General features: G+C 49.1%; 222 protein-coding genes, 1 tRNA gene, 2 other RNA genes, 3 pseudogenes, 1 riboswitch and 1 other annotated feature (2 of these 230 running past the window's edge). Of the genes and pseudogenes, 95 read left to right on the plus strand and 133 right to left on the minus strand.

Annotation, left to right across the window (positions count from 1 at the left end):
• From RBH76_05725 to RBH76_05755, 7 genes are all read right to left on the minus strand, one after another.
• Window positions 1-323, minus strand: the 5' portion of a protein-coding gene (locus tag RBH76_05725) for a DUF1667 domain-containing protein (GenBank protein ID WMJ84916.1). 46 nt of this gene lie to the left of the window's left edge; only the first 323 of its 369 coding nucleotides appear in the window; the start codon lies at window positions 321-323; the stop codon falls past the left edge of the window.
• Entirely contained in the window at window positions 320-1,549 is a 1,230-nt protein-coding gene (locus RBH76_05730) for an FAD-dependent oxidoreductase (protein WMJ85210.1), read from the minus strand. The genes RBH76_05725 and RBH76_05730 overlap by 4 nt, the downstream gene beginning before the upstream one ends.
• A 5-nt stretch (window positions 1,550-1,554) precedes the next feature.
• Window positions 1,555-3,006 (minus strand): NAD(P)/FAD-dependent oxidoreductase, encoded by a 1,452-nt coding sequence (locus RBH76_05735; GenBank protein ID WMJ84917.1) that lies wholly within the window; start codon window positions 3,004-3,006, stop codon window positions 1,555-1,557.
• A 179-nt stretch (window positions 3,007-3,185) separates the two neighbouring features.
• A complete protein-coding gene (locus RBH76_05740; GenBank protein ID WMJ84918.1) occupies window positions 3,186-3,863 on the minus strand; it encodes a FadR/GntR family transcriptional regulator in 678 nt (225 codons plus the stop codon).
• A gap of 72 nt (window positions 3,864-3,935) precedes the next feature.
• Entirely contained in the window at window positions 3,936-5,222 is a 1,287-nt protein-coding gene (locus tag RBH76_05745) for a TRAP transporter large permease (GenBank protein WMJ84919.1), read from the minus strand.
• The gene (locus RBH76_05750; protein ID WMJ84920.1) at window positions 5,219-5,710 is read right to left on the minus strand and encodes a TRAP transporter small permease; all 492 of its coding nucleotides are present in this window, start codon (window positions 5,708-5,710) and stop codon (window positions 5,219-5,221) included. The genes RBH76_05745 and RBH76_05750 overlap by 4 nt, the downstream gene beginning before the upstream one ends.
• Window positions 5,711-5,809: 99 nt before the next feature.
• A complete protein-coding gene (locus tag RBH76_05755) occupies window positions 5,810-6,859 on the minus strand; it encodes a TRAP transporter substrate-binding protein (GenBank protein WMJ84921.1) in 1,050 nt (349 codons plus the stop codon).
• 391 nt (window positions 6,860-7,250) lie between these two features.
• Here RBH76_05755 and RBH76_05760 point away from each other — a divergent pair, with 391 nt between their 5' ends.
• From RBH76_05760 to RBH76_05775, 4 genes are all read left to right on the plus strand, one after another.
• On the plus strand, window positions 7,251-8,012 hold the full coding sequence (locus RBH76_05760) for a GntR family transcriptional regulator (protein WMJ84922.1): 762 nt from the start codon (window positions 7,251-7,253) through the stop codon (window positions 8,010-8,012).
• Window positions 8,013-8,025: 13 nt separating this feature from the next.
• Window positions 8,026-9,051 (plus strand): zinc-binding alcohol dehydrogenase family protein, encoded by a 1,026-nt coding sequence (locus RBH76_05765; protein WMJ84923.1) that lies wholly within the window; start codon window positions 8,026-8,028, stop codon window positions 9,049-9,051.
• 312 nt (window positions 9,052-9,363) lie between these two features.
• On the plus strand, window positions 9,364-10,440 hold the full coding sequence (gene uxuA, locus RBH76_05770; protein ID WMJ84924.1) for a mannonate dehydratase: 1,077 nt from the start codon (window positions 9,364-9,366) through the stop codon (window positions 10,438-10,440).
• Window positions 10,441-10,457: 17 nt separating this feature from the next.
• Window positions 10,458-11,474: a zinc-binding alcohol dehydrogenase family protein gene (locus RBH76_05775; GenBank protein WMJ84925.1), complete on the plus strand. Its 1,017-nt coding sequence runs from the start codon at window positions 10,458-10,460 to the stop codon at window positions 11,472-11,474.
• A 122-nt stretch (window positions 11,475-11,596) separates the two neighbouring features.
• On the opposite strand, the gene RBH76_05780 is transcribed toward RBH76_05775, so the two are convergent.
• On the minus strand, window positions 11,597-12,622 hold the full coding sequence (locus tag RBH76_05780; protein WMJ84926.1) for an AbrB family transcriptional regulator: 1,026 nt from the start codon (window positions 12,620-12,622) through the stop codon (window positions 11,597-11,599).
• A 106-nt stretch (window positions 12,623-12,728) separates the two neighbouring features.
• On the opposite strand from RBH76_05780, the gene RBH76_05785 reads away from it, so the two are divergent.
• Entirely contained in the window at window positions 12,729-13,658 is a 930-nt protein-coding gene (locus RBH76_05785) for a LysR family transcriptional regulator (GenBank protein ID WMJ84927.1), read from the plus strand.
• A 70-nt stretch (window positions 13,659-13,728) separates the two neighbouring features.
• Here the strand turns inward: RBH76_05785 and RBH76_05790 are convergent, their stop codons facing one another.
• From RBH76_05790 to RBH76_05820, 7 genes are all read right to left on the minus strand, one after another.
• On the minus strand, window positions 13,729-15,231 hold the full coding sequence (locus RBH76_05790; protein ID WMJ84928.1) for a tripartite tricarboxylate transporter permease: 1,503 nt from the start codon (window positions 15,229-15,231) through the stop codon (window positions 13,729-13,731).
• Between the two features lie 18 nt (window positions 15,232-15,249).
• Window positions 15,250-15,750, minus strand: a complete 501-nt coding sequence (locus tag RBH76_05795; GenBank protein ID WMJ84929.1) for a tripartite tricarboxylate transporter TctB family protein — start codon at window positions 15,748-15,750, stop codon at window positions 15,250-15,252.
• Between the two features lie 81 nt (window positions 15,751-15,831).
• On the minus strand, window positions 15,832-16,833 hold the full coding sequence (locus tag RBH76_05800; GenBank protein WMJ84930.1) for a tripartite tricarboxylate transporter substrate binding protein: 1,002 nt from the start codon (window positions 16,831-16,833) through the stop codon (window positions 15,832-15,834).
• A 69-nt stretch (window positions 16,834-16,902) separates the two neighbouring features.
• The gene (citF, locus tag RBH76_05805) at window positions 16,903-18,456 is read right to left on the minus strand and encodes a citrate lyase subunit alpha (protein ID WMJ84931.1); all 1,554 of its coding nucleotides are present in this window, start codon (window positions 18,454-18,456) and stop codon (window positions 16,903-16,905) included.
• A 2-nt stretch (window positions 18,457-18,458) separates the two neighbouring features.
• Window positions 18,459-19,361: an aldolase/citrate lyase family protein gene (locus RBH76_05810; GenBank protein ID WMJ84932.1), complete on the minus strand. Its 903-nt coding sequence runs from the start codon at window positions 19,359-19,361 to the stop codon at window positions 18,459-18,461.
• Entirely contained in the window at window positions 19,358-19,657 is a 300-nt protein-coding gene (citD, locus tag RBH76_05815; GenBank protein ID WMJ84933.1) for a citrate lyase acyl carrier protein, read from the minus strand. Before citD ends, RBH76_05810 begins: the two co-directional genes overlap by 4 nt.
• Window positions 19,658-20,162: 505 nt before the next feature.
• Window positions 20,163-22,454, minus strand: a complete 2,292-nt coding sequence (locus RBH76_05820) for a hydratase (GenBank protein ID WMJ84934.1) — start codon at window positions 22,452-22,454, stop codon at window positions 20,163-20,165.
• Between the two features lie 122 nt (window positions 22,455-22,576).
• Here RBH76_05820 and RBH76_05825 point away from each other — a divergent pair, with 122 nt between their 5' ends.
• Window positions 22,577-23,518: a LysR family transcriptional regulator gene (locus RBH76_05825; protein WMJ84935.1), complete on the plus strand. Its 942-nt coding sequence runs from the start codon at window positions 22,577-22,579 to the stop codon at window positions 23,516-23,518.
• Window positions 23,519-23,551: 33 nt separating this feature from the next.
• Here the strand turns inward: RBH76_05825 and citC are convergent, their stop codons facing one another.
• Window positions 23,552-24,547, minus strand: a complete 996-nt coding sequence (gene citC / locus RBH76_05830) for a [citrate (pro-3S)-lyase] ligase (protein WMJ84936.1) — start codon at window positions 24,545-24,547, stop codon at window positions 23,552-23,554.
• Window positions 24,548-24,909: 362 nt separating this feature from the next.
• Between citC and RBH76_05835 the strand changes: the two are divergent.
• Window positions 24,910-25,017: pseudogene (locus RBH76_05835) on the plus strand (AbrB/MazE/SpoVT family DNA-binding domain-containing protein).
• 165 nt (window positions 25,018-25,182) lie between these two features.
• Here RBH76_05835 and RBH76_05840 read toward each other — a convergent pair.
• Genes RBH76_05840 through glf form a run of 12 tightly spaced genes read right to left on the minus strand, consistent with a single transcriptional unit; the run spans window position 25,183 to window position 37,939 of the window.
• Entirely contained in the window at window positions 25,183-25,926 is a 744-nt protein-coding gene (locus RBH76_05840; protein ID WMJ84937.1) for an ABC transporter ATP-binding protein, read from the minus strand.
• A 12-nt stretch (window positions 25,927-25,938) separates the two neighbouring features.
• A complete protein-coding gene (locus tag RBH76_05845) occupies window positions 25,939-26,709 on the minus strand; it encodes an ABC transporter permease (protein WMJ84938.1) in 771 nt (256 codons plus the stop codon).
• 23 nt (window positions 26,710-26,732) lie between these two features.
• On the minus strand, window positions 26,733-27,782 hold the full coding sequence (gene rfbB / locus RBH76_05850; protein ID WMJ84939.1) for a dTDP-glucose 4,6-dehydratase: 1,050 nt from the start codon (window positions 27,780-27,782) through the stop codon (window positions 26,733-26,735).
• Window positions 27,783-27,810: 28 nt separating this feature from the next.
• On the minus strand, window positions 27,811-29,103 hold the full coding sequence (locus RBH76_05855; protein ID WMJ84940.1) for an ATP-grasp domain-containing protein: 1,293 nt from the start codon (window positions 29,101-29,103) through the stop codon (window positions 27,811-27,813).
• Between the two features lie 16 nt (window positions 29,104-29,119).
• A complete protein-coding gene (gene tagD, locus RBH76_05860) occupies window positions 29,120-29,527 on the minus strand; it encodes a glycerol-3-phosphate cytidylyltransferase (protein ID WMJ84941.1) in 408 nt (135 codons plus the stop codon).
• A 9-nt stretch (window positions 29,528-29,536) separates the two neighbouring features.
• Complete coding sequence (locus RBH76_05865; protein ID WMJ84942.1) at window positions 29,537-31,993, minus strand: CDP-glycerol glycerophosphotransferase family protein; 2,457 nt, start codon at window positions 31,991-31,993, stop codon at window positions 29,537-29,539.
• Between the two features lie 22 nt (window positions 31,994-32,015).
• Window positions 32,016-32,879, minus strand: coding sequence for a glucose-1-phosphate thymidylyltransferase RfbA (gene rfbA / locus RBH76_05870; protein ID WMJ84943.1), 864 nt, complete (start codon window positions 32,877-32,879; stop codon window positions 32,016-32,018).
• A complete protein-coding gene (locus RBH76_05875; GenBank protein WMJ84944.1) occupies window positions 32,876-33,985 on the minus strand; it encodes a DegT/DnrJ/EryC1/StrS family aminotransferase in 1,110 nt (369 codons plus the stop codon). Before RBH76_05875 ends, rfbA begins: the two co-directional genes overlap by 4 nt.
• An 8-nt stretch (window positions 33,986-33,993) precedes the next feature.
• On the minus strand, window positions 33,994-34,959 hold the full coding sequence (locus tag RBH76_05880; GenBank protein WMJ84945.1) for a glycosyltransferase: 966 nt from the start codon (window positions 34,957-34,959) through the stop codon (window positions 33,994-33,996).
• 19 nt (window positions 34,960-34,978) lie between these two features.
• Window positions 34,979-35,989 carry a glycosyltransferase family 2 protein gene (locus RBH76_05885; protein ID WMJ84946.1) on the minus strand — a complete coding sequence of 337 codons (1,011 nt, stop codon included), beginning with the start codon at window positions 35,987-35,989 and terminating at the stop codon, window positions 34,979-34,981.
• Window positions 35,986-36,810, minus strand: a complete 825-nt coding sequence (locus RBH76_05890) for a glycosyltransferase (protein WMJ84947.1) — start codon at window positions 36,808-36,810, stop codon at window positions 35,986-35,988. Before RBH76_05890 ends, RBH76_05885 begins: the two co-directional genes overlap by 4 nt.
• Before the next feature lie 25 nt (window positions 36,811-36,835).
• On the minus strand, window positions 36,836-37,939 hold the full coding sequence (gene glf / locus RBH76_05895) for a UDP-galactopyranose mutase (GenBank protein ID WMJ84948.1): 1,104 nt from the start codon (window positions 37,937-37,939) through the stop codon (window positions 36,836-36,838).
• A 188-nt stretch (window positions 37,940-38,127) separates the two neighbouring features.
• Between glf and RBH76_05900 the strand changes: the two genes are divergently transcribed.
• Window positions 38,128-38,307 carry a hypothetical protein gene (locus tag RBH76_05900; GenBank protein WMJ84949.1) on the plus strand — a complete coding sequence of 60 codons (180 nt, stop codon included), beginning with the start codon at window positions 38,128-38,130 and terminating at the stop codon, window positions 38,305-38,307.
• A 110-nt stretch (window positions 38,308-38,417) separates the two neighbouring features.
• Here the strand turns inward: RBH76_05900 and RBH76_05905 are convergent, their stop codons facing one another.
• From RBH76_05905 to RBH76_05915, 3 genes are all read right to left on the minus strand, one after another.
• On the minus strand, window positions 38,418-38,717 hold the full coding sequence (locus RBH76_05905) for a hypothetical protein (protein ID WMJ84950.1): 300 nt from the start codon (window positions 38,715-38,717) through the stop codon (window positions 38,418-38,420).
• Between the two features lies 1 nt (window position 38,718).
• Entirely contained in the window at window positions 38,719-38,940 is a 222-nt protein-coding gene (locus RBH76_05910; GenBank protein WMJ84951.1) for a hypothetical protein, read from the minus strand.
• A 125-nt stretch (window positions 38,941-39,065) separates the two neighbouring features.
• A complete protein-coding gene (locus tag RBH76_05915; GenBank protein ID WMJ84952.1) occupies window positions 39,066-39,692 on the minus strand; it encodes a hypothetical protein in 627 nt (208 codons plus the stop codon).
• A 450-nt stretch (window positions 39,693-40,142) separates the two neighbouring features.
• Here RBH76_05915 and RBH76_05920 point away from each other — a divergent pair, with 450 nt between their 5' ends.
• The 4 genes from RBH76_05920 (at window position 40,143) to RBH76_05935 (ending at window position 44,848) form a co-directional block, all read left to right on the plus strand.
• The gene (locus RBH76_05920; protein ID WMJ84953.1) at window positions 40,143-40,625 is read left to right on the plus strand and encodes a hypothetical protein; all 483 of its coding nucleotides are present in this window, start codon (window positions 40,143-40,145) and stop codon (window positions 40,623-40,625) included.
• Window positions 40,522-42,102 carry a phage/plasmid primase, P4 family gene (locus RBH76_05925; protein WMJ84954.1) on the plus strand — a complete coding sequence of 527 codons (1,581 nt, stop codon included), beginning with the start codon at window positions 40,522-40,524 and terminating at the stop codon, window positions 42,100-42,102. Before RBH76_05920 ends, RBH76_05925 begins: the two co-directional genes overlap by 104 nt.
• Before the next feature lie 133 nt (window positions 42,103-42,235).
• A complete protein-coding gene (locus RBH76_05930) occupies window positions 42,236-42,502 on the plus strand; it encodes a hypothetical protein (GenBank protein WMJ84955.1) in 267 nt (88 codons plus the stop codon).
• A 144-nt stretch (window positions 42,503-42,646) separates the two neighbouring features.
• Window positions 42,647-44,848: a stage V sporulation T C-terminal domain-containing protein gene (locus RBH76_05935; protein WMJ84956.1), complete on the plus strand. Its 2,202-nt coding sequence runs from the start codon at window positions 42,647-42,649 to the stop codon at window positions 44,846-44,848.
• Between the two features lie 56 nt (window positions 44,849-44,904).
• Here the strand turns inward: RBH76_05935 and RBH76_05940 are convergent, their stop codons facing one another.
• The 30 genes from RBH76_05940 to RBH76_06085 all read right to left on the minus strand — a co-directional run bounded on the left by RBH76_05940 (window position 44,905) and on the right by RBH76_06085 (window position 69,645).
• Complete coding sequence (locus tag RBH76_05940) at window positions 44,905-45,552, minus strand: precorrin-8X methylmutase (protein WMJ84957.1); 648 nt, start codon at window positions 45,550-45,552, stop codon at window positions 44,905-44,907.
• Complete coding sequence (locus RBH76_05945) at window positions 45,549-46,076, minus strand: cob(I)yrinic acid a,c-diamide adenosyltransferase (GenBank protein WMJ84958.1); 528 nt, start codon at window positions 46,074-46,076, stop codon at window positions 45,549-45,551. The genes RBH76_05940 and RBH76_05945 overlap by 4 nt, the downstream gene beginning before the upstream one ends.
• On the minus strand, window positions 46,076-47,575 hold the full coding sequence (locus RBH76_05950) for a cobyric acid synthase (protein WMJ84959.1): 1,500 nt from the start codon (window positions 47,573-47,575) through the stop codon (window positions 46,076-46,078). The genes RBH76_05945 and RBH76_05950 overlap by 1 nt, the downstream gene beginning before the upstream one ends.
• Entirely contained in the window at window positions 47,572-48,651 is a 1,080-nt protein-coding gene (gene cobD / locus RBH76_05955; protein ID WMJ84960.1) for a threonine-phosphate decarboxylase CobD, read from the minus strand. Before cobD ends, RBH76_05950 begins: the two co-directional genes overlap by 4 nt.
• Window positions 48,627-49,607 carry an adenosylcobinamide-phosphate synthase CbiB gene (gene cbiB, locus RBH76_05960; GenBank protein WMJ84961.1) on the minus strand — a complete coding sequence of 327 codons (981 nt, stop codon included), beginning with the start codon at window positions 49,605-49,607 and terminating at the stop codon, window positions 48,627-48,629. Before cbiB ends, cobD begins: the two co-directional genes overlap by 25 nt.
• 6 nt (window positions 49,608-49,613) lie before the next feature.
• The gene (locus RBH76_05965; GenBank protein ID WMJ84962.1) at window positions 49,614-49,958 is read right to left on the minus strand and encodes a bifunctional adenosylcobinamide kinase/adenosylcobinamide-phosphate guanylyltransferase; all 345 of its coding nucleotides are present in this window, start codon (window positions 49,956-49,958) and stop codon (window positions 49,614-49,616) included.
• Entirely contained in the window at window positions 49,955-50,728 is a 774-nt protein-coding gene (locus RBH76_05970) for an adenosylcobinamide-GDP ribazoletransferase (GenBank protein ID WMJ84963.1), read from the minus strand. Before RBH76_05970 ends, RBH76_05965 begins: the two co-directional genes overlap by 4 nt.
• Window positions 50,725-51,252: a bifunctional adenosylcobinamide kinase/adenosylcobinamide-phosphate guanylyltransferase gene (locus RBH76_05975; protein ID WMJ84964.1), complete on the minus strand. Its 528-nt coding sequence runs from the start codon at window positions 51,250-51,252 to the stop codon at window positions 50,725-50,727. The genes RBH76_05970 and RBH76_05975 overlap by 4 nt, the downstream gene beginning before the upstream one ends.
• The gene (gene cobT / locus RBH76_05980; protein WMJ84965.1) at window positions 51,249-52,334 is read right to left on the minus strand and encodes a nicotinate-nucleotide--dimethylbenzimidazole phosphoribosyltransferase; all 1,086 of its coding nucleotides are present in this window, start codon (window positions 52,332-52,334) and stop codon (window positions 51,249-51,251) included. The genes RBH76_05975 and cobT overlap by 4 nt, the downstream gene beginning before the upstream one ends.
• Window positions 52,315-53,694, minus strand: a complete 1,380-nt coding sequence (locus tag RBH76_05985; GenBank protein WMJ84966.1) for a cobyrinate a,c-diamide synthase — start codon at window positions 53,692-53,694, stop codon at window positions 52,315-52,317. The genes cobT and RBH76_05985 overlap by 20 nt, the downstream gene beginning before the upstream one ends.
• Window positions 53,687-54,886 (minus strand): precorrin-6y C5,15-methyltransferase (decarboxylating) subunit CbiE, encoded by a 1,200-nt coding sequence (gene cbiE, locus RBH76_05990; GenBank protein WMJ84967.1) that lies wholly within the window; start codon window positions 54,884-54,886, stop codon window positions 53,687-53,689. Before cbiE ends, RBH76_05985 begins: the two co-directional genes overlap by 8 nt.
• A gap of 23 nt (window positions 54,887-54,909) precedes the next feature.
• Complete coding sequence (gene cobK, locus RBH76_05995) at window positions 54,910-55,665, minus strand: precorrin-6A reductase (GenBank protein WMJ84968.1); 756 nt, start codon at window positions 55,663-55,665, stop codon at window positions 54,910-54,912.
• Window positions 55,662-56,390, minus strand: coding sequence for a precorrin-3B C(17)-methyltransferase (cobJ, locus tag RBH76_06000; protein ID WMJ84969.1), 729 nt, complete (start codon window positions 56,388-56,390; stop codon window positions 55,662-55,664). The genes cobK and cobJ overlap by 4 nt, the downstream gene beginning before the upstream one ends.
• A gap of 12 nt (window positions 56,391-56,402) precedes the next feature.
• Window positions 56,403-57,422 (minus strand): cobalt-precorrin 5A hydrolase, encoded by a 1,020-nt coding sequence (locus RBH76_06005; protein WMJ84970.1) that lies wholly within the window; start codon window positions 57,420-57,422, stop codon window positions 56,403-56,405.
• Between the two features lie 2 nt (window positions 57,423-57,424).
• The gene (gene cobM, locus RBH76_06010; GenBank protein WMJ84971.1) at window positions 57,425-58,183 is read right to left on the minus strand and encodes a precorrin-4 C(11)-methyltransferase; all 759 of its coding nucleotides are present in this window, start codon (window positions 58,181-58,183) and stop codon (window positions 57,425-57,427) included.
• Window positions 58,184-58,188: 5 nt separating this feature from the next.
• Window positions 58,189-58,872 (minus strand): precorrin-2 C(20)-methyltransferase, encoded by a 684-nt coding sequence (cobI, locus tag RBH76_06015; GenBank protein ID WMJ84972.1) that lies wholly within the window; start codon window positions 58,870-58,872, stop codon window positions 58,189-58,191.
• Window positions 58,869-60,008, minus strand: a complete 1,140-nt coding sequence (gene cbiD, locus RBH76_06020; protein WMJ84973.1) for a cobalt-precorrin-5B (C(1))-methyltransferase CbiD — start codon at window positions 60,006-60,008, stop codon at window positions 58,869-58,871. Before cbiD ends, cobI begins: the two co-directional genes overlap by 4 nt.
• A 205-nt stretch (window positions 60,009-60,213) precedes the next feature.
• Window positions 60,214-61,338 carry an HD-GYP domain-containing protein gene (locus RBH76_06025; protein WMJ84974.1) on the minus strand — a complete coding sequence of 375 codons (1,125 nt, stop codon included), beginning with the start codon at window positions 61,336-61,338 and terminating at the stop codon, window positions 60,214-60,216.
• A gap of 383 nt (window positions 61,339-61,721) precedes the next feature.
• The gene (locus tag RBH76_06030) at window positions 61,722-62,435 is read right to left on the minus strand and encodes a peroxiredoxin (GenBank protein ID WMJ84975.1); all 714 of its coding nucleotides are present in this window, start codon (window positions 62,433-62,435) and stop codon (window positions 61,722-61,724) included.
• 322 nt (window positions 62,436-62,757) lie between these two features.
• Window positions 62,758-63,360, minus strand: coding sequence for a 50S ribosomal protein L25 (locus tag RBH76_06035; GenBank protein WMJ85211.1), 603 nt, complete (start codon window positions 63,358-63,360; stop codon window positions 62,758-62,760).
• A gap of 243 nt (window positions 63,361-63,603) precedes the next feature.
• Window positions 63,604-64,119, minus strand: a complete 516-nt coding sequence (locus tag RBH76_06040) for a hypothetical protein (protein WMJ84976.1) — start codon at window positions 64,117-64,119, stop codon at window positions 63,604-63,606.
• A 103-nt stretch (window positions 64,120-64,222) separates the two neighbouring features.
• Window positions 64,223-64,568: a transfer-messenger RNA gene (gene ssrA / locus RBH76_06045) on the minus strand.
• Between the two features lie 14 nt (window positions 64,569-64,582).
• Window positions 64,583-64,792 carry a zinc ribbon domain-containing protein gene (locus RBH76_06050; protein WMJ84977.1) on the minus strand — a complete coding sequence of 70 codons (210 nt, stop codon included), beginning with the start codon at window positions 64,790-64,792 and terminating at the stop codon, window positions 64,583-64,585.
• A gap of 13 nt (window positions 64,793-64,805) precedes the next feature.
• Window positions 64,806-65,273 (minus strand): SsrA-binding protein SmpB, encoded by a 468-nt coding sequence (gene smpB, locus RBH76_06055; GenBank protein ID WMJ84978.1) that lies wholly within the window; start codon window positions 65,271-65,273, stop codon window positions 64,806-64,808.
• A gap of 21 nt (window positions 65,274-65,294) precedes the next feature.
• Window positions 65,295-65,627 (minus strand): GtrA family protein, encoded by a 333-nt coding sequence (locus RBH76_06060; GenBank protein WMJ84979.1) that lies wholly within the window; start codon window positions 65,625-65,627, stop codon window positions 65,295-65,297.
• 112 nt (window positions 65,628-65,739) lie between these two features.
• Window positions 65,740-66,336, minus strand: coding sequence for a recombination mediator RecR (recR, locus tag RBH76_06065; protein ID WMJ84980.1), 597 nt, complete (start codon window positions 66,334-66,336; stop codon window positions 65,740-65,742).
• 3 nt (window positions 66,337-66,339) lie between these two features.
• Window positions 66,340-66,696, minus strand: a complete 357-nt coding sequence (locus RBH76_06070; GenBank protein ID WMJ84981.1) for a YbaB/EbfC family nucleoid-associated protein — start codon at window positions 66,694-66,696, stop codon at window positions 66,340-66,342.
• A gap of 14 nt (window positions 66,697-66,710) precedes the next feature.
• Window positions 66,711-68,390 (minus strand): DNA polymerase III subunit gamma/tau, encoded by a 1,680-nt coding sequence (gene dnaX, locus RBH76_06075; GenBank protein WMJ84982.1) that lies wholly within the window; start codon window positions 68,388-68,390, stop codon window positions 66,711-66,713.
• A 165-nt stretch (window positions 68,391-68,555) separates the two neighbouring features.
• Window positions 68,556-68,654: signal recognition particle sRNA small type (gene ffs / locus RBH76_06080), an RNA gene on the minus strand.
• A gap of 175 nt (window positions 68,655-68,829) precedes the next feature.
• The gene (locus tag RBH76_06085) at window positions 68,830-69,645 is read right to left on the minus strand and encodes an MBL fold metallo-hydrolase (protein WMJ84983.1); all 816 of its coding nucleotides are present in this window, start codon (window positions 69,643-69,645) and stop codon (window positions 68,830-68,832) included.
• Between the two features lie 122 nt (window positions 69,646-69,767).
• Between RBH76_06085 and RBH76_06090 the strand changes: the two genes are divergently transcribed.
• Window positions 69,768-69,953, plus strand: a complete 186-nt coding sequence (locus RBH76_06090; GenBank protein ID WMJ84984.1) for a hypothetical protein — start codon at window positions 69,768-69,770, stop codon at window positions 69,951-69,953.
• Here RBH76_06090 and RBH76_06095 read toward each other — a convergent pair.
• The 13 genes from RBH76_06095 to mraZ form a co-directional block, all read right to left on the minus strand.
• A complete protein-coding gene (locus tag RBH76_06095; protein WMJ84985.1) occupies window positions 69,937-70,842 on the minus strand; it encodes a DMT family transporter in 906 nt (301 codons plus the stop codon). The two genes, RBH76_06090 and RBH76_06095, sit on opposite strands and share 17 nt — an antisense overlap.
• 120 nt (window positions 70,843-70,962) lie before the next feature.
• On the minus strand, window positions 70,963-72,165 hold the full coding sequence (gene ftsZ, locus RBH76_06100) for a cell division protein FtsZ (GenBank protein WMJ84986.1): 1,203 nt from the start codon (window positions 72,163-72,165) through the stop codon (window positions 70,963-70,965).
• 165 nt (window positions 72,166-72,330) lie between these two features.
• Window positions 72,331-73,284, minus strand: coding sequence for an FtsQ-type POTRA domain-containing protein (locus RBH76_06105; GenBank protein WMJ84987.1), 954 nt, complete (start codon window positions 73,282-73,284; stop codon window positions 72,331-72,333).
• A 5-nt stretch (window positions 73,285-73,289) separates the two neighbouring features.
• Window positions 73,290-74,543 carry a UDP-N-acetylglucosamine 1-carboxyvinyltransferase gene (murA, locus tag RBH76_06110; protein ID WMJ84988.1) on the minus strand — a complete coding sequence of 418 codons (1,254 nt, stop codon included), beginning with the start codon at window positions 74,541-74,543 and terminating at the stop codon, window positions 73,290-73,292.
• Window positions 74,544-74,665: 122 nt separating this feature from the next.
• On the minus strand, window positions 74,666-75,793 hold the full coding sequence (murG, locus tag RBH76_06115; protein WMJ84989.1) for an undecaprenyldiphospho-muramoylpentapeptide beta-N-acetylglucosaminyltransferase: 1,128 nt from the start codon (window positions 75,791-75,793) through the stop codon (window positions 74,666-74,668).
• A gap of 78 nt (window positions 75,794-75,871) precedes the next feature.
• The gene (gene ftsW / locus RBH76_06120) at window positions 75,872-77,026 is read right to left on the minus strand and encodes a putative lipid II flippase FtsW (GenBank protein WMJ84990.1); all 1,155 of its coding nucleotides are present in this window, start codon (window positions 77,024-77,026) and stop codon (window positions 75,872-75,874) included.
• Window positions 77,027-77,060: 34 nt separating this feature from the next.
• Window positions 77,061-78,068 (minus strand): phospho-N-acetylmuramoyl-pentapeptide-transferase, encoded by a 1,008-nt coding sequence (mraY, locus tag RBH76_06125; GenBank protein WMJ84991.1) that lies wholly within the window; start codon window positions 78,066-78,068, stop codon window positions 77,061-77,063.
• A complete protein-coding gene (gene murF / locus RBH76_06130) occupies window positions 78,065-79,435 on the minus strand; it encodes a UDP-N-acetylmuramoyl-tripeptide--D-alanyl-D-alanine ligase (GenBank protein WMJ84992.1) in 1,371 nt (456 codons plus the stop codon). The genes mraY and murF overlap by 4 nt, the downstream gene beginning before the upstream one ends.
• A 5-nt stretch (window positions 79,436-79,440) precedes the next feature.
• Window positions 79,441-80,886 (minus strand): UDP-N-acetylmuramoyl-L-alanyl-D-glutamate--2,6-diaminopimelate ligase, encoded by a 1,446-nt coding sequence (locus RBH76_06135; GenBank protein ID WMJ84993.1) that lies wholly within the window; start codon window positions 80,884-80,886, stop codon window positions 79,441-79,443.
• A 38-nt stretch (window positions 80,887-80,924) separates the two neighbouring features.
• Window positions 80,925-83,219 carry a penicillin-binding transpeptidase domain-containing protein gene (locus tag RBH76_06140; protein WMJ84994.1) on the minus strand — a complete coding sequence of 765 codons (2,295 nt, stop codon included), beginning with the start codon at window positions 83,217-83,219 and terminating at the stop codon, window positions 80,925-80,927.
• Between the two features lie 163 nt (window positions 83,220-83,382).
• The gene (locus RBH76_06145) at window positions 83,383-83,871 is read right to left on the minus strand and encodes a cell division protein FtsL (GenBank protein WMJ84995.1); all 489 of its coding nucleotides are present in this window, start codon (window positions 83,869-83,871) and stop codon (window positions 83,383-83,385) included.
• Window positions 83,872-83,938: 67 nt separating this feature from the next.
• Entirely contained in the window at window positions 83,939-84,871 is a 933-nt protein-coding gene (rsmH, locus tag RBH76_06150; GenBank protein ID WMJ84996.1) for a 16S rRNA (cytosine(1402)-N(4))-methyltransferase RsmH, read from the minus strand.
• A gap of 14 nt (window positions 84,872-84,885) precedes the next feature.
• Window positions 84,886-85,305, minus strand: a complete 420-nt coding sequence (gene mraZ, locus RBH76_06155; GenBank protein ID WMJ84997.1) for a division/cell wall cluster transcriptional repressor MraZ — start codon at window positions 85,303-85,305, stop codon at window positions 84,886-84,888.
• Between the two features lie 445 nt (window positions 85,306-85,750).
• Here mraZ and RBH76_06160 point away from each other — a divergent pair, with 445 nt between their 5' ends.
• The 9 genes from RBH76_06160 to RBH76_06200 all read left to right on the plus strand — a co-directional run bounded on the left by RBH76_06160 (window position 85,751) and on the right by RBH76_06200 (window position 95,833).
• A complete protein-coding gene (locus RBH76_06160) occupies window positions 85,751-87,124 on the plus strand; it encodes a PIG-L family deacetylase (protein WMJ84998.1) in 1,374 nt (457 codons plus the stop codon).
• A gap of 5 nt (window positions 87,125-87,129) precedes the next feature.
• Complete coding sequence (locus tag RBH76_06165) at window positions 87,130-88,194, plus strand: bifunctional glycosyltransferase family 2/GtrA family protein (GenBank protein ID WMJ84999.1); 1,065 nt, start codon at window positions 87,130-87,132, stop codon at window positions 88,192-88,194.
• Window positions 88,195-88,221: 27 nt separating this feature from the next.
• A complete protein-coding gene (locus RBH76_06170; protein WMJ85000.1) occupies window positions 88,222-89,214 on the plus strand; it encodes a phosphodiester glycosidase family protein in 993 nt (330 codons plus the stop codon).
• Window positions 89,211-90,269: a hypothetical protein gene (locus RBH76_06175; protein WMJ85001.1), complete on the plus strand. Its 1,059-nt coding sequence runs from the start codon at window positions 89,211-89,213 to the stop codon at window positions 90,267-90,269. The genes RBH76_06170 and RBH76_06175 overlap by 4 nt, the downstream gene beginning before the upstream one ends.
• Window positions 90,270-90,744: 475 nt before the next feature.
• On the plus strand, window positions 90,745-91,794 hold the full coding sequence (locus tag RBH76_06180) for a class B sortase (GenBank protein ID WMJ85002.1): 1,050 nt from the start codon (window positions 90,745-90,747) through the stop codon (window positions 91,792-91,794).
• 13 nt (window positions 91,795-91,807) lie between these two features.
• A complete protein-coding gene (locus RBH76_06185) occupies window positions 91,808-92,170 on the plus strand; it encodes a cupin domain-containing protein (protein ID WMJ85003.1) in 363 nt (120 codons plus the stop codon).
• 653 nt (window positions 92,171-92,823) lie between these two features.
• Window positions 92,824-94,143, plus strand: coding sequence for a uracil-xanthine permease family protein (locus RBH76_06190; GenBank protein WMJ85004.1), 1,320 nt, complete (start codon window positions 92,824-92,826; stop codon window positions 94,141-94,143).
• Window positions 94,144-94,576: 433 nt separating this feature from the next.
• Window positions 94,577-95,698, plus strand: coding sequence for a sodium ion-translocating decarboxylase subunit beta (locus RBH76_06195; GenBank protein ID WMJ85005.1), 1,122 nt, complete (start codon window positions 94,577-94,579; stop codon window positions 95,696-95,698).
• A 15-nt stretch (window positions 95,699-95,713) separates the two neighbouring features.
• Window positions 95,714-95,833, plus strand: a complete 120-nt coding sequence (locus RBH76_06200) for an OadG-related small transporter subunit (protein WMJ85006.1) — start codon at window positions 95,714-95,716, stop codon at window positions 95,831-95,833.
• Window positions 95,834-95,988: 155 nt separating this feature from the next.
• Here the strand turns inward: RBH76_06200 and RBH76_06205 are convergent, their stop codons facing one another.
• Window positions 95,989-97,734, minus strand: coding sequence for a sigma 54-interacting transcriptional regulator (locus tag RBH76_06205; GenBank protein ID WMJ85007.1), 1,746 nt, complete (start codon window positions 97,732-97,734; stop codon window positions 95,989-95,991).
• 348 nt (window positions 97,735-98,082) lie between these two features.
• On the opposite strand from RBH76_06205, the gene RBH76_06210 reads away from it, so the two are divergent.
• The 4 genes from RBH76_06210 (at window position 98,083) to RBH76_06225 (ending at window position 103,306) form a co-directional block, all read left to right on the plus strand.
• The gene (locus tag RBH76_06210; protein ID WMJ85008.1) at window positions 98,083-99,375 is read left to right on the plus strand and encodes an L-serine ammonia-lyase, iron-sulfur-dependent, subunit alpha; all 1,293 of its coding nucleotides are present in this window, start codon (window positions 98,083-98,085) and stop codon (window positions 99,373-99,375) included.
• A 269-nt stretch (window positions 99,376-99,644) separates the two neighbouring features.
• A complete protein-coding gene (locus tag RBH76_06215) occupies window positions 99,645-100,850 on the plus strand; it encodes a hypothetical protein (protein WMJ85009.1) in 1,206 nt (401 codons plus the stop codon).
• An 83-nt stretch (window positions 100,851-100,933) separates the two neighbouring features.
• Entirely contained in the window at window positions 100,934-102,118 is a 1,185-nt protein-coding gene (locus tag RBH76_06220) for an amidohydrolase (protein ID WMJ85010.1), read from the plus strand.
• Window positions 102,119-102,127: 9 nt separating this feature from the next.
• Window positions 102,128-103,306, plus strand: coding sequence for an amidohydrolase (locus RBH76_06225; GenBank protein WMJ85011.1), 1,179 nt, complete (start codon window positions 102,128-102,130; stop codon window positions 103,304-103,306).
• Between the two features lie 198 nt (window positions 103,307-103,504).
• Here RBH76_06225 and RBH76_06230 read toward each other — a convergent pair whose 3' ends face one another.
• The 6 genes from RBH76_06230 to RBH76_06255 form a co-directional block, all read right to left on the minus strand.
• Entirely contained in the window at window positions 103,505-104,521 is a 1,017-nt protein-coding gene (locus RBH76_06230; protein WMJ85012.1) for an ABC transporter substrate-binding protein, read from the minus strand.
• A gap of 36 nt (window positions 104,522-104,557) precedes the next feature.
• Window positions 104,558-105,379, minus strand: coding sequence for an ABC transporter permease (locus RBH76_06235; GenBank protein ID WMJ85013.1), 822 nt, complete (start codon window positions 105,377-105,379; stop codon window positions 104,558-104,560).
• Entirely contained in the window at window positions 105,366-106,136 is a 771-nt protein-coding gene (locus RBH76_06240) for an ABC transporter ATP-binding protein (GenBank protein ID WMJ85014.1), read from the minus strand. The genes RBH76_06235 and RBH76_06240 overlap by 14 nt, the downstream gene beginning before the upstream one ends.
• Window positions 106,137-106,325: 189 nt before the next feature.
• Entirely contained in the window at window positions 106,326-106,748 is a 423-nt protein-coding gene (locus RBH76_06245; protein WMJ85015.1) for a pyridoxamine 5'-phosphate oxidase family protein, read from the minus strand.
• 122 nt (window positions 106,749-106,870) lie between these two features.
• Entirely contained in the window at window positions 106,871-107,188 is a 318-nt protein-coding gene (locus RBH76_06250; protein WMJ85212.1) for an MGMT family protein, read from the minus strand.
• Window positions 107,189-107,201: 13 nt separating this feature from the next.
• Entirely contained in the window at window positions 107,202-108,086 is an 885-nt protein-coding gene (locus RBH76_06255) for a hypothetical protein (GenBank protein ID WMJ85016.1), read from the minus strand.
• 170 nt (window positions 108,087-108,256) lie between these two features.
• Between RBH76_06255 and RBH76_06260 the strand changes: the two genes are divergently transcribed.
• The 6 genes and pseudogenes from RBH76_06260 (at window position 108,257) to RBH76_06285 (ending at window position 113,577) form a co-directional block, all read left to right on the plus strand.
• Window positions 108,257-109,321 (plus strand): peptidoglycan bridge formation glycyltransferase FemA/FemB family protein, encoded by a 1,065-nt coding sequence (locus RBH76_06260; GenBank protein ID WMJ85017.1) that lies wholly within the window; start codon window positions 108,257-108,259, stop codon window positions 109,319-109,321.
• Window positions 109,318-110,637: an aminotransferase class V-fold PLP-dependent enzyme gene (locus RBH76_06265; protein WMJ85018.1), complete on the plus strand. Its 1,320-nt coding sequence runs from the start codon at window positions 109,318-109,320 to the stop codon at window positions 110,635-110,637. The genes RBH76_06260 and RBH76_06265 overlap by 4 nt, the downstream gene beginning before the upstream one ends.
• Before the next feature lie 154 nt (window positions 110,638-110,791).
• A complete protein-coding gene (locus RBH76_06270; protein WMJ85019.1) occupies window positions 110,792-111,115 on the plus strand; it encodes a cyclic-di-AMP receptor in 324 nt (107 codons plus the stop codon).
• Between the two features lie 3 nt (window positions 111,116-111,118).
• Window positions 111,119-112,054, plus strand: a complete 936-nt coding sequence (locus RBH76_06275; GenBank protein WMJ85020.1) for a hypothetical protein — start codon at window positions 111,119-111,121, stop codon at window positions 112,052-112,054.
• A 17-nt stretch (window positions 112,055-112,071) separates the two neighbouring features.
• Window positions 112,072-112,833, plus strand: a pseudogene (locus RBH76_06280) (stage 0 sporulation family protein).
• A gap of 573 nt (window positions 112,834-113,406) precedes the next feature.
• Entirely contained in the window at window positions 113,407-113,577 is a 171-nt protein-coding gene (locus RBH76_06285) for a 4Fe-4S binding protein (GenBank protein WMJ85021.1), read from the plus strand.
• A gap of 217 nt (window positions 113,578-113,794) precedes the next feature.
• On the opposite strand, the gene RBH76_06290 is transcribed toward RBH76_06285, so the two are convergent.
• Entirely contained in the window at window positions 113,795-114,454 is a 660-nt protein-coding gene (locus RBH76_06290) for a Crp/Fnr family transcriptional regulator (GenBank protein ID WMJ85022.1), read from the minus strand.
• A 106-nt stretch (window positions 114,455-114,560) separates the two neighbouring features.
• Here RBH76_06290 and RBH76_06295 point away from each other — a divergent pair, with 106 nt between their 5' ends.
• Together RBH76_06295 and hcp are read left to right on the plus strand one after the other, a co-directional pair.
• A complete protein-coding gene (locus RBH76_06295; GenBank protein ID WMJ85023.1) occupies window positions 114,561-115,262 on the plus strand; it encodes a 4Fe-4S binding protein in 702 nt (233 codons plus the stop codon).
• A 151-nt stretch (window positions 115,263-115,413) separates the two neighbouring features.
• A complete protein-coding gene (gene hcp / locus RBH76_06300) occupies window positions 115,414-117,006 on the plus strand; it encodes a hydroxylamine reductase (GenBank protein WMJ85024.1) in 1,593 nt (530 codons plus the stop codon).
• A 152-nt stretch (window positions 117,007-117,158) separates the two neighbouring features.
• Here the strand turns inward: hcp and RBH76_06305 are convergent, their stop codons facing one another.
• Window positions 117,159-118,283, minus strand: a complete 1,125-nt coding sequence (locus RBH76_06305) for a GGDEF domain-containing protein (GenBank protein ID WMJ85025.1) — start codon at window positions 118,281-118,283, stop codon at window positions 117,159-117,161.
• A gap of 198 nt (window positions 118,284-118,481) precedes the next feature.
• Between RBH76_06305 and RBH76_06310 the strand changes: the two genes are divergently transcribed.
• Entirely contained in the window at window positions 118,482-118,856 is a 375-nt protein-coding gene (locus RBH76_06310) for a metal-dependent transcriptional regulator (protein WMJ85026.1), read from the plus strand.
• Window positions 118,857-118,997: 141 nt separating this feature from the next.
• Here RBH76_06310 and RBH76_06315 read toward each other — a convergent pair whose 3' ends face one another.
• On the minus strand, window positions 118,998-119,324 hold the full coding sequence (locus RBH76_06315; GenBank protein ID WMJ85027.1) for a hypothetical protein: 327 nt from the start codon (window positions 119,322-119,324) through the stop codon (window positions 118,998-119,000).
• A gap of 183 nt (window positions 119,325-119,507) precedes the next feature.
• Between RBH76_06315 and RBH76_06320 the strand changes: the two genes are divergently transcribed.
• From RBH76_06320 to RBH76_06335, 4 genes are all read left to right on the plus strand, one after another.
• Entirely contained in the window at window positions 119,508-119,936 is a 429-nt protein-coding gene (locus RBH76_06320) for an Rrf2 family transcriptional regulator (GenBank protein ID WMJ85028.1), read from the plus strand.
• 193 nt (window positions 119,937-120,129) lie between these two features.
• Window positions 120,130-120,444 (plus strand): hypothetical protein, encoded by a 315-nt coding sequence (locus RBH76_06325; protein ID WMJ85029.1) that lies wholly within the window; start codon window positions 120,130-120,132, stop codon window positions 120,442-120,444.
• 72 nt (window positions 120,445-120,516) lie between these two features.
• Window positions 120,517-121,512, plus strand: coding sequence for a metal ABC transporter substrate-binding protein (locus tag RBH76_06330; protein WMJ85030.1), 996 nt, complete (start codon window positions 120,517-120,519; stop codon window positions 121,510-121,512).
• 201 nt (window positions 121,513-121,713) lie between these two features.
• The gene (locus tag RBH76_06335; protein ID WMJ85031.1) at window positions 121,714-121,977 is read left to right on the plus strand and encodes a hypothetical protein; all 264 of its coding nucleotides are present in this window, start codon (window positions 121,714-121,716) and stop codon (window positions 121,975-121,977) included.
• A 166-nt stretch (window positions 121,978-122,143) separates the two neighbouring features.
• Here the strand turns inward: RBH76_06335 and RBH76_06340 are convergent, their stop codons facing one another.
• The 4 genes from RBH76_06340 to RBH76_06355 all read right to left on the minus strand — a co-directional run bounded on the left by RBH76_06340 (window position 122,144) and on the right by RBH76_06355 (window position 124,644).
• Window positions 122,144-122,350, minus strand: a complete 207-nt coding sequence (locus RBH76_06340; protein WMJ85032.1) for a hypothetical protein — start codon at window positions 122,348-122,350, stop codon at window positions 122,144-122,146.
• 41 nt (window positions 122,351-122,391) lie between these two features.
• Window positions 122,392-123,267: an L-serine ammonia-lyase, iron-sulfur-dependent, subunit alpha gene (sdaAA, locus tag RBH76_06345; GenBank protein WMJ85033.1), complete on the minus strand. Its 876-nt coding sequence runs from the start codon at window positions 123,265-123,267 to the stop codon at window positions 122,392-122,394.
• On the minus strand, window positions 123,267-123,947 hold the full coding sequence (gene sdaAB, locus RBH76_06350; protein ID WMJ85034.1) for an L-serine ammonia-lyase, iron-sulfur-dependent subunit beta: 681 nt from the start codon (window positions 123,945-123,947) through the stop codon (window positions 123,267-123,269). Before sdaAB ends, sdaAA begins: the two co-directional genes overlap by 1 nt.
• Before the next feature lie 61 nt (window positions 123,948-124,008).
• Window positions 124,009-124,644 carry a stage II sporulation protein M gene (locus RBH76_06355; GenBank protein ID WMJ85035.1) on the minus strand — a complete coding sequence of 212 codons (636 nt, stop codon included), beginning with the start codon at window positions 124,642-124,644 and terminating at the stop codon, window positions 124,009-124,011.
• A gap of 326 nt (window positions 124,645-124,970) precedes the next feature.
• Here RBH76_06355 and RBH76_06360 point away from each other — a divergent pair, with 326 nt between their 5' ends.
• Window positions 124,971-125,438 carry a hypothetical protein gene (locus RBH76_06360; protein WMJ85036.1) on the plus strand — a complete coding sequence of 156 codons (468 nt, stop codon included), beginning with the start codon at window positions 124,971-124,973 and terminating at the stop codon, window positions 125,436-125,438.
• A gap of 182 nt (window positions 125,439-125,620) precedes the next feature.
• On the opposite strand, the gene RBH76_06365 is transcribed toward RBH76_06360, so the two are convergent.
• Complete coding sequence (locus RBH76_06365) at window positions 125,621-126,628, minus strand: GGGtGRT protein (protein ID WMJ85037.1); 1,008 nt, start codon at window positions 126,626-126,628, stop codon at window positions 125,621-125,623.
• A gap of 14 nt (window positions 126,629-126,642) precedes the next feature.
• Window positions 126,643-127,335 (minus strand): hypothetical protein, encoded by a 693-nt coding sequence (locus RBH76_06370; GenBank protein WMJ85038.1) that lies wholly within the window; start codon window positions 127,333-127,335, stop codon window positions 126,643-126,645.
• 565 nt (window positions 127,336-127,900) lie between these two features.
• Between RBH76_06370 and RBH76_06375 the strand changes: the two genes are divergently transcribed.
• Genes RBH76_06375 through RBH76_06385 form a run of 3 tightly spaced genes read left to right on the plus strand, consistent with a single transcriptional unit; the run spans window position 127,901 to window position 130,639 of the window.
• Complete coding sequence (locus tag RBH76_06375) at window positions 127,901-129,301, plus strand: MATE family efflux transporter (protein ID WMJ85039.1); 1,401 nt, start codon at window positions 127,901-127,903, stop codon at window positions 129,299-129,301.
• Window positions 129,298-129,735: a MarR family winged helix-turn-helix transcriptional regulator gene (locus tag RBH76_06380; protein ID WMJ85040.1), complete on the plus strand. Its 438-nt coding sequence runs from the start codon at window positions 129,298-129,300 to the stop codon at window positions 129,733-129,735. The genes RBH76_06375 and RBH76_06380 overlap by 4 nt, the downstream gene beginning before the upstream one ends.
• 40 nt (window positions 129,736-129,775) lie before the next feature.
• Window positions 129,776-130,639, plus strand: coding sequence for an NAD(P)-dependent oxidoreductase (locus tag RBH76_06385; protein ID WMJ85041.1), 864 nt, complete (start codon window positions 129,776-129,778; stop codon window positions 130,637-130,639).
• A gap of 215 nt (window positions 130,640-130,854) precedes the next feature.
• On the opposite strand, the gene groL is transcribed toward RBH76_06385, so the two are convergent.
• From groL to RBH76_06400, 3 genes are all read right to left on the minus strand, one after another.
• Entirely contained in the window at window positions 130,855-132,489 is a 1,635-nt protein-coding gene (gene groL / locus RBH76_06390; GenBank protein WMJ85042.1) for a chaperonin GroEL, read from the minus strand.
• 36 nt (window positions 132,490-132,525) lie between these two features.
• On the minus strand, window positions 132,526-132,810 hold the full coding sequence (locus RBH76_06395; protein ID WMJ85043.1) for a co-chaperone GroES: 285 nt from the start codon (window positions 132,808-132,810) through the stop codon (window positions 132,526-132,528).
• Between the two features lie 492 nt (window positions 132,811-133,302).
• Window positions 133,303-134,070 (minus strand): ZIP family metal transporter, encoded by a 768-nt coding sequence (locus RBH76_06400; protein ID WMJ85044.1) that lies wholly within the window; start codon window positions 134,068-134,070, stop codon window positions 133,303-133,305.
• 242 nt (window positions 134,071-134,312) lie between these two features.
• Between RBH76_06400 and RBH76_06405 the strand changes: the two genes are divergently transcribed.
• Together RBH76_06405 and RBH76_06410 are read left to right on the plus strand one after the other, a co-directional pair.
• Window positions 134,313-135,992 (plus strand): hypothetical protein, encoded by a 1,680-nt coding sequence (locus tag RBH76_06405; protein WMJ85045.1) that lies wholly within the window; start codon window positions 134,313-134,315, stop codon window positions 135,990-135,992.
• A gap of 23 nt (window positions 135,993-136,015) precedes the next feature.
• Window positions 136,016-136,495: a YfcE family phosphodiesterase gene (locus RBH76_06410; GenBank protein ID WMJ85046.1), complete on the plus strand. Its 480-nt coding sequence runs from the start codon at window positions 136,016-136,018 to the stop codon at window positions 136,493-136,495.
• A gap of 88 nt (window positions 136,496-136,583) precedes the next feature.
• Here RBH76_06410 and lysS read toward each other — a convergent pair whose 3' ends face one another.
• A complete protein-coding gene (gene lysS, locus RBH76_06415; protein WMJ85047.1) occupies window positions 136,584-138,566 on the minus strand; it encodes a lysine--tRNA ligase in 1,983 nt (660 codons plus the stop codon).
• A 289-nt stretch (window positions 138,567-138,855) separates the two neighbouring features.
• On the opposite strand from lysS, the gene RBH76_06420 reads away from it, so the two are divergent.
• Entirely contained in the window at window positions 138,856-139,827 is a 972-nt protein-coding gene (locus RBH76_06420) for a class II fructose-bisphosphate aldolase (protein ID WMJ85048.1), read from the plus strand.
• Window positions 139,828-139,892: 65 nt separating this feature from the next.
• Here the strand turns inward: RBH76_06420 and RBH76_06425 are convergent, their stop codons facing one another.
• Window positions 139,893-141,494 carry a potassium/proton antiporter gene (locus RBH76_06425; GenBank protein WMJ85049.1) on the minus strand — a complete coding sequence of 534 codons (1,602 nt, stop codon included), beginning with the start codon at window positions 141,492-141,494 and terminating at the stop codon, window positions 139,893-139,895.
• A 205-nt stretch (window positions 141,495-141,699) separates the two neighbouring features.
• On the minus strand, window positions 141,700-142,524 hold the full coding sequence (gene nudC / locus RBH76_06430) for an NAD(+) diphosphatase (GenBank protein ID WMJ85050.1): 825 nt from the start codon (window positions 142,522-142,524) through the stop codon (window positions 141,700-141,702).
• Window positions 142,525-142,977: 453 nt separating this feature from the next.
• Here nudC and RBH76_06435 point away from each other — a divergent pair, with 453 nt between their 5' ends.
• On the plus strand, window positions 142,978-143,517 hold the full coding sequence (locus tag RBH76_06435) for a nitroreductase family protein (GenBank protein ID WMJ85051.1): 540 nt from the start codon (window positions 142,978-142,980) through the stop codon (window positions 143,515-143,517).
• 227 nt (window positions 143,518-143,744) lie between these two features.
• Here RBH76_06435 and RBH76_06440 read toward each other — a convergent pair.
• From RBH76_06440 to RBH76_06460, 5 genes and pseudogenes are all read right to left on the minus strand, one after another.
• Window positions 143,745-144,149 (minus strand): annotated as a pseudogene (locus RBH76_06440) (cupin domain-containing protein).
• A gap of 212 nt (window positions 144,150-144,361) precedes the next feature.
• Window positions 144,362-145,963 (minus strand): CTP synthase, encoded by a 1,602-nt coding sequence (locus RBH76_06445; protein WMJ85052.1) that lies wholly within the window; start codon window positions 145,961-145,963, stop codon window positions 144,362-144,364.
• Window positions 145,956-146,807: a diaminopimelate epimerase gene (gene dapF, locus RBH76_06450; GenBank protein ID WMJ85053.1), complete on the minus strand. Its 852-nt coding sequence runs from the start codon at window positions 146,805-146,807 to the stop codon at window positions 145,956-145,958. The genes RBH76_06445 and dapF overlap by 8 nt, the downstream gene beginning before the upstream one ends.
• A 233-nt stretch (window positions 146,808-147,040) precedes the next feature.
• Complete coding sequence (locus RBH76_06455) at window positions 147,041-147,610, minus strand: ANTAR domain-containing protein (GenBank protein ID WMJ85054.1); 570 nt, start codon at window positions 147,608-147,610, stop codon at window positions 147,041-147,043.
• Between the two features lie 39 nt (window positions 147,611-147,649).
• Window positions 147,650-148,969 (minus strand): glutamine synthetase family protein, encoded by a 1,320-nt coding sequence (locus RBH76_06460; GenBank protein ID WMJ85055.1) that lies wholly within the window; start codon window positions 148,967-148,969, stop codon window positions 147,650-147,652.
• A gap of 225 nt (window positions 148,970-149,194) precedes the next feature.
• Between RBH76_06460 and RBH76_06465 the strand changes: the two genes are divergently transcribed.
• Complete coding sequence (locus tag RBH76_06465; protein ID WMJ85056.1) at window positions 149,195-151,282, plus strand: glutamine synthetase III; 2,088 nt, start codon at window positions 149,195-149,197, stop codon at window positions 151,280-151,282.
• A gap of 173 nt (window positions 151,283-151,455) precedes the next feature.
• Here the strand turns inward: RBH76_06465 and RBH76_06470 are convergent, their stop codons facing one another.
• A complete protein-coding gene (locus RBH76_06470) occupies window positions 151,456-151,866 on the minus strand; it encodes a ferritin-like domain-containing protein (GenBank protein ID WMJ85057.1) in 411 nt (136 codons plus the stop codon).
• 150 nt (window positions 151,867-152,016) lie between these two features.
• Window positions 152,017-152,280, plus strand: a binding site (T-box leader).
• Between the two features lie 78 nt (window positions 152,281-152,358).
• On the opposite strand from RBH76_06470, the gene RBH76_06475 reads away from it, so the two are divergent.
• From RBH76_06475 to RBH76_06490, 4 genes are all read left to right on the plus strand, one after another.
• Complete coding sequence (locus tag RBH76_06475) at window positions 152,359-152,874, plus strand: hypothetical protein (protein ID WMJ85058.1); 516 nt, start codon at window positions 152,359-152,361, stop codon at window positions 152,872-152,874.
• Window positions 152,875-153,072: 198 nt separating this feature from the next.
• A complete protein-coding gene (locus RBH76_06480; protein WMJ85059.1) occupies window positions 153,073-154,209 on the plus strand; it encodes a glycosyltransferase in 1,137 nt (378 codons plus the stop codon).
• 2 nt (window positions 154,210-154,211) lie between these two features.
• A complete protein-coding gene (locus RBH76_06485; GenBank protein ID WMJ85060.1) occupies window positions 154,212-155,381 on the plus strand; it encodes an EpsG family protein in 1,170 nt (389 codons plus the stop codon).
• Between the two features lie 6 nt (window positions 155,382-155,387).
• Window positions 155,388-156,782 (plus strand): undecaprenyl-phosphate glucose phosphotransferase, encoded by a 1,395-nt coding sequence (locus RBH76_06490; protein ID WMJ85061.1) that lies wholly within the window; start codon window positions 155,388-155,390, stop codon window positions 156,780-156,782.
• A gap of 78 nt (window positions 156,783-156,860) precedes the next feature.
• Here the strand turns inward: RBH76_06490 and RBH76_06495 are convergent, their stop codons facing one another.
• Window positions 156,861-157,316: a hypothetical protein gene (locus tag RBH76_06495; GenBank protein WMJ85062.1), complete on the minus strand. Its 456-nt coding sequence runs from the start codon at window positions 157,314-157,316 to the stop codon at window positions 156,861-156,863.
• A 240-nt stretch (window positions 157,317-157,556) separates the two neighbouring features.
• Between RBH76_06495 and RBH76_06500 the strand changes: the two genes are divergently transcribed.
• Window positions 157,557-158,207, plus strand: coding sequence for a redox-sensing transcriptional repressor Rex (locus tag RBH76_06500; protein WMJ85063.1), 651 nt, complete (start codon window positions 157,557-157,559; stop codon window positions 158,205-158,207).
• A gap of 50 nt (window positions 158,208-158,257) precedes the next feature.
• Here RBH76_06500 and rsmA read toward each other — a convergent pair whose 3' ends face one another.
• Window positions 158,258-159,121, minus strand: coding sequence for a 16S rRNA (adenine(1518)-N(6)/adenine(1519)-N(6))-dimethyltransferase RsmA (gene rsmA / locus RBH76_06505; GenBank protein WMJ85064.1), 864 nt, complete (start codon window positions 159,119-159,121; stop codon window positions 158,258-158,260).
• Window positions 159,122-159,274: 153 nt separating this feature from the next.
• On the opposite strand from rsmA, the gene RBH76_06510 reads away from it, so the two are divergent.
• From RBH76_06510 to RBH76_06540, 7 genes are all read left to right on the plus strand, one after another.
• Window positions 159,275-159,766: a dCMP deaminase family protein gene (locus RBH76_06510; GenBank protein ID WMJ85065.1), complete on the plus strand. Its 492-nt coding sequence runs from the start codon at window positions 159,275-159,277 to the stop codon at window positions 159,764-159,766.
• 457 nt (window positions 159,767-160,223) lie between these two features.
• The gene (locus tag RBH76_06515; GenBank protein ID WMJ85213.1) at window positions 160,224-160,913 is read left to right on the plus strand and encodes an ATP-dependent Clp protease proteolytic subunit; all 690 of its coding nucleotides are present in this window, start codon (window positions 160,224-160,226) and stop codon (window positions 160,911-160,913) included.
• A gap of 89 nt (window positions 160,914-161,002) precedes the next feature.
• The gene (locus tag RBH76_06520; protein WMJ85066.1) at window positions 161,003-161,881 is read left to right on the plus strand and encodes an undecaprenyl-diphosphate phosphatase; all 879 of its coding nucleotides are present in this window, start codon (window positions 161,003-161,005) and stop codon (window positions 161,879-161,881) included.
• Window positions 161,882-161,913: 32 nt separating this feature from the next.
• Entirely contained in the window at window positions 161,914-164,406 is a 2,493-nt protein-coding gene (locus RBH76_06525; GenBank protein WMJ85067.1) for a DNA translocase FtsK, read from the plus strand.
• Window positions 164,407-164,417: 11 nt separating this feature from the next.
• Window positions 164,418-166,325 carry a YgiQ family radical SAM protein gene (locus tag RBH76_06530; GenBank protein ID WMJ85068.1) on the plus strand — a complete coding sequence of 636 codons (1,908 nt, stop codon included), beginning with the start codon at window positions 164,418-164,420 and terminating at the stop codon, window positions 166,323-166,325.
• Window positions 166,322-167,281, plus strand: a complete 960-nt coding sequence (locus RBH76_06535) for a ComEC/Rec2 family competence protein (protein WMJ85069.1) — start codon at window positions 166,322-166,324, stop codon at window positions 167,279-167,281. Before RBH76_06530 ends, RBH76_06535 begins: the two co-directional genes overlap by 4 nt.
• Window positions 167,282-168,004: a 3H domain-containing protein gene (locus RBH76_06540; protein WMJ85070.1), complete on the plus strand. Its 723-nt coding sequence runs from the start codon at window positions 167,282-167,284 to the stop codon at window positions 168,002-168,004.
• Between the two features lie 271 nt (window positions 168,005-168,275).
• Here RBH76_06540 and RBH76_06545 read toward each other — a convergent pair whose 3' ends face one another.
• Entirely contained in the window at window positions 168,276-168,935 is a 660-nt protein-coding gene (locus RBH76_06545) for an HD domain-containing protein (GenBank protein ID WMJ85071.1), read from the minus strand.
• Window positions 168,936-169,036: 101 nt separating this feature from the next.
• Here RBH76_06545 and cls point away from each other — a divergent pair, with 101 nt between their 5' ends.
• The gene (cls, locus tag RBH76_06550; GenBank protein WMJ85072.1) at window positions 169,037-170,569 is read left to right on the plus strand and encodes a cardiolipin synthase; all 1,533 of its coding nucleotides are present in this window, start codon (window positions 169,037-169,039) and stop codon (window positions 170,567-170,569) included.
• Window positions 170,570-170,766: 197 nt separating this feature from the next.
• Here the strand turns inward: cls and RBH76_06555 are convergent, their stop codons facing one another.
• The 7 genes from RBH76_06555 to RBH76_06585 form a co-directional block, all read right to left on the minus strand.
• Window positions 170,767-171,237 carry a hypothetical protein gene (locus tag RBH76_06555; GenBank protein WMJ85073.1) on the minus strand — a complete coding sequence of 157 codons (471 nt, stop codon included), beginning with the start codon at window positions 171,235-171,237 and terminating at the stop codon, window positions 170,767-170,769.
• A 46-nt stretch (window positions 171,238-171,283) separates the two neighbouring features.
• Complete coding sequence (locus RBH76_06560; GenBank protein WMJ85074.1) at window positions 171,284-173,584, minus strand: hypothetical protein; 2,301 nt, start codon at window positions 173,582-173,584, stop codon at window positions 171,284-171,286.
• Entirely contained in the window at window positions 173,559-174,458 is a 900-nt protein-coding gene (locus RBH76_06565; GenBank protein ID WMJ85075.1) for an ABC transporter ATP-binding protein, read from the minus strand. Before RBH76_06565 ends, RBH76_06560 begins: the two co-directional genes overlap by 26 nt.
• Window positions 174,458-174,826 carry a GntR family transcriptional regulator gene (locus RBH76_06570; protein ID WMJ85076.1) on the minus strand — a complete coding sequence of 123 codons (369 nt, stop codon included), beginning with the start codon at window positions 174,824-174,826 and terminating at the stop codon, window positions 174,458-174,460. The genes RBH76_06565 and RBH76_06570 overlap by 1 nt, the downstream gene beginning before the upstream one ends.
• A 164-nt stretch (window positions 174,827-174,990) precedes the next feature.
• A complete protein-coding gene (locus RBH76_06575) occupies window positions 174,991-175,965 on the minus strand; it encodes a hypothetical protein (GenBank protein ID WMJ85077.1) in 975 nt (324 codons plus the stop codon).
• Between the two features lie 347 nt (window positions 175,966-176,312).
• Window positions 176,313-177,374 (minus strand): hypothetical protein, encoded by a 1,062-nt coding sequence (locus RBH76_06580; GenBank protein WMJ85078.1) that lies wholly within the window; start codon window positions 177,372-177,374, stop codon window positions 176,313-176,315.
• A 123-nt stretch (window positions 177,375-177,497) separates the two neighbouring features.
• Entirely contained in the window at window positions 177,498-178,151 is a 654-nt protein-coding gene (locus tag RBH76_06585; protein ID WMJ85079.1) for a hemolysin III family protein, read from the minus strand.
• 144 nt (window positions 178,152-178,295) lie between these two features.
• On the opposite strand from RBH76_06585, the gene RBH76_06590 reads away from it, so the two are divergent.
• A complete protein-coding gene (locus tag RBH76_06590) occupies window positions 178,296-178,904 on the plus strand; it encodes a DUF1836 domain-containing protein (protein WMJ85080.1) in 609 nt (202 codons plus the stop codon).
• Window positions 178,905-179,222: 318 nt separating this feature from the next.
• On the opposite strand, the gene RBH76_06595 is transcribed toward RBH76_06590, so the two are convergent.
• Entirely contained in the window at window positions 179,223-179,765 is a 543-nt protein-coding gene (locus RBH76_06595) for a rubrerythrin family protein (protein WMJ85081.1), read from the minus strand.
• Window positions 179,766-180,494: 729 nt separating this feature from the next.
• On the opposite strand from RBH76_06595, the gene alaS reads away from it, so the two are divergent.
• The 8 genes from alaS (at window position 180,495) to RBH76_06635 (ending at window position 190,356) form a co-directional block, all read left to right on the plus strand.
• A complete protein-coding gene (gene alaS, locus RBH76_06600; protein ID WMJ85082.1) occupies window positions 180,495-183,146 on the plus strand; it encodes an alanine--tRNA ligase in 2,652 nt (883 codons plus the stop codon).
• A 91-nt stretch (window positions 183,147-183,237) separates the two neighbouring features.
• A complete protein-coding gene (locus tag RBH76_06605; GenBank protein ID WMJ85083.1) occupies window positions 183,238-183,576 on the plus strand; it encodes a histidine triad nucleotide-binding protein in 339 nt (112 codons plus the stop codon).
• 44 nt (window positions 183,577-183,620) lie between these two features.
• On the plus strand, window positions 183,621-184,160 hold the full coding sequence (locus RBH76_06610) for a phosphoribosyltransferase family protein (protein WMJ85084.1): 540 nt from the start codon (window positions 183,621-183,623) through the stop codon (window positions 184,158-184,160).
• Between the two features lie 69 nt (window positions 184,161-184,229).
• Window positions 184,230-186,191 (plus strand): ComEC/Rec2 family competence protein, encoded by a 1,962-nt coding sequence (locus RBH76_06615; GenBank protein WMJ85085.1) that lies wholly within the window; start codon window positions 184,230-184,232, stop codon window positions 186,189-186,191.
• 84 nt (window positions 186,192-186,275) lie between these two features.
• Entirely contained in the window at window positions 186,276-187,325 is a 1,050-nt protein-coding gene (holA, locus tag RBH76_06620; GenBank protein WMJ85086.1) for a DNA polymerase III subunit delta, read from the plus strand.
• Complete coding sequence (locus RBH76_06625; protein ID WMJ85087.1) at window positions 187,319-187,909, plus strand: DUF4093 domain-containing protein; 591 nt, start codon at window positions 187,319-187,321, stop codon at window positions 187,907-187,909. The genes holA and RBH76_06625 overlap by 7 nt, the downstream gene beginning before the upstream one ends.
• 22 nt (window positions 187,910-187,931) lie before the next feature.
• Window positions 187,932-189,263, plus strand: coding sequence for a hypothetical protein (locus RBH76_06630; protein ID WMJ85088.1), 1,332 nt, complete (start codon window positions 187,932-187,934; stop codon window positions 189,261-189,263).
• Between the two features lie 4 nt (window positions 189,264-189,267).
• Window positions 189,268-190,356, plus strand: coding sequence for a DHHW family protein (locus RBH76_06635; protein ID WMJ85089.1), 1,089 nt, complete (start codon window positions 189,268-189,270; stop codon window positions 190,354-190,356).
• 86 nt (window positions 190,357-190,442) lie between these two features.
• On the opposite strand, the gene RBH76_06640 is transcribed toward RBH76_06635, so the two are convergent.
• From RBH76_06640 to RBH76_06650, 3 genes are read right to left on the minus strand one after another with little or no spacing between them, the layout of a single operon-like run.
• Window positions 190,443-191,006, minus strand: coding sequence for an epoxyqueuosine reductase QueH (locus RBH76_06640; GenBank protein ID WMJ85090.1), 564 nt, complete (start codon window positions 191,004-191,006; stop codon window positions 190,443-190,445).
• 43 nt (window positions 191,007-191,049) lie between these two features.
• Window positions 191,050-191,601, minus strand: coding sequence for an isochorismatase family protein (locus tag RBH76_06645; protein ID WMJ85091.1), 552 nt, complete (start codon window positions 191,599-191,601; stop codon window positions 191,050-191,052).
• A 13-nt stretch (window positions 191,602-191,614) separates the two neighbouring features.
• Window positions 191,615-192,463: a bifunctional 5,10-methylenetetrahydrofolate dehydrogenase/5,10-methenyltetrahydrofolate cyclohydrolase gene (locus RBH76_06650; protein ID WMJ85092.1), complete on the minus strand. Its 849-nt coding sequence runs from the start codon at window positions 192,461-192,463 to the stop codon at window positions 191,615-191,617.
• A 332-nt stretch (window positions 192,464-192,795) separates the two neighbouring features.
• Here RBH76_06650 and RBH76_06655 point away from each other — a divergent pair, with 332 nt between their 5' ends.
• Window positions 192,796-193,845 (plus strand): glycoside hydrolase family 25 protein, encoded by a 1,050-nt coding sequence (locus RBH76_06655; protein WMJ85093.1) that lies wholly within the window; start codon window positions 192,796-192,798, stop codon window positions 193,843-193,845.
• A 32-nt stretch (window positions 193,846-193,877) separates the two neighbouring features.
• Here the strand turns inward: RBH76_06655 and RBH76_06660 are convergent, their stop codons facing one another.
• From RBH76_06660 to RBH76_06670, 3 genes are all read right to left on the minus strand, one after another.
• Window positions 193,878-194,129 (minus strand): hypothetical protein, encoded by a 252-nt coding sequence (locus RBH76_06660; protein WMJ85094.1) that lies wholly within the window; start codon window positions 194,127-194,129, stop codon window positions 193,878-193,880.
• A 214-nt stretch (window positions 194,130-194,343) separates the two neighbouring features.
• Window positions 194,344-194,676 carry an AzlD domain-containing protein gene (locus tag RBH76_06665; GenBank protein ID WMJ85095.1) on the minus strand — a complete coding sequence of 111 codons (333 nt, stop codon included), beginning with the start codon at window positions 194,674-194,676 and terminating at the stop codon, window positions 194,344-194,346.
• The gene (locus RBH76_06670; GenBank protein WMJ85096.1) at window positions 194,667-195,353 is read right to left on the minus strand and encodes an AzlC family ABC transporter permease; all 687 of its coding nucleotides are present in this window, start codon (window positions 195,351-195,353) and stop codon (window positions 194,667-194,669) included. Before RBH76_06670 ends, RBH76_06665 begins: the two co-directional genes overlap by 10 nt.
• Window positions 195,354-195,466: 113 nt before the next feature.
• Between RBH76_06670 and RBH76_06675 the strand changes: the two genes are divergently transcribed.
• Complete coding sequence (locus RBH76_06675; GenBank protein ID WMJ85097.1) at window positions 195,467-196,018, plus strand: XRE family transcriptional regulator; 552 nt, start codon at window positions 195,467-195,469, stop codon at window positions 196,016-196,018.
• A gap of 83 nt (window positions 196,019-196,101) precedes the next feature.
• Here RBH76_06675 and RBH76_06680 read toward each other — a convergent pair whose 3' ends face one another.
• Window positions 196,102-196,275 carry a hypothetical protein gene (locus RBH76_06680; protein ID WMJ85098.1) on the minus strand — a complete coding sequence of 58 codons (174 nt, stop codon included), beginning with the start codon at window positions 196,273-196,275 and terminating at the stop codon, window positions 196,102-196,104.
• A complete protein-coding gene (locus RBH76_06685; GenBank protein ID WMJ85099.1) occupies window positions 196,257-196,853 on the minus strand; it encodes an HDIG domain-containing protein in 597 nt (198 codons plus the stop codon). Before RBH76_06685 ends, RBH76_06680 begins: the two co-directional genes overlap by 19 nt.
• Window positions 196,854-197,342: 489 nt before the next feature.
• Here RBH76_06685 and RBH76_06690 point away from each other — a divergent pair, with 489 nt between their 5' ends.
• Entirely contained in the window at window positions 197,343-199,010 is a 1,668-nt protein-coding gene (locus RBH76_06690) for a methyl-accepting chemotaxis protein (GenBank protein ID WMJ85100.1), read from the plus strand.
• Between the two features lie 159 nt (window positions 199,011-199,169).
• Here the strand turns inward: RBH76_06690 and RBH76_06695 are convergent, their stop codons facing one another.
• The 6 genes from RBH76_06695 to uxuA (RBH76_06720) all read right to left on the minus strand — a co-directional run bounded on the left by RBH76_06695 (window position 199,170) and on the right by uxuA (RBH76_06720) (window position 204,769).
• Complete coding sequence (locus tag RBH76_06695) at window positions 199,170-199,325, minus strand: hypothetical protein (protein WMJ85101.1); 156 nt, start codon at window positions 199,323-199,325, stop codon at window positions 199,170-199,172.
• 122 nt (window positions 199,326-199,447) lie between these two features.
• A complete protein-coding gene (locus RBH76_06700) occupies window positions 199,448-200,248 on the minus strand; it encodes a gluconate 5-dehydrogenase (protein ID WMJ85102.1) in 801 nt (266 codons plus the stop codon).
• A gap of 15 nt (window positions 200,249-200,263) precedes the next feature.
• Window positions 200,264-201,106 (minus strand): 5-dehydro-4-deoxy-D-glucuronate isomerase, encoded by an 843-nt coding sequence (gene kduI, locus RBH76_06705; GenBank protein WMJ85103.1) that lies wholly within the window; start codon window positions 201,104-201,106, stop codon window positions 200,264-200,266.
• A gap of 207 nt (window positions 201,107-201,313) precedes the next feature.
• Window positions 201,314-201,991 carry a GntR family transcriptional regulator gene (locus RBH76_06710; GenBank protein WMJ85104.1) on the minus strand — a complete coding sequence of 226 codons (678 nt, stop codon included), beginning with the start codon at window positions 201,989-201,991 and terminating at the stop codon, window positions 201,314-201,316.
• 75 nt (window positions 201,992-202,066) lie between these two features.
• Complete coding sequence (locus tag RBH76_06715) at window positions 202,067-203,677, minus strand: mannitol dehydrogenase family protein (protein WMJ85105.1); 1,611 nt, start codon at window positions 203,675-203,677, stop codon at window positions 202,067-202,069.
• A gap of 12 nt (window positions 203,678-203,689) precedes the next feature.
• The gene (gene uxuA / locus RBH76_06720; GenBank protein ID WMJ85106.1) at window positions 203,690-204,769 is read right to left on the minus strand and encodes a mannonate dehydratase; all 1,080 of its coding nucleotides are present in this window, start codon (window positions 204,767-204,769) and stop codon (window positions 203,690-203,692) included.
• A gap of 504 nt (window positions 204,770-205,273) precedes the next feature.
• On the opposite strand from uxuA (RBH76_06720), the gene RBH76_06725 reads away from it, so the two are divergent.
• The 9 genes from RBH76_06725 (at window position 205,274) to RBH76_06765 (ending at window position 214,417) form a co-directional block, all read left to right on the plus strand.
• Window positions 205,274-205,819, plus strand: a complete 546-nt coding sequence (locus tag RBH76_06725; protein WMJ85107.1) for a YcxB family protein — start codon at window positions 205,274-205,276, stop codon at window positions 205,817-205,819.
• A 182-nt stretch (window positions 205,820-206,001) separates the two neighbouring features.
• The gene (gene eda, locus RBH76_06730; GenBank protein WMJ85108.1) at window positions 206,002-206,964 is read left to right on the plus strand and encodes a bifunctional 4-hydroxy-2-oxoglutarate aldolase/2-dehydro-3-deoxy-phosphogluconate aldolase; all 963 of its coding nucleotides are present in this window, start codon (window positions 206,002-206,004) and stop codon (window positions 206,962-206,964) included.
• Between the two features lie 12 nt (window positions 206,965-206,976).
• Window positions 206,977-208,002, plus strand: coding sequence for a sugar kinase (locus tag RBH76_06735; protein WMJ85109.1), 1,026 nt, complete (start codon window positions 206,977-206,979; stop codon window positions 208,000-208,002).
• A gap of 65 nt (window positions 208,003-208,067) precedes the next feature.
• Window positions 208,068-209,090: a sugar kinase gene (locus tag RBH76_06740; protein WMJ85110.1), complete on the plus strand. Its 1,023-nt coding sequence runs from the start codon at window positions 208,068-208,070 to the stop codon at window positions 209,088-209,090.
• A 339-nt stretch (window positions 209,091-209,429) separates the two neighbouring features.
• Window positions 209,430-210,623: an MFS transporter gene (locus RBH76_06745; protein WMJ85111.1), complete on the plus strand. Its 1,194-nt coding sequence runs from the start codon at window positions 209,430-209,432 to the stop codon at window positions 210,621-210,623.
• A gap of 19 nt (window positions 210,624-210,642) precedes the next feature.
• A complete protein-coding gene (locus tag RBH76_06750) occupies window positions 210,643-212,118 on the plus strand; it encodes a tagaturonate reductase (protein ID WMJ85112.1) in 1,476 nt (491 codons plus the stop codon).
• Between the two features lie 19 nt (window positions 212,119-212,137).
• A complete protein-coding gene (locus RBH76_06755; GenBank protein ID WMJ85113.1) occupies window positions 212,138-213,616 on the plus strand; it encodes an altronate dehydratase family protein in 1,479 nt (492 codons plus the stop codon).
• A 256-nt stretch (window positions 213,617-213,872) separates the two neighbouring features.
• Complete coding sequence (locus tag RBH76_06760; protein WMJ85114.1) at window positions 213,873-214,058, plus strand: ferredoxin; 186 nt, start codon at window positions 213,873-213,875, stop codon at window positions 214,056-214,058.
• A 20-nt stretch (window positions 214,059-214,078) separates the two neighbouring features.
• Window positions 214,079-214,417: a cupin domain-containing protein gene (locus RBH76_06765; protein WMJ85115.1), complete on the plus strand. Its 339-nt coding sequence runs from the start codon at window positions 214,079-214,081 to the stop codon at window positions 214,415-214,417.
• A gap of 297 nt (window positions 214,418-214,714) precedes the next feature.
• On the opposite strand, the gene RBH76_06770 is transcribed toward RBH76_06765, so the two are convergent.
• Window positions 214,715-215,092 carry a hypothetical protein gene (locus tag RBH76_06770; GenBank protein WMJ85116.1) on the minus strand — a complete coding sequence of 126 codons (378 nt, stop codon included), beginning with the start codon at window positions 215,090-215,092 and terminating at the stop codon, window positions 214,715-214,717.
• Window positions 215,093-215,206: 114 nt separating this feature from the next.
• Here RBH76_06770 and RBH76_06775 point away from each other — a divergent pair, with 114 nt between their 5' ends.
• The 3 genes from RBH76_06775 to RBH76_06785 all read left to right on the plus strand — a co-directional run bounded on the left by RBH76_06775 (window position 215,207) and on the right by RBH76_06785 (window position 216,602).
• On the plus strand, window positions 215,207-215,494 hold the full coding sequence (locus RBH76_06775) for a hypothetical protein (GenBank protein ID WMJ85117.1): 288 nt from the start codon (window positions 215,207-215,209) through the stop codon (window positions 215,492-215,494).
• 196 nt (window positions 215,495-215,690) lie between these two features.
• Window positions 215,691-216,197, plus strand: coding sequence for a 2'-5' RNA ligase family protein (locus RBH76_06780; protein WMJ85118.1), 507 nt, complete (start codon window positions 215,691-215,693; stop codon window positions 216,195-216,197).
• 87 nt (window positions 216,198-216,284) lie between these two features.
• Window positions 216,285-216,602: a hypothetical protein gene (locus RBH76_06785; protein ID WMJ85119.1), complete on the plus strand. Its 318-nt coding sequence runs from the start codon at window positions 216,285-216,287 to the stop codon at window positions 216,600-216,602.
• An 83-nt stretch (window positions 216,603-216,685) separates the two neighbouring features.
• Here RBH76_06785 and RBH76_06790 read toward each other — a convergent pair.
• The 3 genes from RBH76_06790 to RBH76_06800 all read right to left on the minus strand — a co-directional run bounded on the left by RBH76_06790 (window position 216,686) and on the right by RBH76_06800 (window position 219,422).
• Window positions 216,686-216,759, minus strand: a tRNA-Gly gene (locus tag RBH76_06790).
• 146 nt (window positions 216,760-216,905) lie between these two features.
• A complete protein-coding gene (locus RBH76_06795; protein ID WMJ85120.1) occupies window positions 216,906-218,207 on the minus strand; it encodes an HD domain-containing protein in 1,302 nt (433 codons plus the stop codon).
• A 270-nt stretch (window positions 218,208-218,477) separates the two neighbouring features.
• A complete protein-coding gene (locus RBH76_06800; protein ID WMJ85121.1) occupies window positions 218,478-219,422 on the minus strand; it encodes a ketopantoate reductase family protein in 945 nt (314 codons plus the stop codon).
• Window positions 219,423-219,557: 135 nt separating this feature from the next.
• Here RBH76_06800 and RBH76_06805 point away from each other — a divergent pair, with 135 nt between their 5' ends.
• The 3 genes from RBH76_06805 (at window position 219,558) to pflB (ending at window position 223,764) form a co-directional block, all read left to right on the plus strand.
• Entirely contained in the window at window positions 219,558-220,142 is a 585-nt protein-coding gene (locus RBH76_06805; protein WMJ85122.1) for an N-acetyltransferase family protein, read from the plus strand.
• Window positions 220,143-220,665: 523 nt separating this feature from the next.
• Window positions 220,666-220,745, plus strand: a riboswitch (ZMP/ZTP riboswitch).
• 54 nt (window positions 220,746-220,799) lie between these two features.
• Window positions 220,800-221,561 carry a pyruvate formate-lyase-activating protein gene (gene pflA / locus RBH76_06810; GenBank protein WMJ85123.1) on the plus strand — a complete coding sequence of 254 codons (762 nt, stop codon included), beginning with the start codon at window positions 220,800-220,802 and terminating at the stop codon, window positions 221,559-221,561.
• Window positions 221,530-223,764: a formate C-acetyltransferase gene (pflB, locus tag RBH76_06815; GenBank protein ID WMJ85124.1), complete on the plus strand. Its 2,235-nt coding sequence runs from the start codon at window positions 221,530-221,532 to the stop codon at window positions 223,762-223,764. Before pflA ends, pflB begins: the two co-directional genes overlap by 32 nt.
• A gap of 186 nt (window positions 223,765-223,950) precedes the next feature.
• On the opposite strand, the gene RBH76_06820 is transcribed toward pflB, so the two are convergent.
• A complete protein-coding gene (locus RBH76_06820; GenBank protein ID WMJ85125.1) occupies window positions 223,951-224,421 on the minus strand; it encodes a chemotaxis protein CheX in 471 nt (156 codons plus the stop codon).
• The gene (locus RBH76_06825) at window positions 224,411-224,839 is read right to left on the minus strand and encodes a hemerythrin family protein (GenBank protein WMJ85126.1); all 429 of its coding nucleotides are present in this window, start codon (window positions 224,837-224,839) and stop codon (window positions 224,411-224,413) included. Before RBH76_06825 ends, RBH76_06820 begins: the two co-directional genes overlap by 11 nt.
• 481 nt (window positions 224,840-225,320) lie before the next feature.
• Between RBH76_06825 and RBH76_06830 the strand changes: the two genes are divergently transcribed.
• From RBH76_06830 to RBH76_06860, 7 genes are all read left to right on the plus strand, one after another.
• On the plus strand, window positions 225,321-226,538 hold the full coding sequence (locus tag RBH76_06830; protein ID WMJ85127.1) for a GGDEF domain-containing protein: 1,218 nt from the start codon (window positions 225,321-225,323) through the stop codon (window positions 226,536-226,538).
• 21 nt (window positions 226,539-226,559) lie between these two features.
• Entirely contained in the window at window positions 226,560-226,892 is a 333-nt protein-coding gene (locus RBH76_06835) for a thioredoxin family protein (protein ID WMJ85128.1), read from the plus strand.
• Between the two features lie 167 nt (window positions 226,893-227,059).
• On the plus strand, window positions 227,060-227,284 hold the full coding sequence (locus RBH76_06840) for a DUF6485 family protein (GenBank protein ID WMJ85129.1): 225 nt from the start codon (window positions 227,060-227,062) through the stop codon (window positions 227,282-227,284).
• Between the two features lie 509 nt (window positions 227,285-227,793).
• Complete coding sequence (gene gltS, locus RBH76_06845; GenBank protein ID WMJ85130.1) at window positions 227,794-229,035, plus strand: sodium/glutamate symporter; 1,242 nt, start codon at window positions 227,794-227,796, stop codon at window positions 229,033-229,035.
• 44 nt (window positions 229,036-229,079) lie between these two features.
• Window positions 229,080-229,979: a glutamate formimidoyltransferase gene (gene ftcD / locus RBH76_06850; protein ID WMJ85131.1), complete on the plus strand. Its 900-nt coding sequence runs from the start codon at window positions 229,080-229,082 to the stop codon at window positions 229,977-229,979.
• Window positions 229,980-230,004: 25 nt separating this feature from the next.
• Window positions 230,005-230,631 carry a cyclodeaminase/cyclohydrolase family protein gene (locus RBH76_06855; GenBank protein ID WMJ85132.1) on the plus strand — a complete coding sequence of 209 codons (627 nt, stop codon included), beginning with the start codon at window positions 230,005-230,007 and terminating at the stop codon, window positions 230,629-230,631.
• Between the two features lie 28 nt (window positions 230,632-230,659).
• Window positions 230,660-230,686 carry the 5' end (the start) of a HutD family protein gene (locus RBH76_06860; GenBank protein ID WMJ85133.1) on the plus strand. The gene runs 582 nt beyond the window's last position, so the window shows 27 of its 609 coding nt (coding positions 1-27); its start codon is at window positions 230,660-230,662; its stop codon lies beyond the right edge, outside the window.

A 230,686-nucleotide genomic window follows, 5' to 3' on the forward strand; every position in this document is an offset into this window, starting at 1 on the left:
CCAAGGTCAAGCAGATCTTTAATCACGGTCTGCCCCGTGCTTACTGGCGCAGTTACCCGAACCTTGCGAATCTCAGCCATTGCATCAAAAATTCGCTCTTTGGGAATAACCCCTGTCAGGCGTATGCTTGCAAGCGGCAACGTGCCGTTGTCTAAAAGCACTGAGCTCGCAATGTTGCGTTTAGGTGCGTCAATTTCCTGCCGGACATAACTCTTACCCTTTTCACAGCGCGCGCCTTCAAGAGAGACAATTGTTGCGCCATCAAGCTCAGCGCAGATTTCGCAGCCGTTGGGACACATAATGCAAGTAAAGGTTCTGGTCATTTTACGCACACCTCCAAATCACCGGATTCCCTGAGCTTCTCACGCGGAACGGTAATCCACACCATCTCCGCAGGAAGCGCTTTTTTCATCTTGACAGAATGAATTTCCTCGCCGGACTGTATCACCTGAACGGTGCAGTCTGCATACGGCTTATTCACACGCAGAGAAAGTTGCAAATCGCATTTTCCGCTGATTTTCTGCGGGATAGTATGATTTACGCCGCTGCCCGGTACTATTTGTAGCCCACAGGAAGGTAGAGCGCCCGTTTTAAGATATTGCGCCACCGCGTCAGCTAACCGTTCCGCCTCAAGCGAGACATAATCCACGAGATCGTGTACATGCAGCACATTCCCGGCGGAAAAAACACCCTCAACCTGCGTCTGGTAGTATTCATCAACCACCGCTCCATGCGTGTGACTGTCTAGCAGTACCCCCGCATCCAGCGACAGCTCGTTCTCAGGAATAAGACCAACCGAAAGAATCAACGTATCACAGGTAATCTCCTGCGCTGTATCAGGAATTGGTTTAAGTTGCTCATCCACCTGAGAGACCGTGATTCCTGTCAGCCGCGCGCGACCATGAATGTCTGTAACTGTGTGGCTTAGTAACAGCGGAATATCAAAATCGTCCAGACATTGCTGAACATTGCGCGACAGCCCGCTCGCATAGGGCTGAATTTCTAGCACGGCTTTTACATGCGCGCCTTCCAACGTCAAACGACGGGCCATAATCATGCCAATATCACCCGAGCCGAGTATGACAACCTCTTTGCCAATCATCATGTTATGCAGATTGATGTAAGACTGCGCGACACCAGCAGTGAAGACGCCTGCGGGACGCTCGCCAGGTATTGCAAGTGCACCACGGGTGCGTTCGCGGCAACCCATCGCCAGAACAACTGCACGCGCCTGCCAATGTTCGATTCCGTCTCGGGAGACGGTGGTCACCAATTTCTCCGGCGAAACCGAAAGAACTGTCGTATCGGTGCGGCATTCAATGCCAAGCTGAGCCGCTTCGTCAATAAAGCGCTGCGCATATTCCGGACCACTGAGCGTTTCGCCAAATCGGGTCAGCCCAAAGCCGTCGTGAATACACTGTCTGAGAATGCCGCCGGGTATACTTTCCCGCTCCAGAATAAGGATATCCCTTACACCTATTTGATGCAGACGAACTGCTGCGGCAAGACCCGCCGGGCCGCCGCCAATGATGATAACATCTTTTTTCAGTCTGTTCATTCTCTTACCCACCCTGTAAACAAATTAGAACCCTCACGCGCGTAAAGAATGTCTTCCACCCTGCATCCGGTTTCTTTCTGAATGATCTGAGCTACGCGCATTTGGCAGTATCCACCCTGGCATCTGCCCATCATGGCGCGGGTACGAAGCTTGATACTAGCCATTGTGTGCGTTCCCAGCGGATTTTGCACTGCCTGCAAAATTTCAGCCTTGGTCACCTTTTCGCACCGGCAAATCAATTCGCCATAGTCCGGATTTTCACGCACAAGACGCGCTTGTTCCTCTTCACTCTGCTCAGAAAACCGGATAATACCTTTGCGGCGCGGATTAAAAGATGCGTTTGGACGAAGCGATTCCCGCTCGGCTAGCAGTCGCACTGCTCGGCGCGCAATCGGCAGCGCAGCGGTTAGTCCCGGCGACTCAATTCCGACCAGATTGATTGTATTCGGTGCTTCCTCGCGCGCTTCAATCACAAAATCCTGTACCACACCGTTTTCATCCAACCATTTTGGCAAGATACCGGCGTAGTTTCGAATATAGTCCTTCTTATGTATATGCGGCCATAAGTCAGAGGCGCTTTCTGCCAGATAATTCATTTTGTCCTGCGGAACACCGTAATAAGTAAAATCATTCACATATTCCGCGTCAGGTCCAACTGTAACATTCCCGTCTACCGTCGGCGTCACATGAATACCCATATAGGTATTGCTGGGAACCGGGTAAACTGGCATCGGCAAAAGCGGCCCTGTACGCTTATCTAAAACAATATAGTTGCCCTTTGAACCACCGATGCGATAGCCCGTAATGCCGAGCATATCGGAGATTTTACCGCAGCCCAGTCCAGCACAATTGACAACCCAGCGGGTAAAAAACGTGCCCTTAGGGGTAACCACTTGGAAACGATCCTTTGCCAAACGGCGTATTTCTGTCACCTCGTGACCGAAGTGATAGTCTACCCCATTGCTTTTTGCGTTTTCTGCAAGTGCAATGGTGTACTGAAATGGGTCGAGAATACCGCTCATTGGCGAGTAGAGTGCAAATTCTCCGCACACGGCGGGCACTAGCTCGCGTAGGCGCGCCTTATCAATAATCTCTAACCCCTGACTGCCGTTGATTTTTCCGGTTTCAAGTGTTTTTTTCAAGCTTTCCATATCTGCGTCGGTATTGCCCACCAACACCTTACCAGTGCGCATAAAGGGAACATCAAGCTCCTGCGCCACCTCGTCAAATTCCAGACAAGCCTCAACGCAGCATTCTGCCTTTTTCGTTCCCGGGTCATAAGCAAATCCACCATGCAGCACCGCCGAATTTCGCCCGCTTGTTTCAAAGCACACGTCAAGATTTTTTTCCACTACACCAATTTTCAGATCAAAACGCGCTAGCTCACGCGCTACGGCACTACCTATTACGCCTGATCCGACCACCAGCACATCATACTGTTCGTTCAAAAAACAACCCTCCATACTCATCCTATGATTAATTGACCTTATTCTACTTATTTAATATATTTATAATAAAAACGCCTGATTACATGGTTTTCACCACTTAAAAGCAATTGAAACCCATAATTCATCCCACGACTTATTTAGGTAAAAAGAAACGCCCTGTAACTGGCAGGACGCGTTTTTCATATCGCGTTCTCTTCCAAATAACGAGCTTGATTGTAGAGGAGATGAAAAAGCATGGCCTGCTGAGCCTCAACAGGGCGCCTGTCGCAAATCGCCTGATAAATCTTGCGATGGGCGCGCAGCGTATGCTCATATTCCTGGCTGGCGACCTCAGCTGAAAACACTGAAACACCTTCGCTTATCAGCGGAATTAAATTAGACATAACCACATTATGACTACAATTAGCAATTTGAACGTGAAACGCCTGGTCCTTTCCCGAAAAATCCTTGCGTGCTTCCAGCAGTCGTTCAACCTGCCCGCAAATCTCACCAAGAAGCGCTATATCCTGCTCTGTGGCATTTTCGGCGGCAAGTGCGGCAATTGGTGGTTCAATGATACAACGTAGCTGAAGCAGATCGCGAACCAACTTCCGACGGTCTTCAATCAGCGAAAAGCCCAGTGGATCATCCGAAACCCCCATTTTCGCAGAGACAAATGTGCCCGACCCCTGCCGGATAACGACTATATTGCGGGAAACCAATACCCGCAACGCCTCACGTACCGTATTGCGGCCCACACCCAGCAAGCTGCTAAGCGCGTACTCGTTCGGCAGCTTCTGCCCCGCCTCGTACCCGTTTTCGCGGATAAGCCGTATCAAATCATCCGCCGCTTTTTCGCCCAGCGTTTTATTTTCCATTTTATACAGCTCCTGTAAACCAGAATTCTATTCGCGGGGCAATTAGACAGCCCCGCGAATAACAATAATGCATCAGATCGCTCCAAATACGAGCTCAACTAATCCCAGTGTTACAACAGGAAAATAGGTAACAATCAGCAGAACGATCAGGTTGGCAATCAAAAACGGCATAACCCCTCTTGACGCCTTGGAAAGAGAAATCTTACCAATACTTGAGGTCACAAACAGACAAACACCAACCGGCGGTGTCGTCAAGCCCAAGACCAGATTCAAAACTGCAACAATACCGAAGTGGATCGGATTGATACCAACCGAGGTTGCAACCTGTAAAAGCACAGGAAACAAAATAAGCAATGCCGCTATTGTCTCCATAAACGTGCCAACAAACAACAGCAATATGTTGATGAGTAGCAGAATCAAGTATTTATTGCGCGTAAGGCTGAGCATTCCCTCAGCCACCATCTGTGGAATCTGTTCTTTTGACATGATATAAGCGAAAATATTCGCAAATCCTACCAGAACCATGATCGAAGCTGTGGTAATAGCAGAGTCTACAACGACCTTAGAAATAATTTTCAGGTTAAGTTCCTTGTAAACGAAGAGCCCGACAATCAGCGCATACAAAACAGCAATGATGGAAGCTTCGGTCGGGGTAACAATGCCGCCGATAATGCCAACCATGATAATAACCGTCATTAGAAGCGCCCATATGGCGTCCTTTGCGCCTGTAATAATTTCTCTAGCGGTAGCACGTTTTGCTTTGGGATGATTGCGCTTGCAAGAGATGATATAAGAAACAACCATCATACTGCCGCCCATCAAAATACCCGGTAGTGCACCAGCCACAAACATCTTACTAACCGAAAGGCCGGTAAGCGTCGCCGCCATAATCATTGGTAACGAAGGCGGAATAATCGGTCCAATACAAGAGGATGCCGCCGTAACACCGACAGCAAAATCTTCTTCATAGCCCTCATTAGTCATCGCGGGAATCAAAATTCCGCCGATGCTAGCAGCATCCGCAACCGCAGTGCCCGAAATGCCAGCAAACAGCATCGAAGCGACAATATTGGCAAGACTGAGTCCGCCGCGGATATGCCCGACCAGCTTATTACAAAACCCGATAATTCGGTTTGTAATACCGCCGCTGTTCATCAGGTTACCGGCAAGAATAAAGCCTGGCACACAAAGCAGTGTAAACGAATCCAGACCAGAAAAAAAGCGCTGCGCCATCATATTGAGCGGCATTCCGGTCACAACAAAATAGATAGCCGACGAGATGCCAAGAGAGTAAGCGACAGGCACGCCGATAGCCAGCAAAACGAGAAAACTGGCAAACAATAACCACACCATATTCATGACGTTTGTCCTCCCGTTCGTTCGTCGCCCATCAGCATCAAAATAACCTCGCATATGTAGCTGAAGGTCAGAAAACCAAAAAGAATAATCAGTGCAAAATAGATGTACTGCATCGGAATTTCCAGCGCGGTGGAAACCATGCGAACCTTCAAAAATGCAAATTTGAAAACGCTTTTAACTTCAAAAAAGAGCGCAAACAAAGCCATCAGAATGTTCATGATCATCTGAAAGTACTTTTTAAGCTCTCTAGGTATCTTTGATGTTAAAATATCAACCGCAACATAGGAATTTTCTCTCACCGCAAGACCCGCGGCAAACGCAATCGAATAAATGAAAAAATATCGGGCAAGCTCTTCGGTCCAGGAAGGCGTCTTAGGCAAGAATGTTCGACTAAAAATCTGAATAACAACCGTTCCAACAAATGCCAAAGAAGCCAGCGCAGCCAATACCGCGAGCGTTTTGTCTATATTTTTGATAAAGGTACGCATTCGGGCCTCCTTTTTTCTCCGATACCCGCCCAGAGCGAGCGGGTATCGAAATAGATAATATCAAAATATCAATGATTGAGTAACCGAGACGGCAGGCAATTAGCCCATCGCCTTAATTTCGTCGTAAAGCGGTCTAATCTTCTCAGGCAGAACCTCTTCAACGCCCTCGGTTGCCATAGCGGCAAATGCTTCCTGATCAACGTCAGAAATAATGGTCATGCCCTTATCCTGAAGGAATTTCTCAAGCTCTTGCTCGTCTTTCAAGAAAATTTCATGCTCATACTTCTGCATTTCTGCGCCACCGTCAATGACGATCTTCTGCAGATCCTCAGGCATAGACTGAAGCTTAGAATTGCTCATGACAATATAAACCCAGGAACGCAGATGCTCGGTCTTGCTAAGATACTTCTGTACTTCATAGAAGTTACCGGTCTTAATCATCGCGAGCGGGTTTTCCTGACCGTCGATGGTCTTCTGCTGCAATGAGGTGAAAACTTCGGCAAAGGCCATCGGAGTCGGTTTTGCGCCAAGTGCTTCCATGGCGGCAACTGTAATCGGAGAAGCCGGTACACGGATAATAAAGCCCTTCATGTCGTCAGGGGTGCGAATTTCCTTGTTAGAGGTAACGTTTCGGGGTCCGCGCTCGAAGTAGCCAAGCACCTTCATGTTAGCCGTGTCAAGCATGAGCTGCTCAAGCTTATCGCCCACCGAACCGTTCGCAACAGCCTGAAGCTGCTCGGAAGAACGAAGCAGGTAAGGAACGCCGAGAATGCCCATTTCGGGAATAACGCTCTGCATGCTTTCACCGGTAAAGGTGATATCTGCGCCGCCATCAGTGATAATCGAGTTGATGACGTCCATTTCAGAGCCAAGCTGGTTATTCGGGTAGATATTTACTTTAATACGGCCATTGGATTCTTTCTCAACGTAGTCTTTAAAGAACACGCTAGCCTTATGCCAAGAGTTGTCTTCGTTAACAATGTGCGCGATGTTGATTTCGTATGTTTTGCCGTCGTCGGCCGGAGCCGCGGAGCTGGATGCAGCGGCGGACGAAGCCGCAGAAGATGCGGGAGCCGTGGAAGAACTTCCGCAGGCAGCCAGAGATAGAAGTAGCAACGATGAAATTAAAATAGAAAGCGTCTTTTTCATTGTTTTTCTCCTTTCGTTTTGCAGGTGCAAAGAAGTGTCTAGTTAAAACAACCTTGCCCTGTCGCATAGAATAGATTTTTGCTACCCGATATGCTTGAAACGCACAGCCATTAGCATGCTAATATTCTAGTACGCTTCATAAAGCCATATTACCTTGCATTTATATTATTGTCAATTCCATCTTTGTGATTGAATATAAAAAAAATAAGGATTTTTTAGGCTATTTTATATATAATTTAAAAGTTAACAAACTATATTAGGTGATTTTGGTTAGTATTGTACAAAGAACATTTTTTGAATTATATACAAAAAATATTGCAAAATTAAAACTAATATGCTAGCATGTTAATTATGTAACAGCATCACCCTACTGTAGATATGAGGTATAAAAATGAACCTAACTATGTATCCGCAAAAGTCTTCGGAAACGATGGGCGACTATATCTACCGCACTCTTTACAAGAATATCATTCATCTGAATCTTATACCGGGCGAATGCCTGAGCCCATTAGAAGTCGCGCAGGCTTTTGGTTCCAGTCGAACTCCTGTACAGGGCGCTTTTTCGCGCCTGCTGTCCGATGGCCTGCTGGACATTTTTCCGCAGCGCGGTTCATATGTCTCGATCATTAATATCAAACGTGTCTACGAGTCTATTTTTATGCGGAATCTTCTGGAGCAGGCTGTAGTTCGGGTTCTTTGCGAAAAAGAGGTTCCCGAAAGCGGCATTGTGGAGCTTGAAGCGAATTTAAGCCAGCAAAATTTTTATTATGAAAAAAATATGATACAGGATGTTTTTGATCTGGACAACAAATTCCACCGCACCATGTTTGAATTGGCCGGACTTGAGCATATACAGCAGGCCCTTGAGAGCATTGTTGCGGATCAGTACCGGGTTCGGGTTATAAAGCTGCACTCGCGCTTACGGTGGGAACAAACGGTTGACGAGCATCAGAAACTGATAGATGCAATTCGTCAGAAGAATGTCGAGCTTGGCTGTCGTCAAAGCTTTGAGCATATCGCACGTTTCGGCGTCGATATTGAAGCGGCCTACAAATTATATCCTCAATATTTTTCTAACTGGAATCCTGAGTTTTTGCAGATGTTCACCTGCAAAATGGATGCGTTTTATAATATGAAATTTAACATTAAATGAGGAAGTGTCTTAAATGAAAGCAATTCAGGTAGTTCGGCCGGGAGAGCTTGTAATTAGCGACCAACCGCTGCCGGTACCAGAAATCGCCGGTCACGTACTGATTCAAATAAAAGCAGCGGGAATCTGCGGATCAGACATCAGCATTTTTCGGGGTACATCGCCTGTGGCGGTCTATCCACGCATCATTGGGCATGAATTTGCCGGAGAAGTCGTGTCAACCGGCGCAAATGTTTCTGGCGTAGATCCGGGCGACCATGTGGTGGTTAATCCGGTTATACAATGTGGCGAATGCCCAATCTGCAAACGTGGTCGCGGCAACGTTTGCGCGAATCTACAGGTTATCGGTGTGCATGTCGATGGCGGATTCAGGGAATATGTAAGCGTTCCCGAAAAAAATGTCTTTAAAATATCCTCTGATATTGCGTGGGAGGAGGCTGCGATTATCGAACCCTACACTGTAGCGGCTCAGGTAACTAGCCGGGGCGGCGTTCAGGCGGGAGATACTGTGCTGATTTTAGGTTGCGGCCAGATTGCGCTGACCATTTTACAGGTCTGCAAACTCATCGGTGCCTCCTGCATTATGACCGATCTGGTTGCGAGCAGGCTTGAGCGCGCAAAAGAATTTGGTGCAGACGAGGTTATCAACTCCGCTGTTGAAGATGTCCGTTCGCGCGTGCTTGAACTGACCGGCGGCCTGGGCGTAGATGTGTCAATTGACGCCGCCTGTGTCGGCAAAACTTTGGAACAAGCAGCAGAATGCACGCGTTCGGCCGGTGTAGTTGTCACGATGGGCTTTGCTGAACGCATTGTTCCGATCACCGAATTGGCTATTACAAAAAACGAGCTGGATATTCGCGGCTCTAGGCTTAATAACAACAAATTTCCACAGGTCATTGAATGGGTTGAAAGCGGAAAGCTTCAACCACGGAAGATTATCACCCATAAACTGCCCTTCACTGATGTTTTGGAAGGCTTTGAAAAAATCAAAAACGACCCTGAAAATACCCTCAAGGTCATTTTGACATTTGAACAAGAGTAAGAAGAACCAGCTTTGCACATCAAAGTTCGAAGCAGGCACACGACTGGGGAAAGCGGGTAGTTAGCTGCCCTCTTTCTCTTTTAATTATGCCCAGTGCTGCTTGCGCTCAACAACGTGCCCTTGCAGCGTGACGCTTCGCTGTTCGAAAAACATCAAAGCTTAAAGACTGTCTGCGTTCAACCCTTTGTGCGACAAAGCTTGGCGAGAACCTTTAAGAGACGGATCTTGATAAGCAATAGAGAATTATTTAAAAGCAGACGTATGCGGTAAAGATGTAATCCGCGAAATTATAGAAATAGAGGTGCTTGACAAATGAAAATGACATTCCGTTGGTATGGCGAAGGCAACGACAGCGTGACCTTGAAGCAAATCCGTCAGATTCCGGGCTGTACCGGCCTGATGGGTGTGCTGGATCAATATGCGGCCGGCGAGGTTTGGCCACTGGAAGTGATTCGTGATTATGTAAAACACGTCAACAGCCATGGTCTTGAAGTGGAAGTTATTGAGAGCGTCAATGTCCATGAGGATATCAAGTTGGGTCTGCCCACCCGCGACCGATATATTCAAAATTACATCACTACCATCCGCAACCTTGCGGCCTGTGGCATCAAGGTGATTGTGTATAACTTCATGCCCGTGCTCGACTGGCTACGTACCGACCTTGCCCGCGTCATTGAAGAAGATGGCTCGACCGCTCTTTATTACGATGAGGCCGAACTTAACGATATGACGCCGCTTGAAATCGTGGAGAACACCACTAAGAACTCAAACGGTTTTTCGCTGCCCGGTTGGGAGCCCGCCCGCCTCAAAGAACTGGCGCATGTTCTTGAGCTTTATAAAGATGTCGATCAGGATCAGCTGTTTGAAAACTATAAATACTTTCTTGAAAAGATTGTTCCGGTCTGTGAAGAAACTGGCGTGCGTATGGCGGTGCACCCAGACGACCCCGCCTGGCCGATTTTCGGTCTCCCCCGCCTGGCCCATAGTCAGGCACTGTTCGACCGCATTATTGGCCTTGTAGACAGCCCCGCCAATAGCCTCTGCTTGTGCACCGGCTCACTGGGCTCCAATCCTGAAAACAATCTTCCGGCGATTATCCGTCATTTTGGCGAAAAGGATCGCATCGCCTGCATGCATGTTCGCAACGTCAAACACCTTGGATACCGCAAGTTCCGTGAGGCTTCCCACCTCTCTTCCGACGGCTCCTTGGATATGTATCAGATTATCAAGGCCGTTTACGAAACCTGCCCTAACACCTATATTCGCCCTGACCACGGCAGAATGATCTGGGATGAGGTCGCACGCCCCGGTTACGGCCTTTATGACCGCGCGCTCGGTATAGCGTACCTTAACGGCATTTGGGAATCTCTTGAAAATCAGGGTAAATAGTAAGGAGTGTCTGTATCATGAAGGCAGTTCAGTTTCCAAAACCATGGCAAGCACAGTTGACTACATTTGACGCGCCTGTCTGTAAAGACGGTGAAGCATTGATTGCCGTAAAGTCAGTCGGAATCTGCGGGTCGGATATTGGTGCTTATCGCGGTTCAAATCCGTTGGTTTCCTACCCACGTATCATTGGCCATGAAATTGCCGGCGAAGTGATCTCAATCCCCGAAAACAGTAAGGGAATTCGCCCCGGTGACCATGTCATTGTCGACCCCTATCTTTACTGCGGGCACTGCTATCCTTGCTCACTGGGCCGCACCAACTGCTGCACCGATCTAAAGGTGCTCGGCGTGCATGTAGAAGGCGGCATGGCGCAGCTGTTTGCGCATCCCGCTGAAATGCTGATAAAGGTCCCGCAGGATATGCCCTGGGAAATTGTCCCTATTGCAGAGCCGCTAACCATCGCACTGCACGGCCTGCACCGGGCAAATCTGACCAGTGGCGAGCACATCGCAATCTTTGGCGCGGGCCCTATCGGTCTGCTTGCTGCAATGGCAGCAATTCACTACGGCGCTATTCCTATTTTAATTGACCCAGTGGGCGATCGGCTTGAAAAAGCGAAATTGCTTGGTATCATACACACCGTCAACCCCTCCTCGGTAAATCTTATTGAAGAGATTGCAAAAATTACGAACGGACGCTTGGCGGAAGTGGTCATGGAGGCTTCGGGTGCCTCTGCTGCCATACGCGATTCACTCAACGTTGCATCAAACGCTGGAAGAATAATTCTGACTGGATGGCCCAAGCAGGATATTTCGCTCCCAACCTCCTTAATTACAAGAAAGGAGCTGGATATTCGCGGAGCGCGTACTAGTGCTGGCGAATTTGAAGAAGCCATTGACCTGATCTATCGAAATAAGGTCGACGTGCGCACTATCCTGACTAAAACAGTCCCGATTGAACAGGCGGTTGAAACGATTATAGATATTGAAAAAAATCCCGGTGATTACCTTAAGGTCAATGTCATGATCGATTAGAAGCTTTTACTGAACCTTCAACTTCGCTTTGTAGCGAGCTGTCTGCCTCTAATAATCTATAAAATGAAAAAAGGACTTCATCAAAGAGGAAGTCCTTTTTTCGTTTTAAACTTGTCCTTTTGCTAAAACAGGCCGACAATAAAATGAATTACATTCGGAAATATTAGTACCGCAGATAACATCCGCCCAATCTGCAAAATGATAACATCAGGAGATGAAATACCAATATCCGCTGATATGAGGGCCATATCGGACGCACCTGCAGGTGTGGCCGCCAGCATTCCTTCGCTGGTTGTCAGCATTGTGTGGCGGCTTAGAATATTGGCTATAATGATACAGGCCAACATATACGCCGCCAACATAACCACCGCCGGCAAAAGTAGCTCCTTCATCTGCGGAATATCCTTTGGGCTGATACCTGTACCAATATAAGCGCCAGCCAGCATCTGCGCCAACCGTTTTATCCAGCCCGGTAACATACAGGCGGGGAAAATCTGCTTTGCCGCAATGGTTGCAATAATCGAAAACAACAGCGCACCCGCCGGAATATTAGAAAACTCACCGATTAGCCCGCCCGCGGCTGCCGCTACCGCCGCCACTAAAAAGCCATAATGGGAATAAATCGTTCTTTGCTCTTTTGTTGTAGGTTTCGAAGTTTTCTCATGATTTTTGGCAAAGTATTTAATGACAGACGGAAAAATGCCGATTCCCGCGCACATGCGTATAAACTGCATGACCGCAACTCTGGTACTGTCTGCCCCCATCTCTGCCGCTATAATCGGTGTATTTGACATGCCACCCGGCACTGCACAGAACATAGCGGTCATCAGGTCCATGTCGGATATCAGATATATAATAGTTCCCAGCGTTAAGTTAAGTACTAGCATACAGCCAATTAGGATTGTCAGCGGCTTAAATAGCCGCCGAAACTGTTTAATCTCTTCCCTGCTAACCCCTACACCTATGAATGCACCTGATACAATTTGTGCGGCTACTTTTGCTTCAGACGGCATAAAAGCTTTGCCAAATATGAAATTGAATAGCACTATTCCTACAACCGCACCCACCAAGATGCCCCCAGGAATACGCATTTTGTAAAACACTGTGCCTGCTAACGCGGCAATAAACAAAGTTAACAAGAAGTTCAAATTGCCCTTCCTTTCCTTAATCGCACAAGAATTTGACAATTAATTAGAATTTTAATATAGTTATGATAATATGTCAGATACGTCTACGAAAGATTGAGGAGCTATTATGACATTAAGAGAATTAAAGGTGTTTGTCTCTGTCTATGAAAATCAATCCATTTCAAAGGCTGCGGAAAGATTATACATGACACAGCCCACTTTGACAAGAGTGATTCAAAATATCGAAAGCGAAGTAGGCTCTCAGCTTTTTAAACGCACAAGAAACGGAATAGTTCCCACTGTAGCCGGTGAAATATATATGGAAAATGCCAAGAAGATGATTGACATGTATCGTCATCTCGAAATATCGCTTGCAGCTGTGAACACTGAAAATCGTGGCAAGCTTATTATCGGCAGTAATTTTTTCTTGGGTGCCTGCGTTTTGCCCTGCATTGTTTCTGAGTTTGAAAAGCGTTTTCCAAACATTGAGCTGACTATTATAGAAGGTACTTCAACCGAAATTGAAAATGAAATATCAAAGGGTATCATCGATATAGGCGTTATTCACCTGCCGGTGCAGTCCAATTCTATTCAGGCTATCCCAATAGGTCAGGAGCGTTTTTTTATTGCCTTGCCGCCTGATGATGCGCTTTCGACTATGGCCTATTATAAAGAGGGCGTAAAGCTGCCCTATCTTGATATCAATCTTATTAAGGAACGTAATTTTATCGTCAATCATCCCACGCAACATGCACGAAAAGAGACCGACCGCATCTGCAAACTTGCAGGCTTTTCGCCTAAAATAAAATTTCAGACGCGAAATATTCAAACCATTGCAAAAATGGTAGGGCGCAAAGTTGGTGTTTCGCTGATTCCATCTTCATATATAACGCTTTTTAGCGATGTGGACAAGCCCGAGTATTATAATATTGAAGAGTCGTACCTGCCTGAGTGGCGTGTAGCGGTTATATATGAAAAAACGATGCCGTTGGTTCCGGCTTCCAAAGCATTTATTGAGATTTGCACCGACATTCTACCGCATATTTATGACATGTAAAAATATCAAAGAAGCCGCCGATAGTTAAACCGGTCGGCTTCTTTTCATTTTGCATTTAATCGGTTTACACTTACGCTTTTTTCTCCTTTTTGATAAAAGGTTTAATCATAGGATAAACCAACATGGTCACGCAGGAAATCATAATAATTGCGGTGATTGGCTTTGTAAAGATACTTACCATGTCTCCGTTAGCAAGGGTATAAGCGCGGCGGAAGTTCGATTCACACATCTGTCCAAGAACTAGTCCAAGAACCAGCGCAGCCGAGTTATAGCCAAGCTTGACAAACATATAGCCGATAATACCTGCACCCGCCATCAGCATAACGTCTCCAGTGTTGTTATTAAGCGCATAGGCGCCGATAGCAGCCAGCATAACGATAACCGGACCCAAAATGCTGTATGGTACAGCCAAAATCTTGGCAAATACCTTGGCGATCATCATCGCAACGATAACCATGACGATGTTTGTGATAAACATCGAACCAAATACCGACGAAAGGTAGTCGGGCTGCGTCTTAACCAGCAGCGGGCCAACCTGGACACCCTTGATAACCAGTGCTGTCATCATAATGGCAGCAGCGTTACCGCCGGGAATGCCCAATGAAAGCAGCGGAACCATCGAGCCGCCAGTAGCTGCATTGTTGGCAGCCTCAGCAGCCACGATACCATCCGGAATACCGGTTCCTAGCAAATGCGCCTTTTTAGAGACCTTCTTTTCAATCGCATAGGAGAGGAAGGAGGCAATGGTCGCACCAGCACCGGGCAGAATACCAACGACTGTGCCCAAAATGGACGAGCGGGCCATAGTGCTCTTTGTCTCCCAAATATCTTTGAAAGAAGGCAGAACGGTTTTCGTTTTAGAGGAACCGGGGCCTGTTTCTGCTTTAGCATCAATCTTTTTCGGCTTGCTGGTCTGTTTAAGAACTTCGGTAACAGCAAAGAGACCGATCATGACGGGGATCATTTCGATACCGGACAGCAGCGTGGAGTTGCCCCAGGTGAATCTAGCGATGCCAAGCATCGGGTCCATACCGACGGTGGCAAGCGCAAGACCCAAGAGGCCAGAAATCAGCGTCTTAATCAGGTTGCCGCTATCCAAACATGAAAGAACCGACAAACCTAGGAAAGAAACTGCAAACAACTCAGACGGACCAAACTTAAGCGCGACGGCAGCAAGCTGCGGAGAAATAAGCGCCATCGCAAACGCGGCGACCATACCGCCAATTGCAGAAGCAACGAGCGAGTAGCCAAGCGCCTTGCCCGCTTCACCACGCTGCGCCATGGGATAACCGTCGAAAGTAGTGGGTGCAGAAGACGGCGTGCCGGGAATTTTAAACAGAATAGCGGTGATACCACCGCCAGTAATAGACGCACAATAAACCGAAACCAGAAAGGCAATAGCGATAACCGGCTTCATGGCGTACGCAAAGGGAAGTGCCAGCGCTACCGCCATAGATGCTGAAACACCGGGCATAGCGCCAAAAATAACACCGATAAAGGTACCTGCAAACAAAAGGAGGAAGGTAGACGGTGCCAGTACGATTTGAAGGCCATTAATTAACAGATCAAACATTTTACTTTCACTCCTTTCTTAGAATGACAGGAAACCTTCGCACATTAATGCAAACTCGCGGAACACACCGCTACCTCTAGCCAGCATAATGCTTAAAGCACCTTGGAATAGTACATACAATAGGAATGTAATACCCAGCGAAAAAAGAAAAAGTCTTAACCATCTTCTTTCGCCCAGCAATGCGCCGTATGCCATCAGGAATAAGAAGCATACCGGCATAAATCCAATGTAAGGCATGAGCAACGCCATAATAAACACAAGCACCATGCCGATAAAAAGCTTGCCTTTAAAAAATTCAGTAAATTTAAATTCGCCAAGAGTTTTAAAAGAATCAGCTTTATTTTCTTTAAGGCTTTTAACGATATTCGCAATCAGCAGTGCAATCATCGCCACAAGAATCATTCTGGGCCAGAATGCCGCGCCTAACTCGGTTGCCGTTGGGGCAGGCGACTGGGCGCCTACCAAAAAAAAGCAATAAACCGCAAAAACAGTAAGAAAGATAGAGAATAAAAGATCCAAACTATTGCCTCCCTCCGGATACGTTTGATAGCGCCGGCGCCGTATAACGCGGCGCCGGACACAAATCAATTTAATTCTAGATTATTTTTTGCCAAACATTGCAACAAAGTCCTGATAGTCAGCATCCCATGCAGCCTTGTAGTCTGCAGTGTTCTTCCAGCCCGGACGCTGATCTAAGCCTTCGGTCTTGGCCCAAGCCTGGAAACCCTCACTAGCAACAGCTTTTTCAGCAGCCGCTTCGAACGCCTTGATAGCGCCCTCCGGGGTTCCGTTCGCATAGAAGATGCCGCGGGCGGGTCCAAAGTAGGACTCAACGCCGATTTCGCCAGCAGCCTCAACGTTCTCATAGCCAGGCATGGTCAGTCTCTTCTCGGTGAAGGACATGATAACCTTCATATCGCCAGACTGAACCATGGCAGCAACCTCAGCAGGGCCTACAACGGCAAGGCCGACATGGTTGCCGATGACGTCGGCGTTGAGCTGAGCGCCCTCTGTGTAAGCAACAGCCTCAATCTTGTCGCCGAAAGCAGCCTCAATACAAGCGCCGTCGAGACCGGTGATAGACATAACGCCAGCCTTTACAGAGCCGGGGTTTGCTTCAACATACTCCATGAGTTCCTTGTAATTGTTATAAGGCGCATCTTTGCTGGCAACAAGAATATTGCAGTCATGTACGAGCTGGGTGAGGGGGTTGATCTTGCCATAAACGTCAAAATCGGTCGCGCCGGTCACCTGAGCCAGCAGAGGAGAAGGTGTGCAAAGCAGGAAGGTGTAACCATCAGCGGGCTGGCTTGTGGCAAACTCAACACCGGTTACGCCGCCTGCACCTGCCTTATTGTTAACAACAACGGGCACGCCAAGTTCTTTCTCAAGAGCGGTGGCAAAGGTTCTGGCAGTGGTATCGGCACCGCCGCCGTTGCCCCAGGGGCAAATAATCTCAATTTTTCTTTCAAATTTCCACTCAGCGCTTTCTGCGGGGGTGCTACCAGGAGCAGGAGCGGCACTAGAAGCGGTTTTACCGCAACCTGCAAATGCCATTACGAGCATAGCCAAGGTGACAATAAGAGTAATAACCTTTTTCATAATTTTTCTCCTTTTCTTATCTATTTTTGGCGAATATTTATTCGCTAAAAACAAGTTGGATCCCCTTTGTTATTCCACAGGTTCGACCTGTCTTACAACATCGATTATTGTACCGTCACGTGCCTCAATGATGCCAACTACGCGATCTTTAAACTTGACTGGATCGGGCGTTCCAACAATCTTGTAGGCGATGTCACGAAGTTCTTCGATGGTTTTAAGGGGAAGCTTTGTATCCTTTAAGGCATCCAGCAAATCCGTTCGCAACGGGTTGATTGCAATACCATAATCGGTGACAACAACGTCAACGGTTTCTCCGGGCGTCGTAACGGTGGTGACGTCACTGCACACAGCGGGTATTCTGCCTTGAAGCAGTGGTGCAATGACAATGGTGCATTTAGCGCCCGCCGCCGTATCGGGGTGTCCACCCTGCGCACCTGTAATAATGCCATCTGAGCCAACAACCACATTACAGTTGAATTTTGTATCAATCTCAAGCGAAGCAAGAATAACAAAATCCAGCTTGTTTACATAGGCGCCTTTATTGAAGGGATTGGCATATTCAGATGCTGAAATCTCAATATGATTGGGGTTTTTCTTAATGCTTTCGACAGCGCCAAGATCAAAATCCTGCGTGTCCACCAGCTTGTCGACCAAACCCTCTTCAAGTAGCTTGCACATCGGTGTCGTTAAACCGCCAACACCAAATCCCATCTTAATTCCACGTCTTTTCATTTCTTCAGCAAGTGAAATAGTGGATGCAATTGAAGCGCCACCAACGCCTGTCTGATAAGAAAACCCGTCTTTAAAATAGGGCGTATTGATAACCACCTGGGTGCAATAATCCGCCATTTTAAGCTTGCGCATGTCGGTGGTAGGCTTTGCTGCTCCAGAAGCGATCTTTGCAGGATTACCAATCTCGTCAACCACACAGACATAGTCTACGTTTATCATTGAGATGCTGGCCGGCGCGTTCGGAAACGGTACCAGCGTATCGGTGATGGCAACCACCTTATCGGCATATTGCGCGTCCACCATGGCATATGATAGTACGCCACAATCGCTTTTTCCGCCATTGGCACGGCAATTGCCGTACTCGTCACAGGTGGGGGCACCGATAAAAGCGATATCGATGTGCTCTTCGCCGCTTTCAATCGCTCTTACGCGTCCGCCATGTGAACACATAGTAGCCAAACCTTTCAGCTTGCCGCCGGAAATGGCTTCGCCAATGCCACCGCGTACACCGGATGAGCGAATGGAAGTAATGGTTCCATCTTCAATCATGGGTACCAAACTATCGTGCGCCTTGCCGAGGCTTGTTGCACAGATTCTCAGGTTCTTTATCCCCCGTGCGTATATTCTTTCCATCACCATGTTAACAACATAATCGCCTTCACGAAAGTGGTGATGAAAAGAAAGTGTCATGCCGTCTTTAATGTCGCACTTGTCAAGCGCTTCGTCTATTGAAGACACCAGCTTTGTTCTAGTGGGGTCTACAACCGCTCTCGTTTTTGGCGCGCTTTTGACATATTCGTAGTTATCAAATTCTAGATAACCCATATAAGGCTTTTTGCCCGTTAGATTAAGTACCTCGTGCGGGATTTCTCTTCCGACTTTATTAATCATGATTATAAATCCCCCTCGTATACGCCGGACGCTTTTGCAAGCTCAATAGTCCGTTTTGCTCCGTCATAAAAGGCGATATCAATCATCTTGCCGTTAACCGTAAACACGCCGATGCCCTGTGCCTTCTTTTCGTCAATCTCTGTAACAACCTTTTCGGCAAAATCAATTTCTTTAAAAGTAGGGGTAAATATCCGGTGCGTCACATTGATTTGTCTGGGGTTGATAATGCTTTTACCATCAAAACCCATCATCTTGATCATACGAACTTCTTTTTCAAAACCTTCCATATCGTCAAGATTGGTAAAGACAGTGTCAAAACACTGAACGCCCGAAGCTCTTGCCGCAATAATCATATTTTGTCTTGCGCCCATCAGTTCAACACCTGTTCCAGAGATTACGGTCTGTAGATCCTTCGTATAATCGCCGCCAGAAAGGGCAATTCCAAAAAGCCGTTCAGAGCTTTCACAAATTTCCAAAGCATTAACAACGCCGCGGGTCGACTCAATAGCTGCCATCAACAGGGTGGAGCCTATCGGTCGTCCAAACTCACGCTCCGCTTCTTCAACCGCCATATCTACGGTTTTAACGTCGCTGGCATATTGCGTTTTAGGAATTCTAATTGCATCCGCACCGCCAGCCACACAGACTCTGATATCTTCCCGCCAGTGCTCGGTATCGAGACCGTTGATTCTGACCACACGTTCAATTCCTCGGTAGTCAATTTCTTGCAGGGCATGATAGAGCGAAAACCTGGCTGAGTCCTTCTGGTTTTCAGCAACTGCGTCCTCAAGATCGAGCATAATAGAATCGGGGGCATAGATATAAGGGTCTTTAATCAGCCCCGGCTTCTGGCAGTTGAGGAACATCATCGTCCTTCTCAATCGGTTTTTATTTGGGTGTATCATTTAATAGAACCCCCCCAATTAACCTTGCCTTCAAATTCCGCCGCTCTAAAAACAGCACATTCCACTCTAGCTTTCAGTGTACAGTCGAGCGCGCCTCTGTCCTCGACCTTAATCTTAATTCCTTTGACATTCAAGCGCTCTAAAGTTTCGGTAACAGTCTGACGAATTTGCCTCAAAAACTGTTGAGCAACGCTGCTTGAAATTTCAAGCTCTATTCCGTCCTGCAACGGTTCAACAACCACACGAGCATCGCTGGATTCAAGCGTGCCTGCAGCAGCCGTCTTTTTAATGACCATGCAAATCCTCCTTAACCAAACCAACTTCTCATCGAGATATGTTTGGCTCCTACTTAAAATATTATATACATGCTGCCATCTTTGACAAATACCAAATCGGTATGATCGCCATACAAAACTTTGATAAATTATAAAACTTCAACGTTTATATCAATCTCATTCGTAAAATAATTGTGAATTAGCACAAAATATTAGACTCATTTTTGAAAAATATTTTCAATATATGAAATTAGAAAAGGAATGATCCACAGCCAAAGCTGTAGATCATTCCTACTTGTCTAAAAAGTTTTTTTGCACCGCTCTAATGCATTTTGACAACGCACTTATTGTTCATTTTTTTGCTTTTCAAGCGGACTATCCATTGAATTTCGTACCTGTTAACACAAAAACCGGCGTTTACGATCTCCGCAGACGTCGGGCATTTTCACAGCGATCCTCTGCCTTTTCGCACTATGTTACATCGCTTTATGAATTCACTTTATTGCTTCTGCATTTACAGGTTATATCAAATGCCACTGTTATAATAGTTAATTAGACAGCCGGATGCAATGATTTGCTTTTCCGGCCCGGTGAGATCATCAACATAGACAGCAATCTCTTTAACCGAGTGACCATTGACGACATATGCCTTCATTTCTTTTTGGCCGGATAGCAGCGTGGCGCGAATACCCTTAATATAGACATAACTGTCAAGTGCAACATCATCGCCATCCTTAACAATAAAAGGTATAATACCCCAGTTGATCAGGTTAGAGCGGTAGCGTTTGGTTGCATATTCTTTTGCAAAATTGGCCCAGCCGCCAAGCACCTTCTGGCAAGAGGCCGCCTGCTCGCGGGCGGATCCATCGCCGGGCTTATTGGCAAAAAAAGAAGAACCTATACCAACCTGCTTTTCGTCCCCTTCAAACAACCCCTTTTGCCGTAGCATATTAAACACCTGCGCTATTTCAGCATTTTCAGCGGGGGATACACCGTTTTCGCGCGCGACCTCAATTTCACGCAGCTGCTTAGACTTTGGCACGTAGTCCGGGGCTTTACGACTGAGCGCAAACTCCGAAAGCCTCTCCGGGTTGGAGCGGAAGGATGACGTCTCGCCCGAGGGGATAAGCTCATCCGTAGTGGTTACCGGATCGTCGATATAAGTAACCACCTTCACGAGCAGATCGTCAGTCAGACTTGGCATTTTGGGCCATTCTTTAATATTGGGTCCCATGACCAGCGAAACACTTGCATTATGGTTATCGGTAGCGTTAAGAACACGCTTTTCATAAATGCCTTTATCAAAATAATAGGCCGGCTTTGTCAGCTTAAAATCAATTTCCTCTGCACTGGTCAGCTTGCCACTGTTAATCGCAGTTGCCGCAATGCTGCGCGCATCCATAAGCGCCACAGAAGCCACCTGGCCCTCGCCTGGCTTTGAACCTTCGCGGTTGGGGAAATTTCTGGTGGTGTGGCGGATCGAAAATTCGCCGTTTGCGGGGGTGTCACCCGCGCCAAAGCAGGGGCCACAAAACGCGCTGCGCACAATCGCGCCGGCAGCCATCAGCTTTTCGATACTGCCGTTTCTAATTAGCTGAATATAGGCCGGCTGGCTGGAGGGATAGACGCTCATCGCAAATGCGCCATTGCCGACAGATTTTCCGTTTAAAATATCTGCTGTGTCGACGATATTATCATAAGTACCCCCTGCACAGCCTGCAATAATTCCTTGATCGACGTATATATCGCCATTGATCACCTTGTCTGCAAGTCTTAAGCGCAGCGACTTATTTTCCAGCTGTTTGAGCGCTTCTTCTTCAGTATATTTTAATATCTCAAGAGGGTTCTTCTTTAATTCATCAATGGTATACACATTGCTGGGATGGAACGGTAACGCAATAGAAGGCTTGATGGTCGAAAGATCCACATAAATGCAACCATCGTAATAGGTAACCTCGCCTGGCTCAAGCTTTTTGTAATCCCCTGCCCGATCGTGCGCTTCGAGATAAGTTTTGACCTTGCCGTCGGTTTTCCAAACCGAACTCCAACAGGTGGTCTCGGTGGTCATTACATCGATGCCGTTTCTGTATTCAACATCAAGGTTTCCAACACCGTCACCGATAAATTCCATAACCTTGTTTTTGACATAACCATTTGCAAATACCTTTCCGATGATAGAGAGCGCCACATCCTGCGGGCCGACAGCCTTTGAGGGCTTGCCAGTAAGATAGACCGCCACCACCTGGGGATACTGCATATCATAAGTGCGGCTCAATAGTTGCTTCGCCAGCTCACCGCCACCCTCGCCCACCGCCATGGTGCCAAGTGCACCGTATCGGGTGTGACTATCGGAGCCGAGTATCATCTTGCCAGGCCCAGCCATCATCTCGCGGTTAAACTGGTGGATAACTGCCAGATTGGTCGGCACATAGACACCGCCAAAGCGTTTTGCAGCTGATAGGGCAAACATGTGATCATCTTCGTTGATGGTGCCGCCAACCGCACAAAGCGAGTTGTGACAGTTGGTGAGTACATATGGAACAGGAAACTTTGTCAAACCTGAAGCAATCGCCGTTTGAATAATGCCAACATAGGTAATATCATGACTGGTGAGTGAATCAAATTTAAGCTTGAGCTGATGCTCGTTTTCGCCAGCATTATGGCTTTTCAGAATGGCGTGCGCTATTGTGCCTTTCTTAGCTTCTTCCTTCGCGACTGTTTTGCCAGTCATCTGCTCAATTTTTGCCGGTGCATCATTCGTATCCTCTATAATTTCTGAACCAACCAGAAAAACGCCACCGTTATAAAGCTTTATCATTGCGCTCTTCCTTTCAAGATTGTTTGTTGATTTTATTATATGGCGGCCTTATAATATAAACAAATATTATAATTTTATAAAGTGCATAATATTTTTATTATATAGCGACTGCGAGGGACAACATGACCGAACGCGAACTATTTTATATGAAGACAATAGCCAAGGAAAAAAGCATATCCAAGGCGGCTGCAAGGCTTTATGTTTCACAGCCGTCATTGTCCCAATATGTCGCACGAGTGGAAAGCGCTTTGGGTGAAAAAATATTTATCAGAACCGGCAATGGCTTAATTCTAACCTATGCCGGTGAAAAGTATATGCAGGCTGCCACCAACATTTTAAATATTTATTCCGATTTTAAGAATGAAATCAGCGCAATGTCCCAGCTTAAAAGCGGGCGCATGACAATAGGCATCACCTATTTTCTTTCGATGCTGATTCTTTCCGATATTCTTTCAGCTTTTCAACTGGCTTACCCCGCCATAGAGATTTTTGTGGTAGAAAGAAGCACGAATGAACTTGAAAAGCTGCTTGCGGCGGGTGAAATTGATTTTGCAGTTATGCATATCCATAAAAAATTGCCCGTCAATACCGAAATCCACGCGCACTGTCATCTCTTGACTGATCCCTTTGTGGCTGTGATGTCCAAGCATGCCCCACTCACAAAAGCTTTGCCGGACAGCGACGGTATACCTACTATAACGCTAAATCAGCTCAAGGATAGCCGGTTTATTATGGTGCATAAAGACCAGCGTATACGGCAAATATCTGATTTGATTTTGGCTTCGGCTGATTTTTCACCGAAAATTGCGCTCACAACGCGCAACTGCGAAACTGCGCGGCAGCTATCTGTAAGAGGCGTCGGGATTTCTCTGCTTCCGATGTCATATATTAATCATTTTTCCGACAACCGCGATGCCATGATTTGCCGATTGGATAATACCGATGCCTACTGGATTCGATCGGTCATGACCCAAAAGAGCGGCTATTTATCTGCTGCATCACAGGAATTTATTGTAATGCTACGCAAGGCGCTTGAAAGTAGCACAAAAGCCGCACACCTTTGACGTGTGCGGCTTTTCATTAGCTTAGCTTTGATACTACATCTGTTGTTTCAGATATGCAAAGGTGGTAGAAGGCACCAGCTTTGCAACCTCATCGATATTCCCCTCACGTAGCAGTCGTCGCACAGCCGAAGCACTGATTGGCATTCCATTGAGCTGCTTTCTCTCAATCTCGATAAACTCAATGCCATATTGGGGCAGCAATTCCTTCATCTTATTGTTATAAGCATTGGTTACCCCACAATTTGGCTCAGTACCAACAAACCGTTTTGTTATCCCCAGACTCTTGGCAAAATATTCACAGAATATACGAATATCCAACTCACAGTTCGCGTCATCCGCCTTGGTTCTTTCTTTAATGAAGTAGGTTGGAAATACTGCGGACGATATGAGATAATCACTAGTTTTGTGCAGCAGAACATTGGCCAAATCCGCCACGCCTAGTCTAACCAGCTCATAGCGCACATCCGCTGAAAATTCGCTTTTATCCTCCGACAGAACAAATAGATGCAGCACATCGCACTGCTTCGAGGCGGTTTCTATCAGGTAACGATGCCCGTTTGTAAAGGGATTGCAGTTGACGACAATGGCACCTATAGTGCTGCCTTCGCGCTGTTCGAGCTGGGCAACATACCTTTTGATGCCATTTTTGCTGTTTTCGGTCAGTAATACATCCTTGGTTTCAAGAATCGGATAGAAACCCATATCTATAAACATTTGCTTGTTTTCAGGCTTTGTAAATAGAAAAAGATGCGTTTTCCCGCGTTCGACCGCCAGATTGCACACTTGCGTTACAACCCGCGTGGAAAGACCATAGCCTTGATAATTTTTAGAAACAGCGATGCACTTGAGAACATTGTCGTGAAGCGAGCAGGTGGCGGCAATATAGCCCTCTGAATCCATTAGGTTAACAGTCGCTTCAATCTGTTCATCATAATGCAAATAGTTTTCAGACAGAAACGCTTTTAGTCTTTCCTTTTTTCTACCCGTAAAAGGAAAGCCCTGCTCCTCATAAAAATCATACTCTTCCATAGTCATCCCCTTTCCTTTATCAAAACATGAATGCAGCAATACATTAGAGTTACTCAAGTGGTGTGCATAAATTTTACCACACCTGATGATTATGAAGCAACCATCTCAAAACTTAAGCTTTTATTTTATATAAAAATATTCTTATTTTCCTATTCTACAAAAATCAGGTATTCGTACCCAACACAGAACTTATCCAAATAAACCTACGATAAAATAGCATCCCTATTGCTATCAAAAAATCCACAGCATTTTAAAACGATATCCATCCCAAAAACTTTGGTATAATCACGCGCTGTTTACAGATACTATCAACACAACCTATTTTGTGACAAACAAACTGTAAACGATAAGGAGCGTGCCCGATGAAAGCCACCGGAATTGTAAGAAGAATAGACGACCTCGGGCGTGTCGTCATCCCAAAGGAAATCCGCAGAACCATGCGTATTCGCGAGGGCGACCCGTTACAGATTTCATTGACACAGTGGGAGAGGTTTTGTACTGGGATGATGGGGCTAGAAAAGCAAATTCATACATAGCTAACGTATTGTCAAAGTAACCTCTTCTACAACGTCTCGATATATAAATCGGGCAACTTCTTATCACAATTGTGATAAGAAGTTGCCCGATTTATTATTTTACAATTTTAGTTTTCCATCCAAAAAGTCCTGATACCTGTCACAGATAGGCGCAGTCTCTCCAAAATCAATCTGTTTACCTTTATGGAGCCACAAAACCTTGTTGCACATGTTACGCACCTGATCAAGCGAGTGCGAAACCAAAATCGTTGTTGCGCCGCTACCAATAATCTCCTTCATCTTGGCTTCGCTCTTTTTGCGAAAAGCACCGTCGCCAACCGATAGCACCTCATCGAGAATAAGGATATCAGGTTTGACTAACGACGCGATAGAAAATGCAAGCCTAGATTTCATTCCAGAAGACAACTGTTTAAAAGGGCGATCCTCGTATTCCTGTAACTCAGAAAAAGCAATAATATCACGGTATGTTTCATCCATAAATTTTCGCGTATATCCAAGCATAGCCCCGCGCAGATAAGCATTCTCTCTAACGGTTAAATCTCCGTCAAAGCCACTAGCCAGTTCAAGCAGCGCGGCAATGGTACCCTCTCGCTTCACGCTGCCGCGGGTCGGTTCCATAATACCAGAAACCGCCTTGAGTAACGTTGATTTCCCGGCGCCATTCGTTCCGATGATGCCCAGCATATCCCCACACTCAATCGAAAAGCTGATGCCATCTACCGCCCAGAATTCCTTAACAGCATAATTGTTCTTAAGCTTTCGCATGACAAATTCTTTGAGACCGATTTCTTTAAAATCACCAGTAATATATCGAATGGCGACGTCGTTTAATTCTAAAATCATGCCAACGCCCCCTTATAAATAGTATAAAAATTTGTGATTATACTTTTTGTACATCCAGCAACCAATACTAAGCATAACCAGCGCGTAAAATGCGCATAGCAGGTGAAAGCTCAATTCCGGAATGCTGTTTTCAATAACAATTTTGCGAAAGTATCGAATATATACATAAACAGGGTTTGCGTAAAATAGATACTGTATATTCTGAGGATAAGCTGAAATATTATAAAATATAGCTGACAAGTACATCAATAACATGGTAAAAACACTGTACAAATATTCCACATCTCGAAAAAAAACATAGAGCGCAGACAGCACCATTCCCACTCCGATATTTAAAACAGAGATGCAAGCTATCGGATAAATTAAAAGTAAAAAACTCCAACGGAATGACAGGCCCGGTTCAAATGCGACAAATACAAAAAATACAACTAGCGTCAGTAAAAAGTTGATAAAAGCCTGTACATTTCTCGAAAGTAAGAACATGTATTTGGGCACATCTACTTTTGTGAAAATTGACGCATTTGACATCAGCGACCGCATACCACCGGTAGTTGCATCATTAAAATAGGAGAATATAAGGTTGCCGCAAAAAACGTAAATAACATAGTGTGCAGTTGTGCGTCCAAAAAACTGTGAAAAGACTGCCGCTATAACAGCAAGCGTCAGAAGTGGAGATATTATGCTCCATAACATACCAAGGACCGTGCGTTTATATTTTTTCTTGAAATCTCGTTTGACTAGCTCTTCAAACAAAAATCGATATCTGATTAACTTTTGTATCATGTAATAACCTCGCGTCGCCGCTATTATCGGTACATTCTTTTATAGTACTTTAGGTAATCCCCTGAGGTCACGTGCGTCATCCAGTCGGTATGATTCAAATACCAGTCGATTGTTTGAGTAATACCCTTGTCAAAAGTGTAACTGGGTGACCATCTTAATTCGGTGGTAATTTTGGTATTGTCGATAGCGTAGCGTCGGTCATGCCCAGGGCGATCCTGAACATGCGAAATCAACGACTCGTCCTTGCCCATACGCGCAAGAATGAGCCGGACAATCTCAATATTTGCCTTCTCATTGTTGCCGCCGATGTTATACACTTCGCCGTTGCGTCCTTTACACAGCACTGTATCAATGGCGCTGCAGTGGTCCTCAACATACAGCCAGTCGCGTATCTGCATGCCATCGCCATAAACCGGCAGGGCACGATTTTGGGTGCAGTTGTGAATCATCAGCGGAATCAGCTTTTCAGGGAACTGATAAGGGCCGTAGTTATTCGAGCAGCGGGTGATGTTCACCGGCATGCCGTAGGTTTCGTGATAAGCGCGCACAATCAGGTCAGCTGACGCTTTAGACGCCGAATAGGGGCTGTTGGGCGCCAGCGGTGTCGTCTCGGTAAACAAACCCGTTTTTCCCAGCGTACCATAGACCTCGTCAGTTGAAACCTGTAAAAAACGCACCCCCTGCCGGTAGGTACGGCAATATTTGTTGTCGGGCTCATCTCTCCAGCAGCGCTTGGCTGCGTCGAGCAGCGTTTGGGTACCGATAATATTCGTGGTCAAAAACAGTTCGGGCTCGGTGATACTACGATCAACATGGCTTTCTGCCGCAAAATTGACCACGGAATCAAATTGATATTCAGCAAAGAGCCTGTCCACTAGGGATCGGTCGCGAATGTCACCTTTAACAAAAGTGTAGCGGGAGTCATCTAATACAGAGGCCAAGTTTTCTAGATTTCCAGCATAGGTTAAAGCATCGAGATTGACCAATTGAAAGTCTTCATATTTTGTTAGCATATAATGAATAAAGTTGGAGCCTATAAAACCGGCGCCGCCGGTGACAAGGATCGATTTCAATTTCCAGTCCCCCAAATTCAGTAAAAATTTACTGTCGATAATCCAGCAAAGCCTCCACAGCATCCACACCCAACGTCACAATGCCGTGTACCTTTTGCATTTGCAGCCTTTCGGCGAAAGAGTCGTCGATAAACAAAGCCTTTTTGCCGGGCTGGACAAAATCGCATTTGCGTTGGGTGTGATCGATATGAATAATTTCATCAAACAACTCGGGCGCAATTTTATAGCGCTTCAAGGTTGCGTTAATATCGTAGTCATGCTTTGTCAACAGCTTGACGGGAATATTTTTATTGACGCATTGATAAAGATAGCGCATCAAATTTAAATTAATTTTATTATGCACAATAACTGTGTCATCAAAATCGAGATAGACCTCCTCAAATTCTATCGGAAGCCGATAAGCGTTATATAACGCACGGTCTACCTCTACTGTATTAAGTTGAGACGTAATCTCCACATCACACCCCATTATATCAAACACACTCAGCAGCGGCAGATTGACGCCTGCCGCACGTTGGACGCACATGGTACCCGCAACACGGGTCGCAATCTCTAATAGCTTGTAGTCACCGTCACGGTCGCGTTTAAGTTGAAAAAACCATGCGCCCCGCATGGGAATACGCGCCGATATTTGCCGGGCAATCTCATCGATTTTTGCATCGGGCTTCTGAAGCCGAGAATTGACACTAATGCCGTTGCGGATGCGGTTGCGGTTGCGGCAACTGGTATATTTCAGCACGCCGTGCCGGTCTGTAAAGCAGTCGACCGTATATTCCTCTCCTTGAAGATACTCGCAAATCACATTAGCAGTATTGCTTTCAGCCAATTTTTGGCGCAGCGCTTCGGGTGTATGCAAAATATAAAAGCCCTTGGCACCGTACCCCTCCTCCGGCTTTATAATGACCGGAAAACGGGTAATCTGTTCCGGATTATCGTAGGTTTCGGGAACAAAGTCAAGTCCGTTCATATGCGCGTATGTTCTGGCCTTGCTGCGGCAGATATGTACAGCCTCATGGCAGGGCGCTATAAGCGGGGCGGCAAGCTGTTCGCGATGCGCCGACAACACACCCAACACCTCATCCATAGCAGGATAAATAAAGTCGATATGCTGCGCTTTGAGTAGCGCATTAAAGTGCGCCAAAAAGTCGGGAGCATGCACAAAGGGCAAACCCTCACAATAATGCTCAAACACATATTGACCATGGTCAGGAACACTGGAAGCGCCAACCAGCGTGATAAAAGAAACATCCTTTAACGCATGGTGCAATTCCAGCCCCACCTCTGAGCCACAAGGGAATATTAAGATGCGTATATTTCGCATTATGCAACCCACCTTATCATTTATCTGATGTTTCACGGTTTTTCAAATTCTGCTTAATCTGCGTGGTGGAAATCTCCGGAGTTCTGGACAGATACGCCACTTCACAGTGCTCTTTCAGGAAGTCAAACTTTCCTGCCCAATCATCCCCCATCACAAAGGTATCCACATGATATTGCTCTACATCATGCGCCTTTTGCGCCCAGTTTTCTTCGGGGATGACCAAATCCACATAACGAATCGCTTCCAAAAGCTGTTTGCGAACCTCATAATTAAAATAACATTTTTTTTGCTTACTGTTCCAGTTGAATTCATCCGTTGAGAGCGCCACGATTAGATAATCGCCCATGGCCTTCGCCCTTTTGAGCAAATTAATATGCCCATAATGCAACAAATCAAAAGTGCCGTATGTGATGACACGTTTCACTTTAAAACCCTACCTTTCTTGTAATGCCAACCTTCTTTTAATCTCGTCTACTATCCGCCGAGAATTGTCCTTATCATTGACTGACATATCATAAAACATGCTGCGAATCTCACGTCGAGCGGTGCCGTCTTTTTGCGGGTCTTCAACATATGTGACAATGGCGCTGAGCACCTCTTCCCACGTTTTGGCCTTGATGCCCGGCGTAACACTGTCGTAATCAAAATCCATTTGTGTGTCGTGCTTTGTATACGCTTCAAAGTCATAATTAAAGTAGATGATAGGGCGGTCCAGTAAAACAAAATCGTTTGCAATGGAAGAATAGTCCGAGATTAAAACAGAATATCGCCCTAATGTTTGATAAACATCCTTCTCCGTATCAATTTGGATGCGATCATACGCTTCCGCCAATCGCGCCAGTCTCTCCCCGTAACTTCGCCATGTGTGGGGATGCAACCGGATGGTCAGATTGGCATTGAGCGCCTGCATGGTTTCTTGAATTTGCACCGCCGCATCAATAATATACTGCACCATTTCCTTTTCCTTTGTTGCATTCCAGCGGTATGTTGGCGCATACAGAATCCGGCATACGTCGGTATCTCTTTGTGTCTGATGAATGAAAATATTCCTCGGGAAGCCACAAACAAAGCACTGTTCCGGCTTAATATTCAAAGGTGCGGCAAACTGGCCGATCTGAAGCGGCCCCGGGCAGATGACCATAAACCACTTTTCAAACAGCTCTCGAAAATAGGCATGGCGTATATACTTCATCTTTTTTATCAGGCGCTGCACCGCGTTATCCGTTTGGGCAGGCAAAATATCATCGCTGTATTCAGCCCCCGGCACAGTGGTACTCTTAACTAAATTTTTAGTGGATTTTAGGCCAACGCCATGCCAAAGCTGAACAATCTTTAAATTGTCATTTAAGCCCGAAAGCGCATCATAATCCGACATTCTGTAATGATCTGTCACCGCAATCGCCGCACGCGACACAATGCTGCGACATCGGCGTGTTCTCATCATAAGCACCGGCTTATTTTCAGATTGCAACTGATCGAAAATACTTTGATCCATCGTCAACCAATAAGCCGTGATCTCAGGGTGGTGCGCCAAAACATACTCATAAAAATATTTGGTGTTGTCAACGTAAGTCTTTTTATTAAAGCCGGAAAACACCCAAATGTCAGCGCGCTTGGGAACCAGCGTATTTTTCCAATAGAGTGCCAAGGAAATGATGTTTCTCAGCTTGCCCTTAAGCCATTTCAGTCCCTTTATAACCTTTTCTGTTTTACGAAACAGCCACACAATAGGCCTAAGCAGATTTCGATAATACCGATTGCGCACGACTAATTTGTAACCTTCCCAACTATAGGCGCGTGTCAGTGCTCTTGAATCGTGATAAAAAGAGATGTACGAGCGCAAAACAATCTTTGCCGCTTCGGGGTGATCCGTAAATAAAGTCGCCACTGCTTCGCTGTCATCTCGCGCAATGACCGCCTTTAAATAATTGGTAGCTTCCAGTTTTATCCTGTTTTCGATTTGAATTTTGCAATAGTCGCCGTAATGCTTCTCAAAAAACGTCAATAAATCTGTGAGCACCAGTATCCAATTCAGTCTGGTTTTTACAAAGTGTTCATTCTTGCTTTTAAACATGATAATACCAACATCACTTCGCCTGTATGCTGATACGACATCCGGCAGCAAAGACAGCTTGCCTAATCCTAATTGCATCATCATGATGGGATGGTCGCCAAAAACGCGCGTATAATACGTGTCCGGAATAGGCAGGTCATAATTCCACCTAAACAGCATGGTGGAAGTGTGCGCCGGTCCATTGGAAATATAGGAAGCAGCAGTCCATTCCCTTTGGTCCTTGTTAATTTCGGGCATACTGTGCGGAATTAACCGACGTCCTTTCGAATCAGGCGCATAGTGCGAATTTAAGTACCACTGGTCATCCGCTATAATTTCAGCGTTGCAAAAACAGGCGCGGTATTGATGATGCGTCTGCATATAATCAACCTGCTTTTGCAGCTTATATTCATCCGTCCAATAATCATCACCCTCGCAAAAGGCAATATACGGGCTGGTGGCGCGCTGGCACATATCAATCAAGTTGCGCTGTGCCCCCACATTCTCCTCCCGAATAAAAGGGACAATAATATCGGGGTATTTCGCCGCATATTCCCGCACAATATCGGCTGTGCTATCGGGACCGCAGTCCTCCCCCACGAACACCTTAAATTTAAAATCGGTTTTTTGCATGAGAAAGCTATCGAGTGCCTGCGCAATGTATTCCTCATGATTATAGGTAATGCAAACAACGGTCACCATCGTGTCGTCGTTCTGGATGCTTTTTTGTTCGGTTAAAGTCGGTTTGCCATCTTCCGCCGCAAATTGGCGCGCGGCTTCTACCGCATAACTCGCGAGCGAAACCTTTCGTTGAATATCCATTGTCTGATCACGCATTTCAAAATCTACTCCTGTGTATTTAATCTTCCAGCGACAGCAAATACTGCCCGTAATCGGTCATGCGCAACACATCACCCAGCCTGTGCAGCTGCTCTGTGGTAATAAAACCGCGCCGCCACGCAATCTCCTCAATACAAGAAATATAAAAGCCCTGCCGCGCCTGCACCACTTCGACGTATTCAGCCGCCTGCAGCATACCCTCGGGCGTACCGGTATCCAGCCACGCCATGCCGCGACCCATCAAGACAACCTTGAGTTCACCTCGCTGTAAATAAGCATTATTGACAGCTGTAATCTCAAGTTCTCCGCGGGCGGAGGGCTCAATGCCTTTTGCTATTTCCACCACACTGTTGTCGTAGAAATAAAGCCCCGGTACCGCAAATTGAGACTTCGGCTTTTTTGGTTTTTCCTCAATCGAATGTACATTAAAGTGCTCGTCAAAAGCCACCACGCCAAAATCGGTCGGATTTTTGACCGGATAGCCGAAAATCGTCGCGCCGGAAAGCTCTTTTTGTGCGCGTCTGAGCGTTGCGGTAAAATCCTGTCCATAAAAGACATTGTCGCCCAAAATTAAGCAAACCTGTTCGCCAGCAATGAACTCCTCACCCAGAATAAAGGCCTCCGCCAACCCGCGGGGCTGCTCCTGCACCTTATATTCAATCGAAACGCCGATGCGAGAACCATCTCCCAAAAGGCGCTGATAATTATGGATGTCCTCCGGTGTGGAGATCAACAATATCTCCCGAATACCCGCCAGCAACAGCACCGAAAGCGGATAGTAAATCAGCGGCTTGTCATAGATAGGCAGCAGCTGTTTAGAGACCGCGAGCGTCATCGGGTAAAGCCGCGTGCCCCTTCCGCCCGCCAGAATTATGCCCTTCATCTTTTTCCCTCCAAGATCGCGCAACAAATGTATTCCGCGTCGTCAACCGTCATATCCGAGTAGAGCGGAAGCGTCAGAACCCGCTCCGCCATCCTCTCCGCCACCGGCGTGCCTTGCAAGGGAAATCTGCCCTTATAGCAGCGAAAATGGCTCGTGAGTGGATAAAAATATTTTCTCGGGAAAATATTTTTATCCTGCAGGCGTTCGCATAGAGCGTCCCTATCCTCTCCGAAAAGTACGGGGTCGACAACTACGGGGAAATAGGCGTAGTTCGGCTTTACATCCGGTCGCTCGGGGCAAAGATAAAAGCCAGGTATACCACTCAGCAGCGCCCGGTAACGCGCAACCACCTGCGCGCGCCTTGCAATCTGATCTTTGACATGCCGCAAATTACACAGCCCCATTGCCGCCTGAAATTCGTTCATTTTAGCGTTGCCGCCAATCTCTCCAACATCCTCAGCGGTATACTGGCCGAAGTTCTTGAGCGCCATAAGCTTCTTCATAGTCGCTTCGTCGTGACAGGCCAGTCCGCCACCTTCAATGGTATGAAAAACCTTCGTCGCGTGGAAGCTGAACATCGACAGATCGCCAAAACAGCCGATGCACGTTCCGTCTAGCTCCTCACCAAAGGCGTGGGCTGCGTCGTAAAGCACTTTTAGTCCGTGCTTTCGCGCAATTTCTTCAATTTCTTTGACCGCGCAGGGGTTGCCGTATACATGTACCGGCAAAATCGCCGAGGTCTTTGGTGTAATAAGTGCTTCAATTTTGGCGGCATCCATTGTAAAATCCACCGGAGAAATATCGCAGAATACCGGCGTCAGTCCGTTTTGAACAATGGCCTGCGTGGTGGAAGCAAAAGTAAACGGCGTTGTGATAACCTCGCCTGTTAACTCCATAGAAGCCAGAGCCAGCTCCAGCGCCAGATGTCCGTTCGTAAAAAGCGCCATATAAGGCACCTTTAAAAAGTCGCACAGCGCCCGCTCAAGCCGTTGATGGCGGCTGCCCATGTTGGTCAGCCAGCGGTTCTCCCAAATAGGCGCAATTTCTTTAACATATTCCTCCATTGGTGGCATAGAAGATCTGGTAACCGGTATTGGTTCATGCATATATTCAGTCAGCTCCCTTGCTTTTGTTTTTCTCTCAATTTACGAATCACGCCTGCTGGCAGCGCAAGAAGATAATCAAGCGGCTGACCTTCGCGCAAAATTTGGCGTACCAGCTCAAAGCCCTCCGCACTAGGATGCCTTAATGCTGCCCAAACAGCGCTGACAAAAAGCGCCTTCTTATGCGATAAAAAACCACCATCCACTCCCAGCACCCGGCAAGCGTAGGCCTCCAGCTTTTTGGTGTAGTCATAATCTTCCCGAATTCGGTTGGGATTGCGCGTGTAAGCGACCGCCGTCGCATTGCTGCCTTCCGATTTACACGGACAACGATAGCAGCTCATCGTGTCGGACAGCTGGGAAATAGTCCCTTGCGAGGCGAGCAGCAAGCACAGCGATCGGTCTCCGATAAGCGGATGTATTGTTATAAGCGACTCGTAAGCCCCACCGGAATTTAAGAAAACATTGCAATGCAGCAGCGTGCTTGTGTGGCCCGGTAGCACAAGGCCATGAAAATCCTCAAGCGTGTACCGTTCCTTTTGGGCTATCCAGCTTAGATACTGGCTTTCGTGCGGATGTCCTAGCTCGTCCACAATGTGGCACCTGTGAGTGCAGCCAATGTAGTCGGGATACGCCGCCAGAAAATCTACCTGCTTTTGCAGCTTATGAACATCACACCAGTAGTCGTCGCCCTCAAGATAAGCGAGATATGCGCCGCATGCCCGGTTCTGTAAGTCGTATAGATTTCTGGTAGCGCCCATATTATGTGGTCTTAAAACGGGCTGAATCCGGGGCTCATTTTGTGCCAGATCAAGAATGATCTGCGCCGTACCGTCCTGAGAAGCATCATCGCCCACCAGAATTTCAAATTGAAAATCAGTCTGCTGCGCCAAGATGCTATTAAGTGCCTGACGGATATAGCGCGCGTGGTTGTAAGAAATCACCAACACGCTGACTGCAATAGACTCCTGCTCCATAAAGATTCTTAAGAAGCGCCTAACGCTTTGCTCCTATTCTTTTAAACTTTTCGTATTGCCCAAGCCCAACCTTGAGACGGTTCAATATGGCCAGGCAGTGTGCTTTTTTTCGTACTGCCAGCCAATAGTCGGACGCTTCGGTTTGCAGATATACCTGCCAGAGCGCGGCAAGTCGACGCCCTTCGCTACGATCCTCCACATACATATACAAGGTAGTAAAGTGGTCTCCTACGCCTCTTTTAATCCGTTCAAAGCAGTAGTCAAGCACGTTTTGGCCCGCGCCGTCCCGCTTAGCCGCATAGTAGGCTGGTATCAAGCGGAGTAGTACCCTCTCACGATGTTCGTGATATTTCGCTCTATTTTTGGGTGATGTGCTCTGCGCCGGATTCGCCACCTGATATCGATAGATGTCAAAATCATAATAGATTACATTTTTGGCATGCAAATAAGGCAGAATGACGTATTCCTCGTCGACAAAAAACATTTTGTCCTGCATATAAAAGGCGCTGGAACGAAGCAACTCAGTCCGATAAGACGTATTGTGAATGCTTGGCAGCGTTTTTAACGGCCCGGCGAAGGAGGTGGTCGCCACATCATAGGCCACGCCCTGCTGCGCAGCTCGTACCGGCGTCATCTGGCCATTTTGCATATTAACAATTTGGTAGTCGGTGAGCACAACATCAGCATCGCAGTTTTCAAGTGCCTCTAAAAGTTCGATCAACGCGGGGGTATTCACCCAATCGTCGGCATCGACAATACGGAAATACTGACCTTGCGCCGCCGCTAACGCCTGATTGATAGACGAGCCATAGCCGCGGCTATCCCGATCGATCAACCGAAAAATCCTCGGGTATTTTGACACATAGCTTTCTATAATCTGCTTGGAGGAATCCTCCGACGCATTGTTAAGGCAAATGACCTCTAAGCGATCAAATAGTCGCTCGTCACAATAAGTAGCAAGATTCTTATCTAACCATTGTGCCATATTAAAAGTCGGTACCGCAATGGTTAAAATGACAGAAGCAGTCATAAAAATTTCCTCCTCTTTCGGGCTTCCCGCTTTCGCCGTAGCCAATTTAGCATCGGTAACGGCAGCAGCCCAACGATTAGTGGTTTGACGACATATGGCAAGGCTTGCGGCAGCATGCCCAAATTTCCAAACCGGATAAGCCGAACCGTGGCCTCGTTGATACGAAAACGATATTTTCTGCGCCTTTCTTCCACGCCAGCCATAGAATAATCGAACAAAAACTCCTGCAGGTTCGCCCCCTTGAACCCCAAATGATAAAGACGCAGAAGCAGATCATAATCCTCACAAAGCAGGCAGTATTTTTTCTCACAATAACTACCTGCCATTTCCAGCACCTCACGGCGAAAAAGCAACGTTGGATGAATATACGGCATAACGAAGAGAAAATCCCGCGGTTTCGGAAACTCCGGGAGAACAAACGGTGTTATCGCACATGTATTAAATACACGATTAATATTGCATCCTACAAAAGCAATCTCAGGATGCCGCACCAGATAATCGTACTGTCTCTCAAACCGCTGAGGGTGCGAAAAATCGTCATCGTCCATTCGGGCGATAAACCGGCCCGTAGCGCGGGTCAAACAAAAGTTTAGTTTCTGCGGCAGCGTAATAGCATCCCCTCGCCGCATAAGCCTAATGCGCGCATCTTTTTCTGCCATACGCTCAAGCAGGCCCTGAGCCGGTACGCTGGAACCGTCGTCACAAATAAGAAGCTCAAAGTCGCTAAAGCTCTGATCTAAAATAGAACACACCGCGCGCTCTAACGGCGCTGTTTCGGATTTAACAAAGTAAACCCCCATTATAACTGAAATAAGCGGCATAGCGCCTCTCCCATCAATAAGATATCTATAGCTCTAGCTCAACCTTCACCCTATTCAGCGCAGCTTCAACCACCTGATCCATATTATAATATCGGTATTGCGCCAATCTTCCACAAAAAACGACGTTCTTTTCATGCTTAGCCAGTTGGCAATAACGCTCATAGACCTGTTGATTTTTCGAGTCGTTTACCGGATAATACGGCTCCTGCCCGGGTTCCCACGCCACAGAATATTCCCGCGTGACAATGGTATGCGGTTGCTCTCCAAACTGAAAATGCTTATGCTCTATGCTGCGGGTATAAGGCGTATCGCTATCAGTAAAGTTCATGACCGCAACACCTTGATAATTGGGTAAGTTATAGCAGCTATCTTCAAACCGCAGACTGCGGTAAGCAAGTTGCCCCAGCCCATAATCGAAATAACGGTCAATCGTTCCTGTATAAATAATGCGCTTTGCTATTTTATTAAAGAACACCCGGTCCTGAAAATAATCGGTTTGTAGGCGTACCTCGCTGTTTTGCAGCATTTTTTCTACAAGCGCGGTATATCCGTCGACAGGAATGCCTTGATACGGATCGTTAAAATAATTATTGTCGTAGGTAAAACGCAACGGAATTCTTCGAACAATAAAAGCCGGCAACTCATGGCAGGCCTGTCCCCATTGCTTTTCGGTATAGCCCTTGATAAGCTTTTCATAAATGTCAGGGCCAACAAGTGAAAGGGCCTGCTCCTCAAGATTCCGGGGTTCATGCGGATATACCATGCGCTCATTTTCAAGACGTCGCAGGGCCTGCTGAGGCATGAGCGTCCCCCACAATTGATAAAATGTGTTCATATTAAAGGGCAAATTGTAGAGCTCTCCCTTGTAATTGGCGATCGGACTGTTAATAAAATGATTAAACTCACCAAACTGGTTGATATACGCCCATATTTCCTTCTTAGATGTATGAAAGATGTGTGCACCGTAGCGATGAACAAGAATACCATTTTGAGACTCATCATAGATATTGCCCGCAATATGCCCGCGTTTTTCAATCACTAAACAGCGCTTGCCTTTTTTAGAAAGCTCATGGGCAAATACCGCACCTGTAATACCACCGCCAACAATTAAATAGTCGTATTGGGGCACAGAAAACCCTCCCGTTCTAACCGACTAAAAGCCAGCAAATACTTTTACTATATTACACGCAATTCGGTAATTTGTAAAGGAGCCCAGTATTTGAAAAATATCGGCATCCTCTGCGTGATACCAAAATACAATGTCCTCTATATACTATCATTTAGAGGTCTATTGTCTGCAGAGGGAGAAAGATTTGAGTGTCATATCAGGGCGAAAGAATTCTATCTGTAACACCACAATCCGGCGCAAGTATGGGTACTTGCGCCGGGTGCATTGCGTTAGTCCCGAAAATACCCATGAAGATGCTGCGCAGCACCCGCCGGGCGATTATGCTAGCTAAGATGAAACTGATGATGTATACGACGGTGGAATATTAAACAACTCCTCAATAACAATCAATTTTATGGCATAAGTATACATTGGTGCTATACGGCTGGTGCGTGTTCCGTTACGCTACAAACGCCCCGCCGCAAATGGTTCTTCGGCTTTACAACAAATCCTCTATATCGCATTGATCATACCCGCAGTCGATCAACAGCGCGATATCGTCTGGAGAAATGCCCATAGCCGTAGCGGAGGACAGTAAAGCATCCAGCGGCGTGTCCTCTCTGTACGATGTTGGATACATCAAGTTTCCCCAATTATACAGATCATCTCGTAGACCAAAGCGGGAATAAGCAGCCGCCTGATATAAATGCGACGTATCAAACTTTCCCCAGTGACAATCTCCCTGCTTATCAATTTGCAGAATGTCACCGCATTCAAAAGTGATATTTCTGTATAGCATTTTATTGAGCTTTAACCGATGTATTACCCGCTTCATAATCTGTTCGGTGGAGGCGTACAGACCGGTAGATGACGAGCGGGCTTGTCCCTTTTATAAAAGATAAAGTGCCGTTTACATCCAGTATTGTAAAGGTGAAAGAACCCTCGACCCGCTCGGCTGCCTGTTGCAGCGCGGCGAGGTCGAGAGTGTTGTGCTGTTCCAAAAGCTGAACCGCGACATACATCCTGAACTCAATGGTATCGTAATTTTGGATGTTTACACAGGCGTAGCGCCCAACGCAGCCAGACTTAGCAGTATTGAGAATCTCCTGCGGCGTGTTTTTGTAGCCATAACGGTTGGCTCAGCGTTTCATCTGCGATTGGTGCGGCGGGAGAATTCGAGTAGCTCTACCCAGTGATGCTCCACAAAATAAAGGACGTGGGCGATGCAGCGTACCTGCTCCGCCAGAGTTTCGCCTAAGCACCGGCGGCTGACGTGGATGTGCAGTCCGCAGGTATTGGTATCGTGGCTTTTATAACCCATATCGCGGGCGCAGGCCAGAATGCTTTCCCACGGCATTTGATGATGGTGGTAATCCATGCTCATCGGATGAGTGACGATCTCCATGCCCTCATTCAAGCTACTGTCCGACTTGATGTAAATGTGCGGAAGCCCGGCGTTTGCAACGTTTAATATACTCCGAGCGTTGAAGCCGCCTTTGCCTGCATCGTCTATTTCCAACTCGATGCCAAAATATCGGTCACCTTCTCCATAAAAGATGGGTTCGGGCTTGTATCCATAGGGATGGATGGAAGTGCGGTTCTGATGCGTATCGTAGCAATCATAGCAATAGGGAACGTTCTCATCTTCGTCTAGGTAATAAGCATCCTCGTTTCGAATCAGCTGACCGCAGTTCTCGCAGAAACAGTAATAATCGTCGGCGCAAACCGAACAAAGCATAAATACGATGTATACCAGCCGGGCCAGATTATACAAATAAACATAGATCATATAACCGATATAATGGGGAGCTTTGTTTCATCCTTTCCGGGTATATTTTATTATCAATACAGCGGCAGCGTTCAAAATCTCATGAGAATAAAAACAGACCAATTTCAAAAGGAGATCAACAAGGAGGTGCGATCTGCTTTTGGCGGGCTGCATAAAAGATTGACGGACGAAGAATATAAAAATTTCTATGAAAATAAATATTACAAAATTATGAATACGTTTGATCAATTTTATAGCTGCCACAGAACAGACCTTAATTATTTGCGTGAAATAGAGAAAAAACTCACTGTGAACAGTCCGGCTTCCTAGCACCCCGATTCTAGAATGGCTTTATCAAGCTTTAAATGGCTTGATAAAGCCATTTTATCATCTTGTGCTTTTTAATGCCTGATATGATAAGCTCGCATTAAATAAAAACGAAAGGAGCCCAATTTAATGAAAAATAAAAGCCTTAACCGAAAAAATCTTGAGCGAGAAGGCTGGACCTATGTTGTTTTTGAAGGAGAGTCCGGAGGAGAATCGGCCGATTGCCCCACCGAGAACCATGGGATAGCTATTTCAGGCGAGCAAAATGCCTCCTCCGCTTTTCCTATTAAAAATGCTGCTACTTTGAATAATGTAGCACAAGTTAGCAAAGATGGGGTTATGATGGCTAACCGTGATAAGAAGTATCTGTACGAGATCACCACAGAAAATGATTTTTTGGCGCGCAACAAAAGCATTGATGCCGCTGACACCGAGATTCTGCCGTACGAAATCAATCACGATGATGGTCAGTTCACAGCACAGCCTTGTGAAAAGGAGTATCTCTACGTTGTTTCGACCGATGAAGCTATGGCAGATTTTATGCAAAATACTCGCGATGGCGATGGGGAGCGGCAATGGCTGCCGGATGAAGATAAACCATGTCGGTCATAACGATTCTCAACAGACAACGTTAATCTGCGACATTTTTCCAGAACTGACACCGGATAATTACGATAGAGCTGGCAGCGGCGCAGGTGGCACTTGTCGATCGAATCCATTTTATAGCAAGCCGAAGCTACCACTAAAAACAACCGATGACAAGCTTTCTCCCTTTGCGCTTGCAAAGCTTTTGCAGCAGGAAATGCCATTCGCTACTATGAACGGGCAGCTATGCTTGTATCGTGCGCCCGCTTTTCGTCTCTATGACGAACGTCGACTCTTGACTGAATGCCGACGACACTTGGGGGATGATATCTTCGGAAGCTACGGATGGCGTAGTATTGCCGACGCTTTTAAAATTCTACCTTCAGATCCCAAGCTTCTGGATCTTTCGGGGTATACCGGTCGAAAGAGGCCGTTGTTTGTATTCCGAAATGGCGTGGTCACGAAGCGGCCTAAAGAGCTTCGCCCTGCTACGCAACAGGATGTCGTATTCGCTTTCTGCGATTGCGATTATCATCACGAACGGCGAAAGGAGCAACAAGGCGTTATGGATGGTTATCTTAATTTCCTTGCTAATGGTGATCAAGAGCTCGTCGAGTTGATTTGGGCCGTAATAGGTGCCGTCATCAGCCAAGATACGACCTTCAAGAAGGCATTTTTCTTCTTTGGTCTGACCCAAACGGGAAAAAGCGTACTCGGCAAACTGCTGAGTATGCTTATAGGAGAGGATTATCTTACCTCAATTCCCCTTTCGCGTTTTGGACAAACCTTTCAGCTGAGCGAAATGCAAGGCAAGCTGGCAAACATCATGATGGATGATTCTTCGAATCGCCTTCAGGATACCAGTATTTTTAAATCGCTTACCAGCGCAGGACTTGACAGCATCAACGCCTCTGTTAAGTATGGCCGTGATGTGCGCTTGCGGGCGGATACGATTAAACTTATTTTTGGTTTTAATACGTTGCCCGAATTGAGTACGAGAGAGGATTTAGAACCTTTTTTTGAGCGGGTAATCATTATCCCCTGCATAAATCAGGTGCCTAAAGAAAAACGGGACGAGCATCTGATTGACAAGCTCTTGGCGGAAAAAGATTACATCCTGTTTCGTGCAATGAAGACTTTTCTTGGGGTAAAAGAAAACAACAATGTATTTCCTCACTCTTCAGCCAGTGAGTCTGCCTTGCAAGAATACAAGAGCAAATATTTTTGCAGTGCGGCCAGAATGATGAGTGTTGACCAGTGTGTCAGAGATTTCGTCAAGCAGCGTTGCGTATTGGATCCTGCCATGCGCATCCACGGAGCGAGCCTCTATGAAGCCTACCGCAACTTTGCGTATGAATGCGATTATCCGTTTTTCAACCCAGAGACGATTTCGATATGTATCAGATCGCTTTTTCAGTTGGAAAAGAGCAAATTCCGGCTTAACGGATCTCCGCTACATGGCCTTATTGGTATAGGCCTTGTTGAACGCCCGAGCGACAATTAGACACAACTTAAATGATAAATATATATTATTCCTTTGAAAGCCTTAAGGACTATATTCAATCATTTTATATCCGTCCGTATATTTATCAAAATCAGAAAAATACTATCTATAGAGTTTTTGGAAGGAGGGCAGTATGCCTTTGGAAATAACAATAAACAAGCAGGCTAAAATCGTTCAGGTATGGCTGAACAACGCAGAGCAGCAGGATGCTGCCCTGCGCGAAAGCCTGAAGCCGCTTTACAATCAATACAGAACGCAAAAGTATCTGGTTGCCGTGATGACATCCGGCAACCGCAATCTGGGCAACGCCACCAGTGACCTGCTATGCCACAACCGAAAGCACCTTGCTCGGCTGGAAATCGAGCGGGACAAGCAGTCTGACAATGCCATTGCGGTATAAAAAACAAAGGCTTGGACAACGATTTTATGTATTGTCCAAGCCTTTGTTTTTATCCTACTGCGCTCATTTTTTTACAGACATTTGCTATTGGATTGCGCTTATGATACAATGTCGTTATATGATAAGAATAATAAGGTGATTGTATTGATAGAACGTTTTGACATAGCAGGCTACTGCCGAATCTCTGTCGATGAGGAACTTGACCGCGACAATACCTCCATTGAAAACCAGAAAGCGATTATCGCGGATTTTGTCAGGCAGCGCTTCCCAAACAGCACCCTGACATTTTACGAAGACCGTGACCGTTCAGGTTACACATTTGAACAGCGCGAGGGTTATCAGTTGATGCGCCGCGAGCTGGTCAGCCACCAGCGGGATATTCTCATCGTCAAAGATTTCTCACGTTTCTCGCGTCGTAACAGCCGCGGGCTTGTTGAGCTTGAAGACTTGCGCGACGCAGGTGTGCGCATCATTTCTATCGGCGACGGCATTGACTTTCCAAATGACGACGACTGGCTGAAAATCCAGTTCCAGTTTTTAATTAACGAAATGCCGGTCACCGACACTAGCAAAAAGGTGCGTTCAGTAGTTCGCCGCAGACAGGCGGATGGCAAGTGGATTTGCGCCGCGCCATACGGCTATATTATAGACAAGACGCAGAATTTTTCTATAGTCCCAGAAGAAGCTGCCATTATACAACAAATATTCGAGCTTTACAATCAAGGTTGGGGTTATCGCAAAATCGCCAATCACCTGACCGAGTTGGGCATCCCTACCCCTCGCATGTCCGAAAAAAATCGTAAAGAAGCTGTTGGCGAAGAATGCCGCCGTGAAGTCAAAAGCGCGTGGAGCATCATCACGATACAGGGCATCTTGGATAACGACTTCTACATCGGTACGCTGCGCCAGGGTAAATTCACCCGCAAAAAGATCAACGGCTCGGACTTAAAGCGCGATCGCGACGAACACGTCGTATTTGAAAACCACCATGAGCCGATTGTTGACTACCGCACATTCGCCACGACGCAGGAGCTTCGCAAAAAACGCACCACCTCTAATTACCGTGGCGTGAAGATCAACGACAACATCTATTCAGGCTTTCTGGTCTGCGGCGACTGCGGCTCGCCGATGTTTGCCATGAGCCGATCCGACCTGCGTGATGCCTATCGCTGCGGGGCCTATCACCGCCGGGGGCTTTCCGCCTGCACAAGCCACCACATCCGCGTGGATATGCTAGATGAGGTCATACGCGGTTATATTCGCAAGGTTAAAGAAAACTCCGCCGATATGATAGAGCGCCTAAACGCCGATATCGAAAAAGAGGCCGCCGATATTTCCGAAAGCGAGCAGTCGGCCGAAAATCTCGAAAAGGTACTCGCAGAACTTCAAGAGGAACTGAAAGCCACCAAGCGTCAGCGCATCCGCGACATTATGAAGCACCCCGAGCGAGAAACACTCCTCGAAGAAACCTACGACGAGATGGAAAACGATTTGATGCAGCGCATCGCGGGGCTGCAAAGCCAGATTACGCTGACCGTGGATCGGCGCAATACCATCATCCGCGTCAACCGAATCGCCAAAACGGCCATCGACGTGTTTGAGGATATCTTAAACAAGCCTGCACTCGAGCGCACCGACTTAGAGCTAATTATCGAAAAGATTCTCGTGTATGAAGATCATATTGAGGTCTTGCTAAAAGCGGATATTGATTCTATTATAAAAAGCGGTATGCCACAGGAACTGCTTACAACAGCGTGCGAAAATAAAACGCCTGTCACAGTGGGGGCCACCGGAAATTTTAATCAAGGCATCATGGATAGCTTAAAGACCCAGGTAGTCCAAGTAAGCGCAAAGCGAAAGGACAAGGTCTATGATGTCAATGTTATCAGTGACGGCGATCCGCTGGAAATTTACACTGATAACGACGGAGAAGTCATTTTTAAAAAGTATTCGCCCATCGGCGAACTAGGGGCTTTTGCCGCCCAATATGCCGAAGTGCTTCAAAAAGCCGGAGGATACCCCGTTGTGGTCTGTGACCGTGACCATGTAATTGCTGTTGCTGGGCTGCCGAAGAAAGAACTTTTAGAGCGGCGTGTTTCCCCCTCACTCGAAGAGCTGATGGAATCCCGCCGAACGCATGCCGTTTCCGGCAGTGAGACAAAAAACTTTCAGCCGGTTGAAGGTATTGACCGCTATGCGCTGGTTGCGGCGCCCATAGTCACTTCGGGCGATGTATGCGGCGCAATTATGTTTATGCTTGGTGATGAGGGCGGCACCGCCACCGATGCCGAAATCAAGCTGATTAATGTCGCTGCCGGCTTCCTTGGTAAGCAGATGGAGGAATAGTTGAATCTCAAAACAGCGCCTGCAAGGCAAGATATGCCTGCAAGCGCTGTTTCTCTTTATTCTAATTTTTTCACGCGTCTAACCGCCTCATATAGCAACGCATTACAAACAGCTGCCGCCACTGTGCTACCGCCACGGCGACCACGGGCAACGATACATGGTATATCGCCCGCCTCAATCACCTGTTTGCTCTCGATGACGTTAACAAAACCCACCGGCGCAGCAATAATCAAATCGGGAGCAGAAACGCCCTCAGCTATCATTTCGTGCAGCCTAAGCAGCGCCGTCGGCGCATTGCCAACCGCAACAATAAGCGGGCGGGGCAGCTCGCCTGTTTTCTCCATACTGACTGCCGCACGTGTAATGCCCCGCTCCTTAGCCTGTTGCGCCACCTGTTCGTCCGCCATAAAGCAGTGCACATCGCCGCCCAGCTTGGCAAGAGCAGTTTTATTCACACCAGCTTTGGCCATATTGGTATCAGTTAGGATATGCGCCCCCCTCATCAGCAATGTTATCGCCTGTTCAGCAGCATTTTGTGAAAAATAAAGTGTTTTGGTATATTCAAAATCGGCGGTGGTGTGTATCACCCTTTTTAGCACCAAAAGTTCCACGGATGAAAAATCGGTTTCGCCCAACTCTTGGGTGATGATCTCGAAACTTCGCCGCTCGATCTCAGCGGGCGGCAGCGCTCTCCAGCCGGTCAAAACTCCACCCCTTCTCTTGCGGGTACGCCTCGATCAAACGGATGTTTGCACTTTTTCATCTCGGTGACATAATCAGCCGCCTGTACTAGCCAGCTCACTGCGTGGTGCCCCGTCATAACCAACTCCAGACTGTTAGATTTTTTCAGTACAACTTTACGCAATGAATCTTCATCCAGCAGGCCGGTTTGTAGCGCGTCGGTGACCTCGTCGAGTATCAACAGGTCACATTTCTGCGCCTGCACCAACGCCATCGCCTGCGCCAAATTGCGCTCGTGAATCGCCTTGGTTTGTGTACGCTCTTCCTCGGTCATGGCGAAGGTAAAGTGTGCCCCAGCTTTGCCGCGCAACACCGTCATGCCGTCGTGGCGCGCCAGTGCCACCAACTCTCCGCAGGGGGTATTCTTTAAAAACTGCAACAACACAACCCGTCTACCGTAACCCAATGCGCGCATAGCCAACCCTAGCGCCGCCGTGGTCTTGCCTTTGCCGTCACCATAATAGAGATGCACCAGCCCTTTGTCCATCAAGCGCCCTCCTCCATAATTTTATAGATGGCCGTCATATCAAAGCTCTCGCGAATGGCTGCGGCTAGAAAATCAAACTGTTGCTCACGGTGCTGAGCGGCGCTAATCTGCTCACCGCCCTCAGCACATAGACCTTTGCGCGCCAGCAAGAGATTTACCAGCGCATTACCCAACCCGCCGTCAAATAACCCGTGTACATAACTGCCAAAGACATTTTCGTAAACTGCACCGTCACCGATGCTGCCTTCTAACACGGTAAATGGTCGCGTTCTACCCCGCAGCTTGGTGTTGCCCATGTGGATTTCGTACCCAAAAAGCTCCGCGCCGGAAAGTGCCTCAAGTTCACCGGTCAGTGTGCTAACCTTGCCGCTGATGCGGGTGCGTACCTTTTCGGGGGAGAACACCGTCTCGGTATCCAGCAGCTCCATGCCGCGCAACTCACCGCCACCTTCCACATTGTAGGGGTCTTTCAAAAGTCTACCCAACATCTGATAACCGCCGCACACACCTGCGACAAGTGTTCCTGAGGCCGCCAGCTTTTTAATCCCCGATTCCAAACCGTTTTGGCGCATCCACAGCAGATCGGCCATCGTGCTTTTGCTGCCAGGCAAAATAACCAGATCAGGACTGCCCAGCTCGTCCGCGGCACCAACATAGCGCAGACCTACCGACGGATGGCGTGCCAGCGCGTCAAAATCGGTAAAATTAGAAATGCGCGGCAACCGTACCACCACAATATCCAGTGGGCAGTGTTCGTTCGGCTGTCGTGAGAACCGGTCGGTCAAGCTGTCCTCATCGTCGATGTCAATGTTCAAATAGGGCAACACACCTAATACCGGAATATCTGTCAGCTCGGCGATCATGTCAATCCCAGACTGCAATATAGCTTTATCTCCGCGGAATTTATTGATAATGACACCTTTTATACGACTACGTTCCTCGGGCTCCAGCAGCGCGATAGTGCCATAGATGCTGGCAAATACGCCGCCGCGGTCAATATCCGCCACCAGTAACACCGGCGCGTCGGCCATCTGCGCCATGCCCATGTTTACAATATCCTCAGCCTTCAAATTAATCTCCGCCGGGCTACCCGCGCCCTCAATGACGACAATATCATTCTCGGCCGCCAGCGATTCATAGGCCTTTTGCACCTCGGGGCGTAGCGTACGCTTATACTTAAAATAATTCATGGCCGACATGTTACCGACCACCTCACCGTTAAGAATCACCTGACTACCCACGTCGGTCGTGGGCTTAAGAAGCACTGGATTCATACGCACATCCGGCTCAAGACCTGCCGCCTGCGCCTGCGTCACTTGTGCGCGACCCATTTCAAGCCCGTCGAGCGTAACATAACTATTAAGTGCCATATTCTGGCTTTTAAAGGGGGCGACGCGATGGCCGTCCTGCATAAAAACGCGGCACAGCCCCGCTGCGACAATGCTTTTTCCCGCATTAGACGTTGTCCCTTGTATCATAATTGGACGTGCTTTTTTCATTGTATCCCCTCCGTGATCTGTTTAATAGCTAAAATCAGTCGGTTGTTTTCCGGCGGCGTTCGAACTGCTACGCGGTACCATCCCTCGCCCAGCCCTTCAAAATTGGCGCAACTGCGAATCAGCACACCCATTTGGCATAGCTTTTCGCCAAACTGGGGCAGTGGACAAAAAAACAAAATATAATTGGTCTCGCTTGTAACGACATGAAAGCCAACGGCAGTCAGCGCAGCCTGAACACGCGGGCGCTCAGCAGCAATCATCATGCGGCTTTCTTTAAGATAATCCCGCTCGCTCAATGCGGCAATGCCCGCGCGCTGTGCCAGCGACGAGACATTCCATGGCGGTCCGACCTCATACAGCCGCTGTATCAGTCCCACATCATTGCACAGGCAATAGCCCAGCCGCACCCCGGCCATACCGTAGATTTTGGTGAACGCCTTGAGCACAACTAGTTTTTTATATTGCAAAAGCATGGGCTTCAGTGTATGAGCTTCAGGCTTTGGTGTAAAGCCGAGAAAGCACTCATCCACCACCAGCCAAATATTATATTTTTCACAACGCGCTAACACTGTCTCTAGCAGTGCAGTATCGATCAACTTGCCCGTCGGGTTATTGGGGTTGCATAAAAACATCACGTCAATGCCGGCGTGTAGCTGCGGCAAAATCGCTTGGGTCAAGGTAAACTCGTCTTCAGGTTGGAGCAGGTGCCGTTCAACCGCACACCCCTGACGACTCAGTGCCAGCTTGTACTCCGCAAAGGTGGGCGCCGGTATCAGCGCATGCTTCGGCTTTAGCGCCAATGCCAACCGATAGATAATTTCTGCCGCACCGGCGGCACAGAAAATCTGATGGGATTTGATGCCCTCGCTGTTCGCAATCGCCGATCGCAAATCCCGACAAATTGGGTCTGGGTAACGGTCAGCGTCGATTGCCGCTTGACAGATCGCCCGACGAACCCCATCGGGTACCCCAAGCGGGTTAACATTTGCGGATAAATCCAGCGGAGCCATCCCATATCGCGCAACAAAGCTTTGGGCATCACCGCCGTGTATCAGCGCGCCGCAACAATCGTCCATAAAACCGGAATCCCCCTTATCAGTATCACCATCAGCAACCCCAGTACCGCCGTGCAAAGCATCAAACGGTTCACGCGGCCAATGTCTTGCCGTTCACAGTCGCGCAGCGCGTCGCCGATGGTCGGCTTTTTCACCAGTTTACCAAAATAGACCGCATTGCCGCCGAGTATGATACCTAGCGCCCCGGCACAGACCGATTCGCTCTGTGCCGAGTTGGGGCTTTTGTGATTATAGCGGTCTCGCTTAAAAATTCGCCAAGCATTTTCGGCGTCAAACCTACAAAGCCACGCCGATGCAATCATCAACAGCGCGGATATGCGCGCGGGGATGTAGTTCATCACATCATCCAGCCGTGCGGAGGCCCGGCCGAAGTAAAGATATTTCTCGTTCTTATAGCCCACCATGCTGTCAAGCGTATTGACCGCTTTATACAATACGCCGAACGGCGCACCGCCGACAGTCAGCCAAAACAAAGGTGCAATGACCCCGTCACAGGTGTTTTCAGCCACCGTTTCCACCGCCGCCCGTATAATATCGGGGCGGTCAAGCGCCGCAGTATCGCGCCCCACCACCTGCGCCACGGCTCGGCGCGCATCGTTGATTTTTGAAGACGCCAGTGCCTTCTCCACCCGTTCCCCCGCCTGCGCCAGCGACCGTGCGGCAAGGCACTGCCAACAGACAAAGCCTGCCAACGTCAGGCGTACGGCTGGGTGGATCAACCCACTAAGCCACAGCACCAGATGACATACCCCAAAAGAAACAAGCGGGACACCGATAGCCAAAACTGTTCCCGCTGCCAGCTCTCCGTTAGGGGTTTTAAAAAACGCTTTGCGCAACCCGCGTTCAAAACGGGTAATGATTTTACCGATGCCCACCACAAGGTGGGGTATAAAAACTGGATCACCAAAAAGCCAATCCAACCCAAATCCCAATAGAATTGCCGTCAAGACCGCCATACGCCCTCATTCCCCCTTGATGACAGTTCCAATGCCACACTGTACCCGGATGACTTTGTCAGCCTCGCGCGCCAACATACAGCAGACCCGGCCCACCGTTTCACGCCACGTCCGTTCGTGGTCGTCCATCGGCACCACGCCGCAGCCAACCTCGTTGCAGATAATCACCTGCTTTTGGCGCAAGGCGGGCAAAATGATCTCGTAATCAGCGCATTCTTGCAGCAACGCTTGAAGGTCATAAAGCACTGGGGCACCGTGTAGTTGATTAGACATATGTTTTAAGTCATAACCCAAATATGTAGCGGCATAATTACGCTTGCCACAGTGCGCCCCGCCGATAATCAAAATCATAGCCAGCCCCCCTTTTGGCTAATCACTAACATACCCAGACAGAGCAGCTCGCAAAGCTGTAAAAACCAACCCGCTAAGTCGCCCCGCATGCCACCGAATTCCTTTTTAGCCACATGCACTAACCACCAATAACAGCCCATCGCCGTCTGTAGAATCCACGAGCCACCTGCAAGCGAAACGGTCAGCATCACCGCTAAACAGGCCGCCAGTAAAATAAAAAGCACCCCGGAAACCGCCCTCTTATTGGCGGCATCGGCAAAGCTATGCAGTGTCCCCGCCCCGCCCTCACACGGGAGGCTGATCACTGCAAAGGCGCTAAGCACACGGCTTAAAACCGGTATGCACATCAACAGTAACAGCGCAGGGCGAGATAGTACCAGCGTATAGCAGAGCGAAAAATACAATAGTAGATAGCACATTAGCCCGATGACCGCAAACGCACCCGTGTGCGGATCTTTTAAAATCTCACATTTACGTTTCGGGTCAGCGTGGCTAGAAAGTGCATCAACCGTATCGCAAAAACCATCAAGATGAATGCCCCCTGTAACACCGATGGGTAGCAGCGTCAGACCGCAGGCGGTGAGTACTCCGCCCAGATCGAGCCATCGACAAACGACGACCCAGCCAAAAAGCAGTAGCCCAATCACCGCACCCACCAGCGGGAACCCCACCATCATATAACGCATGTTTCGTGCGTTCCAACTCACCTTTGGGACGGGCAGGCGCGAAAACATGGCAAATGCCAGCGCGATAGACCTCAGAATCGTCATGTTGTCGCCCCTTTCAATACAATCGGGATGCCGCACACCACCTCGACAACCGCATCAAACTGTGCAGCCAGCATCGCGTTGCAACAGCCAAGCAGCGTGAGATAGCGCTCGGTATCCGCGTCATAGGTGATGCCGTCGGAAAAAACGTCGTTGGTCACCACCACCAGGTGGCGGCATCGGCCTGCGAGAAACTTCATGCCATCGAGAATGGCATTTTCGGCCTCTTCTTTTGCACCGTCAGGCGAAAACAGTTCATTCGCCACCAGATTTCCCAAACATTCCAACAAAACCGAACAGCCGTCGGGCAGTTCAGCGTCGGTCAAATCGCCCAGCGCGGTGAACCGCTCCAGCGTCTCGAAACCCTTCCTTGCACGCAAACTGCGGTGGCGTTTGATGCGCTGCTGAGCCTCTTGCCCAAAGGGCTGCATTGTCGCGATATAAAGCTTTTTTTTGGCACTTACGAGCAGCGACTCGGCATATTCGCTCTTGCCGCTGGCGGCGCCGCCAATCACAAGCGTTGTCATTTAGCCACGACGCTTTCTTTGTGCTCGTCGAGTGACTTATAGGCATCCATGCCGATCTGTTCAAAGGTCGCCATATTTTTATAAACCTCCAGCGCCATATCCACCATCGGGACGGCGCAAACCGCCCCCGTACCCTCTCCGAGACGCATTTCGGCCGTAATCATCGGTTTTAACCCGATAGCGCCCAGAATCATAGCGGCGGCTGGCTCGGAAGAAACGTGGGTCGCCAGCATTGCCTGCACAGAATTGGGGCAAAGCCGCGCAGCCAAGAGCGCCGCCACCGAACTGATAAATCCATCAATAAGTATTGGAACCCGGTAAAGCGCACCGCCTAAGAAAACACCGGTCAGTCCCGCAATATCCAGCCCGCCCAGTGTTCGAAGCACACCAAACGGATCTTCGGAATCCGGTGCGTGCAGCCGAACCGCGCCTTGAATCACCCGGATCTTTTTGCGCATGGCCTGATCACACAGTCCCGCCCCACGCCCGGTGACCTTTGTAACCGCCTTACCTAGCAGCACCGCCGAGACAGCGCTGGCCGTGGTGGTGTTGCCGATACCCATTTCGCCGGTAGCCAGCAGTTGATAGCCTTGCTGCTTGCAGCGGCGCACCAGTTTCATACCACGCCGGATGGCCTGCTCGGCTTCATCCGCTGTCATCGCGGCCTCTTGGGCAAAGTTTTTGGTACCACGCGCTACAGCATAATCTAGAATCCCCTTGGAATCGGGCGGTTGATTCATTCCCATATCCACCGCGAAAACATCCATGCCAGCCCGTTTTGCCATATAGCGGATACAAGCATGTCCCTGCGCAATGTTCTTGGCCACCAAAGTGGTAATTTCGCTACCGGTCTGGGTGACACCCTCAGCAACAACGCCGTTATCGGCACAGAGCACAAGCACCGCACGATGCTGGATGGTCGGTAGGTCGCTGCCGGTGAGCGCCGCTATTTTAATAACGGCCTCTTCAAGTAGACCTAAGCTGCCGATCGGTTTAGCGATCGCATTCCAACGTGCGCGGCAAAGCTGCGCCACAGATAGGTCGGGAGGCTTAATTTGCCGGTTAAGTTCTTGAAAATCCATATTTTTCTCCATAAGCGGCCGCGGCAGCTAAAAAATTCTTGGCCGCCATGATGTTCCCCTGCAAATAAAGATGTGGAAAGCCCGCAAAAAGGCTCGATGTGGCATGAACGGCATCCCATGCGCGGCCGTCGGGTTTAATAGCCTTAAAGTCCTCGCCACAGCTGTCACTCTGCCAATAGTGAAATTCATGCGCGCTAAGCGTTTCCCCTGCTCGACACAACAAATTGTCGCGCCTGGCCGTCAGCGTGATATAGCCAAAATGTCCCAGTCGGGTACCGGCGATTGCCGTCCCCTCTATGACGCCCACCATCGGATAAAAAGCACCCTTATCATCCTGCATCTGCGCGTGCAGGTATAAGAACCCGCCACACTCGGCAAGGCAGGGCATGCCGTCAGCAATTGCATTCCGTACACTTTGCAACATGGCGCAGTTTTGTGAAAGTTGCCCGGCATAGAGTTCAGGGTAGCCCCCGCCCAGATAAAGCGCCTGTGCTTTTGGGGGCAACTGAGCATCTTGAAGCGGTGAAAAAAACATAAGCTCGACGCCCAACGCTTCAAACAGCGCCAACGTCTCATCATAATAAAAGCAAAAGGCGTCGTCGCGCGCGACGGCAAGACGCACACGATTTGGTGCCGGCATAACGACCTGCGACGCCCATTCCAGCGGCGGTGCGGTTTGCGCCAGCTGTAAAAGCCCTAGCAGGTCAATACTCTGTGCCGCAGCCTCGCCCAACCGGTCAAGCTTTAGTGATAGGTCAGCAATCTCATCCGCCGTCACCAGCCCCAAATGCCGGCTTTGCAGCGTACATTGTGGCAGATCGGGCAAGAAGCCCAGCACCGACAAGCCGGTCTCTTTTGTGATGATAGGAGCTACACGGTCATAAAGTGTTTGTGTGCAGCGGTTTAAAACAACACCTGCCAAATGCGAAGGGCTGCGCAGGTTGTTAAATCCATGTACGGTAGCTGCCAATGAGAGCGCTGCCCCTTTGGCCGAAAGCAACAAAACCACCGGCGTATGGGTCGCTTTTGCCAGAGCATAGGCACTGGCTTCATCTGTGATGCCTACACCGTCATAATAACCCATGGCACCCTCTATCAACGCCAGATCGCCGCTGCTGCCGCACTCAGCCAACAACCGAACCGCCGTCGGTGCATCAGAGAGAAAAAGATCGAGGTTGTAGCTGGGAAGCCCCAATACACGACGGTGGAACATCGGGTCAATGTAATCCGGCCCACTTTTAAAGGCGACCGGTCGTTTACCCGCCAGTTGAAAAGCTCGCAGCAGCGCAAGCGTTAAAGTCGTTTTGCCCTGCCCGCTTGAAGGAGCCGCCAACAACAGGCGCGGCAACTTTTTAAGCATTCCGACCACCCCCGCTGATAATGTAAACCGGGTTTTGCGCCGCTAGAATATGATAACGCCCCAGCGGTTCGGCACGGCTGACCGCGACCTGCACCACCTCGGAATTTGGAAGGTTCAATTCATTGAAAAGCTCAACCGCCTCGGCGATTGTTTCAAGTGTCACGGCGGTAACCACTAAGCGCACCTGTGGATTTTTCTCGCGCAGCAGCGCGATAATCTTGCGGAGTCTACCGCTGCTGCCGCCGATAAATGCTACGTCGGGGACAGGTAACGTCTGCAGTGCTTCAGGCGCCGCACCCTCAATGCAGGTAAGATTAAACGCGCCTAGCTGCTTAGCGTTTTCAGCCGTCAGACGGCAACCCTCGGGCTTTTGCTCAATCGCGTATACCCGTCCGCTGTCGAGCATCAACGCCGCTTCCACCGCGACCGATCCGGTGCCTGAACCGATGTCATAGACGATATCTCCACCACACAGCCGCAACTTTGAGAGCGCCACGGCGCGCACCTCGCTTTTAGTCATCGGAATATCCCCTCGTGTAAATGCCGTATCCGGCAGGCCGAAGCCCACCTGTCTCCTCGGCGCAGGGTTTTGCACCAGTAACACCGAGAGCGACGAAAATTGCCGCCGCGCCAGTTCTTCCACCGTCGCGCTTATAATCTGCTGTTCTTCACCGCCTAAGTCACTGCCAATGAAGGCGTTCAGCGCACCAAAACCGCTTTCAGCGAGTGCGCGGCATAGCACGTCGGGCGTCTGCATGCCCCCGGTGAGAAAGAAGCACTCGGCATGGCGCGAAACCTCATGTGCCGCGTTGCAGTCCACACCATGCGCTGAGCAAAGTCGCCAGCTCTGCCACGGCAATTGCAATGCTGACGAAAGCGCCTGTACGCTCGATATGCCCGGTAGCACTGTCACCTCATGGTCATCCAACAGCGGTAACAACCGTTTGGTACCGCTGTAAAAACCGCTGTCCCCACTCATCAGCACACAGGCCGAATCGACACTGGCTGTATTTATAGCGGCGGCAATTTCCTCAGCATTGATGGCGGCAATACCGCGCGGCGCATCAATGCCCGCACTTTTAAGCAACCTCGGTGCACCGAGAACCAGCCCAGCGACATCCAAAGCCTGCTGCGTTGCAGGCAGACAGCTCTGCTTGGTGCCTGCGCCATAGCCTGCAATTGCCACCTTCATGCCTTATCCCCCTTGAAAACAAATTAATTCACCCTCAAAAAATCCGTCAGTTTTATTTTGAGCTGTTCAAGCGTGGCGCCTGTATCTTCGGGTCGCCTGACCAGAATCGTTTTGACATTGCATGCGCTGGCCGCAGCCAGCTTTTCGGGGAATCCCCCAGCTGCGCCACCGTCCTTAGTGACGAGCATTGAAATGCCAAGCTGCTCAAACAGCGCCATGTTTAGCGCCTGAGAGAACGGTCCCTGCATGGCGATAATATGGCTTTGCAAAAAGCCTAACGAAACACACTGCGCAATCGCCTCCACCATCGGCAGCACGCGGGGGTAGCAACGTTCGGCAAAGTTTGTCACCTGCGTGTATTCCGCCAATTCCTTTGACCCAGTGGCGATAAGTACCCTTCCGGTGCTTTGATTGAGCAATTCTGCCGCACGCGCCACCGACGAAACGACAACACACCCCTGCTCATCACTGGAGGGGCGCAATAGCCTAAAGTAAGCAAGCCCGATTTGCTGCGCCGCCGCCCGGATATTGTACGTGACCTCTTTGGCGTAGGGGTGTGTGGCATCTATCACACAGTCAAAGTGCTTGTCTTGCATCAACATCGTCATTTGGGCAATATTCAGTCGCCCGACCCGGATCACCAATTTCTCGTCACATGGCAAAAGCGTTTTAGCATAATTACTGGCAACGCAAAGCGTAGCCTGTATATCGAGCTGAAACAGCCATTCCAGTAGCGGATGGCTGTCCGCTGTGCCACCAAAAATTAATACCCGCTTCATTGCTTCGCCTCATAGCCGCGCAGTGTTACCATTTTGCCGCCGATATTCATCGTTTTGCTGTTTCCGATGAATACGGTGCAAAACATGCCCGCCGAAAAATCGCGCAGCGCTGACAGCGACATCAGCCGGGTTGATTCACCCTCTCGCCCGATGTTTTCAGCCACGCCGCACAGCGTATCAGCGCCGCGGTATTTCAGCAGAATATCGCAGGCGCGCCGCAGATGGTCGGTGCGTTTTTTGCTACCGGGGTTATATAGCACCACCGCAAAGTCGCCCTCGCCCACACCATGCAGGCGCTTTTCAATGACATCCCAGTCCACCAGCAAGTCCGAAAGCGAGACGACAGCATAATCTTGCATCAGCGGTGCACCCAAAAGTGCTGCACCACTCTGTGCCGCCGTCACGCCTGGAATAACCTCCAGTTCGACCGACCCAAATTGATCCCAAAGCTCATATAGCAGGCCCGCCATGCCGTAAACGCCCGCATCACCGCTGCACACCATGGTAACGTTCTGGTCTTCTGCCGCTTTAAGCGCTGCACGGCAGCGTTCAATCTCACTTTTCATCGGCGTTGAAAAGTAACTTTTATTCGGAAAAAGTGGCCGCACCAGCTCGACATACGCCGTGTAACCGCAAATTAAATCGCAGGTTGCCAATGCAGCATGCGCCGCACCCGTCATGCCCTCGGAATGTCCGGGGCCGATGCCCACAACAGATAGCTTCATAAATGCTCTCCTTTATAGTGCCCCGCCCCCTGGTGGCACCTTTGAAATGCGCACAATATGTGTAGCGCGGGCGATCGCCATCGTCACGCCGTTATATGTCCGCTTTTTGGCCAGCAGCGTTCCGGCGCTGCCCATCACTGCGCTGCGCTCGCAAACATTATCGACCCCCGTAATCTGTCGCACAAAATCCGAGGGGGTAAAATCCCCTGGCAAGATGGCGAGCGTCTGAGGCGAAAAGGTAACCAACGGTAGGCCAGCATCGCGGCAAAACGCCAGTAGCCCAGGTTCTTTTGCTTTGAGGTCGATGCTGCAAACCTGACAAAAGGCACGTGGCTCAAGATGCAGCTCCGCGCATAGGCAATCAAACGCCGCGCGTATCTCCGCTTCCGGCGTTGCCTTTTTACAGCCCACACCTAAAGTAAGTATCTGAGGAACAAGGTTCAGCGCCGAATCATTACCACCTTTTATGCTGATTTTCACATCGAAGGGTGGTCGGTCGGTCAAAATAATTTCCCTCGTCAGTTCGGGGACAATCACTGTCGCAAAGCTGCTTTTCAGGCGTATCGCCTCGCCCGAGAGCAAGCGCGCAGATACCTGTTTGATACGCTCAGGGTTCGTTATCACGTAGCCCTGTTCGGTGGCCCAGCTATCGATGGCAAATAAACCGTTGCAGTCGGTGGCGGTGGTGATAACTGCTCGCGCACCGAGCGATGCAGAAATTCTCTTTGCCAGCGCATTAGCCCCACCAATATGGCCCGAAAGCAGGGGAATGATAAATTCAGCGCACTCGTCTATCACCAATACAGCGGGGTCGCAAGTTTTGTCATCGATAAGCGGCGCAACGGCGCGCACAGCGATGCCCGTCGCACCGATAAACACCAGCGCATCCGCGGTGTTGAAATGCTGTTCAGTCCAGCTGCGCAGTCCATCTTTTGGGCAGCGTTGGGTACTGATTTCCTCAGGAAGCAACGCTTTTAGCCGTTCGGCGAGCTGCAGACCTTTTTCGGAAAACGCCAACATCGCCAGCTTCATGCTCACGGCACCTCCCCTTTGCGAAAGGCGGTGGTAAACGCGGGGTCGTAAAGCTTTGAGCGCGCGTAATCATCCCCCAGAAAATCGCCCACCGTAATCAGTGCGGTATGTATAATATTGTTTTTCTGTGCTGTCGCATGTAGCGTACCCACCGTGCAGCGCAGTACCTTTTCCTCCGGCCAAGTTGCCTTAAAGACAATCGCCGCCGGGGTATCCGGGCTGTAGCCGCCCGAAAGCAGCTCGCGCTGGAGCGATTCTGTCAGCCCCGCGCTTAAAAAGATAACCATCGTGGCTCCGTGCGCCGCAAAGGACGCGATACTTTCCTTGGATGGCACCGGCGTTCTGCCCGCCATGCGGGTGATAATAACGCTCTGGGTGACCTCCGGCAGAGTATATTCCGCTTTTAAGGCTGCGGCGGCCCCGCAAAAGCTTGAAACACCGGGCACATATTCGTAAGTCACGCCCGCTTCATCCAGTCTGTCCATCTGTTCGCGGATTGCGCCGTAGAGGCAGGGGTCACCGGTATGTAGCCGCACGACTTGTTTTTGCTGTGCCGCAGCCGACAACATCTCCGCCATGACTTCCTCTAGCGTCATCTGCGCACTGTTATAAACCGAGCATTCCGGCTTTGCCATCTGCAACAGTTCGGGATTCACCAAACTGCCCGCATAGATGATAACATCGGCACGCTCTAACAGGCGCGCGCCGCGCAGAGTTATCAGGTCGGCGGCGCCACTGCCCGCCCCAATAAAACTGATCAAGGCGTTCACTCCTTAACAATAACGGTCGTAAAATATCCCGGGGCATCAAAATCTGCCGGGATGGTTTTCAGGATTTTTTCGTTGGGCAGTCCACAATTTTGCACCAACATAGCGTTATCGAGCTGGCCTCTTTCCTTTAGCCGCGATAAAAGCTGCGGTAACGATTTTCCTGCCTTCATCAACACTTTCGTGCCGAATAACGCCAACGCCTGTCCGTCGTCGGCTCCAGCCGGTATGATGTGTACTGGCTGGTTCATCTGGGTCAGGCTCACGCCTAATGCGGCAGCCGATGCGCAAAAGCTGGTCACCCCTGCAGAGACAACAATGGGATAACCCTCCGGTTTTAGCAACTCGGCCATATACGAAAAGGAGGAATAGACCGACGCATCACCAAGGCTAAGCATCGCCACATCCCGCCCTTGCTCCAGCGCAGTTCTAATCAGCCCAGCCAGCTGTCGATGGCTTTCTTGTAGTTTCTGCCTGTCCCGAACCATGAGAAAGGGCAGCATAATCATTTCTTTGCCACTTAAATCAACCACCTGAGACGCGATATCCAGCGCCACCGTACCGCCGCCTGCGGTCTGTGGTACCGCTATAATCGGACAATGTTTTAAAAGCCGCACAGCCTGCAGTGTCATCAGCTCGGGGTCTCCCGGGCCCACGCTCACACCGTATAACGTTCCCTTCAAGCGTTGATCCTCCATTTACTCAATAATTCCTTGCCCTGCGCCGTCACCCCCAGCAGGGTATAGCCGTTATAAAACACGGCGGCTCCCACCTGAAATGCACCCGCCGCACGGTGGGATAAATGCGTTTGTATCGCCTGCAGCAGACTGTCGGCTACGACATCTTTTAACCCTGCGTCATCCAGAATTTCAAGACAGGCGTCGGCGGTTGCCGCCTGCATCAGCGCGATACAGATCTCACGCGACGCCCCGCGGCATGCGGCATGGGCCGCAAACAGCTCGGTGCGGCAGTCCGCGACGCGCGAGTGGGTGTTCATGATACCGCCCGCCAACTTGACCGCTTTACCGATATGACTGACCAACAGCACCTCAGAAAAGTCGTAGACGGCCGCAAAATCGAGGCAGTCGCCGATGAAATTGGCACACTTAATCTGCGGAATTTCTTTCAGCGCTGAGTGTTCTTTCGCAAAGCGCTCGGCATAGTTGCCGGGCGTAAGCAGCAGCCGCTTTTCACCGTTGGCTGCCAGCATCTTGATTTCAACCTCAATGCTATCTAATAAAGCGGAAAGACTTTGCGGCTCAACGATACCACTTGTGCCCAGAATCGAGATTCCGCCAGTGATTCCTAAATTAGGGTTAAAAGTTTTTTTGGCAATTCCGGCCCCCTCCGGCGCAAAAATAGTCACCTGCATTCCGCCGGCATAGCCCGCAGCCGTACACGCCATGCGTACCTGTTCAGCAATCATTTGGCGAGGTATCGAGTTAATCGCAGCCGCGCCTACCGGCTGGTCAAGCCCCCTCTTGGTCACCCGCCCAATGCCTACACCACCGTCGATCACAACATCTTCTCCACAGTGCTTTTTTACCGAGGCAAATATTAGCATGCCATCGGTGGCGTCGCAGTCGTCACCAGCGTCTTTGCGTACAGCGCAGATTACCTCATCTGGCAGCAGCATGATCTCTTCCAGTTGAGCCTCTACCCGAATGCCTTTGGGGGTTATCAGCGCAGCATTTTGGTGCTGTTTGCCCGAAAGCAGCATCGCAGCCGCCGCGCCAGCCGCCATGGCGGCACAACTGCCGGTGGTATAACCGCAGCGTAGGCGTTTAGCCCCGCTAATTACATAGTGCTCAAACGTCAAATTGCTCCCCCCTGCCGCTGTGTTTTTCCTTTTATAATACCATAAACGGCACCGTTTGTACACGGCGCCGTCAGCTTATCTCAGAAGTTACTCTATCCGATTATCCATACCCTCGCTCGGAGCATAATGTTACACAGGCTGGCCTATATGTGTTAAAAAAGCGCAACCGCCAACTTGGCCGACTGCGCTTTTAATCCTACACCGCTTATTGTTTTATCAAAAGCAGTTCTTTGGGAAACTCTGATATTTCATGGTTGTTAAGTGTACCCGATATCACAACGCTCAGATACTTTAAATTTGTCGTAAGATCGATTTCGTCACCCTTTTTGAGATCCGCACCATTTCGAATGATACGCACCTTGGGGCGTAGCGTATTATCAGGGTTGTTTTGAATGACAATGCCTATGGCGCCATTGCTCAAGGATACAACAGAGCCCAGCGGATAAGCCGCTACTGTGCGCAAAAAGCATTGTAGCAAGTCGTGATCAAAATGGATACTACTTTGCGCCATCATATATTCAATTGCTTCGGCCGGCATCCACGCGCGCCGATACGACCGGTCGGAGGTCAACGCGTCATAAACGTCCGCCAGGGCTAGAATACGGGCATAGACGTGAATCTTATCTCCTTTAAGGCCAAAAGGATACCCCGTCCCATCATACTTTTCATGATGGCACGAAATACCGTTGAACACGCGTTGTGTCAAATTTTGATTGTGTCGCAGTCGCTCGATTGAACGCAGTGGATGGGTCTTAATTTCTTCAAACTCTGCGTCAGTCAGGCGACTGGTTTTATTGATAATCTCCAGTGGAATGTCGACCTTGCCAATATCGTGCATCAGTCCAGCGAGCGCCAATTCATTGAGCTGCTTCTGGTTATATTTTAACTGAACCCCTATGAGAACGCTGAGCATAGCCACATAAACGCAATGCGAATAGGTGTAGTTGTCATAATCTTTAATTGTCACTACATCGACAAGAAAGACATCCTGATTCAAAATGGACATCACCAAATCTTCTGCGACGTGCATACTTTGATTAAGCGCATGCTTAGAAAGCGTATTGCTTCTCTCACAGTCCTCAAAGATACCTTTTAAATCAGTAATGACCTTTTTCTTATAGGCGGGTTCTAGAATTTCAGTCGGTTCGATATCGTTGGCTATGGCACTTTCAATATAAGCACCGCCTATCCCGGCATCCAGCAGTCGACAAATAAGCGTCTCAGTCAGTGTTTGTCCCCTCACAAGCAAGGCAAACATTGAGCCATAGGCAGAGATGTCCTTGGCCAGCACCATTCCCGGTTTTAGAAAATGCGTTGGAACATAGATCATATCAGACCTCACAAGATGGTAAAACCGTTATACGAAATTTTAGATTGCTAAAAACGCAATATATTTATTAAATCAGATTTTTAGTGGTTTTTCAAGATATATTACTAATATATGACATAAAATAATGATAGATTATCTTTCAAATAGCAAAACACCCTAATTCGCGATTGTTTTAGGGCGTTTTTATATGAAAGAAGTCAGTTTTACTAAAATGAGCATTTAGCCAACTAAGGCGGTCCAATTATGATTTAATATGACTGAATCTACTGAAAAAATTTTGACCCTACAAGAACAAGGAGGGTAGCGAACCAAGTGTTGCCGACGACAAATCTACCAACCACCTTAAAAATACCCGGTTGATCCCGCATGCCACAGCCTAAGCTTCAAAAAGTCGGTTGCGCTTCGGTTATTTCGTAGGGACTGGTTTTATTATAGCATAAATACCAATCTTTACAGGTCAAATTCAGACTGGCTGGGTCGTACAGCCGTCGGTAAAGCTCTTCATAAGTTTGGGGTGCGGGCACCAGTGTGGGCGCACCAGGAATCCAGTTGGCCGGTGTCAATACATAATCTCTGTCAGTGGTTTGCAGCGCATCAACCAGCCGTAAGATTTCATAGATATTTCTGCCCGTAGTCATCGGATAGACAATGATGGCGCGAATAATCTGCATGGGGTCAATAACGTAGACGTTTCTGACCGTCTCCTGCTGGCTAATGTCCGGCGCAAGCATTCCGTAAAGTCTCGAAATATCGCCCACTCGGTCCGCTATAATCGGAAAGGGAATATCAATGCCGTTTGTTTGATAGATGGTATACACCCACGCTAAATGTGACGGATTGCTGTCTATACTTAGGCCTAGCAATTCTGTGCCGCGCTTCTTAAACTCCTGAAAGAGTTGCGCGAAGGAGATAAACTCCGATGTACAAACCGGCGTAAAATCACCCGGGTGGGAAAATAAAATCAACCACTTGCCTTTGTAATCAGCTAAGCTCACATGACCAAAGCTACTGTCGCCACTAAATTCGGGTGCTTTCATCCCGATGGTGACATGCCCTATGATCTCATTGCAGTTGAGAATACTATTGCTAAAATCCATCACTGCTACCTCTCTCTCGTTTCACTGCTTTATCATATGCAGCTATACCAATGGGTGTTCGTTATGATAATGGTGTCAAAACCGGTGCGAATCAGCCTTTGTTTTAAGCCGAGTATCGGTCGGCTTGGATTTGTTACGCACTCTACTTACACTTTAGAACCGCGCCGTCTACCAGCCTTTGACCCATTAAAGCCTTTTATATAGGAGGCCACTGTTGCGATGAAATAGCACGTTTTAACTGTGCGCAAAAAACCACATCAGAAATTATATTCTGACGTGGTTTTTAGTGGATGCTTAGTATAAAATAGCTACCGCGTGAACTTTAAGCTTCCTGCTCCTCATCGGTCTTTTCCTCTATAGCCGCTCTTTTTCTCTCAGCAACAGTTAATACTATGGTATCTTCCGGAATGGTGATCCTAATGTTTCCGTTTTTGGCAATATCCAGATCTTCTACTTTAATAATACTTCCGGCTTTGATTCCATCCAAGTCTATAACGATGTCTTGAATAAAGTCCTTTGGAAGTGCATTATAGGGAATCTCTTCAACGTGTTGTTGTATCATGTTTTGGTTCTTGTCCCTATTTATCAAGCCTACCAGCGCTACGCTATTAACCGCTTCGTCGGCAACAATATGCTGGAACTCTATCTGTTCAATTTGCTGTTTAATAGGCTCACGCGTAATATTTTTGAATATTGTGTTGTATTTTTTACCGTCAACCTCAACAGTGAGTCTGCTTCCCTTCGATACCTTTCCAAGAAAGCTGTTGACATTGGTTTGAGGAATCTGAATCAAAATAGACTCTTCTAAATTACGTCCATAAATCGATGCTGGAACAATCCCCTTACTTCTTAACTTTTTTGCTTTAATATTGTCTCTACGTTCAACTATTAAGTTATAAATGGTAATCCCTCCAAAATCAACAATTTATGCAAACTAAAAATCTGCAGAATTGTTTTTATTTTATAAAAATAATTATAGCACAAATAAAATATAAAGCAAATTTCGTAATTTTTTTGTATATAGCATATAAGCACTATAATAAGCTAAAGCCATATATGAGGGTTCAATTCTCATACATGACTTTTAATGCGTGCGTGTAATTTATAATACTGTTTTAAAGGAAAATTTGAACTTCTTATTGGAATGCTCATAATAAGAATAAGACAATTAGTTATCAATTTTGGGAATTCCATTTACATCCTTAACTGACATGCCACCAGTTTTGTTAATAGAGATATGTTTTATATATAGTTGGTATAAATCATTTGATGTTGCCACGATAGTTCCATCTTCGAACATCAATGCAAATTTTGTCATTTGATCGTTTATTAAAATTATTCGCATAACATCCATATCAGGAAAATCGCCTGGAAGCATATAAAGTATGCTTTGCATGTTATCCTCATTGTTCCATTTGATACTTACATTCATGTTTTCTCTAGTTGATTCTTCATATGCCAGAATTTGAAACTTTCCCCAAAACCTTTCTTCTTGAGTAAATAAATAATTGCTTTTTTCTCCATTTATTAATACAGTTGTTTCGTCGATAACAGTACCGTTATTGTATATATTTACAGATATCTCATGATTTATATTTTGATTAAATGGAATTTTATCAAGAATCCATATTCCAATAATGATAAATAAAGTCACTTTGATAGCTGTTTTGAGATGCTGTCTCATGCGGTCGCCTCCCCACTTATAATAAATATTCCTCCCTTCAAGCTTAACACAGATAAAGTAAAAAGTCATGTATGAGGATTTCAACTCATACATGACTTTTTAGTGGTGGAGGCGAGGGGAATTGAACCCCTGTCCGAAAACCGATTCACAGAAACTTCTCCGAGCGCAGTCTATCTTTTAAGATTCCCCCAACAAACCGCCGACAAACAGGCTGCCTGCTTCGGTATCCCCTAATGTTCTAAAGGTGCGGAGAGCTTTCCCCTTAGAATGGACCGCTAATCGACGCCCTATCCGCGACCGCGGTACTTCGCGGTAGGACGGCAGCCTAATTAGGCTGCGTAAACGAGATTTTCGTCTGCGTTTAAATTTAAAAGTTCGGGTATTATAGAGGGCCCGCCCTCTGCTCGCTTTTTCTGCTTCACAATCCCCGTCGAAACCTTTACGCCCCCATATATGGGGAGTTTTAACCCCCTGTGAAAAAATCAAGAATATTCTCTAGTTGGCTGACGTCAACTTTGTAAATCTCGGTGTAACGGCAATTTGTACAGCTCACCGTCGAAAAACGCTTATTCTGGACGTCAAACATCTTGGCAAATGTGCCGCCCGTCGCCTGAAACTGGTCGGTCTCATAGTCCTCGTTGCCACATTTCGGACATCTCCAATTACCTGCCATCGCCTGTCACTCCTTATCTCTGGCGCTCTTTCATAGCGCGTTCAATGTCGCGCTTGGCATCACGCTTAGCCATATCCTCACGCTTGTCATAAAGCTTTTTACCTCGGCAAAGCCCCAGCTGCAGTTTGACAAGCGACCCCTTAAAATACAGCGACAACGGAATAAGCGTATAGCCCTGCTGACGTACCATGCCATAAAGCCGGTTAATCTCCCGGCGGTGCATCAATAGCTTTCGTGCGCGCATGGGATCCTTATTAAATATGTTGCCCTTCTCATAGGGGCTTATATGCATCTGTTTGACGACAAGCTCACCGGTGCCGATATCCACCCAGCTGTCCTTAAGGTTCACCGTACCTGCCCGCAGACTTTTGACCTCGGTCCCACTTAGTGCAATGCCGGTTTCAAATGATTCATCCACAAAGTATTCGTGCCGCACCTGGCGGTTGGTCGCGATGGTTTTGGTTTGCTTCTTTTCCGCCATTTTGGCTCCTCCTTTGTCACTTCATTTGCTGTTAAACACCCAGAGCCGATTAACAACAAAGCCGACCACTAAAGTCACGGCGGTTGCACCGAGCTTAGAGATGAGCTTGTTGTACCCCAGCTGCGAACCAAGCCACAGCACGCCGAGACTGATAAGCAGCAAGCTGAGATTTACAACTGTAAACCGCAACATCTGCACACTAAAAAAGTTCTTTTTGCTCCCGAAGGTCCAACTTCGGTTGACGACATAGCTATTAAGCATGCCACAGGAATAAGCAATAACCTGTGAAAGATAAATATTAACGCTTAAATATGATAACACCAAAAAGACCGTATAGTCAACTAGTGTATTCATGACACCTGTTAAACCAAATTTTATAAATCGCCACATCTCACCTGAAAAGAGCTTTTTCGTGATGTCCAACCTCCCCAGATGCAAATCCAACCAATTTCTTTTGGTAACCAGTTTACATCTCGTTTCTACCCTCTAAAGCACGGCAGAGGGTGACATCGTCGGCAAACTCTAGGTTGCCGCCCACCGGAATGCCATAGGCCAAACGAGAAACCCTAATACCCATCGGCTTAATCAGGCGAGAAAGATACATTGCTGTGGCCTCACCCTCCACCGTGGGGTTCGTCGCCATAACCACCTCGCATACCTCGTCTTCTAAGCGGGCAAGCAGTTCCTTAATTGTGAGCTGATCGGGGCCGATACCGTCCATCGGTGAAATCAGCCCGTGCAGCACATGGTACAACCCATTATACTCACGCATGCGCTCGAATGCCATCACATCGCGCGGATCTGCAACGACGCAAATGATAGAACGGTCACGCGCTTCATTCGCACAGATGGTGCATTTTTCACTGTCCGAAAGGTTCTGGCAAACAGCACAGCGTTTGATGCTGCGACTGGCCTCGAGCAGCGCCGCCGAAAATTCTCGAGCGTACTGCTCGGGCTGGCTGAGCACATAAAACGCGAGGCGCTGCGCCGATTTTCTACCGATGCCGGGCAGCCGTGCGAACTGCTCGACAAGCTTTGAAAGAGACGCGACCTGATACGCCATAGCTTAGAACAAACCGGGCATCCCGGGAAGGTTCAGGCTACCGGTGATCTTGCCCATTTCTTCATTGGTGATATCCTCGACGGTTCTAATCGCTTCATTAACAGCGGCCATAATGACATCCTGCAGCATCTCAATATCGTCGGGATCGACAATCTCGGGCTTGATGTTAAGGGCTTTAAGTTCCTTTTTGCCATTCATGATAACCTCAACCATGCCGCCGCCGGAGGTTGTAGTAAATTCACGGCTTTCAATCTCAGCCTGTGTTTCGGCAAGCTGCTCCTGCATTTTCTGTGCTCTGCGCATTAAATCTTTCTGATTCTGTGGGCCGCCGCCCATTCCTGCGGGAAGTCTCGCTTTCATATATCGGTTCTCCTTTATTCAATCGTTATATTTTGCGCATCGCCAAGCGACTCTATCAGTTTTTGAAGCGGATCCTCTTCTGGGGTCTCCTGCTTTGGCGGGCGGTAAGGGCCAAGCCCATGCCGTTCTCCCGTCACCTCAAAGATCGCCTGTTTAATGCTGTTTTTAGTATATTCATTGTCGCGTAGCATTTCAAGCACTACCGGATTCGATACGTCAATAAGCACCTGTTTGCCATTAAAATAAGCTTTAGTACCGCGCAGCATAGCATATATTGAAATATTAATTTTTGCCAGTCGCTCAAGTGTCTGCGACCAAAAGGTGTATTCCGGTACTCCCTCAACGTCGGCGACGTTAGCAGTAGCCACTGGGGCTTCGCTGGGTTGAGGCGCCGCAGCAGCCGTTTTTGGTGCGGACGGAGCTTGTTGTAAAGCGGGCTTTGCCATTGCCACCGGAGGGTCTGCCGTCGTAATAGTTGAGACAGCCGCAGGTTCGGGTTGCATTCTGGTCGGTGGTACAGATTCAGCAGTGGGCGCTAAAAAGCTTTTGCCGCTACGCATTGCCGTCTCCAACTCCTCAATACGCTTTAGCAACGCCTGATAGCCTGTGCGGGCGGTTGGCTCACACAAAGTTACCAGTGCCAACTCAAGCTCGGCATGCTTCATCGGGCTTTTCGCGATACGCGCCGCCGTCTCTTGAAGTACCGACAAACTGTGCAACAGGTCGGTTAACGTAATTTTCTGTACCTGCCTGCGCAGGTTCGGTATTTCGGAGGGTAGGCAGTCAAGCATAGCCTCCGGCTTTTCAAGCGTTTTGACCAACATCAGATTTCGATAGTGGCCACAAAGTTGCTCACAGAGCCGCTGAGGTTCCATACTTTTTTGCCGTAACTCGGCGAGTTTGGCCAGCATACCGGCGGTATCTCCTGACAAAACGCTATCAGTCAGAGCCAATAAATGCGCACTGCCGGTCAGGCCCGCTGCTTTGACCACCGTGTCAAGTGTGACGTCATCGGTGTCGGCAGCACAAACATCTAAAAGAGACAATGCATCACGCATGCCGCCATCCGAAAGTCGAGCAATCAGCCCGGCGGCCTCATCAGCAATCGTTAGGCTCTCTCGTCGCGCAACTTCCTGGAGCCGTTCGGCGATGACAACGCTCTCAATGCGCTGAAAATCAAACCGCTGACAACGCGAAATAATGGTGGGCAGCACCTTGTGAATTTCGGTGGTTGCCAGAATAAAAATGACATGCTCGGGCGGTTCTTCAAGTATTTTAAGCAGCGCGTTAAAGGCGCTGGTAGAAAGCATATGAACTTCGTCGATGATATAAACACGATATTTTGCCACCGCGGGGGTAAACACTGCTTCGTCGCGTAAATCACGGATGTTATCCACGCCGTTGTTAGATGCCGCGTCAATTTCAACAACATCCAACAATGAACCGTCGTCGACGCCACGGCATATATCGCATTCACCGCAGGGATTTCCATCCCGCAGAGAGAGACAGTTAACCGCCTTAGCTACCAGCTTGGCACAGGTGGTTTTGCCAGTTCCGCGCGAACCGATAAACAAATAGGCATGCGACGGCATCCCCTGCCGCATTTCGTTTTTTAACACGGTGGTGATGTGTTCCTGCCCGACCACTTCGTCGAAGTGGCGCGGACGATATAAACGATAAAGCGCCTGCCGCATCCTTCATATCACCTCGCAAAACCAGAATAAAACGCGGTTACGTTCAAAGGCGCAATGCCTCAAACTTGCTCTACACTTAACTTACACACGGCACGATTGCGCACCGCTTTAGCGGTACGCAACTAAAAGAAAAAGCAGCCAAAACCGCCTGTGGGCTCTCATGCGGGGATGCAGATTACCTGCGGCACACAAGGCACTCCGCTTAATGCTGCTCGGTTCCCCGCCTGACATGGTTCACAGAACCTCGTCGCACAGGATCCACATACCCGCATGACAGGCCACACGCCCGTCCTGACTGCGTCGGCCGCATTTTTACCACAACAACATTTGCCGTTGTTCTGTTGCCAAAAATGACTGCCGCAAGTTATTATAGCATATCGTGCAAAAAAGCACAACAGTCAGAGAAAAAAAGCTTAACCAAAACAAGTATAAAAAATTGTCACAATACGATCTTGTCAAGATCGTTTGGCACGAACACATTGCCACCAAAATATGTTTTTGCTTCTGCTGTATAGGTGGCCATGCGGGTGTCGAGTGTTTTATCCTCGGTATGCCAAAGCACCAGATTTTTAACTTCTAGCCGCTCGGCCAGCTCGGCGGCATCCTTTGCCGTACTGTGGTGCTTTTCGTAAGGTTTAAAGCGGTCGCGGTCGTTATAAAGACAAAATGCTTCACACAAAAGCCAGTCGGCTTTAGCGGCTATCTGTTCGCACTGCGCATCACACGGTTCATCGCCAAGGCACACCAATCTGCGTCCGTTAGATAACGACACTTGCATGCCGAATTGTTTTGCTTTTGCCGAACGGATATCGAAAAAGCACACCTCGCTACCAAAAATTTGCGCTGTTTCACCATCTTTGAGCGTTACAAAGCGAATTCGGTCATCAAAAAGTCTGGTGAATTTTTTCTGTATCGTCAATTCACAGATGGTTCGAATTGCCTGCTCCGCAATGTCGTGACAATAGATGGTCAGCGTGCCGTCATAACGGTTGCTCAACATTTGCGTTCCGATGCTGCGCACCAGCCATGGCACCCCCAAAATATGGTCGGTGTGTGCATGGCTTATAAAAACATGATGAATATTGCTGGGCGAAATATCGGCATCTGCCAATGCACGTAAAATGCCGTTGCCACCACCACTGTCCACCAAAAAATATTCCTGCCCGAAGCGCAGTGCGAAGCAAGTATTAAAACAGCGCGTCACCATCGCATTCCCGGTGCCGAGGACAATAAGTGTTTCCGCCATTGGCGCCATATCGCATTTCCTTTCTTGTTCTTTTTTTCAAAAATTCGCAGAATTTCCGTTGTTCAAGAGCCATATAAACCTTTGTGTATTCATTCTTGTCGTCGGAAATACTGTTGTCGAGGTGATAAATTATGAATCAGCAAAACAATATGAATCCTGAATTGCCGATGGGATTTGCCATGGCACTCGCCATGCAGCCTAATGCGATGCAAAATTACGCAAATCTTTCTACTGGACAGCAAAGCGAAATTCTTTCCCGCGCTAAGACTGTTCAGTCTAAATCCGAGATGCAGTCACTGGTCAACAGCCTGAACTAGCATCTTTTTCGGCGAGCGCTTTGGTCTTGTCTTTTGCATTCGAAACCGACCATAGCGTAATAGAGCCTAAGACGATAACAAATCCGGTAATAGTAATCGGACCCGGGATTTCATGCAGCAACACCGCCGTCCATACAGGATTAAACAGCGGGTTGACACAGGCGATCAGACTGCAGGTTAAAGGCGGCGCAGAACGTGTAGCAAAGCTGAAAAGTGCGTATGCGACCGCCTGCTGCAAAAGCCCGAGCAGCAACAAACTGCTGACGTTTTGAGGTGTAAAAGTAATTTTGGAAAATAGCAAAAACGGTGACATTATAACGGCCGTATAAATGTGGCCAAGCGTAATAATACTTAAAGATTCCTCATAGCTGGCGCTACGCGCGGTCATCAGGTACATAATCGCCGTTGTAAAGCCGACCGCCAAACCCATCAGGTTACCTGTGGTGCTCGAAGGGCCGGTGTGATCAAGCGTTAACATGGCAATACCGGCAGCCGTAGCAATTGCAACCAGTATGTCTTTATTCTTCACCTTTTTATGAAAAACCAGTATGGAAATAACCAGCACAAACACCGGATTTGTATATTGCAATGCGACCATATTGGCGCTGGAAGTCAATTTGTTGCCAACCACAAAACAAACGTATTTGATGCATACTGCAATAGCAGTCGTCAGGGTCAGGCGGTTGAGCACCAGCTTTTTACCTAGAAGGCGCAGGTAGACATAAAGCGCAACGGCAGCCACCGCGCTGCGTAGGCATGTGATCACCATGCCGTTCCACTCTATAAGCTTGATCAGTGCGCCAGACGTACTCCATAAAAAAGCACACGCCATCATGCAGATGGCCGCGCTACGGGGAGAGATTTTTTTGTCCACCGAAAAACGTTTCATGTCTTGCCCCTTCCAGAACTGTATTAATAACAGCATAGCTATTGAAAGCCCCGAAGCCATTTGGCGTAGGGCAGGTGCTTTCAAAAGCTATGCTGTATTGTATATGGCAAAATATTGGTCTTATTTTTTCCCTCTGCCGAACATTCTCATGATGACTTCATAAGGGTCTTCCTCAGGGGTCTCTTCCTCAGCAAATAGATCTGGTTGCTGGGGTTCAACCACGGGGTCGGGCGCAGGCGCGGCAGGCTTAGCTACTGTGGCAGGCGCAGCCTGTACGGCGGCGGGCACCTTAGCGGCGGTATTTTCTTTCGGCTTATAGCCGGCAATATCCTTGATATAGTTTGAAACCCCAAACTCGTCAGCGCGTTCAAAGCCAGTTGCAATAACGGTGATAAGAATTTCGTCGTCGAGGTTCTCATCATAGGCAACACCCCAGATAAGGTTGACGTCGGGATGTGCGGCGTCGCTGATCAGTTCGGAAGCGGTGTAAACCTCGTCAAGCGCAATATCGGGCGAAGCCACAATATTGGCGATAACGCCCATAGCTCCGTTGATGCTGGTTTCGAGCAGCGGAGAATTGATAGCCATCTCGGCTGCAATGCGCGCCTTGTCCTTGCCAGATGCACGACCCATACCCATGTGCGCGTTACCTGCGCCCTTCATGACACTGGTGACGTCAGCAAAGTCAAGGTTGATAATACCGGTGGTACAGATCAGATCGGATATGCTCTGTACACCCTGCCGCAACACCTCGTCTGCTGCCGCAAAAGCGTTGGCAAGGGTGATTTTTTCGGTGGAAATCTGCTGAAGCCTTTCGTTGGGAATAATCAGCAGCGCGTCAACATGCTCGCGTAAGGCCGTGATGCCCATTTCAGCATGTTCCATACGGCGTTTGCCCTCAAACTTAAACGGCTTTGTGACTACGCCAACGGTTAAAACATCCATACCCCGGGCAATTTCAGCGACTACTGGTGCCGCGCCTGTCCCGGTGCCACCTCCCATACCGGCAGTGACAAATACCATATCGGCACCTTTTAGCAGCGCCGTAATTTCGTCTCGGCTTTCCTCAGCAGAACGCTGACCCACATCGGCTTGTCCACCCGCACCCTTTCCTTTGGTAAGGCGTGCGCCAATGTTCAGTTTATAGGTTGCGTGCGAGGTCGCAAGTGCTTGATAGTCGGTATTCATCGAGATGAATTCGACGCCTTTCATGCCGGAAAGCACCATTCTGTTGACAGCGTTACCGCCACCGCCGCCCACGCCGACTACTTTTATAACAGTGCTCTGTTCATGTTCGGGCACCATTCCAAAATTCATCTGCATTTAATTGTCCTCCTCATATTTCATCCTCGCAGGGGCTTATATGAAATCACTTAAAAAGCGTTGTTGATATAAGCTCATTTTACCATGATGACATAGCTAACACAAGGTAATTTTGTAAGATTCGGCAAATTAATTTTGCCATTTTTATGACCTGTAATAACCATTTCAGTTGCCGGATGCTATTTGTGTTCCAACAGCTGACGATGTGCTGTCCACGCTGTTTTCTGGTGTAGCGCTGCTTGGCGCATCGACCAACCAGTTGTTTTTGGGCACCACCCGTTCATAATCGTCGATCAACGATTCCGGGAAGGGCCAAACATGCTTATCATAGATATTGCGTTCCCGCAAACGCATAGCCGGACGTGTCGAAACATCGAGCGTTCCGACGGTGGTGTCGGTCACAGAAACATCTATAATACTCTTTGCAGCGCGAATTTTATAATCTACGTCTAGCTGTCCACCCAGTTCTATAGCTACTCTACCATCATAAAGCAGCCAGATGTTCGCTATGTCTGAAAGATCGGCCAGCCTGATTTTTGAAAGCCCGTTTGCCGTGATACACATCTGAAGTTCCAGCAGCACACCAAGCCGTTCTTGATCTTGCTCAGAAAGAAACTCTCCCGGAGAAAGCCCTTTGGCAGAGAACCCGACAACCCGAAAATAGTCTTCTGGGCAGACGGGCAAATCGGTCTCAAGCACCCTTGCACGCTCGTCAAGCAACATATAGGCTTGTCCGGTTTCTATTGCGGCCTTGGGCTGTGCTTCGGCCACATGCAGCAGTAACGAATTAGGTAATACCCGTTGCAACCGCACCTGGGCTATGTAGGGGTAGCCGGCAATCAGCTTTTCTGAGGTTTCCTTTTGGCTGACGCGAAAAAGATTTTCCCCCAGCCTGATGCCGGCGACATCAATTAACTCTTCTTTGGCGTAGCGCGTATCGCCTACAACCTGAATACTTTCAATTTTAAAAAATACAGTGAGCGAAAGCGCCACCCCTATGCAGAGCATCAGGATCAGCGCAAGCAGATAATATAGCGTATATTTTTTCTTGCTGCGCTTTCGCCTGCGGGCTGCGCGGCCGTAAGCAGCATGCTTTTCGTCCTGCCTTTTTCTTCCCACTGCGTTTAGTTCCTTTCTCTTGTAATCTTTGCGCCGAGGGCGCGCAGACCCACCTCAAGGTCGGTATAACCGCGGTCTAAATGCCGCAACTCTGTCAGCGTACTAATACCGTTTGCTGCCAGCGCCGCCACAACCAACGCTGCCCCGCCACGCAAATCGGTGCATTTCACCGTTGCACTGTGCAGTGCGGGCACCCCTTCTACCACAGCAACCCTACCCTCTATTTCAACCCTTGCACCCATCCGCAGCAATTCTCCTGCATGTTTATATCGCGCTTCAAAGATGTTTTCTACAATCATGCTGGTTCCTTTAGAAACACATAACGCCGCCATAACAGGTGCTTGTGCATCGGTCGGAAAACCCGGAAAGGGCATGGTTTTAATCGGTCGCACCGCCAACAGGCGCTCGGGTGCGCTCAATGTGATGACATCCTCAGAAAGCTTTAAGCGGCATCCCATCTCTTCGAGCACCGGCAACACTGCGGTAAGCTGCTGTGGGCAGCAACGTTTTAAGCTAACATTTCCACCCGTGATAGCCACCGCACAAAGATAGGTGGCGGTTTCAATTCGGTCGGGTATAACAGTGTGTTCACCATCACCCAAGGAGGTGACACCGTCAATGGTTATATAATCGCCCTGCACCAAAATTTTTGCACCACACGCGTTTAGAAAGTCGGCAAGGTCCTGTATCTCAGGTTCGCGAGCCGCATTTTGTATTATTGTCGTACCCTCGGCGGTGACGGCGGCAAGAACGATGTTCTCGGTAGCACCCACACTTGGAAATGGCAATGTGATTTTAGCACCCTTGAGTCTACCGTCGACACGGCAGTCAAAAAAACCGTGATCTTCTTCAATGATAGCACCAAGTTTCCTCAGGCCTTCAATGTGCATATCCACCGGACGCGCGCCTAGTTCACACCCGCCCGGAAAACTGACCCTGGCACATCCGCAACGCGCAAGAATAGCCCCCAAAAACAAAATGGAGGAGCGCATCTCACGCATCAAAAATTCCGGCGGATCGCAGTAGGTTACGTTATTTGCATTTATGATAAGCGTTTCTCTCTCGCGGAGGACTGTACAACCAAGCGTTTCAAGAATAGACTCTGCAGCTGCAACGTCAGAGAGGCACGGACAGTTGTGTAGTACCGTCTCTTTACAAAGCAGCGTTCCCGCCAAAATGGGTAAAACCGCGTTTTTCGCCCCATGTATATCAAGTTCCCCGTTCAAGCGGCGTCCGCCTTCTATTAAAAGCCTCTCCATTGCCCTTACTCCCTTTCAATTCCGCCTCTTGTAAGTGGCGAATTGCTGTTCACAACCATCCTATGCAAAAAAGCACGCGGTGGTGAAGTGAGGGAAGTATGCCGCTAAAAGGGTATCAAAACCTATTCGTTGACCAAGCTCAAAATCTCCTTGATAATGCGAGCATTGGCATCCTTGATCGCCATGCCATAAGCAGCCCGTCCCAACGAAACCAACCGACTTTTATCTTCGGTTAGCTTTTTGAGCATGTTAATCAGGCTTTCGCCGGTTAAATTCTTTTCTTCCAAGATTTCAGCTGCGTGGTGCTCGACCAGTTCCATGGCGTTATGATATTGATGGTTTTCAGCGACGTTCGGCGACGGAATCAGAATGGAAGCCCTGCCCGCACACTGCAACTCTGAAAGCGTAATCGCCCCAGCGCGGCAGATGACAAGATCAGCGGCAGCCAAACAGGTGGGCATGTTGTCGATGTACTCCCGCACATCCAAGTGCGGATGATCTTTAAACGGAACCTGCTTCTTTTGAAGCATCTTGAGAAAATCTTTATAGTCATAGCTGCCGGTGGCGTGGATATGATGGATTTTATCGCTGTTATGATGCCATTGCATGACGTCTGCGATCGCCTCGTTAATTCTGCGGGCGCCTAGGCTTCCGCCGAACGAGAGAATACAGATTCTGTCTTCCACACCCAGCCGCATTCGCGAAAGTTCGCGGTCGGCCGAAAAAATGGCCTCACGCACCGGGTTTCCGGTGACTTTCAGTTTACTCGGGTTTTTTAAGTGCAAATGTTTTTCAGCGCCTTCCATTGCCAACAGAAGCCTGTCCACATCCGGTGCCAGCAGCTTGGTGGTCACGCCGGGAAAGGCGTTTTGCTCGTGGGTGATGGTCTTAATGCCCATCTGATGCGCCTTGCGCACAACCGGCCCGCTGACATAACCACCGGTCCCCATGACGATATCCGGCTCAAAATCTCGGATGATTTTAGCTGCGCGCGGGCCGCTTCTCGCCAAAAGATAGAGCGCCCGAATGTTGCGCTTAATGTTTTCTCCTGAAAGCTTACGCTGGATACCGGCAATTTCAATAGGCGCGAAAGGGTACCCCGCTTTAGGAATAAGCTTTGCTTCCATGCCGCCGGGATTTCCGGCGAAAAGCACCTCGGTTCCGGGGTGACGACTGCATAGCGAATCGGCAACCGAAAGCGCGGGGTTAATATGTCCTGCGGTACCGCCACAGGCAAATAATATTTTCATGGCATACTCCGTTTCTGCCACCTTGGAACCAAATCCGGGCGGCCATCGTGATGTCGGGAATGTTGCCGTTTAATCAAATTAAACTTTTTGGATGGCGGCCGTGCGCGAAATTGACAGGATAATGCCCATTTCGCCCAACAGCATCAATAAACTAGTGCCGCCATAGGAGAAAAACGGAAGACTGATACCTGTGTTGGGTACCGAGTTGGTGACCACCGCGATATTGAGCAGCGTTTGGATACCCACCTGAGCGGTCAAACCCGCAGCAACGAGCGATCCGAAACGGTCGGGGCAGCGAGAAGCGATAACAAAACCACGCCACACCAGCAGCGCAAACAGGCAAATGATCAGTGCTGCGCCCACAAATCCAAGCTCTTCACAGACAATGGCAAAAATAAAATCGTTATAAGGCTCGGGCAGATAAAGATATTTCTGGCGAGAAGCGCCGATGCCGGTGCCCATCAGCCCGCCAGAAGCGATGGCATAAAGCGACTGAACCGTTTGAAAGCCCTTATCCTTTGGGTCTGAAAACGGGTCAAGCCAGACGGTAATGCGGTCGCCCGCGTAATGTGCCAACGAGGTGAGCAGATCGGGATTAAAAATAACAGCCGCAATGCCGACCGTCGCCACAATGGCACCCGCAACAAACCAGCGCACATCGGTGCCGCCGATGAACATCATCACAACGCCAAGCAACAAAATGAGTACTGTGCCCGACAGATGCGGCTCTTTAAGCATAAGAAATGCAACCGGAGCCAGAGCCGCAACAAACGGTAAAATGCCATAACGAACCGTTTTCATTTGCTGATAATTAACGCATATCAGCGATGCAAACAGAATAACGATGGCAAACTTTGCAATCTCTGAAGGCTGGAAGTTAAACGGACCAATGAAGATCCAGCGCCGCGCATTATTGAGCGGCGGCATGAACAGTGCAATGACCAGAAGAATTAGCGTAACGCCGTATAGCGGTAGCGACAGCGGCTTAAAAATGCGGTAATCGACGTGAGAGGCCATAATCATGACGGTGACGCCCATCAGCGCAAAAGGAAGCTGGCGTGATATATAAAAAAGAGAATTATTTTTTAGATAAAAAGCATTGGCATAACTAGCTGAAAACATCATGATCAGACCTAGCGAGACCAGCACAAGCACGATAACCAGAAAAGTGGTGTCCATCGGCCCGTAGATCACTTTTGTTTTTTTTGGTGTTGGCGAAGAATTTTCTGCCATCGGTCCACCCCCTAGTTATGTGTTCGTTCCAAGACTAAATATTCTTTGCCGCAAAGAAGGCAAATAATGCACCGCAAAGCGTAATAAACGAAAACGAAAAGACAATCTGCACCTCACTGTAGCCTGACATTTCAAAATGATGATGAATCGGGCTCATTTTAAAGATGCGTTTGCCGGTCGTTTTAAAGCTAATCACCTGCAATACAACCGACATTGACTCACAGATGTAGATAAAGCCGGTAAAAGCTAAAATCAGCGGTAGCCCAACCCCGAAGGCCATGGCCACGACGCATCCGCCCAAAAACATGGAACCGGTATCGCCCATGAACACCTTGGCAGGATAAAAGTTGTAGATTAAAAAGCCGATACAGCCGCCTGCCACCGCTGCAGCCATTAAGCTGATCTGGAAAAAGCCCAGCACCGATGCCACCATCAAAAAACCAATGGATGCCATAAATGTCACCGAGGCGGCAAGCCCATCCAGCCCGTCAGTCAGGTTGACCGAATTGACAATGTATACAATGCCCACTGCACAAAGTGGATAATAGGCCATTCCAAGGTTCCATTGACCGATAAAGGGGATGATGAGCGTCGTCGAGCTGTCTCCTGCGGCAACAAGGCTCCAGAGATATAGCCCCGCCACCAAAAACTGTACGACCAGCTTCTGCCGCGCGGTCAACCCCAGGTTCTGCTTTTTGGCAACCTTGACATAATCGTCAGCGAAGCCAATGAGCGAAAAGCCCAGCGCCATGAGCAGGCCCGAAACCATGCGGGTATTAAGTATACGGTGATACCCCTGCCCCAGTTCGGGGTGGTTAAGCATCGCCGCTGAAAACGCCGCGGAAACCGCACATAGCACACCGGCGATGAACATCAGGCCGCCCATCGTGGGGGTACCCTGCTTATTCTTGTGCCAGTTCGGGCCGATATCTAAAATCGTCTGGCCATATTTTAGCTTTCTTAAATAAGGGATGATCCAGATGCCTAAGATGGCGGTGATACCTAAAGAGAGCGCCGCCGATAAAAACAAGTAGCTGTTCACGCGTTTTCTCCTTTGCCATAAAGCTGTTGGATGACGTCCTCAAGGCGCATGCCCCGGCTGGCCTTAAACCAAATTACATCGCCGGCGCGCACAGCCTTTATCAGCTCTTGAGCCAGTTGTTCTTTGCTGTCGTAGTGACAACAGCGCTCCATACCGGCCTTATCTGCTCCAATGACCGTGTGCTCAGAAAGCGGGCCGCAAGCCATTAACAGGTCGATATCCTGCCGGGCGATGAACGCACCGCATTCAGCATGCATGTCGGTATCTTGTGGCCCCAGTTCAAGCATATCTGAAAGCACCATAATCCGCCTGCCGCTACACGGGAAGGAGGAGAGTGTCAGCGCTGCTGCCTTGAGTGAATCGGGCGAACAATTATAGCAATCCTCGACCACGATCATCCCCTTAAAATGCACAACATTCTGTCGCATTCCCACAGGTAGATAATTTGACAGTGCAGCAGCCGCCTGTTCCGGTGCAATGCCCATTACACAACCGACACCAAAAGCTGCCAGCGCATCAAGCACATTGTGCTGCCCCACCACCGGAATAGCAGCGCTGTATTCGCCCCAGGGAGAATTGATGACAAAGCAAGTCGCCTCACCCTTTTGAACAATGTCAGAGGCGCGGATCTCACACACCGGATTGGTAATACCGTAGCGGAAAATTTTAAGCCGAGGCGCCTGCACGGGGTTGAGATATTCGTTGTCGCCACACAAAAATAGCGGTGATCCGTCCGGCATGCCCTCCAACAGCTCCAGCTTTGCTTTAAGAATATTCTCTCGGCTGCCAAGCTGCTCTATATGCGAAACGCCTATGGTAGTAATAACACCAACTGATGGTTTTATTTCGGTGGTTAAATCACGGATTTCCCCGAAGCCGCACATGCCCATCTCGATAACGGCAGCCTCATGTGTCTCCTCCAGTGCAAAAAGCGTATTGGGTACGCCAATTTCATTGTTTTGGTTGCCCGCGTTTTTATGAGTGCGATATTTTGTACTGAGAACTGCGTGGATAAATTCCTTGGTGGTGGTTTTACCCACGCTGCCCGTCACACCGACAAACGGGATATCAAATAACCGACGATGCAGCCCCCCTAGTTTAATAAGCGCCCGCTTGGTATCGGGGACGACGATAGCCTTATTCGGATTGACGCCCTCAAAAAGCGTGCTGACCACCGCAGCCTCAGCCCCATTTTTTAGCGCTGAAGCGGCAAACTGGTTGCCGTCTAAAGTTTCGCCACAAATAGCGACAAATAGTGTGCCCGCTTTCGCCTTGCGCGAATCGGTCACAATCTCGCAAATATCTGCATCATAGGAAATTTGGGCGCCTAGTGTTTGGGCAATCTGCGATAGCTTTAGCTTTTGCACCGCTTTTATTCCTCCGTTTGTTGTTCCAGCAGCTCGGCAACAATTTCACGTTCGTCAAAATGAATTGTCCCATGTGCTAACACTTGGTAATCTTCATGGCCCTTTCCTGCCAGCAGTAGCGTATCCCCTGCTTCGCAGTTATCAAGCGCCCATTTAATGGCCTGATAGCGGTCGGGAATTATGATATGAGCCACATTATGTTCGAGTAGACCTAGTTTCGAATCCTCAATAATCTGAAGCGGGTCTTCGTTTCTCGGGTTATCTGAAGTCAGTACCACAAAATCGGCCAACCGGGCTGCGGCTTCAGTCATTAATCTACGCTTTTTTCGGTCGCGGTTGCCTGCGCAGCCGAATAGAATCATAATTTTTTTATCGGTCACCGCTCTTATCGCCTGCAATATTTTTTCGATGGCGTCTGGCGAATGCGCATAGTCGCGTATCACAGTGTATGGCGTCTTGGTATCCAGCACCTCAAAGCGGCCCGGAACCCCGCGGCTAGCGGCTAGAAGCGTCACTGTTTTTTGTAAGTCCAGCCCTAGGGCTAGGCAGGCCGCGATAGCCGCCATTGCATTTGAGACCGAAAATTCTCCTGGCACAGGGAATTTGACCCGGGCAATTAACCCGCTACCCACAAAGGCGAACGACGTGCCATCGGCGCGCATCGAAATGCTTTTGGCGGTATAATCCGCCTCATCAAGCTTGGTAGAAAAGCTTTTAGACTCGCAGTCAATTTCGCTCAACAACTGCTTTCCATAGACATCATCGATATTGACCGCCGCTTTATCACACAGCGTAAACAAGCTTTTTTTCGCCTGATAATAAGCTTCCATCGTCTTGTGATAGTCCAGATGATCCTGCGTCAGGTTTGTGAAAATCCCCACCGCAAACCGGCAGGCAGCAACGCGCTTTTGATCCAATCCGTGAGAAGAAACCTCCATTACGGCGTATTCACAACCGGCCTGAACCATCTGTTCTAGCAACGAGTAGAAGGTCAGCGGCTCAGGTGTCGTATATTTAGCGGGAAAATGCATCCCACCCACATCGGTTTCAATGGTACCGATCAGTCCTGTTTTGTAACCAAACCCTTCGAGCACGTCACGTATCAGGTGGGTCACCGTCGTTTTCCCGTTGGTACCAGTGACACCCACCAGTTTAATCTTTCGCTGAGGATTACCAAACAAGTTTGCACAACAAATCGAATAAGCCTCATGGGTATCCGGTGTTAAAATCTGCTGCTCGCCCAACCCCAAATCACGTTCGGCCACCACCATAGCGGCACCCAGCTCTAACGCTTTTTTTGCGTAGTCGTGTCCGTCGTGCATAAAACCGTTCAAGCAGAAAAACACCGCACCTGGCGCCACTTGGCGTGTATCGGCACAGACGTGCCCAACATCTATATCGGGCAGCGACGCACCGATTTTTACATCATTGAATAATTGAGAAAGCCTCATCGCGTATCTCTCCTTTCAAAAGCTGCTTGCGGGGGTGGTCAGCTTGGCGCCGCAAAGGTGACGGTTACCACTGCGCCCGCCTCCACCATTGTTTCGGGGGACGGATCCTGACTGATGGCCATGCTTTGAGCGTTTTCAATATCATCCCCGGCAAGCCGGATATTCAATCCTGCATTGAGCAGCGTGCGGTTTGCCTGCTGCGCCGACAGCCCTAAGACGTTTGGCACAGCGATGCTGCCACTTTGAGCTTCTTTATCCGTATAGAGTATGACCGTGCTCCCTTTGGGACAAACCTCCCCAGCAGCGGGAAGCTGCCGTGTCACAGTCGTACCTTCGCCAACCATTTTATATTTCAGGCTTTTTGCGGTCAGCATGGCAATGGCGTCGTGAATCATTTGGCCCGAGAGTGAAGGTACTTCCACCTCAAGCTCGGCAAGCTCTTTTTCGTTATACTGTGGCTCAACACCTAAGTAGGGCATCACGTCGGCCATAACGGCTCCGACAATCGGTGCTGCAATAATAGAGCCATAGATGTTTTGCATATGAGGTTCATCAAGAAGAACCAAAACGCAAATTTGTGGATCGTTTGAGGGAGCGACGCCCAAAAAAGACGAAATACGCTTGGTAACCTCGCCATCTTCTTTGGCATCGAGCTTTTCACTCGTTCCGGTCTTGCCGCCGACGCGGTAACCGGGTACATAAGCGTAACGGCCCGAGCCATCGGAATCACCGACCACGTGCTCCAAAATACCGCCGAGCACCTTGGATGTCTCTTCGCTGATGACCTGCCGTTTGATGACCGGCTCGGTGGTGGAGATGACATTTCCTTCGGGATCAAGCACCTGGCTGACCACATAGGGTTGCATCAACTTGCCACCATTGACCGCAGCTGAAACCGCTGCGACAATCTGTATCGGCGTCACTTTAAAAGTCTGCCCAAAAGAAGAGGACGCCAACTCTTCTCCCGACTCTTTGGCAAGTGTGGCATAATCGTAAAAAATACCATCGGCTTCACCTGGCAGGTCGATGCGGGTTGTCTCCCTAAGGCCGAAACGGTCGAAGTAATCATAAAAGTTTTGAGGGCCAATCAGCGCGCCCACCATCATAAATGCCGGGTTGCAGGAAAATTTGACGGCTTCAGTAAAGTTGATGGTACCGTGCCCGGCGGCCTTCCAGCAAGCTTTGCGCCGCCCGGCGACAATGTGAAAGCCCGGGCAAGTAAAATATTGTCCCGTCGGCTTGACAACGTTTAAATCAAGGGCCATCGCCGATGTGATGACCTTAAACACCGAACCCGGCTCGTAAGGGTCCGATATCGCCTTGTTGCGCCACTGCTCAAACTGTGCCTTGCCAAGCGCTTCCTTGCGGGCATCCTCCAGCACCTTGGCGCGTTGAGCACTATCGGTTATGTTTGCCAGCTTTGCTATCACCGCCGGATCATTGGCAAAATTCTCAACCTCGGCGCGTGTTCTTTCATCGAAAATTTCATTGGGCTGATTCGGGTCAAAATCTGGTTTTGTGGCCATGGCCAGAATCGCGCCGGTATTGACGTCCATTACAATGCCTGTCGCGCGGTTATGTACGTTGTGCTCAATGACCGCCGTTTCAAGGTGGCGTTCCAGGCTGTGCTGCACGACCTCGTCGATGGTCAGCACTAGCGAATTACCGTCCACCGGTTCGTACTGTCGTTCGTAAGAAGACGGCATGTTGCCACTCTTAGCGTTCTTGGCCGAGACAACCATACCCGGGGTACCCGAAAGCACCTTTTCATATTTGGATTCAAGTCCATAGGCACCGGTGTTGTCATTGGTCGTAAAGCCGAGCACCGTGGACGCCAGACTGCCATAAGGGTAATAGCGCTTGCTGTTTTCAATCAGATGGATGCAGCTAAGCTTGTTATCCAGTGAAAAGGCCGTTATTTTATCGGCTTCTTCCTTTTCTACTCGCTGCTTGATAATTTCATAATAACTGGATTTTTTTTGTCCGCGCTTGATGATCTTCTCACGGTCAAGCTCCAAAATCGGCGCAAGAAAATCCGCAATTTTATTGAGTTCTTCCTCCGACTTGATTTCGGCTGGCGAAATGATTACCGCCCAGACCGTGGCCGAAGCCGCCAGCGTTTTCATATTGCGGTCATAGATCGCGCCGCGCTGGGCTGCGATTGTCGTGGGGCGCAGCTGCTGCCGCAGGGCCCTTGTTCGGTTTTCTTCAAAATCTACAAGCTGAAGATAATAAAGTCTGCCAATCAAACCGCAAAACCCAAGCACAATCATGACCGCCAGAACAATATTCATTTTTATTTTCATTGAATTACTGCTCACCGGTTTTGCCATGCTGCCTCCTGACGATTACCGTCGAATGTGCTGTGAAAAGAAACAAAGAGCTAAGGCATCTGACTTAACTCTCCGTCGTTTTCACTCTATTGCGTTTTTATACGCTACTGCACCGTCGCTAAATCACTTGAAAATAGCTTCAGGCATTAAATAGTCTATTTTTTTAAAATCCAAGGTATTCCAAAACGGAGCGATATGCCATATGAATATGATCTGTTAAGTTCAACTGCGGCGCACGCGCCAGCACAACGCGGTCGCCCGCGCCCAGATCGATATACTGCACCTGATAGCTTTCAACCTTGGCCATTCCTAGCTGGTTTTCCGCAATTTCCTGAACGGTGCGAAGTGAAGTTTTGCCCTCAAGCTCCACCTGCATCAGACGGTTCTCGTTTTTGAGCATTTCAAATTGTGCTTCGGTATCTTCGATCTGACTAGTCAATTCGGTGAGAATCATGTTGTTATAAAGGATGGCGCATACAATGCCAAGCACCAGTACGAAAATTGCGGCACCACGAAACATGACGGCATTGAAACCGGCATTGCGATTTTCGACCACCCGAAGTTCAGGCGGCTGCTTCACCTTAGGCGTACCCGGAGCGGCATAATGCTGCTCCAGCTTTTCAAAGTCATAAGCCAGATTTGTTTTTGCCACGCCGTTCGTCCTCCTCGCCGGGGCTTTTTATAATAATATTAGGCTGAGTTATACTTACCCAATATTATTAGTCCTTAATTTTTTCAATTACGCGCAACTTTGCGCTGTGGCTGCGATTGTTTTGTGCAAGCTCTTCCTCGCCCGCTGTTATCGGTTTTTTGGAGATAAGCCTGCCCCGCGGTGTTTTGCCGCACACACAAACGGGAAAATCCACAGGGCAGGTACATCCCTCTGCAAAAGCAGCGAACCGACGCTTGCAAATACGGTCCTCAAGCGAGTGAAAGGTAATCACTGAAAGCCTTCCGCCCAATGCAAGCAGCTCAAATGCGTTGTCAAGCGCGCAATCCAAGGAAGCCAGCTCTCCATTGACCTCGATTCGAATTGCCTGAAAGCTGCGCTTAGCCGGATGACCGCCTTCGCGCCGTGTCGCTGCGGGAATTGCAAATTTTATAATGTCAGCCAACTCTAATGTCGTCTGAATTTCGGCCTTTTCACGCCTGGCCACAATGGCCCGCGCAATGCGAACAGCAAACCGCTCTTCGCCATATTCTCTGAGAATGCGCACAAGATCGCGCTCAGCGTAGGTGTTTACAACATCTTTTGCACTCATGCCAGACTGTGACATGCGCATATCTAGCGGCGCTTCGTTTTGGTAAGAAAATCCGCGCTCGGCGGCGTCCAGCTGATGAGAGGATACACCTAAATCCAACAGCACACCGTCTACTCTTTCGATATTCAGCGCATGCGCCACCTGACTGATGTGGCGAAAGTCATTTTGCACCACTGTGGCGCAGGGATAGGGGGCCAGCCGCTCGGAAGCGGCCACAATTGCGTCCGGGTCTTTGTCTACCGCAATAAGCCTGCCGGTCGTAAGACACTTTGCAATCTCGCTGGAATGGCCGGCGCCACCCGCTGTACCGTCTATATAGATGCCGTCGGGCTTGATAGCCAGGCTTTCTATCGTTTCGTTAAGTAGAACCGGCTTATGTGAAAACGCCATATTGCAATGCTCCTTTAAAAGCCGAGTTCATCCATCGCTTCGGCTACCAGCTCGCTGGTCAGTTCAGCGTTGGATTTATCCCATCTAGCGGCGTCCCAAATTTCGGCTCGGTTTGAGACACCCACGACCGCCACCTCGCCAGTGAGCTGCGCATAATCGCGCAGCGCCTGCGGAATGAGTACACGGCCCTGCTTGTCCGGCTCGACGCACACCGCGCCCGCGAAGATAAATCGCTGTATAGCGCGCGCCTTGCTGATGGGAAGCGAGGCTGTCTGTTCCACTAGCTTGTCCCATTCGCTCATGCGATAAACAAATAAGCAGTTATCCAGCCCCTTTGTAATGATGAAAGAGTCGCCTAAATCTTCGCGCAGCTTAGAAGGAAAGCTAACTCTACCCTTGGCGTCGATACTATGCCGATACTCGCCAATGAGCATTTTGCCTCCTCCTTTCACCACTTAAAGGGATTATACACCCCAATTTACCACTCTTCACCACTTTTATTCCATTATAAGTGGAGGGCCAAAAAAAATCAATAGCTAATTTCGCTTCAAAATTTCTTTTTTTATGTGACCATTTTCACCATGATTTGGCTTTATAATCACATTTTATACTTTTTTATGATTCTTGCTTACCACTTCTCTTAAAAAGCCTCCACATAAAACACGCAAGAAACTATTGACAAATCTTAAATTTGTTGCTTATGATCTTCGTCTTCTTGAAAATGAGACAGCATCTAAATTTAAACAAAAAGTCTTGTCAAGTCAGAACTTTAACAAATTTTTTATAACTCCATGCAACTTAAATGCCATAATTGCTATACTTTATATATTGGTGGTGTTACAATATAGAACGATCAAAGCAACAAGGGAGGTGCGCTGTATGCGTAAAAGAATAACGCTTTTTGCAGTACTTTGCACAATGGTGCTGCTAACCTTGACCTGCTCTGCAACACCCGCGCCTGCGGTGGTTCTTTCGCCGGATATTACCGTCTCGGACGGCAGTGAAATCTGGATGTTTGGCGATAACAACCGTACGACCAAACGCGCTTTTACCGACGGTGGCAGCCTGACACTCAAAAACAGCGATACCACCATGATCACTGGGCTTTACCTTGTTTGGGACGCACCCGCACCAGAGCGCTGCACCATTACGGTAGAAGGCAAAGAACCGATACAAACGCAGGGTTTTCTGCATGAATGGATCAATCTCGCCGATTCAACTGGCGACACCATCACGTTGACCTGGGAGGGTTCGGCTACGCTGTGCGATGTCGTGGCGCTGGGTGGTTCCGACACACCTGACTGGGTACAGCTCTGGCGGCCTGCCGAAGGGGACTGCGATATTCTTGTGCTGCCCACCCATGCGGACGACGAGCACCTTTTCCTAGGCGGCGCGCTAGCGACGGCTACATCCACCCCCGGTTGCGTGGTTCAGGTGGCCTATATGGTCAATCACAACGGCGAGTACTACCGCCCACACGAGCTGCTCAACGGTCTTTGGGCGATCGGTGTCGACCGCTATCCCATCATCCCTGACTTCCCCGATGTCTACAGCGATTCTTTGGCGCACGCCAAGACCATCTATGACGAGCAGGAGATTTTGGATTATCAAATTTCACTCATCAATCGCTTTCGTCCGCAGGTAATCGTCGGGCATGACTTAAACGGCGAATACGGCCACGGTGCACACATGCTCAACGCGCATACACTTACCCAAGCTGTAGAGAAGGCGGCAGAGATGCCCGACGGCTGGAATACCCCCAAGCTTTATTTACATCTTTACAAAGAAAATCCGATCGTGCTGAATTTGGATACACCGAAAACAAACGACGACGTCCCACGCGAAAAACTCATCGGGCTGACTCCTTTTGAAATAGCGCAGCTCGGATTTTCCGCACATAAGTCACAGCAGACCTTTTTTTCTGTGGAGCAGTCCGGCCCCTATGACTGCCGCAAATTAGGGTTATACCGCTCGGCGGTGGGCACGGATACGCAAAGCGATATTTTCGAACATATCACTCTGCGCGCCAATCAGCCAGAGCCACAACCCGAACCGCAATCCATCCTCACGGAGGTCGTCCCAACCGATGCCCCTGCGCCGAGCAGGCCACCTGAAAAAGTGCAGTATTTGCCCGAAGCACAAAACGACCGGCTGTTTGCCTTTGTTGGCTCTCCGCTGGCCTTGACGCTTGCGCTGACGGGGTTACTGATCGCTGTATTGCTTTATATTATTTTTAGAAACAGGAGGGTTTGACGACAATGTCGGCTTTTGATAAGATTGCTGTTGTAATCCCCTCTCTAAACCCCGATGATAAACTACTTGGCGTAGTTGACGGGCTGATTTCGCGCGGGTTTTGTGACCTTATTGTGGTCAACGACGGCAGCGCCTCCAACAAAACTTCTTATTTTAATACGATTGCCACTTTTCCCGAATGCACCGTGCTGACCCACGAAACGAACCGCGGTAAGGGCCGGGCACTTAAAACTGCCTTCGCTTACATTCTGGAGCACCGCCCGGACTGTATAGGCGCAGTGACAGTAGACGGCGACAACCAGCACCACCCCGATGATGTCGTGGCGCTGGCCAAGGCGCTGATTAAAAATGACTCCGCTTTGATTTTGGGCGTGCGCGATTTCTCGCAGCCGGATGTGCCTGTGCGCAGCCGTTTAGGCAACCGCATCACCGCGCTGGTATTCAAGTTGCTTTGTAAACAGAAATTTTCGGATACACAAACCGGGCTACGGGCTATTCCGCGTAAAATGCTGCCCAACCTATTAACCCTGGCGGGCGAACGGTTCGACTTTGAAACCAACATGCTGCTTTTTTTAAATAAAACCCGCACACCGGTACAAGAAATCAAAATACAAACCATATATCTTGAGGAAAATGCCAGTTCGCATTTTCATGCTATTTTTGACTCTTTGAGCATTCTGCGACTCATATTCACTTTTGCGTTTTCATCGGGAATTAGCGCTGCACTGGATCTGGGCTGCTATTGGCTGACCATCACACTGCTGAAAGCGCTACCCCTACGAGAGCGGGTGCTAATCGCTACGATCGTTTCCCGTGCGATATCCTCTGCCGTCAACTTTTCGTTTAACCGAAAGGCGGTGTTTAGCAGCAACAGCGCACTCTCTCGCGCCCTTCCACGTTATTACCTGCTATGCTTCTTCCAGTTTATCTGCTCATGGGTGGGTGTCTGGGGCTTAACGCTCATCATCGGTGGCAGTTCCGTGTTGGCCAAAATCATCATAGACACGTTACTATTTTTCGCCAGCTTTAACATTCAACGCCACTGGGTGTTCTCAGAGCAAAGTGAATAAATCCCACCAAAGGAGGCTACGCCCTATATGGCAAAAGGCGTATTTATAAAAGGCTTAATATGCCTTGGCATTATGCTATTCTGGGGGTTGTTTTTTCTTTTCGGCGCTTCTGCTGTCGTCTTTCGCGGTCCTTCACCCGCGGCACGCGATCTTGCGGTATCAACCCTGATGGAAACAAGCGCCGCCAAGTTTGTGGTTCGTCTTTTTCTTTCGGAAGAGGAAATCGACATAATACTGGCCAAAAATGCTGTGGTAATATCGGATGCGGTAACCGACTCCGATTTGGTGCATATCCCAGATCAAAAGGATCGCTTTAATTTGGATGCTATTACCATTGAGGATGTCTCAGGCCCGACATTTAAGGGGAAAATGATGGTTGTCAACGACCCCGCTCGGCTTTATGTTGCCACACCCGCAGCTTTTGGGTTGGAGAGCGGCGGCCTGCGGGTAGAAGAAATGGTCAAGCGCGATGGTGCTGCCGCCGGCGTCAATGCAGGTGGCTTTGCAGATGAAAACGGTGTAGGCAACGGCGGTACCCCGTTGGGCATTGTCATTCAAAATGGTGTGCTCACCTTCGGCGACCCCGCAGCCCACTCCATCGTTATTGGTTTTGACCGCGAAAACAAACTGGTAGTCGGATCCATGACTGGGGATCAGGCGCTGGCTCGCGGCGTACGCGACGCCGTCAGCTTCATCACCCCGGCGCTGATTGTCAACGGAAAAGCCGCCAATATTCTTGGAACCGGCGGCGGTCTGAATCCGCGCACCGCCATCGGTCAGAGAGCCGACGGTGCAGTGCTATTGCTGGTTATAGACGGCAGGCAGGCGCACAGTATCGGCGCTAATTACAAAGATTTAATCGACGTCATGCTGCAGTATGGCGCCGTCAACGCCGCCAATCTCGACGGTGGTTCTTCCACTTTAATGGTCTATAATGATGAAATTCTCAATGTCTGTGCTTCACTTTACGGATCTCGCAAGCTACCAACTGCCATTTTAGTAAAGCAGGTGGCATCATGAAAACAAAAGTAGCCTCTGAAATCAACTATATTTTTGTTGTTTTTGCGTTGATGTTGCATGCATTTTGCGCTGCGCTGGCCGTCGGTGGCATGGTGCGTGTTTACAATATCGCTTTAGCTTATGAACATTCCCGCCCAGAATATATGGCGCAAAATGTGCTATCACTCTTTGAAGAAAAGCGTTTTGAAGAAATTATAAGTCTGGGTCAGGTGCCGCTTTCTGAGTTAGAAACAGCCGAAAGCTTTGCTCGTGCGGCTCAAAAAAGCTATAACGGCGGCGAGTTTTCAATCTCTCGGAGCGGCGAAAACAGTTGGCAGATCGACTGCGGCGATAAGCCGGTGGCAACGCTTTTGCTGCACTGCCAAAAAGGCGGTGGTCGTCACGGTATGGATATCTGGAGTACCGAACGACTGGATGTGCTTTCTCCCACACCGCAAAGCTATACGATACAGACGCCACCATCTGTACACTTATTTGTCAACGGCGTTGAACCGGATGACAGCGTGCTTGTGACGGATACCCAAACCACAAGCCCATTTGGCACACTGCCGGATGCACTCGCTCCAGCAGCAGCTAAGGTCTATCGATTTGATGGTCTTTTTTTACCCCCGGAGGTTACGGCTTCCGCCAACAACGGCGTCGCCTGTTCAGTCTCACAGTTTGAAAACAGCATTTCGGTCTGTCTTTCGCCCAGCGAACAGGTGATTGCACAGCTGTCTGAGTTCGGTGAACAGGCGGCTTGCGCCTACGCCAAATACATCACCAATGATGCCACGCTGGATGAGGTGCTGCCATTTTTCTTGCCCGAATCGAGCTATTACACTCATTTGAGGCAGTTTTATAACGGCTGGTATAATGCGCACGACCAATATGCTTTTAAAAATGCTAAATTTTCCAACTGGAGCGCCTTTGATGATCGACATGTTTCTTGTGATATTTCATTTGATTATTGGATCAAGATGAGCCGTCATGAATATACATACCCATCAAAATACACGATGTATTTTGTGTTAGGCAATAATGGTTGGCGGGTGGCTAATCTCGTAGTGCTCTAAAATAATACAATTTTAAAAACAGCGCCGCTCAATGAAATGAGGGGCGCTATCATTTTCATCAGCACTATAAGTGCTACTACAGGTACCGTTTTTCATATGCAAAACACCCCAGCGCAATAAGGCAGAATTTGGGTATAAAAAACTAATGTGTAGTCAAAAATTTCCAACGATAAAGCGCTTTTGCTTGTTATCGGCCGGATTCGTATTTTTGCTCAGCCGACATCTGTATTTTTAGAATATAAACCTTTGGAATCTTAGTTTCTCATCTCCGTTATGCGCGTCAATATTAGAGCGGAAATGGCTGTAAACTTATCGATTATGTTGAAATAGCTAGATTACCTGACGGAACATGGCATTTTGTTTGTAATATATTCCTTTTTCACTTTTCATAGGATTTAAATTGTGCTATACTTATTTGCGTTAAATGCCTTTATAACGGCTGATAGAAAATTTCATTATGAGGTGAAGCAAAACTATGGCAAAGAACCGTATGGCAAAAAAGTCGCCTATGTCCTCCATCGTCATCGTCGCCCTTGCACTGCTGATATTCATTGTAGCTGTCAGCATCGGGGTATCGCTTTTGAAGAAAAGTGACGTCACTGAGAAACCCTCCTCCAGTACATCGGAATCGATCAGTGAACCTTCGTCCTCTTCTGATGTATCTGAGAGCGAACCCGAATCCTCCTCTTCTAGCGAGAGCGAGCCCGCTTCCTCTTCTGAAGCATCTTCCTCCTCTCCAGCATCCTCGAGCAACGTCGCAACCTCTTCTTCCAAGGCATCTTCCTCCACAGCAGCTGTTTCCAACACTCTGCCAGCAACGTTTGACCCTACTATCATGGGCGCCAGCGGCAAGGCCAATATTCCAAGCTACAAGCAAATTAACGCCGATGTTAAGGCCTGGCTCAAGATTCCGGGCACCAACATTAACTACCCTGTTTTGCAAAGCGCCAGCGGTTATAACCCTCATTACTATTTGGATAAAAATATTTATCGGCAGACCAGCCGAGATGGTGTGATTTACGCCGGTTCTACCTGTAAATTTGGAACCGGATCTGCCGGTCTCTCTAAAAACACCGTGCTGTTTGGTCATAACTGGACCAACTACTCGGCAGCACCGCGTATTGGCAATGCCAGCGATGTGATGTTTGGGCAGTTGGCTGCCTATCACTATCTCAACTTTGCCAAAGCCTACCCCTACCTCTGGTTCTCTACCGAGTCACAGGAGATGACCTGGGTGATTTTTGCAGCTTTCTATACCGACGTTTCGTTTAACTACATTGAGCCCAACCCCACTGACGCGGGCTTTTCCGCCATCATCAGCGGCGCCAAGGCACGTAGCCGACACAACTTTAATATTGAGGTTTCCACCAGCGATAAGATCTTAACCATGTCCACCTGCACCAGAGCATACGGCTCAAGCGACAAGCAGCGCTTTGTTGTCATGGCTCGTCTGTTGCGCAGCGGCGAGACCCTAAAGGAAGTCGGTGTTACCACCAATCCCAACCCCGTTCTTCCGAATCTTTAAGAGGTGAAATAATATGATATATCGTCATTCTGAACGCCAGGCCACTGTTGTTCCTGCGCAGAAAGCAGGCACGCCAGATTTTAACAAGCTTGAGATTACGCCGGCAAAAGACCTGCTCGGCGCTGGGAAATTACTTTCTCAGATTACGCTGCCACCTGGGGCACTGATTGCCGAACACGCCCACAACGACGAATATGAGGTTTATCTTATTATGGCCGGTGAAGGTGAATATCACGACAACGGCACCGTCGTCAAGGTTTTTCCAGGGGATGTTGCCCTCTGCCGCAGCGGTGAAAAGCACTGCCTGATCAATACCAGCAACAGCGATTTGACCTTTATGGCGTTTATCGGTTTTCCAAACCCCGAAAAGCAGTAATTTTTATAAAAATTAAAAAACAAGCGCTGCTGCGGAAATTAAATTTCGCAGCAGCGCTTTTCTCTGGTATTTTTAAACGCATTTTTTCGCCGTACATTACATGCATTATTGCAGGATGATCAAACATTTTTAGGTCAAACTTTTAAAGGGTTGTCGCTACAACAATTTGCAACTTTCATCCATTAGGTCTGACAAATTTCTATCTAAATCACATCTTTTCTTTGTGCATTAACGAAAATTTGCAGTTTTTCAATACATTTTGGTCAAAATAGTTGCGAAACGAGTTTTGTTTTGGTATGATGTTGTGCAGCAAGAAACACGCGGCTAAAAAATTAGTTCGCGTTTTTTGAAAAGGAGGGGATCACATGGCGCGCCATCTGAAGACGAGGATTTCGATTTCGTTGTCTGTGCTATTCTTTCCCCATTTTTCCTGCCGGCATCTTGGCTTTCTTTTTTAAAGCCATAGATGCTTTTTTTATGGGCTGAGGCAACTAGGTTTTCCTTCGGCTTAGAATGTTTAAAACTCAACGCATTTTTGCCAAAAGGGCGCATCAGATCCGTATATCGGAAACGCTGAAAGTGGCGGTCAGGTGACCGCTGGGCTTCCCTTATGTAAAAATGTTGTAAATTGAGATAGAAAAGGAGAAATTTTGATGAGTGAACAAATGAAAGTCATCGGCAATGAGGGTCTTTTCGACGCCCGACAGCTCGGCTGGCCCAAAATGCTGATTCTCGGAATCCAACACACCTTTGCCATGTTCGGTGCCACTGTTTTGGTGCCGCTGCTCACTGGTCTTGACGTTTCTACCACGCTGCTGATGGCCGGCTTGGGCACACTGTTGTTTCACTTTCTTACTAAGGGTAAGGTGCCGGTCTTTCTTGGTTCCTCTTTTGCCTTTTTAGGCGGCTACTTCGCTGTCGCACCAATGATCGACGGCAAGCCCAACGTAGAAATGCTACCTTACGCCTGTGGCGGCGTGTTTTGCGCGGGCATAGTCTATGTTTTATGCTCAGCGTTCATTCGCGCATTTGGTGCCAAAAAGGTTATGCGCTACTTCCCGCCGGTTGTCACCGGTCCCATCATCATTTCCATTGGTCTGATTCTTGCGCCTTCAGCCGTTAAAAACTGTTCCTCCAACTGGTTGCTTGCATTTATCGCGCTGGGCACAATCATCGTCTGCAACATTTGGGGTAAGGGCATGGTTAAAATCGTCCCCATTATTTTAGGTATTATTGTTTCTTATATCGTTGCTCTGCTGACCAATGCGGTCGATTTTACGGCCGTGGTCGCCGAGGATCGTATCATCGCCATGGCACCTTTGATGCTGGCAAAGTTTGATGCTTCGTCCATCATCACCATAATGCCGATCGCACTTGCTACTATGATGGAGCATATCGGTGATATCTCGGCCATTTCCGCTACGACCGGCAAAAATTATATCCACGAGCCTGGACTACACCGCACACTGCTTGGTGACGGCCTTGCCACTTCGCTCTCCGCTCTATTTGGCGGCCCTGCTAACACTACCTACGGCGAGAATACTGGCGTTCTGGCGCTCACCAAGGTTTATGATCCCCGCGTTGTCCGAATCGCGGCTGTTTCGGCGGTATTGCTCTCCTTCTTTCCCAAATTTGCCGATTTGGTCAACACCATTCCCGTTGCAATCATTGGCGGCGTTTCGCTGATTCTTTACGGCATGATTTCTGCCATCGGCATACGTAATGTCGTTGAAAATCAGGTCGATTTCACCGTCTCGCGCAACCTGATTATCGCCGCGGTCATTCTGGTGTCGGCGCTGGGCTTTAATGCGATTGGCGGCATCACCTTTACCCTTGCAGGTGCTTCGGTTACCCTTTCGGGTCTGGCACTTGCTGCAATCGCTGGTATTGCTTTAAATGCGATTCTGCCCGGAAATTCTTACGAGTTTAATGCGCCCTCAGAGGGTAGCCAGGCCGTCATTTTTAAAGTTTAATCAATGTTTTAAGCCGCCGAATTTTCGGCGGCTTTTACTTATCTGAAATTTTGTTGCGCCAATATTTTTGTTGGAGTCTGTGCTCATTTTGTCACCTTAGGTGACACATACAAAATTCACTTTCACCAAAAGCTCTGAAGTCTCCGCAATTTTCAGTATCTCGACTTTTGAGTTGTCAAGACGTTGGAAAAGCCAACTGCATTTTTTTATAAAATCGGGTCATGATATAATTGACATTTTCATTATATAAAGCTATACTATATCAAATAAAAGGGAGTAGCTTGCATCATTTTTTTGATGTAGCGTAGCGCGTCAGTACGAGGGGAAAGCCTTCCGCGCACGAATTAAAAAGCAAGACTTTTGTCGCATGTGGTGGCAAAAGTCTTTTTTGTTGGCCACAAGTAAACAACAATATGCGGAAAGAGGAATTGCAATGATAATCCTAGAGAATCTAATTGCGGTTACGCCACAACAGGTCATTATGTGGATCATCGGCGGCCTGCTAATCTACCTCGCGATCAAAAAGGGGATGGAGCCCACGCTGTTGCTGCCAATGGGTTTTGGCGCGATTTTAGTCAACCTGCCCTTCTCAGGGGTCATCGACCAGTTCTATAACGGCGAACTGGAAGAGGGCGCAATCGATGTACTGTTCCGAGCAGGTATCTCCAATGAGCTGTTCCCGCTGCTGCTGTTTATCGGCATCGGGGCGATGATCGATTTTGGCCCGCTGCTCTCAAACCCCAAGATGCTACTATTCGGTGCCGCGGCGCAGTTTGGCATATTTTTTACCCTCGGCTTTGCCGTCCTTCTGGGCTTTGATTTGAAGGACGCCGCGTCTATCGGTATAATCGGTGCGGCCGACGGCCCCACCGCTATTGTCGTGGCAAACTTCTTTCAGAGCAATTACATCGGCGCAATCATGGTGGCCGCGTACTCCTACATGGCGCTGGTGCCGATTGTACAACCGCCGATTATTCGCATCATCACCACCAAGTCTGAGCGCCGTATCCGTATGAAATATGCGCCGGACAGTGTCTCCCAGCGGGTAAAAATTCTATTCCCAATCATTGTTACTATAATCGCGGGCATCGCCGCACCCCGCTCAGTTGCTCTCATCGGTTTTTTGATGTTCGGCAATCTGGTGCGCGAATGCGGTGTTCTCGGCAGTTTGTCGCAGACGGCTCAGGATGTTTTGGCCAACCTTATTACGCTGTTTTTAGGCTTGACTGTGGCTTCCAAAATGCGCGCTGACCTATTTGTTACCCCTCAGACATTAATGATTTTAGGTCTTGGTTTGGTCGCCTTCATCTTTGACACGGTGGGCGGTGTGTTGTTTGCCAAGGTACTAAACCTCTTCTTAAAAGATAAAATTAATCCCATGATCGGCGCAGCCGGCATCAGCGCCTTCCCCATGTCGGCTCGTGTCATACACAAAATGGGTCAGCAGGAGGATAACCAAAACTTTTTGCTCATGCATGCCATTGGCGCAAACGTCTCGGGGCAAATTGCTTCGGTCATTGCGGGCGGTATGATTTTGAGCCTGGTCGCGCGATAAGGAGGGCATAAATAAATGAATGTTCAAGCTTTAATAGATGTGTTGCCGCTTGCCGGGCAAGGTATGGCCGGTGTCTTTCTCGTCATTGTTTTGATATGGCTGTCGATTGTAGCACTCACTAAGTTTTTTAAATAAAATAAGTTGCATAGGGTATTGAGCGAGCCCGCCCCCCCTGCGATACCAATTACAATTAACTAAAAGAACCGCAATAAGTGAGCCTTCACTTTTGCGGTTCTTTATTTATTTCTTCTCCGTGTTACGCTTGTCAGCGGTGCGTTAACATCAATAGTTTAAGCAAAATCTTCGCTGAGCCCCATCTTTCGGTAGAGTGTTGTCAAACTGATACCCAACCGCTGTGCGATCTCCTTTTTGGCGCGAAGTGAGTCCCCCGCCTGCAATAGTTCGCGTTCAATCACAGCACGTTCAAATTCCCTGAGTTGCTCAGCCAGCGTCAGGTCGCTCTTTCTTGAAAGCGATAGTTTTTCACAAATGCACTCGGTCGTGACATACCGCCCACGCTCAAACAACACGGCATATTCCACGATATTTCGAAGCTCTCGAATATTTCCAGGAAAGTCGTACCGCTGCAAAAGCTGTGCGCAAGAGTCGGTAAAGCCCGCGATATCCTTCTGATAAACGCTGCAATAACGCTTTAAGAATACGTTTGCCAGCAGCATAATATCCCCACCACGTTCACGCAGTGGCGGGATGTGAATCGGCACCACGTTTAAGCGATAAAACAAGTCTTTTCGAAAATTCTTTTCCTCCAGCAATTGATGTAGGTCAGATTGCGCTGCTGAAATCACGCGTGGATTGACTCGCAGTGGACGCGACCCGCCCACGCGCATGATTTCCTTTTCTTCGATGGTGCGCAACAGCTTAATCTGCATCGAAAGGGGAATATCGCCTACTTCGTCCAGAAACAGCGTACCATTTTTGCATATTTCAAGCAGTCCAAGCTTTCCAGAGGTGGCAGCACCAGTAAATGCTCCTTTTTCATAGCCGAAAAGCTCACTCTCAATCAGCGCATCTGGTATCGCGCTGCAGTTTATCGGCATAAACACGTCACTTTTGCGGCGGCTGGCAAAGTGAATGGCGCGGGCAAACACCTCCTTGCCAACGCCAGTCTCGCCGTAAAGAAACACCGAAGCGTCGGTTCCGGCAACCTCTTGTGCCTGACTACGTGCCCGGCTTAACACCTCACTCTCGCCGATAATGGCCGAAAAGTTAACTACTTCACTTTTGCGCTCAGCCTGTAGCACCGAAGCCTGCATTTTTCCAAAATCAGAAAATACCAACACGACGCCGACCTGCTGCTTGCGTAAAAATATTGGGTTCGCGCTGATAATATAATCATCTCCGGCCAACCGCACCGGGCCAAATTCACCCTCAAATCCTTTGTTGCGCATCCATTCGGCATTTTTCTTTCCCACTAGCATTTCAAAATTGGGAATGGTGTGAGCCGAGAACCCCAGTCTATCCATCAAATAGCGGTTTATCGTCACAGGGCTGCCGTTTTCCGACAAAATGACAATACCACGGTCGATGGCATTGATGAGCGTGTCCAGCTCGGAGGACTGATGTTCGGCCAGCATGCCGTAGCGATGCTCATTGAGCATCGAGGATATAATGAGTGAAAGCTGATTTTCAAACTGAATATAGTTCTTGAAATTTCTCACAAAATTATCGCGTGCATGCTCTGAAAAAGCGCATATTCCCAGCACACCGATTGTTTTGCCGCCCAGCTTTATCGGTATGCATAGCTCAGCTAGCTCACCACAGCGGCCGAATTTACTGCACCCGCGGCAGACTGGGTTGTCGTCTGGATCGCTGATATAATACTGTTTACCGGTAGCAAGACAATGTGAAAACGCCGAGTTTTCGGGCACCGGACTGCCATGCTCAAGCGAAAGTCGTCCCGTCCCGGCCATGCGGCTAAGGTTATGATCCACAATGGTGATATCGATGTTGGCCACTGCACACATGGCATCCACAATATGTTGAAGCTCCGGCTGAATGCTTTTTAAAATGCTCATGACAATTGCCTCCTGGCACCAATATTTTTAGTCCTTTACAGCGCTGTTTGTTAATTTAATTCTATCAGTAGGGTGTTGCTTTGTCCATATAATTGATTATCAATTATGATAATAATTTTACTATATATGAAAATTATTCAATTCTTTCTTTGCGAATATTAAATTATGATGTACAATATAAAAGTCCTTTTGCCGAAGTATAAATTTTTTATTGCCGAATATTTTATTAAAAACGGCCTTTGGCGCGGTTTCTACAAATTTTCCTCAGCTCTTTCTACCGATTGGCATGATTTTTGCAGTAACAATCTATGTATCCGCATAAAAATCATTAAATCGGGAGGGTATACCATGCAAGATTATAACCTTGCTATACAAATCCTTAAAAATCAGGTTACACCGGCCCTTGGTTGCACCGAACCAGGCGCAGTGGCGCTGGCTGTCGCCAGAGCAAAGGAGCTTTTGGGAGAGTCGCCGACACAGGTTACGATACAGGTTGATAAAAACGTTCTCAAAAACGGTATGGATGTTGGCATTCCCGGAACAAACGAGCACGGCATTGTCTTTGCGGCAGCGCTGGCGTTGGTGATCGGAAAGTCGGAATACGGACTGGAAGTTCTGCGCGACGTGCGCGACGCCGATATTCCCGCCGCGACCGAGCTGTCCGCCAAAAAGATCATTGCACTGTCGCTGGACGAGGCGGCACAGGGCTTGAGCATTAAGGTAGATATGTACGGTGTTACCTCTCAAGCCAAGGTGATCATTCAAAAGCTTCACACCAATATCGTTTATGAAGAAAAGGATGGCAAAGTGTTGCTCGATACCCGCGGTGCCGCACCACAAGCCACTGAGCAAAAGGCCGCCCCAGCAGCCGACCTGCGTAGCCGAATTCAAGAATTCACCATTGCGCAGCTCGTGGCGCTGTGTGACACCGTCCCAGCGGAGGAGATCGCTTTTATTGAGGACGGTATTGTCATGAACCGTCGCATTGCCGAAGCCGGCATCGCCCAGAACTTCGGCATCGGTATGGGCCGCTTCTTTGCGGGCAATGCCGCATCGCCTGCCGAGCGCGCCAAAGCGCTCACTGCTGCCGCCTCCGAGGCCCGCATGGCGGGCTGTCCGCTGCCGGTTATGAGCAGTGCAGGGAGTGGTAACCACGGGCTGGTCGCCATTTTGCCTATCGCCATCATCGGCGAAAGTATCGGCTGCCAAAAGGAAAAAATTCTGCGTGCCGTGGCCTTGAGCCATCTGGTTACAATCTATGTCAAGTCCTACCTCGGTTCGCTTTCCCCCGTGTGCGGCTGCGGTGTGGCGGCAGGTGTGGGTTGTGCCGCCGGTCTTGTTTATCTGCGAGATGGGGGTACACAGCAGGTCTGTGACGCTATCAACAATATGGTCGCGGGTATCTCCGGTATGATTTGCGATGGTGCAAAGCTAGGCTGCTCTTATAAGCTTTCTATTGCCTCCGACGCTGCGGTTGATGCGGCAGGCATGGCCCTACAAGGAATTTCTATTCCTGCTAATAACGGTATTCTGGGCGCAACTGCCGAGGACACAATTCAAAACCTCGCGCAGGTTTCAAATATTGGCATGAGTAACACGGATAATATTATTCTCGACGTCATGCTGCATAAGTGTATCTAGTCTAAAAGTAGGTCCTATCTCACGACAATTCCCTCTTTTACGCGATATATAAGTCCGCGCTGCGGGGCGATTTCATGCCCGACGACAAGCAACAGCACACGGGCATCTAAAGCTCGAGCTTATTCTTCTCCCTTGCACAGACTTGACTGCCTGCATTTGCAGAACCACAATGCCGACAGTCCTTTTGTGGGACGTAATGCTGCGCTACGCGCGATGCGCTTTGAGGCGGCATACGCAATAGACAACTAGATTTTAGAGGAGGAACGCACATGAACAGTTTGTTAGCATTTTTGGTTCTGGCCGCCATTTATTACATAGGCGAGTTCATTGGAACCAAAACCAAGGCCTGGATACCATCGGTGTTCGTCATTGCCTGTCTATTCCTGCTGGGTTTCTGGACCTTCTTCCCGAAGGACATCGTCGCCCTAGCCGGTATGGGGCCACCCCTCGGCGGTTTGATCGTCATCATGCTATGCATCACCCACATGGGTACCATTATCAGCATCAAGCAGTTGCTTGAACAGTGGAAAATTATCTGCATTACCCTCGCCGGTCTGATCGGTATGGTCGTGCTTTGCTGGTTTGTGGCAATGCCTATTGCCGGCCGCGAATATGTCATCGCAGGGCTTCCGCCCCTCACCGGTGGTATTGTCGCCGCAACCATGATGCAGGCTGCTGCCGCTGAAAAGGGCCTGATGACTGCATCGGTGCTGGCAATTGCCATGTACTGCATTCAGGGTTTTGTCGGTTACCCTCTCACCGCTATTCTGCTTAAAAAGGAAGGCCGTAAACTGTTGGCCTCCTTCCGCAAGGGCGAAGTCAAGGCCGCTATCGCTACGGGTGGCGTCGATTCCGACGCCGGCAACATGAAGGTAGAAGAGGCTCCCAAGAAGCGCCTGATTCCCCCCATGCCAGAAAAATATTCCTCGACGGCATTCATCCTGTTGAAGTTACTGGCCGTCGCCTATCTGGCCAACCGTCTTTCGGCACTCACCGGCGGCAAGGTCAATCAAGCGGTTATCACTCTAATCCTCGGCATCGTGTTCACCGAAATCGGATTTTTGGATAAAAACTCGCTGCAAAAAGCAGGTTCCTACGGCTTTTTGATGTTCGTGCTGATGATTTACGTTTTTGACGGCCTGAAGAACGCCACACCCGAAATGCTGGCCTCCTGCATAGGCCCAATGCTTATTATCATCGTCATAGGCGTATTCGGCATGGGCGTACTCTCCATCGTTGTCGGCAGATTCCTCGGCGTCAGTTGGGAGATGGCATTTGCCACTTCGCTTACTGCGCTGTACGGCTTCCCCCCCAACTATATTCTCACCGAGGAGTCGGTCAAGGCGTTGGCCGAGAATGAGCAGGAACACAAATATCTCATGGATATGATGCTTCCCCAGATGATCGTTGGCGGTTTTGTAACCGTTACAATAACCTCCGTCGTCATCGCCGGAATCTTTGTAAATCTGTTGTAATTGCATTGGGCGCGGCGGTGCTGCCATAAAGGCGCGTTTCGCCGCGCTCTTCATTTAATACTTTTAGAAAGGAAATTATGCAGATGGATATTAAACAACTGGCTGAAAAATACGACGATTATATCATCGAGCAGCGCCGATATTTTCATGCACATCCCGAGCTTTCTTTTGAAGAGGTTGAGACTACCAAGGCTCTGTGCGAGAGACTTGCGGATATGGGCATTCCGGTAACCACTTTCCCGGATTACAACGGTCTCGTCGGACACATCAAGGGCGGAAAACCGGGCAAAACCGTCATGCTGCGCGCCGATATTGATGCATTACCGAGCGTCGAAACCACTGGCCTGCCCTTTGCTTCTCAGAACGAAGGTAAAATGCATGCCTGTGGACATGACGCGCATATTTCAATGCTACTTGGCGCGGCAAAGATTCTTAACGACGTCAAGGATGAGCTTTGCGGCGATGTCGAGATCTTTTTCCAAGCTGCCGAGGAATCCTGCTACGGCGCAATATATTATGTAGACAACGGCGTACTCGATAACGTGGACGCTATCTTTGGTATGCACATCTGGGGCACGCTGAAAGCCCCGCTCATGAGCCTTGAGTCGGGCGGGCGTATGGCCTCCTGTGACAACTTTAAAATCACCATTGAGGGCACCAGCTCACACGGGTCGGCCCCGCATCTGGGCAATGACGCCATTGTCGCGGCAGCCTCGGTGATTATGAACCTGCAAACCTTTGTTAGCCGCGTCAATGATCCACTTAACACGCTGGTGGTGTCCATCGGCACCGTCAAGGGCGGGCAACGCTTTAACATCATCGGCAACCACGTCGAGATGGAAGGCACCATACGCACCTACTCGCGTGAATTCCGCACTACCATCAAAGAAAAAATAGAGAAGATTATCACCTGTACCGCCGAAGCGCTCGGTTGCAAGGCAACGCTGGACTATCGGGCTTATCTTGGCCCGGTCATCAACGACCATGACGATCTTACCCGCATCGCGCGCGACGCCGCGATTAAGCTTTATGGCGAAGAAATTCTCACCACCATGCCCAAACTGACCGGCTCAGAAGATTTTGCTGTTCTTATGGAGAAGGTGCCCGGTTTCTATGGTTTCATCGGAGCGCTCAATCCCGAAAAAGGCATCATCTATTCCAACCATAATGATAAATTCACCGTGGATGAGGATGCTCTGCATCATGGTGCAGCGCTGTATGCGCAGTTCGCAGTCGATTTTCTTGCTGAAAAAGCAAATGAAAAGTGAGGTTTCTCCATGGTTAACATCAAGGATCTTTCCGAAAAATATGACGGCTATATCATTGAACAGCGTCGTCATTTTCATGCCCATCCCGAACTACCTTTGCAAGAGGTGAACACCACTGCCGATATCGTTGAACGTTTGAATGCTATTGACGGCATCGAAGTCTTAACCCATGAGGGGTTAACCGGCTGCATCGGCATATTAAAGGGTGCAAAACCAGGCAAAACCGTCGTTCTGCGTGCTGACATCGATGGCTTGCCCGTCAACGAGCAGACCGGCCTGCCCTTCGCCTCTAAAAACCCTGGTAAGATGCATGCTTGCGGCCACGACTGCCACATTTCAATGCAGCTCGGCGCCGCCAAAATTCTTTCGGAGCTGAGAAACGAGCTGGCTGGAACAGTCAAGTTCTTCTTCCAGCCCGCTGAAGAAGTGGCTCAGGGCGCCAAGCAATATATTTCAAAGGGTTTGATGAAAGATGTGGATGCCGTGTTTGGCATGCACATTTGGTCGCAGGTAGATGCCCCCCGCTTCAGTTTACAGCACGGTGAGCGTATGGCTTCGGCTGACGCTTTCACACTGACGGTCAAGGGCAAGGCTGCCCACGGCTCGGCCCCGCATCTAGGCAATGATGCCATTGTGGCTGCCGCCGCCATTATCATGAACCTGCAGTCGGTTGCCAGCCGCGCCAACGACCCGCTCAATGCACTGGTGGTCACCATCGGCACCTTTGACGGCGGACAACGCTTTAACATCGTCGCCGATAAGGTTAGCATGGACGGCACAGTACGTACTTTCAGCCGCGCGTTTCGCGACACCGTCGAGGAGCGTATCCGCAGTATTGCTGAACAAACTGCGGCCTGCTATGGTTGCACAGCGGAACTTGAGTATAATTACCTGTGCAACGCCGTCATCAACGACAACGCGGAGTTGGTGGAGATAGGGCGTAACGCTGCTACCAAACTTTTTGGTGATGACATTCTCGTCGACTTTGAAAAGCTAACCGGATCGGAGGACTTCTCCTTCCTTATGGACGAAGCCCCCGGCATTTATGGGTTCCTCGGCGCGCGTAGCGACAAGGTGCCCGGTTCTGAACTTTCTAACCATCACGAATGCTTTACAGTGGATGAAGATGCCCTGCACCACGGTTCAGCCATTGCAGCGCAGTTTGCCTATGACTTTTTAAACCAGTAATATCATCCATCATAAAAAGGGGACCTTGGCAAAATGATTGCCCAGGCCCTCTTTTAATTTAGCGTAATTACAAACAAAATGCAAAGCTGCAAATTTAAAATCCAACCACTGTACTTAAAAAAACTTTCAACCAAAACCCAAAGCAGGCGCAGGCAAAATTAAATTTACCTGCGCCTGCTTTGTTCTCTCATCACATCTTTATTTAATTGTTTCCATTGCCTTTTTAGCAAAGGTGGTGTTCACCAGTTTATCATAATCGACGCGGCCGCTCAACTCACCTGCCTGCTCCATCACCGTCTGCAGGCGGTCGAGCGCATCTGGCACCAACAGCGGGTCGCTCATGAAGGCGTCAATGTCAGCGTGACGCTGGCAAACTGTTTCAAGTAGTGCCAAATCGGTATCGGGGAAGAACTCGGAAATCGCCTCGGCCACCTCGGCTGCGGAATGGTTCTTCACCCAAAGTTGGCCCTTATAGATGGCGTTGGTAAAGCGTTGAATCACATCGGGGTTCTTTTCGATATAGCTCTTGGTCGCATAATAGCATGTATAGGGAATTTCGCCTGAGAGCTCGCCGATAGAAGCCAGAATATGACCCTTGCCCTCGCGCACAACCGAGGAAGCGGTCGGCTCAAACAGCGTGACATAATCGCCCTGTCCACCGGTGAAAGCGCCAGCCATCAGCGCAAATTGCACGCTGGAGTCGACATTCAAGTCTTTTGTCGGATCAAGACCCTGTTTTCTCAGGACGTATTGCAGCGTCATAAGCGGCACACCGCCCTTGCGCCCACCGAGGAGATGCGAACCCTTGAGCTTATCAAAAGTAAATTTGTCGTCAGGCTTGCGCCCAATCAGGAACGAACCATCGCGCTTGGTCAGCTGAGCAAACACCATCGGATAATCGGCCTTGCCCTCTTTTAAGACATAGATAGCGGCCTCAGGCCCTGAGAAGCCAATATCCACCTGACCGGAGACGACCGCAGTCATAACTTTGTCGGCACCCTGTCCGTTGATCAGCTCAACATCCAGTCCCTCTTCTTTAAAAAACCCCTGAGAGATTGCTACATACTGCGGCGCATAGAACACCGAGTGGGTCACTTCACTCACAGTAATTTTTGTCAATTCCTTCTGGTTGTTTGTAGGTTTTGTCTGACAGCCTGCAAACAACGCGGCGGTAACACCCATCGCCAGCATCACCGAAATCACTCTGCTTTTCATTGACCTACCTCCAATTATTAATGTGCTGCCCGGCACTCAGCGCACGGCCCCCCTACGCCGGGAAAGCAGCTTTTCTATATACTGTATGCAAAAGTACATCAAAGTGGCAATAAAAGATAAAATTACTACGCTCGCCATTACAAGATCGAGCTGAAAAACCTGACTGCCATAGACGATGAGATAGCCCAACCCGGCCTTGGAAATCAAAAATTCACCGACAATGACGCCGACCCACGACATGCCAACGTTAACTTTAAGTGAGCCGATAATGGTTGGCAGATTGGCGGGTAGTACCACTTTTCTTAGTACCTGTAATTTACCCGCACCAAAGGTTTGCACCAAGCGAATCATATCAGGGTCGGTAGAAACAAAGCCACCGAGTACCTCAAGCACTGTAACCACCAACGAAATGGAAAGCGCAATAACCACAATTGCCATCGGGCGTGCGCCGATCCACACAATAAAAATAGGTCCGAGTGCGATTTTAGGCAGTGCGTTGAGCACAACGAGATAAGGCTCCAGTACACGACAAAGAAAACTCGAACCCCACAGCACAATGGCGATGATGGTGCCAAGAATCGTCCCGCAGCAAAAACCCGCAATCGCCTCAAGCGTTGTGACCCAGATATGCTGCCACAATTCTCCCCTGGCCGCCAAACGACCAATGCTGAGCATGAACCGCGACGGAGAACTTGTAATAAATGGGTCGATCATACCGGTGCGAGCAGCAATTTCCCAAAAGAAAAGCAGCGAGACCAGCAGGCCTGCCTTTGCAACCCCCACCAGCAGCCGGTCGCGCCGCCGCCTTTTGAGCCACGCCTCGCGCGCGGGCGAAACAGCGTTTTCAGATATGAACATCGATATCCCTCCAGATGCTGTTGAAATAATTGCGGAATTCCGCCCGCTCACGGCATTGCATCGGTGTACCACGTCCCTCAGCAAATTCAATATCATACACCGATTTAATGATGGCCGGCCGTCGCGACAGTACAATGACCCGATCGGACATTGCTACCGCTTCTGAAATATCGTGGGTTACCATCAGCGCCGTCTTTTTTTCATGCCGAATGATGGATGAGATGTCGTCGGAGACAGCCAATCTCGTCTGATAGTCCAATGCTGAAAACGCCTCGTCTAACAATAACAGCTTGGGACGTACGGCAAGGGTGCGAATCAGCGCGGCACGCTGACGCATCCCGCCCGAAAGCTGGCGGGGAAAACTATCCCTAAACTCCCACAGACCGTATGTATGTAATAGATCATCGACATAGGCACAGGCAGCCTTTTTATCCTGACTGCGAATTTCCACACCGAGCAGCACATTCTGGCGTATGGTGCGCCACGGAAACAAGCTGTCCTTTTGCAGCATATAACCAATATTGCCGCCGCCGCTGATGTCAACACGACCCGAAGTGGGGGCAAGCAACCCCGACGCGATGGAGAGCAACGTAGATTTTCCGCAGCCCGAAGGGCCGATGACGCTGACAATCTCCCCCTCGTATACCGAGAAGGATATTTCACGTATTGCTTCTATTTCTCCTTCATCCGACTGATATGTTAAAGAAAGGCGCTCTACCTGCACCACAGGTTCGGGCGCTTTAATCGAATTATCCATGGGCAAAACCTCCTCACAGCATCATATTCCAAAGTATGAAAATGTGTGGCTTTCCCAAAAGGGATAAAATAACTCTATTTGCACTATAAAATATACAAACCGTAGAAACATGGTTAGTTTCTACGGTTTGTGGGGCTGATGTGCGTGACGATCAGCATATAAAACTGGACTTGCTGAAAGGTAACGCCGCTATTCAATTACAAAATCTTCAGAACGAAAGTTAGTGTAATAACGGCCGATTTGCGCTGTAAACTTCAGTACGCAGTAATCTGGATCGGTAACACCTTGAGGATAATAAAGGATATCGCCCTCTCGCCAGATCATTTCCTTGCTGCTTGCATCCTCCAAAACTGCCATGATGCCTTTTAGCATGACCCCTCGGAAAAATCTTTTGTCGCAAAAGTAAATACACGCCTTCGGGTTTTGGCGATATTGCGCGACGCGTATGGACGATGTGTTGGTGGTAAAATAAAATGTCTTGATGCCCTCGCGCCTTCTCGGCAGAAGCATGGCCTTCGTATTAGGAAAACCGTCGCCGTCCAGCGAACTGATAAAAGCGACGTTCTGCTTATCAATCAGATTGCCAATCGTTTGTTGTGCATCTCGCATCATTTTATACTCAATCCTTTCATATGGATCGGTTCAGTGACAAGATATCGGCTCAGTACCTTTCATTCAGCCGACCTCCCATATCTCCCATAAAACCGCACGAGCCTTTATCAGGCCGTATAAGCCTATTCCCCGTGCCAGAACGTTTTGGCAAGGTCAACGCAACCATCCTGCAAAAACGGAACCTGTTCATCCTCTAACAAGCGGCGCTGTTCCTGTGCGCCGCCAAAAGCGAACTCAGGAGCCAGCCGCCCCTCGCGGTTAACCACCCGATGACAGGGTATTTCACCGGGGCGCGGGTTCTGGTGCAACGCCCACCCCACCGCGCGGGCGGCGCGTGGATTACCACAAAGCAGCGCCACCTGCCCGTAAGAAGTCACCCTGCCGCGCGGTATGCGGCAGACCACATCATAGACCTTGTCAAAAAAGCTCTTTTCCTGCATCATTGTCTCCCAGTTACTGTAAGGTATCGATATTGCTGCCCGGCGCCTGTTGTACGTCTTCGCTCTCGGCGGGCTGCTGGGTCGCGGAGTCGGCGGGGACGTCTTCCTCCATGCTCAGATTGGCTGCGTCGAGCTGCGAAGTCTCCTGTTCAAGGCGTTCCTGCTCCTCCTGCTTTTGCTTTTTATGCAGCAGATATTTTCGGCGAAGTGTCAGCAACAAGAAACATATAGCGAAAACCGCCACGAAAGCCAAGCCTGCATAATAAAGGTTCACCGAACCCGCCATATGATAGGCCGTGTCACCAGGGTCGGTCTCAACGCACAGCACGGCCACCACTGCGTGACTTGTACCATAAACCGGCAGACAAGTCACAGCAACCTTTTTAAAATCTTGCCGAGTGACAAGCTCAGTGGTGTAACCGCCCGTGATTTTCCCACTGTAGATTTTATCCACAACCGTCTTGACCGGCTTGTAAGCGCCGCTAATCGGATAATCCATACCCGGCGCAAAATAGTCGGTTCCTGCCTCAGCGTTGTCGCGATAGCTACCATCCACCAGACAACGCAGCGTTTTGCCTTCGGCCCGGTAAAGCAGATAACTTTTCTGGTAATTCTGCTGGGTGTTCAGTTGGCTGAGCAGCCCGGCCAAAAACTTGTAATTAGCGTTAATGGTCGGCTCTTCAGCGAGCGCGCCAATCTGCTGCGCGGAATAATAAGAAACGACGGTGACGGCTGCGCGCATCTCGTTCATCGTCGCTTCGCCGGTGGTGCGCAGTGCATCGCTTTTGCGCACAGAGGGCGCTGCAAAACATAACAATGCCAGAATCGCGCTTAATACGGCCGTCAGTTTGAGTATCGTGCCAAATCCATAACCGCTTTTTTCTTCTAACTGCTTCATGTCACTCACTCCCTGTCGATGTTATGATAATTATAACATAAAGTACGTGGGTTTACAGCATAATGCCCTTTTATTTGGCAGTATTTTATGCCATAATGAGAGTGTTAAAACGCTCCGGACGGGGTCGGCGGTTTGACCGCTTTCTCCACCGTTTAATAAATAACAAGGATGTGTTTCGTATTTTTGAAATTCTTCAGCCCGAGCAATATGAAGCGCTTGATCGCTTCGTAGAAAATCATCCGCAGGGCAGCTTTACCCAGTGCAGCAGTTGGCGCAAGGTCAAAAACAACTGGGGTTTTGAGGCGGTGGCCTGCCGTGATGACAAGGGCGAAATCATCGGTTCAGTTTCGATTCTGATACAAAAAATACCTTTGATTGGCAGTTGCTTTTTATATGCGCCGCGAGGCCCTGTCTGTGATCTGCACGATGAGGTGACGTTGCGCCAGCTTAAAGCGGGCGTGGATGCGTTGGCGAAAAAGTATCACGCCCACGTTTTTAAAATGGATCCCGATGCGCCCGAGGATAATACAGAATTCTGCCGCATCGCCAAGGCGATGGGCTTTGTCCGCTCCTATGGCCCCGATGGCTTCGAGGGCATTCAGGCGCGCTTTAACTATCGCTTATACCTCAATGGCCGCGACGAAGAGGCGCTTCTGGCAAACCTTACGCAGCAGACCCGCCGCAACCTGCGCAAGGCGATTAAATTTGGCGTAACAGTAAAAGTTGTCGGCGAGGAGTATCTTGACGACTTTGTCCGCCTCATGGCTGTCACCGGCGAACGGGACGGCTTCGCCGTGCGTCCCCGTGCCTATTTTTTGCGTTTTTTAGAGGCGTTGGGTGAGCACGCCCGCCTATATATGGCGTTTTACGAAGGTCAGGCCATTGCCGGGGCGATCACCACTAATTTTGGTGACAAGACCTGCTATGTCTACGGCGCTTCTGACAACAATCACCGCGAGGTCATGCCCAACTACCTTCTGCAATGGGAAATGATCCGCTGGGCTATTGAAACCGACTGCACCGTCTACGATTTTCAGGGCATATCGGGGAACCTTGAGGAGGAGGGCAACCACATGTATGGTCTCTACCGTTTTAAGCGCGGATTCAACGGACAGATTGATGCCCTGTTGGGTGAGTTTGACTACACCTATCGCCCTGTGGCTACCAAAATGGTTAATCACGCCATCGCCCTTAATGACCGGCTGCGCAAGCTAAAGCGCAGTCTTTCCCGATGAAGTCACCGCTTTTGGCGGCGCTTGGCCGCTATCTTGATAAAAAGCGCGAACGGTTGCATATGCCGGGGCACAAAGGTCTGCTGCCCACCCCGCTAGATGGTTGCGCGCCCTTTGATGTCACCGAACTGCCCGACACCGGCTGCCTTTATGACGGTGAGGGCGCGCCGGTGGAAACCGAGGCGCTCTTTTCCAACCTTTACGGCAGCGGAGCCACACTTCTGTCAGCCGGTGGCAGCACCCTGTGCATTCAAGCCATGCTGGCACTGCATTGCCCGGAGGGGTCAAAGGTACTCATGACCCGCGCGGCACACCATGCGGCGGTCAACGCGGCAGCAGTTTTAAATCTTGAGCCGGTCTGGCTGTCCCCCGATGAAATCACCGGCGTGCAAACCCCTGCGCGCATCTCGCCGCAGGCAGTCGAAGCTGCACTGTTACAAAATCCGGGTGTGTCGGCCGTCTATCTAACCAGCCCGGATTATTTCGGTACGCTATGTGATATCAAGGCTATTTCGGCCATTGCCCACAGCCATGGTAAGCCGCTGTTGGTCGATAACGCCCACGGCGCACATCTGATTTTTTTCGATAATCTTCACCCGATAGCGCTTGGGGTTGACGCCTGCTGTGACTCGTTGCACAAAACGTTGCCCGCCTTAACCGGCGCGGCACTACTGCACCTGAAGGATGGCACCCTAGCTGATGAAGCCCGGCGGCGGATGGCTACCTTCGGTTCCACGTCGCCTTCCTATCTTGTCATGCTTTCGGCCGATCTGCTGCTGCCACAATGGGAAGTGCTCAAGAGCAGCTATACCGCGCTGGCGCAATCAGTTGCTCAGTTGCGGAGTCTCGCGCTAGAAAAAGGCATCTGGGCGACCTGTGCGAATTTGCAGGCCCCCGTCGATCCTGTGCGCATATCGCTGCTGTTCGCCGAAGGGCAGCGCGACACCGCCCTGTCACTGCTGCAAGACTGCGGTATCGAGGCTGAATACCTCTCGCCACGGCACATTGTGCTCATCCCCGGGCCACAAAACAATCTCACACCAGTGGAAAAACTCATAGCTCACCTGCCAGCTTTGCACGAAGCGCCATCGCTTTCGCTGCCAGTCCACCAGCCACAGCACCTCCTACCGCTGCGTCGCGCGGTGCTCTCCCCCGCAGAACGCCTGTCATTATTGGATGCACTGGGGCGCATTGCCGCCGCTCCGGTATCGCCCTGTCCACCGGGGGTGGCTCTGCTCATGCCGGGGGAAATTTTAGATCAAACGACAGCCACTACGTTAAAGTCTGCTGGCATAACATCTCTTTTTGTGGTAAAATAATAACAAAGAAAAAGTGACTTTTTGAGTCATTAAGCGAACCTGCTCTAGCATTTAAATCACTTAGGTAAATATTCAAACAAAAATTAAGCTCAGGCAACTAGCGCGTTTGCGCGTTGTCAATACTGTTTAACGACCAAGAAATGGAGGCGTTTCTATGAAGCTTATTTTTGCAATTGTATCAAACGAGGATGCTTCGCGTGTGCAAGCAGCCCTTACTTCAGCAAACTTTCAGGTCACCCGCCTTGCCACGACCGGCGGCTTTTTAATGGCCGGCAACACCACTTTTTTGTGTGGAACTGATAACGACAAGGTGGATGAGGTCATCGCCATTGTCTCTGAGCATTCAAAATCGCGCACCCATACCATCCCCTCCGCCGCATCTTATGGTGTTGGCATGTACACCACCTACCCTGTGAAAGTACCGGTGGGCGGCGCAACCATTTTTGTCACCGATATAGACCGTTTTGAAAAGGTGTAACCTATGACTTTTCCCCTGTTCTATCAAGATGCACTTTTCGCTCGCCTCAATGCCCTTTGGCAGGGCGGGCGTTTTCCCCATGCGCTGCTGTTGGCCGGCCCCATCGGCAGCGGAAAGCGTACTGCCGCGCAATATGCCGCCGCCATGCTGCTTTGTCGCAAAGAAGGATTGCCCCCATGCGGTGTCTGCCCCTCCTGCCACAAGCTAAGTAGCGGTAACCACCCCGATTTTTTCACATTGCTGCCTGAGGGCAAAAGTAAGACCATCGGCGTGGATCGGGTGCGCGAAATAAAAGCTGCGGCCTACATATCCCCGCATGAAGCCCCCCGCAAAGTGTTTTTCATCCCGGAAGCACAGCGTCTGCGGGTAGAGGCACAAAACGCACTGCTCAAAATTATCGAGGAACCGCCTGAGGCGGCCTATTTCATTTTTACCGCACCAGGACCTGGCAGTCTGCTTGAAACGGTTTGTTCGCGTCTGACCATCTGTTCCATGGGGGAATTAAGCGAGAAACAGCGTTTTGACGCGCTCGTTCACCATCTGTCCGAGTCTACCCCTGAAGCACTGCGCACCCAAGCCGCACTATTTTCCACCGTTGGACAGGCACTGAATAGTCTGAATGACCCTGCGGCACGCCGCTATGCCGACGATTCCGCCGCCATAATAGCCGCACTTTCAAAAAACGATCGCTATACCGTTTTAAAGCTTTTTTCTGGCTATGAAAAAGATCGCGAACAGTTTACCCTGCTGCTGACCGCGCTTCGCAGCGCAGTGATAACCCGACTTACCGGCAGCGCGCGAATTTTCTCACCGTTGCAGAGTTTGCAGATAATTGCTATAATAGACGAAATGGCGCTGCGCAGCGTCCAAAATGTCAGCATTTCGCTCATTTGTGCCGCCGCTGTCAACCGGCTGGTGAAGGCCGCTGGACTAATATAGAATAAGAGGATTACAAGATGTCTGAGGTTATCGGCGTTAAATTTAAAGAGGGTGGCAAGGTTTATTACTTTGACCCCAACGGCATTACCGCCAAAGCAGACGAGGCGGTCATTGTTGAAACGGCCCGCGGCCTGGAATGCGGCGTGGTTGCCGTAGCCAACCGCGAAGTGGCTGAAGAAGAGATTGTCAAGCCCTTGAAGCAGGTTGTACGTCTTGCCACCGCAAAAGACGTGGCACAGATGGAAGAAAATCGCAAGCGCGAAGCGCATGCTTTTGAGGTATGCCAGCAGAAGATTCTGGATCATAAGATGGATATGAAGCTGGTGGATGTGGAATACACCTTTGATAACAGCAAAATTCTGTTTTATTTCACCGCTGACGGGCGCGTGGATTTTCGTGATCTGGTCAAGGATTTGGCCAGTGTGTTTCGCACTCGCATTGAACTGCGTCAGATCGGTGTACGCGACGAGGCAAAAATGCTCGGTGGGTTAGGCATCTGTGGACGTGTTTTTTGCTGCTCAAGTTTTTTAAGCGATTTTCAGCCTGTTTCGATTAAAATGGCCAAGGAGCAAGGTCTATCTCTCAATCCAACCAAAATTTCCGGCACCTGCGGTAGACTGATGTGCTGCTTAAAGTATGAGCAAAACGCTTATGAAGACCTACTGCGCACCACCCCACGTGTGGGCACCGCCGTCAACACGCCCGAAGGCCCTGGGACGGTATCAGAAATTGTCAACCTGCTCACTGGCAACCTCAAGGTCAAAATTGAATCGGGTGACACGTTTACCTTTAAAAACTTTATGAAGCATGAATTAAAGCCGCTGCGTGAGGACGGCCGTCCCGCACGGGAACCACGGGAGCCACGGCAACAGCCCCCATCTCAGCCTTCTCAGGAGGATCGCGAAAATAGCGGGAACGGCAAGGGCGAAGATAAGAGCGCTACTCCTCGCCGCAAAGAAAACGCCCCTCGTCGGGAAGGCAGCAAAAAGCCCTCGCGCGGCAGCCGCCCCGCCAGGCGTCAGGGCGGAAAATCTGGCCAGCAAAACAAGCAGCCCGCCGCACCGACGCCCGAAGCTGATAGTCACTGAGAATCAACGTTTAATTTATCTAAAAGTGGAAGGGCTATAAAGCCTTCCACTTTTCTTTTGACGTATCTGCTGTCTAATTACAGCCAGAAAAAGCCCAGGCGGCATATTATATAAATAATTTTCAGCAAAAGCTAACTCAAGTTAAAACCTTTTAAAATGCCAAAAATAATTTGAGGTTTGTCCTAACTATTTTTTGCAAAGCGCTATTAATTTCACAAAATCTATGTTATTATAGACACGAAATATAAAAGGAGGTGTATTCACATGGCATATGTTATTAACGACGCATGCATCAGCTGCGGCGCTTGCGAGCCCGAATGTCCTGTAAATGCGATTTCGGCTGGCGACAGCAAGTATGTTATCGACGCTAATACCTGCATCGATTGCGGTGCTTGCGCGGGTGTATGTCCCGTTGGCGCTCCTAACCAGGAGTAATTTAAAGACAAGCTTACATCAAAAAGCGCGTGGCCTCAAGGCTACGCGCTTTTTCCTTTATCTGATGTACCTTCTCATAATTTCGAGCTGCACAGCGCTTTTTCAAAAGCATTATGCGTAAATTTAAGCTGCTGCCATAATGGCGGCAGCTATTTTTGACCCTAAATGCTGCAAGCGGTTCCGTCGTCTTTTTGTGGGGGCTGTTTTGCTTTGCGTTTTAAAGCAACTCAAAATGCGACTTATTAAAATTCAGCACCCCTTCATCCCGAAGCTGACCAAGCGCATTCGACATGGCACTTCGGTCTACGCACAAATAGTCAGCAAGCTGCTGTCGGTTAAAAGGAATATCAAATGATGAACTGCCCGCCGCCTGCGCCTGCTCAGAGAGGTAAGATAAAAGCTTTTCTCGAGTGCTGCGCTGAGAAATATGTTCAATTTTATCGGTAAGCATGATGTTTTTAAAGGCCAAAACCGTAATCAGATTCTGAATCAGGCGTGCATGAAAAGCGCAGACCGACGAGCAGGTGGTAATGATCCGCCGTACATCTAAAAATATGATGGTGCAGTTTTGCGCCGCCACGGCGTTAATCGGCGTCGGTTTGCCGGGTGCGCAAGCGTAGCTTTCTCCAAATAATCCGCTCTCCGCTATCTCTGAAAGTATGGTGCGATTGCCCCAAAAATCCTCACGCTGGATATGCACACTACCTGAAGCAACCAATGCCACCGAAGAAACACTGTCCCCGCTGCGAATGATATAGTCCCCTTTTTTAAAATTGCGCACCGTTGCAGAAAGACAGCTGAGCATTGCTTCAAGCTCCTGTAAATCAATGCCGGCAAACAATCGCGACTTTTTAATTTGCATTAAATACTTTTTCATACATCCTTCTTTCGTTGTTTTTACAACAGACTTGTTCGGCTTATTATATTATGATGGTCTCACAAAGTCAATCCCAAACAGCAGTTCTTTGAAAGGAGCTTTTAATATGATTAGAAAAATCATTCACATTGATGAGGATAAATGCAACGGCTGCGCCGCCTGCGTCACAGCCTGCCATGAAGGTGCCATTGGCATGGTTAACGGAAAAGCCAAGCTCATGCACGATCATTACTGCGACGGTTTAGGCGACTGTCTACCGGTTTGCCCCACCGGCGCTATCACCTTTGAAGAGCGCGAGGCTGCCGCCTATGACGAAGCAGCCGTCAAAGCAAATCAGGCTGCAAAGGAAGCAGCGGGTGGATGCGCCACCGGCGGCTGCCCTGGCTCAAGAGCACACGCTATTGCCCGCGAGTCCATACCCGCCTTGCCGACCAGAGAACTCACCTCGCAATTGCGACAGTGGCCGGTTCAAATCAAATTAGCCGCAATCAATGCGCCGTTTTTCGATGGTGCCAACCTGCTGATTGCCGCCGATTGTACCGCTTATGCCTATGGCGATTTCCATAGCCGTTTTATACGAAACCATGTCACACTAATCGGCTGCCCAAAGCTTGATGAGGGCGACTACGCCGAAAAGCTTGCCCAAATAATTCGCAGCAATGACATTAAAAGTGTCACCGTTGTACGCATGGAGGTTCCCTGCTGCGGCGGCATTGAAAATGCGGTTAAGCGCGCTTTGCAAGCCAGCGGAAAGTTTATTCCCTGGCAGGTTGTCACCATTTCGACCGATGGCAGAATATTGGATTAAGCCGTTTTAATACTATCTGAAACCGCTAAAGCCAAGTGTCGCCCTACACTCAAGCGGCCCGAATGCTTAGGCAAATAAAGCATGACACAAAAGTGGCAAAAGCCCGGTGCGCCCGTGGTAAAAAGCCACTGCAACAAAAGGAGGAAAATTGATGAACACAAAAATGTTTTGCTTCCAGTGCGAACAGACAGCGGGATGTACCAGCTGTACTGGGAGCGCAGGTGTGTGTGGCAAAAAGGCCGACACCGCTAATTTGCAGGATGAACTGACCGGTGCGCTCATTGGATTGGCCCGTGCAATTGGCAATGACACACCGGCGCACAGCACCGACCAGCTTATGCTTGAAGGATTGTTTACCACTATTACCAATGTCAATTTTAACGACGAGACACTCACTGCGCTGATCGAGAAAATCCACGCCGAAAAGGCGCTGTATGCTCCAGGATGTGCAGGCTGTCCTTCGGCCTGTGAGAAAGGCAGCGACTATGATATGCATTCCCTTTGGGATGACAACGAGGATGTTCGCTCGCTGAAGTCACTGATTCTGTTCGGACTGCGCGGCATGGCCGCCTATGCCTATCACGCCTTTGTCCTCGGATATGAGGACGCAGAGGTCAGCGGATTTTTCTATGAGGGCATGGCCGCCCTCGGCGAGGATTTGGATGTTCCGACGCTACTTCCCCTCGTTTTAAAGGTTGGCGAAGTCAACCTTAAGTGTATGGCACTTCTCGACGCTGCCAACACCGGCACTTACGGCACCCCCAAGCCCACGACGGTATCCATGACAGTCGAAAAAGGCCCGTTCATCGTCATCTCGGGCCATGATCTACTCGATCTTAAGCAACTTTTAGAGCAGACCGAGGGCAAAGGCATTAACATTTATACCCATGGCGAAATGCTGCCCGCACACGGTTACCCCGAGCTAAAAAAGCATCCGCATCTTAAGGGCAATTTTGGCACGGCATGGCAAAGCCAGCAGAAGGAGTTTGATGGAATTCCCGCGCCGATTCTGTTCACCACCAATTGCCTGATGCCGCCCAAGCCCAGCTATAAAGATCGGGTATTCACCACTGAGGTGGTCTCCTACCCCAAACTAGTGCATATTGGCGAAAATAAAGACTTCACCCCCGTTATTGAAAAAGCGCTGGAATTGGGCGGCTATCAAGAGGATACCGAATTCACTGGCATCAACGGCGGCAAGACACTTATGACCGGCTTTGGACACGGCACAGTTTTATCCGTTGCTGATAAGGTCATCGATGCGGTAAAGTCCGGTGCAATCCGCCACTTCTTCCTCGTCGGCGGCTGCGACGGTGCAAAGCCCGGCAGAAACTATTACACCGAGTTTGTCAAAAAGGCCCCTGATGATACCGTTATTTTAACTTTGGCATGCGGAAAATACCGTTTTAATGACCTGGATATCGGTTCAATTGGAGGGCTTCCCAGATTGATGGATATGGGTCAGTGCAACGACGCTTACAGCGCCATAAAGGTTGCCATTGCGCTTGCTGAGGCGTTCGACTGCGGCGTCAACGACCTACCGCTCTCGCTGGTACTCTCGTGGTACGAACAAAAAGCGGTGTGCATCCTTCTGACACTGCTGCATTTAGGGATAAAGAATATTCTGCTCGGCCCAACGCTACCCGCCTTTGTTTCTAAAAACGTGCTCAACGTGTTGGTTGAAAACTACGGAATCGCCCCTATCACCACCCCCGATGAGGATTTGAAAAAGCTACTCGGATAATCCGTTCGCTTTTACCTCACATGGGTTCGACATAATCATTTGATGATGCAAAGAGACCCGTTCGTTTGAACGGGTCTCTGGTTATAGTAATGATGTTACGCTTAAGCCTTGCGGTCAAAAAGATCTATCTGGCGTTTTAAAGATCGATTAAACTATTTGCGCCCACCTTCAGTATAAAATACATAACGGTTGCGACCTGTGTTTTTGGCGTTATACAGTGCAATATCCGCCTTATAATACAAGCTGTCAAACAAATCTCGTTCGTCGAGCGCAACAACCACCCCCACTGAGCCATGCACCGGAATTCCCAAGTCCCGGCCCAACTGGCTTACCCGTTCGAGTAGTTCTGTTAAAATGGCAGCCGCCGCCACTTCATCACCGATTTCGGTCAACACAAAAATGTACTCGTCACCACCCAAACGCCCGACGATATCAGTATCACGCAACGTTTTTTGCAGTATCGACGCAACCCCGACAAGCACCTGATCACCCGCCTGATGACCAAAAGTATCATTAATTTCTTTAAAATGGTCTAAATCCAGAATACCCAGCGCTGGATACCCTGACAGTTCCCGGCATTTTTTCAACTGTAAAACAGCCTGTTCAATAAATGCACTGCGATTGTAAAGTCCAGTCAACGGGTCTTTCTGCACCTGGGCGCGCAGCTCTTGCTGCGCCTTCTGATATGACGCCAATGCGTCGTCACGCTTTCGATCGCTGAGCATCCCGCTGATAACCCGATGATTAACATAATAATGCGTCATGACTGAAATGCAGTAAAAGCACAGGCAGATGAAAATTTCATGTGCTGCTATCGACGTTAGCTTGACTTGGTACGATATAGTGCAGTAAATACAACTGACTACCAGCGTGTATAACGACATACGCAGGAAATTGTCGATCAAAAAGACCGGCAAAATGACAAGCAGAAGGTTAAAGACAGATGAGGTCCGATCTTCAATGGCTATTGCAAGTGCTATGGCAAATCCATACAATACTGTCATCAACAGATAGGCACTTAGAATGCTGTTTTCCCTTAAAAAACGCAGGTACCTAAATGCCAAGGCCATTACAACAAGCAGTGGCACGGTAACAATATAAGTTAGGCGGTGCCGTTCAATAAACGGCAGCATAAACGACGCGGCCACCAGACACGGCATAATAATGAGCGCCATCTTGATGACATACTCAATTGTCTCTCTATTGGTTAGAGAGATAGTCTTTTTACAAATTATATAGTCCGCATGGGAATGCCCATAATAACTAAGTGACCGCATAAAATTCCCCCTGTCGCTGCAAGCGGAATACCATTTCTGTAAAATAATGTTGATATAATTAATATTATACTATAAAATATAATCAAAAGCGAAAACAATTCTCAGACATAAGTTGAAAAAGCAATGACAAAGCATATACAAACTTGAAAACAATAGCATTTTTTAATATAATGAAAAAAACGAAATGGAGCTGATTAAATGGTTATACACGCCTCTGCCGAAGATTACCTTGAGGTGATACTAGTTCTGACCGAGCGTCTCGGGTTGGTACGCTCCATTGATATTGTCAACGAACTGGGATATTCAAAGCCCAGTATTAGCGTCGCGATGAAGAAGCTGCGCGAAAATGGCTACATTGAAATGGATAGCGAAGGTTACATACGCCTTTTGCCGCCCGGCATGGAGATTGCTCAGCGTATTTATCGTCGGCATAAGTTGCTTAAAAGCTTTTTAATCAGCCTTGGGGTTGATGAAACCACCGCGGCTGAGGATGCCTGCAAAATTGAACATTGTATTAGTGAAGAAACCTTTCTTAAGCTGGCTGAGCATGTCGAACAGGATAACGCCAACTGAAGATATTTCTTTAAAGCAGAGCGAAAACCACCCGACATTAAATTAGGAAGCCCCCGGTTAGGGGGGCTTCCTTTCTGCAGTAGCTACTATGTCCGTGTCGGGCATAGTAGCTAACACCAAGACAAATATTTATTTCTTTTGTCAATCTTGACCGCTGGTCAGTCTGCCAATTTGGATCATGGCGTATTGCTGCATGGCATCAAAGGTGCTTTGCACAAGGTCTTCAAGCACCTCCCGCGTGATAAAAGGCTTTAGCAACGCCGGAACCATGCTATAAAGAGTGGTAACCACCCATTCAAATTTTTCACCGCCAGACTTTGAAACACCTTTGTAGACATGCTCCGCTTCATCAATCAGTCTGGCGATGTAACAGCTAATTTTGGTGTTTGTCTGATAATAAATCGAAGCCGCGCCCAACGTAAACAGTGCCAGCCATTTAAGCAGTTCGATAGCAGCATCTATTGTCATATTGATCGCCTCCTCGTGAGACATAATATGCCCTTTGGTCGGTAAGGTTACAATCATTAATTACCTTATAAAGTTGTGTGCATCAGCTGCCGACATTTGATTAACGCGGTATCAAATGTCGCATTCTTGCATTCATCAACAAAACGCGTCTTGCAATTTATTGATTCTATCGGAGGTTTGCACATGAAAATATCCACTAAAGGCCGATATGCACTTAGAGTAATGATAGACCTTGCTGGTCATGATGCTGGTGCGGTGATTTCGCTGCGCGACATTTCACAGCGGCAAGGAATTACGTTAAAATACCTTGAACAGATTACCCCCTTACTCTCCCGCGCCGGATTGCTTAAAAGTATACGCGGTAGTAGCGGCGGCTACCGACTGACCCGTCCCGCTGCAGAATATACCGCAGGGGAGATTTTGCGTGCGGTAGAGGGCAGTCTGGTGCCGGTGGCCTGTCTAGAGGATGAGCCTAACTGCTGCACCCGTTGCAATGATTGTAAAACACTTCCCTTCTGGCAGGGGCTTGCGCAGATAATTGATGATTATGTTGATGGCGTGACCCTAGAAGATTTATTGCGTGGCGCGCCGTTTTTACCCGAGTCGCTTTAGTATCTTTCAATCACAGTAACACGCCTTGCCCCGCGGCAGCTAATGTCGCGGGGCAAGGCGTGTTACCAGCTAATTATCTATCCTGAATAGCCGTTGGTTTCGCTGTCTCTTTTTTCTTGACTTCCGGTAAGGGGTATACTATAATAGCATAAGAAATTTGAGAATTGGTTTCAAATTGGTGGTAATACAACAAATGAAACATCAAAATACTGGTAACATTCAACTTGGCGCAGCGCTGTTGCTTTGCGGTCTGGCGTTCGTGTTATGCCTGTCGCTGCTATTAATCGTCGCTCACGCTCACCACACTTGTCCAGATGTGCACTGCGCCATCTGCCTGAAAATCAGCCACGCTACGGCGCTGATTCGCAGCCTTACTTGGGTGCGAATTTTTATTCTTTCAAGCATACTTTTGTGCTATGTGCCTACCCTTTTAGCACCTTGGGGTGATGCTATAATGTGGCTGACCGGGCATTCCCTGGTCGCATTACGCACGCGCATGGATGATTAAACCACCCAAAGCCCCGGGCATGCTCACAACAAGCAGTCTGTAAAAAGTAACCACGACACCTTGGAGGAAAATATGAAAAAGCTACTAACAATGATATTGTCTGCCGTCGTGGCAGTATTCCCACTTTCAGGATGCGGTAACGGCACCACATCATCCATAGCGCCTACAAAGAACAATAACCGTTTAAACATCGTCACAACCATTTTCCCTCAATACGATTTTGCACGCGAAATTGTCGGTACCTACGCCGACGCAACTATGCTGCTGCCACCCGGCACCGAGAGCCACACCTACGAACCTGCGCCACAGGATATCATCACCATTCAAAACTGTGATCTTTTTATTTATGTCGGTGGCGAAGGTGATGTATGGATCGATGACATTCTTGATTCGATGGGCGACAAGGCTCCAGATACTTTAAAGATAATGGATAGTGTTACCGCCGTTGAAGAGGAAGTGGTCGAAGGAATGGAGAGTGATCACAACCATCACTTTGCGGACGAAGACGAACATGGCCAAGAGCATGAACATGACGAAATCGAATATGATGAACATGTCTGGACTTCACCTGCGAACGCCATCAAGATTGTGCACAGCATGACTGATGTCATTTCAACGCTTGACAGCGCCAACGCCGAGACCTATCGCACAAACGCCAACGCCTATATTGAAAAGCTCACCACATTGGATAACGATTTTCACAAGGTGGTCAAGACGGCCAAGCGCAACACAATCATCGTGGGCGACCGCTTTCCCTTCCGCTATTTCGCAGATGAGTTTGGCTTAAACTACTACGCTGCCTTCCCCGGGTGCAGCAGTGAGACGGAAGCTAGCGCAGCAACTGTTGCATTCCTCACCGACAAGGTCAAGGCTGAGAGCATTCCCGCCGTCCTGTATATCGAATTTTCAAATCATAAGATTGCTGATTCCATCGCCGAGACAACCGGGGCCAAAACGCTGCTGCTTCACTCCTGCCACAATGTTTCAAAAGACGAGATGCAGTCAGGTGTCAGTTATTTAAGCTTGATGGAGAAAAATATTGAGACTATACGTCAGGCGCTCAACTAAGCCATCATATAACGGTTCGTCTATTTTTTACGATTCGACAAAGTTCCCCATAAGATTAAGGCGCCCCGCGATATAGTAGAGCTATATCGGGGGTGCTTTTTTATGGATAATCATATTACAAAACGCATTTTGTTGAGCCTATTAGCTATATCATTATCTTTTTCGCTTCTACTTGGATGCGGCTCAAGGCAAGATGAGCCAGTGAGGGCGCCGATTACCACCGCCGGTGTCACCGCTACCTTGGTCTCCAGCAATGTTCATAACGCTTCATCCATCGAAAAACAAAACTTCACTGATGATGTGCCAGCCACCGAGCCGCAGCACGTCATTGTTTATGTAACCGAAACCGGCAGTAAATATCATTGTAGCGGCTGTTCTTATCTCGCGAAGAGCTGCATCCCAATTGAGCTGGAAACAGCCAAGCAAAGTTACGGCCCCTGCTCAAAATGCTGCCCACCAAAATAACTAATTTATTCGCTATACCTTTCCCTTCCCTATCCATAGCTGTTAAGGGCGCCGTTGCTAAACAACGGCGCCCTTAACAGTATATTTAAATATACCATTTGTATTATATTTGGTTATGCATTTTTTCGTTAGAGTACTGCCCCAATAGATAAGCGATGCTCGCTATTTAGCGTTTTGACTTTAAAAACAGCATCAACCAAACTGTCAGAAAGCAGACAACATAACCTACGATAAAATATAACAGCATATGCATCACCAGTGGCGGATAGGTGTCATTATACCAACGGTTATTAATTAATCTCGGCAGCAAGACCCCGCCAATCGTCACACCAAGACTAATCCAAAGCGCCTGTTTTAATGCCTGTCTAATCACAATTGTCGCCCTTTCTTACCGTCTAAAACTGCTCGAGGCCGTCACTCCAGCTCAAAAAGCTGCCTAGTAAATTTTTTGGCGGCATCGGTTGCTGCAATACCGCCCATCGCCGTCTCGCGCAGCTGAATCGGCAATTGCCGCCCAACGTGGTACATCGCTTCAACCACCTCGTCAGTTGGGATGACGCTAGTCATGCCCGCCAGCGCCAGATCGGCCGAAAGTAGGGCATTGACCGTCTGGGAAGCATTGCGCTGGGCGCAAGGTACCTGCACCAGACCCGCCACCGGGTCGCACACCAAGCCCATCGAATTCATCAGCGTAAAGCATACAGCGTCCAATGCCTGACGAGGGCTGCCACCCGTCAGTTCCACTGCCGCCGAGGCCGCCATTGCCGCAGCGACACCGCACTCTGCTTGACAGCCACCCTCCGCGCCTGAAACCGTGGCGTTTTTCATAATGATTGCACCTACGCCCGCAGCGGTGAGCAATCCGCACAGCGTTTGATGCTGCGTCAGCGAAAGTGCCTCTTTCAACGTGAGCAGCACCGCAGGCACAATGCCACAGGCGCCCGCAGTAGGGGCGGCGCAAATTTTACCCATGGCGGCGTTCACTTCGCTACAAGAAAGCGCGTAGGCCATCGCCTTATTGACCAGCGCGCCGCACAGTCCACCGTTTTGTTCGGCATAGCGATTCTGAGGCGCACTAATGCCCGAAACCAGCCCCAACACCGTTGGCATCGGCACTTTTAAAGCCCTATGGGCGGATGCTTCCATCACATCGTAACGTTTCTGAAGTAACTTAAATATTTCGTCCTCGGTTTTACCCGTTAGCTTTTTTTCATTCTCTAAAATAACCTTCCAAAGCGGTGCGTTATTTTTTTTCGCTAAGTTTAGCATTCCGTCAAAATTGCCGTACATCAAAACGCCTCCCCTTCGCTTAGGTTAATTGCCTGCACGCTGAGTACATTGTTCACCTGTTTTAGGCGCGCGACCACTGCATCGTCAATCGACGCGTCGGTCTCGATGATGCAAAAGGCAGTTTCCCCCCGAGCATGTCGGCTGACCTTCATCGTGCCAATATTCATGCCGACTTCGGCCAGCACCCGCGACACATCGCTGATAACCCCGCGCCGGTCGTTCTGGCTGATAACCAGCGTACTCGACTGCGCCGAAATATCTGTGAGAAAACCATTTATCTCGCAAATGATAATCTGTCCCCCACCAACGGAAGAGCCTATAATCTCCTGGCGGCTGCCATCTTTCATAAAGAACGTCATCTTGACGGAATTTTCGTGTACGTTTAGCAGTTCTATCGGGTGAAAATCCCATGTAAGCCCGGCTTGTTCGCCAAGTGCAAAGGCGTTAGAGATTCGCTCATCGTCCTCAGGAAAACCCAAAACACCCGCTACCAACGCGCGGTCAGTGCCGTGCCCCCTGTAGGTTTGCGCAAATGAACCATGCATCCCAAACGACACATGATCAAACGATCCCGCGACGATGGTGCGCGCAATACGTGCCAACCGGGCCGCGCCCGCCGTGTGCGAGCTCGATGGTCCAATCATCACCGGTCCAACTGCCTCAAAGACGCTGATATCCATAAAAACACCCCCAAATTTTACAGGGCATACCGGCATTTCTTATTGCCAGTATGCCCAGAAACTACAACAGTATTGCCATCAACGCCGGCGTTAGATAGGCTTCTAGCACCGCCGCCACCGCCAGCAGCGGTACAATTACCAGCACAGAGATTCTCGCCAACTCCGCCAACAGCGTCAAGAATGACATATCGCGTTTTTTATAGAGAACCCGCGCACTGATATCCAAACAAAGCGCAATGCCCATGGCTGCGCTGATAAGCAGCGCAGGAATCTCAAACACGCCATGCGGCGCGATAGATACCACCAGCTCAAAAGGTCCGCCGATTCCCGCGGTACCCATGATGGCTGAAATAATGCCAACAAGCACCGCATTTAACGCCAAGGCCGCCAATGGCACAAATATAAATGGCACGACACCCGTCACAACCGCCATACCGGACGCGATAAAGTTGTTAAAAAACAAGCCCATAACGCTTAATTGCCCACTTTCGTTAATCACGTCCTTCTCGTTGAACATTTCGGAAAGCTGCATGATCTGCTGCTCCATCTTGGTAGGGTCAGCCTGATACTGCGCCGAAAAGACAAAGTGTGCCGTAATGGCGACAGCAAAAAATACAACCAACATCAGAAGAATCGAAACTAGCAACCGCCTCAAAAATTTAAATGCTCGCTGATATTCCATTATAATAAATGTCATTTCATCCCTCTTTAAGTCCATCCTTTTCTTAGCTGTTATTTTAGCATAACCACTCGGTATACACAAGCACGGGGTCGATGGCAAAGTACTTCTTTTTGTCATTTTGTGCGGTTAGTAGTTTCTAATTTCACTCATGATGTACCGGATTCTCGATACATAATTAGGTATTATTCCGTTTTTTGATAGAAATGGTAACATTTTGTTGAAAAGCAGAATGCGTCGTGTTAATATTATTACTAACAAGTTGAACAACCTTATTCTGAGGGATTATGGCGGTAAAGGTGCATCGGTTAAGAAGGCACCCAGAAGTTATGGAGTTGAGAATAATGAGGTTTAGAAAAGACGCCATCACTAAGCTGATGACTCAATACCGTGCACAGTTGCCTGCGCAAGAATCCTTTGAAAACAAACGGAAAATGATGCTGGAATACATTGCGTTGTATTACGATAACAATAGAGCGCCTCAGGCACTGGTTGCGCGTTTGCGTTATCTTGAGCGGGGCCGTTCTGTTGGGTATAATGTACTGGCCGCTTTGACGGGCGGCGTGATTAGCTGCACCGTGATGATAATTTGCAGCGGATGCTTTAGCCCATACAGAATTTTTTTAGGCTGTGCTGTTTATCTGATTTTAACAGCATCGTTGGCCTATGCGGCTTATAGCATCATCATGCTAGGAATGCGGTGTTTTTTAGACACTAACCCTTATTTTACTGATGAATATGAAGCTGAGCGCATCCGCGAAATCCTCGCAGAAGCCGTTAGCGAAATTGCTCAGATGCGTTTACAACTTTAGCCTTTTACCATCCTGTTCGTTTCAAGCAGGATCAATAAAGGGCGGCCCAGCCCGCCGCCCTTTTAGTCGATTTTCACATCATTGTGACAGGCGGCGGAAAAGAGTCATTCCTCCTTTTCCGCCGCCTGCTTTTTGTGCTTTTATACTTTTTGCTTTGTTAAGCATAGCACAGTATGGGTCAATTAGCCCTTTTTGCTCAGCGCCTCGTTCACTGCCACGGCGCAGGCGACAGTTGCACCCACCATGGGGTTGTTGCCCATGCCAATCAGACCCATCATGTCAACATGTGCGGGTACCGATGAGGACCCTGCAAATTGCGCATCGCCATGCATGCGGCCCATCGAGTCAGTCAGACCGTACGAAGCCGGCCCCGCCGCTACGTTGTCGGGATGCAGCGTTCTTCCGGTGCCGCCGCCTGAAGCCACCGAAAAGTAGCTTACGCTGTTGGAAAGAGCCCACTTTTTATAGGTACCAGCGACCAGATGCTGAAAACGTGTCGGATTGGTCGAGTTGCCGGTAATTGAGACATCAACATGCTCGAGCTTCATAATAGCGACGCCCTCCAGCACCTCGTTGGCACCGTAGCAACGTACAGCCGCACGCTCCCCGCGGGAAAACGCCCGCTCTGAAACAACCGAAACCTCATTCTTGGTAAAATCATATTCGGTCTGCACATAGGTAAAACCGTTGATACGCGCAATAATATAGGCAGCATCTTTGCCAAGGCCATTCAAGATGACCTTCAGCGGCGTTTTACGTGCCTTGTTTGCAGTTTTGGCGATCCCGATTGCACCCTCTGCAGCCGCGAACGACTCATGTCCAGCCAAAAAGCAGAAGCATTTGGTCTCTTCACGCAGCAACATGGCACCTAAGTCGCCGTGACCTTGTCCAACGCCGCGCTCTTCTGCGACTGAACCGGGTACAGTAAAGGCCTGAAGGCCATTGCCAATGAGACCGGCCGCCTCGACGGCACTTTTTGCACCCTTTTTCAACGCAATAGCAACACCAAGCGTATAAGCCCAAACCGCATTTTCAAATGCGATGGGCTGCACGCCCTTGACGATATAATCCACATTGATTCCGTTTTCAAAACACAATTCATTGGCTTCCTCTAAACTTTGAAAGCCATTGGCAGCCAGACAGGCGTTTATTTTGTCTATCCTGCGCTCCATTCCCTCAAATTTAACCATCTTGCAGCACCCCCTTAGAGTTCTCTAGGGTCGATATAGGAGGCTGCGCCTTCATATCGACCGTAGGTTCCTATGTTTTTTTCATAGGCAGTCTTTGCTTCCACACCGTGGCGGATATCTTCAAGCATTTTGCCCACTCGGACAAACTTATAGCCGATGACTTCGCGGTTTTCGTCAAGCGCCATCTCAAGAATGTACCCCTCGACCATTTCAAGATAACGCACACCCTTGGCGCCAGTTGAAAAAATGGTCGCGGTCTGGCTGCGCAACCCCTTCCCGAGGTCCTCAAGCGCAGCGCCTATCGGCAGGCCGCCCTCTGAGAATGCGGTTTGGGTGCGTCCATAAACCAACTGCTTAAAAATTTCACGCATCGCCACGTTGATGGCGTCGCATACCAGATCGGTGTTAAGCGCTTCAAGGATGGTTTTTCCAGGCAGAATCTCGCCCGCCATCGCGGCAGAGTGAGTCATGCCAGAGCATCCAATTGTTTCGACCAACGCCTCCTGAATAATGCCGTCCTTGACGTTCAAGGTCAGCTTGCAGGTCCCCTGCTGGGGGGCGCACCAGCCCACACCATGCGAAAGCCCTGAAATATCGGTGATTTCCTTGGCTCTAATCCACTTGCCTTCTTCAGGAATTGGCGCAGGGCCATGACAGTGCAGGCAGCGCACCTGCTGCATCTGTTCAACTTCATGCGAATACTGCAATTGATATTCCTCCTTATCGTTACCGTTTGGCAGCGTATATTTTCATGGGTAATTATAGCACAGCCCGATCGCAACCGCAATGAACTGCAAAACCAATGTGTTTTGTCGGCTTGCAGCCTCGGCTGGCAATTGAAAGGTTGATGTTGATGTTTTTTTGAACAAAATGCCGATTAAACCACGGCTTTCATTACGCCATTACCACTTTTTTAGCGGTCTGCAAGGCCTTGACTTTCGTCAAAAGTCACAGTTTTAGTTGTAATAATTTTACGGAAAACGTTTTTACGTTCTCCTCTCGGCATAGGGTTATTTACCTTAAAATGGATATTTTAGTTGCTTTTTGCGCATTATAACCTGTATTTTGATACTTGAAGGGCCAACTGACGATTTTTTATGGAATTCATTTTCATGTTGTCTCGCTTTCAATAATTTGCTGCCTCTAGGAAGTTTAATAGCGAAACTTTTATCTGGCATTTATAGTGGTTAGTAATATTAGTTGCATTGACAACTTTCTATTTCAGTGCTATGCTTAGGTAATACTTCCCTCATGAAAGGATTCATTATTTTTATGGATACTGATGCTTCATTTCAAGCACAGCAAGATCAAAAATATATCATTATGACCCAAACGCCCATTCCGCAGCTGGTTGGTCGGCTGGCCATGCCCACAATCTGTGCCATGCTTATCACCGCCATCTATAACATGGCTGATACCTACTTTGTCAGCCAGATTGGCACCAGCGCATCGGCAGCAGTCGGGGTCATTTTTTCGTTGATGGCGATTATTCAGTCGGTGGGGTTCACCTTTGGTATCGGTTCTTCGGTGTTGGTCTCCCGCATGTTGGGCGAAAAACGCAGACAGGAGGCCTGTGAATCGGTTGCGACAGCTTTTTTTACGGCGCTGGTTTTCGGTGCGCTGCTGTCGATCATCGGCCTTCTTTTTCTCGATGAGCTCGTATTACTTTTGGGTGCTACCGAAAGCATCGCCCCTTATGCCCGCGACTACGCCCGCTATATTCTTATCGGCGCGCCTTACATGGCGGCCAACTTTGTGTTGAACACTTCTCTGCGTGGACAAGGTAACGCCTTTTATGGCATGATTGGAATCATGTCGGGTGGTATTCTCAACATAGCGCTTGACCCGATCATGATCTTTCACATGGGCCTAGGCATCAGCGGCGCGGCGCTGGCCACCATCATCAGCCAGTTTGTCAGCTTCGTCATTCTTTTTTATTTTAATTTAGGTAAGCATGGTGCTCTTCCGCTTAAAATACGCAATGTGCGCCTGTCCTATAAACTGTTTGTCGATATCATCAGAGGCGGCACCCCCTCGCTGTTCCGTCAGGGGCTGGCCAGCATCGCCATGGTATTCATGATCCGTTGTTGCAAGCCATTTGGTGACCCGGCCATCGCTGCCATCAGCATCGTCACCCGTCTGATGATGTTTGTTATTTCGGCAATGATCGGCTTCGGGCAAGGCTTTCAGCCGGTTTGCGGCTTTAACTACGGTGCAAAGCGGTTTGACCGTGTCAAAGAATCGTTTTGGTTTTGTGAAAAAGTATCGCTTTTGATCCTCGTCATTGCAGGTGCGATCATGTTTTGGCTGGCACCGCAGGCCATCGCCGCTTTTAGGCGGGACGACCTTGAGGTTATTGCCATCGGTACCACAGCGTTAAGGCTGCAATGTCTTGTACTGCCACTGCAAAGCTTTTTCATCATGTCCAATATGTACCTACAATGCACCGGACAAAGCGGCCCCGCAACACTGCTAGCCAGTGCACGGCAGGGTATTTTCTTCTTGCCGGGCACGCTGATCTGGCCCGCACTGTTCGGCCTTTTAGGGGTTCAGATTGTGCAGCCGATATCGGACATCTGCTGCTTTGTCCTGGCTGTTTACTTGAGCCGCCGTTTTTTACGCGACTTAAACCAACAGCTTTCTGACCAATTGAGAGCGGAGGGAAAAGCATGAATCGCGCCATAGTACCTGCAAACAAATTCATTTCCATGATCTATCGGTATACCCGCCGTTATTTTGCCCGCGAGCTTCAGGCCTCCAAGCTGGACGCTGGGCAGCTGCCATTTTTGCTGCACCTCTACCGCTGCCCCGGCGTCACACAAGAACAGCTCTCCTGTGCGCTGGGCATGGATAAAGGCACAACAGCACGCAGCGTGACACAGCTGGAAGAATGCGGCCTGGCCTATCGCACGCCGGATGAAAACGATCGCCGCATCAATCATGTATTCCCATCGCCGGCTGCCCTTGCGCGAGAGGACGAACTTTTCGCCATCATCGGCCGGCTGCACGAATTGCTCTTTGAAGGATTTTCTCCCGCGGAGCGCGCACAGGCGCTGTCGCTCATTATACGCATGAAGGACAATATTGAAAAGGAATTTTTAGAATAGCTGTCGGCGTTTTATTATCATTTTGTTGGAGGTAATAGGAATGAAAAGCATCGGGTTTATCGGCATCGGCGTCATGGGTGAATCAATGGCGCGCAATTTGAGCAGGCATGGGTTCAAAGTGTTCATTTATAACCGAACCAAATCAAAAGCTGAATCGCTAATTGCCGAGGGGCTTACTTGGTGCGACAGCGTAGCCGAGTGTACTGCCGGGCGCGATGCTGTCGTTACCATCGTCGGCTACCCCAAAGACGTCGAAGAGGTCTATTTCGGGGAAGGCGGCATTATCGCAAACGCGAGGCCGGGTGCATATATCATCGACATGACCACCACCAGCCCCCAACTTTCCAAACGTATCTATGAAGAAGCCCGCGCCCACGGTCTTTCTGCGCTGGATGCCCCGGTTTCAGGCGGCGACGGCGGTGCCAAAAATGGCACGCTGGCCATCATGGTCGGTGGCGACAAGCCGGCGTTCGATACCTGCATGCCGTTGTTTGAAGCAATGGGTAAAAATATTTTCTACGAAGGTCCGGCTGGCAGCGGTCAGCATGTTAAGATGGCAAACCAAATTGCCATTGCAGGTACCGTCACCGGTGTGTGTGAGGCAGTGGCTTATGCCCGTGCTGCAGGCGTAGACCTCGATACCATGCTCAAAACCATCGGGAGCGGCGCAGCGGCAAGCGCTCAGCTGCAAAAGGTCGCACCTAAAATGATCTCGAGCGATTTTGCACCCGGCTTTTATATCAAGCATTTTATCAAGGACATGTCTATTGCACAGCAAGAAGCACAAGCCGTCGGATTGTCTCTTGAAATTTTACAGCAGGCCTGCCGGATGTATCAAAAGCTTGAGGCTGAGGGCAAGGGCGACAACGGCACGCAGGGCATTATTGAGTATTATGATAAATAGCGCCGACTAAAACCGCGCAAAACAAAAGACCCCCGTCTCCGAAGACTAGAAGACGGGTGCTTGCGTTAAAAGTAGCGCATTTAGAACTTATATAAAACGAGAAATTTTACTTTCTAAACACTGCGAGGCCCCCGTCTTCGAAACCGAATACGGGGACCTCGCTATTTACACGCCATTCAGCGAACAGCGATTCTCTGTTAACCGCAGGGGGCTGCTTAGTACATGCCACCCATGCCGCCCATGCCGCCGCCAGCAGGCATTGCGGGCTCATCCTTGACCGGCTCGCTAACAAGCGATTCGGTGGTGAGTACCATTGCCGCGACCGAAGCTGCGTTTTGCAGAGCGCTTCTGGCAACCTTGGTCGGGTCGACGATGCCGGCCTCAACCATATCGACATACTCCTCGCTCTCGGCGTTAAAGCCGTAGCCAACTTTACCGGTGCGCTTGATCTGGTCAATGATGACCGAACCTTCAAGACCTGCGTTCATAGCAATCTGGCGAACCGGCTCTTCAAGGGCACGCAGCAGGATTTTTACACCGGTCTTTTCGTCACCCTCTAAGCCGGAGATCAGCTTCTCGACAGCGGGCATCGCGTTGAGCATCGCTACGCCGCCACCCGCGACAAGACCTTCTTCGACAGCAGCCTTGGTAGCCGAGAGGGCGTCTTCAATACGAAGCTTCTTCTCCTTCATCTCAACTTCGGTCGCAGCACCAACCTTGATAACAGCGACGCCACCAGCGAGCTTGGCAAGGCGCTCCTGCAGCTTCTCGCGGTCGAAGTCGGAAGTGGTGTTCTCAATCTCAGAGCGGATCTGTGCAACGCGAGCCTTAATGGCAGCAGAGTCGCCCGCACCGTTGACGATGACAGTGTTTTCCTTGGTGACCTTGACCTGGCTAGCACGGCCGAGCATGTCGACAGTAGCATCCTTGAGGTCATAGCCGAGATCGCTGCTCACGACGGTGCCGCCGGAGAGTATTGCGATATCCTCAAGCATAGCCTTGCGGCGGTCGCCAAAGCCCGGAGCCTTGACGGCAACACAGGTAAAGGTTCCGCGCAGGCGGTTGACCAACAGCGTTGCAAGCGCTTCGCCCTCAACATCCTCAGCGACGATAACCAGCTTCTTGCCCGACTGCACAATCTGCTCAAGCAGGGGCAGAATTTCCTGAATGGAAGCGATTTTCTTGTCAGTGATCAGCAGATAGGCGTCGTCTACAATAGCTTCCATCTTGTCGGTGTCGGTAACCATGTAGGGGGAGATATAGCCGCGGTCAAACTGCATGCCCTCGACGACCTCGGTGTAGGTCTCGGCGGTTTTAGACTCCTCAAGGGTAATAACGCCGTCGGCGCCGACCTTATCCATAGCCTCGGCAATCAGCTTGCCGATAACGGCGTCACCCGCCGAAACGGTTGCGGCGGAAGCGATATCGGCCGAACCGGAAACTTTCTTGGAGTTCTCCTTGATGGCAGCAACAGCAGCATCAACAGCCTTCTGAATACCGCGCTTGACAACCATGGGGTTGGCACCCGCAGCAACATTCTTCATACCCTCACGCACCAGTGCCTGAGCCAGCAGTGTCGCGGTGGTGGTGCCGTCGCCAGCAGCATCGTTGGTCTTGGTGGCAACCTCTTTAACAAGCTGCGCACCCATGTTCTCAAAGGGATCCTCAAGCTCGATCTCCTTAGCGATGGTCACGCCGTCATTTGTGATAAGCGGCGCACCATACTTCTTGTCAAGTACAACGTTGCGGCCCTTGGGTCCGAGCGTAATTTTAACGGTATCAGCAAGCTTATCAATGCCCGCTTGTAAAGACTTTCTGGCTTCTTCGCCGTAGGAAACAATCTTAGCCATAGTAAATTTCCTCCCTTTATTCTTTATTGGTAATGATTATTCAACAATTGCAAGGATGTCGGACTGACGCAGGATGGTGTATTCCACGCCGTCAACCTTGACTTCGGTTCCGGCATATTTGCTCATGAGAACCTTGTCCCCTGCCTTGAGATACATTTTCACCTCTTTGCCATCCACGATACCGCCGGGGCCCACCGCAATAACCTCAGCAACCTGAGGCTTTTCCTTAGCAGAACCTGCGAGGATGATTCCACTCTTGGTGGTTTCTTCCGCTTCAACCATTTTGATTACGACTCTGTCAGCCAACGGTTTAATGTTCATTGCTGTTCCTCCATTTATATATATTTTCATTTGACTTATTTAGCACTCTAATCTTTTGAGTGCTAAGAATATTCTAGCCTATTTTTCAAAAAAATCAAGGGATTTTTGAGATTTTTTTCAAAATTTACAACAAATTCATTTTTGTTTATCGCGGTTTAAATCTACAGTTCAATTCCAAACGGATTCTTGGAAATCGAAAAATATATTTAACTCTTTCTGGGCCAAGATGCTTAGTCATTTAAGAGCGCCATTTATTCTTTGTTTATAAACTGTGTGCCAATAACACATCGCTAGGTTGCCCCGATTAAAGCGCCGGTTACACCGTGCAGCTATTTTTGATAAAAATACTTTAAGCACAAACGATCTACGTCAATCAGGATTAAATCAGAAAATGCATATCGCGCATAACAGGTTTTTTTAAAACCCGAACGAGAATTCCCAGCTCAAAACTACCGAGGGCTTTTTCTACCTTTTTAGCTCTTAAATTTCGTACTACAAACAGCAGTTGACCAACATTAACAAGATGCCAAACAGCACCCCTGCAACGCCGTAGCCCGGCTTTTTACCGCACAGTGCCTCTGGCAACAGTTCGGCTACCGAAATTGCGCTCATCAGTCCCGCAATGCCACAAAACATCATGGCGAGCCCACGCTCGGTGAGCACCGGTTGCAAAAAGCGCAGCGCCAGCAACGCGCCCAGCGGCTCCGCTGCGCCCGAGACCGTTGCCAGCAGCAGTGCGGGCGGGCGGCGCTGGAGCGCGGCATATATCGGCAAGGCAATTGATATTCCCTCCGGAATGTTGTGCAGCGCAATAGCGGTGCAGAGCCTTATCCCCATGTTGACGTTCTGACTCGCACTTAAAAAGACCGCCATACCTTCGGGCAGATTATGTATCATCAGCGCCAGCATCGAAAACAACCCCAGCCGCAGCAGTTGCCGTTCTCGCTGGGTACCGATCCGCTCAAACCCGCTGGGCAGTGCAGAATCTAGCAGCTGAGAGCAAAGCATACCCGCCGAGCAAGAAAAAACCGCCACAGCGGCACCGGCCGCCCCCGGCATCTCAAACAACAGCACCTCGGTCGCTTGTGGCAGCAGTTCAAGTAACGAGACAGCCAACATAACCCCGGCCGAAAAACCCAGCGCAAACGTCAGCAACGACGCTTTTGGGCGTCGTACCGCCACGGCGAGCAGCGCGCCAATCACAGTAGCACCTCCGGCCGCCGCACTTAAAGCCAGCGGTATGATTGCATTTTGTGGCACAGTGCATCACTCCTTTTACGGCGGCCAATCTTTTGTTGCCACCACATCAATAGCTATTCACCTCAAAGGCAAATTATTTGCTCATCGGTTGCTGCGCGATTGACAAAATACCCTTTCGGGTGGTAATCTTTTTATATCATTTAATGATATATTTGGAAAAGTTTAATCGGCACAGCATAATATTGCATATTTATGTACAAAAGAAATTATAACAGCAGACTTCAACAGGAAGGAACAAGACGATGAAAAAAATGAGAAAATCAAAGCCCTTTGTCTATACAGCAGTAACCGTTTTGCTTGCGTTCTATGCGTTTAGCAGCGCTGTCAACTTTAATCCGATGTACAGCGACGGTGCATTTTTTTGGTGTGCCGCTATAAGCGCCTACACCCTGACATGGTGCGTCTTTAAATTGGGTGGTGCTATCTTACGGTTGGATTCAGGCATTCCCGGTCGCGGACCGATCAACCTGGATACAATAAATTTCAAATTATTCCCCAAAGTGGCAAAACTGCTTTTAATAGTGCCGTGGGTACTGTTTATAGGCATCAATATATTTTCGACACCATTGTTCCACTATAAGACTTATCGCGACCAGCTTGGCGCTGTTAGTCAACAGGTGTTCTCCAGCGACATGCAAGCCGTCGATCTCTCTCAGGTGCCGATTGTTGATAAAGAGCTTGCCCGAAAACTGGCGGATAAAAAGCTTGGCGAGCGCGCTTCGCTTGGCAGCCAAGTCGTCCTCGGCGAGCCAACAATACAGATGAACAACAACAAGCTCATTTGGGCAGTACCGCTTTATCATTCTGGTGTTTTTAAATGGTTGACTAATCTTTCGGGAACCCCTGGTTACATTGTCGTATCCGCAACCAATGTCAACGATGTCGATTATGTTGAAGGGCACAAAATTAAATACCAACCCCAATCACACCTCATGTACGATATCGGCCGTCATACACGTTTTACCGCCGCTTTGTTTGAGGGAATAACCGATTTTTCTTTCGAGCTTGACGATTCCGGCGTCCCTTATTGGATCGTGACCACCTACAAGAATTTGCGCGGTTTCGCGCTTCCAGAAGCGACCGGTGTCATTATTGTCAACGCCTCAACGGGCGCGACTCAAAAACACGATATTACAAACGTCCCCGAGTGGGTAGACCGCGTACAGCCAGAATATTTTATTCGTAGACAAATCGCAAACCAGGGCGAATATGTTCACGGCATATTTAACTTCGCCGACAAGGATAAGTTCCAACCGTCAGAAGGTCAGGCGGTTGTTTATAACAATGGGCGTTGCTATCTGTTTACTGGGCTAACCAGCGTAGGCAATGACGAAAGCGCCATCGGGTTTATGATGGTGAACATGGTTACTAAAAAACCCTTGCTCTATCAGATGAACGGTGCAACCGAATACGCCGCACAAGGCTCAGCACAGGGCAAGGTTCAACACCTTGGCTATTACGCTTCATTCCCGCTTATCATCAACGTGGACAGTGTTCCCACCTATTTTATGACGCTCAAGGATCGGGAGGGGCTGATCAAACAGTACGCCTTGGTCTCAGTGTCCAACTATTCCACCGTGGGGGTTGGCGAAACGATAACTCAGGCGTATCGAAACTACCAGACAGCACTGCGCCAAAGCAACGACAGCAGTCAACTTTTGCCTTCATCCGGCTCAGAACAAAAACTGACAGGCACCGTAGAACGCATTGCAAGCCAATATAATGGCGAGGATACAATTTACTTTGTCATTTTATCCGATTATAAAAATAAGATTTATACCGTTAATTCAAGTCTCTCTTCCGAACTTGCGCTCACCCGTGAAGGGGACCGTGTGAAAATCACGTACTGGGGAGACGGACAAAACACACAACCGATTGTTGAGACCACCGGTTTTGACAACTTACAATATATGCAAAAATAACATTCTGACAGAAGGAAACTTTGATGAGGATTCTTGTCGTCTCAGACACTCACCACGATTTTGACACGCTCTACCGCCTTGTACTGCGCGAAAAAGACCGTATCGACCTGCTGTTGCACCTTGGTGACGGCGCACAGGATGTTGACGATCTGCGTGCCGTGTGGCCACTGCTGTCGATGCGTTTTGTGCGGGGCAACTGCGACTACACTTCCACCGCGCCAGATACAGCGGTGGTCGAGGCGGACGGCGTGCGCCTGCTTCTGACACATGGTCACCTGTTCAACGTCAATTATACGACCGAACGACTGGCAGCCGAGGCAAGGCGGCAAAACGCCACAGTGGCGCTGTTCGGGCACACCCATCGTCAGCTCTGCCGCAGCGAGCTGGGCGTGCAGGTGATGAACCCCGGTAGCCTTAGCAAACCCCGTGACGGCAAGTTTGGCTATGGCGTGATAGAAACCGTACAAGGTCAGCCGGTCTGTTCACTGCACCGGTTTGAATAAAAACAGTGTACACTGTCAAAACACCCGATTCGTTCAATATTAAAAATCCCGCTGCACAACGATGTGCAGCGGGATTTTCTGATAATGATTAACCGATGGCGGTACCAGAGGGAACCGCATCATCCACAAAAATGACCTTACAGCCGCTTTCCTCACTGGTGGCGGCCAGCAGCATACCCTGGCTCTTTTGACCGGCGAATTTGGCCGGCTTGAGGTTGGCCACTACAATAATTTTGCGGCCGACCAGCTCCTCCGGCTTATATTCGCCCTTGATGCTGGACACAATTTGTCGCCCGCCCAAACCGTCGTCGAGCGTCAGCTTCAAGAGGTTGCGCGCCTTGGGCACCTCTACGCATTCAAGCACCTTGCACACTCTAAAATCGAGCTTGGCAAAATCATCAATAGCAATCTCGGCCTTCAAAGGTTCGGCCGTAGCTTTAGGCGCCGCTTCGGCCTCAGGCTCTTGTGGCTGCGCTGCGGCCAGCTCCTCGGCGGAGGCAGGGGTTGAAAAATCGAGCAGTGGCAGATAGCGCACCTTGTCGATGGCATGCAGGAATAGATAAAGCCGCGGCCCCTTTTCCTTGTTAAGCAACAGTCGATAAACATTCTTGAAGAAACGTCCCTGCTTTTGCTTAATCTCCTTCTCGTCCCCGCCTGGGAACACCGTGCGCGAAACAGAATAGAGGAACGTATTCAAGCCATCCAGGCTGTCATCCACTGTCGAGAGATGTTCAAACAACAGCTTGATTTCCTGTTTTTCATCGTCAGAAAGCGAATTGTAAACCGCAAAATCACGGATGCTGCGCAGCTTGTAGGCGTTTTCAGGCGAACACTGTTCCAGCCAGAACTGCGCCAACGCTAAGCGCTCGGCAAACTCCTCGCGCTTATAAGGCGTGCCAATTTTCTCGAACACCGTCTCGAGTGCGTCAAGGTTAAAGTCCACCGTGCTGCCAAGCTGAACAAGCTGGCCCATCGGCACTGTTTTAACCTCATGACCCGGCACATCAACGTTGTACATAATGGCATTGAGCCGCTCGTCTCCCTTGCCTGCGCGGTAATCGTTGAGCGCCTTGTCAAACTCAAAGTACTGACGCAAAATCTCTTCATCAAAACAAAAATCAAACGCTTTAAGCGGTTCAGTCTTGGAATAAAGCCACAAAATGACCTCAGGCTGGTAAATTTTCAGAAGTGTTTCAGGCGTCAAATTGAGCCCCGACGAACCGGACATCTTGCCGGTCATGCCCTTGATGCCGATAAACTCATAACCAGTAAAATACGGCGCTGGATAGTCGTAAATCTTGTCTGAAATAATGCGGCTGGTCTGATAGCTGCCGGTGGGGGACGCGTGATCCTTACCGCCGGGCTCGAAATCGACGCTTTCGGCCTTCCATCGCATCGGCCAATCAATCTTCCAAGCTAGCTTGGCGCTGCTACCGTTCACAAAGTCATAATCGCCCTCATATCCACACTTGCAGGTGAAGTGACCGGTCGTGCAATCCTCTGAAAAAGAGGTGAAGGTGGTGGTATCTTTGTCGCAGGCCGGGCAGTATACGATAGCGGGGCTATAGGCCTCTCGCTCACCCTCCGCCGCATCTTGCGTGCGAAAACTGTCTAAAATATCAAAAATCTCGCCGCGGTGGCGCAGCGCATGAATTATACTCTCGTTATAGCGCCCTGAACGATATTCAACGGCCTGATAACGGAAATCAACCTCAATGCCAAAGCGCGACAAAGAGCATTCGAACTCTTTTTCAAAGTGCTCGGCATAGCTCCCGCAGCAGCCAAAGGGATCGGGTACGTCCACATAGGGCTTACCGATATGCTGGCTCCACTCCTCGGGTACGTTTTTGGGCACCTTGCGGAAGCGGTCAAACTCATCCCACGAGAAAAGCAACTTTGCCTTTTTACCAGCTTTTTGTAACGCGCGGCAGACAAAATAACTCGTGGCAATATCTCGGAAGTTGCCAATGTGCACCGAGCCCGAAGGGCTGATGCCCGCGGCACAGACATACTCTTCCTTATCAGGCTTTTTTGTAATAATTTCATTGGCAATTGCTTCTGACCAATGCATAACTTCAGACCATCCCTTTCAACTGCAAATACAAAGCACGCGCAAGGCTCATTAAAGCCATTTTTCGCGCATGCGCATTTTATGCCATTATTTTTAAAATTCTACTATAAAGGAACCCAAAAGTCAAACATCCACCAGTCCTTTTAGGGCGACAGTCGACCAAGCGTTTTTGGCCGACGGTATTGATTTAACCGCGTGTTGTGCTATACTTTATTTTATATCGACACTTTTTTGCGCGGCGCACAACGCTGTCAGCTCAGCCTTTGTTTACGAAAAGAGGAGATGTCCTATGCTGTCATACCAGGCCCTTGGGTTGGAAAATTCTAAAAACCTTCTAAAAAAAGCTTACGAAGGGCATTACGCCGTTGGCGCTTTTAACTTTATTTCTATCGAGCAGCTCAATGGCATTTTCGATGCCTGTGTTCAAAAACGCTCGCCCGTTATTCTGCTGGGTTCGCCCAAGCTGTGCCGCCAGTTTGAGCCGCGCATGCTTGCCAGAATGGCACAGGCCGGACGCGAGCGCGTACTCGAGCAGGGATTAGATATCCCTACCGTTCTGCATTTGGATCACGGCCTTTGCTATGAGCACTGTGTCACCGCTATCCAGAACGGTTTTTCGTCGGTAATGATAGACGGCAGTGCCCTACCCTTTGCCGAAAATGTGGCGCTGACCCGTCAGATTGTGGAATATGCCCATGCCTATGGCGTGACGGTGGAGGGTGAGTTGGGCGTACTCGATACCGAGGCTAACGCGCAAAGCTACTTCCCGCAGCGGCTTTATACCGACCCCTATCAGGCGGCCGAATTTGTTGAAAAAACCGGTGTAGATAGCCTTGCCGTTTCCATTGGCACCTCGCACGGCATGGTCAAATATCTCCCCAACCCCGACGGCAGCTATCCTGAATTACGCTACGATATTTTAGATAAGATCGAAACACTGATGCCCGGTTTCCCCATTGTGCTTCACGGCGCCTCCTGCCTGCCGTACAAATACATCGAAATGATTAATCGCTACGGTGGCAAGATCGGGCATACCGCTGGCATCCCCGATTATCAGATCACCAACGCCACACAGAAGGCGGTAAGTATGGTGAACATCGCTTCCGATGGCTGGTTGGCAGCACTTGCCCTCACGCGAAAGGTGCTGGCTGAAAACCCGACCGCAATAGACGGACGTATCTATTCTTTGCAAGTTCGCCCGGAATTAAAGGAACTATACTGCCATAAAATTGACATACTTGGCAGCGCAGGCAAATGCTGATAGCCGCCAAAATGACCTGCCATAACGTGGGGCTGCTGCTTTTTTTGCAGCAGCCCCTTTGCTGTTTATCTACTTGAATGATTAATGACCAACACATCGTTTTCCTTGATCACGGTCGATCCCCGAGGGATGATCACCCGGTCTTTTCGCTGCACCATGATAATAAGCATATCCGGCTTATTAAAAATTTCTGAGACACGTTTATTCTCCCACTTATCGCCCTTGCCAATACGCTTTTCAAATAGCGAGATGCCATCAATCTTGCCCGGTGCCTTGGCGCTTAGAACCAACTTATCCCCCGGCTGTAAAGTCGTTTTGCCGTTGGGAACAATCTTTTTGCCTTCGCGCAGCAACAACACAAGAATCGTCTCAGCCGGCAACAGAATGTCTTGAATCATGCTGTTTGCCCACGGATGATTTTCGGGTACTGAAAACTGAATAAACTGAATCGGTACCTCGTCACTGTAATCGGTAAAGGTTTTCATAACGTCAGAATTCTCGTCAATCATATCTAACTTGCGTGCTACGAACGGAATCATCGAGCCCTGAACCAAAATCGACAGTAATACAATAAAGAATACAATGTGGAACAGGTCAGTGCTGGTGTAAGCAGAGTTTATGGTCGCCATGACTGCAAACACAATTGACGCCGCACCGCGCAGTCCAGCCCACGATACAAGCTGCTGCTGCTTAACAGCGCCGCGAAACGGCGCAAGAATAGCAAACACCGCTACCGGTCGAGCGACAAAGGTCAAAAACAGCGCAATGGCCAGCGCGGTAAACGCCACATTAAGCAGCAGAGACGGCGTCGCCAGTAAACCCAGCAAAAAGAACAACACCACCTGCATCAGCCCAGTGGCTGTGTCAAAAAAGTGTACAATAGCCTTTTTGTTCCTAATTTCGTGGTTGCCCATGATAATACCGACGATATAGGCGCTCAAATAGCCATTTCCCCCAATCGCCTCGGGCGCAGCATAAGAGAGAATCGCAACCCCAAGAATGAAGATCGCATCAAATCCGTCTGCGGCAAATTGGAATTTTTTAAGTGCCCAAAGCGCCGCTGCTGCAATAGCCCCACCGAAAACCACGCCATAGGTCAGCTGTGCAAAAATCATGTATGCAATCTGCCCGCCTTTGGCACTGCCACTCATAATCGACAAAATCACGACGGTGAGCATATAGGCGCAAGGATCGTTGCTGCCGCTTTCCACTTCAAGCATCGATGCCGTGTTATATTTAAGATTTAAACGCTTTGAACGCAGAATTGAAAACACAGAGGCCGCATCGGTTGAACTGATAACTGCGCCAATAAGAAAACTTTCGAGAAAATTGATCCGTAATATAAAATGACAAAACAGTCCCGTAATGCCCGCAGTGAGTACAACACCAACGGAAGAGAGCAACACCGCTTGCACCGCAACAGGCTTCGCTTCACTCCACCTGGTGCCAAACCCACCGTAGAACATGACAAAAACAAGCGCAACGGCGCAGATCTGTCCAGCGAAAGCATAATCATTAAAAGGGATTTTCACTACCCCTTCGGCACCAAAAACCATACCCAACAGAATAAACGCCAGCAGCACCGGAATGCCCAGCTTGCTCGACAGCTTATTGAAACCCACGCAGGTAATTAAAATAAACGCAGCTAATAATAAATAGACCGGCAAAACCAAACCTCCCCTTGGGTGCCTTATGGCACGCTGTAAATATCAATATCATGCCATACAGCGCGCTTACGCAATAACTTCATCGCCTGACCCGCTTAGGCCAGGCGCGCTACATAAAATCTTGTAATGATAAGTAATTGTATTTGTGGGTCCACCAGTCTCTGACCCTTTGTTTACCTTTAAGTATTGATGGCGCTGACTGCTGCTACTTGTTACGCCCGTTTTTAAACACCATCATCATTTCGCGTGTCAAACTCAAATTATCGGGCTGCAACGCAATTTCATCGCGAGTAAACCACTCAGCTAATGCCAGTTCGTCGGTTTGCAGCGTGACGGTGGTATCACCGTCAACTTCAGCGAAAAATCCACAGAGCAGCGAGCTTGAAAAAGCCCACGGCTGGCTCTTATAGTAGGTGATGTTCTTGACCTTGAGGCCAACCTCTTCCATCACCTCGCGCTCAACCGTCTGCTCCAGCGTCTCGCCGATCTCGGTAAAGCCCGCCACCAGTGCGTAGTTGGAAAAGGGGCGGCCGGCATATTTGGTCATCAGCAGCCGGTCACCGGCGGTGATGGCTACGATGATACCGGGGGATATTTTAGGGTAGATGGTGTTCCCGCAGTTTTCGCAGGCCAACATACGCTCTTTCTCACTGGGAACCAGTGGATACCCGCAGCGTCCACAGAATTTATTATCGTTGTACCAATTATATATCTGCCACGCAACAAAGCCTGCAAAAGCTAAGTCGCCCGGCAGCGCCGTGCGAAACAGCGTGATGTTTTCAAAGGTAAAACCGCTGGGCACTTTATATTCGGTTGTGCGCAGCAGAAAATAATCCGTGTCGTCAATCGAGAATAAAAACGTGCAGTCGGAATTGACACCAATTTGCGCCAGCGTCGGGTAGAGAACCCCCTCTCCGCTTTTGTGGCACAATACGGCATTTTTGTCGAAAACAAATACCGTGTCGTTATCTCGGGGGCTTTTTACATGAAAGGCGTTGTCATATTTCTTTGGTGCAATATCCTGTATCACGCGCGAAACTTCCTTTGTTGTTAATTTTAACAGCGGCGCAAAGTGGTCGCTGTCAATGTTACAGCGATTATACCACCCCGGCGCAAAAAAGTCATGCCCATGCGTTTAAATATCTTTGTCGTCGCGCTGCGATGTGTGTGGCATTTAACCCGTTACCAAACACACCTTACCGCCATTGGTTTAACGTATTAGAATATATATGACATTATATGCTTTAAAGGTACTCGTTTCTATGCAAAATGCAAATCCGATATATACTTAAAAGCATAAGACCCGATAGGGGAGCGGGCGCTTTCCTGGGTCAAATCGGCATTTTCTCCGCGACCGCCTAGTGCTTTAAAAAGCGATAAATGCTATAATATTAAAACATACAACAAAACGCCAGTACATCATGACTTTTGCGTACGTCCCGTTCATGGGGACGTACATTTAAATAAGGAGGAGTCGAAACCTATGGAAGAAATCAAAATGCGTCGAAGCATTAGAAAATATCAGGACAAACCGCTCGATAACGAGCTGATTCTAAAACTGCTGGGAAGTGCACGACTAGCACCTTCGGGTAGCAACAATCAGCCGTGGGAATTTATTGTCGTCCAGTCAGAAGAAACCCGTCGTCTGTTAACTGAAGTGGCGCATAATCAGAAATGGATGCTAACGGCACCGGTATTCATCATTTGTATTGCGGATGGCCGTAGCCGAATTCCGGAGGATGTCGAGCTGTTTTTCACCGAGGAAAGCCCACAGGAGGAACTCAAGCAGATCATACGTGATACGGCTATCGCTACCCAAAATTTGTTGCTAGAAGCGCACCATCTTGGTCTTGGCGCTTGCTGGGTCGCATGGTATAGGCAGGAGGACATCCGCCCTGTTTTAAATATTCCGTCAGATAAATACGTCTGCGGCATTGTCACGGTCGGTTATCCTGCGGAGACACCAGAGCCGCACCCAAGAAAACCACTTGAGAGCATGGTCCGGTACGAAATGTGGGAATAGTCCGGCTTTCTACTTTCTTGATATGGTTTTCTTATTTTAGAGTTGGCAACAACCAGATTCCTATGGCCTAATAAATAGAAACAGCACAAAAACCCGCCGGAGGGGGCAGGTTTTTGTGCGCCAAAACCCTTTGTATGGGATTTTTCAATATCAGTATTATCGTTTTAATTAAAAGCTATGGACGCATCGGATCTTTGATACACAAAATCATGTATAGAACCACGTTGTCAGTCATGCGCTTCCTGTGCTTCCGCTTTGGTCGCGTGAATAGTGCCGTGCGCATGTGCGGGCGGCGCATAGATCGTATAGACCTTGATCGGCCGAGTGCCGGTGTTAATCAGGTTGTGCCATGTCCCAGCCGGAACAACAAATGCAAAGCCGTCAAAAACGTTTCGACGCAGTGTCAGGTTGTCTTGAGCATCTCCCATCATCACCATGCCCTGCCCCTGCTCAACGCGGATAAATTGATCAACCTCGGGGTGAACCTCCAAACCGATTGATTCGCCGGGGTTGATGCTCATCAGCACCAGCTGAAGATTGTCACCGGTCCAAAGCACCGTGCGGAACATACTGTTCTGTTTAGTGGCTCGGTCAATATTGATAACAAACGGCCTGGGGCCATAATCGGTTAGCAGCGCATTGCCGCCGGAATTCATATTGTTCATCTGCATGCATATGTACGCCCTTTCAGTGTTTTATAACATCATATGCTTATTAGTTTTTAGACGTGTTAAATCAATATTCGAGAAGTCTAACAGCGCTTTAAAAAGCCGTGCCTTCAGTTTGAAAGCACGGCTGATTTCTTTTTAATATATTCTAGTAGACAAAAGCTGAAACGCCACTTTTAAGACTTTTTGGCAACGAGAGACGCAGTCACAAACTCCCTGAACAGCGGATGGGCATGATTAGGACGGCTCTTGAACTCAGGATGATACTGAACACCGACAAAGAAACGGTTGGCCGGAATCTCCACCGCTTCCACCAGATGATCGTCAGGCGAGGTACCGGTGATACGCAGGCCGGCTTCCATCATCTTTTCGCGGTAGTTGTTATTAAACTCGTAGCGGTGGCGATGACGCTCGTGAATCAGTGGCTGGTCATAAGCACGGGCCATGTGGCTGCCTTCTGCGATTTTACAAGGATATGCCCCCAGACGCATGGTGCCGCCCATGACAACGCCGTGTTGGTCAGGCATCAGGTCGATGACCGGGTATTCGCCATCGGGTACAAACTCGGTGGAGTTCGCGCCCTTCATTCCCAATACATTACGCGCAAACTCAATAACAGCAATCTGCATGCCCAAGCAGATACCAAAATAGGGCACGTTATGGGTTCTGGCATATCTGGCCGCCGCGACCTTGCCCTCAATGCCGCGGTCGCCGAAGCCGCCGGGCACCAAAATGCCGTCGCAGCCACCAAGCAGTTCTGAAGCGGTATCGTCGGTAACATCCTCAGCCTCCACCCACGTCAGATGGACGCGGGCTGAGTTTTCAAATCCGGCATGCTGCAGTGCCTCAGCAACCGACAAATAAGCATCGTGCAACCGCACATATTTGCCGACAACAGCAATCGTTACGTCCTTGGTTCGGCTTTCAATGCGAGCCAGCATTTCGTTCCATTCGGCCATGTCCGGCTCGGCAGAGGTTAGTTGCAACTCGCGGCAGACAATCTTCGCAAGACCGTTTTTTTCAAGCATCATCGGTGCCTGATACAGCACCGGTAGCGTGATATTCTCAATCACGCAGTCTTCTTTGACGTTGCAGAACAGCGCGATTTTATGCAGCACCGAAGGGTCAATCGACTCGTCGCAGCGGCACACGATCACAGTGGGCGAAATACCCATCGCCTGCAGCTCCTTGACAGAATGCTGGGTCGGCTTACTTTTGTGCTCACCCGAACTTTTAATATAAGGCACTAGCGTCACATGAATGAACATGCAATTGTGCTGCCCCACTTCAAGCGAAACTTGGCGAATCGCCTCTAAAAACGGCTGGCTTTCGATATCCCCCACCGTGCCGCCTATCTCGGTGATGACCACGTCGGCGTCAGTCTTCTCTCTCACGGAATAGATGAAGTTCTTAATCTCGCCGGTGATGTGCGGAATAACCTGCACCGTCTCACCAAGATAGTCCCCGTTGCGCTCCTTGTTAAGCACGTTCCAGTAAACCTTGCCAGTGGTCAAGTTGGAGTATTTGTTTAGGTTTTCGTCAATAAAACGCTCATAGTGGCCCAGATCAAGGTCGGTTTCGGCACCGTCCTCGGTGACGAACACCTCGCCGTGCTGATATGGGCTCATTGTTCCGGGGTCGACATTGATATACGGGTCAAGCTTCTGTGCTGCCACCTTTAAACCCCGCATGCGCAACAGACGTCCTAGCGAGGCCGCCGTAATACCCTTTCCCAATCCGGAAACGACGCCGCCAGTCACAAACACATATTTACTCATAATCGACCTCTCCATCAAACACCACTGTCGCAGGGCCTGTCATTAAAACCGTCTCGCCGGTATAACAAATCGTCAAATCTCCGCCTCGCAGCTTCAAAGTGATATCGGTGTTCATCTTGCAGTGGCCGCACAGCACTGCCGCCACCGCTGTGGCGCAGGCACCCGTGCCGCAGGCCAGTGTCTCACCACTGCCACGTTCCCAGACGCGCATTTTCAGCGTATGATCATCAATCACCTCAACAAACTCGGTGTTTACCCGCTCGGGGAAAAGCGCATCGTTTTCATAGGCCGGTCCAATTTTTTCAAGATCTAGCGCATCAATGTTTTCGGTGAACAGTACACAGTGCGGATTGCCCATAGAAACGCAGCTAAAACGCCGCACCTGACCCGCCAGCATGTGTTCAACGTTTATAGCCCGCTCACCGGGCAGCTTCACCGGAATCTCTGCCGGAACTAAAATTGGCTTGCCCATATCAACCTGAACGGCGGTCACCTCGTCATTCTCCACCGTCAGCTTTAGTGTTTTAATACCACTCAAAGTTTCGAGCGTCATAACTGACTTTTGCGCCAAGCCGCGCTCATAAGCATATTTGCCAATGCATCGCGTCGCATTGCCACACATCTTCCCCTCACTGCCGTCGGCATTAAACATACGCATCCTCACATCAGCCTTCTCGCTGGGGCAGATCAGTACCACGCCATCTCCGCCAACGCCAAAATGACGGTCGGAAAGGCGAACGCTCAAAGCCTCGGGCTTGTCCACCTGTTGGTTAAAGCAATTGAAATAGATATAATCGTTACCACATCCGTGCATCTTGGTGAACTTTAGCTTTCTTTTCTGCATACCTGTCTCATCCTTTCTATATCATAAAAATAATTATAAACACCTACCGGTCAAAAAAACGAAAAACGCCGGTAGAGATTTTTGAGGTCACCAAAAAATCCCTCCCGACGCCATTGTCAAGAATTATAACGCGAAAATTATAGCACTTTTTTAATACGATTGCAATAAAAGGGCTAAGTAAAATATTTGCGAACCAAACCCGACTGCTTAAATCCTTTCTGGCCTGTGCGCCATTAAAGCTCATAGGTTTTGAGAATGTTTTCCGCTACCTCGCGCTTGGTCAGACGCAGATCCATTGCCTGTTTTTCAATATAACGGTGTGCCTGCGGCTCAGTCATTAAAAGGCACTGAATCAGCGCGCACTTGGCACGATCGACCAGCCGTATCTCCTCAATAGTGGTCTGGAGCTTACGGTTTTCCTTCTGCAACCCCATCATATGGCGGCGCGAGGCTCGCAGCAATTTTAATGACTGAAAAAAGAACGGGCGTGATACCGGTTTTGGAATAACGAAAACGCCATAATCCTCCACACGAGCCGCAACGTCGTCAGCCCTCTCGTTTTTGACCAGCATGAGCACGCCAGCCATCGACTGCCGGGAGGCCAGACAAGCCAATTCATGTCCATATTCGTCGGTCAGCGGCGCGTTGATGATGACCGTATCGTAGTCGAAATCTGCCAGTAGCCGCCTGGTTTCCGCTCCACTGGCGGCAATGGTTGCGGCAGACTGCTCCTGCGGGGACAGCAGCTCGATTATAAAGCGCTGACCACTTTCTGAAGAAGAAACAATCAAAACCCTTTCCATGCCGCTCACCTTCTTTCATCGCCTGCAATCAATTGGTGATTAATACCGCTCAAAATACATCTGCTGCTCACATTTGCTCTTATATTCCGCATTGTCCAGTGCCGCCTGCTCGCGGCGCTTGGCCGCCACAAACCCTTGTAGCGTCGCTGGCGGCAGTACGCTTTTGACAAACGCACTTTGCTCCGCCAAGTCCAGCGCTTCCCCAAGACTCGCGGGCAGTATTTCGTACTTCACAAGCTCCTCGGGCGCTGTCATACTCATATTGGGTACCGCGGCTTGCGGCAATACAAGCCCCTTTTCGATTCCGTCGAACCCTGCGTGCATCAGCAGCGCAAACGCAATATACGGATTGCAGGTCGGGTCAGGAGAGCGCAGCTCCATGCGGGAATGCTCACCACCCACCGCCGGAATACGTATGAGGTGAGAACGGTTTGAATGCGACCAGGCAACGTACTGCGGTGCTTCAAACGCGCCAAACCGCCTGTAAGAATTTGTTGTTGGGTTTAAGAACGCCGTGATCTCCCGAACGTGGAATAAAATCCCCGCAATAAAGCTCTCAGCTTCGGAACAATGCCCATGCTGACGCCCGCCAAAGATATTGCGCCCATCCTGCACCAGTGACATGTTGACATGTAGCCCGCTGCCTGCCATTCCATCCAACGGCTTTGGCATGAACGAAGCATACATGCCATTTTGCGCCGCCATCTCTTTTACCACCCCTTTAAAGGTGATGAGTTGGTCGGCAGCGGTCAGTGCGTCAGAATAGTGAAAATCAATCTCATTCTGGCCCGGACCCTGCTCGTGGTGGAAGCTTTCGGGGATGACACCCATCTTCTCAAGGGTCAGGCAGATGTCGCGACGAATATTTTCGCCACGGTCAGCTGGGGGGATATCCATATAACTGGCACGGTCTATCGGCTGCCGGGTCGGATTCGAACGCTCGTCCAGCTCAAACAGATAAAACTCATACTCCGGGCCGATCTGGCAGCTATACCCCAATGCATCGGCGCGTCCACAAGCTTTTTTAAGCAGCGCGCGATTATCGCCCTCAAATAAACTGCCGTCAGGATGACGCACCTCACAAATCAAGCTTACCGCGCCGCCGCGGCTTGGTCGCCACGGCATAGCTGCCAGCGTCGCGGGGTCTGGGAACAAAAACAGGTCAGATTTATCGGCGTTTAAAAATCCTTCTACCACCGAAGCGTCAAAAGATATCCCCCTCGCAAAGGCGCGAGGGAGTTCATTAGCTGCAATGGAAATACTTTTTTGAATGCCAAATAAATCGCAAAATGCCAGACGAATAAATTTGACGTCATTTTCTTTGATATACTCCAACACTTCATTTTCTGTATAATTCAACTAAGGCACCCCCTAATGTGTGGTATTGTAACACAAGTATCTTTTTTTGCGCAAGTAACTATATGCAGGATTATTAATTGTTAAATTCAAAAACATTGTTGACAAATCAAAAAATTGTCGCTATAATTACGCCATATCAGCAAAGACGCTGTGGGCCAAAAGCCCATGGTGTCTTTTTTTATTTTATGTATTGTGCGTAAAATCCATTGATAGGAGGAGCCGACGATGACAAACGTACCGGAAATTTTCGGCAGCATGGTTTTTAGTGACGGTGTCATGCAAAACAAACTGCCAAAGGCCTGCTATAAGGAGTTTCACAAACTCATCAAGGAAGGCAAACCCCTCACGCTAGACTTAGCAAACGTGATTGCAAACGCCATGATGGATTGGGCAGTAGAAAAGGGTGTAACCCATTTCACCCACTGGTTCCAGCCCATGACCGGCATCACGGCTGAGAAACACGACAGTTTTATCACCCCGTTAAAACACGGCAAGGTTATTATGGATTTTTCCGGAAAGGAACTCATCCGCGGCGAACCGGATGCCTCCTCTTTCCCTTCTGGCGGCCTGCGCGCAACCTTTGAAGCCCGCGGTTACACCGCTTGGGATCCCACTTCTCCCGCCTTTATCAAGGACGGAACTTTGTGCATTCCTACGGCATTCTGTTCCTACGGCGGAGAGGCCCTGGACAAGAAAACACCGCTCATGCGTTCACTGGAAGCGTTTAACGTTCAGGCACTACGTATTCTCAGGCTGTTTAACACCCCCGCCTCCCGCGTGACCAGCACCGTCGGCGCCGAACAGGAATACTTTCTTGTTAACAAGGATATGTTCCAAAAGCGTCGAGACTTGGTTTTCACTGGCCGCACGCTGTTTGGTGCGAAGGCGCCCAAGGGTCAGGAGATGGATGATCATTATTTCGGTGCCATTGATCCCAGCGTCAGTGCCTTTATGAAGGATCTTGATGAAGAGCTCTGGAAGCTTGGCATCCTTGCAAAGACCGAACATAAAGAGGTTGCTCCAGCTCAGTATGAGCTTGCTCCGATCTTCTCCACCACCAATATTGCGACCGACCACAACCAGCTGACAATGGAGATGCTAAAAAAAGTCGCGTTGCGTCATAACATGGTTTGCCTGCTGCACGAAAAGCCCTTTGCCGGTGTCAACGGCTCGGGCAAGCACAACAACTGGTCCATCGCCACCGACACCGGTATTAATCTTCTCGAACCCGGCGATTCGCCTGAAGAGAATGCACAGTTCCTTTTGTTTCTGGTCGCAGTTATCAAAGCTGTTGACGATTATCAAGATCTGCTGCGCATATCGGTCGCCTCAGCAGGCAACGACCATCGCCTCGGCGCGAACGAGGCGCCCCCCGCTATTCTGTCAATTTTTCTGGGCGATCAGCTTACCGGCATCTTAGGTGCAATCGCGAACGGCACCGCTTATAACGGTAGCATCCCAGAGGATATGACTATCGGTGTCAATGTTCTGCCGCGCTTCCATAAGGATCTAACCGACCGCAATCGCACCTCACCTTTTGCCTTTACCGGCAATAAGTTCGAGTTTCGCATGCCCGGTTCAAGCTTCTCAATTTCTGGGCCGAATGTGGTGTTAAACTCTATTGTCGCTGAAGAGCTGTGCCAGTTTGCCGACAAGCTTGAGGCCGCCGAAGATTTCACCGCCACACTTAATAAGCTGATCAAGAAAACGGTTAAAGAACACCAGCGCATCATCTTTAATGGTGACGGCTATTCTGAAGATTGGCAGAAGGAAGCGGCTCGCCGCGGTCTTCTCAACCTCAAGAGCACGCCGGAGGTAATTCCTCATTTTGTCGCCGAAAAGAATGTTAAAATGTTCGAGAAGCATGGTGTTTTCTCTGCCGCCGAGATGCATTCACGCTGTGATATCCTACTTGAAAACTACTGCAAAACCCTCGATATTGAGGCTTACACCATGCTGGACATGGCACGCAAAAATATTTTACCCGCCGTACTTAAATACACGAGAAAGATCGCCGAGGGCGCTGTCGCCAAAAAGGCTTTTTTGCCCGAGGTTTCCTGCAAAACTGAGGAAGCGTTGGTTACCAAGCTGTCTTTGCATACCGCCTCTCTAATCAATACGATCGACGAGCTTGAGTCACTATTGCTAAAAACTAAGGATTTCTCCAATCTTCGCGAGTGCGCCAGATTCCACCACGACAGCCTCTTTGCCAAGATGCAGGAGTTGCGTGCAGCCGCTGATGCGTTAGAATTAATGGTGGATGAAAGTGAATGGCCTTTTCCCTCCTATGGTCAGCTATTGTTCTCACTGTAACGCAGCCAGTCCACTACTACGATATCCAAATTCTACTTATTGATTACGCCTTCTCCTTCTCCAGTCTGTCTGCATACGAAAAACATCGTCCACAAGGGCGGTGTTTTTCGTTGTAGCAAAAACAATCTGTCAGATGATGTTCTTGTTTGGCTTTTTCACTATTGTAACGTCTATCAATCGTTACGCTTATCAATCATCAACGTCATCAGCTTGTTGATATGTTCTGTCTTATTAAGCCCTACCTGATAACAAGCCTTTTTTAGCGCGTTATTGTCGGTGTTCATAAATTGGTTATGATACTCCTGGAAGCTTTTATGTTCACTCAAAATTAAGTGACGCAACGCAAACTGGTATGGTTGATCCATGTCCGGCGAATATGCGGGGGGCTCATAGTTTTCTCCAGCTATAGATACGTAAATATCTTGAAATAGTTGCACATGATGCCGCCTATTATCCGCAATTTCCAAAAACACTTGTCTTTCTTGATCAGTTGGTGCGATTTCTGCCATGGTGCGATAAAACGCGTCGCAATTCATTTCAAATTCTATATACTCCTGAAGCTGCTGCGGCAAAGTTAAATCCACAGCCACCCCTCCTTTTTGTTATTCGTTACATTATATTAAAATCAAAATGCATCGTGTGCCTATAAATCACCCAATTCAATCAGTTTCACTGATGGCACTTGACAATTAGCTTATAACTACATATAATGTATTAAACAAATTTAATTTCGCCCAAATGCGGTGAAGGGAACAGTACCTGCGATAAGAAGCATTTTCAGAGAGCTGTCAGCCGGTGTGAGACAGCAATGCAAGCGCAGTGAATATCCTCCCCGAGCAGTCGATCGAACGCCTTTGGCAAGTAGACTCGAACGATTAACACACGTTATAGTGTTCGGTATTCGGCAGGTTTTCTGCCCGATGCCTGAATGAGCGGCCGCTTATTATAATGCGGCAATCAGAGTGGTACCGCAGAGTGCATATGCCTTTGTCTCTTGAAATACAGGAGATAAAGGTTTTTTTATTTTAAAAAGCTCTGAAACCGAATTTGAGGCGGAGACGACAGGAGAATTTATTATGAAAAATCAAAACGGAAGCTATCTTGTCACCATGCTCACCGGCGACGCCGCCTTAACGCTGGCGCGATTCACGGGTGTTCTTGGGCGCTGGGGTTGCGCACTTGAAACACTGGTGGTCTCCAAGGACTTCACCCCCGGTCTTAACCGTCTAACCTGTGTTTTTAGTGCCACCGCTTACCAGGCGACGCGCATCATTAGCCAAACAGCGCGCTTGGAGCAGGTGACCGGGTTGCAGCTGGTGTCTCAGAAACCGCTATGTGGCGTCAGTCCTCTAAAAGTGCGCATCTCCTGCGACCAGCTCAGCCACGCTGAGGCCTGCCGCCTTTGCGAAAGACACAGTGCACTCATTTCCGGAAGAACCGATTTTGAGATGACCATCGAGACCGAATCGGATCCCAAGGGCCTGGCGCTCTTTCTAAATGATGTTGCACCTTACGGTTTGCTTTTTGCCGAGGTGCCAAATGTATCCTATTTCCCGCTGGAAGCTGAGACAAGGGTTAGCGGCGCCTGTTGAGGAATTCCACAAGTATATCGCATTTTTTAGACTTCTAAACACCAATCGGCGGTTGGACAAAGCAGTTTGCCTTGTCCAACCGCCGGTTACTTGTTCACAGTACTTGTATTGCTTTTTAATATGTTTTGCGATAAAATATAGTATCTCAATCTATAAATTATCGTATAAATCTATGATTTTTTCGAGGTAGGTGTTATTTTGGCAAAAAAAATTTTATTTTGCGCATCGACCGCCTCACATATTAAAAATTTTCACACGCCTTACTTGGCAGCGTTTGCCCAATGTGGTTATGAGGTATTTACCGCAACGGGCGACACCGGAGAAATAGCTGGCGCACAACGGAGCTTTACCCTGCCGTTTTATAAAAGCTTTTTTAGCTTTAAGAATATTCGGGCAATTTTTGCGGCACGCAGGTTGCTACTCAAAGAGCATTTTGATATTGTCAGCCTGCACACCACATTGGCCGCGGCTGTCGTACGTGCAGCACTGCTCACGATCCCTAAGCGGCGGCGCCCCCGTGTGTTTTATACCTGCCACGGCTATCTGTTCGGCGAAAACGACGGCTTTACGCGATTAAAATATCTGTTACCCGAAATGCTTTGCGCCAAGGTTACCGACGTGTTGATGGTGATGAATCGTGAGGATGAGCGTATCGCACATCGCTACCGCCTGTCGGGCGGTAGCATCCAGTACATAAACGGTATGGGGCTTTCCCCGGAGCGGTTTACTGTGCCCACGCCCGAGCAGCATATCACCGCCAAAGAAGCGTTGGGCTTTTTGCCTGAGCAGCTTCTATTTGTTTATATTGCTGAGTTTTCAAAGCGAAAAAATCACCACCAGCTGTTAGCTGCTTTTGCTGCCGCTGCGCCTCATATCCCCAATGCACGGCTGTTGCTGGCCGGCACCGGTGCATTGCTTGAAGACTGCCGACAGCTCGTATCGCAACTTGGTGTGATTGATCAGGTTTGTTTTCTGGGTTATGTCCATGATACGCCCACGCTCTTGGCCGGGTGCGACGTCTGCGTTTCTACCAGCCTGATAGAGGGCTTGCCGTTTAATATTATGGAGGCGATGGCCAGTGGGCTCACTGTGATTGCCAGCGACATCAAAGGCCACCGTGAGCTGGCCGAATGCCATCCCAATTTCACGCTGTTTGACAAAACATCGTCGTTAACCGATCTGCTTGCCCAATCTGGGCAGCTCCCCTTTCACCGACACCCTGCTGCGCTTACACAATTTATGCTGCCGCAGGTGTTACCGGAGTTAATGCATATCTACCTCGGCGAAGAAATACCGGAATATCAAGAAAATTGTTTGAAAGCAGGTGTCAAATAAAATTGCTGCCATATGTTATTTTACTTTCTATTTCGGGCTTGCTGGGGCTTTGGGTCTGTGAACGTAAGCCATCACCCAAAAAAGAATTGATTGTTTTAGGAATTATGACATTGTTGATGTGCACGATGGCCGCCCTGCGCAGCGGCAACGTCGGCGTCGATTATGACTGGGTATACCGGGACTATTTTCTGACTGTTCGTGCGCACGATTTTTCGTTTTTACTATCTGCGGATAATATTTACCGAGTGGAACCGATTTATGGGCTACTCAATCAGGTCGTTGCGCTTTTTACTGGCAATCCATTGGTGCTATGGTGGAGTGCATCTGTTGTTATCATTCTGCTGCGGGTCATTTTTATCTGGAAATACTCCTCAAAGATATGGCTGAGTGTCTTTTGCTATATAGGCCTTGGCTTTTTCACCTATGCGCTGTGTACCCTTCGGCAAGAACTTGGCATTTCCGTCGCCATGTTTGCGCTGCCCTTTTTACAAAAGCGCAAACCGCTGCCATATTTTTTGATTATAGTGTTGGCTGGGTTGTGTCATACCAGCCTTTTGATTTTGCTACCCATCTATTTTATTGTAACCATCCCACCCAGCAAGTGGATGATCGGCCTATATGCGGCCTGCTTTTTTACCGTGGTATTTTTCTCGGAGATCATCTTGCAGTGGATTACCACACTCGTGCCCCGCTTTGCAATATATACCCCCGATTCCTACTATATGCGAGGCCGAAATATCAACACTGTAATAATCTGGATTATTATTTTGCTAATCGCCTCGCTGCTATATAAAAAGCTTTTAGAACGTGATAAAAATAATCTGGTGCTATTCAATCTTTTCCTCTATGGAACCTTGATTATGTCGTTGACCGTCAAGCATTTTGTTTTTCAGCGCGTAGCGTTCGTCTTTCTGCCGTTTTCGGTTATTCTCATACCCGAAATAGTGCAGAGCCTACAGCCTTCGCCCGGCCTGCTCAATATGCTGGACAACGCCAAAGGCAACAAGCTCAATGGTCAGCAGATTGCGGCGCTCAAACACGAACAGAAGGATGCTGTTAGAATGCATTATTCGATCATGGGCCTGCTCATGATGCTGGTTATTCTGGAATATCTCTTTTTGCTGTATGCCAACCGCCTGCTGTTGGTACCCTATATCCCTTTTTGGATGTGAGTCGAAATGAATAAAGAAAATCAGCGCCTGTTTAATCTTTTGTTGCGACTGGTTGACATTTTCACTTGGTTGGCTGCTATAGCCGGCGCTTATGTGTTGCGCTTTTATCTGCTGCCACACAGCCCAAGTCCCAATATCAGTCTAAGCTATTATTTGCGCGCAATGCCTGTGCTAATTATCGGCTATATGCTGCTCTACCATGTGAATGGGCTATATGACCCCTTTCGCAGAAGAACGATTATTTCTGAGACCGGCAAGGTCATTGTTGCGAACTTTTATGGTCTTATCGGTGTTTTTCTCGTGTTCTTCTGGATTAAGGAAGTCCATATTTCCCGCCTTGTTATTTTAACTTTTGGTATTTTTAGTACGGTTATTTCGGCTTCTACACGTGCTACGGGGCGACTTTTTCTGCGTTCCATGCGTCGAAAGGGTTACAATATCAAGCATATCTTGATTGTGGGCAGTAATGAAACCGCTGCCGATTTCTATCGCAAGGCAGCTACCAACAAAAATTACGGTTATGTTGTCGATGGCTACCTCAACGATTACCCTTCGGATTATGGTTGGCGCGCCGAATACCTCGGTGTTATCGACCAATTGGACGAGGTGCTTAAAACCCACCACCCCGACGAGGTGTTAATCTCTCTGGAGTATAATCAGCTCCCCATTCTCAGCCAAGTGATTGCCACCTGCGAATCACAGGGCGTCAAATCGTCGCTGCTGCCATTTTACAGCAAATATTTGCCGTCTCAACCCAAAATTGAAGTATTTGAGGGCATTCCCATCATCAATTTGCGCCACATTCCATTGGATAATCTGATTCTGGCGGCACTCAAGCGCAGCTTTGACATCATCGCCTCTTTCTTAGGCCTTGTTTTCGTTTCTCCGCTACTTCTGGCGACGATTATAGCCATTAAGCTTAGCTCGCCCGGCCCGGTGATTTATAAGCAGGTCCGCATCGGTAAAAACCGCCGAGAGTTCACCATGTACAAATTCCGTTCAATGCGAATTGAAAATAATGCCGACGCCACTACATGGGGCACTAAAAGCGACGACCGTCGCACCCGTCTCGGCGCATTCTTACGCAAGTTTTCGATTGATGAGCTACCGCAGCTTTATAACGTACTTAAAGGCGATATGAGTTTGGTCGGTCCGCGTCCCGAACGCCCATTTTTCGTCGAGCAGTTTCGTGACGAGGTTCCGCTTTACATGCTCAAGCACCTGGTTCGACCCGGCATCACCGGCTGGGCCCAGATCAACGGTTGGCGCGGGGATACCTCGATTTTAGAGCGCATTAAATGTGACATGTTTTACATAGAAAACTGGTCATTACTCTTGGATATCAAAATTTTGCTGCTTACGGTTTTAAAAGGCATCGTCAACAATAGCGAAGAACTTTAATATAATAAAAACGGCGAGTTGTGGAAAGGGGTTTCAACCCTTTACATAACTCGCCGTTTTGTGTATAAGTTCTTTATTTTATGCACGCGCTTCACAAAGCGCCCGTGCCGCGCGTACCGGATGTCCCACTTCGCAGAGTTTGCCATCCCTTTCGACTACAAAAAAGGTCACATGAGTAAACTTGCTCCAAATCCGGGTGGTCACCGAGTCTCCCTCCTGTGGTATACCAGTCAGCAGATAAGAAACTTTGTTGTCCTTGACATAGTGTATAATAGCTTTGGCAACATCATTGGCGTATAATAATGCCATTTCTGCGCCGTTTTCTTTAGAAACAGAGAAAAGATACTCCATAGATTCGGGGTCCTGAATCGCCTCGGGTCGCACAACATTGATGACTGAAAGCTCAGTGCCTGACAGGTTCGCCAGCGTTCTGCCCGCGCGAATAATGCGGTCACACTGCCGCTGGTCGGTCACGCAGACCACCGTTTTTGCACGAGGGCCTGAAATGCGCTCCTGCACATCGTTTATTGACACTGCCCCACCTCCTATGTTTATACTATAGCATATAATTTTTATTAATTCTTTATTTTCTGTAAATATTAGCTTAAATTATTAAAAATTTTACGTTTTAAATTTCACTTTGTGAAGCATAGTTTTCTTTATTGCCATAACTTCTATTGATTCTAGATGTTAAATCCTTGACTAGACGCCTTTGTTGGTATACAATCATTCTATATATTTATTGCGGTAATCTTTTTCGGGAGGTGTTTGCCCTTGCCGCGTAGTCAATATGTTTCTAGTGCCGTTATACGACGGTTACCTCGTTATTACCGTTTTTTGGAAGAATTACTTGAAAAAGGCGTTTCCCGTATTTCCTCAAAAGAGCTTGCAGACCTGATGAGCCTTACCGCATCTCAGATCCGCCAGGACCTTAACTGCTTTGGTGGCTTTGGACAACAGGGCTACGGGTATAACGTGGCATTGTTGCATTCCGAGATACGTAAGATTTTGGGCCTTGACCAGAATTTTCAGGCCATTCTGATAGGTGTCGGCAATCTAGGACGCGCTTTTGCAACCAACATAGATTTTGACAGCGCAGGTTTTCACCTGTGCGGCCTGTTCGACAAGGATCCCGAGCTAATTGCCTCGGGTCGCACGATTAGAGGCTTAGCTGTGCGCAGTGTGGATGAGCTTGAGCAGTTCTGTAAGGAGAATACTGTCGATATCGCAATACTTTGCGTGCCGAGTGATGCAGCTCAGAGCATGGCAGATCGGTTAATCGCCTGTGGCATCACCTCGTTCTGGAACTTTACGCATTTCGACATTAAAGTTGCCCACCCCGAGGTAATTGTTGAAAACGCCCATCTTGTGGACGGGCTTATGGCGTTGTGCTATATGATTAACGACATGAAAAAAAGCGACTGATCGCTCCAGTGCAAATGAAAACAGGGAAGCCGAATCGGCTCCCCTGTTTTTTAAGGCGCTATTTGCGCCAGTAGCGCGTCGGAAAGTGCAGCCAGCTGCGGTAGCGTCAGCCGTTCAGCCCGGACATTTAAATCGAGCGCACAATGCGCCAGACACTCGGACACTTTCGCTTTAGGCAAGTTTAATGCTGAACTCAACGCATTGCAAACCGTCTTGCGCCGCTGTGAAAAGGCGCCGCGCACCACGGTGAACATAAACGCCTCATCCCTCGGTTGCACGGGCGGCGTCTTTCTGATATCTAAACGAATCACAGCCGAATCAACGTTTGGCGCCGGCATGAATGATCCCGCCGAAACCGAAAAAAGCTGCTTTGGCTCGCTGTAATAGGCAATGGCTGCGGAAATGGCCCCGCACTCACGCGCACCGGGGGCGGCACAAAGCCGCACAGCTGCTTCCTTTTGCACCATAACGGTGATTGATTCCACCGGCAGTCGCGCCTCTAAAAGCCGCATGAGAATCGGTGTAGTGATGTAATAAGGCAGGTTGGCACACACGCTGACCGGCATACCCCCAAAACGCTCGGTTAGGATCTTTTCAAGATCGACCTCCATCACATCGCCCATGATGATATCGACATTGTTAAACTCGGCCAGCGTCTCGTCCAAAATTGGCTTCAAACGAGTGTCCAGCTCGATGCAGACCACCTTTTCGGCACGTCGGGCCAGCTCGGCGGTCAACACGCCCACTCCGGGGCCTATTTCCAGTACGCCACAGCCCGGGGCGGCTCCGCCTTGCTCCGCCATGCGAGGGCATACAGAGGGGTTGATTAAAAAATTTTGTCCCATGGCTTTAGAAAAGGTAAAACCGTAACGTTCAAGCAGGCTGCGCAGATAAGCCCTATCGGTAAGCGCCAAGCCAAGCCCTCCTTTAAATTTTCAGAATTCATGCTTATCAGTATAGCATATAACCGATGTGTATTGCCATACATCGACTAAAAGTGATGTAAACGCTTGCAACTTGGTCTCTTTTATTTTATGATATAAAAAACGCTTTGGGAGGTTAAGCGCATGACCAGACGCGATAAAATAAATTATTACCTTGATATTGCCGAGACGGTTGCCGAACGTGGCACTTGTCTGCGTCGGCTTTTTGGTGCGATCATTGTCAACAACGATCAGATTATTTCTACCGGTTATGTCGGTGCACCCCGTGGCCGCCACAATTGTTCGGATCTGGGCTATTGCGCGCGTGAAGAACTCAAAGTTCCGCGCGGCGAGCGTTATGAGCTGTGCCGCTCGGTACATGCCGAGGCAAATGCCATTATTCATGCTCCTCGCTCTGAAATGCTTGATGCCACGCTCTACCTTGTTGGTAAGGAGGTCGCAACGGGTAACTATGTCGAAAACGCTAATTCCTGCGCCATGTGCAAGCGTATGATCATCAACGCCGGAATCGCAACGGTTGTCATCCGAGAAAGCAAGGAAGAATTCCGCGTGATACGGGTGTATGATCAGTGGGTGCTTGACGATGAAACCCTAGACTTAAAGCTCGGTTATTGATTTTCAGATGCAGGTGCCTCAAGGGCATCTGCATTTTTCATCGGAGAAGGCAGTCGGATTTTTTCGGGCTCCGCTGTTAAACTGATCCAGGTTTATGGTATAATAACCATAGGGCATTTATTATACTGTCTTGATATCATCAAACGTCCGCTTTTTGGCGTAGGCACCACCTTTCGGCGGACAATAGTGCCGCTGCTGCACGTCTTACGCTTTTGGTATTTTATACGTATGACGGTTACATGATGATGTTGACGATTCGCTGCTAAATCGCGGGGCAATCCTCCAGAAAAGGTATAATTTCTCTTTTTGGCTCCCTCTGCACACGCTGTGTTGAATATCCTTATGCATTTGCGGAAAAGATGAAGGCATCCACATTTTGATGGGAGGATGCCAAATGCCAGATAAAGCACATTCCAAAGATCAGGCGCCTGTAGAAAAAGAAAACGAACAGCGTCAGATGGACGAAGCACAGGATAAACAAATTGAGCAGATTGAACAAACCGGCTCTATAACACCTATGAGCGGCAAACACGCCATCCACTGTCTGACCATCATCGGCCAGATTGAGGGGCATTATGATGCCCCACCCCAGACCAAAACCACCAAATATGAACATGTCATTCCACAACTTGTTGCGGTTGAACAAGACCCACGCATCGAAGGTCTGCTTATCATTCTAAACACCGTGGGCGGCGACGTTGAAGCAGGCTTGGCGCTGGCTGAACTCATTTCCGGCATGAAAAAGCCCACTGTTTCACTGGTGCTGGGCGGCGGCCATTCCATCGGCGTGCCGCTGGCATGTAGTGCCAAGCATTCTTTTATTGTACCCAGCGCCACCATGACCATCCATCCTGTACGCATGAATGGCATGGTGCTTGGCGTTCCTCAGACGCTTTTTTATTTTCAGCGTATGCAGGACCGTATTATTGATTTTGTCGTTGAAAATTCCCGTATGTCTGAGGAGAGCTTTCGCAAATACCTGATGAATACCGGCGAGCTGGTCATGGATATGGGCACGGCCTTAGACGGTGATTCAGCCGTGGCCGAGGGCCTGATTGACGAGCTGGGCGGCTTGAGCGATGCAATAGAATGCCTGTATGCTCTCATTGAAGCGCAGCAGGCGCCTCCGCCGGAAAATAACCGGTAAATATTCCCCGCTCGACGGGTTATGACTGCAACAACCCTCCTTTTTCTTTACACTTTAATTGTGACATTAAATTATCGGAGGCGTTCATTTTGACAATTACAGAAGCAATTATTCAGGGGATTATTCAAGGTCTAACTGAGTTTCTCCCTATTTCCAGCTCGGGCCATCTTGCGTTGTACCAATATTTCACCGGTCAGAGCGGAGAAAGCGGCGCGCTTTTTTCGCTCGTGTTACATTTCGGTACCTTGGTTGCCGTGTTTGTGGCCTTTTGGGGTACCATAAAGGAACTGATCTTTGAGTTTTTTAACATGATTGGGGATCTGTTCCATGGAAAGCTGTCTTTTAAGAGGGTGAATCCACAGCGCAAGATGATCTTTCTGCTGGTAGTGTCGCTGCTGCCGCTGTTTATTACGTTGTTGCTTAAAGATATTTTGCGTGGCGTTGCCCAAGACAATAACATCTTCGTCGAGGGTATCTGTTTTCTGGTGACATCAGCACTGCTTTTAATGGCTGATAATTGCACCGGCCGCACAACCGCGCGTGGTATGAGCTACCGCGCTGCAACCACCATTGGCGTTGTGCAGGCGTTTGCACCGCTACCGGGTATTTCGCGTTCCGGCTCCACCCTTTCTGCCGGCATGATGCTCGGACTTGAACGTGGCTTTGCCGTTAATTTTTCTTTTATTATGGGCATTCCGGCTGTCTGTGCAGCGCTGCTGCTTGACGCAAAAGAGATCATTGGCGGGGGGCTTCATCTCCCCGCTTCGGTGATTATAATTGGTCTGGTTTTCTCAACCGTTTTCGGCTTGTTAGCCATCGGTATGGTACGTTGGTTGGTTGCCGCGCACAAGCTGCGCTGGTTTGGGTATTATACACTCGTGCTGGGCATCTTTGTTCTTGGCGCCGGCATCTATGATGCCATTTCCAATCACGCTCTGCAAAACATCATTATCGCCATGTTAAAATGACTTTTTAAGTAAAATACAAGGAGGTTGCCGCCTTGGCTGCCAAACGCAAAAAGAAATCCCCACGCAAAACAAAAGCGCAGTTGCATGCGCAGAACCAGCTGCTTGCCGTTGTGTTATTCACCCTTGGCCTGCTGTTCGTGTTCCTGTCGTTCGTGCGCGGCAGCGAGGGTTGGTTGATGGCCCACAACGTACTACTAGGCCTTTTCGGCTGGTCGGCCTTCTTCATCGGCCCAGTATTCCTGTACATATCGGTAATGTCCTCCTTTGATAAGCTTTCGGATGATCTACCGATCCGCGCCACACTAACCGCGGTGCTGCTCTGCTTAATTTCGGCGGCTTTTCAAATTTTTCTCGCCGGAAAGCCGGAGGGCCAAACGGTGGGAGCCGTTATCCGTCAGCTTTATGTCGATGGTCAGGCACTACACGGCGGCGGCATTTTTGCGGTGTTATTTGGACTGCCACTCATGCAGCTCGGTGCACCCGGCGACCGCATTGCGGTGTCGCTGTTACTGTTTTTACTGACGATGATCATTACAAAATCGACGATTGCAGGCATTTTGCGCTCGGCCAAAAAGCCGATGGAAAAGCTTTCTAACGGTTATCACGAACTGGTTAACGCCATGCCGGCACCACAACCTATCGGTGGCAACAGCACCTTGGCTGAAAAGCCCGTCATCGACATTCCGCTCGACGACCCCGCCCCCGCGTCAAGGCGACGTAAGAAGCCGGTTGCAGAGGAGGGCGTCTCGTCCGAGTTATTGCGCGCCAAGCAAAAGCTTCTAGACACTGCGACCGCCGACATGCCGATATCTGAGGATCATCCTGTCACCCCGAATGGTGACCCCGTCGCCCCCGTGGTCCCCGACGAGGAAGGCCAACAGCTCATTATCGAAGATATTATCAATCGTGTGGCTAAGGTGCAGGCACACAAGGCGCAAAAGGCCGTTGAAGAAGCCTCTGCCCCCGAACCGCCCGCGCCGCCGCCTGAGCCGGTTGAGCCGCCCGTATATCTACTGCCCCCGCTCACGCTGTTGCGTGAACCCGCTTTAGCTGCTGCGGGTGAGGTCACCGCCGATGAACTGCGTCAAAACGCACAGCGTCTTGTGGATACACTGCAATCCTTCGGGGTGCAGACCCGTATCATCGATATCTCGCGCGGGCCAGCCGTCACCCGCTATGAACTACAGCCCTCCGCTGGCGTTAAGATTTCTAAAATTACTAATCTGGCCGACGATATCGCGCTAAACCTCGCTTCGGCGGGTGTGCGCATCGAAGCACCCATTCCTAATAAGGCAGCCGTAGGCATTGAGGTGCCCAACCGCAAGGTTACACCTGTGACACTGCGCGAGGTGGTTGATTCACCGGAATTTGCCGACGCAAAAAGCAAGGTTACAGTTGCGCTCGGGCGTGATATTTCCGGTAACCTGATGCTGGCGAACATCGCGAAGATGCCACATCTGCTCATCGCGGGTGCCACCGGTTCCGGTAAGTCGGTCTGCATCAATTCTATCATCATGAGCATTCTGTTCAAGGCCAAACCCGACGAGGTCAAGCTACTTCTAATCGACCCCAAGGTCGTCGAGCTAGGCGTTTATAACGGTCTGCCGCATCTGGTTATCCCCGTCGTCACCGACCCGAAAAAGGCCGCAGGCGCGCTCGGCTGGGCTGTTGCCGAGATGCTCAACCGCTATAAGATGTTTGCTGCGCACAACGTTCGCGATATTGAATCATTTAACCGTTTTGTCGAAAATGCAGCGGCAAACCCCACGCCCCCGGCAGAGGATGAACCACCGGCACCCAAGCTTTCAAAGCTACCGCATTACATTATCGTGGTGGACGAGCTTGCCGACCTGATGATGGCCGCCCCATCCGAGGTGGAGGATTCCATCTGCCGCCTTGCGCAGATGGCACGCGCTGCCGGTATGCACCTGATCATCGCGACACAGCGTCCGTCAGTAGACGTTATTACCGGCGTCATCAAGGCGAATATTCCCTCGCGCATCGCGTTTGCGGTGTCGTCTCAGATTGACTCGCGTACCATTCTCGACATGGGCGGCGCAGAAAAGCTTTTGGGCATGGGCGACATGCTATTTTCACCGGTCGGTTCTGCAAAGCCCACCCGTGTTCAGGGCTGCTTTGTCTCTGACGAGGAAATTGAGCGTGTCGTCACCTATATCAACAGCGCGATTACGCCGCAATACGACAATCAGGTTCTGGAGGAAATAGACAAGCATACCCCTGTCGGAAAAGGTAATGCATCCGGTGCCTCCTCTGATAGCGGCGGCGACGAAGATGAAATGCTCGCCCCCGCAATTGAGTGCGTCATTGAGGCGGGTATGGCTTCTACCTCGCTGTTGCAGCGCAGGCTAAAATTGGGTTATGCACGTGCAGCTCGTATTGTCGACGAGATGGAAAGCCGGGGCATCATCGGTCCCTATGAGGGTTCTAAACCCCGTGCGGTACTCATCTCAAAGGAACGCTGGGTCGAAATGAAATTAAACCGGATGGCTAAAACCGGCGAATAAAAGAGGATTACATGAACCGTTTTCTCCCCATTACAGTTGAAGAAATGTACACGCGTGGCTGGCAGCAGGCGGATTTTGTCTGCGTCACCGGTGACGCTTATGTCGACCACCCCAGTTTTGGCATTGCGATTATCTCACGGCTGCTTGAGCGTCTGGGCTATCGGGTCGTGATTTTATCACAGCCCAATTTGAGTGACCCCGACGCCTTCAAGCGTTTCGGTAGACCGAAATATGCCTTTATGATCACAGCGGGGAACATCGACTCAATGGTGTCAAATTACACGGTTGCTAAGCGCCGCCGCACACAAGACGCTTATTCCCCGACCAATGCGCAAAACCGTCGGCCTGATCGCGCCGCGACGGTCTATTCGCGTGCAGCCAAGGCTGCCTACCCCGACTGCCCGGTTATACTTGGCGGAATTGAAGCTTCACTGCGCCGCTTTGCCCACTATGACTACTGGGCGGATTGCGTTATGCCGTCGATCCTTGTCGATTCGGGTGCGGATATGGTCTCCTACGGCATGGGTGAACACCAAACCGAAATAATCGCCGCAAGGCTGGCCGCGGGTGAGCCGGTCTCGGCGCTAACCGATATTCGCGGAACCGTCTGCTATATCACGCCTGAACAGATTCCAAACGGTACGGTGAGCTGCCCCTCGTTTGAAAAGGTGGCGAGCGATAAAGCCGCCTATGTGCGCGCTTTTAAGCTTTGGCTCGATGAACAGGATGCTGTGACCGGCCGCCCAGTGCTACAAAAGCATGGTGACCGCTATGTGTTGCAAAATCCACCAATGCCGCTTTTAACACGCGAGGAGCTAGACGCCGTATTCACCATGCCGTTTGCCAGAGCATACCACCCCAGCTATGAGGCGCTCGGTGGTGTCAAGGCGATCGAAGAGGTCGAATTTTCGATTATGCACAACCGTGGCTGCTATGGCCACTGTAATTTCTGCTCCATCGCCGTACATCAAGGACGGCAGATCGTGTCACGCAGCATCGATTCGGTGCTTGAAGAGGCCGAGAGCTTTGTTAGCAATCCGCGTTTTAAGGGCTATATCCACGATGTCGGTGGCCCCACCGCGAATTTTCGCTATCCGTCCTGCAAAAAGCAGGAGACAAAGGGTCTTTGCAAGGATAAAAAATGTTTGGGCAACCCCGCCTGCCCCGCAGTAAAGGTCGACCACAGCGAATATCTTGAGTTGCTGCGCCGACTACGGGCGATTAAGGGTGTCAAAAAGGTGTTTGTACGCTCAGGGCTGCGCTTTGACTATATCATGCTGGACAAGGACGACACGTTTTTAAAAGAGCTAGTCGCTAACCATGTCAGCGGACAGCTGAAGGTTGCGCCCGAACATTGTAGCGATGCGGTACTAGATGCAATGGGCAAGCCGCATGTCGAGGTCTACGAGCGGTTTGTTAAAAAATTCTATCAATGCACCAAGCAAGCTGGTAAAGAGCAGTACCTCGTTCCCTACCTCATGAGCTCCCACCCCGGCAGCACCATCCGCGACGCGGTGGCGCTATCACTTTTTTTAAAGAAAAACCGCATGCGCCCAGAACAGGTGCAAGATTTTTACCCCACACCGGGCACCATTTCTACCTGCATGTTTTACACCGGCGTTGACCCGCTGACCGGCAAGGATATCTATGTACCTAAGACCGATCGCGAAAAACAACGCCAGCGTGCGCTGCTGCAATATTTTAAGCCAGAAAACCGCCGGATAGTTATAGAGGCGCTTGAGGAAATCCACCGCACCGATCTCATCGGAACCGGGCCGGACTGCCTTGTCTCCCCCGACCGGCAATACCAGCAAAAGCTGACGGAAAAGCGGCTGACGCAGCAGAACAGGCAGAATCGGGGTAGCCGCGGCAAACCTTCGCGGCGCTCCACCAGCACAAAGCCAGGAGGCAGACGATGAAGCAAATAAAATCTTATAAACGGCGCAAGCGGCAGCATATCTCTCCGCTGGCAATTTTGATCATCGCCATTGTCAGCGCCGTTTCGTGGTACACAACCGAATATAAGCCCTCGCAGGAGGTTGTTCCTACACTCGCAGAAAATGTTATTGCCGAGGTACAGGTTTTGGACGTCGGCCAAGGCAGCAGTCTGCTGCTGCGCACCGAAGGCGAGGATGGCGTCCACGCTGTACTCATCGATGGAGGTGAACGCTCGGCCTCTCAGGCGGTGTGTGACGCATTGGATGCAGCGGGCATCACCCAGCTGGATCTTCTGGTCATAACCCACCCGCACACTGACCACTATGGCGGCCTGATTGCGGTGCTGGAAAATTACAAAGTCGACTCCCTATGGATGCCCGCCGTTGCTGATAATTTGGTGCCCACCAACAGCACTTTTGAGCGCTTTTTAGATGCACTCGAAACAAATGGCTGTGATGTCGTGCAGGCTGTGTCTCCGCGCGTCGAGACACTGGGCGATGACATTTCGCTTGAGCTGCTTGACGCTTTTGTACCGGATCCTGATAATCTTAACGATACTTCTTTGTGCCTTCGCATTGACGCGGGCGACGCTTCTTTTCTGATAACCGGCGACGGCGAAACAGCGGTGGAACAACTGTTGCTTGAGAACAACGCACCGGTTTCGACCGATATTTTTGTAGCGGGACACCACGGTAGCAACACCTCGAATAAACAGGACTTCTTAAATGCAGTCAGCCCGGCAGCCAGCGTCATCTCCTGCGGACGTGATAATGCTTATAATTTGCCGAACCAGAAGGCACTGGCCCGTATTTCAGCCTTTGGGGCAGTTTATCGTACTGACTTCAACAGTACCGTAACCTTTTCAACCGACGGTAGAACCATATGGATTACTGCAGACAACATAAACGATGCAATCAACGCAAGGGAGGCAGCGTAAATGGCATTATCCATTGACCGAATTGAAGGCAATATAGCCGTCTGTGTCGACGAGCAGCAGCAACAGCACCATATTCCCCTTTCAGCGCTGCCCAGAGGTGCCGGCGAGGGAGATATCCTCCGCCAAACCACAAACGGCTATGAGTTGGATACACAGGATACTGCCCGTAGGCGTAAAGCCGTTTCTGAGCGGCTCTCTCGTTTGGGTGCCAATTCACGCCGCAGCGCCGTTACAAAACTGTTGGCGCAGGCGACTGAACCGATCAGCGCCTCGGTGCTGGCAGATAAGTTTCATGTCAGCCGCCAGATCATCGTCGGGGATATTGCGCTTCTGCGCGCCTCGGGCGAGCCGGTTGTGGCAACCCCGCGCGGTTACCTGATGGAGCCTGCTGCGGACAATGCGACACAGGACTATACTGTCGCCTGCCGTCACGAGAATGTCGAGCAGCTTTTGCAGGAGCTGTATATTGTAGTAGATCAGGGTGCAACGGTGCGGGACGTGATTGTGGAACACCCCATCTACGGCCAGCTCACCGGCCAGCTGCAGGTCAGCTCGCGCTTTGAAGCTGACCGCTTTGCCAAAGCACTCACCGCATCAGAAGCTTCACCACTCTCGCAGCTCACCGGAGGCATTCACCTGCACACACTACGCTGCCCTGATCGCGCCTGCTTTGAACGTATCCTGGCCGCACTGAAAAAGGCTGGAATTTTGGTATCGGAATAATGATCGGACACAACATCTGTGTTCCTAAAAAGATAGGCTCGATGGCGTTTAGCGTCATACGCGCCTTTAAAGTCGTAATAATAGAAGAAAGCGGTTAATTAAACGCGCTTCGCTGCATAAAATAATAACAGCCGACATGCTGCCCCTTGTGGGCCAGATGCCGGCTGTTTTGTATCGCTAGACGCCATAAGGTGCAAATAAAAAACTGCTGCCGACATATTGTGTTGGCAGAATAGCCCCCTGTTATCTGGATACAGTAAGACATGGTATGTTACATCATGGCGACGCCATTGATACACAGATGGAAGTGAAAATCAAAAAACTTGGCCGCCTTGCGGCAAAGCAGCATACGCTCCAAGAAAATCTCAAAATAGTCCGCCAATGTGCTCACCTTTGAGTCGATGGTCAGCACCAGTGTAATGGTCCGCGCCTGCTTGTCAATTTTAAGGGACGACTGCTCCACTGAGTAATTCACCCTGTCATGAATATCAAAGCTGGCGATATCGCGGTTACGCACGCGCGAACGGCGCACGTCGCTTTTGTCCGCGAGAATCAGCGCCGCAGCCAAGGCGTTTACCGGGTGAGCGGTGTGCTCGTCGTGGTTGCCAATAGCCGATACCACTTGCGCCACCTCAACAGGATCCATGCCCATCTTATCGAGAATGCGAAAGGCCATCACCGCGCCGGACTGCGCGTGGTCGATGCGGTTTATCACATTTCCGATATCGTGCATAAATGCTGCAATTTTAGCCAACTCGATGGTACGCGTGTCATACCCCAAGTCGGTTAGTATGTTCTGCGTCACGGTGGCAGTACGCACCACATGCGCAAAGCTGTGCTCAGTAAAGCCCATGCTTATAAGCGATGCATCGGCTTGGCGGATGTACGCCTTAACTTCTTCACTGTTCGAAACTTCTCCATAGGTTACCATTCGGGTCTCTCCCTTTATTTTTCTTCATTCTCTTATTTATACAGTTTTTAGTATACTGCGTTGATGTTAGATTTGCAATCATGTATTTGTAAGGAGCAATTATGAAGCCGCCACGATTGATGCGTCTGTTATGCTGCCGCGCTGTGCTGCTGCCAGCCTTCGTCCTGTTGGAGGCTGCGCTGTTTTTCTGCGCCGTCTGGTTGTTGGCGCGACGCTCGCCATTTTTGGCACTGCTGCTGCATGCAATGAGCATGGTTGCGGTTCTTTACATTGTCTCAAAACACGACAACCCTTATTATAAGCTGGCATGGGTGGTTCTGATACTCATGGTTCCCATTTTAGGCGGTATGATATACCTTTTAGCAGGGAACAAGCGCCTACCCCGGCGTTTAAAACGACGGATAGTCAGCTTTTATCAGCAAAGCCTCTCTCCGGTTTGTATGGATTCCGGCAGTGAAGCGCCACTTGTCACGCTGGATAAACATCTCGCTTCACAGAGTGTTTATCTTAAAAATTGCACCGGATTTGCTGCTTGGCAAAACACCGTTTGTGAGTTTTTTCCTTCCGGAAACGCCTTGTTCGACCGCATGTGTCACGAGCTGGAAACAGCAGAAAAATTTATATTTTTGGAATATTTTATTATAGCGCCCGGCCTACTTTGGGACCGTGTGCTTAGCATATTAGAAAAAAAGGCCCGCGCAGGCGTATTGGTGCGACTGATGTATGACGATGTGGGTACTATCAGCCGACTGCCACGACATTTTGAAAAAACATTGCGCGAAAAAGGTATTGAAGTAACGGTATTCAACCCCTGTCGCGTGCACATCAACGCCGCGATGAACTACCGCGATCATCGCAAGCTTTGCATCATCGATGGCAATATTGGCTTTTGCGGGGGCGCCAACCTCGCCGACGAATATATTAATCGGCTGCCCCGCTGCGCCCACTGGAAGGACTCCGGCGTATTATTAAAAGGCCATGGCGTTTGGAACCTGACACTGTTATTTTTAGGGCTTTGGGGATTTTCAAACGACGAGCAGCCCGATGATTTCTCATCCTTTGTTCCCACTGTCACCTGCCAAAGTGACGGTTTTATACAGGCCTTTGGGGACAGCCCATTGGATAACCTCTATGTCGCCGAGGCCTTTTGTCTCAAGACCATTGCACGCGCCACCAAATATATTTATATTACAACACCCTATCTTGTATTGGGGCATGAGATGATCTCAGCGCTGGGTACCGCCGCGCTTTCAGGGGTTGATGTGCGCATCATTACACCGGCCGTACCCGACAAGTGGTATGTTCACATCATTTCGCGCAGTTATTATGCGGCGCTTCTGCGGTGTGGCGTGCGCGTTTTTGAATATCAGCCCGGTTTTATCCACGCAAAACAGCTGGTCAGCGACGACATCACCGCTATGGTCGGCACAACCAACCTCGATTTTCGAAGTTTCTACCTGCATTTTGAGTGTGCGGTTTGCCTTTATGGCAGTTCGGCCATCAAGAGCATTTTGGACGACGTTAAAAATACATTGGCATGCTGCCGCGAAATTACCTTTGGCGATACCCTTCGATTTCCGCTCTGGCAGCGCATCATGGCTGTTGTATTGCGCCCTTTTGCCCCGCTTTTTTAGCTGACAAAATAAAAGTCGCCATTTACAGTGTTATGACAACCTCTTTTTCACTTAACCACCCCATCATTCACGTCAAAACAGAGCGGCTGTCATTGCTTTGACGCAATATATTATTCTTACAAAACAAAATTCAAATGTTTCCCCCGTACAACAAAACGCAGCCTCTCGCCCACCGTGGACGGGAGACTGCGTTTTCGTTATGCCGCCATGGTGCGGCGAACTTTATCACAAAGCTGTTTTAGCACCCGGCTTACCTCTCCCTGCGGGAGCTCAAGCAGCCAAGCTATTGTTTCGGTCGGCTGACGCTGTAATACCGATAGCAAAAGCACCGCCCGCTCTAAAAGTGGCATTTCTCCTAGCATTTCAAACAAGCGCGCGCTATCGGCTTCCTCGGGGGACAGCGTTACTGCTTCCAGCAGATTGCGGCTGTAGGCCTCGCCGCAGACCGGTTCACAGTCTTTGATCACCTGCCACAGCACGGCGAGCATCCGCTGTTCAAAGCTTTTCCCCGCGTAGGTGGTATATCCTTCGACAAAGACTTCCGCCATAGCATAACGGGCATCGGCCGCGTCCCCAAGCAAATAGAGCGCCAACCTATAAAGCGAATCCGCGATATCATCATAGCGGTGTGCATATTCCAACTTGCTCATTCTTACCGATTGCAGCATACTTTCCCTCCTCTATGGCGGAGATTCATGTGGCTTCTATGGCGCATTAATCGAAGTAATCGTAGCCCATATTGGCCAAATATTCCCTGTCATAATCATTCAGGGCGCTTTGGCACACCTTATATTTCATCTGCTCCGACAGTTCTTCGAGCGGCATATAATAGTAACCAATGATCACTTCTTCCCCCGCTTGCTCGCCCGCAATGCCGACGACAACATAGGGTGCACCATCATTTGCATATATATTGGTCAGATCTTTGCGGATAGCGGTAAGCTGCGCCAAATCAATCTCGACAAAGGACTTGGACTTTTCGCCATCCTCATCAATATACGCCTTGTCATAATAGCTATGGAAAATCGTATCATGGAGTTCTATACGCCAATCCTGGGTCGTCTGATTAATAACTGAGCCCCGCGAACCGAAGCGATAACCAAGAACGCCAACGTAAGCTTTTTCAACCTTTGAAAAATCATTTTTCAACTGTTCGCCAGCACCGAACTGTTCGAGCAGTCTGCGGGTGTTTTTGAAGCTTTCAGTAATCAGCACTTCGCTGGTTGCGACAGAATATTCTTGATCGTGGAGCGTTTTAACCGATTCACTCTCAGAAACCGCCATGCCCATGGCATACTGGTTGGTGACGACCTCTCTATCCTTTGGAATATACTGATATTCCATGTTGAGATAACCCAGCGCCTGAGTACCCTCCTGGAACTCTTTGATAGGCTGACTCAGGAGATCGGTACGCACAGCCTCCAAAAGCTGTTGCTTCTGCTCCGCGGTGAGAATCAGTGTCTTGCTATCGTTGCCCAGCGCGTTGACAACCGTAACCGATGAAAGCATATCCGCCGTCGCCTTAAAGGACGCATGGGTCTGCCGAATCAATTCGGGCTGTACCTCGAGCTCCAGCAGCGTCGCCCGCGCGTCGGGATAAAGGCCATAATACCGGCGCGACAGGGTTTGGCCGTTTTTCAGCGTGTAGGTAAGGCGCAGCGAACCGTCATAGTTGTTCGCATCTATATCCTTGTTGCTGGCAAGATAGCTTTGTACCTGCATCTGATGTGTTTTGAGAAGTAGCTCAATTGACTTGGGCTCGCTGATGAGATAGGTTCTGGCGTAACCCTCATGTAGCGAGGGTTCGTTGCTATAGCGTGCATTATAATCTTCAAGTGCCACTGACGCTACCGAATCGATGGACGGCACACGGGTCTCATAGCCGAATCCGCCAAACATAACGCCACCCACCAGCAGGCAGACGCCCAGTGTAGTAGCCAGAGCCGCAGGCAGCGCGCGGGGAATTGAACGTACCGTTCTAGTTAAAATGACATCTCCAATAAAATAGGTAATCATCGCGCCGAAAGCAGCCGAGATAAGAAACACCGTCTTGGAGGTATCAAAGCCAAACACGCCACAGAACACTGCACCCAGCAATGCACCGCCCACCAGCGTACCGACACTGCGCAAAAATATCTGCAGCGGGCCTAAGTTGCCAACTGACTCCGCTTGCTCAGAGCGACGTCTTTTATAAACGAATAAACCAATGAAAAACACGACAATACCTGCAAGCAACCAAAGTGCGATGGCGATATTGTTATCCCTTAACATTTTAGCCGAGTTGACCCCGTCCAGCGCCTGTCGACCGAGCATAAGCGAAACCGGAGAAAGACGATAAGCCACTTGCATACCACTGTCAATATCGTTAAAGCCGTACAAAAAAGCACTGCCGATTGTGATAACCGTCAAATACACCGCAGCCAGCGAGGCGTTGAGCCCCAGCGAAAAGATGGCTGTATCAAACGTAGTTCCCACATTGACCGCCGAAAATGCAGTCAGCGCGAATATGACAAAGGTAATAACCATCCAGCAAAGCAGTTCTAAAAATATCATGCCAAAATTCTGTCCACCCACCAAAAGCGCACAGACCGAGACAAACAGAAAATTTATTATCAGAGGAATCCATATCAAGGTAATTCCCGCCGCTGAAGTAGCAAGATATAACTCGCTTCTCGTCAGCGGCAGCGCATGATAGACATCCACTGAGCGCTTATTTTGCATATAACCGAACAGATTCGTCGCCATAACAACCGGCACGATCAGCGACATGCTTGTGAAAAACACCACGGCAAAACCGTTGTATATGTTAGCAGGGCCAATCAGTTCAAAGATTCGCACTGTATCTGCCGGATATGGGTGGCGGATGTACTCCAAATAGCTTAAAAGATATTGCAAGCTAAAGAACAAAAAGCCCAGTACGCCATAAAAAAGGGCACTGCCGCGGTTGCGGCGCAGAAGGTTTTTATAAACCGGCAAAAATCGGGCCACATTAAAAGATGATTTTGCTGTAGTCATATCCGACCGCCTCCATTTCATAGATAAATACCTCTTCGAGCGTCAGGCTGACCGCCTCGCACAGGATGGGGTTAAGTTTTGAGACGGCGGCGAGCGCTTCTCTTTCGCCTGCAGCGCACACCAGGGTCGCTACGCTACCACGAACCTCTTTGGAGATAACCGATACGCCTTCAAGTTCCAAATTTTCTGGCATCGGCTTAAACACCGCCTGCACCTTGCAAAAGCCGAGTTGAATATGGTCGATCGCGCACTCCAGTTTGAGCGAACCGTGGTGCAACAGCCCGACGCGGTCACAAAAATCCTCCAGCTCGCGTAGGTTGTGCGACGAGATAACCACGGTCATTTCATATTCCGAAAGCATGTCGGAGATAATCCTGCGTACTGCATGGCGAATAACCGGGTCCAGCCCGTCAAACGCCTCGTCGAGCAGCAGATAATCCGGCGCGCAGGAAAGGGCCAAAATTAACGCCGCCTGACGACGCATACCCTTTGAGAAATTTGAAAGCTTGCGCCGGGTGCCGATTGGAAACAACTCGCACAGCTTATGATAGCGCTTTTCATCCCAACGATGATAGGCAGCGCGGTAAAAATCCGCCATATCTTGCAGCGTGGCCTGCGGGTGAAAATACAGGTCGTCTGAAACGAAAAACACCTGCTGCTTTTTTTCAGGATTTTCAAATGCAGCCTCTCCGTCAATATCCACACTGCCACCGTCGGGCGAATAAACCCCCGCTATCAAGCGCAGTAATGTCGATTTACCTGAGCCATTGGTGCCAACCAAACCGTAAATACAACTTTTTTGAATCTCAAAGCTGACCTGATCGAGCGCGGTGCTGCTCTCAAATCGTTTGGTGACATTCTCGATCTTAATCATCAGATTTCCTCCTTGTAAATTTCGCCGGTCAGCTTAATGACCGCCTCTTTAGAAACCCCAGCCTTTCTGGCAGCACGCATCGGTTCTTCAATTGCTTTCAAATGCTGTTCTAAAACGGCTTTTGTCAGATTCTCACCGGGACAAATAAAGCTGCCGCGCCCTGCGGCCTGATAAATTAATCCACGAAGCTCCAGCTCCTGATAAGCCTTTTGCACGGTATTGGGGTTGATTCCGATATCCCGCGCCAGACTGCGCACGCTTGGCAACTGATCATCGCCAGCCAAAACGCCTTTGCTAATAAGGCTGATAATATTTTGGACAATCTGTTCGTATATCGGTACTCTACTACGGGTATCTATCGAAAACATGGCTTGCCTCCTTTTCTTGGGGTTAAGCATTACGCGAAGTTTTATGTGTACTAGTTATCATAGTACAGCTAGTATAGCATGTAATACATTGTATTGCAAGCCTTTTAATAAGAAAAAATATCGGAGCTGCCAGCAGCTCCGATATTTCAATTTAAGATTTAGCTTTAGATGGTAGCGCCGGTGCTGGGGTTGCTGGGGAGATTGGAATCGGTCTCAGGCACTACAACTGCATCGGTAATAGCCTTATCGGTAATGACAAAGCGACCGAGGGTGTTGGTGGTAAAGCTCAGAACTTCATCATCGGCATCATAGCTCGAGTTGATAAGCGTAAGCTTGCCACCGAGGTAACGGTAGACAAAGAACTTGCCACCAAAGTCGTCGGTGTAGTCCGCGACGTCGATCTCCATTGTGCCGTTAGTGGTGAACTTGGTACCTGCCGGGAAGGTCAGGAACGCGAAGTTGTTGTCCGCATACTTGTTGAGAATTTCAGCAATAGCATTGTTATTGTGCAGCATGTTGATATCCTTCATGCCAGAGACAATAACAGTGTAGTTCCAGTTGTCATTAGTGAAGGTAACCTTCTTGTTGTTGTTCAGGTCAGAAATCTGGTTGAGCTGAGACTTTGTGAATACAGGGGTATCGTTGTCAACCTTGATTTCGTCTTCCTTAGCAAGCGATGCGATGTAATCGTCAGAAACTACCTTGTAGCCGGTCTCGAACGCAACAGTAATCTCTACGGCATTTTTGCTGGCAGACTTCTCAGTCAGCTTCATAGAATACTCTTCTTCGGTGCTAACTGCGGGCCAACCGGCCTTTACTGTTGCAGAGATGTAATACACGCCGCCGATTCTGTCAAGCACGAACTCGGACATGGAATCGCCTTCGCCTGTGTTACTGATCTTAAAGCTGTAGTCTTCAAGCAGGTCATCGTTCAGAGGGGTAGCCTCTGCGCCAGCGATGGAGATAGATACAGGGAAACGATAGGTTTCGCCGGGCTTGAGCAGGCTGTCCTTCAGCACCAGGCCGCTGTCAGCGTCGGCGCCAAGCACGATGTTGTTTTTCGGATCTACCGCAAACGCGGTAGCTGCAACCGAAAGAGACAACATAGCCGCAAGCAGAATAGAAAGGGTTTTTCTCATGTGAAATCCTCCTGATAATTTGGTTCGCGCAAAATCGCGCTGTATGTTGTGTTGCTCTTGCTGAGCACATGTCAAAGTATAACGCGATTATTCATTAAAAACAATCGGTTTTTGTTACCATTTTGTAATATAGATCGTATATTTAACTTATGTTTCTACAATTTGGATTTAAATTTGAGCAAAACAACGCAATAATCCAATATTTATCGCTTTATAATAGTTACAACTTGTAACCTTTGCTTTGATTGGCACTTTTGCCGCCAGCAATAAACAAATTTGTCTCAAAACATAAAAAACCGACCGGATATTTGTCCGGTCGGTTTTTTTACATCTTATTATGTGGATCATTAAGCAGCCGCACCCGTCGGCGGGTTAACCAATGCCGGCGTCTGAGTAGACGGTTGAGTGGTTGTGGCACTACTAGAGCCTGTTGACGTGGAAGAAGCGGTATTGTCGGAGACCGTCTGAGATACGTTCTTTCCGGCATTAACAAAATTTCCGCCACCCACCGAGATCTTGTTGGCATCAAGCGGTACGCTGGAAGCCACATAGGTACCCAGTCTGCTGGTTGTATGGCCAAAGTAACCATTGTTGTTCACATCCGCCACCAACGTCAGACTGTTGTCATCGCCAATTTGGTATAAATATTTCGTTGTCTCGGGTGCTTTAATCTTGAGCACGCTTTCATAGGCGAAGCTGGGATGTGCATAGAACGAAATAAACTTAAAACTGGCGTTTGGATACGCTCTGGTAATAGCAGTGTTCTCGGTTGTGTTGTATCCAAGGTTAAACTTTTTGACCCTGGCCAGTCTAATATTATAATAGCTGCCGTCCTCAAAGTCGAGTCGGCAAGATTTCAGTTCCTCATCAAACTCAACAATCGGGGAGTCTGGATCAACATCATATTGTGAGCTGTCGACTATCTCGGTCACTTCTTTGTCATAGTACCCGATCTCAATATCCATCTCATACCAGGAACGAGAATCCTCTCGATCCTTGTCACGGCTATTGTCTTTGGCGAGGACGGTGATATGTACCTCGGCATCATCCGCGTAGGAGTAATTGGCCTTGGCTCTAAAATGGAAATAATATTTATCACTATCGTTCAGCTTAACGAATTCTGCTTTTTCCACAATTTTTTTAGCAGTGGAAGACGAAACATTATCATCATCTGCACGGCTCACACTAACCGACACGCTGTAAAACTCGAAGAAATCGTCAGTGATGGGCCCGCCCTGCCATTCGCAGTCAAAATAATAGTCGGTGCCCGGCCACAGTACGCTGGTATCCTCTTTGATCGAGAAGATATACTGATTGTCATAATCCTCTTCATTAAGTGCCAACGCCGATACCGAGGCAATACTAAAAATCATGGCTACCGCGAGCAGTGCGGTCAGCAGTTTTTTCATAACGCCGTCCCCCTGTTTATCAAAATTCTAATACTATAGTTAATCATATTATAGCTTATCACGATTGAAAAGCAAAGGGTACTGTGACAAATTTTACAATTTATTTGTAAATTGCCAGTCTTTTTATTGTAATACGTAGAAAAAAACCGCTAGATAATGCAGTAATGAACCCACCAAAATAAACAGATGAAAAATTTCATGAAAGCCAAAATTTTTGGTGATAACCGGACGCTTGAGTATATATATAACCGCACCCGCGCTATAACATAGGCCACCTGCCGCTACTAAATACATGCAGCCAGACTCCATCGCGGCAAAGGACGGCCAGTCAAATATAATAGCCCAGCCCATTAGCAGATACAGCGAGGTATAAAGCCAGCGTGGCGCCATTATCCAGCAGAGTTTAACGACAATGCCCGCGGCTGCTACTATCCAAATCACCCTCAAAAAGTGAATAGCCGCTTCATATTCCATACAGTGTACAGCAATTGGCGTGTAGGTTCCAGCAATCAGCACATAGATGATTGCGTGGTCCAGTTTTCTCAGGCGCAGCAAAATGCGGTCGCAGCCTTTATAAAAATGATAAAACGTACTCGCTGCATAAAGCGCAATGAGCGAAATGGCAAACACAACGGCGCTGGCCAGTATGCCCAACTCAATTTGCAGTGCTTTAGCACGCAGCACCAAAAGTAGGCAGCCAAAGGCAGCGCAGCACATGCCAATACAATGGGTAAAGCTACTGATAGGGTCTCTGGCATGGGTATAAAAATAGCTCATAATTTTTATCACTCCTCAAACTTTATTATATGGTTTGTAAAACTATATTATAAGTTTTATTATACTATTAATTTCGAGGTTTTCAATACTTATTATTGAAAACAAAACAACATTTTGTTATTCTATTGTTAAAGGAGTGGTTTTATGAATTCGGAGCTTTCCCAGCCTTCGGATATCTCTTTTCGCAAAGCAGTTATCCATGTCTCGGATCTGCCCTCTCTCGAACTGTATATCGACCAGGTCATTACCCTCATCGATCAAGGCTATGCCACTAATAAGCGCACAACAGAAGAAAAGCCGCTGACAAAAATGATGATCAACAATTACAGCAAGGCGGGGCTGGTGCGCCCAATTAAGGGTAAAAAATATGCCAAGGAGCATATTGTACAAATGTTGATCATTTATGCACTCAAGGGCACCCTTTCTATTGGCGAAATTAAAGATGTGCTTGATGGACTCTATGCTCAACCCGGATTTGAAAGCGCCGCCCTGTTTGAAAGCTATGAAAACGCACTGGACAAACAAGGAGGATGTCTCGCGTCTCTTGAAGAACTGCTTTCATCCTCAAAGTTATTGGATGCACCGGATGTGCCCGACCGTTTTGCGTCGCTTATGGCAGTATGCGCCATGTCTGAAGCGCTATCACAATTGGCTGAACGCATGGTGACTCAATATTTTTCTAGCCCTGAAAAAATTAAACCCGAAACTCCAAAAAATAAAAAAGGACCCCACAAAATTAAACCGAACCAGTAAAACGGCAAATAGACAAAATCCCCTGATGTAGGTAAATAGAGACTACATCAGGGGATTTTTATTCAAGGCTAAAATATGTACACGTTGGGCAGATAGAAGATGGAATTTAAAAATGCGCAATGGGAGAAAAAACATTAAGAGAAAATTACAGAACACGACTGGAAATAAAGCAAATTAAGAGACTGGATTACCCATTACAATCAGCAAGTCATATCAAATGATTGAACGTTATATTTATTGCTACAGCCAGAAACGCATTCTGTTAAAAACAGGAGTGACGCTGCTTTCGCTACGCCACTCCGCTTAAATCTTAAAAACTTAATAGTTCTTTGCAAGTACCTGGAAGAATGCCTTCGGATGATCACACACGGGACATACCTCCGGAGCCTTCTCACCAACATGGATGTGCCCACAGTTAGCGCACTGCCAAATGACCTTCTCGTCCTTGATAAAGACGGCATTGCCCTCAACATTGGCCAACAGCTTACGATAACGCTCCTCGTGCTCTTTTTCTATCTTGCCGACAGCCTCAAACAGATAGGCAATCTTGGTAAAGCCCTCTTCCTTGGCTTCCTTAGCAAAACGAGCGTACATATCAGTCCACTCATAGTTTTCGCCATTGGCTGCATCAAGCAGGTTGGCTGCGGTATCTGGAATGCCACCGTCGTGCAGTAGCTTAAACCAGATTTTTGCATGTTCTTTTTCGTTGTTTGCGGTTTCTTCAAAAAGATTCGCAATCTGCACATAGCCTTCCTTTTTTGCCATGGCAGCATAATAGGTGTACTTGTTTCTGGCCTGGCTTTCGCCTGCAAAGGCAGCCATTAAATTAGCTTCGGTCTTGGTTCCTTTTAAATTGCTCATCGTTACATTCTCCTTCTATTATAAAATTAGATTACTAACAAGTAAATAATAATATTTATCACTTTTTAAATAATAACATATTTTATAGATATGTCAAGATTGACATCTGTTAATATGTGGGAGCAGATGTCAGTTTTGCATATCCTTTATTATAGCTTAAATCGTGTAATAATTCACCTGAATTTTTAACTAATTTTTGATTCTTTTTATAGATTCGACCTTATTATTGACAATACCACAACATCTTTTTATAATAAGGAAGACATCTAAATAAGACGATGCCTTGAAGAAAAGAATTGCGATACTACTTTTTCAACAGAGAGGGCGGCGAAGCTGAGAGCCATCCGTAAAAGTAAAGCAAGGGCCATTTTGGAGCACCGCGTTGAAGAATCGCGGCGTATTCCCGCGCGTTATGCGGGCTAAAGCGGCATGCTGTGATACAGCATGCAATTTGGGTGGTACCACGGAATGCTACACTTTCGTCCCATTTGGCGGCGGAAGTGTTTTTTGTTGTACCCTAACCCTGCTCTTTTGGCATCTTTTTTATTTGCTGTGCATCGCTACTGGAGACCTGCTATACTAATATTTGGCTAATGTGATGAAATAAAATGAAAGGATATTCTTTGTCCTGTTAAAACCGGTTTCATCAGATTAATTAAATATCGGTATTTAATATAGATTTTATATCACTTATCAAACAATTCATAGAAATAGGATGTGACAAATCAAATGGAATGGACTGGACTAAACGAACTGCGCAGCAAGTTTTTAAATTTCTTTGAAAGCAAAGGGCATATCTTACTGCCCTCTGCCCCGCTCGTACCCCGCGACGACAACAGCCTGCTGCTCATTAACTCGGGCATGGCGCCGCTGAAGAAGTACTTTACCGGCATGGAAACCCCGCCCAGAAAGCGCGCAACCTCCTGCCAGAAGTGCATCCGCACCCCCGACATTGAGAATGTGGGTAAAACCGCCCGCCACGGCACCTATTTCGAGATGCTGGGTAACTTCTCGTTCGGCGATTATTTTAAGCACGAGGCGACGGCCTGGGCGTGGGAATTTTTGACCACCGAGCTGCAAATCCCCAAAGATCTGCTTTGGGTCACCATCTATGAAGATGACGACGAGGCCAAGGACATTTGGATCAACGAGGTCGGCGTATCGCCTGACCGTATCATCCGCATGGGTAAGGAAGATAATTTCTGGGAGATCGGTTCCGGTCCTTGCGGTCCCTGCTCCGAGCTGCATTTTGACCGCGGTGAAAAATACGGTTGCGGCTCACCCGACTGTTGCGTCGGCTGCGAATGTGACCGTTATATCGAAATCTGGAACCTCGTGTTCACTCAGTTTAACTCCGACGGTAATGGCAACTACACGCCACTGGATCACCCCAACATCGATACAGGCATGGGCTTGGAACGACTGGCTTGCGTTATGCAGGGCGTAGACAATCTCTTTGAGGTCGACACTGTTCAGCGCATTATGAGCCACATCAGCAAAATTGCAGGCGTAACCTACAAAGACGACCCCAAAACCGATATTTCGCTGCGCGTCATAACCGACCATGTGCGTTCGACCACCATGATGATTGGTGACGGCGTTGTCCCCTCGAACGAGGGCCGCGGCTATGTGTTGCGCCGCCTGCTGCGCCGCGCTGCGCGCCACGGCAGATTACTGGGCATCACCGAACCGTTCCTCTATCAGGTGGTAGATACCGTCATTGAAGAAAATAAAGTGGCTTATCCCGGGCTTGTTGATACCCGCGATTATATCGTCAAGGTCGTTAAGATGGAGGAGGAGCGCTTCTCCCGCACCATCGATTCGGGCATGGAGCTGCTCTCAAACATCATCGACCGTATTGAGAGTGAAGCCATGAACAAAGATAAGCGCGTATTGCCGGGCGACCTTGCGTTTAAGCTTTATGATACCTTCGGCTTCCCGGTTGATCTTACCCGCGAAATCTTAGAAGAAAAGCAGATTGGCCTTGACGAAGAGGCTTTTAAGAAGCTGATGGCCGAGCAGCGTGATCGCGCACGCAAAGCGCGCGAAAATATGGGCGATGTCAGTTGGGAAGACGATGTGCTTGCGACCCTTGATAGCAAGACCAGTTTTGTCGGTTACACGGCCAACGATATAAAGTGCAAAGTAGTCGCTATCGTTTCTGACGGTACGCTGGCAGATGCCATCGGTACAGGCGACCGTGCCGCCATCGTGCTGGATACGACCCCCTTCTACGCCGAGAGCGGCGGCCAAGTGGGTGATGCGGGCGTCATTTCAGACGGCAAGGCGGTCTTCCATGTGTATGACTGCAAAAAATCCCCCACCGGTCAGTTTTTGCATATCGGTGAGGTGGTTGAGGGTAGCCTGCTGACCGGCAGCGATGTGACCGCCGTTGTCACGAAACCCCGCCGTAGCGCCATTATGCGCAACCACACTGCCGCACACCTGTTGCAATTTGCACTGCGCGAGGTGTTAGGCACCCATGTGCATCAGGCTGGGCAACTGGTGGACAGCGACTATTGCCGCTTTGATTTCACACATTTTGCGTCTGTCACCCCCGAGGAACTCAGCCAGATCGAGGCACTGGTCAACGATATGATCTTCTCTGCCTTGTCGGTTACTGTCGCCGAAATGTCGCAGGACGAAGCTAAGCAGAAGGGCGCCATGGCATTGTTTTCTGAAAAATATGGTGACACCGTACGTGTCGTCGATATCGACGGGCGCGCAATCGAGCTCTGCGGCGGCACCCATGTAGACAACACTGCTAAGCTGGGCATATTTAAAATTCTTAAAGAATCATCGGTTGCGGCGGGCGTTCGCCGTATTGAAGCCGTCACCGGCAGCGGTGTGCTGGGTTATATCAACCAGCTTCAGTCGCAAATTGCCTCTGCGGCCGAACTTCTGAAAATCGGCTCCGGTGCAGACCTCGCCGGAAAGATCGGCGCATTACAAAGTGAACTCAAGGCCAAGGAACGTGAAATAGATTCGATGAGCCAGCGGCTGGCAACTTCTCAGATTAAGAACTTGTTTGAAAGCGCCAAGGACATCGACGGTATTCGGGTGATGACCGCCTCCTTTAACGACATGACGCCCGATGCGCTGCGCGCGCTCGGCGACAAAGTCAAGGAATATGCTGAGCCAGTTATGGCGGTGTTCACCTCCGCCTCTGGTGCAAAGGCTTCTGTGTTGGCAGTTGCCAGCAAGGCGGCTGCTCAGAAGGGTGCGCATGCGGGTAAACTGATTAAATCGCTTACTACAATGGCCGGTGGCTCCGGTGGTGGAAAGCCCGATTCCGCCATGGGCGGTGCACCCGAAATCGTTAAGCTTAACGAGGCGGTTTCAAAGGTGGAAAACTTGCTTAGAGACATGCTGACAAAATAATTAAAAGACTGCCCACGCGGCGGTTAGGCGGGAATATAGCCCCTTGACCGCCGCAGGGTTCTGCGCCATTATGAAAGGAAGGGACGATTTTATGGACTGCCTATTTTGTAAAATTGTTGCAGGAGAAATTCCCAGTACGAAGATCTATGAAGATGATCTGGTACTGGCGTTTCGCGATATTGACCCCAAAGCGCCGTTTCATGCAGTGGTTATCCCCAAGACGCATCTTGCCTCGGCCGCTGATATCAGCGCCGACAACAGCACCGTAATCGCTCATTTGTTTGAGGTCATCGCTGAGATCGCTCGACGTGAAAAGCTAGATAAAGGCTTTCGCGTGGTGACCAACTGTGGCGAAGAGGGCGGTCAGACAGTTGGCCACCTGCACTTTCATCTGCTGGCTGGGCGCAACCTCGGGTGGCCCCCCGGCTGATTTGCAATTTAATTTGTTGCTATAACTGAAAGGGAGTTTAAATCATGGCTGAATCCTACCGCCTGAAGGTCGCCGGTTTGGAGCGCGATCTGACACTTTGCCCGCTTAATGACAAGCTTTCTATTGCGGGTTTTATTATGTTTTCTGATGTTGAGCTGACCGTCAATTGCGCCGCCGAGCTACTTAAAAAGGTGCCGCGTTTTGACGTTATCATCACGGCGGAATCCAAGGGCATTCCGCTGGCCTATGAAATGAGCCGCCAGTCAGGTAAAAACTATTATCTGGCACGTAAGAGCAAAAAGCTTTATATGGTTGACCCAGTCGCGGTGGAGGTTAAATCCATCACCACCACGAATATCCAGACGCTTTATATGGATAGAAACGACCTTGATGCACTTTCTGGCAAGCGGGTGCTGATTGTGGATGACGTCATTTCAACCGGTGAATCGCTCAATGCCCTTAAAGCCCTGGTGGAAAAGGGTAATGGCAACATTGTCGCCTGCGCCGCTGTACTAGCCGAAGGTGACGCCGCTAAGCGTGACGATATCATTTTCTTAGAGCCTCTGCCTCTGTTCCCCCGCTAAGATAATGTCGACTATATCGCACAGGATACGCCTAAAGCTATCTTGACTTTTAGTTAGGAGAATTATCTGATGAGAAGACCGTTGTTTTGGATGGGATTTGCCTTCCTTTCCTCAACTGCGGTCTTTTTGCGTTTTGAATGGGGTATCGCTGCGTTTTTATGTGTAGGCATCGCGCTGTTGGCGTTGCTTTTCTCAAACGCCCGGTTGCGCACAGGGCTAGCTCTGTTTTTTGCCTGCGCCGCCTTGGGTACGTTGTTCAGTGCGCTATATACCACAGGAATTCGTCATTATCTCTCCCCGGTGCTGGCTGTAAGCGATCACCCAGTGGAAGTGATTTTGACCATTACTGAACGACAGGCACGCGGTAATTACTGCCGATGGCAGGGCAAAGGTACCGTTATTGCAAACGGTGTTTCGCGAACCTATACCGTAAATTTAAGCGGGTATACTGAGGAAGAGTCCGCTATTGGAGATGTGCTACGCTGTACCGCCAAAATTGAACAGCCTTTTTCTGGCGATATGCTGCGCTGCCGACTGGTCACGCTGCTGCCCCCGGCGGAAAATTCGCCCCATCCTTTCACCCACCTTCGACTACGCTGGCAGCAGGCGCTCTCAAACCAGGCGGGCGCGTTATCCGAAGATACACGGATATCTGGGGTGCTGTCGGCCATCCTTACCGGTGATCGTTCAAGGCTACCTAATAATGTCACCGCCGATTTTCGCGGCAGTGGATTATCGCATATTTTGGTGGTCTCTGGCCTACATCTGATTCTGGTCAGTCGCTTGGTGGGAATACTACTGTTGCGCGTCAGTACACCCCGGTATGCCGGCTTGTTGTCGCTGATCTTTTGCTGGCTGTTTGCGGCGGTCAGCGGACTTGGCAGCTCGGTTATTCGCGCCGCCGTCATGCTGACGCTGGTACATCTTGCAGAATTATTCAACCGCCACAGCGACACGCTAACCTCTTTGATGGTAGCGGCACTTCTAATGGGGCTACAAAATCCCTATACCCTTCTTTCAGTATCATTTTTGCTCTCGTTCGGTGCGGTGGCAGGGCTTGCTGTGCTTGAAAAACCGATTTTCAACACCTTGCAGGGAAAAAAGCTCCGTAGTGGTGTAACGACGCATCTGCTGCAAAGCCTTTCGGTCGGAATTGCGGCTCAAGCGGGTGCCGCGCCGGTACTGGTCTGGTTTTTCGGTTTGATTCCGCTATTAGGGCTTATTGCAAACCTTGCAGCAGTCTGGCTAATCGAACCTATCATGTTACTGGGGCTCACCGCACTGACGCTCAGTTTTGTGTCGCCCCTGCTGGGGGGCATTATCGCGCTGCCCTGCAATGCTCTGTTGCGTCTGCTTCTTTTAATCGCGCGGGTATTTTCACGCTTACCGGGCGCACAGCTCGGCTTCACCGAGCGCTGGCAGACCGCGTGGTTGTTCGGCAGTTTGTTCCTTGTGGTGTTGGTGTTCACCAAACGTCCTCGTGCGCCGGTGGGTCGCTTTGCAGCACTGGGATGTCTTGCTGTCGGACTGACAGCCTCGGTACTGTTTGCAACCATGAACAGCAACCGCGCAGACATTATTCTGTTTAAAAACAGTGGCGCCGCTGTTATTTGCGGCAGCCGTGCCGTCCTTTTTGGCTCACCGCAAAACGGTTATGCGTTGCAGGAAATTCAGACCGCATTTGAACGCAGTGGTGTCAAATCACTCGATGCGATTGTGATTGATTCAGCAGATCAGGCGACATACCACACCGCCGCGCTAGCGCTGGATTATCCGTCGACTGTGCTATGCTCTCCACCCTCGCGCGCCGCCGTCACCTTCTCGCACGCGGCCGGGCTGCCTCTGCGTAACCTGCCACAGGACGCTTTGTTGTATGGTGCCGTACGGTATCATAAATCTGACAGTGAAATAACGCTGACCTTTTCAGAGGCCGAGCTGTTAAAAACCGGCGGTAATTGTGTTATAATAGGGAAGTACGCAGAGCTGGAGCCCTTTTCGGCCAGTGTTCTACGTGCGCGTGCAAAATTATGAAATAATTTAGGCGGGCTAACCGCAAAAAATAACGTGAAGGCGAAAATTGGTTTGTAAATTATAAGTTTGAAGGGAGCGGCCCGGATGCTCTGCACCACCGAGAAACAACTTAAAGAACAACTTTCAACTGAAAATTTCGCGCCGCTTTACCTGTTGTTCGGAAACGAGCCGGTGCTGCTGCGTACCTGGCGGCAAAAGCTGTTAGACACATTTGAACGCGCCGGAGATCAGCTGGAATATATGGACGGTAAGGCGTTGGATCTATCAGCCCTGTTTGACGCCGCCGAGCTGCTCTCGATGTTCGGCGGACGGCGGATCATCGCCATCGACAACTTTGAACCCGAACAGCTGATTGATGCAGACTGCAAGGCGCTGTGCACCTTTTTTGGTGAGATCCCCGAAGGCACCATTTTGATTATCACAGCGGCGGCCGAAAGCTTTGACGAAAAAAAAGGCAAGTGCGCCAAAAAACTTCTGGCTGCCGCCGAAAAGTCCGGATTAGCCGCCCGGCTTGACCGCCGTGGAGAAGCTGATCTGCGCCGCTTTGTCATCGCACGCTGTAAAAGTAAGGGCAAAGCCCTGTCTAACGAGGCGGCCACCTTTTTACTGGCGCATTGTGGTAATGATATGGGCACCCTCTTAAATGAGTGCGACAAGCTTTGCGCCTATGCCACAGAAACAAAAAGAGATATTAACAACGACATGATTCGCCAGGTCTGCCCGGGGGTACTCTCCGCCGACCCCTTTGCGCTTGCGCGCTTGATGCTGCGCGGCAATTTGCAGGCGGTGCTCTCACAAGTGGACACACTGATGCGATTGCGCCAACCGGTCATCATGATTTTAGCAAATCTCAGCGGTGCTTTTTGTGATCTTGCGCGTGCTTGCGCTGCCCGTGCAAGCGGCCGTGCCGCGTCTGACCTGACCGCCGATTTTTCTTACCGTTTTGCCTGGCGCGCTCAAAACGCTTATCGCGATTGCGCCAGACTTAATGCCGCTGCAATCTATTCGGTGTGTGAGCTGCTATGCGAGGCCGATGCTACCCTTAAAAGTAGCAGTGCCGATGAACGCATCGTGCTTGAGACTACCATCATCCGCGCCATGCGCACGTTGCAAAAGGGTGGGGCGGTATGTTGATAAAGGTAAGACAGCCCATCATCGTTGAGGGGCGATATGACCGTATCCGCCTTGCATCGCTCATCGACGGCGTCATTATCGAAACTGGCGGCTTTCGCATCTTTAAGGATAAGGCACTGCTCGATTCTCTACGCCATATCGCCCGCACCACAGGGCTTATTTTGCTTACCGATTCGGATCAGGCAGGTTTTCGCATTCGTAATTTTTTAAAAAACGCCATGGGGCCCAATGCGAAACTAACGCAGGTTTATATCCCCGGCATCAAGGGCGTAGAGCGCCGAAAGCAAGCCCCCTCGGCTGAGGGGCTATTGGGCGTTGAGGGTATGGATTCCGAGACGCTACGCGCCGCGTTTGAGCGGGCAGGCGTGGGCTGTGAGACGGTTGTGCAAAAAAGCAATCTTACTGCGGCGGATCTGTTCGACGCCGGGCTGACCGGCAAGCCCGAGAGCGCTACCCGCCGCCGAGCACTGCTGCGAAAGCTACACCTGCCGGAGCGGTTGTCGAATTCGGCTATGCTCACGATGCTTAACACCCTGCTTACCCGCGAGGAATTTTTTACGTTGGCAGCGTCTCTGCCGCAATAGTGCAGAAAAAGGAGGGAACGCCATGCAGTTTATTGACCTTGGTTTTTTGTTTTTGCTGCTTCCGATGTCGGCGGCAGTTTATTACTGCGTTCCCCAAAAATATAAACCCGCCGTTTTGTTGGGCATTTCGGTGTGTTTTTACTATTTGATGCAGCCTGACTCTATCTGGTTGCTGCTCACTGTCATACCCGACTGCCTGCTGCTGGCACACCTGAGCCATAGTGCCTCTGAAAACCAAAAAAATATTCTGCTCTTTAGGCTGTGCATTATCAAAAATTTTATCGTCATGCTGGTTTTCGGCCTTTTAGGACCTTTTTTGCGACAAACGGCAGTTCCAGTGGGTATCATGGTTATTTCTCTTTCGCTGACTGAATTGCTGGTGCTTCAAAACCGCGGTGAGCCCGGTTTTGATTCGCCTGTTAAAACCGCCGGCGGCACCCTGTTTTTCGCCCGCTTTGTTTATGGGCCTGTTGGCGCTACGCAGGACCTAATGGCGCAGCTTGAGACGCCCGCACCGTCGCTCTCGCACATTGCCAAGGGCATTATGCTTCTGATTACCGGCGTTGCCAAGCAGGTCGTACTCTCCGAGCAATTTTTTGCGCTATTAAAAACCATATCCCGCCTACCACCGGGACAGTTTTCGGTTGCACTTGGCTGGCTGTGTGCGCTTTGTAGCGCGTTAGGATGTTATTTTTGGCTGTCATCTGTCAGCAATATTGCCAGAGGCATTGGTGAAGTTTTTTCGTTGAAGCTGCCCCGTATGCTTTATTATCCGTTTCAGGCCCGCAGCATCCGTGAATATGTTTACCGCCTGAACATACCGCTCGAAGACACCGTTTTCCGGATCATCTTCCCCGACAGCGACCACACTGCCAACGACGCGCGATCCTATTTGGTCTCATTTTGTATGCCGCTACTCCTTGGGCTGTGGTTTTCGCCATCGGGTGGTTTTTTTCTGTGGGGCGGCTACTTTTCCTGTCTGGTGCTACTCGACTGGCTGGTACTTCGACATATCCCCACACCGCTGGGGTTTGCTGCACGCCTTTCGACTTTTGTCATCACACTGCCCGCTTATGTGCTGACATTACCTACCACGTTGGGCAACCGTTTTGCCATAATTACTACAATGTTGGGACTTGGCGGTGTACCACTTATCAATGACACGGCAATCTACCTTTTTTCTTCAAACTTTGTACTGATTATTGTGGGCATATTGGCCTGCTCGAACATTTTCGATCTTTTGGGCCGCGCCACCGAACAGCAGTTTCCGCGGCTCTGGTGGATTGGCTCTTCGCTGGCGCATCTGGTACTGCTGGTAGTTGCCACATCCTTTCTGCTTTGGAACGTGAGGTGAATCCATGCTGACAAAACGTATTTTTTCTTGCCTGATGGTCGGGCTGATTCTGGTGATAGGGATGTTCACTGCCTTAAAAGCCGTCGGTCACGGTTATTTACCATCCTCCGTGCAGGATATCGGCGACTGGGCCGACCACGCCGTCAAACTTCAATTAAAAGATTTTGACCGCTTAGAGCAGCTGGCCCCGGCCATGCTTCTGGCCGGGGGTGCTAAAGAGCAGGATGGAATTTTTATCACTAAAAATTATCTGCTTGAAAATATTGCGCCGGAAGATTCCACCGTGCTGGAGCAAAACCTGACCGGAATTGAAGGCTTTTTAAAGACGCACAACATTCCGGCAACCTTTTTGCTTATTCCGACGGCTTGCGCCATCAAGCAACAAGATATTCCTGCCCGCGCCCAGCTGTACAACCAAAAGGCACTAATAGCAAAATGCTATGCCCGGCTTTCGGGCAAGGCCGGAACTACCGATGCTTACAGCAAACTTTTTTCGGCCAAGGAGCAGTATACCTATTTTCGTACCGAGTCAAACCTCACCGGACTGGGCGGTTATTACGTTTACACCGCGCTGGCACCACGCATGGGCTATACGTCGCGCGCGCTTGACCAATTCGAGGTCGAGCAGCTCGCAAATGACTATTACGGTACGCTTTATCAGCGTTCGAGTTACAAGGGCACCGACCCCGACCTGTTAACGCTTTACCGCTTTTCGCGTTATTCGCGGCAGTATCAGCTGTCGTTGACTAACAATGGCGAACGCAAAAACTATTATTCGCTGTTCCCCACCCATCTGGCTCAGCTGGGCCAGCCCAAATCAGTTGTTTTGGGTGGGTTTGGCCAGCGGATGGACATCTCAGCGGTATCCCCCTTTGAAGAGTCTCTGCTAATCTTTGCGGATGATACGGCGCTATCATATTTGCCTTTCCTCGTCGTGCATTATGGCAACATCACCATGGTTGACCTCCAAAACTGTCCGGACGATATGCTCGCTTCTCTGGTCGCCAATGATTACGATCAGGTGCTTTTTGCCTATTCGGTGGATCATTTTATCCATGAGCCTGTTGCTGTGCGCGCCAGCTTTTTGCAGTAAAAACTCTATCACCTAAAGTTCAACAGGGACCTCGCCGGAAAATATCCGACAAGGCCCCTGTTTTGTTGCTATGACACCCGCCCCCATCAAAACGTCTGTTGAGCGGCAGGGGGTGTTTTCTTTTTCTTTTTATAGCGATCTTCTTCACTGAAAATGCAGCCACAATACTTTTGCATATACAGTTCCAGATCGCGTGCCTTTTGTTGTCCGTCTCTAAAATAGGGACGGAAATCGCGGTATAAAAAGCTGACGCCATATTGTTGAGCCACCTCGTTTGCCACCTTGCAAATTAGCTCGTGTTTTTGATAAGGGCTGATCAATAGCGTCGTGGTAAAGGCCTCAAAGCCGTTTTGTGATGCGTAGCGCGCAGCCTCCTCAAAGCGTACGCGGTAGCAATAACCACATCGATCGTCAAAATTCGGGGATACCCCCGCAATAAAAGACCGCAGACCATATTCCCCTTGTAACACCAGATCGAGACCGATTCCCTTGGCATAGTCGACAAGCGTATTTTTTCGCGCCCTATATTCGGTGAAAGGGTGGATGTTCGGATTAAACCAAAAGCCGGTCGGCTCAATACCTTCACCGCGCAGACTCTCAATACACGCAATTGAGCAGGGTGCGCAACAGATATGCAACAGAGTTTTCATGCTTCGTATACCTTCTAACCTTGATAAGTAGTGCCACCCGTCGTTACTTAATCAGCGACGAAATTGCTTTAAACTGCGGGTGTTCCTTTGAGCCCATAATTTCAAACAGTGCCATTTCGGTGCTGGCAAACTGTACACCCTCACGCTCGGCACGCATAAACGCGGCCATCAGGTCGGGCTGGTGGCGTGACGCAATGCAGTCAGTGACAAAAATAGGCGAAAACCCCTTGTCCAAGAGCTGCAACGCCGTCTGCAATACACAGATGTGCGCCTCAATGCCGCACACCAAAACCTGCTTGCGCCCGAATTGCTCAAGCTGTTCTAAGTGGCCTAGCACGTCGTTGGCGCTCAGCGCGCCAAATGCCGTCTTTGCGATAATCGGCGCGCCCTGTGCCGCCTCAGCAATTTCGGGCAATGTGGTTCCCAGCCCCTTGGGGTACTGTTCGGTAATCAGCATTGGAATTTCCAGCAGCGAGAGGCCTTTGAGAAGTTTCACCACATTTTTTTGCAGCTCGTCCCGGCCGCACATAGCGGGCATCAGCTTTTCCTGAAAGTCTACGACCAGCGCACAGCAGTTGTTTTGTGTCAGTCTCATTTACAATTCCTCCTTATATCATACGTTCAGCGGCAGTTACCACATGCAGGGCCAAAACCGAGGTGGTTACAGCCCCCACACCGCCCGGCACAGGGGTTACCGCGTGAACATTCTCTGCAACCTCTGAAGTTCGCACATCGCCGCAAAGCTTATTATCCTCGCCAACGTGTATGCCTACATCCAGCACCACTTGCCCGGAGCGCACCGCTTCGGCACCAAGCACCCCAGCTTTACCAGCGGCAACAACCAAAACATCAGCTTCCTTGCAAACGGCAGGCAAGTTTTCAGTTTTGGTATGACAAACCGTTACGGTCATATTCTCAGCCAACAACAGCATGGCGACCGGCTTACTAATGACCAAACTGCGCCCGACCACCACCGCACGGCGGCCCGTCGTGGTAATGTTATGATGTTTCAGAATTTCAACGCACGCCTGCGCTGTACAGGGGGCAAAGCCCTTTTTGCTGCCAGAATAGACCCCCGCCATCGAGCCTTCGGTGATACCGTCCACATCTTTTTCAGGCGAAAGTGTGCGACAAACCACTGTGTCGTCAAAGTGCAAAGGTAGCGGGCGCATTATCAGGACGCCATGTACCGCGGGGTTGGCGTTCAATTCTTCGATCAATGCTAATAACTGGTGCTGTCCGGCATCGACTGGCAACACAAACGACTTGACCGTTACCCCCGCTTGCGCGCATCTTTTGGTTGCCCCACGCTCATAGGCCAGATCGTCTTCCCGCTCGCCCACGCGCACAATCGCCAGCGTGGGGTCAACACCCTTTTGATGTAGCTGCAACGCTTTCTCCCTTGCCTCTTCGGTCAGCGCTTTCGCAGTCTCGGTCCCTTTAAGTAAAATTCCCATTAAACGAAGTCCTCCTATAACGGTTTGTGCTGTCACTCCACAATGAGCGAATAGTGTGTTTGTGGGCGAGATGGGGCCACCGATGACAAGTAACGCAGTGGAACGATAATTCACCTAATAATCGTCACTTTTTATTAGGAATACACTATGATAACGACATCCTATCTCTAAGCAGCCTACCTTCTATTTAATCTCGCCTTCTATTTTAATACGTTTTACCATATTTTTATTTTGTACGCTGTGCCGTGAGCGTTGTCGCAACGGCTTTCAATATGTTATAGTTATAAACAAGAACTGTCTTATTGCGACAGAATCTCAATATGGAGGACACCATGCCCTACATACCTGAAAGCAGAAGAGGAAAAAGCAGCGGCTCTGCCGCAAAGGTACTGGTCACGCTTATCATCGTCCTGCTCATCACCACAAACATCGCTACCGCAGCGCTATTACTGCGTACCGGTGCGGCATTGCAAGACGCCATAGCGGCTAGCGCCATTGTCACCGATGCTGATAAGGTCGAAGAATTCACAGTGCCGAGCATACCGGTATCGGTCATGCTCGATTACGCTGAACGCGACGGCATCTCGATCGAGTTCTTACAGCGGTTTTTTACCGACAGAATTGTGTTGTGGGATGAAAACAGGCTTAAAACCGTGCCGATCAACAACGCGCTGAAAAAAAGCAGCTTTAATGCCAAGTATATTGTGCCACAGGAAAACGGCATCCGCACCTATGAGCCAAGCGGTGAGGATATCTCGCTTTTAGGAATTGACGTCTCAAGTTATCAGGGTATCATCAATTGGAAAAAGGTCAAGGCTGCTGGCGTTGATTACGCCATCGTCCGGCTGGGCTACCGCGGCTACGGCACCGGCAACATCCGACTTGATGAGCGTTATGAAACGAATATGACGGGGGCTATTTCAGCGGACATCCCGGTGGGGGTATACTTTTATTCCCAGGCCATCACAGTGGAGGAAGCCGAAGAAGAGGCCCAATTCGTCCTCGATAAGCTATCGGGTTTTGACGTCACCTATCCTGTGGTTTTTGATATGGAAGAGGTGAATGACGAAGACGCCCGCACCAACCCGCTGACCCAAGCTGAGCGCACCGAGATCACCATCGCCTTCTGCGAAAAGATCAAAGCCGCAGGCTACACGCCAATGATATACGGCAACATCCGCTGGATGATCATTCACCTTGACCTTGCCCGGCTTGAAGGCTACGATAAATGGTTTGCCCAATATTTTAAGCAGCCATTCTTCCCCTACGACTTCTCAATGTGGCAATACACCTCGCGCGGCACGATTGACGGCATTCCCCACGAGGTGGATTTAAACCTTGGGCTAGTGGATTATGCCGAAGACAAAACCGATGCCACATAACGTCGTGCAAAAATGGCCCTCGGTTTATAAACCTACTTTCGCCTTTTAAAGACTTCGAGGCCGACGCGCATGCCGAGAACAGCGCCGACCAGTGCCCCGATAATAATAGCAACCAAACCATGTTTTAAAATAAAGATCATACCGCAGGCCACGCCAACACACATGCCGATGGCCATGCCGTTACCGACAAATTTCTTACGCATATCGTCTATCTGCCGCTGCTGTACGTCTTCGGGCTGCGCCTCGTTGGGCACCAATCCATCCGCTTTGGGATTTTCCTGCATTCTTGCGCCCTCCCTGCATTATTGATACCGTTATTGTACCACACAACGACTAAAAGCGCCACGGTGTCATACACAAGTAGACATTTTTTTGCAGCACTATACGAGCAGCTAATCATAGAACTTTGACCGCAATCTTTCTTTTCAACATTGTGTACACAAAAGCCCAAGGCCCTGTGGCAGCTGCCGCAGGGCCTCCTCTTCATTTTACCTGTGACTAAAATACCTTTTGCACCAAAAACATATAAACCACAGTACCAAGACAGATGCTCAACAGTGCATTGCCACGCCATTTGTGCAGCGTGGCTGTCACCAGAACGGCAATAAGTTCGGGTAAGCCATGCGGTGCACGGGTGAATGAAACGCTTTTGAGACAATAGACCACCAAAAGCCCCATCATGGCTGATGGCAACGCCCGCCCCAGATAAACAACCGTTTTAGGTTGTTCACGCGTTTCGGGGAACAACAAAAACGGCGTAAAACGCGTAATCATGGCGCCCAGAGCAACCGCAAAGATCATCACAAGGGTTTGCAGCGGTGTCAAAAGCATAGTTTTTCCCTCCCGAGCAGCAGAATGGCAAGGATGAGCAGCATGGCTGGTATGACAAACCGTTCTGCTCCGAAAACGGTGAGACAAGTGGTCGTGCAGGCCAGCCCGATTAAGCCAGATAGCCGATTCTCACGCTTTTTCACCTGCTCGATAAACAGTACCACAAACAACGCCGTCAGCACAAAATCTAACCCAGTCGTATCAAAGGTGAGCAGCTGCCCCGCCACACCACCGAGAAAGGTGCCAAAAATCCAATATATGTAGTTCAGTAGCGATATCGAAAGGTAAAAGTGCTTTCGACTAATCCCCTCCGGCGGGGAAACGCCAGAGGAAATGGAAAAGGTCTCGTCGCAGAGCGTATAAATTAAAAAGGGACGTATCGTGCCAAGACCCTTGTACTTTTCCAACATCGAAATTCCGTAAAAGATGTGCCGCGCGTTAACCATAAGGCTGAGTAAAAACGCCTGAATCGGATCAAATGCCACCGTCAGCAGTGTGATGGCCACAAACTGCATGCTGCCGCAAAATGCAATGGCGCTCATCAGCACCGCCCAAACTGTCCCGTAGCCTTTGGCCTGCATCAACATACCATAGGCCGCCCCCAGCACCAGAAAACCGGTCAAAACTGGGATGGTGTGGGGAAATGCCCCCATCATCGCCTTTTTAAGTTCCTTCATTTTTATTCTTGTACTCCTTCCCCCTGTGCGGTATGATAAGGATATAAGCGAAGTCTGTAATATATAATTTACATTCGTTTGTTATTTTTGTCAATTGTTTTAAGGAGTGCATCATGGAAGTTAATAAAATTATTGCTGAAAATTTACGCCGACTGCGTACTGACCGCAATCTGAGCTTTGGCGCGTTGTCGTCACAATGCGGTGTCAGCAAGGTGATGCTTTCACAAATTGAAAAAGGAGATACCAACCCCACCATCAATACCATTTGGAAAATCGCTAACGGCCTAAAGGTCCCCTATACTGCGCTGCTTGAACAGCAATCGGACACCACTGAGGTGCTCAAAAAAGCTGATCTCGCCGTTTTGCACGGTGCCGACACCCATTATCGCGTTTTTTGCTATTACGCTAATGCACCCGACCGCAATTTTGAACTTTTCCAGCTGGAGATGGACCCCGGCCACAGTTATGACTCGATCGGCCACTCTGAAAAGGCGCAAGAATTTATCATGGTTTTTGCGGGCTGTTTAGCACTGACGGTAAACGGCTGTACCCATACGCTACATCCTGATGATGCCATCAGCTTTGTGGCGTCAGGTGCGCATACCTACACCGCCTGCGGCAGCGAGGTTCTCAAAGCGGCCATCATCAATTTCTATCCAACTTAAATTTATTATCCTTTCTCATATCGATAAAAGCCGTCACCGGGCCATGCTCGGTAACGGCTTTATTTTTACTCCTCTAGTGCTGACTACCAGTGGGTTCCGGCTGGAGGGATGTCCCCCGCTTTTTTCTTACCACTTTTTGCCTTACCTTGAATCTCTGGAACCGGTGCCACTTCATTTTTAGGGAATTTTTGCTTTTTGTTGCTTTCTGTTCCATGCGGCTCCTTTGGGTCGGGTCTTCTCATTCCTGCTTTAGCCATGTAAAGTCAGTCCTTTCATTGCATTTTTTCAAAAAAGTAATAACTGCTTGTGCCTCTGCGCGCCGATCTACGCTACCGCGCCCTAAGCGATCGCAATAACTCAATAGTGCCACCTCGGTTATATTGGTTTGCGCTCTCATTCCGGCAATGTCCTGAAAGGGTAATTCCTTAACGACATACAATGGTTGCATATGGTAGCGTACCAGTCCTACCACCGTTTCCAAAAAAACAGTATCTTCGGTCACTAGTTGCAAAAGTGCGCGCGCCAGATCGCCCCCCACTCTGTCGTGGTCATATGCGGTTATGCGACCACGGCGTTTCTTGGTTGTATCCGGCTTTCCGATATCATGCAGCAAGGCCGCCCACATAAATGCACGCGAATAAGCGCTAAATGATTGGCGCGCTGCCGCCCGGTCCACCACCAACAGGGTATGGTTCCATACATTGCCCTCCGGATGATGCACCGGCGATTGAGGTGTTGATATTTGCCGGGCAAGTACCGAAAATGGCGATTGATCAAACCCAGCTTGCCGGACAATAGTGTCTATTTGGGCTGCGGGTGCGTGTTCGCATGTCAATAGGTGGTCAAATAACTTAAAAATTTCTAATGTTTTAATAGCGTATCATCCCCAATTTAATTATCTGCAATTTCAAATTATTTATCATGTTTTGATATCATTTATTGGTGTCATATATATACAATTTTAAAGCGCAAATTTGACAATTTATTTCTAATGTTGGACTAGGATTTTAGAGCTAGTTCATATAAATCGAAATATATTACTAATATTTATATATTTCATTGCTAATTTTGACCTAAAATGTTAGACTATATTTGTCGCAAAAATATATAAAAGATATTTTGGGATCGATTTTTTATAAAATTTGAATCTCAAGAGAAATGACCTATTTCATAGCTTTATGAAGTAGGTTTCTTCTTCGCACATCTTGGATAAAGGAGTACTATTGAAATGGTAAAAGCAAAAAAACGACAACAAAAAATCCGAACAAAACTAGTTAATTTCTTTGGCGCTTTAATCTTGATAACAGTTTTTTTGGAGAGCCTTGTGTCATTTTATGAACTGACTACGGTTCACAATTCCGCTATTGATGCAGAAGAGCAGAAGTTCGACAGCATTATACAAACCAGCACTCAAAATCTGATCAGCGTTTTAACCGTCAATCACCAGCGGTATCTCGACGGTGAAATCACGCAGGCACAGGCGATGGCGTCGGCCAAAAAAATTGTGCGTGACACCCGATATGGCAATGATGACAGCGGTTATTTTTGGGCGGACCTTGCGGATGGCTCCTGCGTCGTACATATGAACCCCGAGTATGAAGGTCAGCAACGCTATGATAATCAGGATCTGGCCGGCAACTACTATATCCGCAACCTCATCAACGCCGGCGATCAGCCTGAGGGGGCTTTTACCGACTATTATTTTACGAAGCCCGGTTATGAAGGTTCCTTCAGAAAGCGCGGATTCACTCAAAAATTTGAACCCTACGGCTGGTACATCAGCACCGGCAATTACTACGACGACATCGAAAACGCCATAGGGGCATACCGAACAGCCAAACAGTTTTCGGTGGCACGCATCATCGCCACCGGCGTTGTGATGTGCATCTTAGGTGCTGTGATCGTCATTTTTGCCGCCAACAAAATGGCGCGCCATCTTAACATTATCACTCAACGCTTAACACAGCTCAGCGAGGGAGATTTACACACCAACGTGCCCGAGATAACCACGGGGGACGAATTTGAAACACTATCACTGGCCACAAAACAGACTGTCGATAATTTAAGCCGAATCATTCGTGACATCGACAAAGCTATGAAGGACTTTTCTGACGGTAACTTTGTGCTAACCGTCAATGCCGACTACGCAGGCGATCTTTCAGGCATCAGCGACTCGGTCAACAAATTCTCGGTCAGCATTTCTCAGATTTTATCGCAGATCAATGCGGCCTCGGACGAGGTAGCCCGCGGCTCGGTACAAGTGGCGGACGGCTCACAGGCGCTGGCACAGGGCGCAACCGAACAGGCCGCCTCCATTCACGAGCTATCTGATTTTGTGAACAATATTACTAAGAACATTCAACAAACTGCCAAGGATGCTGAACAAGCCAAGCAAATTGCTGCCGAGTCCAGTTCCGCGTCAGCTCTAGGGCAGCAGCAGATGCATAAGATGGTTGAGGCGATGGAGGAAATTGGCCATGCCTCCAGCGAAATCGGCAAAATTATCAAAAACATTGACGACATCGCATTCCAGACTAACATTCTTGCTTTAAATGCAGCGGTAGAGGCCGCCCGCGCTGGAGAGGCGGGCAAGGGCTTTGCCGTGGTAGCTGATGAGGTGCGCAGCCTAGCTGGCAAATCGGCCGAGAGTGCCAAGAGCACTTCGGCGCTGATTGCAAATTCAATGGAGGCCATCCAAAACGGTTCCAAGATTGTTTCTGAAACGGCGGAGGCTTTGAACAATATTATTGAGGGTTCAGAAAAATCTGCTGAGGTGATTCAGCATATTGCGGATGCCTCGATCGAACAGGATGTTTCGATTCAGAGAGTTAGTACCAGCCTGTCTCAGGTCTCGGACGTGATTCAGCTCAACAGTGCTACCGCTGAAGAAAGCGCTGCTGTCAGCGAAGAGATGTCCAGCCAGGCCCAGATGCTCAAAGAACTGATTGGTCAATTTAAATTTGATGATACCGGTTCGTTTGTCGAACAATAGCACAACTCTGACCTTTTCCTAAAGAGCTATAAATTAAAATTAATCAAAAACGCTGGTGTTAACCGGCGTTTTTGATTAATTACTTTATGTTTCGCGAAGTGAACCTGTCGGCCCGAGAGTGTCCGTCCTAGCCCTGTCCCCCTGCCGTAGAGATATCCGTCAGCCACTACTGCGCCAGTGCAGCCAACTGGCCACATGAGAATCCGCCAGACGGCTTTCTGCTGGGCGGGCAACTTCTGACATCGCCAATGACATGCCATGGCCGCCATCATGTTTAGCCAGCATAATGTCTGGTGTATCATTGACAGACCCCATAGTTTAAGCCGCCTAACCGTTATTCTACGGGCGCGCCGGACAGTCGCTGTGTCCTAATCAAAGCAGAAAGCCGTGCGGTACAATCTTGCCCGCACGGCTTTACCTGTTGTTCTATTGTGTGATTATGGTTGCTTACCGATATAAGCCAAAATACCGCCATCTACATACAATATATGTCCGTTGACAAAGTTTGAAGCGTCAGAGGCTAAAAATACTACTGGTCCAGCCAAGTCTTCTGGCGTACCCCAACGCGCAGCCGGAGTCTTGGAAATAATGAACCGGTCGAAGGGGTGACGGCTGCCATCGGGCTGTATCTCGCGCAGTGGAGCAGTCTGCTCGGTGGCAATATAACCCGGGCCGATGCCGTTACACTGGATGTTCTGTCCGCCATATTCGGAGCAGATGTTGCGGGTGAGCATTTTGAGTCCACCTTTGGCGGCGGCGTAGGCCGACACAGTCTCGCGGCCTAGTTCACTCATCATCGAGCAAATGTTGATGATCTTGCCGTGCCCCTTTTTAATCATACTAGGAAGGACGGCCTTGGCCACCAAGAACGGGGCGACCAAGTCCACATCTACTACCCGACGAAAATCCTCGACCGACATGTCGGTCATCGGCGTACGCTGGATAATACCGGCGTTGTTGACCAGAATGTCCACACCACCCGCGTCGACCTCAATTTGCGCGATCATCGCCTTGACGGCCGTTTCATCAGTCACGTCGCAAAGATAACCCAATGCATCAATGCCCTGTTCGCGGTAAGCCGCACGGGCTTTCTCCAGCCGGTCTGGGTTGTGGCCGTTAAAGGCGATTCTAGCACCGGCATGCCCCAGCGCACAAGCCATTCCAAAGCCGATGCCATGGGTACCTCCGGTTACCAACGCCACCTTACCCCCAAGAGAAAACTGATTTAAAGTACTCATCGTAAGCCTCCTTATTTAGCGCAACTGGGCGGTAGTAATACCGTCCATGTCATCAAATGCCTGATTCTCGCCGCCCATTGCCCAGATAAAGGTATAATTACTAGTGCCTACGCCCGTGTGAATGCTCCATGAGGGGCTGATGATAGCCTGCTCATTCTGCATAACGATATGACGGGTCTCTTGCCCCTCGCCCATCATGTGAAAAACAACCTGATCCTGTGGTACCTCAAAGTACATATAGATTTCCATGCGGCGTTCATGGGTGTGAGCAGGAATGGTGTTCCATACGCTACCAGAATCCAGTTCTGTCATACCCATCGAGAGCTGGCAGGTTTTAAGCACGTCGGGATGAATAAACTGGTTAATGATACGCTTGTTCGAGGTTTCCGCCGCGCCCAGCGGCTTTTGTGCCGCGTCGGAAAGCTTAATCAGCCGTGTCTCATAGCTGCAGTGGGCCGGGGCAGATACCATGTAGAACTTGGCGGGTGTGTCGGCGCTGTCGCTAGAAAACAGCACTTTCTTTGCACCGCGGGTGATATAGAGGCAGTCCTTATAGTCCATCTCGTACACTTTGCCGTCCACCGTTACCTTACCCGCACCGCCAATGTTGAACATGCCGATTTCACGGCGCTCCAAAAAATAGTGGGTGCCAAAGCAGCCCCAGACATCGATACCCTTGTCAATGGAAACCGACTCCCGCACCGGCATACAGCCCACTGTAACCATGCGGTCCACGTGGCTATACACCGCTGTCACCTGATCAGGAACATAAAGCCCCTCAATTAAGAACTCATTGCGCAGTTCCTCGGTTGTGTAACGCTTGACATCTTTTTGGTTGGCAGAATAGCGAATATCCATTTAAATTACTCCTTTCATCGTTGGCAGTCGCGTGGCTCACCCGATTTTTTATCCTGCTTTTATTTTGTAAAATCTTCGTGGATAAGGGTCAAATATTGTTTGAAAAACTTAACCACACTTTTTTTATTCAAACACATTCGGCGCGCATGACCTTAGAATCATGCGCGCCGCTTTTTATACAATTCTGTTCAGGCTTATCCTAAACACCTATTTGAAATAATGGGGAAACCGCTCTCGAACCGATTTTTCGACCGATCGGTACTGATTGAGGTGCTGCTCCATCTGTCTGCGAGCCGCTACGGGGTCGCGGTTGGCAATAGCTTCGACGATATCTCCATGAGCCTGAACCACGTTGGAGGGCATCACATCCGATAACGTTATATTGCGCACCCGATCAAAATGAATGGCGATATTGCGCATGAGGGTAAAAACCTGTGGCTTTTGAGCAATTTCAAAAAGCATTTTATGAAATTGATCATCCAGCTCTAAAAGTATGCCGTCATTATCGCTGTCGTTTACATAAAACGCCTGAAGCCGCACATTTTCACGCAACCTGTTCAGATCTTCGGGGGTGGCCTTGACACAGTCAAGTTCCACCACGGCAGATTCAAGAACCCGACGCATAAACTGCGATTCTTCGACGAGATTGTAATCAATCAGCGCCACTACACTGCCCTTTTGGGGGTATATCTCCACAATTCTGACTTTCGAGAGTTCAATCAGCGCCTCACGTACCGGCGTTCGAGAAAGACCCATCTCCGCTGCCAGTTCATTTTCGCTGACCATACATCCAGGCTCAAGTTCTAAACGAATAATGTTTTCTTTGAGCGTGCGCAACGCATAATCCCGTCCGGTCTCACGTGGAAGACGCTTTGTTAAATACATCGTTTTCCGCCTCCCATAATTTCTCTTGCAAGTTTACAAGATTAAACGTGTTGCGTCAAGGTCTAGTATACTAGCTTAAAGATATTTTTTAAGCGTTTTTCTCACGGCGCCTGGCCCTTCCAACTGTTCGCGAAGCATACCCTCGATCTTCTCACCCAGACCCAGCGCGACCAAATCGGTGCCAAAGATGACAGGGTTTGAAAGGATGTCATGGAGCTTGCTTCCGAGGCTGTCGGGGTTGCCTAATGTGACGCCCTCTAGCTGTGCTTGAAGCTGGGTGAGCATCGGGTCGCTACTGCACTCCATCGGTGCGCCCTTGTCATCCACCGCCAGCAAATAACGCAGCCATCCCGCAATAGCCAGCGGAATAAATGTCAGGCTTTTGACATCCAGCTCAGGCCGCTGGGCGTATGCCTTAATCGTCTCTCCAAAGCGGATTGAAACCTTTTGGCTCGTGTCGGTCGCAATGCGCTGGGGAGTATCGGGAATAAAGGGGTTGGGCAACCGCTGCTCGACCACCTCATGTATAAACTTCTCAGGCGAGAGAATGACAGGATCGACGACAACGGGCATGCCCTCGTCGTAACCGATGCGCTCCACCAGCGCTTTGAGTTCAGGATCCTTCATCTCGGCAGCGATACTGTCGTACCCCAACAGGCAGCCGTAAACGGCCAGCGCGGTATGCAGTGGGTTTAAACAGGTCGTCACCTTCATGCGCTCAGTGTCGTTAACCGTCTGACGATTGGTCATATAGACACCGGCTTTTTCCAACGGAGGGCGCCCATTGGGGAAGTTGTCCTCCACCACAAGGTACTGTGGTACTTCAGCGTTAACAAACGGCGCAATAAAGGTGTTTTTTGAAGTGACAATGGGGGCCATGTCTTCGATTCCGGCCTTAGCAAGCGCCTCTTCCACCACACTGGCGGGGCGGGGCGTAATTTTATCAATCATCGACCAAGGGAAAGATACCTTGCCCTCATCCTGAACCCAGGCCAAAAAGCCTTGGTCGACAAAGCCGTTCTCATGCCACTTTTCTGCTACTGTCAGCACACTATTGCGCAACTTTTCGCCGTTGTGCGAGCAATTGTCCATGCTGACCACAGCCAAAGGCATTGCACCCGCTTTGTATCGCTCCAGCAGCAGGGCGGTCACCATGCTCATAGCATGCGTACAGTTTTGCGGCCCGTTTTTAAAGTCTGCTGCCACAAAGGGGAAAAATTCGCCTTGAAGATTGCTCAGGGCATAACCCTTTTCAGTAATTGTAAAGCTGACTATCTGAAGCGACGGCGCTATAAACGCACTTTTAAGCTGTGCCATATCCTCGGGGTAAGCACCACCCGCACGCAAACCTTTGGCAACGGAAGCAACGATGCTTTTCTCCATGCTGCCATCCGGTTTTAAGCTCACCATCAGGGTCATAGCATCAAAAGGATTGTAAATTTTATCAATAATATCATAGTCAAAGGTGTCAGCTGCGAGAATGCCCGCTTTGCAAAGCCCCTGCTCAAGCAGCGATTGTTGTAGCCTTGCAATAAATCCGCGGAAGATATTGCCCGCACCAAAATGTACCCAGACTGGCTCTTTCTCAGTGGATTCGACCATTTTCTCCCAATCAAAATTTGGCAGCGCGACTTCAGCTGCCTGCCACTGGGCGCGATCTTGTATCCCCTTGTAACTGAGTTTCATGCTATACCCTCCTTATTTGTTGGACATCTTATCAATGGCCTCCCACAGGCCATTGAGATAGGTAATGCCGAGGGCGCGGTCATACAGGCCATAGCCAGGTCGGCCGGTTTCGTCCCAGATCATGCGGCCGTGGTCGGGGCGTACATAAGTATCGGGGCAAGTATCATAAATAGCTTTCATAATTGCAAACATATCCAGGTCACCGTCAGAGGAAAGGTGGCTGGCCTCACGGAAGTGATGGTGCCCGAGATATTTGACGTTGCGCACATGCATACAGCCGATGCGACCCATCTCGCCGAAATGACGAATAACAGCAGGAATGTCGTTTTCGGGATTGGAGCCAAGTGAGCCGGTACACAGGCACACGGTGTTGCTGGGCGAATCATGTAACGCGACGATCTTATCAAAGTCTGCCTGACTGTGGGCGATGCGGGGCAGTCCGAAAATTGGCCAGGCCGGGTCATCGGGATGACAGGCCATGACAACGCCACATTCCTCGCAGGTTGGAATGATGCCGTCGAGGAAGTACTTATAGTTCTCCCGCAGCATATCCTGCGTAATGCCTTCGTAGCGCTTGAGCGTCGTTTCCAGCTCCGCCAGACGTTCGGGCTCCCAACCGGGCAGCGTAAAGCCGTTGCTGTTGGCAGCGGTACGGCGAACAATCTCAAGCGGGGTCATATTGCCCAGCTCGCGCTCGTCGAAGTACAGGCTATTGGAACCATCCTGCTCAATGGGTCGTGCAAGGTCGGTGCGCAACCAGTCGAAGACTGGCATAAAGTTATACACAATAACCTTGACGCCATATTTTGCCAGATTGCGAATGGAGGTGCAGTAGTTTTCAATATACTTATCACGGGTTGGCAGACCCATCTTGATATCTTCATGGACATTGACACTTTCAATGACCTCGCATTCTAAACCGGCGGCATGCACCTCGTCGACGTAAGCCTTGATCTCTTCTTCGGTCCAGACCTCACCGGCGGCCTTATAGTCCAGTACACCCATCAAACCGGATGTGCCGGGAATCTGCTTTATCTGGCTTAAAGTAATGCGGTCACTTTTGGAACCAAACCAGCGAAATGTCATCTTCATAAATCTTCCTCCTTAAAATCACTTAAACAGGTCGGGCTGAAACATGCTGATCAATAAAATAGAGGTAGCCGGCGACAGGGCAGAAATCACCGCAGAATGGGACGCTGCGGGCAAAATAATCGGGGCCGTATCCATAATACAGCCCTAAATCAGATTGATACGCAACGACGCTGAAGATAGCGTTTACGGTCATCTACGCAACCGATAGTCAGCGCATCAATTACAATCGCCCAAAATCTGTCAAACGCCTTTCAGTTCAGACCCTTGTGCAGGCTTCGATAAGTTTAAATGTATCACATTAGTTAAAATTTGTCTACTAGTATACTAGTTAAAAAGGTTGCTAGTTTTTTGTTTAAAACGCTATTTCAGCTTCTTAACCCTTGCTTAATTTATTTTTAATTGTACAATGGTAGTGTTTATAGGCGTAATTTCAGGAAAAAATTTGTTGTTTTACGCAAATAGTTATGAACATAGAAAAGATATCCCAAAAGAGAGGTCGCCCCTATGAAAAAAGCCGCCTTTACGGTACCTGTTAAAGTAGACGGAAACATTTTTAAAGACTTTGCCTTGTTCGACACCTTCCGTCTCCAACGTCGTTGGAAATCCCCTGCCGTATTTGTAGGCATCATGCTTTTATTGTCGCCCATTGCATTCTCCCAAGTGGGTAAAGTCGAGTACGCCGGATTATTAGGTGGTGTGCTGCTGGGCATTGGGGCACTGCTTCCGGCCGTTTATTTCTTAAGTTTTTTCTTATCGGTACGCACCCAAATTAGAAAGCTCGGGTTGGCAACGCCCCGGCATGTCTATACGTTGCAGTTTAACAAAAACGATGGTGTAGAGGCTTCTGCCGACAAGGAACAGATCACCTACCGCTGGGATGAGTTGTTTGCCGTCTACCGCACAAACCACAGTATCTATCTGTATGTCGCGCCACGTAAAGCCTATCTGTTGCCCAATGAACAGATTGAGCATGGCGCAGATGCCCTTTGGTCGCTTATGTTATCTGCCATGACCGTAGCAAAGGTACACGACTACAGGAACGATCGATAATGCCTAACCCATTCCCATAATCATGAATTTTTAGATACTTTGATGCAAAGTGTACAAAATTATCGCATTAAATTTTATTGCATTTCATCTTGAATTCTAGTATACAAGTTATATAATAAAAGTAATTGCTTATAAACCCGTGACGAATGTTTTATGGTTTTAAATAGTAGGAGGTATTCGTTATGAATGGAATTCTTGAACGCGTGTCCAATATCGGAATTATTCCGGTCATTGCCATTGAGGACGCAGCGAAGGCCGTTCCCCTTGCCAAAGCGTTGGTGGCTGGTGGTCTGCCCGCGGCAGAGGTCACCTTCCGCACCGCTGCCGCTGAGGAGGCCATGCGCGCCATTGTCAAAGAGGTGCCCGAAATGCTGGTGGGCGCCGGAACCGTGCTGACACCGGAACAGGCCGATCGTGCGCTAGACGCTGGAGCCAAGTTTATTGTTACACCTGGTTTTAACCCTGAAATGGTCAAATATGTCCTCTCAAAAGGCGGACTGATCATGCCCGGCACCGCTACACCCGGTGAAATGGAGCAAGCCATGAGCCTTGGTCTCTCGGCGGTCAAATTTTTCCCAGCCGAACAAAACGGCGGTATTGCCACCCTAAAGGCGGTCGCCGGTCCATACAAAAACTTAAAATGGATGCCCACCGGTGGTGTCAACACCAAAAACCTGATGGATTACCTGTCGTTTAACCAAATTCTGGCCTGCGGCGGTACCTGGATGGTGAAAAAAGAGCTGATAGAAGCCGAAAACTGGGACGAAATCACCCGCATCTCCCGCGAGGCCGTCAAGACCATGTTGGGCTTTTCACTGGGCCATGTCGGTATCAACTGCGCAGACGAAGAAGCAGCGCAAAAAACTGCCAAAACACTATGCGCCCTCTTTGGTTTTGAATATAAGCCGGGCAATAGCTCCGATTTTGCAGGCACCGCAGTCGAGTGCATGAAGCGCCCCTTCCTCGGCACCCATGGGCATATCGCCATCGCAACTAACTCGGTGGCTCGTGCCATGTTCCATCTGAGTCTTCAGGGCGTTACTTTCGACGAATCCACGCTTAAAACCGACGCTAAGGGCAACCCCAAGGCGATTTATATCAAGGACGAAATCGGCGGCTTCGCCGTTCACCTTGTACAGAAATAAGGAGGAACTACCATGAGTAAACGTATTGTCACTTTCGGCGAAATTATGCTGCGCTTAGCCCCTAACGGCTATTACCGCTTTTTCCAGAACGACCAGTTTCAGGCCACCTTTGGCGGCGGCGAAGCGAACGTGGCCGTTTCTTTGGCTAACTACGGCATGGATGCCGCTTTTGTCACCAAGCTGCCTGCTCACGCCATTGGCCAGGGCGCTGTGAATGCCCTGCGCGGGTTGGGGGTTGACACCACCAAGATTGCGCGCGGCGGAGAAAGAGTTGGTATTTACTTCTTAGAGAAAGGCGCATCTCAGCGGGGCAGCGTGTGCATCTATGACCGCGCACATTCCGCCATTCAGGAGGCGCAACCCTCAGACTTTGATTGGGACGCCATTTTCGAAGGAGCAGACTGGTTCCATTTCACCGGAATCACTCCTGCTCTGGGCGAGAATCTTGTCCAGATTTGCCTGGAGGCCTGTAAGGCTGCCAGAGCAAAGGGCATCACCGTCTCCTGCGACTTAAACTACCGCGGTAAGCTGTGGACCCGCGCACAGGCGCGCGAAGCCATGACTATGCTCTGTGAGTATGTCGATGTTTGCATCTCCAATGAAGAGGACGCCAAGGACGTATTTGGCATTGAAGCCGTGGGTAGCGATATCACCGGCGGCAAGCTCAATAAAGAGGGCTACAAATCGGTGGCAAAGCAACTGGTCGACAAATTTGGCTTTAAAAAGGTCGCCATCACACTACGCACCTCCATCTCCGCTAGCGATAATGACTGGGCAGGCATGCTCTATGACGGGCAGAACTGCTATTTCTCGAAGGAATACAACTTGCGCATTGTCGACCGTGTTGGCGGCGGCGATTCATTTGGGGGCGGTCTGATTTACTCGCTGCTCAACGGCAAGGACGCGCAAAGCGCCATCGAGTTTGCTGTGGCGGCTTCCGCCCTGAAGCACTCTGTGGAAGGCGACTTCAACCGCGTCACAGTCGCCGAGGTTGAAAAGCTGGCTGGCGGCGATGCCTCCGGCCGTGTACAGCGGTAACAGTAACACCAGCTGCGGCGTGGCCCTGCGGGGACATGCCGCAGCCTTAAATGGAGGGATGTATCATGCAGTCCTACGATTTTGACCTGATTACGTTGGGGGAGATTATGCTGCGGCTCTCTCCGCCCCGGTACGCCCGCATCGCCGACGGTGACATTTTTGAAAAGCTGGCCGGCGGCTCAGAGCTAAACGTTGCCTCCGGCGTGGCGCAGTTGGGACTGCGCACCGCCATCGCCTCAAAGCTACCCAAAAGCGAACTGGGAACCTTCGTCAAAAATCGCGTCCGGTTCGTAGGTGTTTCCGACGATTATCTCATCTATGACAAACGTCCCGATGCACGGCTTGGCATCTATTATTACGAAATGGGCGCGGCACCCAGAAAGCCCGCCGTCATTTACGACCGTCGCAGTGCCTCAGTCAACCGCTTGATGCTCGACGAGTTGCCCGAGTGCCTATGGCGCTCCTGCCGGATGTTCCACACCAGTGGCATCAGTCTGGCGCTTTCCCCCGACCTGCGTAATACAGTGGTAGAGACTATCCGTCGCTTTCGTGAAAATGGAGCGCTGATCTCATTTGATGTCAATTATCGCGCCACGCTATGGAGCGAGGAAGCCGCCCGCGAAACTATCAAAAAGGTACTGCCGCTGACTGATGTTTTATTTGTCTCAGAGGAAACCAGCCGCCGGATGTTCCAGAAAACCGGTGCGCTTACCGACATTCTGCGCAGCTACGCTGAAGAATATGGCGTAAAGATAGTTGCGGCCACGCAACGCACCGTGCGCAGCCCAAAAAAACACGATTTCACCTCCACTCTTTATGACGCGGCAACCGATACGTTTTATTCCGAAGAGCCTTATTACGGCATCGACGTTATTGACCGCATCGGGTCGGGAGACGCCTATGTAGCTGGCGTTCTGTTTGGACTTTTGAAGTTTAACGATCCGCAACAGGCCGTTTGGTATGGCAACGCCATGTCCAGCGTCAAAAACACCGTCCCGGGCGATCTGCCCAGCTCAAGCTTTGGTGAAATTGAGCGCATCATTCGCGACCATCACAATCAATCATCCGCAGACGAGATGACTCGCTAAATATTTGTTTTATAACGGGCGTGTGAGCATATATCTGCTTCACACCAGATTTTGATTTTGCATTTTATTAGAGGCTAAAGCCAAATCACCTTTTACACGACTATGCCGTCAAAATACCGCTGATTGATTACCTCTGCCACACCTAACCCAAGAAAACTTATGGGAGCCGTCGATTTAATAGTTCCTTGTGGTTTGGTTGAGCGGCCGTCAACCGGGCGGTAGCTGTTTTGGCGATTACTATAATTGCCGTTTAATGCGCGCTAACGGCAAAACTGACGCAGCCTTGATTGGTTAACAACGTACGGCTGCATCTCTAAAAACAATAACGTGCAAGGAGCTGTGAACGCTTTGACATCAATGCGGCAAGAGTCGCAGCGAGAAAACGCACTCGTTCGCAATGTTTTATACGCTTTTTTTATCAGCGGAGCCGCCTCGCAGCCTCTGGGTTCTTTCATCCCCTTTCTGCGTGAGACCTATGGGCTCAGCTATGACTTTTCGGGCATTTTGCTCTCCTGCCAGTCGATCGGGAATCTGTTCTCGGTTCTTTTGGCGGGCGTGTTGCCCGTCTATCTCGGTCGACGACGCAGTATTCTGAGTATCGCCGCATGGATGGCCATGGGCTATCTGATCTTTGCCAGCGGCTGGGGCAACCCGCTTCTTTTAGCACTGGCCTTTCTAATGACCGGTATCGCCAGAGGCGGCAACTCCAATTTCTCAGGTGTCATGATCAGTACGCTGCCCGGCCACAAGGCCACCCGTGGTTATAACCTGCTGCACGGCTGCTTTGCCGTCGGCGCCCTGCTCTCACCTCTACTTCTGGTCGCTTTAACCCGGCGTTGGCCCGATCACGGCTGGCGATTGATGGCTGGCGCGCTGTTTCTGTTGGTTATCACCCAGCTGGTCGTTTATGCACGAATGCCACTACCACCTGAATCCACCGCCAAAAGCATTCGTTCAGTTGACCGCAGCTTTTTAAAGGTTAAGCAATTCTGGCTGGCTGCTGCCGTCTTATTCTTTTATATTTCCTGTGAATACGCTATTGTGGGTTGGCTGGTTACCTATTTTCAGGATATTGGTGCTTTGAGTGCCGACCATTCGCAAATGATGAACAGCCTATTGTGGCTGGTCATCTTCATTGGACGAATGGTTGGGGCCGCCGTCACCGGCAAAATTTCACGCAACAAGATATTGCTTTTTGACGGCGCAGGATTCTTTTTATTCTTTTTGCTGGTGTTCTTTAGTCGCAACCCGCTGTCTATCACAATGGGTATCATCGGTATCGGATTTTTTATGGCGACCATCTACCCCACCGCTTTCGCTTTTGGTAGCGATTATATCAAGGGCAATGACCTAGGTTCCAGCGCCATGATCTTCACCGGCAGTATTGGTGGCATCATCACGCCTGCGCTGGTCGGTTTTGTGGCCGAGCAGTCCGGAATACGTGCCGGCATGGGTGTTGTGGTTGTGTTGACCTTCCTGCTAGTACTTTCGATTATTTTTAGTGTTCTCAGTGTTAAAAAAGCAAATCCGTAACTTCTGAAAGGAGACAAAAATGGATAAGCTCAATTACAGCGTATTAAAGGCACAGGGCTTTGAGGGCTATCTGCTTGAATCCGCCCCTGAGCGGGTGCTTCAGTTCGGCGAAGGCAACTTCCTTAGGGCTTTCGTGGACTATTTCATCGACATTCTGAATGAAAAGGCAGGCTTTAACAGCAAAGTGGTGCTTACCCAGCCCATCGCTCCCGGCTTGGCCGATATGATTAATAGTCAGGAAGGACTATACACGCTGTTCCTGCGCGGGCAGGAAAACGGTCAGAAGGTAAACCGCAAGCGGGTAATTTCTTGCGTTTCGCGCTGCATTAATCCCTATCAGGATTACACCGCGCTGCTCGACTGTGCCAAAAATCCTGATCTGCGGTTTTTGGTCTCCAACACCACCGAGGCCGGTATCGTCTTTGACCCCGCCTGCAAATTTGATGACACACCACCCGCCAGCTTCCCGTCCAAATTAACCCGCTTTCTCTACGAGCGTTATCAGCTAGGGCTGCCCGGTTTTGTGATATTATCCTGTGAGCTCATTGACCACAACGGTGACGAGCTAAAAAAATGTGTTAGAAAATATGTTGACTTTTGGGGTTTATCCGAGAGCTTCGCTAAGTGGGTGCAGGAAGAAAACATTTTCTGCTCCACATTGGTGGATCGCATTGTCACCGGCTATCCCCGCGCAGAGGCCGAGGCCATCTGTAAAGAATTGGGCTATGAGGATAACCTCATTGACACCGGTGAGGTATTCGGATTCTGGGTTATCGAAGGCCCGCAATCCCTTAAAGAAGAACTGCCGTTTGAAAAGGCTGGATTACCGGTCATCATCGTTGACGATCACACCCCCTATAAGCAGCGCAAAGTGCGTATCCTAAACGGCGCGCACACCTCCATGGTGCTCGGTGCCTATCTGGCCGGGCAGGATATTGTTCGCGACTGTATGATGGACGACGTGATCCGCGGCTTTATGAATAAAACCATCTATGACGAAATCATTCCAACGCTTGATCTACCCAAGAAGGATTTGACCGATTTTGCCGCCGCTGTCGCCGAGCGTTTTGCAAACCCCTATATCGACCACGCGCTGCTGGCAATCTCACTCAATTCCACTGCAAAGTGGAAGGCCAGAGTCATGCCAAGCCTTCTGGAATATAAAAAGCGCGCCGACAAGCTCCCTGCTTGTATCACCTTCTCATTCGCCGCCTACATCGCATTTTATCATGCGGGCCGCGAAAAGGGTGCGGGCTGCCTGATTGGAAAGCGGGCTGACAACACCTTTGAGATCAAGGACGATCAGTGGGTGCTAGATTTCTACTATGACCACCGGGACGACGACGCAAAATCACTTGCTCATGCCGTTATCCATAACGAAAAAATGTGGGGCAACGACCTTGCCGAGCTGCCCGGCTTTGAAGACGCCGTGGCCGCTGCGCTCGAGCGCATAGAGGCCGTCGGCATGTATCAGGCTATGAAACAATGTCTGTAATTATCGGGAGGACCCGCTTATGAAACTGATTCAAATACACCCCTCGGATAATGTCGCCATTGCACTGGCGCCTATCGAAAAAGGCGAAACGCTGACCGTCTCTGGTCGGAAGATTATTGCTGTCGAAGATATTCCTCAGGGGCATAAGCTAGCGCTGACACCCATCCCCAACGAAGCACTGATTATCAAATACGGAAATCCCATCGGCCGCACAACAGCGGCCATTGGCCCAGGCATGTGGGTTCATACTCACAATGTGCAAACCACCCTATCGGAAACCGAAGAATTTACCTACCATCACAAACAGTACCCCTTGCCTGAGATAGAGCCTAAAACTTTTATGGGCTTTCGGCGGCCCGATGGTCGGGCGGCCATTCGTAACGAGCTGTGGATTATCCCAACCGTGGGCTGCGTCAACAGTGTCGCCCAGCATCTGGTACAAGCCAATCAACATCTGGTTGCCGGTACGGTTGAGGGGTTGTACGCCTTCCCCCATCCGTTTGGATGCAGCCAAATGGGTGATGACCACGCTCAGACTCGTAAGCTTTTGGCCGCGCTGTCCCGCCATCCTAATGCCGCAGGCGTACTGGTTTTAGGTTTGGGGTGTGAAAATTTGACAATGGCGCAGTTTAAAGAAGAGCTAGGACAGTGGGACGATAGTCGTATTAAGTTTCTGATTTGTCAGGATGTTGAGGACGAGATCTCCGCCGCTTCTGCGCTGCTTTCTGAACTAGCCGCGTACGCTGCAAAATTTACGCGCGAGCCGATACCCGCCAGTGAGCTGGTCGTGGGCATGAAATGCGGTGGTTCGGACGGGCTTTCCGGCATTACTGCAAACCCCACGGTCGGTCGATTCTCCGACCGATTGGTGTCGCTAGGCGGTTCTACCATCCTGACTGAGGTTCCCGAGATGTTTGGCGCAGAATCAATTCTGCTCGACCGCAGTGAAAACCGAGCGGTTTTCGACCGGGCCATTAAAATGATCTCCGACTTCAAGCAATACTATGTCAACCACGGACAGGTCGTATATGAAAATCCAAGTCCCGGCAACAAAGCCGGTGGCATCACCACGCTGGAGGATAAATCTTGTGGCTGCGTTCAAAAAGGCGGCAGTGCCCAGATTGTCGATGTGCTTGATTACGGCGATATCGTCACTAAAAAGGGGCTGAACCTTTTAAGTGGCCCCGGCAATGATTTGGTAAGCGCAACAGCGCTTACCGCCGCAGGCGCCCATCTAATTCTATTTACCACAGGGCGCGGCACCCCTTTTGGCGCACCCGCCCCTACTTTAAAGATTTCAACCAATACCCCGCTTTTTGAAAAGAAGGGGAACTGGATCGATTTTAACGCCGGCACGGTCGCTCAGGGGGAATCCCTCGACGACGCCGGAGACCGCCTGCTTGACCACGTATTGGAAGTGGCAAGTGGCTCGCAAACCAAAAGCGAGCGCGGCTGTGCCCGCGAAATCGCCATTTTTAAAGATGGCGTCATGCTCTGATATCTTCTAATCTTTTTCATTATTGCAATCCCTCTTTTTCTTCCTGCTGTCGGCCTCTTTTTCCAGAATGTCTATCATTTTGGCAAAAGGGGCCGACGCATTTCTGCTCTGCTGGCATACTTTGTATAATATTGCAACTAAAAAATCCTGGGCTGTTGTTTTTACAACAGATTTAATCAGATAAATTTTATATAATAAGGTTATAAAAGGCGTTTACGGCACAAACTTGTACAAAATAGCATCAGGAGGTGTGATAATGAAAGCGTTAGTAAATGATGCATGTATTGGATGTGGGCTGTGTGCCAGCCTCTGTCCCGAGGTGTTCCACATGACCGACGCTGGCCTTGCAGAAGCTGTCTCTCATGAGGTTGAAGCGTCACTGCAGGAAAAAGCCGTTGAAGCACGAGACAGTTGTCCCGTAAATGCGATCGAAACCGACTAAAAAACACGACAGCGAGGTGTATGGACATGATTAAAAATTTAGCGCATGAAACAGTTCTTTCACTTGCGTCACAGGTTGACGCTCAGCCTGGACAGATCGTCAGCAAGACCTTGGCACAGAATAAGGCAGTCAGTGTCACTCTGTTCGCCTTTGCGCAGGGTGAAGAGATAAGCGCGCATGACTCCGATGGCGACGCGATGGTTACCATTTTAGAAGGTACTGGACAGCTTTGGGTTGACGGAACAGAATATGTCCTGCAGGCCGGCGAAACACTGGTTATGCCCGCCAAAAAACCGCACGCGGTATTTGCCAAAGAAGCTTTTAAAATGCTGCTGTTGGTAGTCTTTCCTCCTAAATAGCGCATGGCTACGCACCGCAAAATTAATGCTCCAAGGTGTTGACTTTGAGTTATTTGCAAAGAAATATCAAAACGCACCGGCGGTGCCATTTAAAAACTACGCTCTAAAAACGACTTTAAAGGCCGTTTCTAGGGCGTAGTTTTCTGATATTATATATTACAAAATTGACCTTCATTACACTGCCGACAACATTAAAACTCTGATCAACCATCATGTTGATAAACGGCGCAGTGCTTACACGTCTCAATTTTTAGAGTTTTTTGTAGTTAGTCAAACTTGTTTCCTTATCGAGGCGCCCTAAGTTCTAAGCAAAAATAGAAACGTTACTACAATTTGTCCTATATGAATAATTTGGTCAGTCCACAAATTAATCGCTTTTACATTGGCTTTTAGATGATCAACTACAGCGTGAATAATTAGATTAAGCGCAAAAAAGAAAGCAAACCAAAAACCAATTTTAAACCTTAAATAAAATGCCACCGGCAGCATAGTCATAAAAGCCCAGCTAAAAGAATGCATGACCAAGGCCCAAATATAATCATACTGGTACATCTTATTTGGTGCATTTTGTTCCCACCATGATTTTTGCTTAGCATTAGCGAGCCATCCTTGTAAATAGTAATCATCTACGATGTGTAAGAAAATCATTGATAGAAATGCAAAGAGCTTATTCAATACGCTTTACTCCTTTTAAATTCACTTGCGACGTGAAATTTGCATACAATCCATATAGGGCATTATTCACGCCTAGCTTATATTTTCTAACGGAAGGATGAATTTTATGTTTTATTGGTACCGCAGATGGATGCGTTGGGGGCGTTTTGGCAATTGCTGCAGGCGTTGTGGACGCGGTTGCAGATTCTTTTAGAGCCTAAAAATAATACTTACAACAACCATATCAGGATTGATGTGGTTGTTTTTTTACGTACTCGAATTTATGGCCGCCTGTGGATGAAAAGACTGTTTCAAACAGCATCAAATGCGGCGATACCGCCTCCCTCACCTTTGATTGCAACTATTCTCCCCAGAAATATAGACGTCGTTTTTAAGTTTCTTTACTCACCAGCAGGAGGATAATCTGGACTGCCAAGAGAAAGTTCAAAATAGTTCTCTGGCTTTTATTTTTTCAAAGATTTGAGTTTTTATAGATCATCTTATTTACTGCGATGCAAACGAGTGACAAAATCTACTCCAAATGTTATACTTTGCTTAAAAATACACCATTTGTGAGGCAAGGAGATATATTTTGAACCAAATAAGGACGCTATGCGTGATGGGCACATTTGATAATCAAACTAACCAAAAAGTATACCGAATCAAAGAAAAATTAAAAGCGCAAGGCATCTCTATTGATGCATATGAACCTCATATAACGTTTGGCATTTATACAGAACTTGATGAGATAAGTCTGTTCAAGTGGATTAGCAAGGTTGTAGCACAACATAAAAAAATACAGATTTCTTTTAACCATTTTGGTTTTTTCCCCGATGCGCGTTATTGTTTTTTAGCGCCCTGTTCCAGTTATGGCCTATTGGAACTTCATTCGAATATACATGAAAAATTCGATAACTGTTGCACTGATAAAGGTTGTCTATATTCGCTTAAGCAAAAAAACTGGTCTCCACATATGACGATTGCTTCGATTGAGCTAGGGCAGACGGAAAAGTTGCTTTCAATTCTATGGGAGAGTTTTTCGCCTTTTACAGCAGAACTTACTCGATTAAAAATAACTTCTTCTGATACCAGCAAAGATGTTGGTGTTTTTGAGCTGAGAGGATGATGTTACACCTCCGATAATTTAACAATAATCTGGTTATCTGCTCTTGCATATACCCGCTTTCGCGCTTTCGTTATGACGTCTGAAGTATTGAAGGTAATAGAAGATCAGCGGAAAATATCATTAACCAGCCAAACTGTTTTTGAGATCTCGACCCAGCACAATTTTAGAGATCGTTGGTATAGGTACTGTTTATATAACGGTATACCCAAAATAACGCCTTACGAAATGCGCCACACATTTGTTTCGATGGCTAAAACGCTACCAGAAGGATTAGTAAAGCAGTTAGTAGGCCACAGCAAAGATATGGATACCTTCGGAACTTACGGACATTTGATAGGGGATGATTCAAAGATCGCTGCCGCCGCCCTTAGCAGTGCGTTTAACCACATCTTAGGCAAAGAATAGTTTTTATATAAAGTGTGGTCAAGAGTGTGGTCATAGCAAAGTAAAAACCGCTCTAGAACGTGATTCTAGAGCGGTTTTATTCGTGGAGCAGGTAACGGGATTCGAACCCGCTCGATCTGCTTGGGAAGCAGAGATGCTACCATTACACCATACCTGCATACACAAATCGCTTATTGATTATACCGCAATTTATAGGCAAATGCAAGGTGGTTTTTATTCTAATTTCAAAAACTTTCAGCTAGGGTATTATTCGAAATTCAAATCAGCAAGCGTTTTCTAGCATGCAGTCAGACCATACGTTGCCTAGAGCGTCAGCAGTTCTTGATCGGTCTTCTTATCCGGCATTATACCAAGAAAGTTTCTGTACTGTCTTGCAGCCACCTTCTGTGCCGCTGCACGAATGTCATTGATAAGGGCAAAGTTATCAGTGGCCGTTTTAACAATATTTCCGTCCAGAGCGCCATTATCCACCATATTGTTCAGTACTTTGGTTGCGTGTTCCATCGACATTCCCTTGCGGTAGGGGCGATCCTCCGTAATTGCAGTAAAAACATCTGCAACGGCCATAATCCGAGACCCTAGCGGAAGGTTTTCACCGACAATGTGAAAGGGATAGCCTTTACCATCTAGCCTCTCATGATGATACGCTGCCCATATTTTAATGGTATCAAACTGTTGAATTTTATTAAGCAAAACATAAGTGTAGTAAGTATGCGTGCGTATTTCGTTAAATTCGTCCAGTTGAAGATTATCCGGTTTTTCTAGAATCTCATTGTCAATCGCCAGCTTACCCAAATCGTGCAGGTATCCGGCTATGAGCATCATTTTACGTTCAATCGGGGAAAAACCAGTCAGATTGGCGAGATACTCGGCCACCTTCGCGACACCCGCAGAGTGGCAAGCGGTAAAACGGCTTCTAAAATCTATAATGTGAGAAAAAAGAATTGCAAAATCTATAATATCGTCGATATCCAGTAACAGGCTATCAAACAGCTCCTGCGTCGGTAGCATCTCTACCGGATCGCGCGAGATCAGGTCAAGCCAGATATACTGTTTTTTGCTCAGCTTGTTGAGTGCGGCAACGAAATTCGGCATATAAAGCGCCCCTGATCGCTGTTGAACCCCCTCAAGCACCTTGGGCAGTTGGGAAAGCACATTCTGTTTCGGGTTTTGTATTCCAGTGCAAACACGGTCTGCTAAGTGGATAATATGGCTATACAGCGGTACCGTCTCTCCGTTAAAGCGCAAACCCTCTCCGTAAGACCAAGGAACATGGTGATATTTAACTAACCTGTAAATAGATCGCAGCGGCTTAAACTCCTGCACCAGCGATGCGCCTTTAAAGGCATGGTTATAGGCTGTAATCGGTTCATGTTCAGTAATTGACAGCAGCTCATTTGTTGAAAGTGCGCCGATATCATGCACCAGTGCAGCTAGAAAAATCTCTTTGCGCTCCTGCACCGACAAATCCAGCTGTTCTGCCAAACGGTATGATAAATAGGCCACTTGCTGTTGGTGACTGGCCAGCACCGGTGATATCAAGTCCTGTGCTTTTGAAAGGCAAAGCAGCAACTCGCCAAGATTACATCTGATTATATTGTTCATAAATTCCTTTTTGCCCCGCTTTTGGATGAAACATTCCGATATATTTGCCACGCGTCGGAAATAAGATCGGAAAAAACTAGGGTCATTATAACGCATTTCTTGGTATAATACAAACTATTTCCACGTATTTTAGTTTATTTTTCACCTATACAATAACAAAGTATCATTCTGCCGTGGCCAACATTTCCCCGTCCTGACGCCCGCATAGCAGCCTGAATGGACGCTAGCATAACGGTATAATCATCGAAGCCAGAGTACAGGTAAATTTAATCAAAATGATTCGTCTTCAAAAAGTCCGGCGTTTTTTTCTTCGCGCACGCTGATGGCGTGGTAGAACATCCAGTTTAGCGGTGTCTTAACGCCAAGCTTTTTGCCCAAGGTAATAACTTTTCCAGCAAACATCTCCACCTCGGTCTTGCGCGCGGCCTCTATATCCAACAGGGTAGAAGGCTTGTTGTAAAAAGGAATCTTCCTGACGTGTGCTTCTTGGTTATCCACATCCGCCTGACCCAAACCAATGCCCAGCTTATTTGCGATGCGAACAACCTCCCACATAGACTCGCGGCGAATCTCGTTGGCGTGTTCGCTGACACGATAGGCCCCAAACGGTACATCCAACAATGCACATGTCAGATTTTCACCCACATTACACATGAACTTAAACCAAAGGCCCTTGACCATATCCTCATCAATCTGATAGTTAACCCCACAGGCATCAAACAGCGCGCTGATCTGCCGCACCCGATCAGAAACCTCAGCGTTCTTCGCCTCGCCGAAATGCACTTTGCCCATCTTAGGGTCAAAATTAGCCACACCGTCTCGCATATTAATCGATACACGCATATAGGAATACAACACATGATCCCAGCCATAAACTTCGGCAACACGTTCCTCGCTGTCTACGCCGTTCATTACACAAATAACCTGCGTGTGCGCACCAATCTGGTTTTTGATGTCACTGATGGCCTTTGTAAGGCCGGTATCTTTAACGGCCATAATCACCAGATCGGCCGGATCGTCGGTCGTTTCTGGGGTAATGATGGTAAAATGATGCGTCACACCGTTGATGGTTACCCCATCAGTCTCCAGCCTGTCCTTGCGCGCGCCGTCGGCCAACACTCTAAAGTTACCCTTACCCAAACCCGCCTCGAGCTTCGGTGCAAAAAACACACCCATAGCGCCTAAACCGATCAGCGTAACCTTTTTTATTTTCATTTGAGTCCCGCTCCTTTTCTGAATAAAATATTAAAACTAAGCACCTGCGGCAACGGAACAAAAGCATTGTTTTACATAGCCATCGCCCTGTGCTATACTAATTTTGCGAAATTAATGCGTAAAAGAGGAATTGTTATGTCACAGCCCGTTATCATCAGACCCGCTTCGCCAGAAGACGCCAAGGCTCTGTTGCAAATCTATGCGCCCTATGTTAAAGACACCGCTATTTCGTTTGAGTACACCGTACCCTCCATTGAGGAATTTGCCGAGCGTATCCGCAAAACGCTCGCGCTCTACCCCTATTTGGTCGCATTGCATAACGGTGAAATAGTAGGCTACGCCTACGCGTCGGCCTTTAAAAACCGGGCTGCCTATGCCCGGTCGGTTGAAAGCAGCATCTATATTGCCCAGACCTGCCGCGGCGGCGGTATTGGCCGGGCGCTTTATGATAAGCTTGAGGCGGTGCTGCGCCATCAAAACATTTTAAATCTCAATGCCTGCATTGCTTTGCCCACTGGTGAAGATGTACACCTGACCACCGACAGCCCGAAATTCCACGAAAGGCTGGGCTATCGGACAGTGGCACATTTTCATAAATGCGCCTTTAAATTTAATACCTGGTATGATATGATCTGGATGGAAAAGTTGTTGGGTGAACACCTGCCAGAGCCCGAGCCAGTGCGCCCCTTTTTGGAGGTCTGGCGTGACTACTTTGCATAGGATTTCTCTGGCCTATACCGCTGTTCCCTTTGGGGCAGCACCGTTCTCGGTATCTTTTTGATGAACTATATCGGTGAAAAAACCTGCGTACAACAGGCTCTTCCACTTTAAGCCAAACGATATCCTAAAGGTCGGTGTCTATGGGCATCGATCTTTATTTTACACAAGTTCGGCAATGCTCTTTAGGTTGGTACGGATGATCTTATTTCCTTTAATAAAAGCCTTCTATGTGATGACGCGCGGCCTATCTATTGCCATCAAAAGCTGTTATGTACGATAGTAGCATCCCTGTTTTGGGCTGTCAACACGACCCGCAACATATATCGTTTTCAACCGTTCGGTATTTTAGACCCTACGCCCGTTACCTTGTCGATTCCACCGCATCACACACTTTTATTACGTGACGCACCGCGTTTTGCGTTAATTAACTTTTATACAGCATGTCCTAAATTCTAGCGACCAAGCTAAAAGGATTTTGAGAAATGTGAATTGACAAAAAATTATGACCATGCTAAAATTTTTACACAGATTATATGACTGACGGAAAAGTGGATTTAACCACATGAAGTATAATCGTTGAAGCCGACCGTCTGGGCAATTTACGCCCGGATTGCCGGCTTTTTCTATTGCCCAAACACATGAGAAGGTGGTGAGAATATGCCAAAAGGGAAAATACACTCCATCGAGACCATGGGACTTGTAGACGGTCCCGGAATTCGCACAGTGTTGTTTTTCCAGGGCTGTCGATTACGGTGCCAATACTGCCACAATCCGGACACCTGGCAATTGGATTCAGGCAAAGAGATGGATGTCCAACAGCTTGTCAGCCTGCTCAAACGCTACCGCCCTTACTACGGTGCAACAGGCGGCGTCACCTGCTCGGGCGGTGAACCACTGCTGCAAGCAACGTTTTTGACTGAACTGTTTCGCGCGTGCAAAAAAGAAAACATTCCCACCTGTCTGGATACTGCTGGTTATGGCAACGGCGATTATGGGACCCTTTTAGCTTATACCGACCTCGTGATTTTTGACGTTAAACACTACCGCTCTAACGACTACACCGCGCTGACTGGTGGGGATATTGCAGTTCCAAACGTGTTTTTACAAGCTGTCATCAATAGTGGCAAACCGCTCTGGGTGCGCCACGTCGTGGTGCCGGGGCTGACCGACTCGCCACCCCATATCAAAAGGCTTGGGCACTATCTTCGCGGTATACCGAACATCCAAAAAATAGAGCTGCTACCCTATCACACCCTTGGCATAAACAAATATGCTCAGATGGGTTTTCAATGTCCATTGCAGGGCACTCTGCCCATGGACAAGGATGAAACTCGAAAGCTACAGCAAATGCTTACCGAAACTATTTTTACTGAGAAAGGAATGAAGCATGATGACCACTACTGCATGGCAGGGCTTTAATGCCGGTCTTTGGACCGATGAAATTGATGTCCGTAACTTTATTCAGAAAAACTATACACTTTACGAGGGGGACGATGCATTTTTAGTTGGCCCTACCGAGAGAACTCAAGCCGTTTGGGAAAAATGCCACCAGCTGATTGTAGAGGAAGTAGAGAAAGGCATTCTGGACGTTGAAACCAACACTATCTCTGGCATCGATAATTTTGCGCCCGGTTACATCGATAAGGATAATGAGGTGGTTGTCGGCCTGCAGACCGATGCACCCTTAAAGCGGATAGTCAACCTTTACGGCGGCCTGAAAATGGCGAGCAGCGCGCTGGCGCAGTATGGCTATCAGCTTAACCCCACGGTAGAACAGAATTTTCACGCCTACCGCAAGACTCATAACGAGGGCGTTTTTGACGCTTATCCCGAGCGGACAAAGGTAGCCCGGCACGTAGGTCTGCTGACTGGCCTTCCCGACGCCTACGGCCGCGGCCGCGTCATCGGCGACTATAGACGGGTTGCGCTTTATGGCATTGATTTTCTTATTGAACAACGCAAAAAAGACCTGGCTTCCTTCGACGGCTCGATGACCGACGAGCGCATCCGCACCCGCGAAGAAGTCAGCATGCAGATACACGCTTTAAACCAAATGAAGTCAATGGCCGCTAAATATGGCGTTGACATCAGTCGCCCGGCGCAAAACGCGCAGGAGGCTGTCCAGTTCTTATACATGGCCTATCTGGCGGGCGTCAAAGAAAACAACGGCGCGGCCACCTCGCTGGGCCGCACCTCAACCTTCTTGGACATTTATATTGAAAGAGATATAAATAATGGGGTTATTACCGAGCAACAAGCGCAGGAGCTGATTGATCAGTTCATCATCAAGCTGCGGCTGGTGCGCCATTTAAGAACGCCGGAATATAATGAACTGTTCGGTGGCGACCCCACCTGGATCACCGAAGCCATCGGCGGCATCGGTGTCAACGGTAGACCGTTGGTCACCAAAACGTCGCTGCGCTACCTACATACGCTGACCAACCTTGGTACCGCCCCAGAACCGAATATGACCGTGCTCTGGAGCCGCGATCTGCCCCCTGCTTTCAAGGCGTACTGTGCCAAGATGAGCATCGAGACCGATTCGATTCAGTACGAAAACGACGACATCATGCGCCCGGTCTATGGTGATGACTACGCGATTTCCTGTTGTGTTTCCGCCATGCGTGTGGGTAAGCAAACGCAGTTCTTCGGAGCGAGGGCAAATATTGCAAAATCACTGCTCATGGCAGTTAACAGCGGTGTGGACGAGCTGAAAAAAACGCCGGTCGTCCCGGGTATTGCGCCGGTAACCGAGGGTATTCTTGATTACAACGAAGTGATGATCCGCTACAAAAAAGTGCTCGATTATGTCGCGGAGCTTTATGTGGACACCATAAATATCATCCACTATATGCACGATAAATATGCTTACGAGGCTAGCCAGATGGCGCTGCACGATATCATCGTCGAGCGATTGACCGCCTTTGGTATCGCGGGTATCTCGGTAGCAGCCGATTCGCTTTCGGCCATCAAGTACGCCAAGGTAACGCCCATTCGGGACGAGCAGGGCGTAGCAGTCGATTTTAAGGTAGAGGGCGACTTTCCCAAATACGGCAACGACGACGACCGTGCAGACGATATCGCCGTACAGGTTATCACCTATTTTTCTAATGCGCTTAAAAAGCACCCCATTTACCGTCAGGCCAAGCACACGCTGTCTGCGCTGACCATCACGAGCAACGTCATGTACGGCAAAAAGACCGGTAGCACGCCCGACGGACGCAAATTTGGTGAGCCGCTTGCCCCCGGCGCAAACCCCATGCACGGCCGCGACGAAAACGGTGCGCTCGCCTCTTTGAATTCGGTCGCGAAAATTCCGTACAGAGATATTTGCCAGGACGGCGTTTCCAACACTTTTTCCATCGTCCCCGAGGCGCTTGGCAAGGATATCGCACAGCGCATCGAAAACCTTACGCACATCTTGGACGGTTATTTTGTACAGGGCGCCCACCATCTCAATGTCAACGTTATGAGTCGAGACATCTTGATTGACGCGATGAACCACCCCGAAAAATATCCGACCCTGACCATCCGCGTTTCGGGCTATGCCGTCAACTTCAGCCGCCTGACCCGCGAACAGCAACAGGAAGTGATTATGCGAACCTTTCATGAGGCCGTTTAAGCATCGGCCAACCGCAATTGACTGATACTTTCTAACGCCACCACGCCAAAGCCCCGGCCAACGCTCGCGCGTGAACCGGGGCTTTGATAGTAGATATACTAATATTTGATAATAAGGGCATAATTAAATGCTCAAGGCTCATTGGGGCTATGATAACGTTATGTAAAGTCGGCCGTCGTAGCAGCCCTAATTCTCAGCCTGTTTCGAGGGATCGTTGGGATTCAGCCGTATCTCTAGACAAACATCCCCCGCTGAGGTTGAGATGCAACAGTTGTTACGCAGAGCATATTGTTTGCTTTCATCAGCTTTTTTCAGTCTGGGCGGACGGATGTCACAGGTCAAATCCTCCCCGGCCAACATGGTCATGACGTTGCCGCTGATAATATTTGAGATTTCCGATATGGCTGATATGACAAAATCATCCACCAGCTCCATCTCCATGCCACTCATGATATTCACGATATTCAGCGAGGTCTCATGCGGAAAGCGGTAAACAACCTCACCGACCAGATCGCCGACTATCTCAATCGAAATATCCAGCTCGTCCTCGCACTTAAAGCTTTCAACCGGACGATCGCTGATATCCGAAAGGTCCAGCATCAGCTCAAACACATTGCAGGTGGCCTGTAAAAACGGCACATAGAATTTAGTGGGCATTACCAGACACCCCCTTTGCAATTGCATAATCGGCAATACGCTGATCCTCAGCTGCCACATGGTTTATCAGCCAGGCCAAAAGCTTACCAGCGAACTGTTGCATCAGCTGTTCGTCATAGCCGCTGCGTTCGTACTGAGCCGAGACCTCCAGCACATAGCCAACCATATCATCATGCACTTTTTTATGCGCTTGATAACCAGGATAGCCGATGCGCTGCTGGTAGGCCTCTTCGTCGTTAAAATGCTCAACCACATAGGCCTTCATAAACTCTAGTGTCTCGTTGACGCGCAAAACTTTTTCTTCCCAACTGGCAGGTGAACGCAGCGTTTTAACAAATGCTTCAACACGCCGGAACAACTCCTTGTGTTGCGTATCCACAACCGAAACACCTAACGCATATTTATCTTTCCAAAGCACGATATCCTATCCTTTCATAGCATATTATAATTCTATTCTATCAATATTGACATGCGCTGTAAATTGCTTTTGACAATAAGTTTTATTCGGCCTCATTTTTCACCTTTGTTCGCAATTATTTTTAGCTTAAAACATTTTTCTTTAAAAAGAATTTTGAAGTTCTTACTTTGACATTGCTTGACTTTGAGAACTATACAAATTACAATAAATTTGTCGAAACGGCGCAAAAAAAAGACGAGTACGACCGCCTTTTTGGCAAGACGGCAGCGCAAGCAAGCGCAATCCGTTCTTTATGTCGAACAAATCAAAAATCATTTTATTGCAGCCCCTCTCGCGTTCTTATAAAGCCCTTGTCGATTTTTCTTAAAAGAGGCATCGATTACTGGTGGCGTCTTGGGACTATTATGGCGTCCCTTTGGGCCGCGGCGATATCGACAAGCGGAAAGATGATGCCGCTAGAGGCTAAGGAGGGCGCTTCCTTATGTACAGCCTTTTTTTGTATGCGGAAGTAAACATTGTCGGTGCTGTAGTTTTACTACTGATGCTGACCAGCCGAAATAAACACAGTTTTAGAAACATGTCTGTTGATCAGCAGATATTTAACAGCATTATGTTTTTAAATCTGCTTATTTTTATTTTTGATGCTGGAATGTGGCTATCGGATAAAAACCCCTTACCCATAATGAGAATCGTGAATTATCTTTCGACCATTTTGTATTATTTCTTTATACCGTGGATCTGTCTCTTGTGGCTGATGTATACCGATTTTAAAATTTATGAGAACCGGGCTGGTCTTTGGCGGCGCACCCGTTATTATGCTATCCCCGCCTTCATATGCGTGATTTTGATACTGCTCAGTCCATTTACCGGTTGGATTTTTGCTATATCTAAAGACAACCGGTATGCACGCGGCCCATGGTTAATTATTCTAACGGTGGTTACCTTTTCCTATCTTATCGCAGCAAGTGGCATTGCGATTAACGACGCGTTAAAAAACGGCTGGAAAGCAAATAACGGGCTGAATCAGATGCTGGTAATCTACCCGCTGGGCATCATAGTGGCCGCTACGCTGCAGGTACGTTATTTTGGGCTTTCGGTTATCTGGGTCTGCACCATGCTGGGATGTACCAGCATCTATATTAATAAACAAAACGCCGAAATTCTCACCGATCATTTGACCGGTCTTAATAATCGACGGCGTCTAGACCAGCATCTTCAGCGCCGAATCAGGATGCGGTACAAAAAGCACCTGCTATTTATACTCGTTTTAGATTTAGACGAATTTAAAAAAATAAATGATTGCTGCGGTCACCTTATCGGCGATCAAGCGTTGGTGCGCACAGCCGAGCTTCTGCGTAAGTCCTGTAACAGTAGCGAGGATTTTATCGCAAGACTGGGCGGCGATGAATTTATCATTGTGGGCGAACGGGCCAGCACGGCAGAGATTATGGACTTTATTAAAACCATAAACAATAATGTTGCCATCTTTAATCAAAGTGATCAGTTATGTTATACTCTTGCATTGAGCATGGGTTACGCCGTTCTTAAAGAGGGCGACAATGAAGATACATTTTTAGCTGCTGCCGATAAAGAGATGTATTATAACAAGGCTAAAAATAAAGCTACTAGAACACAATACCGATCTGACGATATCCAGACGCGCCCTCAGCACTGTCATTTTGAAGAAGATTTTAAATAATTTGAGAGGCAATTTTGTGTCATGGAAATAATATACTCAAAATCCCAAATAGGTACATTAAAGACCGCACATGATATGGTTTTGGTCTATTTCAGCGGCGAGGGCTGTGGCGTATGCAAAAGCATACAGCCAAGGTTATTGGCGCTACTTTCAAAATATCCTCAAGTCAAAGCCGTTCAGGCGGAGCTGTCCGACGCGCCTGAGCTGGCGGCAGCTTTCAGTATTTTTACCGTGCCTGCCGTCATACTGTTTGTCATGGGCAAAGAATCTTTGCGCGAGGCGGGATTCATCAGCTTGGCCGAGTTAGAGCAGGCTATTACAAAATATTCTGATCTACTTTTGAATCACCGTTGACAACGTGGCGGCAGCAGGATGCCTATTCTGCGTCATTACCGCAAGAGAAAAAGCGCAATGGCAGTTAGTGATAAAATGCGTGTTTAAGGTTTTAAAAGTCTTAAAACAACCGTAACGCTAAGAACTTAATTAAATTTATTCTAATACATAAAAAGGAACCGACCAATATGACAACACAAAAACAACACTTCTGTACCTGCAAGGATACCGATTGTAAATTGAACCCTCGCAATCATAGCCTGGGCTGCGACCCCTGCGTTCGCAAAAATTTAATGGCGGGGGAAATTCCAGGCTGTTTTTTTCGCTTAATTGATGACGATCTATCGCAGCTTAACGATTTTACGCTGGATAGTTTTGTTCGCTTCTACTTGCAACGCAAAGCTGACAAATGATAATAAGCGTCTCGGTAAAGGTCAGGATTGAAACACGCTTTCAGTCCTGACCTTTTTGTTTATACGCACCTTAAGTCTTATAATATAGTTGAGAAATGCTTTAACAACAGGGCTTATGGTCATCTGAAAAGCCAGCTGAAGTTAGACAGTACACACACCCCAGCAACGGACAACTTCGCAATTATACGTTTTTTCGACGCATTTGTCGCTTTCTGTGCCGATATAGATGCTAAATTTGACGGCTAGGGTAGAAAAAAGGATAACTTTTAAAGAAAGGTAGCCCCCCTGATGCCCTTACGAGCACTAGAATCTTGCACTTTTAATCCTATACGTTACAAATAAAATACTGTTTTAGCCTTCCCATACTAACGAATTTAAAATTATACGTTTTTCAGATGCCGCGTTGCTATAATGACATCAAAGGGTTAAACACTCCTTTCGAGAAGGGCGCAAAGGAAGTCAGGTCAAAGGATACGCATCGTGTAAAACAAATTTAGGAGGTAACGAAAATGACTTTTGAAATGGTCGACAATGTTCTTAATATTAGCACCGATGCCATAATGACGGTAGCTATGGCCGCCGTTCTGCTGTTGATTGGCTACGCTGTCAAAAGCAAAGTCAAATTCCTGAATAAGTATTGTATACCGGCGCCGGTGGTCGGCGGCTTCCTGTTTATGTTTGTCACCTACCTTGGTCATGTGACCAACAGTTTCTCCTTTACTTTTAACGCGACCTTCCAATCTCCATTTATGCTGGCCTTCTTTACAACAATCGGTCTGGGGGCTAGCTTTTCGCTGCTCAAAAAGGGCGGCGTGTTGCTGATAATCTACTGGCTGATCGCTGGCGTTATGTCGATTTTCCAAAATATAATTGGCATCACCGTTGGCACCGCAGTGGGACTAGACGCACCCTATGCGCTGCTTTCCAGTGCCATTTCGATGGTCGGTGGACATGGTGCAGCTGGCGCCTACGGCGGAACTTTTACCGAGATGGGATATAGCTCCGGCACGCTGGTCGGTATGGCCGCCGCAACCTTTGGCCTGATCTCCGCTGTGCTGGTCGGTGGCCCCGTGGGGCGTCGACTGATCGTCAAATATGACCTTAAGCCGGACGACAGCGAGAATTTTGACACCGACGTCACCTCAGTCAACGCCACTTCGGCAGGAAAGCTCAGCGGTCTCGATGTTATTAAGAACGTCACCGCTATTCTGGTGTGCATGGCACTGGGCACCATTGTCTCGGGCTGGATTGGCAAGCTGATTAACATGTCCTTCCCCACTTATGTCGGCGCCATGTTTGTCGCTGTTATTCTGCGCAATATCAATGAATCCGCCCACTTTTATAGATTCGACTATCCGTTGGTCGAGGGCATCGGTGATGTCATGCTGGCGCTTTACCTCTCTATGGCCCTCATGACCCTAAAGCTGTGGGAGCTGTCCGGCCTTATCGGCGGCGTTCTGGTTGTGCTTTTGTGCCAGGTTGTGTTTATGGTCCTTATCAGCTACTTTGTCGTCTTCCGCATACTGGGCAAAAACTACGACGCGGCAGTCATGTGCGCAGGTCTTTGTGGCCACTGCCTTGGCGCTACGCCTTCGGCCATCGTGAATATGACGGCAGTCAACGAGCGGTACGGCATGTCACGCCGCGCCATGATGATTGTCCCAATCGTTGGTGCGTTTTTGGTGGATATCATTTATCAACCCCAAACCATCTGGTTTATTAAGACCTTTGTCAAGAACTTTGTTGGCTAAATCTGTACCGACATTTCATTGAATACATATAGGAGGATATTTAAATGGCAAAACTTGTTGAGTGCATCCCAAATTTTAGCGAAGGGCGCGATCAGGCTGTTATTGATGGCTTAGCCGAGGTCGCCAAGAGCGTTCCCGGTTGTACACTCCTGGATGTTCAGTCCGATGCAAACCACAACCGCTGCGTTTTTACGTTAGTCGGCTCGCCCGAGGGCATTGAAGAGGCCGCTTTCTTACTTTGCAAAAAGGCTGCTGAAACAATCGACATGACTCAGCACGAAGGCGCACACCCCCGCATGGGTGCAACAGACGTCATCCCCTTCGTCCCCACAATGGATATGACCGTGGAGGAATGCGTCTCCATCTCAAAGCGCGTTGCCCAGCGCATCTGGGAAGAACTGAAAATCCCGAGTTTTCTGTATGAGGATTCCGCCACTTCACCTGACCGCATCAATCTGGCCAGCGTAAGAAAAGGCCAGTTTGAGGGTATGCCTAAGAAACTTCTGCAGCCCGAGTGGGCGCCCGACTTTGGCGAGCGCAAAATTCACCCCACCGCCGGCATCACCGCCATCGGCGCCAGAATGCCGTTGGTTGCGTTCAACGTCAACCTGGGCACGTCAAATGTCGAAATCGCCAAACAGATCGCTAAAACCATACGTGGCTCCTCCGGCGGCTTTAAGTACTGCAAAGCCATCGGCCTCATGCTGGAAGAACGCAACGTCGCGCAGGTCTCAATGAACATGGTCAACTATGAAGGCACCCCGCTTTACCGCGTTTTTGAAGTCATTCGCGCTGAGGCTCAACGTTGGGGCGTTCCGATCATCGGCAGCGAGGTCGTCGGCCTAACCCCTGCCAAGGCACTGGTTGACTGCGCCGAATATTACCTGAAAATTGAGAACTTTGATTATAAGAAACAGGTCATGGAAAATCATCTTATCGGCTGATACATGCCGGAAAAGGAGTATCAAAATGAAACTTGTCGACCGTACCGTAACCGGGTTCATAGATCTGATGGCCTCGTCAGAGCCCGCTCCCGGCGGCGGCTCCGCAGCTGCCCTGCAGGGTGCGTTGGGCACGGCGCTAACCGTTATGGTCTGCGCATTAACCGTAGGGAAAAAGAAGTATGCGGATTGGCAGGAGCTGATTACCGCAGCGCAGCAGGAAGCGGTAGCACTGAAAAATCGCTATCTTGACGTCATCGATCGAGATACCGAGGCTTTTAACGGTGTCAGCGCCGTGTTTGCCATGCCCAAAGACACAGAAGAACAAAAAAGTGTACGCGCCCAGGCGATGCAAACGGCGCTGAAGGCTTGCACCGAAACGCCCTTTGAGATGATGCAGTTGGCTTATGAAGCGCTTAAACTCACCAAAAGTGTGGTGGGGCGTTCGAACGCCAGCGCCGCCAGCGATTTGGGCTGTGCTGCCCTGAGTCTGAAAGCTGCCATGCAGGGTGCTTGGCTCAATGTACTCATCAACATCGGCAGTATAACCGACGAGACGTTTGCCAGCCATTACCGACAGGAGGGTCAAGCGCTTATGGCGCAAGCACTACCGCTGGCAGATAGCATCTATCAGGAAGTTTTATCCGCGCTCTAGGCCGTTTCGGAGAAAGAAGGGTGTACAAATGAATACCGTTATCTCTCTTATCACC

It is taken from the genome of Oscillospiraceae bacterium MB24-C1 (assembly GCA_030913685.1).
In the GTDB taxonomy this organism is placed as follows: domain Bacteria; phylum Bacillota; class Clostridia; order Oscillospirales; family Ruminococcaceae; genus Yanshouia.

Bases quoted from the DNA above. Each gene is read 5' to 3' on its own strand.
- RBH76_05740 (WMJ84918.1), bottom strand. From the start codon at position 3,863: ATGGAAAATAAAACGCTGGGCGAAAAAGCGGCGGATGATTTGATACGG.
- RBH76_05745 (WMJ84919.1), bottom strand. From the start codon at position 5,222: ATGAATATGGTGTGGTTATTGTTTGCCAGTTTTCTCGTTTTGCTGGCT.
- RBH76_05750 (WMJ84920.1), bottom strand. From the start codon at position 5,710: ATGCGTACCTTTATCAAAAATATAGACAAAACGCTCGCGGTATTGGCT.
- RBH76_05755 (WMJ84921.1), bottom strand. From the start codon at position 6,859: ATGAAAAAGACGCTTTCTATTTTAATTTCATCGTTGCTACTTCTATCT.
- RBH76_05760 (WMJ84922.1), top strand. From the start codon at position 7,251: ATGAACCTAACTATGTATCCGCAAAAGTCTTCGGAAACGATGGGCGAC.
- RBH76_05765 (WMJ84923.1), top strand. From the start codon at position 8,026: ATGAAAGCAATTCAGGTAGTTCGGCCGGGAGAGCTTGTAATTAGCGAC.
- uxuA (WMJ84924.1), top strand. From the start codon at position 9,364: ATGAAAATGACATTCCGTTGGTATGGCGAAGGCAACGACAGCGTGACC.
- RBH76_05775 (WMJ84925.1), top strand. From the start codon at position 10,458: ATGAAGGCAGTTCAGTTTCCAAAACCATGGCAAGCACAGTTGACTACA.
- RBH76_05785 (WMJ84927.1), top strand. From the start codon at position 12,729: ATGACATTAAGAGAATTAAAGGTGTTTGTCTCTGTCTATGAAAATCAA.
- RBH76_05790 (WMJ84928.1), bottom strand. From the start codon at position 15,231: ATGTTTGATCTGTTAATTAATGGCCTTCAAATCGTACTGGCACCGTCT.
- RBH76_05800 (WMJ84930.1), bottom strand. From the start codon at position 16,833: ATGAAAAAGGTTATTACTCTTATTGTCACCTTGGCTATGCTCGTAATG.
- citF (WMJ84931.1), bottom strand. From the start codon at position 18,456: ATGATTAATAAAGTCGGAAGAGAAATCCCGCACGAGGTACTTAATCTA.
- RBH76_05810 (WMJ84932.1), bottom strand. From the start codon at position 19,361: ATGATACACCCAAATAAAAACCGATTGAGAAGGACGATGATGTTCCTC.
- citD (WMJ84933.1), bottom strand. From the start codon at position 19,657: ATGGTCATTAAAAAGACGGCTGCTGCAGGCACGCTTGAATCCAGCGAT.
- RBH76_05820 (WMJ84934.1), bottom strand. From the start codon at position 22,454: ATGATAAAGCTTTATAACGGTGGCGTTTTTCTGGTTGGTTCAGAAATT.
- RBH76_05825 (WMJ84935.1), top strand. From the start codon at position 22,577: ATGACCGAACGCGAACTATTTTATATGAAGACAATAGCCAAGGAAAAA.
- citC (WMJ84936.1), bottom strand. From the start codon at position 24,547: ATGGAAGAGTATGATTTTTATGAGGAGCAGGGCTTTCCTTTTACGGGT.
- RBH76_05840 (WMJ84937.1), bottom strand. From the start codon at position 25,926: ATGATTTTAGAATTAAACGACGTCGCCATTCGATATATTACTGGTGAT.
- RBH76_05845 (WMJ84938.1), bottom strand. From the start codon at position 26,709: ATGATACAAAAGTTAATCAGATATCGATTTTTGTTTGAAGAGCTAGTC.
- RBH76_05855 (WMJ84940.1), bottom strand. From the start codon at position 29,103: ATGCGAAATATACGCATCTTAATATTCCCTTGTGGCTCAGAGGTGGGG.
- RBH76_05865 (WMJ84942.1), bottom strand. From the start codon at position 31,993: ATGCGTGATCAGACAATGGATATTCAACGAAAGGTTTCGCTCGCGAGT.
- rfbA (WMJ84943.1), bottom strand. From the start codon at position 32,879: ATGAAGGGCATAATTCTGGCGGGCGGAAGGGGCACGCGGCTTTACCCG.
- RBH76_05875 (WMJ84944.1), bottom strand. From the start codon at position 33,985: ATGCATGAACCAATACCGGTTACCAGATCTTCTATGCCACCAATGGAG.
- RBH76_05880 (WMJ84945.1), bottom strand. From the start codon at position 34,959: ATGGAGCAGGAGTCTATTGCAGTCAGCGTGTTGGTGATTTCTTACAAC.
- RBH76_05885 (WMJ84946.1), bottom strand. From the start codon at position 35,989: ATGACTGCTTCTGTCATTTTAACCATTGCGGTACCGACTTTTAATATG.
- RBH76_05890 (WMJ84947.1), bottom strand. From the start codon at position 36,810: ATGCCGCTTATTTCAGTTATAATGGGGGTTTACTTTGTTAAATCCGAA.
- RBH76_05905 (WMJ84950.1), bottom strand. From the start codon at position 38,717: ATGCTATACAGAAATATCACTTTTGAATGCGGTGACATTCTGCAAATT.
- RBH76_05910 (WMJ84951.1), bottom strand. From the start codon at position 38,940: ATGTATGTCGCGGTTCAGCTTTTGGAACAGCACAACACTCTCGACCTC.
- RBH76_05920 (WMJ84953.1), top strand. From the start codon at position 40,143: ATGAAAAATAAAAGCCTTAACCGAAAAAATCTTGAGCGAGAAGGCTGG.
- RBH76_05930 (WMJ84955.1), top strand. From the start codon at position 42,236: ATGCCTTTGGAAATAACAATAAACAAGCAGGCTAAAATCGTTCAGGTA.
- RBH76_05945 (WMJ84958.1), bottom strand. From the start codon at position 46,076: ATGGACAAAGGGCTGGTGCATCTCTATTATGGTGACGGCAAAGGCAAG.
- RBH76_05950 (WMJ84959.1), bottom strand. From the start codon at position 47,575: ATGAAAAAAGCACGTCCAATTATGATACAAGGGACAACGTCTAATGCG.
- cobD (WMJ84960.1), bottom strand. From the start codon at position 48,651: ATGGACGATTGTTGCGGCGCGCTGATACACGGCGGTGATGCCCAAAGC.
- cbiB (WMJ84961.1), bottom strand. From the start codon at position 49,607: ATGGCGGTCTTGACGGCAATTCTATTGGGATTTGGGTTGGATTGGCTT.
- RBH76_05965 (WMJ84962.1), bottom strand. From the start codon at position 49,958: ATGATTTTGATTATCGGCGGGGCGCACTGTGGCAAGCGTAATTATGCC.
- RBH76_05970 (WMJ84963.1), bottom strand. From the start codon at position 50,728: ATGACGATTCTGAGGTCTATCGCGCTGGCATTTGCCATGTTTTCGCGC.
- RBH76_05975 (WMJ84964.1), bottom strand. From the start codon at position 51,252: ATGACAACGCTTGTGATTGGCGGCGCCGCCAGCGGCAAGAGCGAATAT.
- cobT (WMJ84965.1), bottom strand. From the start codon at position 52,334: ATGGATTTTCAAGAACTTAACCGGCAAATTAAGCCTCCCGACCTATCT.
- RBH76_05985 (WMJ84966.1), bottom strand. From the start codon at position 53,694: ATGCTTAAAAAGTTGCCGCGCCTGTTGTTGGCGGCTCCTTCAAGCGGG.
- cbiE (WMJ84967.1), bottom strand. From the start codon at position 54,886: ATGAAGGTGGCAATTGCAGGCTATGGCGCAGGCACCAAGCAGAGCTGT.
- cobK (WMJ84968.1), bottom strand. From the start codon at position 55,665: ATGAAGCGGGTATTAATTTTTGGTGGCACAGCGGACAGCCATCCGCTA.
- cobJ (WMJ84969.1), bottom strand. From the start codon at position 56,390: ATGAAGCTATCTGTTGTGGGCATCGGCCCCGGACATTCCGAGGGCATG.
- RBH76_06005 (WMJ84970.1), bottom strand. From the start codon at position 57,422: ATGAAGCTGGCGATGTTGGCGTTTTCCGAAAAAGGTCTGCAGCTCGCC.
- RBH76_06025 (WMJ84974.1), bottom strand. From the start codon at position 61,338: ATGATCTATGTTCCAACGCATTTTCTAAAACCGGGAATGGTGCTGGCC.
- RBH76_06030 (WMJ84975.1), bottom strand. From the start codon at position 62,435: ATGGATTTTAGCAATAGTATTCTCAACTGCAATGAGATCATAGGGCAT.
- RBH76_06040 (WMJ84976.1), bottom strand. From the start codon at position 64,119: ATGAGACAGCATCTCAAAACAGCTATCAAAGTGACTTTATTTATCATT.
- RBH76_06050 (WMJ84977.1), bottom strand. From the start codon at position 64,792: ATGGCAGGTAATTGGAGATGTCCGAAATGTGGCAACGAGGACTATGAG.
- smpB (WMJ84978.1), bottom strand. From the start codon at position 65,273: ATGGCGGAAAAGAAGCAAACCAAAACCATCGCGACCAACCGCCAGGTG.
- RBH76_06060 (WMJ84979.1), bottom strand. From the start codon at position 65,627: ATGAATACACTAGTTGACTATACGGTCTTTTTGGTGTTATCATATTTA.
- recR (WMJ84980.1), bottom strand. From the start codon at position 66,336: ATGGCGTATCAGGTCGCGTCTCTTTCAAAGCTTGTCGAGCAGTTCGCA.
- RBH76_06070 (WMJ84981.1), bottom strand. From the start codon at position 66,696: ATGAAAGCGAGACTTCCCGCAGGAATGGGCGGCGGCCCACAGAATCAG.
- dnaX (WMJ84982.1), bottom strand. From the start codon at position 68,390: ATGCGGCAGGCGCTTTATCGTTTATATCGTCCGCGCCACTTCGACGAA.
- RBH76_06085 (WMJ84983.1), bottom strand. From the start codon at position 69,645: ATGGCGCCAATGGCGGAAACACTTATTGTCCTCGGCACCGGGAATGCG.
- RBH76_06090 (WMJ84984.1), top strand. From the start codon at position 69,768: ATGAATCAGCAAAACAATATGAATCCTGAATTGCCGATGGGATTTGCC.
- RBH76_06095 (WMJ84985.1), bottom strand. From the start codon at position 70,842: ATGAAACGTTTTTCGGTGGACAAAAAAATCTCTCCCCGTAGCGCGGCC.
- ftsZ (WMJ84986.1), bottom strand. From the start codon at position 72,165: ATGCAGATGAATTTTGGAATGGTGCCCGAACATGAACAGAGCACTGTT.
- murA (WMJ84988.1), bottom strand. From the start codon at position 74,543: ATGGAGAGGCTTTTAATAGAAGGCGGACGCCGCTTGAACGGGGAACTT.
- murG (WMJ84989.1), bottom strand. From the start codon at position 75,793: ATGAAAATATTATTTGCCTGTGGCGGTACCGCAGGACATATTAACCCC.
- ftsW (WMJ84990.1), bottom strand. From the start codon at position 77,026: ATGGCAGAAAATTCTTCGCCAACACCAAAAAAAACAAAAGTGATCTAC.
- RBH76_06135 (WMJ84993.1), bottom strand. From the start codon at position 80,886: ATGAGGCTTTCTCAATTATTCAATGATGTAAAAATCGGTGCGTCGCTG.
- RBH76_06140 (WMJ84994.1), bottom strand. From the start codon at position 83,219: ATGGCAAAACCGGTGAGCAGTAATTCAATGAAAATAAAAATGAATATT.
- rsmH (WMJ84996.1), bottom strand. From the start codon at position 84,871: ATGGCGTTTTCACATAAGCCGGTTCTACTTAACGAAACGATAGAAAGC.
- mraZ (WMJ84997.1), bottom strand. From the start codon at position 85,305: ATGCTCATTGGCGAGTATCGGCATAGTATCGACGCCAAGGGTAGAGTT.
- RBH76_06160 (WMJ84998.1), top strand. From the start codon at position 85,751: ATGCGTAAAAGAATAACGCTTTTTGCAGTACTTTGCACAATGGTGCTG.
- RBH76_06165 (WMJ84999.1), top strand. From the start codon at position 87,130: ATGTCGGCTTTTGATAAGATTGCTGTTGTAATCCCCTCTCTAAACCCC.
- RBH76_06170 (WMJ85000.1), top strand. From the start codon at position 88,222: ATGGCAAAAGGCGTATTTATAAAAGGCTTAATATGCCTTGGCATTATG.
- RBH76_06175 (WMJ85001.1), top strand. From the start codon at position 89,211: ATGAAAACAAAAGTAGCCTCTGAAATCAACTATATTTTTGTTGTTTTT.
- RBH76_06180 (WMJ85002.1), top strand. From the start codon at position 90,745: ATGGCAAAGAACCGTATGGCAAAAAAGTCGCCTATGTCCTCCATCGTC.
- RBH76_06185 (WMJ85003.1), top strand. From the start codon at position 91,808: ATGATATATCGTCATTCTGAACGCCAGGCCACTGTTGTTCCTGCGCAG.
- RBH76_06190 (WMJ85004.1), top strand. From the start codon at position 92,824: ATGAGTGAACAAATGAAAGTCATCGGCAATGAGGGTCTTTTCGACGCC.
- RBH76_06195 (WMJ85005.1), top strand. From the start codon at position 94,577: ATGATAATCCTAGAGAATCTAATTGCGGTTACGCCACAACAGGTCATT.
- RBH76_06200 (WMJ85006.1), top strand. From the start codon at position 95,714: ATGAATGTTCAAGCTTTAATAGATGTGTTGCCGCTTGCCGGGCAAGGT.
- RBH76_06205 (WMJ85007.1), bottom strand. From the start codon at position 97,734: ATGAGCATTTTAAAAAGCATTCAGCCGGAGCTTCAACATATTGTGGAT.
- RBH76_06210 (WMJ85008.1), top strand. From the start codon at position 98,083: ATGCAAGATTATAACCTTGCTATACAAATCCTTAAAAATCAGGTTACA.
- RBH76_06215 (WMJ85009.1), top strand. From the start codon at position 99,645: ATGAACAGTTTGTTAGCATTTTTGGTTCTGGCCGCCATTTATTACATA.
- RBH76_06220 (WMJ85010.1), top strand. From the start codon at position 100,934: ATGGATATTAAACAACTGGCTGAAAAATACGACGATTATATCATCGAG.
- RBH76_06225 (WMJ85011.1), top strand. From the start codon at position 102,128: ATGGTTAACATCAAGGATCTTTCCGAAAAATATGACGGCTATATCATT.
- RBH76_06230 (WMJ85012.1), bottom strand. From the start codon at position 104,521: ATGAAAAGCAGAGTGATTTCGGTGATGCTGGCGATGGGTGTTACCGCC.
- RBH76_06235 (WMJ85013.1), bottom strand. From the start codon at position 105,379: ATGTTCATATCTGAAAACGCTGTTTCGCCCGCGCGCGAGGCGTGGCTC.
- RBH76_06240 (WMJ85014.1), bottom strand. From the start codon at position 106,136: ATGGATAATTCGATTAAAGCGCCCGAACCTGTGGTGCAGGTAGAGCGC.
- RBH76_06245 (WMJ85015.1), bottom strand. From the start codon at position 106,748: ATGATGCGAGATGCACAACAAACGATTGGCAATCTGATTGATAAGCAG.
- RBH76_06250 (WMJ85212.1), bottom strand. From the start codon at position 107,188: ATGCAGGAAAAGAGCTTTTTTGACAAGGTCTATGATGTGGTCTGCCGC.
- RBH76_06255 (WMJ85016.1), bottom strand. From the start codon at position 108,086: ATGAAGCAGTTAGAAGAAAAAAGCGGTTATGGATTTGGCACGATACTC.
- RBH76_06265 (WMJ85018.1), top strand. From the start codon at position 109,318: ATGAAGTCACCGCTTTTGGCGGCGCTTGGCCGCTATCTTGATAAAAAG.
- RBH76_06270 (WMJ85019.1), top strand. From the start codon at position 110,792: ATGAAGCTTATTTTTGCAATTGTATCAAACGAGGATGCTTCGCGTGTG.
- RBH76_06275 (WMJ85020.1), top strand. From the start codon at position 111,119: ATGACTTTTCCCCTGTTCTATCAAGATGCACTTTTCGCTCGCCTCAAT.
- RBH76_06285 (WMJ85021.1), top strand. From the start codon at position 113,407: ATGGCATATGTTATTAACGACGCATGCATCAGCTGCGGCGCTTGCGAG.
- RBH76_06290 (WMJ85022.1), bottom strand. From the start codon at position 114,454: ATGAAAAAGTATTTAATGCAAATTAAAAAGTCGCGATTGTTTGCCGGC.
- RBH76_06295 (WMJ85023.1), top strand. From the start codon at position 114,561: ATGATTAGAAAAATCATTCACATTGATGAGGATAAATGCAACGGCTGC.
- hcp (WMJ85024.1), top strand. From the start codon at position 115,414: ATGAACACAAAAATGTTTTGCTTCCAGTGCGAACAGACAGCGGGATGT.
- RBH76_06305 (WMJ85025.1), bottom strand. From the start codon at position 118,283: ATGCGGTCACTTAGTTATTATGGGCATTCCCATGCGGACTATATAATT.
- RBH76_06310 (WMJ85026.1), top strand. From the start codon at position 118,482: ATGGTTATACACGCCTCTGCCGAAGATTACCTTGAGGTGATACTAGTT.
- RBH76_06315 (WMJ85027.1), bottom strand. From the start codon at position 119,324: ATGACAATAGATGCTGCTATCGAACTGCTTAAATGGCTGGCACTGTTT.
- RBH76_06320 (WMJ85028.1), top strand. From the start codon at position 119,508: ATGAAAATATCCACTAAAGGCCGATATGCACTTAGAGTAATGATAGAC.
- RBH76_06325 (WMJ85029.1), top strand. From the start codon at position 120,130: ATGAAACATCAAAATACTGGTAACATTCAACTTGGCGCAGCGCTGTTG.
- RBH76_06330 (WMJ85030.1), top strand. From the start codon at position 120,517: ATGAAAAAGCTACTAACAATGATATTGTCTGCCGTCGTGGCAGTATTC.
- sdaAA (WMJ85033.1), bottom strand. From the start codon at position 123,267: ATGTACGGCAATTTTGACGGAATGCTAAACTTAGCGAAAAAAAATAAC.
- sdaAB (WMJ85034.1), bottom strand. From the start codon at position 123,947: ATGGATATCAGCGTCTTTGAGGCAGTTGGACCGGTGATGATTGGACCA.
- RBH76_06355 (WMJ85035.1), bottom strand. From the start codon at position 124,644: ATGACATTTATTATAATGGAATATCAGCGAGCATTTAAATTTTTGAGG.
- RBH76_06360 (WMJ85036.1), top strand. From the start codon at position 124,971: ATGAGGTTTAGAAAAGACGCCATCACTAAGCTGATGACTCAATACCGT.
- RBH76_06365 (WMJ85037.1), bottom strand. From the start codon at position 126,628: ATGGTTAAATTTGAGGGAATGGAGCGCAGGATAGACAAAATAAACGCC.
- RBH76_06375 (WMJ85039.1), top strand. From the start codon at position 127,901: ATGGATACTGATGCTTCATTTCAAGCACAGCAAGATCAAAAATATATC.
- RBH76_06380 (WMJ85040.1), top strand. From the start codon at position 129,298: ATGAATCGCGCCATAGTACCTGCAAACAAATTCATTTCCATGATCTAT.
- RBH76_06385 (WMJ85041.1), top strand. From the start codon at position 129,776: ATGAAAAGCATCGGGTTTATCGGCATCGGCGTCATGGGTGAATCAATG.
- groL (WMJ85042.1), bottom strand. From the start codon at position 132,489: ATGGCTAAGATTGTTTCCTACGGCGAAGAAGCCAGAAAGTCTTTACAA.
- RBH76_06395 (WMJ85043.1), bottom strand. From the start codon at position 132,810: ATGAACATTAAACCGTTGGCTGACAGAGTCGTAATCAAAATGGTTGAA.
- RBH76_06405 (WMJ85045.1), top strand. From the start codon at position 134,313: ATGAAAAAAATGAGAAAATCAAAGCCCTTTGTCTATACAGCAGTAACC.
- RBH76_06410 (WMJ85046.1), top strand. From the start codon at position 136,016: ATGAGGATTCTTGTCGTCTCAGACACTCACCACGATTTTGACACGCTC.
- lysS (WMJ85047.1), bottom strand. From the start codon at position 138,566: ATGCATTGGTCAGAAGCAATTGCCAATGAAATTATTACAAAAAAGCCT.
- RBH76_06420 (WMJ85048.1), top strand. From the start codon at position 138,856: ATGCTGTCATACCAGGCCCTTGGGTTGGAAAATTCTAAAAACCTTCTA.
- RBH76_06435 (WMJ85051.1), top strand. From the start codon at position 142,978: ATGGAAGAAATCAAAATGCGTCGAAGCATTAGAAAATATCAGGACAAA.
- RBH76_06445 (WMJ85052.1), bottom strand. From the start codon at position 145,963: ATGAGTAAATATGTGTTTGTGACTGGCGGCGTCGTTTCCGGATTGGGA.
- dapF (WMJ85053.1), bottom strand. From the start codon at position 146,807: ATGCAGAAAAGAAAGCTAAAGTTCACCAAGATGCACGGATGTGGTAAC.
- RBH76_06455 (WMJ85054.1), bottom strand. From the start codon at position 147,610: ATGGAAAGGGTTTTGATTGTTTCTTCTTCAGAAAGTGGTCAGCGCTTT.
- RBH76_06465 (WMJ85056.1), top strand. From the start codon at position 149,195: ATGACAAACGTACCGGAAATTTTCGGCAGCATGGTTTTTAGTGACGGT.
- RBH76_06475 (WMJ85058.1), top strand. From the start codon at position 152,359: ATGAAAAATCAAAACGGAAGCTATCTTGTCACCATGCTCACCGGCGAC.
- RBH76_06490 (WMJ85061.1), top strand. From the start codon at position 155,388: ATGAATAAAGAAAATCAGCGCCTGTTTAATCTTTTGTTGCGACTGGTT.
- RBH76_06510 (WMJ85065.1), top strand. From the start codon at position 159,275: ATGACCAGACGCGATAAAATAAATTATTACCTTGATATTGCCGAGACG.
- RBH76_06515 (WMJ85213.1), top strand. From the start codon at position 160,224: ATGGACGAAGCACAGGATAAACAAATTGAGCAGATTGAACAAACCGGC.
- RBH76_06530 (WMJ85068.1), top strand. From the start codon at position 164,418: ATGAACCGTTTTCTCCCCATTACAGTTGAAGAAATGTACACGCGTGGC.
- RBH76_06535 (WMJ85069.1), top strand. From the start codon at position 166,322: ATGAAGCAAATAAAATCTTATAAACGGCGCAAGCGGCAGCATATCTCT.
- RBH76_06540 (WMJ85070.1), top strand. From the start codon at position 167,282: ATGGCATTATCCATTGACCGAATTGAAGGCAATATAGCCGTCTGTGTC.
- RBH76_06545 (WMJ85071.1), bottom strand. From the start codon at position 168,935: ATGGTAACCTATGGAGAAGTTTCGAACAGTGAAGAAGTTAAGGCGTAC.
- cls (WMJ85072.1), top strand. From the start codon at position 169,037: ATGAAGCCGCCACGATTGATGCGTCTGTTATGCTGCCGCGCTGTGCTG.
- RBH76_06555 (WMJ85073.1), bottom strand. From the start codon at position 171,237: ATGCTGCAATCGGTAAGAATGAGCAAGTTGGAATATGCACACCGCTAT.
- RBH76_06560 (WMJ85074.1), bottom strand. From the start codon at position 173,584: ATGACTACAGCAAAATCATCTTTTAATGTGGCCCGATTTTTGCCGGTT.
- RBH76_06565 (WMJ85075.1), bottom strand. From the start codon at position 174,458: ATGATTAAGATCGAGAATGTCACCAAACGATTTGAGAGCAGCACCGCG.
- RBH76_06570 (WMJ85076.1), bottom strand. From the start codon at position 174,826: ATGTTTTCGATAGATACCCGTAGTAGAGTACCGATATACGAACAGATT.
- RBH76_06575 (WMJ85077.1), bottom strand. From the start codon at position 175,965: ATGAGAAAAACCCTTTCTATTCTGCTTGCGGCTATGTTGTCTCTTTCG.
- RBH76_06580 (WMJ85078.1), bottom strand. From the start codon at position 177,374: ATGAAAAAACTGCTGACCGCACTGCTCGCGGTAGCCATGATTTTTAGT.
- RBH76_06585 (WMJ85079.1), bottom strand. From the start codon at position 178,151: ATGAGCTATTTTTATACCCATGCCAGAGACCCTATCAGTAGCTTTACC.
- RBH76_06590 (WMJ85080.1), top strand. From the start codon at position 178,296: ATGAATTCGGAGCTTTCCCAGCCTTCGGATATCTCTTTTCGCAAAGCA.
- RBH76_06595 (WMJ85081.1), bottom strand. From the start codon at position 179,765: ATGAGCAATTTAAAAGGAACCAAGACCGAAGCTAATTTAATGGCTGCC.
- alaS (WMJ85082.1), top strand. From the start codon at position 180,495: ATGGAATGGACTGGACTAAACGAACTGCGCAGCAAGTTTTTAAATTTC.
- RBH76_06605 (WMJ85083.1), top strand. From the start codon at position 183,238: ATGGACTGCCTATTTTGTAAAATTGTTGCAGGAGAAATTCCCAGTACG.
- RBH76_06610 (WMJ85084.1), top strand. From the start codon at position 183,621: ATGGCTGAATCCTACCGCCTGAAGGTCGCCGGTTTGGAGCGCGATCTG.
- RBH76_06615 (WMJ85085.1), top strand. From the start codon at position 184,230: ATGAGAAGACCGTTGTTTTGGATGGGATTTGCCTTCCTTTCCTCAACT.
- holA (WMJ85086.1), top strand. From the start codon at position 186,276: ATGCTCTGCACCACCGAGAAACAACTTAAAGAACAACTTTCAACTGAA.
- RBH76_06625 (WMJ85087.1), top strand. From the start codon at position 187,319: ATGTTGATAAAGGTAAGACAGCCCATCATCGTTGAGGGGCGATATGAC.
- RBH76_06630 (WMJ85088.1), top strand. From the start codon at position 187,932: ATGCAGTTTATTGACCTTGGTTTTTTGTTTTTGCTGCTTCCGATGTCG.
- RBH76_06635 (WMJ85089.1), top strand. From the start codon at position 189,268: ATGCTGACAAAACGTATTTTTTCTTGCCTGATGGTCGGGCTGATTCTG.
- RBH76_06640 (WMJ85090.1), bottom strand. From the start codon at position 191,006: ATGAAAACTCTGTTGCATATCTGTTGCGCACCCTGCTCAATTGCGTGT.
- RBH76_06645 (WMJ85091.1), bottom strand. From the start codon at position 191,601: ATGAGACTGACACAAAACAACTGCTGTGCGCTGGTCGTAGACTTTCAG.
- RBH76_06650 (WMJ85092.1), bottom strand. From the start codon at position 192,463: ATGGGAATTTTACTTAAAGGGACCGAGACTGCGAAAGCGCTGACCGAA.
- RBH76_06655 (WMJ85093.1), top strand. From the start codon at position 192,796: ATGCCCTACATACCTGAAAGCAGAAGAGGAAAAAGCAGCGGCTCTGCC.
- RBH76_06660 (WMJ85094.1), bottom strand. From the start codon at position 194,129: ATGCAGGAAAATCCCAAAGCGGATGGATTGGTGCCCAACGAGGCGCAG.
- RBH76_06665 (WMJ85095.1), bottom strand. From the start codon at position 194,676: ATGCTTTTGACACCGCTGCAAACCCTTGTGATGATCTTTGCGGTTGCT.
- RBH76_06670 (WMJ85096.1), bottom strand. From the start codon at position 195,353: ATGAAGGAACTTAAAAAGGCGATGATGGGGGCATTTCCCCACACCATC.
- RBH76_06675 (WMJ85097.1), top strand. From the start codon at position 195,467: ATGGAAGTTAATAAAATTATTGCTGAAAATTTACGCCGACTGCGTACT.
- RBH76_06680 (WMJ85098.1), bottom strand. From the start codon at position 196,275: ATGGCTAAAGCAGGAATGAGAAGACCCGACCCAAAGGAGCCGCATGGA.
- RBH76_06695 (WMJ85101.1), bottom strand. From the start codon at position 199,325: ATGGGGTCTGTCAATGATACACCAGACATTATGCTGGCTAAACATGAT.
- RBH76_06700 (WMJ85102.1), bottom strand. From the start codon at position 200,248: ATGAGTACTTTAAATCAGTTTTCTCTTGGGGGTAAGGTGGCGTTGGTA.
- kduI (WMJ85103.1), bottom strand. From the start codon at position 201,106: ATGGATATTCGCTATTCTGCCAACCAAAAAGATGTCAAGCGTTACACA.
- RBH76_06710 (WMJ85104.1), bottom strand. From the start codon at position 201,991: ATGTATTTAACAAAGCGTCTTCCACGTGAGACCGGACGGGATTATGCG.
- RBH76_06715 (WMJ85105.1), bottom strand. From the start codon at position 203,677: ATGAAACTCAGTTACAAGGGGATACAAGATCGCGCCCAGTGGCAGGCA.
- uxuA (WMJ85106.1), bottom strand. From the start codon at position 204,769: ATGAAGATGACATTTCGCTGGTTTGGTTCCAAAAGTGACCGCATTACT.
- RBH76_06725 (WMJ85107.1), top strand. From the start codon at position 205,274: ATGAAAAAAGCCGCCTTTACGGTACCTGTTAAAGTAGACGGAAACATT.
- eda (WMJ85108.1), top strand. From the start codon at position 206,002: ATGAATGGAATTCTTGAACGCGTGTCCAATATCGGAATTATTCCGGTC.
- RBH76_06735 (WMJ85109.1), top strand. From the start codon at position 206,977: ATGAGTAAACGTATTGTCACTTTCGGCGAAATTATGCTGCGCTTAGCC.
- RBH76_06740 (WMJ85110.1), top strand. From the start codon at position 208,068: ATGCAGTCCTACGATTTTGACCTGATTACGTTGGGGGAGATTATGCTG.
- RBH76_06750 (WMJ85112.1), top strand. From the start codon at position 210,643: ATGGATAAGCTCAATTACAGCGTATTAAAGGCACAGGGCTTTGAGGGC.
- RBH76_06755 (WMJ85113.1), top strand. From the start codon at position 212,138: ATGAAACTGATTCAAATACACCCCTCGGATAATGTCGCCATTGCACTG.
- RBH76_06760 (WMJ85114.1), top strand. From the start codon at position 213,873: ATGAAAGCGTTAGTAAATGATGCATGTATTGGATGTGGGCTGTGTGCC.
- RBH76_06765 (WMJ85115.1), top strand. From the start codon at position 214,079: ATGGACATGATTAAAAATTTAGCGCATGAAACAGTTCTTTCACTTGCG.
- RBH76_06780 (WMJ85118.1), top strand. From the start codon at position 215,691: ATGGGCACATTTGATAATCAAACTAACCAAAAAGTATACCGAATCAAA.
- RBH76_06795 (WMJ85120.1), bottom strand. From the start codon at position 218,207: ATGAACAATATAATCAGATGTAATCTTGGCGAGTTGCTGCTTTGCCTT.
- RBH76_06800 (WMJ85121.1), bottom strand. From the start codon at position 219,422: ATGAAAATAAAAAAGGTTACGCTGATCGGTTTAGGCGCTATGGGTGTG.
- RBH76_06805 (WMJ85122.1), top strand. From the start codon at position 219,558: ATGTCACAGCCCGTTATCATCAGACCCGCTTCGCCAGAAGACGCCAAG.
- pflA (WMJ85123.1), top strand. From the start codon at position 220,800: ATGCCAAAAGGGAAAATACACTCCATCGAGACCATGGGACTTGTAGAC.
- pflB (WMJ85124.1), top strand. From the start codon at position 221,530: ATGATGACCACTACTGCATGGCAGGGCTTTAATGCCGGTCTTTGGACC.
- RBH76_06820 (WMJ85125.1), bottom strand. From the start codon at position 224,421: ATGCCCACTAAATTCTATGTGCCGTTTTTACAGGCCACCTGCAATGTG.
- RBH76_06830 (WMJ85127.1), top strand. From the start codon at position 225,321: ATGTACAGCCTTTTTTTGTATGCGGAAGTAAACATTGTCGGTGCTGTA.
- RBH76_06835 (WMJ85128.1), top strand. From the start codon at position 226,560: ATGGAAATAATATACTCAAAATCCCAAATAGGTACATTAAAGACCGCA.
- RBH76_06840 (WMJ85129.1), top strand. From the start codon at position 227,060: ATGACAACACAAAAACAACACTTCTGTACCTGCAAGGATACCGATTGT.
- gltS (WMJ85130.1), top strand. From the start codon at position 227,794: ATGACTTTTGAAATGGTCGACAATGTTCTTAATATTAGCACCGATGCC.
- ftcD (WMJ85131.1), top strand. From the start codon at position 229,080: ATGGCAAAACTTGTTGAGTGCATCCCAAATTTTAGCGAAGGGCGCGAT.
- RBH76_06855 (WMJ85132.1), top strand. From the start codon at position 230,005: ATGAAACTTGTCGACCGTACCGTAACCGGGTTCATAGATCTGATGGCC.